This is a genomic window from Archangium sp. Cb G35, from assembly GCF_001896145.1.
Lineage (GTDB): Bacteria > Myxococcota > Myxococcia > Myxococcales > Myxococcaceae > Archangium > Archangium violaceum.
Genome location: NZ_MPOI01000002.1, coordinates 626885 through 857570, shown reverse-complemented (window position 1 = coordinate 857570; position 230686 = coordinate 626885). Strand labels below are relative to the sequence as shown.

Annotated in this window: 198 protein-coding genes, 1 other RNA gene and 4 pseudogenes (1 of these 203 only partly in view); 109 read left to right on the top strand and 94 right to left on the bottom strand. The window is 68.6% G+C overall.

Annotated features, from left to right (window positions below; all coding sequences use genetic code 11):
• Positions 1-104: 104 nt before the first annotated feature.
• Both BO221_RS10040 and BO221_RS10035 read right to left on the bottom strand, forming a co-directional pair.
• Positions 105-1631, bottom strand: a complete 1527-nt coding sequence (locus BO221_RS10040) for a hypothetical protein (RefSeq protein WP_073560140.1) — start codon at positions 1629-1631, stop codon at positions 105-107.
• Between the two features lie 9 nt (positions 1632-1640).
• Positions 1641-2237: a hypothetical protein gene (locus tag BO221_RS10035; protein ID WP_073560139.1), complete on the bottom strand. Its 597-nt coding sequence runs from the start codon at positions 2235-2237 to the stop codon at positions 1641-1643.
• Between the two features lie 264 nt (positions 2238-2501).
• On the opposite strand from BO221_RS10035, the gene BO221_RS10030 reads away from it, so the two are divergent.
• The 5 genes from BO221_RS10030 to BO221_RS10010 all read left to right on the top strand — a co-directional run bounded on the left by BO221_RS10030 (position 2502) and on the right by BO221_RS10010 (position 7685).
• Entirely contained in the window at positions 2502-3095 is a 594-nt protein-coding gene (locus BO221_RS10030) for a DUF2378 family protein (RefSeq protein WP_073560298.1), read from the top strand.
• 24 nt (positions 3096-3119) lie between these two features.
• A complete protein-coding gene (locus tag BO221_RS10025) occupies positions 3120-3746 on the top strand; it encodes a DUF2267 domain-containing protein (RefSeq protein ID WP_073560138.1) in 627 nt (208 codons plus the stop codon).
• Between the two features lie 134 nt (positions 3747-3880).
• On the top strand, positions 3881-5125 hold the full coding sequence (locus BO221_RS10020; protein ID WP_073560137.1) for a type IV pilus twitching motility protein PilT: 1245 nt from the start codon (positions 3881-3883) through the stop codon (positions 5123-5125).
• A gap of 291 nt (positions 5126-5416) precedes the next feature.
• The gene (locus BO221_RS10015) at positions 5417-7480 is read left to right on the top strand and encodes a carbon starvation CstA family protein (protein WP_073560136.1); all 2064 of its coding nucleotides are present in this window, start codon (positions 5417-5419) and stop codon (positions 7478-7480) included.
• 1 nt (position 7481) lies between these two features.
• Entirely contained in the window at positions 7482-7685 is a 204-nt protein-coding gene (locus tag BO221_RS10010; protein WP_073560135.1) for a YbdD/YjiX family protein, read from the top strand.
• Between the two features lie 12 nt (positions 7686-7697).
• Here BO221_RS10010 and BO221_RS10005 read toward each other — a convergent pair whose 3' ends face one another.
• Genes BO221_RS10005 through BO221_RS09990 form a run of 4 tightly spaced genes read right to left on the bottom strand, consistent with a single transcriptional unit; the run spans position 7698 to position 10362 of the window.
• A complete protein-coding gene (locus BO221_RS10005) occupies positions 7698-8192 on the bottom strand; it encodes a thioredoxin family protein (protein ID WP_083680894.1) in 495 nt (164 codons plus the stop codon).
• Positions 8179-8919: a hypothetical protein gene (locus tag BO221_RS10000; protein WP_073560133.1), complete on the bottom strand. Its 741-nt coding sequence runs from the start codon at positions 8917-8919 to the stop codon at positions 8179-8181. The genes BO221_RS10005 and BO221_RS10000 overlap by 14 nt, the downstream gene beginning before the upstream one ends.
• Entirely contained in the window at positions 8916-9920 is a 1005-nt protein-coding gene (locus BO221_RS09995; protein ID WP_073560132.1) for an ABC transporter ATP-binding protein, read from the bottom strand. Before BO221_RS09995 ends, BO221_RS10000 begins: the two co-directional genes overlap by 4 nt.
• A gap of 43 nt (positions 9921-9963) precedes the next feature.
• The gene (locus BO221_RS09990; RefSeq protein ID WP_073560131.1) at positions 9964-10362 is read right to left on the bottom strand and encodes a nuclear transport factor 2 family protein; all 399 of its coding nucleotides are present in this window, start codon (positions 10360-10362) and stop codon (positions 9964-9966) included.
• Positions 10363-10538: 176 nt separating this feature from the next.
• Between BO221_RS09990 and BO221_RS09985 the strand changes: the two genes are divergently transcribed.
• The gene (locus BO221_RS09985; RefSeq protein WP_073560130.1) at positions 10539-11429 is read left to right on the top strand and encodes a tetratricopeptide repeat protein; all 891 of its coding nucleotides are present in this window, start codon (positions 10539-10541) and stop codon (positions 11427-11429) included.
• A gap of 10 nt (positions 11430-11439) precedes the next feature.
• Here the strand turns inward: BO221_RS09985 and BO221_RS09980 are convergent, their stop codons facing one another.
• Together BO221_RS09980 and BO221_RS09975 are read right to left on the bottom strand one after the other, a co-directional pair.
• Positions 11440-12639, bottom strand: coding sequence for a BMP family protein (locus BO221_RS09980; protein WP_073560129.1), 1200 nt, complete (start codon positions 12637-12639; stop codon positions 11440-11442).
• Between the two features lie 21 nt (positions 12640-12660).
• Positions 12661-13305, bottom strand: coding sequence for a DUF4291 domain-containing protein (locus tag BO221_RS09975; protein ID WP_073560128.1), 645 nt, complete (start codon positions 13303-13305; stop codon positions 12661-12663).
• 140 nt (positions 13306-13445) lie between these two features.
• On the opposite strand from BO221_RS09975, the gene BO221_RS57280 reads away from it, so the two are divergent.
• From BO221_RS57280 to BO221_RS09960, 3 genes are all read left to right on the top strand, one after another.
• Positions 13446-14225 (top strand): hypothetical protein, encoded by a 780-nt coding sequence (locus tag BO221_RS57280; protein ID WP_143195356.1) that lies wholly within the window; start codon positions 13446-13448, stop codon positions 14223-14225.
• Positions 14222-14668: a hypothetical protein gene (locus BO221_RS54805; RefSeq protein ID WP_158079809.1), complete on the top strand. Its 447-nt coding sequence runs from the start codon at positions 14222-14224 to the stop codon at positions 14666-14668. Before BO221_RS57280 ends, BO221_RS54805 begins: the two co-directional genes overlap by 4 nt.
• 132 nt (positions 14669-14800) lie before the next feature.
• A complete protein-coding gene (locus tag BO221_RS09960; RefSeq protein WP_073560125.1) occupies positions 14801-16447 on the top strand; it encodes a serine/threonine-protein kinase in 1647 nt (548 codons plus the stop codon).
• 9 nt (positions 16448-16456) lie between these two features.
• On the opposite strand, the gene BO221_RS09955 is transcribed toward BO221_RS09960, so the two are convergent.
• The 5 genes from BO221_RS09955 to BO221_RS09935 form a co-directional block, all read right to left on the bottom strand.
• Positions 16457-17569, bottom strand: a complete 1113-nt coding sequence (locus BO221_RS09955; RefSeq protein WP_073560124.1) for an isopenicillin N synthase family oxygenase — start codon at positions 17567-17569, stop codon at positions 16457-16459.
• Between the two features lie 89 nt (positions 17570-17658).
• On the bottom strand, positions 17659-18093 hold the full coding sequence (locus tag BO221_RS09950) for a hypothetical protein (protein ID WP_073560123.1): 435 nt from the start codon (positions 18091-18093) through the stop codon (positions 17659-17661).
• 924 nt (positions 18094-19017) lie between these two features.
• Entirely contained in the window at positions 19018-20685 is a 1668-nt protein-coding gene (locus BO221_RS09945; RefSeq protein ID WP_073560122.1) for an IS66 family transposase, read from the bottom strand.
• Between the two features lie 48 nt (positions 20686-20733).
• A complete protein-coding gene (gene tnpB, locus BO221_RS09940; RefSeq protein ID WP_198956079.1) occupies positions 20734-21045 on the bottom strand; it encodes an IS66 family insertion sequence element accessory protein TnpB in 312 nt (103 codons plus the stop codon).
• Between the two features lie 26 nt (positions 21046-21071).
• Positions 21072-21461 (bottom strand): transposase, encoded by a 390-nt coding sequence (locus BO221_RS09935; RefSeq protein ID WP_073560120.1) that lies wholly within the window; start codon positions 21459-21461, stop codon positions 21072-21074.
• Between the two features lie 173 nt (positions 21462-21634).
• Here BO221_RS09935 and BO221_RS09930 point away from each other — a divergent pair, with 173 nt between their 5' ends.
• The 4 genes from BO221_RS09930 (at position 21635) to BO221_RS09910 (ending at position 25864) form a co-directional block, all read left to right on the top strand.
• On the top strand, positions 21635-22459 hold the full coding sequence (locus BO221_RS09930; protein WP_073560119.1) for a hypothetical protein: 825 nt from the start codon (positions 21635-21637) through the stop codon (positions 22457-22459).
• A 435-nt stretch (positions 22460-22894) separates the two neighbouring features.
• Complete coding sequence (locus BO221_RS09925) at positions 22895-24121, top strand: polysaccharide deacetylase family protein (protein ID WP_073560118.1); 1227 nt, start codon at positions 22895-22897, stop codon at positions 24119-24121.
• Between the two features lie 177 nt (positions 24122-24298).
• The gene (locus BO221_RS09920; protein ID WP_073560117.1) at positions 24299-24925 is read left to right on the top strand and encodes a helix-turn-helix domain-containing protein; all 627 of its coding nucleotides are present in this window, start codon (positions 24299-24301) and stop codon (positions 24923-24925) included.
• A gap of 282 nt (positions 24926-25207) precedes the next feature.
• Entirely contained in the window at positions 25208-25864 is a 657-nt protein-coding gene (locus BO221_RS09910) for a hypothetical protein (protein ID WP_143195355.1), read from the top strand.
• A gap of 152 nt (positions 25865-26016) precedes the next feature.
• Here the strand turns inward: BO221_RS09910 and BO221_RS09905 are convergent, their stop codons facing one another.
• The 5 genes from BO221_RS09905 to BO221_RS57275 all read right to left on the bottom strand — a co-directional run bounded on the left by BO221_RS09905 (position 26017) and on the right by BO221_RS57275 (position 32879).
• Positions 26017-29607, bottom strand: coding sequence for a hypothetical protein (locus BO221_RS09905; protein ID WP_073560115.1), 3591 nt, complete (start codon positions 29605-29607; stop codon positions 26017-26019).
• Positions 29604-30515, bottom strand: a complete 912-nt coding sequence (locus tag BO221_RS09900; RefSeq protein WP_073560114.1) for an ABC transporter ATP-binding protein — start codon at positions 30513-30515, stop codon at positions 29604-29606. Before BO221_RS09900 ends, BO221_RS09905 begins: the two co-directional genes overlap by 4 nt.
• A gap of 113 nt (positions 30516-30628) precedes the next feature.
• Positions 30629-31546, bottom strand: a complete 918-nt coding sequence (locus BO221_RS09895; RefSeq protein WP_073560113.1) for a hypothetical protein — start codon at positions 31544-31546, stop codon at positions 30629-30631.
• Positions 31543-32469 (bottom strand): ABC transporter ATP-binding protein, encoded by a 927-nt coding sequence (locus BO221_RS09890; protein WP_073560112.1) that lies wholly within the window; start codon positions 32467-32469, stop codon positions 31543-31545. The genes BO221_RS09895 and BO221_RS09890 overlap by 4 nt, the downstream gene beginning before the upstream one ends.
• Positions 32466-32879 carry a GntR family transcriptional regulator gene (locus tag BO221_RS57275; RefSeq protein WP_083680891.1) on the bottom strand — a complete coding sequence of 138 codons (414 nt, stop codon included), beginning with the start codon at positions 32877-32879 and terminating at the stop codon, positions 32466-32468. Before BO221_RS57275 ends, BO221_RS09890 begins: the two co-directional genes overlap by 4 nt.
• On the opposite strand from BO221_RS57275, the pseudogene BO221_RS57050 reads away from it, so the two are divergent.
• Positions 32774-33247, top strand: a pseudogene (locus BO221_RS57050) (SDR family oxidoreductase); the annotation flags it as partial. The gene BO221_RS57275 and the pseudogene BO221_RS57050 sit on opposite strands and share 106 nt — an antisense overlap.
• A 48-nt stretch (positions 33248-33295) precedes the next feature.
• On the opposite strand, the gene BO221_RS55405 reads toward BO221_RS57050, so the two are convergent.
• From BO221_RS55405 to BO221_RS09855, 5 genes are all read right to left on the bottom strand, one after another.
• Complete coding sequence (locus tag BO221_RS55405; RefSeq protein ID WP_198956093.1) at positions 33296-33511, bottom strand: hypothetical protein; 216 nt, start codon at positions 33509-33511, stop codon at positions 33296-33298.
• A 247-nt stretch (positions 33512-33758) separates the two neighbouring features.
• Entirely contained in the window at positions 33759-34361 is a 603-nt protein-coding gene (locus BO221_RS09870; RefSeq protein WP_143195354.1) for a hypothetical protein, read from the bottom strand.
• Positions 34362-34397: 36 nt separating this feature from the next.
• Positions 34398-37337: a CHAT domain-containing protein gene (locus BO221_RS09865; RefSeq protein WP_073560109.1), complete on the bottom strand. Its 2940-nt coding sequence runs from the start codon at positions 37335-37337 to the stop codon at positions 34398-34400.
• Entirely contained in the window at positions 37334-37888 is a 555-nt protein-coding gene (locus BO221_RS09860) for an RNA polymerase sigma factor (RefSeq protein WP_233165851.1), read from the bottom strand. Before BO221_RS09860 ends, BO221_RS09865 begins: the two co-directional genes overlap by 4 nt.
• 335 nt (positions 37889-38223) lie before the next feature.
• Entirely contained in the window at positions 38224-39246 is a 1023-nt protein-coding gene (locus tag BO221_RS09855; protein WP_073560108.1) for a hypothetical protein, read from the bottom strand.
• 473 nt (positions 39247-39719) lie between these two features.
• Here BO221_RS09855 and BO221_RS09850 point away from each other — a divergent pair, with 473 nt between their 5' ends.
• The gene (locus tag BO221_RS09850; protein ID WP_083680889.1) at positions 39720-40442 is read left to right on the top strand and encodes a methyltransferase; all 723 of its coding nucleotides are present in this window, start codon (positions 39720-39722) and stop codon (positions 40440-40442) included.
• A gap of 72 nt (positions 40443-40514) precedes the next feature.
• Here the strand turns inward: BO221_RS09850 and BO221_RS09845 are convergent, their stop codons facing one another.
• The 3 genes from BO221_RS09845 to BO221_RS56025 form a co-directional block, all read right to left on the bottom strand.
• The gene (locus tag BO221_RS09845; protein ID WP_073560106.1) at positions 40515-43475 is read right to left on the bottom strand and encodes a VIT domain-containing protein; all 2961 of its coding nucleotides are present in this window, start codon (positions 43473-43475) and stop codon (positions 40515-40517) included.
• Between the two features lie 98 nt (positions 43476-43573).
• Complete coding sequence (locus tag BO221_RS09840) at positions 43574-45112, bottom strand: choice-of-anchor Q domain-containing protein (RefSeq protein WP_073560105.1); 1539 nt, start codon at positions 45110-45112, stop codon at positions 43574-43576.
• Between the two features lie 54 nt (positions 45113-45166).
• Entirely contained in the window at positions 45167-48208 is a 3042-nt protein-coding gene (locus BO221_RS56025) for an ELWxxDGT repeat protein (protein ID WP_083680887.1), read from the bottom strand.
• Between the two features lie 221 nt (positions 48209-48429).
• Here BO221_RS56025 and BO221_RS09795 point away from each other — a divergent pair, with 221 nt between their 5' ends.
• Both BO221_RS09795 and BO221_RS09790 read left to right on the top strand, forming a co-directional pair.
• Positions 48430-50163 carry a CocE/NonD family hydrolase gene (locus tag BO221_RS09795; protein WP_158079808.1) on the top strand — a complete coding sequence of 578 codons (1734 nt, stop codon included), beginning with the start codon at positions 48430-48432 and terminating at the stop codon, positions 50161-50163.
• Between the two features lie 247 nt (positions 50164-50410).
• Complete coding sequence (locus BO221_RS09790) at positions 50411-50929, top strand: hypothetical protein (RefSeq protein ID WP_143195352.1); 519 nt, start codon at positions 50411-50413, stop codon at positions 50927-50929.
• Between the two features lie 139 nt (positions 50930-51068).
• Here BO221_RS09790 and BO221_RS09785 read toward each other — a convergent pair whose 3' ends face one another.
• Positions 51069-51935: an aldo/keto reductase family oxidoreductase gene (locus tag BO221_RS09785; protein WP_073560102.1), complete on the bottom strand. Its 867-nt coding sequence runs from the start codon at positions 51933-51935 to the stop codon at positions 51069-51071.
• Positions 51936-52010: 75 nt separating this feature from the next.
• On the opposite strand from BO221_RS09785, the gene BO221_RS09780 reads away from it, so the two are divergent.
• The 5 genes from BO221_RS09780 (at position 52011) to BO221_RS09760 (ending at position 61557) form a co-directional block, all read left to right on the top strand.
• Positions 52011-52925, top strand: a complete 915-nt coding sequence (locus tag BO221_RS09780; RefSeq protein WP_073560101.1) for a LysR family transcriptional regulator — start codon at positions 52011-52013, stop codon at positions 52923-52925.
• A gap of 119 nt (positions 52926-53044) precedes the next feature.
• Positions 53045-56053 carry a sensor histidine kinase gene (locus BO221_RS09775; protein WP_073560100.1) on the top strand — a complete coding sequence of 1003 codons (3009 nt, stop codon included), beginning with the start codon at positions 53045-53047 and terminating at the stop codon, positions 56051-56053.
• Positions 56054-56212: 159 nt separating this feature from the next.
• On the top strand, positions 56213-57433 hold the full coding sequence (locus BO221_RS09770; protein WP_073560099.1) for a cytochrome P450: 1221 nt from the start codon (positions 56213-56215) through the stop codon (positions 57431-57433).
• Positions 57434-57722: 289 nt separating this feature from the next.
• Positions 57723-60323, top strand: coding sequence for a kelch repeat-containing protein (locus BO221_RS09765; protein WP_073560098.1), 2601 nt, complete (start codon positions 57723-57725; stop codon positions 60321-60323).
• Positions 60256-61557 (top strand): Ig-like domain-containing protein, encoded by a 1302-nt coding sequence (locus tag BO221_RS09760; protein WP_143195351.1) that lies wholly within the window; start codon positions 60256-60258, stop codon positions 61555-61557. Before BO221_RS09765 ends, BO221_RS09760 begins: the two co-directional genes overlap by 68 nt.
• Before the next feature lie 44 nt (positions 61558-61601).
• Here the strand turns inward: BO221_RS09760 and BO221_RS09755 are convergent.
• Positions 61602-61997, bottom strand: a pseudogene (locus BO221_RS09755) (nucleoside deaminase); the annotation flags it as partial.
• Between the two features lie 73 nt (positions 61998-62070).
• Here BO221_RS09755 and BO221_RS09750 point away from each other — a divergent pair.
• Complete coding sequence (locus tag BO221_RS09750) at positions 62071-63015, top strand: MBL fold metallo-hydrolase (protein ID WP_158079806.1); 945 nt, start codon at positions 62071-62073, stop codon at positions 63013-63015.
• Between the two features lie 220 nt (positions 63016-63235).
• Here the strand turns inward: BO221_RS09750 and BO221_RS09745 are convergent, their stop codons facing one another.
• Entirely contained in the window at positions 63236-64333 is a 1098-nt protein-coding gene (locus tag BO221_RS09745; RefSeq protein ID WP_073560095.1) for an ankyrin repeat domain-containing protein, read from the bottom strand.
• A 425-nt stretch (positions 64334-64758) separates the two neighbouring features.
• Positions 64759-65661 carry a hypothetical protein gene (locus tag BO221_RS09740; RefSeq protein ID WP_073560094.1) on the bottom strand — a complete coding sequence of 301 codons (903 nt, stop codon included), beginning with the start codon at positions 65659-65661 and terminating at the stop codon, positions 64759-64761.
• Positions 65662-66099: 438 nt separating this feature from the next.
• Here BO221_RS09740 and BO221_RS09735 point away from each other — a divergent pair, with 438 nt between their 5' ends.
• From BO221_RS09735 to BO221_RS09720, 4 genes are all read left to right on the top strand, one after another.
• Positions 66100-66432 (top strand): hypothetical protein, encoded by a 333-nt coding sequence (locus tag BO221_RS09735; RefSeq protein ID WP_143195350.1) that lies wholly within the window; start codon positions 66100-66102, stop codon positions 66430-66432.
• A gap of 8 nt (positions 66433-66440) precedes the next feature.
• Complete coding sequence (locus BO221_RS52405) at positions 66441-66617, top strand: hypothetical protein (RefSeq protein WP_083680883.1); 177 nt, start codon at positions 66441-66443, stop codon at positions 66615-66617.
• Positions 66618-66878: 261 nt separating this feature from the next.
• Positions 66879-67985: a hypothetical protein gene (locus tag BO221_RS09725; RefSeq protein WP_143195349.1), complete on the top strand. Its 1107-nt coding sequence runs from the start codon at positions 66879-66881 to the stop codon at positions 67983-67985.
• Complete coding sequence (locus BO221_RS09720) at positions 67982-68644, top strand: hypothetical protein (protein ID WP_073560091.1); 663 nt, start codon at positions 67982-67984, stop codon at positions 68642-68644. The genes BO221_RS09725 and BO221_RS09720 overlap by 4 nt, the downstream gene beginning before the upstream one ends.
• A 12-nt stretch (positions 68645-68656) precedes the next feature.
• On the opposite strand, the pseudogene BO221_RS09715 reads toward BO221_RS09720, so the two are convergent.
• Both BO221_RS09715 and ssrA read right to left on the bottom strand, forming a co-directional pair.
• A pseudogene (locus tag BO221_RS09715) lies at positions 68657-69259 on the bottom strand (RNB domain-containing ribonuclease); the annotation flags it as partial.
• Between the two features lie 283 nt (positions 69260-69542).
• Positions 69543-69908, bottom strand: a transfer-messenger RNA (tmRNA) gene (gene ssrA / locus BO221_RS09710).
• Between the two features lie 201 nt (positions 69909-70109).
• Between ssrA and BO221_RS09705 the strand changes: the two genes are divergently transcribed.
• From BO221_RS09705 to BO221_RS09695, 3 genes are all read left to right on the top strand, one after another.
• Positions 70110-71468, top strand: a complete 1359-nt coding sequence (locus tag BO221_RS09705; RefSeq protein WP_073560090.1) for a pitrilysin family protein — start codon at positions 70110-70112, stop codon at positions 71466-71468.
• Entirely contained in the window at positions 71468-73084 is a 1617-nt protein-coding gene (locus BO221_RS09700; RefSeq protein WP_073560089.1) for a pitrilysin family protein, read from the top strand. Before BO221_RS09705 ends, BO221_RS09700 begins: the two co-directional genes overlap by 1 nt.
• Positions 73085-73203: 119 nt before the next feature.
• On the top strand, positions 73204-74955 hold the full coding sequence (locus tag BO221_RS09695; protein ID WP_233165847.1) for an OmpA family protein: 1752 nt from the start codon (positions 73204-73206) through the stop codon (positions 74953-74955).
• A gap of 21 nt (positions 74956-74976) precedes the next feature.
• Here the strand turns inward: BO221_RS09695 and zwf are convergent, their stop codons facing one another.
• A complete protein-coding gene (gene zwf / locus BO221_RS09690; protein WP_233165846.1) occupies positions 74977-76524 on the bottom strand; it encodes a glucose-6-phosphate dehydrogenase in 1548 nt (515 codons plus the stop codon).
• Between the two features lie 162 nt (positions 76525-76686).
• Between zwf and BO221_RS09685 the strand changes: the two genes are divergently transcribed.
• From BO221_RS09685 to BO221_RS09635, 11 genes are all read left to right on the top strand, one after another.
• Positions 76687-78390, top strand: a complete 1704-nt coding sequence (locus BO221_RS09685; protein WP_073560087.1) for a GMC family oxidoreductase — start codon at positions 76687-76689, stop codon at positions 78388-78390.
• Between the two features lie 106 nt (positions 78391-78496).
• Positions 78497-79675 carry a sedoheptulose 7-phosphate cyclase gene (locus BO221_RS09680; RefSeq protein ID WP_073560086.1) on the top strand — a complete coding sequence of 393 codons (1179 nt, stop codon included), beginning with the start codon at positions 78497-78499 and terminating at the stop codon, positions 79673-79675.
• On the top strand, positions 79668-80429 hold the full coding sequence (locus BO221_RS09675) for a cupin domain-containing protein (RefSeq protein WP_073560085.1): 762 nt from the start codon (positions 79668-79670) through the stop codon (positions 80427-80429). Before BO221_RS09680 ends, BO221_RS09675 begins: the two co-directional genes overlap by 8 nt.
• Positions 80426-80809 (top strand): cupin domain-containing protein, encoded by a 384-nt coding sequence (locus tag BO221_RS09670; RefSeq protein WP_073560084.1) that lies wholly within the window; start codon positions 80426-80428, stop codon positions 80807-80809. The genes BO221_RS09675 and BO221_RS09670 overlap by 4 nt, the downstream gene beginning before the upstream one ends.
• A complete protein-coding gene (locus tag BO221_RS09665) occupies positions 80806-81867 on the top strand; it encodes a zinc-binding dehydrogenase (protein WP_198956078.1) in 1062 nt (353 codons plus the stop codon). The genes BO221_RS09670 and BO221_RS09665 overlap by 4 nt, the downstream gene beginning before the upstream one ends.
• Positions 81864-82616, top strand: coding sequence for a cupin domain-containing protein (locus BO221_RS09660; RefSeq protein ID WP_073560082.1), 753 nt, complete (start codon positions 81864-81866; stop codon positions 82614-82616). The genes BO221_RS09665 and BO221_RS09660 overlap by 4 nt, the downstream gene beginning before the upstream one ends.
• A complete protein-coding gene (locus tag BO221_RS09655; protein ID WP_073560081.1) occupies positions 82613-83395 on the top strand; it encodes an SDR family oxidoreductase in 783 nt (260 codons plus the stop codon). The genes BO221_RS09660 and BO221_RS09655 overlap by 4 nt, the downstream gene beginning before the upstream one ends.
• 51 nt (positions 83396-83446) lie before the next feature.
• Positions 83447-84004, top strand: a complete 558-nt coding sequence (locus BO221_RS09650; protein WP_073560080.1) for a VOC family protein — start codon at positions 83447-83449, stop codon at positions 84002-84004.
• An 87-nt stretch (positions 84005-84091) separates the two neighbouring features.
• The gene (locus BO221_RS09645; protein ID WP_073560079.1) at positions 84092-85423 is read left to right on the top strand and encodes an aminotransferase class V-fold PLP-dependent enzyme; all 1332 of its coding nucleotides are present in this window, start codon (positions 84092-84094) and stop codon (positions 85421-85423) included.
• 4 nt (positions 85424-85427) lie between these two features.
• Positions 85428-86564 carry a DUF819 family protein gene (locus BO221_RS09640; protein ID WP_233165838.1) on the top strand — a complete coding sequence of 379 codons (1137 nt, stop codon included), beginning with the start codon at positions 85428-85430 and terminating at the stop codon, positions 86562-86564.
• A gap of 17 nt (positions 86565-86581) precedes the next feature.
• A complete protein-coding gene (locus BO221_RS09635) occupies positions 86582-87940 on the top strand; it encodes a BamA/TamA family outer membrane protein (RefSeq protein WP_073560078.1) in 1359 nt (452 codons plus the stop codon).
• Between the two features lie 2 nt (positions 87941-87942).
• On the opposite strand, the gene BO221_RS09630 is transcribed toward BO221_RS09635, so the two are convergent.
• Complete coding sequence (locus BO221_RS09630; RefSeq protein ID WP_369864611.1) at positions 87943-88551, bottom strand: TlpA family protein disulfide reductase; 609 nt, start codon at positions 88549-88551, stop codon at positions 87943-87945.
• A complete protein-coding gene (locus BO221_RS09625; RefSeq protein ID WP_233165836.1) occupies positions 88548-89618 on the bottom strand; it encodes a CFI-box-CTERM domain-containing protein in 1071 nt (356 codons plus the stop codon). Before BO221_RS09625 ends, BO221_RS09630 begins: the two co-directional genes overlap by 4 nt.
• Positions 89619-89731: 113 nt before the next feature.
• Here BO221_RS09625 and BO221_RS09620 point away from each other — a divergent pair, with 113 nt between their 5' ends.
• The 3 genes from BO221_RS09620 to BO221_RS09610 all read left to right on the top strand — a co-directional run bounded on the left by BO221_RS09620 (position 89732) and on the right by BO221_RS09610 (position 91679).
• The gene (locus BO221_RS09620; RefSeq protein ID WP_073560076.1) at positions 89732-90022 is read left to right on the top strand and encodes a hypothetical protein; all 291 of its coding nucleotides are present in this window, start codon (positions 89732-89734) and stop codon (positions 90020-90022) included.
• A 90-nt stretch (positions 90023-90112) separates the two neighbouring features.
• Positions 90113-91270: a S1C family serine protease gene (locus BO221_RS09615; RefSeq protein ID WP_073560075.1), complete on the top strand. Its 1158-nt coding sequence runs from the start codon at positions 90113-90115 to the stop codon at positions 91268-91270.
• A gap of 142 nt (positions 91271-91412) precedes the next feature.
• Positions 91413-91679, top strand: a complete 267-nt coding sequence (locus BO221_RS09610) for a vegetative protein (RefSeq protein ID WP_073560074.1) — start codon at positions 91413-91415, stop codon at positions 91677-91679.
• On the opposite strand, the gene BO221_RS09605 is transcribed toward BO221_RS09610, so the two are convergent.
• On the bottom strand, positions 91676-92452 hold the full coding sequence (locus BO221_RS09605; protein ID WP_369864608.1) for an RNA methyltransferase: 777 nt from the start codon (positions 92450-92452) through the stop codon (positions 91676-91678). The genes BO221_RS09610 and BO221_RS09605 overlap by 4 nt on opposite strands.
• A gap of 136 nt (positions 92453-92588) precedes the next feature.
• Here BO221_RS09605 and BO221_RS09600 point away from each other — a divergent pair, with 136 nt between their 5' ends.
• From BO221_RS09600 to BO221_RS09580, 5 genes are all read left to right on the top strand, one after another.
• Positions 92589-93104 (top strand): hypothetical protein, encoded by a 516-nt coding sequence (locus BO221_RS09600; protein WP_233165834.1) that lies wholly within the window; start codon positions 92589-92591, stop codon positions 93102-93104.
• Between the two features lie 45 nt (positions 93105-93149).
• On the top strand, positions 93150-94106 hold the full coding sequence (locus BO221_RS09595; RefSeq protein ID WP_073560072.1) for a phosphoribosylaminoimidazolesuccinocarboxamide synthase: 957 nt from the start codon (positions 93150-93152) through the stop codon (positions 94104-94106).
• Between the two features lie 108 nt (positions 94107-94214).
• Positions 94215-94868 (top strand): glutathione S-transferase family protein, encoded by a 654-nt coding sequence (locus tag BO221_RS09590; RefSeq protein ID WP_073560071.1) that lies wholly within the window; start codon positions 94215-94217, stop codon positions 94866-94868.
• Positions 94869-94950: 82 nt separating this feature from the next.
• Entirely contained in the window at positions 94951-96153 is a 1203-nt protein-coding gene (locus BO221_RS57270) for a peptidoglycan-binding protein (RefSeq protein WP_369864605.1), read from the top strand.
• Positions 96154-96427: 274 nt separating this feature from the next.
• Positions 96428-97456 carry a hypothetical protein gene (locus tag BO221_RS09580; RefSeq protein ID WP_143195347.1) on the top strand — a complete coding sequence of 343 codons (1029 nt, stop codon included), beginning with the start codon at positions 96428-96430 and terminating at the stop codon, positions 97454-97456.
• 47 nt (positions 97457-97503) lie between these two features.
• Here the strand turns inward: BO221_RS09580 and BO221_RS09575 are convergent, their stop codons facing one another.
• Entirely contained in the window at positions 97504-101118 is a 3615-nt protein-coding gene (locus BO221_RS09575) for a hypothetical protein (RefSeq protein WP_073560069.1), read from the bottom strand.
• The gene (locus BO221_RS09570) at positions 101115-102026 is read right to left on the bottom strand and encodes an ABC transporter ATP-binding protein (RefSeq protein WP_073560068.1); all 912 of its coding nucleotides are present in this window, start codon (positions 102024-102026) and stop codon (positions 101115-101117) included. The genes BO221_RS09575 and BO221_RS09570 overlap by 4 nt, the downstream gene beginning before the upstream one ends.
• A gap of 383 nt (positions 102027-102409) precedes the next feature.
• Between BO221_RS09570 and BO221_RS09565 the strand changes: the two genes are divergently transcribed.
• Both BO221_RS09565 and BO221_RS09560 read left to right on the top strand, forming a co-directional pair.
• On the top strand, positions 102410-103207 hold the full coding sequence (locus tag BO221_RS09565) for a hypothetical protein (RefSeq protein ID WP_073560067.1): 798 nt from the start codon (positions 102410-102412) through the stop codon (positions 103205-103207).
• A gap of 423 nt (positions 103208-103630) precedes the next feature.
• On the top strand, positions 103631-105487 hold the full coding sequence (locus BO221_RS09560) for a hypothetical protein (RefSeq protein ID WP_304528697.1): 1857 nt from the start codon (positions 103631-103633) through the stop codon (positions 105485-105487).
• Between the two features lie 55 nt (positions 105488-105542).
• Here the strand turns inward: BO221_RS09560 and BO221_RS09555 are convergent, their stop codons facing one another.
• The 4 genes from BO221_RS09555 to BO221_RS09540 are packed head-to-tail and all read right to left on the bottom strand — an operon-like array spanning position 105543 to position 109283.
• Positions 105543-106316: an SDR family NAD(P)-dependent oxidoreductase gene (locus tag BO221_RS09555; protein ID WP_073560065.1), complete on the bottom strand. Its 774-nt coding sequence runs from the start codon at positions 106314-106316 to the stop codon at positions 105543-105545.
• 26 nt (positions 106317-106342) lie between these two features.
• A complete protein-coding gene (locus BO221_RS09550) occupies positions 106343-107365 on the bottom strand; it encodes a phosphotransferase (RefSeq protein WP_073560064.1) in 1023 nt (340 codons plus the stop codon).
• Positions 107366-107382: 17 nt separating this feature from the next.
• Positions 107383-108594, bottom strand: a complete 1212-nt coding sequence (locus BO221_RS09545; protein ID WP_073560063.1) for an acyl-CoA dehydrogenase family protein — start codon at positions 108592-108594, stop codon at positions 107383-107385.
• Positions 108595-108614: 20 nt separating this feature from the next.
• On the bottom strand, positions 108615-109283 hold the full coding sequence (locus BO221_RS09540) for a histidine phosphatase family protein (RefSeq protein WP_073560062.1): 669 nt from the start codon (positions 109281-109283) through the stop codon (positions 108615-108617).
• Between the two features lie 189 nt (positions 109284-109472).
• Here BO221_RS09540 and BO221_RS09535 point away from each other — a divergent pair, with 189 nt between their 5' ends.
• The 9 genes from BO221_RS09535 to BO221_RS09495 are packed head-to-tail and all read left to right on the top strand — an operon-like array spanning position 109473 to position 120951.
• A complete protein-coding gene (locus BO221_RS09535) occupies positions 109473-110315 on the top strand; it encodes an enoyl-CoA hydratase-related protein (protein WP_073560061.1) in 843 nt (280 codons plus the stop codon).
• Positions 110312-110992, top strand: a complete 681-nt coding sequence (locus BO221_RS09530) for a TetR/AcrR family transcriptional regulator (protein WP_073560060.1) — start codon at positions 110312-110314, stop codon at positions 110990-110992. The genes BO221_RS09535 and BO221_RS09530 overlap by 4 nt, the downstream gene beginning before the upstream one ends.
• Positions 110989-111816 carry an NAD(P)-dependent oxidoreductase gene (locus BO221_RS09525; protein WP_073560059.1) on the top strand — a complete coding sequence of 276 codons (828 nt, stop codon included), beginning with the start codon at positions 110989-110991 and terminating at the stop codon, positions 111814-111816. Before BO221_RS09530 ends, BO221_RS09525 begins: the two co-directional genes overlap by 4 nt.
• Before the next feature lie 45 nt (positions 111817-111861).
• Complete coding sequence (locus BO221_RS09520) at positions 111862-113700, top strand: long-chain fatty acid--CoA ligase (RefSeq protein ID WP_073560058.1); 1839 nt, start codon at positions 111862-111864, stop codon at positions 113698-113700.
• 37 nt (positions 113701-113737) lie between these two features.
• Complete coding sequence (locus tag BO221_RS09515; RefSeq protein ID WP_073560057.1) at positions 113738-114877, top strand: acyl-CoA dehydrogenase family protein; 1140 nt, start codon at positions 113738-113740, stop codon at positions 114875-114877.
• 28 nt (positions 114878-114905) lie between these two features.
• Entirely contained in the window at positions 114906-116054 is a 1149-nt protein-coding gene (locus BO221_RS09510) for an acyl-CoA dehydrogenase family protein (protein WP_083680878.1), read from the top strand.
• Between the two features lie 32 nt (positions 116055-116086).
• Positions 116087-117298 (top strand): acetyl-CoA C-acetyltransferase, encoded by a 1212-nt coding sequence (locus tag BO221_RS09505; protein WP_073560055.1) that lies wholly within the window; start codon positions 116087-116089, stop codon positions 117296-117298.
• Between the two features lie 42 nt (positions 117299-117340).
• Positions 117341-119518 carry a 3-hydroxyacyl-CoA dehydrogenase NAD-binding domain-containing protein gene (locus BO221_RS09500; protein WP_073560054.1) on the top strand — a complete coding sequence of 726 codons (2178 nt, stop codon included), beginning with the start codon at positions 117341-117343 and terminating at the stop codon, positions 119516-119518.
• Between the two features lie 26 nt (positions 119519-119544).
• Positions 119545-120951, top strand: coding sequence for an aldehyde dehydrogenase family protein (locus tag BO221_RS09495; RefSeq protein WP_073560053.1), 1407 nt, complete (start codon positions 119545-119547; stop codon positions 120949-120951).
• Here the strand turns inward: BO221_RS09495 and BO221_RS09490 are convergent.
• Positions 120935-121456, bottom strand: a complete 522-nt coding sequence (locus BO221_RS09490) for a DUF4334 domain-containing protein (protein ID WP_073560052.1) — start codon at positions 121454-121456, stop codon at positions 120935-120937. The two genes, BO221_RS09495 and BO221_RS09490, sit on opposite strands and share 17 nt — an antisense overlap.
• Positions 121453-122571, bottom strand: coding sequence for an NAD(P)-dependent alcohol dehydrogenase (locus BO221_RS09485; protein ID WP_073560051.1), 1119 nt, complete (start codon positions 122569-122571; stop codon positions 121453-121455). Before BO221_RS09485 ends, BO221_RS09490 begins: the two co-directional genes overlap by 4 nt.
• Positions 122572-122645: 74 nt before the next feature.
• Here BO221_RS09485 and BO221_RS09480 point away from each other — a divergent pair, with 74 nt between their 5' ends.
• From BO221_RS09480 to BO221_RS09440, 9 genes are all read left to right on the top strand, one after another.
• Positions 122646-123257: an aspartyl/asparaginyl beta-hydroxylase domain-containing protein gene (locus tag BO221_RS09480; RefSeq protein ID WP_233165832.1), complete on the top strand. Its 612-nt coding sequence runs from the start codon at positions 122646-122648 to the stop codon at positions 123255-123257.
• Entirely contained in the window at positions 123247-123453 is a 207-nt protein-coding gene (locus BO221_RS09475) for a Nif11-like leader peptide family natural product precursor (RefSeq protein ID WP_073560050.1), read from the top strand. The genes BO221_RS09480 and BO221_RS09475 overlap by 11 nt, the downstream gene beginning before the upstream one ends.
• Entirely contained in the window at positions 123450-124451 is a 1002-nt protein-coding gene (locus BO221_RS09470; protein ID WP_073560289.1) for a sulfotransferase family protein, read from the top strand. Before BO221_RS09475 ends, BO221_RS09470 begins: the two co-directional genes overlap by 4 nt.
• Before the next feature lie 100 nt (positions 124452-124551).
• Positions 124552-125190 (top strand): response regulator transcription factor, encoded by a 639-nt coding sequence (locus BO221_RS09465; RefSeq protein ID WP_073560049.1) that lies wholly within the window; start codon positions 124552-124554, stop codon positions 125188-125190.
• Entirely contained in the window at positions 125187-126416 is a 1230-nt protein-coding gene (locus BO221_RS09460; protein WP_073560048.1) for a sensor histidine kinase, read from the top strand. The genes BO221_RS09465 and BO221_RS09460 overlap by 4 nt, the downstream gene beginning before the upstream one ends.
• 33 nt (positions 126417-126449) lie before the next feature.
• Positions 126450-126824 carry a hypothetical protein gene (locus BO221_RS09455; RefSeq protein ID WP_143195346.1) on the top strand — a complete coding sequence of 125 codons (375 nt, stop codon included), beginning with the start codon at positions 126450-126452 and terminating at the stop codon, positions 126822-126824.
• Between the two features lies 1 nt (position 126825).
• Positions 126826-127719, top strand: a complete 894-nt coding sequence (locus BO221_RS09450; protein WP_073560046.1) for a hypothetical protein — start codon at positions 126826-126828, stop codon at positions 127717-127719.
• A gap of 37 nt (positions 127720-127756) precedes the next feature.
• Positions 127757-128677, top strand: a complete 921-nt coding sequence (locus BO221_RS09445) for a hypothetical protein (protein WP_073560045.1) — start codon at positions 127757-127759, stop codon at positions 128675-128677.
• A gap of 84 nt (positions 128678-128761) precedes the next feature.
• Positions 128762-129292 (top strand): FHA domain-containing protein, encoded by a 531-nt coding sequence (locus BO221_RS09440; RefSeq protein ID WP_073560044.1) that lies wholly within the window; start codon positions 128762-128764, stop codon positions 129290-129292.
• On the opposite strand, the gene BO221_RS09435 is transcribed toward BO221_RS09440, so the two are convergent.
• Positions 129212-130183 carry a serine/threonine-protein kinase gene (locus BO221_RS09435; RefSeq protein WP_073560043.1) on the bottom strand — a complete coding sequence of 324 codons (972 nt, stop codon included), beginning with the start codon at positions 130181-130183 and terminating at the stop codon, positions 129212-129214. The genes BO221_RS09440 and BO221_RS09435 overlap by 81 nt on opposite strands.
• Complete coding sequence (locus BO221_RS09430; RefSeq protein ID WP_073560042.1) at positions 130165-133194, bottom strand: serine/threonine-protein kinase; 3030 nt, start codon at positions 133192-133194, stop codon at positions 130165-130167. Before BO221_RS09430 ends, BO221_RS09435 begins: the two co-directional genes overlap by 19 nt.
• A gap of 184 nt (positions 133195-133378) precedes the next feature.
• Here BO221_RS09430 and BO221_RS09425 point away from each other — a divergent pair, with 184 nt between their 5' ends.
• Positions 133379-134902, top strand: a complete 1524-nt coding sequence (locus BO221_RS09425; protein WP_073560041.1) for a MopE-related protein — start codon at positions 133379-133381, stop codon at positions 134900-134902.
• 198 nt (positions 134903-135100) lie between these two features.
• Here the strand turns inward: BO221_RS09425 and BO221_RS56005 are convergent, their stop codons facing one another.
• The 4 genes from BO221_RS56005 to BO221_RS52400 form a co-directional block, all read right to left on the bottom strand.
• Complete coding sequence (locus tag BO221_RS56005) at positions 135101-137395, bottom strand: vanadium-dependent haloperoxidase (RefSeq protein ID WP_233165830.1); 2295 nt, start codon at positions 137393-137395, stop codon at positions 135101-135103.
• 333 nt (positions 137396-137728) lie between these two features.
• Positions 137729-138607, bottom strand: a complete 879-nt coding sequence (locus tag BO221_RS09415; RefSeq protein WP_073560040.1) for a sigma-70 family RNA polymerase sigma factor — start codon at positions 138605-138607, stop codon at positions 137729-137731.
• Positions 138594-139055 carry a carboxymuconolactone decarboxylase family protein gene (locus BO221_RS09410; RefSeq protein ID WP_073560039.1) on the bottom strand — a complete coding sequence of 154 codons (462 nt, stop codon included), beginning with the start codon at positions 139053-139055 and terminating at the stop codon, positions 138594-138596. The genes BO221_RS09415 and BO221_RS09410 overlap by 14 nt, the downstream gene beginning before the upstream one ends.
• A complete protein-coding gene (locus BO221_RS52400) occupies positions 139052-139465 on the bottom strand; it encodes a hypothetical protein (protein ID WP_158079805.1) in 414 nt (137 codons plus the stop codon). The genes BO221_RS09410 and BO221_RS52400 overlap by 4 nt, the downstream gene beginning before the upstream one ends.
• A 116-nt stretch (positions 139466-139581) precedes the next feature.
• Between BO221_RS52400 and BO221_RS09395 the strand changes: the two genes are divergently transcribed.
• From BO221_RS09395 to BO221_RS09370, 5 genes are all read left to right on the top strand, one after another.
• The gene (locus BO221_RS09395; RefSeq protein ID WP_073560038.1) at positions 139582-140523 is read left to right on the top strand and encodes an endonuclease/exonuclease/phosphatase family protein; all 942 of its coding nucleotides are present in this window, start codon (positions 139582-139584) and stop codon (positions 140521-140523) included.
• 155 nt (positions 140524-140678) lie between these two features.
• Positions 140679-141731 carry a DUF5694 domain-containing protein gene (locus tag BO221_RS09390; protein WP_073560037.1) on the top strand — a complete coding sequence of 351 codons (1053 nt, stop codon included), beginning with the start codon at positions 140679-140681 and terminating at the stop codon, positions 141729-141731.
• 773 nt (positions 141732-142504) lie between these two features.
• Positions 142505-143158 carry a beta/gamma crystallin domain-containing protein gene (locus tag BO221_RS09380; RefSeq protein ID WP_073560036.1) on the top strand — a complete coding sequence of 218 codons (654 nt, stop codon included), beginning with the start codon at positions 142505-142507 and terminating at the stop codon, positions 143156-143158.
• A gap of 775 nt (positions 143159-143933) precedes the next feature.
• On the top strand, positions 143934-145535 hold the full coding sequence (locus tag BO221_RS09375) for a bifunctional 2-polyprenyl-6-hydroxyphenol methylase/3-demethylubiquinol 3-O-methyltransferase UbiG (protein WP_158079804.1): 1602 nt from the start codon (positions 143934-143936) through the stop codon (positions 145533-145535).
• 140 nt (positions 145536-145675) lie between these two features.
• On the top strand, positions 145676-146014 hold the full coding sequence (locus tag BO221_RS09370) for a hypothetical protein (RefSeq protein ID WP_073560034.1): 339 nt from the start codon (positions 145676-145678) through the stop codon (positions 146012-146014).
• Positions 146015-146060: 46 nt separating this feature from the next.
• Here the strand turns inward: BO221_RS09370 and BO221_RS09365 are convergent, their stop codons facing one another.
• Positions 146061-147281 (bottom strand): site-specific integrase, encoded by a 1221-nt coding sequence (locus tag BO221_RS09365; RefSeq protein ID WP_073560033.1) that lies wholly within the window; start codon positions 147279-147281, stop codon positions 146061-146063.
• The gene (locus BO221_RS09360; protein ID WP_071905296.1) at positions 147278-147502 is read right to left on the bottom strand and encodes a helix-turn-helix domain-containing protein; all 225 of its coding nucleotides are present in this window, start codon (positions 147500-147502) and stop codon (positions 147278-147280) included. The genes BO221_RS09365 and BO221_RS09360 overlap by 4 nt, the downstream gene beginning before the upstream one ends.
• A gap of 1062 nt (positions 147503-148564) precedes the next feature.
• Here BO221_RS09360 and BO221_RS09355 point away from each other — a divergent pair.
• The gene (locus BO221_RS09355) at positions 148565-150661 is read left to right on the top strand and encodes a serine/threonine-protein kinase (protein ID WP_073560032.1); all 2097 of its coding nucleotides are present in this window, start codon (positions 148565-148567) and stop codon (positions 150659-150661) included.
• Positions 150662-150714: 53 nt separating this feature from the next.
• Complete coding sequence (locus BO221_RS09350) at positions 150715-151650, top strand: DUF2381 family protein (RefSeq protein WP_073560031.1); 936 nt, start codon at positions 150715-150717, stop codon at positions 151648-151650.
• A gap of 28 nt (positions 151651-151678) precedes the next feature.
• Here the strand turns inward: BO221_RS09350 and BO221_RS09345 are convergent, their stop codons facing one another.
• From BO221_RS09345 to BO221_RS09330, 4 genes and pseudogenes are all read right to left on the bottom strand, one after another.
• Complete coding sequence (locus BO221_RS09345) at positions 151679-152434, bottom strand: DUF5953 family protein (RefSeq protein ID WP_073560030.1); 756 nt, start codon at positions 152432-152434, stop codon at positions 151679-151681.
• On the bottom strand, positions 152431-153036 hold the full coding sequence (locus BO221_RS09340; protein ID WP_369864588.1) for a DUF6310 domain-containing protein: 606 nt from the start codon (positions 153034-153036) through the stop codon (positions 152431-152433). Before BO221_RS09340 ends, BO221_RS09345 begins: the two co-directional genes overlap by 4 nt.
• A gap of 709 nt (positions 153037-153745) precedes the next feature.
• Entirely contained in the window at positions 153746-154633 is an 888-nt protein-coding gene (locus tag BO221_RS09335) for a hypothetical protein (protein WP_073560028.1), read from the bottom strand.
• A gap of 125 nt (positions 154634-154758) precedes the next feature.
• Positions 154759-154902: pseudogene (locus tag BO221_RS09330) on the bottom strand (IS3 family transposase); the annotation flags it as partial.
• Between the two features lie 223 nt (positions 154903-155125).
• On the opposite strand from BO221_RS09330, the gene BO221_RS53555 reads away from it, so the two are divergent.
• From BO221_RS53555 to BO221_RS09300, 7 genes are all read left to right on the top strand, one after another.
• The gene (locus BO221_RS53555) at positions 155126-155449 is read left to right on the top strand and encodes a hypothetical protein (RefSeq protein WP_143195345.1); all 324 of its coding nucleotides are present in this window, start codon (positions 155126-155128) and stop codon (positions 155447-155449) included.
• Complete coding sequence (locus BO221_RS53550; protein WP_143195344.1) at positions 155436-155666, top strand: hypothetical protein; 231 nt, start codon at positions 155436-155438, stop codon at positions 155664-155666. Before BO221_RS53555 ends, BO221_RS53550 begins: the two co-directional genes overlap by 14 nt.
• Before the next feature lie 1454 nt (positions 155667-157120).
• On the top strand, positions 157121-157450 hold the full coding sequence (locus tag BO221_RS09320) for a helix-turn-helix transcriptional regulator (protein ID WP_073560287.1): 330 nt from the start codon (positions 157121-157123) through the stop codon (positions 157448-157450).
• Entirely contained in the window at positions 157447-157890 is a 444-nt protein-coding gene (locus tag BO221_RS09315) for an SRPBCC domain-containing protein (protein WP_073560026.1), read from the top strand. Before BO221_RS09320 ends, BO221_RS09315 begins: the two co-directional genes overlap by 4 nt.
• On the top strand, positions 157887-158153 hold the full coding sequence (locus tag BO221_RS09310) for a hypothetical protein (protein WP_073560025.1): 267 nt from the start codon (positions 157887-157889) through the stop codon (positions 158151-158153). Before BO221_RS09315 ends, BO221_RS09310 begins: the two co-directional genes overlap by 4 nt.
• Positions 158150-158713: a DUF1801 domain-containing protein gene (locus tag BO221_RS09305; protein ID WP_233165828.1), complete on the top strand. Its 564-nt coding sequence runs from the start codon at positions 158150-158152 to the stop codon at positions 158711-158713. The genes BO221_RS09310 and BO221_RS09305 overlap by 4 nt, the downstream gene beginning before the upstream one ends.
• Before the next feature lie 69 nt (positions 158714-158782).
• Entirely contained in the window at positions 158783-159649 is an 867-nt protein-coding gene (locus BO221_RS09300) for a GNAT family N-acetyltransferase (RefSeq protein ID WP_073560024.1), read from the top strand.
• Between the two features lie 40 nt (positions 159650-159689).
• On the opposite strand, the gene BO221_RS09295 is transcribed toward BO221_RS09300, so the two are convergent.
• A complete protein-coding gene (locus tag BO221_RS09295) occupies positions 159690-160166 on the bottom strand; it encodes an SRPBCC family protein (protein ID WP_073560023.1) in 477 nt (158 codons plus the stop codon).
• Positions 160163-160507: a helix-turn-helix transcriptional regulator gene (locus BO221_RS09290; protein ID WP_073560022.1), complete on the bottom strand. Its 345-nt coding sequence runs from the start codon at positions 160505-160507 to the stop codon at positions 160163-160165. Before BO221_RS09290 ends, BO221_RS09295 begins: the two co-directional genes overlap by 4 nt.
• A gap of 229 nt (positions 160508-160736) precedes the next feature.
• On the opposite strand from BO221_RS09290, the gene BO221_RS09285 reads away from it, so the two are divergent.
• The 6 genes from BO221_RS09285 to BO221_RS09265 all read left to right on the top strand — a co-directional run bounded on the left by BO221_RS09285 (position 160737) and on the right by BO221_RS09265 (position 167085).
• The gene (locus BO221_RS09285; RefSeq protein ID WP_073560021.1) at positions 160737-163106 is read left to right on the top strand and encodes a CHASE2 domain-containing protein; all 2370 of its coding nucleotides are present in this window, start codon (positions 160737-160739) and stop codon (positions 163104-163106) included.
• Positions 163107-163108: 2 nt separating this feature from the next.
• Positions 163109-163681, top strand: a complete 573-nt coding sequence (locus tag BO221_RS09280) for a hypothetical protein (protein WP_073560020.1) — start codon at positions 163109-163111, stop codon at positions 163679-163681.
• On the top strand, positions 163681-164754 hold the full coding sequence (locus BO221_RS09275) for a M48 family metalloprotease (protein ID WP_073560019.1): 1074 nt from the start codon (positions 163681-163683) through the stop codon (positions 164752-164754). The genes BO221_RS09280 and BO221_RS09275 overlap by 1 nt, the downstream gene beginning before the upstream one ends.
• Before the next feature lie 201 nt (positions 164755-164955).
• Positions 164956-165039, top strand: coding sequence for a cittilin family RiPP precursor (locus BO221_RS57575; protein WP_369406324.1), 84 nt, complete (start codon positions 164956-164958; stop codon positions 165037-165039).
• 91 nt (positions 165040-165130) lie between these two features.
• Positions 165131-166483: a cytochrome P450 gene (locus BO221_RS09270; RefSeq protein ID WP_073560018.1), complete on the top strand. Its 1353-nt coding sequence runs from the start codon at positions 165131-165133 to the stop codon at positions 166481-166483.
• A complete protein-coding gene (locus BO221_RS09265) occupies positions 166480-167085 on the top strand; it encodes a class I SAM-dependent methyltransferase (RefSeq protein ID WP_073560017.1) in 606 nt (201 codons plus the stop codon). Before BO221_RS09270 ends, BO221_RS09265 begins: the two co-directional genes overlap by 4 nt.
• 36 nt (positions 167086-167121) lie before the next feature.
• On the opposite strand, the gene BO221_RS53545 is transcribed toward BO221_RS09265, so the two are convergent.
• Positions 167122-167259, bottom strand: a complete 138-nt coding sequence (locus tag BO221_RS53545; RefSeq protein ID WP_198956077.1) for an RICIN domain-containing protein — start codon at positions 167257-167259, stop codon at positions 167122-167124.
• A 361-nt stretch (positions 167260-167620) separates the two neighbouring features.
• On the opposite strand from BO221_RS53545, the gene BO221_RS09260 reads away from it, so the two are divergent.
• From BO221_RS09260 to BO221_RS09245, 4 genes are all read left to right on the top strand, one after another.
• Entirely contained in the window at positions 167621-170005 is a 2385-nt protein-coding gene (locus BO221_RS09260; RefSeq protein ID WP_073560016.1) for an ATP-binding protein, read from the top strand.
• Between the two features lie 83 nt (positions 170006-170088).
• Positions 170089-170373, top strand: coding sequence for a RebB family R body protein (locus tag BO221_RS09255; RefSeq protein WP_073560015.1), 285 nt, complete (start codon positions 170089-170091; stop codon positions 170371-170373).
• 11 nt (positions 170374-170384) lie between these two features.
• Positions 170385-170834, top strand: coding sequence for a RebB family R body protein (locus BO221_RS09250; protein ID WP_073560014.1), 450 nt, complete (start codon positions 170385-170387; stop codon positions 170832-170834).
• Between the two features lie 123 nt (positions 170835-170957).
• Positions 170958-171239 carry a cyclic-phosphate processing receiver domain-containing protein gene (locus tag BO221_RS09245; RefSeq protein ID WP_073560013.1) on the top strand — a complete coding sequence of 94 codons (282 nt, stop codon included), beginning with the start codon at positions 170958-170960 and terminating at the stop codon, positions 171237-171239.
• 32 nt (positions 171240-171271) lie between these two features.
• Here BO221_RS09245 and BO221_RS09240 read toward each other — a convergent pair whose 3' ends face one another.
• The 16 genes from BO221_RS09240 to rimP form a co-directional block, all read right to left on the bottom strand.
• Complete coding sequence (locus tag BO221_RS09240; RefSeq protein ID WP_073560012.1) at positions 171272-171874, bottom strand: alpha/beta fold hydrolase; 603 nt, start codon at positions 171872-171874, stop codon at positions 171272-171274.
• A 103-nt stretch (positions 171875-171977) separates the two neighbouring features.
• Complete coding sequence (gene purB, locus BO221_RS09235; RefSeq protein WP_073560011.1) at positions 171978-173291, bottom strand: adenylosuccinate lyase; 1314 nt, start codon at positions 173289-173291, stop codon at positions 171978-171980.
• Positions 173288-174232 (bottom strand): ABC transporter substrate-binding protein, encoded by a 945-nt coding sequence (locus tag BO221_RS09230; protein ID WP_073560010.1) that lies wholly within the window; start codon positions 174230-174232, stop codon positions 173288-173290. The genes purB and BO221_RS09230 overlap by 4 nt, the downstream gene beginning before the upstream one ends.
• The gene (locus BO221_RS09225; RefSeq protein ID WP_073560009.1) at positions 174229-175764 is read right to left on the bottom strand and encodes a serine/threonine-protein kinase; all 1536 of its coding nucleotides are present in this window, start codon (positions 175762-175764) and stop codon (positions 174229-174231) included. Before BO221_RS09225 ends, BO221_RS09230 begins: the two co-directional genes overlap by 4 nt.
• 220 nt (positions 175765-175984) lie before the next feature.
• Positions 175985-176440 (bottom strand): dUTP diphosphatase, encoded by a 456-nt coding sequence (gene dut / locus BO221_RS09220; RefSeq protein WP_073560008.1) that lies wholly within the window; start codon positions 176438-176440, stop codon positions 175985-175987.
• A gap of 48 nt (positions 176441-176488) precedes the next feature.
• A complete protein-coding gene (locus BO221_RS09215; RefSeq protein ID WP_073560007.1) occupies positions 176489-177499 on the bottom strand; it encodes a M23 family metallopeptidase in 1011 nt (336 codons plus the stop codon).
• Positions 177500-177511: 12 nt separating this feature from the next.
• Positions 177512-178210 carry a hypothetical protein gene (locus BO221_RS09210; protein WP_233165880.1) on the bottom strand — a complete coding sequence of 233 codons (699 nt, stop codon included), beginning with the start codon at positions 178208-178210 and terminating at the stop codon, positions 177512-177514.
• Positions 178211-178578: 368 nt separating this feature from the next.
• Positions 178579-180753 (bottom strand): polyribonucleotide nucleotidyltransferase, encoded by a 2175-nt coding sequence (gene pnp, locus BO221_RS09205; RefSeq protein ID WP_073560005.1) that lies wholly within the window; start codon positions 180751-180753, stop codon positions 178579-178581.
• 400 nt (positions 180754-181153) lie between these two features.
• Positions 181154-181426 carry a 30S ribosomal protein S15 gene (gene rpsO / locus BO221_RS09200; RefSeq protein WP_043390443.1) on the bottom strand — a complete coding sequence of 91 codons (273 nt, stop codon included), beginning with the start codon at positions 181424-181426 and terminating at the stop codon, positions 181154-181156.
• A 177-nt stretch (positions 181427-181603) separates the two neighbouring features.
• On the bottom strand, positions 181604-182473 hold the full coding sequence (gene truB, locus BO221_RS09195; RefSeq protein WP_073560004.1) for a tRNA pseudouridine(55) synthase TruB: 870 nt from the start codon (positions 182471-182473) through the stop codon (positions 181604-181606).
• Positions 182474-182509: 36 nt separating this feature from the next.
• The gene (rbfA, locus tag BO221_RS09190) at positions 182510-182869 is read right to left on the bottom strand and encodes a 30S ribosome-binding factor RbfA (protein ID WP_043390448.1); all 360 of its coding nucleotides are present in this window, start codon (positions 182867-182869) and stop codon (positions 182510-182512) included.
• Positions 182866-183474: a DUF503 domain-containing protein gene (locus tag BO221_RS09185; protein WP_073560003.1), complete on the bottom strand. Its 609-nt coding sequence runs from the start codon at positions 183472-183474 to the stop codon at positions 182866-182868. The genes rbfA and BO221_RS09185 overlap by 4 nt, the downstream gene beginning before the upstream one ends.
• A gap of 88 nt (positions 183475-183562) precedes the next feature.
• On the bottom strand, positions 183563-186874 hold the full coding sequence (gene infB, locus BO221_RS09180) for a translation initiation factor IF-2 (RefSeq protein ID WP_073560002.1): 3312 nt from the start codon (positions 186872-186874) through the stop codon (positions 183563-183565).
• A gap of 71 nt (positions 186875-186945) precedes the next feature.
• Positions 186946-187287 (bottom strand): YlxR family protein, encoded by a 342-nt coding sequence (locus BO221_RS09175; protein ID WP_073560001.1) that lies wholly within the window; start codon positions 187285-187287, stop codon positions 186946-186948.
• A gap of 46 nt (positions 187288-187333) precedes the next feature.
• The gene (gene nusA / locus BO221_RS09170; protein WP_073560000.1) at positions 187334-189016 is read right to left on the bottom strand and encodes a transcription termination factor NusA; all 1683 of its coding nucleotides are present in this window, start codon (positions 189014-189016) and stop codon (positions 187334-187336) included.
• Between the two features lie 60 nt (positions 189017-189076).
• Complete coding sequence (gene rimP, locus BO221_RS09165) at positions 189077-189559, bottom strand: ribosome maturation factor RimP (protein WP_073559999.1); 483 nt, start codon at positions 189557-189559, stop codon at positions 189077-189079.
• Positions 189560-189774: 215 nt separating this feature from the next.
• Between rimP and BO221_RS09160 the strand changes: the two genes are divergently transcribed.
• The 6 genes from BO221_RS09160 (at position 189775) to BO221_RS09135 (ending at position 195923) form a co-directional block, all read left to right on the top strand.
• Positions 189775-190578 carry a carbon-nitrogen hydrolase family protein gene (locus BO221_RS09160; protein ID WP_073559998.1) on the top strand — a complete coding sequence of 268 codons (804 nt, stop codon included), beginning with the start codon at positions 189775-189777 and terminating at the stop codon, positions 190576-190578.
• 98 nt (positions 190579-190676) lie between these two features.
• Entirely contained in the window at positions 190677-191123 is a 447-nt protein-coding gene (locus BO221_RS09155; RefSeq protein WP_073559997.1) for a FecR domain-containing protein, read from the top strand.
• A complete protein-coding gene (locus tag BO221_RS09150) occupies positions 191120-192007 on the top strand; it encodes a LysM peptidoglycan-binding domain-containing protein (RefSeq protein ID WP_073559996.1) in 888 nt (295 codons plus the stop codon). The genes BO221_RS09155 and BO221_RS09150 overlap by 4 nt, the downstream gene beginning before the upstream one ends.
• Before the next feature lie 18 nt (positions 192008-192025).
• The gene (locus tag BO221_RS09145) at positions 192026-193726 is read left to right on the top strand and encodes an HD domain-containing phosphohydrolase (RefSeq protein ID WP_073559995.1); all 1701 of its coding nucleotides are present in this window, start codon (positions 192026-192028) and stop codon (positions 193724-193726) included.
• A 105-nt stretch (positions 193727-193831) separates the two neighbouring features.
• Positions 193832-194164 (top strand): DUF971 domain-containing protein, encoded by a 333-nt coding sequence (locus BO221_RS09140; protein ID WP_073559994.1) that lies wholly within the window; start codon positions 193832-193834, stop codon positions 194162-194164.
• Positions 194165-194186: 22 nt separating this feature from the next.
• On the top strand, positions 194187-195923 hold the full coding sequence (locus BO221_RS09135; RefSeq protein ID WP_073559993.1) for a serine/threonine-protein kinase: 1737 nt from the start codon (positions 194187-194189) through the stop codon (positions 195921-195923).
• 19 nt (positions 195924-195942) lie between these two features.
• Here BO221_RS09135 and BO221_RS09130 read toward each other — a convergent pair whose 3' ends face one another.
• The 5 genes from BO221_RS09130 to BO221_RS09110 form a co-directional block, all read right to left on the bottom strand.
• Positions 195943-196542, bottom strand: a complete 600-nt coding sequence (locus tag BO221_RS09130) for a ClpXP protease specificity-enhancing factor SspB (protein ID WP_073559992.1) — start codon at positions 196540-196542, stop codon at positions 195943-195945.
• A 30-nt stretch (positions 196543-196572) separates the two neighbouring features.
• A complete protein-coding gene (smpB, locus tag BO221_RS09125) occupies positions 196573-197055 on the bottom strand; it encodes an SsrA-binding protein SmpB (RefSeq protein WP_073559991.1) in 483 nt (160 codons plus the stop codon).
• A 13-nt stretch (positions 197056-197068) separates the two neighbouring features.
• A complete protein-coding gene (gene panC / locus BO221_RS09120; RefSeq protein ID WP_073559990.1) occupies positions 197069-197923 on the bottom strand; it encodes a pantoate--beta-alanine ligase in 855 nt (284 codons plus the stop codon).
• Positions 197924-197926: 3 nt separating this feature from the next.
• Complete coding sequence (panB, locus tag BO221_RS09115) at positions 197927-198823, bottom strand: 3-methyl-2-oxobutanoate hydroxymethyltransferase (RefSeq protein WP_073559989.1); 897 nt, start codon at positions 198821-198823, stop codon at positions 197927-197929.
• Between the two features lie 167 nt (positions 198824-198990).
• Positions 198991-199635 (bottom strand): deoxynucleoside kinase, encoded by a 645-nt coding sequence (locus BO221_RS09110; RefSeq protein WP_073560285.1) that lies wholly within the window; start codon positions 199633-199635, stop codon positions 198991-198993.
• A 203-nt stretch (positions 199636-199838) separates the two neighbouring features.
• On the opposite strand from BO221_RS09110, the gene BO221_RS09105 reads away from it, so the two are divergent.
• Positions 199839-200117, top strand: coding sequence for a hypothetical protein (locus tag BO221_RS09105; RefSeq protein WP_073560284.1), 279 nt, complete (start codon positions 199839-199841; stop codon positions 200115-200117).
• A gap of 4 nt (positions 200118-200121) precedes the next feature.
• Here the strand turns inward: BO221_RS09105 and BO221_RS09100 are convergent, their stop codons facing one another.
• From BO221_RS09100 to BO221_RS09075, 6 genes are all read right to left on the bottom strand, one after another.
• Entirely contained in the window at positions 200122-200520 is a 399-nt protein-coding gene (locus tag BO221_RS09100; RefSeq protein WP_073559988.1) for a hypothetical protein, read from the bottom strand.
• 59 nt (positions 200521-200579) lie between these two features.
• The gene (gene rsmA / locus BO221_RS09095; RefSeq protein ID WP_073559987.1) at positions 200580-201410 is read right to left on the bottom strand and encodes a 16S rRNA (adenine(1518)-N(6)/adenine(1519)-N(6))-dimethyltransferase RsmA; all 831 of its coding nucleotides are present in this window, start codon (positions 201408-201410) and stop codon (positions 200580-200582) included.
• An 18-nt stretch (positions 201411-201428) separates the two neighbouring features.
• Entirely contained in the window at positions 201429-202427 is a 999-nt protein-coding gene (gene tsaD, locus BO221_RS09090) for a tRNA (adenosine(37)-N6)-threonylcarbamoyltransferase complex transferase subunit TsaD (protein ID WP_073559986.1), read from the bottom strand.
• 35 nt (positions 202428-202462) lie between these two features.
• Positions 202463-205198, bottom strand: a complete 2736-nt coding sequence (locus tag BO221_RS09085) for a response regulator (RefSeq protein ID WP_073559985.1) — start codon at positions 205196-205198, stop codon at positions 202463-202465.
• 228 nt (positions 205199-205426) lie between these two features.
• On the bottom strand, positions 205427-210685 hold the full coding sequence (locus tag BO221_RS09080) for a J domain-containing protein (RefSeq protein WP_073559984.1): 5259 nt from the start codon (positions 210683-210685) through the stop codon (positions 205427-205429).
• Between the two features lie 33 nt (positions 210686-210718).
• Positions 210719-211222, bottom strand: coding sequence for a tRNA (cytidine(34)-2'-O)-methyltransferase (locus tag BO221_RS09075; protein ID WP_073559983.1), 504 nt, complete (start codon positions 211220-211222; stop codon positions 210719-210721).
• A gap of 17 nt (positions 211223-211239) precedes the next feature.
• On the opposite strand from BO221_RS09075, the gene BO221_RS09070 reads away from it, so the two are divergent.
• Entirely contained in the window at positions 211240-211596 is a 357-nt protein-coding gene (locus BO221_RS09070) for a DUF192 domain-containing protein (RefSeq protein WP_073559982.1), read from the top strand.
• A gap of 124 nt (positions 211597-211720) precedes the next feature.
• Positions 211721-212485, top strand: a complete 765-nt coding sequence (locus BO221_RS09065) for a Stp1/IreP family PP2C-type Ser/Thr phosphatase (RefSeq protein WP_073559981.1) — start codon at positions 211721-211723, stop codon at positions 212483-212485.
• A 3-nt stretch (positions 212486-212488) separates the two neighbouring features.
• Here BO221_RS09065 and BO221_RS09060 read toward each other — a convergent pair whose 3' ends face one another.
• Together BO221_RS09060 and BO221_RS09055 are read right to left on the bottom strand one after the other, a co-directional pair.
• Positions 212489-213517, bottom strand: a complete 1029-nt coding sequence (locus BO221_RS09060) for a nucleotidyltransferase family protein (RefSeq protein ID WP_073559980.1) — start codon at positions 213515-213517, stop codon at positions 212489-212491.
• A 21-nt stretch (positions 213518-213538) separates the two neighbouring features.
• Positions 213539-214576 (bottom strand): aminoglycoside phosphotransferase family protein, encoded by a 1038-nt coding sequence (locus tag BO221_RS09055; RefSeq protein WP_073559979.1) that lies wholly within the window; start codon positions 214574-214576, stop codon positions 213539-213541.
• 301 nt (positions 214577-214877) lie between these two features.
• Between BO221_RS09055 and BO221_RS09050 the strand changes: the two genes are divergently transcribed.
• The 5 genes from BO221_RS09050 (at position 214878) to BO221_RS09030 (ending at position 221764) form a co-directional block, all read left to right on the top strand.
• A complete protein-coding gene (locus BO221_RS09050; protein WP_073559978.1) occupies positions 214878-216242 on the top strand; it encodes a pyridoxal-phosphate dependent enzyme in 1365 nt (454 codons plus the stop codon).
• 385 nt (positions 216243-216627) lie between these two features.
• A complete protein-coding gene (locus BO221_RS09045) occupies positions 216628-217755 on the top strand; it encodes a serine/threonine-protein kinase (protein ID WP_233165826.1) in 1128 nt (375 codons plus the stop codon).
• Positions 217756-217828: 73 nt separating this feature from the next.
• A complete protein-coding gene (locus BO221_RS09040) occupies positions 217829-218941 on the top strand; it encodes a PEGA domain-containing protein (protein ID WP_073559976.1) in 1113 nt (370 codons plus the stop codon).
• 159 nt (positions 218942-219100) lie between these two features.
• Positions 219101-221098 (top strand): TonB-dependent siderophore receptor, encoded by a 1998-nt coding sequence (locus tag BO221_RS09035; RefSeq protein WP_233165824.1) that lies wholly within the window; start codon positions 219101-219103, stop codon positions 221096-221098.
• A gap of 75 nt (positions 221099-221173) precedes the next feature.
• Positions 221174-221764, top strand: coding sequence for a manganese efflux pump MntP family protein (locus BO221_RS09030; protein ID WP_073559974.1), 591 nt, complete (start codon positions 221174-221176; stop codon positions 221762-221764).
• Positions 221765-221767: 3 nt separating this feature from the next.
• Here BO221_RS09030 and BO221_RS09025 read toward each other — a convergent pair whose 3' ends face one another.
• From BO221_RS09025 to BO221_RS09010, 4 genes are all read right to left on the bottom strand, one after another.
• Positions 221768-223489: a sensor histidine kinase KdpD gene (locus BO221_RS09025; protein WP_073559973.1), complete on the bottom strand. Its 1722-nt coding sequence runs from the start codon at positions 223487-223489 to the stop codon at positions 221768-221770.
• Positions 223486-224190: a response regulator transcription factor gene (locus BO221_RS09020; protein ID WP_073559972.1), complete on the bottom strand. Its 705-nt coding sequence runs from the start codon at positions 224188-224190 to the stop codon at positions 223486-223488. The genes BO221_RS09025 and BO221_RS09020 overlap by 4 nt, the downstream gene beginning before the upstream one ends.
• A 21-nt stretch (positions 224191-224211) precedes the next feature.
• Entirely contained in the window at positions 224212-225957 is a 1746-nt protein-coding gene (locus BO221_RS09015; protein WP_073559971.1) for a hypothetical protein, read from the bottom strand.
• Between the two features lie 134 nt (positions 225958-226091).
• Complete coding sequence (locus BO221_RS09010; protein WP_073559970.1) at positions 226092-228317, bottom strand: M3 family metallopeptidase; 2226 nt, start codon at positions 228315-228317, stop codon at positions 226092-226094.
• A 177-nt stretch (positions 228318-228494) separates the two neighbouring features.
• Between BO221_RS09010 and BO221_RS09005 the strand changes: the two genes are divergently transcribed.
• On the top strand, positions 228495-230081 hold the full coding sequence (locus tag BO221_RS09005) for a DUF4403 family protein (protein WP_073559969.1): 1587 nt from the start codon (positions 228495-228497) through the stop codon (positions 230079-230081).
• A gap of 62 nt (positions 230082-230143) precedes the next feature.
• Here BO221_RS09005 and BO221_RS53540 read toward each other — a convergent pair whose 3' ends face one another.
• Together BO221_RS53540 and BO221_RS53535 are read right to left on the bottom strand one after the other, a co-directional pair.
• Complete coding sequence (locus BO221_RS53540; RefSeq protein ID WP_083680704.1) at positions 230144-230653, bottom strand: transposase; 510 nt, start codon at positions 230651-230653, stop codon at positions 230144-230146.
• On the bottom strand, positions 230646-230686 hold the 3' portion of the coding sequence (locus BO221_RS53535; RefSeq protein ID WP_158079782.1) for a helix-turn-helix domain-containing protein. Its footprint extends 460 nt past the window's final position; 41 of the gene's 501 nt are visible here — the last part of the coding sequence; its start codon lies off the right edge, out of view; it ends in the stop codon at positions 230646-230648. Before BO221_RS53535 ends, BO221_RS53540 begins: the two co-directional genes overlap by 8 nt.

Sequence of the window (230686 nt, the reverse complement as noted above, 5' to 3'; positions counted from 1 at the left end):
TGTCCCGTCTTCCCCAGAGCGAAGGGCTGTCGGAGAAGCGTCTGTCGTTGCTTTCCAGGCCACGAGCGCGGGCCCATTCCGTGGCTTCCGCCGCTACGCGGGCTTCAGCTCTTCACCCACGCCAGGGCCCGGCGCTTCTCATCCTCCTGGACCCGCTGGTCCGCGCAGGCTCCGGTGCGCTCCAGCAAGGCTCCGTGGGCCCAGATGAACGTCCGCCGGGGCGCTGGACCCACCGGCTCGGCGGGACAGGCCAGCAGCCCCTGGACGAGCGCCTCCTGGGCGGGGTCCGTGCCGGGCCGCTGATGGTTGACCTCCAACGAAAGGGAGGGTGGGAATCCCACGGACATCAACGCGCCCTTGAGCCCGTTGTTCAGCACGGGCGCTCGCCCATTCATATGCGGCAGGTCGACGACCACGAGGGTGGAGAGTGTCTCGGGGGAAGGCAGTACCCGCGCGGACTCGAGCGTGCGTTGAACCAGCTCTCCCGCGGCCCGCCACTCCTCATGCGCCTGGGCCAGGTACCGCGCTCCGAAGAAGGCCTGGAGCATCAACACCGCGCAGCCCAAGGCCCGTGCCCAGGTATTCGAGCGGAAGAGCGCGTCGAGGCTCCAGGCCAGTCCGAAGGCGATGCCGAGCATCGGGAGGAACAGGTACTGGTCCCCATTGTTCGTCCGGGCGAAGACGCTGGTGGGAACCGAGGCGACGAGCACCCAGGCGGCGGCCGCTCCCCAGGCGCGGCGCGTCCGCGTCCAGACGGCGAGCAGAACGACGGCGGCGAGCACCAGCACGGCACAGGCCAGTTGCGGCGCCGTCACATCCCGCAGGGCGAGAGGCCGGGCGAACGGCAACACCAGGTTGATGAGGGTGCGCACCAGGGCCAGCAGAGACTGGAGGATGGTGCTGACACCATAGATGCTGGTTCCCCCCTCCGCCTGGCGCAGCCGCCCTTCCGGGTAGAGCAGCACGAACGCCGCATAGAGCCCGAGCACCGGCAGCAGGCCCAGGTACGGCCGCCAGAACCTGGCGGTGCGCACGGCCCTCCAGTCCGCGCCGAGCCGGTGGACATCCACGATGACGAGCAGCGCGGGCAGCACGATGGCGGGCTCCTTGAAGCCCAGCCCGACGCCGAAGGAGACGAGTGCCAGGACGTACCCGGCCCTCGACGCGTGCTGCCGGAAGAGGCTCCACCCGATCAGGGATGCGAGCACCGCACAGGCGACCACGATGTCCTGGGCCGCCGCGAACCAGTACAGGACACGCTGGTTGCGTGGATGGAGCGCCGCGAACACGCAAGCCGACAGGGCTCCCGCGAGGCCCACTCCCTGGATCCGCACGAAGACGAAGAGCAGCACCAGGCACGTGAGGAAGCCCGCGATGACCAGGAGGCGGTAGGGCACCGGCTCGAGCCCGAAGAGGGCCGCGAGCACGCGGAACGTCGCGTTGCGCAGGGGGCGGTACAGGTGATCCTGCGCGAAGTACCAGGGCTGGTGGCGATCCTCCACCAGGTGGGCGAAGTCGTCGGCCACGAAGCCGAGCTCCAGGAGCGATGCCAGACGCGGCAGCAGCAGCACCAGCGCCACTCCAGCCGCGGCCAGGGACCAGGCGTGCTTCCGAAGCAGTCCGTTGCTCATGCGGGAGTTCTACACCCACTTCACGATGTACGTGCAGCTCGGGCTGCCCTGCTTGCGGCACGGCTTCGTGGAGTCATGGGTGACCGTGGCCGTCTTCTCGAAGCGCTGCGCCACCGCCTGGAGCAGGTGCAGATCGAAAGGGCAGGGGTAGGGATTGTCGCACTCGCAGACGATCTGCTTCTGGCCGGGGATGCGCGAGTAGCCGTAGTGGCCGATGCCCTCGAGCATGGTGCCGGTGGTGGGCGAGAACATGGGCCGCCCCTCGAGGGCGTGGTTCATGTGGTAGGCCATGTCCACCGACTTGAGCGCGCTGTCGATGTCCGTCACGAAGGGCGGGAAGCTGGCGTTCTTCGGCACGGCGAGCCCCACCTGGCCGAGCATGCTCTCCCCGTACTCGCGGCCGATGCGCTCGATGGTGGCCAGCCAGCGCTTCACCGGGTACCACTGGTCCTTGTCGAACTGGACGACGCCTTCCCTCGACTCCGCGCCAAGCCCCTCCTCCAGCATGATGCGGCTGGCGAGCAGCTGGAAGCTGCCAAATGCGTTCAGCACGTTCGACAGGTTGGCACCCAGCACCTGCACGTTCTCGAGCTTCACGTTGTCCATCTTGGGGTTCCCCGAAGTATCTGGCCCGACGGCACACACGTCTCGCCATGGAACGCCACCATGCCGCGCGCCCGCTCGCAAGCCTCCCGGTCCCCCACCTCCTGGGTCGTACCGCCCGCTGGAAATCGGACTATCAGGCTACACTTCCGGTTCATGATTTTCCCGTAAAGTGGGAATCCGACCCGGCCCTGCTCTATGCTGGGGGAGTCCTGCACCGAGGCAATGAGACAAGCGGGCCGGGTGGACATGAGCACGAGCCGAGGCATGGGAATGCAGTCGGATTGGGAGCGAACGCTGGAGCAGTTGATGGCGCTGGCGACCTCCGGGGACACCGCGCGCGGGTTGTTCCTCAACCGCACGTTGGAGGCGGTCCGGTCGCTCGGGGACGAGGCGGCCATGGCGCGATGTCAGGCAGTGTTGGGCCAGCAGCGGCTGATGGACTTCGTCAACTACCCCGTGACGCTGCTCATCCGGCTGACCATGGCGGCGGTGCGGGAGCTGAGTGCCCGGCATGGAGGCGCGGAGCAGGTGCTGCGCATGCTGGGGCAGAAGGCGGCGGTGGGCCTGATGTCCTCCGCGGTGGGCAGCGCGATGTGCTCGCAGTCCGACATGGGCACCGACCACATCGCCTCCAGCCTTCAGGCCATCTACAAGGTGACCGCCAACTACGGGGAGCGGTCGATGGAGTGGCTGGGCCCCCGGCACGGCCGCCTCGTCATGCGGCGCAGCTTCCTGCCCATGCCGTACCACGAGGGCGCCATGGTGGAGGTGCTCGAGCGGCTGGGCGCGCGCAACGTACGCGTCCGGGGAGGGGTGCTGGGACCGCTCGACAGTGAATATGACTTCACGTGGGAGTGAGGGGGGCCCGCGAGGAGGCCGGCGATGACGTACGATGAGCTCTTGTCCCACGTGGCCGAGCACGCGGGCCTGCCTGGCCGGGTGGAGGCGGAGCGTATCGTTGGCGCGGTGCTCTCGGTGCTGGGTGAGCGGCTGAGCTGGCCCGTCGTCCAGGCGCTGGCGGAAGATCTTCCCGCTTCCCTGGCCGCGAGCCTGCGCGACGCGGTCCCCCACCAGGACTTCAACCTCGCGGAGTTGCATGCGCGGGTGGCGGAGCGGATGCGGGTGCCGCTCGGGCAGGCCGTGGAGCACACGGGCGTCGTCTGCCAGTTCCTCGCGGAGGCCCTGTCTCCCGGGACGCTGCACCGGCTGCGCGAGGCCCTGCCCGAGCCGATGAGCGTCCTCCTCACGGCGCGCGAGCCCGTGGAGGGATTCGAGTTCGTCCACCTGGCGCCGGGCCGAGGCACACTCGCCGAGGGGCGGCCGGGGAGCCATCACCCCTTGTCCGAGGCCCGGCCCGAGCGGGCGCACACGCAGTCGGTGGCGCGGGCGGACAACCCCCACGGAGATACGAAGCTCTCCAGCGCCATGGGCCTCACCCAGGAGCGGGAACAGGAGACGCTCGCCGCCGGACATCCCGGGTCGGAGCGCCCCCTGAGCGAGTGGGAGTGAGCGACAAAGTGTCGTCCGGTCCGCGCATGCCTCGGACAACCCGGCGGAGCCACGGGCTCGCGGTCTATGAATGTCCCCGGGAGTGCACGCGGCATACCGGTTGCTTGGGTTCGCTCCGGTAGGAGGGGACACACGTGGGTCTCGAAGCCTTCATCCGGCTCGCCCGTGAGCAGGGAGCGAGCGACATCCACCTCGAGGGCGAGATGCCCATGGCGCTGCGGATTCGCGGCGCGCTGCGGCTCGCGGGTGAGGCGGTGCCGGCCGCGGTGCTCACCGCCATGGCGCGCGACATCATCGGTGATGACGCTTGGCCCGAGTTCGTCGAGCGGTGCTCGTATGACGTTTCTCGCAACGTGGAGGGCCAGCGCTGCCGCATCAACATCCTGCGCAGCGCGCGCGGCGTGGGCTTCGCCATCCGCCTGCTGGCCTCCGCCCAGGCCACGTTGAAGAAGCTCAACCTCCACCCGGACCTGCGCCGCCTCATCGAGCCGGCCCATGGGCTGGTGCTGGTGAGTGGCCCCACCGGCTCCGGGAAGACGTCCACGCTCGCGGCGCTGCTGCAGGAGATCAACCTGAACGAGGCCCGGCACATCATCACGGTGGAGAGCCCCATCGAGTACGCACTGGTGCCGCGCCAGTCCTTCATCCGCCAGCGGGAGGTGGGCCGGGACACGCCCTCCTTCGAGCAGGCGCTCATCGACGCGCTCCGGGAGGATCCGGACGTTCTCATGGTGGGTGAGATGAGGGACCCGGAGGTGATGCGTCTGACGCTGAGCGCGGCGGAGACGGGGCACCTCGTGCTCGCGACGGTGCACTCGGCGAGCACCGGCGAGGCGCTCCAGCGCGTGGTGTCGGCTTTTCCCCCGGAGATACAGGGCGCGGTGTGTGCCCAGCTCGCGGACTGCCTCGTGGGGGTGGTGAGCCAGCGGTTGCGCTACCGCCCGGAGCTCGGCATCCGTGTGCCCGAGTGCGAGGTGCTCCCGGGCAGCACGCCCGTGAAGAGCCTCGTGCGCCAGGGGCTCTTCTTCAAGCTTCCCTCCACCATCGAGACGGGCGCCGCCGATGGCTCCTGGACGTTCACGCGCTACGCGGAGTGGCTGAACCGGAAGACGGACTGGCACCTGCCGTCCCCCGCCGACGAGGCCCCGGCCGAGCTTCCTCCCGTACCCGTTTCCGCTCTCCGGGCCACTCCGGTGGAGAGGTCCGTCGAGCCGCTTCCCCGGCCGGCCGCGCCCAGGCCGAAGCGTGTCACGCAGGACGACGCTCCGCCGAAGCCCGTGCCCGCCGAGGAAGGGGTCTTCGTCATCCAGGAGGAGCAGGACGACCTCTCGGACATCATCCGCCAGCTCGAGAGCGGTGGCCCCAAGAGCAAGGAGTGATTCCGCGAAGGTGGGCCCCTGAGAAAAAGCGCTGACACCACGGCCATTTCCCCTCGCCCTCCGGGAGAGGGACGGGGTGAGGGTGTCACGCATCCAGGGTTGAACCCCTGTCCACAGTGTGGGCCACGGGTTGGAGAACGGGTCCGGATACCCTCACCCCGACCCTCTCCCGAGGGGAGAGGGGAGACGTGGCGCCGTGTGTTGATGACTGGTGCATGGGAGGGAACTTGATCATTGACCCCGTGCGTCCCGGGCGGGAACGTTGCCGCGATACACAGGACCGGAGGGGTCATGGGTCGTGTCGCGAGCAGGTTGGGTTGGGCACTGGTCGCCGTCGTCGGCGCCTTCTGTCTGGGCACGGTGGCGCTGCACCGGGGCGAGACGATCAACGCCACCTGGCTGGTGGTGGCGTCCGTCTGCGTCTACATGCTCGGTTACCGCTTCTACGGGCGGTTCATCGCCGACAGGGCCTTGAAGTTGGACCCCTCGCGGGCCACGCCGGCGCAGCTGCGCAATGACGGCCTGGACTATGTGCCCACCGACAAGTGGGTGCTGTTCGGCCACCACTTCGCCGCCATCGCGGGCGCCGGTCCGCTGGTGGGCCCGGTGCTCGCCGCGCAGATGGGATACCTGCCGGGCACCATGTGGATCCTCTTCGGCGTGGTGCTGGCCGGAGCGGTGCAGGACTTCGTGATCCTCTTCCTCTCCATCCGCCGCGACGGCAAGTCCCTGGGCGACATGGTGCGCCTGGAGCTGGGCCCCGCCGCCGGTGTGGTGGCGATGATCGGCGTGCTGATGATCATGATGATCATCCTCGCGGTGCTGGCCCTGGTGGTGGTCAAGGCGCTGACCGACAGCCCCTGGGGCACCTTCACCGTGGCCATGACCATCCCCATCGCCTTGCTGATGGGCGTGTACCTGCGCTACCTGCGCCCCGGCCGCGTGCTCGAGGTCTCCATCCTCGGCTTCGTGCTGTTGATGCTCTCCATCTGGCTGGGGGGCCTCGTCGCCGAGGCTCCGTCCCTGGCCCCGCTCTTCACCTATGGCAGCAAGCCGCTGGCGTGGATGCTCATCGCCTACGGCTTCTGCGCCTCGGTGCTTCCGGTGTGGCTGCTGCTGGCGCCGCGCGACTACCTGTCCACCTTCCTGAAGATCGGCACCATCCTGCTGCTGGCCGTGGGCATCATCCTGGCCGCGCCGGAACTGAGGATGCCGGCGGTGACCCGGTTCATCGACGGCACCGGGCCCGTGTTCTCCGGAAACGTGTTCCCGTTCCTCTTCATCACCATCGCCTGTGGCGCGGTGTCCGGCTGGCACTCGCTCATCTCCTCCGGCACCACGCCGAAGATGCTGGCCAACGAGCGAGAGACGCTCATGGTGGGCTACGGCGCGATGTTGATGGAGTCCTTCGTCGCGATGATGGCGCTGATCGCCGCCTCGGTGCTGGACCCGGGCGTGTACTTCTCCATGAACTCGCCGCCGGGCCTGATTGGCACCACCGTGGAGCAGGCGGCGCGGACCATCAGTGAGTGGGGCTTCGTCGTCACTCCCGATGTGCTCAGCATGACGGCCAAGGAGATTGGCGAGTCCTCCATCCTGTCCCGCGCGGGCGGCGCGCCGACCCTGGCCGTGGGCATGGCGCAGATCCTCCATGGGCTCGTGGGGGGCGCGGGCATGATGGCCTTCTGGTACCACTACGCCATCCTCTTCGAGGCGCTGTTCATCCTCACCACCGTGGACGCTGGCACGCGCGTGGGCCGCTTCATGATCCAGGAGCTGGCCGGACTGGTGTACGCGCCGCTGCGAAAGACGGAGTCCTGGTCCGCCAACCTGCTCGCCACGGCCATTTGCGTGGGCGGCTGGGGATACTTCCTCTACCAGGGCGTGGTGGATCCGCTGGGCGGCATCAACACGCTCTGGCCGTTGTTCGGCATCGCCAACCAGATGCTGGCCGCCATCGCGCTGACGCTGGCCTGCGTGGTGCTCGTGAAGATGAAGCGCGAGCGCTACCTGTGGATTCCCGCGCTCCCCACCGTGTGGCTGGTGTGCTGCACGCTCACCGCTGGCTGGCAGAAGGTGTTCGGCGGTGACGTCCGGGTGAGCTTCCTCGCCCATGCCCGCGCGTTCTCCACCGCCGCCGCGGAGGGCAGGGTGCTGGCGCCCGCGAAGTCCCTGGAGGAGATGGAGCGGGTCGTCACCAACGACTACGTGGACGCCACCCTCACCGTCTTCTTCATGCTGCTGGTTGTGGCGACCGTCGCGTTCGGTGTCCGCGCCGCGCTGGCCGCCCGCCGCTCGGCCGTCCCCACGGCGCAGGAGTCGGCTCCCGTTCCCCTGGCCACGGTGGGCCGCTGACATGGGCGCCGTGAGAAACGCGCTGGCGGGGTTCTGGCACCAGGCGGTGCGGACCGCCCGGTTGATCATCGGCGTGCCCGACTACGACACCTACGTCCAGCACATGCGCTCGAAGCACCCCGGGCGGCCCGTGATGAGCTACCCGGAGTTCTTCGACGAGCGCATGCGCGCCCGCTACAAGAGCGGCGGCGGGCGCTGCTGCTGATTCAGGCGTGTCTCAATCCGAGGGCGTGGGGATGAGGAGGAACTGGAGTATCGAGGTGTAGCCACCGTAGCCCTGCTTCAGGCGGAGGCGCTTTCCGTCCACTCCCACGACAGCGAAGGAGGGGAAGCCGCTGACGGAGTGCGCCTTGATGAGGGCCTGCACGGCGGGCAGGTTCACGCCCTCCTCCTCGCGGCGATCCTTCAGCTTCACGGGGATGTAGCGCGCGTTGATGCCACGGGCCGCGTAGTCGTTGTTGAAGACGTCGCGCTCCATGATGTGGCAGGGCGCGCACCAGTCGGCGGAGAAGTAATAGAGGATGGGCAGATGGCGCTCGCGGGAGAGGGCCTCGGCCTGCTCCAGGGGAACCCAGGCCACCAGGCTCCAGGGCTGGGAGGGGTTGTGCTTCTCGTAGAGGGCACTGGCCCCCCGGGCGCCCAGCAGCAGCACGGCGGCCACCAGCAGCCCTCGAGGCAGCGCACGGGTGGAGCCCGGGTCAACGCGACGCATAGGACACCTCGCGGTGATTGAAGATGTGGATGCCGAGCAGCAGCATCAGCGTGACATTGGAGAAGTACGTGGTGAGCCGCAGCCAGGACACGGGCGTGGCGGCGAACGTCCTGCGGATGTCCAGCTCGGGCATGAGCACGCCCAGGAGATACTGGCGCACGGTGAGGGCGTACCGGGCCGACTCGTCCTTGCCCAGTCCGGGCAGTACCCGCTCGGCGATGAAGAAGAGCACACCCCACAGCGCGAGGTGTCCCCAGCCGGGCATCCGCGTGGAGAAGCACACCAGGGTGGCGGCCATGCCGAAGCACAGGGAGACCCGGCCGATGGCGTTGTACAGCACCTCCAGCGGCATGGGCCCGTGGGGCGTGGCGGAGACGATGAGGCCCCACTGCAACACCAGGTGGAGCAGGGCCCAGATGGAGGCCACGGTGCCCATGGCCGCCCATTGGCTGAGCACGTAGGTGGAGCGCCGCATGGGACGGGTGAGCAGCACCGGCAGCAACCCCTCCGTGGCGTCCCGGCCGATGCTGGACAGTCCCACGCCCAGGGGGATGAGGAAGATCTCCTTGGGGAGCTCCATCTCCGGGGTGAGGAGGAAGTTGGTGTAGAGGAGCATCGCCACGCTCCAGGCCAGCGACACCATGACGAAGGCGAGCGGCGGGACGAGCGTGGAGAACCGGTGGAAGCTCCGGGTGACGCGGGACCGGTAGAGGGGCATGCTCATCATGGGGTCCGGTCTCCTTGCTGTTGGAAGAAGCGCTCCAGCCGTCCCTCCTCGCGGGAGGCGCTGGCCACGGGAAGGCCCGCCTGGAGCAGGGCCCCCAGCAGGCGCGAGGCACCCCAGTCATCCTCCACGGAGAAGCGCAGCGAGTCCTCCGCGGGGTCCAGCTGCGTGGCGCCCGTCTCCCGCGTCACGGTGGCGAGCTGCTCGGGAGAGAGGGATTGGGTGCCAGCCCAGCGCACCACCAGCACATGGCGGGTGAGGGTGGCGGAGGGCGAGCCCAGGTCCTCGATGGCCTCCACGCGGCCGGCGCGGAAGAGGGCCACCCGGTCACACACCTTCTCGAGCTGGGCCAGGTCGTGGGAGTTGATGATGACGGTGACGCCACGGGACTTGATGTCGCGCAGCAGCGCGCGCAGGTGCAGCACGCCCTCGGGGTCGATGCCCAGCGTGGGCTCGTCGAGGAAGAGGAAACGGGGCTGGCCGACGAGCGCCTGGGCCAGGCCGAGCCGCTGCATCATGCCCCGGGAGAACTTGCGCGTGTCACGGTCCCACACGGCCTTGTCCAACCCCACCTGGGTGAGGAGGGCCTCCACTTCCTGGGGACGCTCGCGGACGGGCCGCTCGGCCAGGGCGTGGTGGAAGGCGAGGCACTGGCGCGCGGTGAGCCCCGAGTCGAAGGTGAGGCGCTCGGGGAGGTAGCCGGTGAGGCGGCGCACTTCCAGGTGATCCGGTGGCAGGCCCGCGACGCGCACGGTGCCCGAGTCCGGCCACAGCAGGCCGAGCATGCACCCGAACAGGGTCGTCTTCCCCGCACCGTTGGGGCCGATGATGCCGAACGTCTCTCCGGCGCGGATGTGGAGGTGCACGTCGGACAACACGCGTTGTCCCCGGCGGTAGGCCTTGTTGACGCCTTCCACCTGCACCCCGGGCGAGTCCGGGGAGGGGGAGGGCTGCTCCGGAGGAGCCGCGGGCGTGTCCGCCTGCAGCAGTCTGGGAATGGACATGGGGGGCTGGCTTCCTGGCGGGAGGCCAGCTTAGCAGTCTTCGTTAGAAGGGCTCGAAGCAGTCGTAATTGTGCTGCGAGAGGATGCGGCCTTCACGGAAGGTGAGGAACACCCCGAACGAGGCGCGCATCGTTCCTCCTGCGGGCAGCGAGCCCACCGGCACCTTGAGCGTCGCGCTCCAGTCCACCTCGATGGCCAGGTGGTCTCCCTGCTCCAGGGTGTGCCGTATCTCGTAGCGCTGCGAGGCCACCACCTTCTGGCCGCGCTCCGCTCCTTCGAGCAGCGCCCTCAGGTCCCTCGTGGCCCCCGTGGGGACGAGCCGGTTGGGGTATTCGATCTGCTTCACCTCGGGGTGGAAGAAGGCGGCCAGCGCCTCTCCGGTCGCTCCCTGCTCGATGGCCTGGAAGTAACGGCGCGCGGTATCGAGATTCGTCGTGGACATGGGTCCTCCCGTCGGATTCACAACCGTGGTTGCACAACTCGAGGTTGCACAACTCAAGGATCCGCGCCGTGGAGGAGGCACGCAAGCTGCTGGCGGGCGAGTCCCCTTCGCGCGAGCGGAGATCCTGGCTATACCCATCCGGCAGGATGGGCCTTCGCGCCCGGGAGGATTTTCACATGCTTCGCTCTGGAACCGAGAACGGCCGGCGCTCGTGGGTGCTCGGCCTCGGTCTGGCCATTACCCTGCTGGGGGCGCCCGCCATGGCAGGCCCGAAGGCCGCGACGAAGGCCGCCGAGAAGCAGGAGGCCTTCTTCGGCCGCGAGGAGCTGGCCCGCCAGGCCAAGGTCCACGAGGAGGGCTGCAAGAAGGGGGACAAGGGGGAGTGCTTCAACTCGGCGCTGGCCTATGCGCAGGGCGCGGGCGTGACCAAGGACGATGCCCGCGCGGCCGCCCTCTACAAGAAGGCGTGCGACAAGGGGCACCTGGACGCCTGCAACAACCTGGGCATCGCCTACGCGGAGGGCGCGGGCGTGCAGAAGGATCCGAAGCAGGCCCTCGCGCTCTTCGACAAGAGCTGCAAGGCGGAGGATGCCAAGGGCTGCTTCAACGTGGGCCTCGCCTACAACGCGGGCCTGGGCGTGGACAAGGATCCGGTGCGTGCCGGCGCGTCCTTCGAGAAGGCCTGCGCCAAGGGTCACGCGGATGGGTGCTTCAGCCTCGCCATCGCCCATGCGAGCGGCAAGGGCCTGGAGAAGAACCTGGAGAAATCCACGGCCCTCTTCTCGAAGGCCTGCGACGCGGGGCACATGACGGCCTGCAACAGTCTCGGCGTGGCCTATATGGCGGGGCACGGCGTGGCGAAGGATCCGAAGCGCGCCGTCTCCCTCTTCGAGAAGACCTGTGCCGCGGAGCTCCCGGGAGGCTGCCTCAACGCCGGCATCGCCCACCGCAGTGGCAGCGGCGTGGCGAAGAGCCCGGAGCGCTCCCGGGAGTTCATCCAGAAGGCGTGCGACCTCGGGCTCGAGCCCGCGTGCAAGGTGCTCCAGGCCGCCGCGAAGGCTCCTTGAGCGCGAGCGCTCAGGGCGTACCAGGAACCGCGGTGGAGGGCTGGAGTTGATCCGGGTGCGTGGGCACCTGGATCTCCCCGGAGATGATCTTCCCCTTCAACTCCTCCAGCCGGGCCAGGGCGCCGGCCTTGCCGGGGAAGTCCAGCCGCACCGGGGCGTAGGTGATGCCGCCCTCTTTCAGGCCCAGGGACTGGTTGCCGCCCTGGAAGCGGCCCTGGACCTGATCCCTCACGGCCTCGTACACCACCAGGTCCACGCGCTTCACCACCGCGGACAGCACGGCCTTGGGCGCCAGGTGTGACGGATCCGAGTCCACGCCGATGACGTAGACGGTCTTCCCCTCGTCGCGCGCCTCCTTTACGGCCTGGATGGCGCCCAGTCCGTCCACGCCCGCGGCGGCGAAGACGACGTCCGCGCCCTTGGTCAGCAGGTCCTGCCCCACCTGCTTGCCGAGCGCGAAGTTCGTGAAGCCACCGGTGTAGTTGGACAGCACGGTGGCCTTGGGGTTGGTGGCCGCCACGCCCGCGCGGAAGCCGGCCTCGTAGCGCTTCACCAGCGGAATCTCCATGCCGCCCACGAAGCCCACCTTGCCCGTCTTCGTCGTGAGCCCGGCCAGCGCGCCCACCAGGTAGCAGCCCTCCTCCTCGCGGAAGACGACGGTGCGCACGTTGGGCAGCGTGTACGGCTCGCCCTGGGCGGACAGCAGCGGGCTGTCCACCAGGAGGAAGTGCTTGCCCGGGTTGCGCTTCGCCGCCGCCTCCACCGCGTTCTCCAGCATGAAGCCCACCCCGAGCGACAGCTCCACGCCCTGCTCCTCCACCAGCAACTGGAGGTTGGGCTCGTAGTCCTCGGCCACCCGGCTCTGGAGGACGACGGGCGTGATGCCGAGCGGCGTCACCTGGAGGTTACGCCGGGCCCTGTCCTGTCCGAGCGACAGCTGGAGCGTGGACTCGAGCTCCTCGGGAGTGACGTCCTTGTAGCCGCCTCCCTCGTATTTCACGCCCGCGGCCCAGACCTCCAGGCCGCGCAGGGCCGAGTCATTGAAGGATTGATCCCCACGTCCTCCGAGCGCCAGGACGAGCCCGATGCGGCTCTTCTGGGTCGCGGGGGGTTGGGCCGCGGTCTTCGGGGCAGGAGGCGCCTCCTTCTGGCTCTTGCAGGCCGGCAGGAGGGGCAGGGCGAGGACCAGGGCGAGGTGGCGCAGGCGCATGGCCTCGTCCTACCACGCGGCTCAGGAGGGCCGTGAGAGCCCCAGCCGCGAGGCCGTGGCCTCATCGGCGGGCCACAACACCGTTTCGCGCGGCGTGAGCAGCAGGTCGCGCCGGTCGTCCCGGACGTGCTCGCGCTGCTCCCGGACGAAGGGCGTGATGTCCTCGATGTCCACGATCCACTCGCGGGAGTAGCGCCGGAGTGCCTCGCCCTGCAGGCCGAGCTGGATGGCGCGCCGCTCCAGGGGACCGCCGCTGGGGCTGTGATCGGGGTCCCATTGCAGCCGGACGTCGGAGCGGGCGAGCTGCTCCTGCCACTGCTTCTGGGAGCCGTAGACCTCCGGCACGTGCTTGGAGTGCACCGCCTGGGGGAGCAGGGACTCGAAGGCCTCGCGGCGGAGCCACACCGCGAGCACCGTCTCCTGGTCCGGCTTCGAGGCCCAGCCACAGCGGTACATCATCCAGAGGAAGTTGCTCTTGATCCAACTCATGCGGCCGAGGCGGAAGTCACCCCCGAAGTAGCGGTGCTCCGCCGCGAAGTGGCCGATGCGCGGATTGTAGGCCTGGTAGACGACGACGGTGCGCTCGTCATGCTGGGCCAGGATGTGCCGGCCCGCTCGCGGCCAGCGCTCGCGTTGGACGATGTAGGGCTCGGTGACGAGGGGCATACGCTCTCCTGACTCTGCCATTTGTACGTCTCTGTTTGAAAGATGAAGGTCCGCTGCGGGTCGAGGTCCGGAGCGCGTGCCTCCGAAGGCTGGCGTGTGGCCATGTCGCCCGCGCACGGGTCCATGGGCGGAGATTTCACATGCGACGATTTCTGGGAGTAGCGGTGGCCATGGCGTTGGCGGGGTGTGGAGAGCCCACCCCGGTCACGGGCCGCTTTGGAGAGGTGACGAGCGCGGTGGTGGTGGTCAATCCGGTCATCAACCAGGGGTCCACCACGACGGTCGTGACGGGCTCCGCGCGCTCGGGGGTGCAGTTCAAGGCCGCGGACCTGGAGCCGGTCCAGACGGACCCGACGGGGCTGGCGCTGGTGGAGGATCTGCCGACGGGAACGGTGACGCTGGACTTCAATCCCGGCACAACCTCCTTCCAGGTGGTGCAGGAGAAGGAGCTGTACGACGTGGTGGTGGCGTACCGGGATGGCACGGTGCAGCAGATCATCCCCCCGGTGCGCTACCCCATCGGCGGCACGGTGGTCGAGGTGGCGCCGGGCGACGACATCGCGCGGGCGGCCGCCAGTGACAACACCATCATCGTGCTGGCCCCGGGGACGTACCCCGGCAACCTCGAGCTGCGCGCCGCGGGGGTGCTCATCTTCGGCGCCTGGTCTGCCGAGGACGGGCCGCTCTCCACCATCGAGGGCAACGTGACGGTGCTCGGAGGCGGCAACCGGATGCGGGGCGTCAAGATCAACGGCCGGCTGACGAGCAACGCCAACAACCTGTCGGTGTCCTTCTCTGACATCGCGAGCGCCACCATCACCGGCAATGGTGTGTCACTGCTGCGCAACCGCTTCACGGCCGGTCAGGCCACGGTGCCCAGCTCCAACGCGGTGCTGGTCGACAACATGGGGATTCCATGATGCGAGTATCTGCTCTGCTGTTGTTGTTGTTGGCGGTGGCTGTCTCTGGCTGCCGCGTCCACCTCTACGATGACTGGCCGCGGCGGCCGCCTCGGGGCGAGTACCCCTACCCGATGCCTCCGGGCGAGCCGCACCCGTCTCCGCGGCCGCCTCCTCCGGACGATGTGCTGCGGGCCAAGGAGATCAAGGCCGAGCGCGTCTACGCGCGGATCATCTACGCGAAAGAGGTGAAGGCGCGGGATGGCCGGGTGGGCCGCATCTACTCCGGCGAGGGAGGCAAGGGCGGGAAGGGTGGCGGCAAGGGTGGCAAGGGCGGGGGCTGGGGCGGCAGTGAGGTGCACACCTCGGAGGTCTCCGCGGAGATCATCTACGCCAAGGAGATCAAGACGGATTGGATCGAAGCGGATGAGATCCACGCCAAGGAAGTGAAGATCGGCCGGTAACCGCTGGACGCCTGGGCAGGCGAGATGGTCGCGATGGCTGGGCTCCAGGCCCTCGCTTGAACGCCAGCTCTTGCCGAGGTGCTCCGTGTTTCACTCGCGAGGGGCCGGGCCTGATAACCTCCCGCGCCTGTCATGGAAGCCACCGCCATCTCCGACCCCCGTATCGGCACTGTCTTGCAGGAGCGCTACCGGATCCTCCAGCGGCTCTCCGAGGGAGGCATGGGCGTGGTGTACCGCGGCGAGCGGCTGGAGCTGGGCCGGGCCGTGGCCATCAAGTTCCTCCACTCCTGGATGGCGTCGGACGTGAGCTCCCAGCGGCGCTTCCAGATCGAAGCGCAGGCGATGAGCCGGCTGTCGCACCCGTGCTGTGTTCCGCTCATCGACTACGGCGTGCAGGACGGCGCCCCCTTCATGGTGATGGACTTCGTCACGGGGCAGACGCTGCGCACGCTGGTGAGCGAAGGCGGGGCGCTGCCCGTGAAGCGGGCGCTGGGCCTCGTGCGACAGGTGCTCGCGGGGCTGGCCCATGCCCACTCGCAGAACATCGTCCACCGGGACATCAAGCCGGACAACATCATCCTGACCGATGCCGTCGGGCTGGGCGAGCAGGTGCGCATCCTGGACTTCGGGCTGGCGAAGCTTCGCGACATGGCGACGGGCCTGACCACGGGCCTGGCCGTGGGCACCCCCAGCTACATGGCCCCGGAACAGATCCGCGCCGGGGAGATCGATGCGCGGGCGGACCTCTACTCCGTGGGCGTGCTCCTCTTCGAACTGCTCACCGGAGCCAAGCCCTTCGTTGGCGAGGGCTCGACCGAGGTGATGCGCATGCACCAGGAGGCCACTCCGCCCACGCTGGGCAGCATTCGCTCCGGGGCGGGGTTCTCTCCCCAGTTGGAGGCGGTGGTCCGCAAGTCGATGGCGAAAAGCCCTGGGGATCGCTTCCAGTCCGCCACGGAGTTCGCCGCCGCGCTGGACGCCCTACCGGAGGGGCGCGCCTCCTCCGAGTCGCCCACGGTGCAGGTCCACGCACCGGCCCCGTCCCCTGCTCTCGATGCCACCGTCCCCAGCCGTCCCCAGGAGACGGTGCCCGACACGCGGGCGCTGGTGCCGCCCCGGGACAAGCGCCCGATGGTGGCCGTGGGGGCCACGGGCGTGCTCCTGCTGGGCCTCGGCGCGGCGCTCCTCTGGCCGGAGGCGCGGGAGACCCCGCCCGCCACGAACGAGCCTTCTCCCGTTGCGAAGAACACCCCCGCACCGAAGCAACAGCCTCAACAGCCCGCCCCCAGCGAGAAGCCGGCGGCCTCCACTCAGGCGCCCTCCGCTCAGGCCACTTCCGCTCCGGAGGGGACCGTTCCGCGGGAGGACCTTCCCAACATCGAGCAGCTCGAACGCTGGGTGAAGGAGGGCAAGGAGTGGCGCAGGGATCAGACGCTCCGCGAGCTCGCCAATCTGCGCAAGCAGTACCCCCAGAGCGCCTACGCCCCCTATCTGGAGGGCCACGTCAACTTCGACAACCTCCGCTGGGTGGATGGCCTCGCCTCCTACGGCGCGGCCATGCGCAACAACCCGGTCTATCGCACGGACGCGAAGCTCATCCGCAACGTCATCCGCTGCCTGGTGAGTGATCGCTACCACTCGAAGTGCGCCGACTTCCTCGTCCGGGAAGTCGGCGCCCCCGCGGCTCCCTTCCTCGAGGAGGCGGCGCGCTTGGACCCGTACGCCAATGTCCAGAGCCGTGCGGCCAGACTCCTGCCAAAGGTGAAGGCGCTGCGCTGAGGAGTCGTTCTAGGACTTCGCGCTCTCGGCGCGCATCTGGTTGAGCCGGTCGTAGTGGCGGTAGCCGAGCTGATCGAGCGCGCTCGAGGGGGCCAGACCGATGTCCACCAGCGTCTTGATGTCGTACGTGCCCGCGAGCACCGGCGGCGCGTAGTTCCGCACGGCGTCGGGGGTGCGGAACTTCGACAGCGGGAAGAGCACCGTGTTGGTGTGCACGTGCATGAAGTGCGCGGCCGACTGACGCTGCCAGCCCGGCACGCCGGGCGCGGTGATGACGTGCGGCGTCGCGAGGAACGTGCCTCCCGTGAGGATCTCCAGCTGCTGGCCCACCTGCGCGACGATGCACCCCGCCGGCGCGGTGCCACGCACCATCAGGCCCTTGGGCTCCTCGGGCGTCGGGCGCGTGCGGAGGTAGAGGCCGCTCTTGTCATCGGGGCTCTTGGCCGGCTGGCCCTTCGGGTCGAGGAACCGGCCTCCGGGCAGCAGCGTGAGCAGGTTGAAGTCCGTGTGCTCCTCGCCCCAGACGATGCCGGTGTTCACCTGGGAGGCGGTGAGTGGCAGGTACTGAAGGGCGCGCGTGACGTGAGGGCCCCGCTGGCAGAGGTCCGCGAAGGACGTCTCCGGCAGCCCGAGCGCCACCGCCGCGCCGCGCAGAAGCCCGAGCCCCGCCTCGTGGAGCGACCGGCCGAGGGAGAGCAGGCCCTCCTGGAAGAACGGCGGCGCATCCGGGGGCCACACGTTCTCGGGATAGATCTGCGGGAACTCGAGCGCCGAGCTTTCGTCGGAGGGGTAGGGCGCCGCGAAGTAGCACTCCTTGAAGTCCGGCTGGCCGTTGCTGGCCACGGCCACCTCGGTATTGGGAGGCGTCCAGCCGCGCTGGTACCAGATGTCCGCGCGGCCGTAGGGCCGCTTGGCCTCGGTGGGCCAGGAGACGAACGTGCGGAACGCGTCGTAGTAGCGCTCGAGCGCCTGGGCATCGACTCCGTGGTTCTTCACGTACACGAGGCCGAAGACGCCGAAGGCCTCCCGGATGGCCGCCGCGCCGCGCTCGATGCGGGCGGGGTCCTTCGACGAGAGGTCGGTGAGGTCGACGGTGGGGATGTTCATCGGGGTCTCTGCCATGGCGGCCCCAGGTGTATCGCGCCTCGCGTCCCAGAGGAATACGCTCGCAGTGGAGAGGCTCCGCCGCCTGGCCGCGGAGCCTTCGCCGGTCAGGGCTCCTCTGGCCAGGGCCAGGACTCCAGATCGGTATCACCTTCCATGCCGGGGTCCTCCGGCACGAGGTAATAGCCACCGAGAGGCACCGGCAGGAGGTAGTAGCTCCCAGGGAGCGGCTGCACGTAGTAGCCGGCTGGGGGGACCTCCTGGAAGTCGTCGCTCCCCAGGAGCGGCTGCTGCAGCTCATAACTCCCCATCATGGGTTGCTGGAGCTGGTAGCTGCCGGCCATGGGCTGCTGGAGCTGGTAGCTGCCGGCCATGGGCTGCTGGAGTTGGTAGCTGCCAGCCATGGGCTGCTGGAGCTGATAGCTGCCAGCCATGGGTTGCTGGAGTTGGTAGCTGCCGGCCATCTGCTGCTGGGCGCTGGCTGTTCCCGCCGCTGCCCAGGCCATCGCCGCGATCGCGGCTGCCAGGATGCTCTTGCTCATGTCCGCACCTTCCTCGGTGTTGATGTAGCCACGAGTCGTTGCGGAGGCCATGAGCGGGGCCTGGGATGGATTCGCGAGCCCCCCGCAACCGCCGCCACCTCTTCCGGTACTCCCGGGTGGAGGTGGTCATGTCTGGTGGAAACACGGTGCGCCCGGGTGACGGGCAGGTGCGGTGGAACCCGGCGAAATCGCTGTGGTTCGGGCTCGTGTCGCTGGTGGCGGTGGTGGGGGCGGTTCCTACCTTCACCCCCTCGGCCTTCGGACTTTTCGTGGGGAGCACGGTCCTGACGCTGTGCGCGGGGCACTCGGTGGGCATCCACCGGGGCCTCATCCATCGTTCCTACCGGGTGCCGGTGTGGCTGGAGTACGCGCTCACCTACCTGGGAGTGCTGGTGGGCCTGGATGGGCCTCGCGCGCTGGTGCGCATGCACAACACGCGGGACTTCCAGCAGAACGAGCCCTGGTGCCACGACTACTTCGCGCACCGGCAGCCCATGTGGCGCGACTACTTCTGGAACCTGCACTGCCGATTCGAGTTCGCCCGGCCCTTCGAGCCCCGTCTGGATGAGCAGGTGGAAGCGGATGCCTTCCACGGTTTCCTCCAGCGCACCTGGATGTTGCAGCAGTTGCCCTGGGCGGTGCTGTTCCTGGCGGTGGGCGGGTTGCCCTGGCTGGTGTGGGGGAGCTTCGTGCGCGTGGCGGTCAGTGTGACGGGCCACTGGCTCGTGGGTTACGTGGCGCACCGGCACGGTTATCAGGATTGGCACAACGAGGGCGCGGCGGTGCAGGGCTTCAACAACCTGCTGTTCGGCGCGCTGAGCATGGGCGAGGGCTGGCACAACGTAAGCCTCCGGTCCAGCCCATGGTGTCGGCCACCGAGGAGCGTGGCACGGTGGCCGCGTGATGGACGGCACATCGACAAGCCTATCGCTGCTGAGCCTGCTGCTGGGCCCACGCCTCGGGGAGGAGCTCCGCGAGGCGGGAGGCGGGGAATCGGGTATCGCCGAGCTTGGGCAGCACGTCGCGGAAGTAGGCCCACGGGTCCATGCCCAGCCGGTAGCAGCTGAGGACGAGGGAGTAGACGTTGGCGGCCCGGTGTCCGGCCGCGTCGCTGCCCAGGAAGAGCCAGTTCTTGCGCCCGAGGACAATGAGCTTGATGAGGCGCTCCACCTCCCCGTTGTCCACCGGCAGACGCCCGTCCTCGAGGAAGCGGCCGAGGGGGACAGAGCGGTTGCACGCGTAGGCAATGGCCTTGCCCAGAGGCGTCTTGGGGGGCACGTGCGGGGCCCACTGCGTAAGCAAGCCGAAGAGTTCCTCGTATACAGGCAGACTGTGCGCGAGGCGCAGGGTAAGGCGCGCCTCGGGAGAGAGCCCCTCCTCCTGAGCCTGCCGCTCCACGGCGTACAGCTTCTGGACGAGCGTGAGCACCGTGCCGCCGCGAGCGTCGCCGGCCACGTAGGCGCGCTCGAAGCCACGCCGGGCGTGCATCCAACAGCCCACCTCAATGCGTGGGGAGGTGGGGCCGAAGAGGGCCTCGTAGCCTTTGTAGCCGTCCACCACCAGGTAGCCCCGGAAGTCGGCCAGCACCCCTTGGGGGCCCTTGCCACTCCAGTCGGGGGTGTACTCCACGAAGACGTTGCCGCCCTGGCCCACGTACGGCCAGAGGTGTCCGCGCTTGACGCCGCGGGCATCCTCCCTGTCCAGCACGCGCACTCCGGTGTCATCGGTGTGCAGCAAGGCGTCCGCCAGCGTGCGCTGCTTGAGCTGCGCCACCACGGGCGACAGCAAGTCACTGGCCCCGGCCACCCAGTCGCCCAGAGTGGAGGCGGGCAGCCTCACACCGTGGCGTTTGTCGAAAATGGCCTGCTGGCGGTGCAGGGGCAGCCCGTCGCGGTACTTGCCCACCAGCAGCTGCGCCAGCAGCCCCGGGCCGGGCAGCGCTCCCGGCAGTGGCGTCTCACCAGCGGGCGCGGCGGCCACCCCCTCCTTGCAGCGCTGGCACGTAAGCTTCGGGCGCTTCTCCACTCGCACGAAGAAGCGCGCCGGCTCCAACTCCAGCCGTTGGCTTATCTCCTCGCCCATAGGCGTGCGCTGTTGGCCGCAACCCGGGCAGACGCACTCCTCGGCCGTTGGCTGCACCAGCACCTCTCGCCTCTCCAGGTGCGCGGGCAGGGCCTGGGCGCCGCGTAGGGGCGGACGCTTGGGTGGCTTCCTCGGTGCGTCAGYCGGCGGGGCCGCCGGGGCGGCTGCCTGTGCGCCGTCGGCGGTGGCGGGCACGGCCTCTGGCTCGGCGGACTGCTGCTGCGTGAGGAATGAGAGCAGGAGTTGGAGCTGATTGGCGGCAGTCTTCTCACTGCGCCGCCCGTACAGCTGCCGCAGTGCCTCCTTGAGTCGCACCACCGTGGAGCTGTGCTCCTCGCGTAGCCGGCCCAACAGGCCCAACAACATCTCAATGGCCTGCTCGCCGCGGTCCTCCGTCAGCAGCTGCAGCATGTAGGCGCGCACCGCCTCCATGTCATCCCCCTCGAAGGCGGGCGGCTGGGCTTCTTCCCGCTGGCCCCTCTCTTCTTCGCTCCTGACGGCGGAAGTCATGCGCGCCTTGCCTATGCACGAAGTCATGCCCGGCGCGCAAGCGCGGACTCAGTGCACCTCGCCTCTCCGTACCGCGCTGCTGGCCTCCACCAGCGACAGCAGCTCCGAGAGCTGCCGTACCTCCAGGTGCACCGCGGCCTGGCCCTCCACGGGCGAAGGCACCCGGAAGCGCCCCGCCTCCAGCCTCTTGCTGACGGTGCAGTACCCGTTGGCGTCCCAGAAGAGAATGCGCACGAAGTCCCTTCTCCTGGAGAAGAAGACGAACAGGTGGCCCGACTTCGGCTGCTGCCCCAGGCTGCCCTCCACCAGCGCGCTCAGCCCGTCGGCCTGCTTGCGCATGTCGCACGGCTGCGTCGCCACCCAGATTCTCACTCCCTCCGGTAGCTTCAGCACCCCTGCACCGCCTTCACCGCTCGCAGCACCCGCTCCACCAACTCCTGGCTGGCTCCCACCTCCACTCGCACCCTCACCCCGCCCACCTCCACCCGCACCGCCTCCCCTTGCTCCCGCCCCGCCTCGCGCCTCTCGGCGGGCGTCACCTCCACGGGCACGAAGGACATGGCCGTCCTCGTCCCCTCCTTCCCTTCTCGCCTGCGCGTCCAGAAGCGCAGCCTCTCGCGCGGCAACCCGTGCTTGCGCATGAAGGCCGACTGCGTGCCTCCTTCCTCCTCCCAGGCTCGCACCACCTGCTCTGCTACCTCCGGTGTCCACCTCGGCCGCCGCGCTGCTTCCAACCACGCCGGCTCCGTCTTCGTCGTCGCTGTGCTCGTCGTCATCTCGCCGCGCACTCTGCGGCCCCTCATGCACCGACACTACCTGGGCTGGATCGGAGGCTTACGCAGCCGACGCACCGAGGCATCGCCCAGGAACAGGGTGGGGGCGTGGGGCGTCATGCCGCGCAAAGTATCCTGGCTTGCTCAAACGCGCACGGCGTAGCTACGCTCGCCGGATGCCTAATCCCAATCTCCAGGTCGCCCTCGCCACGCTCAACGCCCAGACCCCCGACAAGCACCACCCCAGCGTCGACGTGGTGGACGTCTCCAAGCTGGACGTGCCGCTGATCATCGAGCAACTGCCGCTCATGTCTCCGTCGGGGGCGATCCGGAGCTTGCGCAAGAACTCGGCGCCGCTCGACAAGGACGCACTCGACAAGGAGAGCACCTACGCGCTCTCGGGGAAGCCCGGGTTCAAGAAGCTCCAGAACTGGGCGAGCGGCGGGGCACCGTTCCATCGTTTCGTCGACAAGGACGTGACGCTCTTCTTCGACACGCTCTTCGCGATGGTGCTCGACGTCGTCAACTCGCACCTCGACGGCGGTGAGCAGCCCTGGGCGCTCAGCCGCAACGACCTCTTCCACGGACATCTTTCGTGGGCCGACTTCAGCAGCGTCAGTGACGTGGTGATGGTCTTTCACGCGCAGGAGTACCCGGCGGACCTCGAGAGTTTCAAGAGCAAGGCGGCCGGCGAACTCGAGGCGGACGTCAAGCCATTCCTCGCCAAGGCGGCCCCATTTGGACGCCGCTGCCCCATCTGGTCGATGCGCAAGAAGCGCATCTGGAGCATCGACTTCTTCGCGGAGAAAAGTCCCTTCCTGCCGCTCCTCTCGACGCCGCTGTCGGAAGCAGGCCGCGGCGTGAACCCGCTCGTCGTCGATCAGGACGACATCGGCCAGTGCCTGGCGGACATCAGCTACTTCCCGCGCGAGAAGGTCCCGTCCTTCATGCGGATCTGGAGCCACAAGATGACGGACGAGGACAGGAGCGGCCTCGACTGAGCCTCGAGACTCTCCACCACCCAGCGGTCAATCCCGAACTTCGGCCTCCAGGGGCGCCTGGCTCAGCTCGCGGAGACTCCGGAGCAACTGGCCGGGCTCGATGGGCTTGACCAGGTGGTGCCCGCGCCTCCGTGATGCACGATAGCGGCGCAGGCCGCGCATCCCCTTGGGCGGTCAGGCGACCCCGCGTCAGCCTGCGTCTCGCCCCACGGTGCAGGGGGCGGGACCCCCTCCCTCCCCACGAAAGGCGGGGCCTGCTCTTCCCCGCGAGCTGGCACTGCGGCGCGGCGAAGGGTGGGGAATCGAACCCAGGGACAATGGCCTTTCTTGCGCAGCGTGCCATGGCCATCTTCGTTTCGAAACTCCAGTGACGGTGCCCCCGCGCACTCCCGCTGCGGCCGCCCGTGCTGAGGGCAAGCCTCCAGGGGGGCCACCATGCCAACACGCGTCTCGCTGAACTTCGATGACTGTCTTTCCAGCCAGCTCCAGGCTGCGGCGATGCTAGAAGCCCGGGGAATGCGCGGCACCTTCTACATCAACAGTGGGAAGCTGGGCCTATCCGGCCGTCTGACGGCCGCCCAGGTGCGTGCGCTCCAGGACGCCGGACACGAGATTGGCGGCCACACGCTGACCCACCCGCGCCTGACCACGCTGACGGCGGACGAACAGCGGCGGGAAATCTGCAACGACCGGGTGGCCCTGCTGAACCAGGGCTTCCGGGTGACCTCGTTCGCCTACCCATTCGGTGACAAGGACTCCGTCACACGGCAGATCGTCATCGACTGCAACTACAACTCGGCCCGGGAGAGCGGCGGCCTGCGCACTCCCACGGGCAGCTCCGGCAATCCCTACGCGGAGTCCGTTCCTCCCGCGGACGCCTACGCCATCCGCACGCACGGCTCCGTGCAGGACACCACCTCGCTCGCGACCCTCCAGGCCTACGTGCTCCGGGCGGAAGAGAGTGGCGGCGGCTGGGTGCCCATCGTCTTCCACCACATCTGCGACGGGTGCGGTGAGACGTTTGCGATTACTCCGGCCAACCTGGCGGCGTTCCTCGACTGGCTGGCCCAGCGCGCCTCGCGGGGAACCACGGTCGTCCGCATGGACACCGTCATCGGCGGGGTGTTGAAGCCGCCCGTCACCTTCCCGCAGGAGGTGACCCCGGCGCAGCTCTTCAAGAACCCGTCGCTCGAAGCGGACAGCAACGGGGACGGGACGCCGGACTGCTGGCAGCGCGGCGGCTTCGGCACCAACTCCTTCACCTGGACGCGGACGACGGATGCCCACGGCGGAAGCTGGGCGCAGCAGGTGCGCATCACCAGCATCTCCAGCGGAGACCGCAAGCTCATCAACCTGCAGGACGGCGGCTCGTGCGCGCCCCCCGCGACCACCGGCCACCACTACCGCGTCTCCGCCTGGTACAAGGCCACCACGCCGGTCCGGTTCAAGGCGTACTACCGCAACTCCTCGGGCGGTTGGGATTTCTGGACGCAGGGGCCGCTGCTGCCGGCGGCCAGCACCTACACCCGGGCCGAGTGGACGACGCCCGCCGCGCCCTCGGCGGCCAAGGCGCTCAGCCTGGGCATGTCGCTCGACCAGGTGGGCACGCTCACCATGGACGACTTCTCGCTCACCGACCTCGACGCGACCGCCTCGCCGTGAGCCCGGGCCCTCCGGGCATGAGGCCGCTCACTCCACATCCGGTGGCGGCCGAGTGGCTTCATACACGGCTGCTTTTCGATGGCGGACGTCTTTGTTCCATGCGGATTCGATGGGACTCGCTAGGGTGTCGTGCATCCCGGGCATGGGGTTGCCTGAACTCGAACAGAGGAGATGCGTTTGCAACCCGAAGACGGAACGATTGCCCAGGGGCCCTGGTGGCGGCGCGTGGGCGTCGCCGGAGCACTCGGGTTACCCGTGTTGTTTTCAGCGCGCTCGCTGACCTTCGGCGATGGCGCCCTGCGGTTCTTCGCGGAGAACTGGCTGTATCTGGCCGCTCCCCATGGAGTTGCCTTTCTGGCCCACAAGTTCGTGCCCTTCGTACGAAGCATCTTCCTGACCCCTGCTCTGCTGGCGGTATCGGGCGTGCTGCTGTTCTTCCAGTGCTGGACCTGGTGGTTCGTTCCGTTGCGAGAGGGCCCACTGGCCTGGTTGTTGTATCCGCCGACATGCGCGGCGGTGCTGTTCTTTCACGTCATCGAGGCGCACGCGGGCGAGCCCATCTCCCTGGCTGATATCGTCGCTGCCGCCGGGGTGCCGGAGCGATCGCTTCGCGCTGCATTCATCGCGGCTCGGGGGATTCCGCCGGTTGCGTTCCTCCGCCGCCGTCGCTTCGAGATTGCGCGACAAACGCTGCTCACAGGCGCTCCGGGGACGGCCGTTGCCGGCGTCGTGGCCTCGCTCGGCTGTTTGTTCACAAATCATTTCGCCGCCGCCGATGCGCGTCCGGCCCTACGTCGAACGTGATGGGTTTGCGCCGGACATGCACGCGTTTCACTGTGCGAAAACGGCAGTCAGGTAGGAGAATCGGTGCAGGACCACGCGGCGTGATCGGCTCAACGTGGGGCATTCCGGTTGCGATGCATCCATATGTGACGGGCCCCGCTGGGGTGCGCTCGATATTGGAGCACCTGGGAGTGCCCACGGCAGGTGCGCGGCTGGCCCCGGCGCGCGGGCCCCTCCAGGCTTCTCTCCCGCCCATACGCCGGCCATTACATTCGACTTTCTCTTCCGGTAGTTTTGGAGGGAGTGGCCAGACCCCTGCTGACAGCTCTGATGCGAGAAGAGGCGGAGGAGGCGCTCCGGAGGGCCTCGCACCGGCATCCCACGCTGGCGCTCAGCGTTCGCGCGGCCGGCGCCGGCTACGAGCTGGTGGTCGAGGACGAGGACTTCGAGCGCTATCGAGACATCGTCGACGACATCGTCGCAGGAATACGCCCCACCCGCTTCTCGCTGCAGGCGGTGGAGCGGGAGCTGGCGCGCCTGGTGAGCCAGATGCTCGCGTCCGCACCCGTTGTGGTGACGGACCCAGCGAACAAGATCTGCAGCCTCCTCGAGTGGCGGATCGTCCCGGAGCTTCTGGAGCTGGGCTCGGATGGCTTCGATGCGAGAGCGGTTCGCTTGCTCGATCGGGGCGTGGCGCTGGCGGGCCGGTGCTGGCTGTTCGCGGGTCCCGGCGGATACATGGAGTCAGACTTCGAGGCGGAGCTCACGCTTGGCGATGACGGAGCGCTCGCCGGGCTCGATCTCGCATTCGGCGATCCGAAGAGCGTAGGAGCCGCGAACCCTCGTCAGCCTGCTCCGGAGCACGCCGAAAGGTTCGTGGCGGGCTACCGGGTGGTGACGCAGACGGACTTTGACCGCTGGGCCTTCCGAGTCACCAGGCGCGCGTCACCGGAGATATGACCCGGGCGGAGATGTGGCACGCGCCCACCATCGCCGAGAAGCTGGACACTGCATGTGCCGATGGCGCTCCGCGGCGTCGCCGTCGGGGCCGGCGCGTCGCTCGAGGCCTTGCGCCACGAGGGCCGCCACCCGGGCTCGCAGCGCCTGAGGGCTCAGTTCCGGCCAATCAAGACCGCGTCTTCGGTCTTCGTGTCCACGGTGTTGTCCTCGGGGTTCACGTCGATGAGGAGATGGCGCGGGTCGATGCCGGCGCGCGCGGGCCGCTTGGGCACCGTCACGGTGAGGCGCTGCTCTCCCGAGCGCACGCGGATCATCCGCAGGTGCAGGGGCTCCCCCTGCCCTTCCCCCTCCGCGGCCGCGTAGACGCCGAGCTCGACGGGCTCGTCCATCGGCACCTCGGTGAGGTGGCCCACCTCGTCCACCACCACCTTGCGCGCCACCACGTCGAGGCTCACCCGCCAGGCGCCCCCCTCCGCGGGCTCCACCGTGGCCCGCTTCGTCTTCAGCTCCCAGTAGGTGTTGGCGGCGAAGAGGTCGTGCAGCAGGCCCTGCTGCTCCTGAGGGGTGACGGCCCGCAGCTCACGGTACAGGTCGAGCGAGGTGGGCAGGGGCGGCTGCCCGGCGCCGTACTTCTCCATCATCGTGCGCAGCGCCCCGTTCACCCGGGCCTCCCCCACGTACTCGCGCAGCGCGAACATGGCGAAGGGGCCCTTGCGGTACGCGTGGAACCACTCCACGGCCTGCAACAGCGGCGGGCCGGCGCGCGTGCGGGGCGTGAGGTACTCGAGCCGCAGCACGGCCAGCAGCCGCTCCAGGTGCGCGCGGCCGTAGGTGCGCTCCACCACCCCCAGGGCCGAGTACCAGGACAGGCTCTCGTTGAGCAACGGCGCGCCCACCACGGGCGCGGGCTTCAGCTGGTTGCCCCACCACTTGTGCGCCACCTCGTGTGCTACGACAGCAAAGGGGAAGTCCACCTCACGCGGGTCGGCCTCGGGCTGCAGCTGCGAGAAGCCCTCCCTGTACGAGACGTTCACCGGCGCGGAGTGCAGCCCGATGCCTTCGCCCGCGTGCTCCACGAAGCGCAGCTGGCGGTGGGGGTAGGGGCCGAACTGCTCGGTGAGGAAGTCGAGCGAGGCCTGCATGCCGTGCAGGATGCGCTCCACGTTGCCGGGGTGGCCCGGGTGGTGGAACACCTGCAGGGCCACGTCCCTCCAGCGAGCCTCGCGCACCGCGTACGCGGCCGAGTAGAGCGCGTAGTCGTGGTTGATGGGCACGTCGGTCACGTAGTGGAAGTAGCGGCGGCCGCCCTCCGTCCACTCGCGGCGCAGGGCCCCGGGGGCCACGGCCACCTGTCCCGCGTCGGTGCCCACCACCGCGTCGAAGGCGATGCGCCCGGCCCCCTGCTCCCGCAGGCCTTCGCTGTCCTCCAGCGTGGGGACGGGGGGCCGCGGCGCGAGGCCGTGGGCGCGGCGCACGCCTGCCTCGTCGAGCTCCCGGTTCTCCTGGTACCCGATGGCCGGCAACCAGCTGCGCGGCAGGATGTAGGTGCCATTGCGCACGACGGACGCGTCGGCCTGGCCGTGGGTGAAGCCCCGGGGCGCGAAGCGCACCTCGAAGCCCAGCTGCAGGGCCTCCCCCGGCTGCAGCGGCGGCTGCAGCGTGTAGACGGAGTGGCCGAGCTCCGCGTCCACGTGTGAGGGCGTGGCGGCCCGGTCGAAGCGCAAGGGGCCCGTCTCCACGCCCTCGGCGAGGCCGACGTGCAGGGTGGCCATGGCCTCACGGCCGCGGTTGACGAGCGTATAGGTGCCGCGCAGCTCCGCCCGGCGGTGCCGCGGGTGCAGCTCCACATGCAGCTGCACGGAGGTGAGCCGCGGCTGCGGCAGGCGCGCGTACTGGCCGTAGCGCCGCTCGTACTCCGCGCGCGCCTCTTCGGCCTGGGCGCGGGTGCGGAACGGGTGGAGGACGTGCGTGTTGTACGCGATGAAGCCGCCCACCCCGAGGACGGCCGCGCCGGCCAGAGCCCCGGTGAGGGCCACGGGCCGCGTGAGCCGGCGGCGCGCGAGCAGGAGCCGCTCGCGCGGGCCCGACACCCGGCCCCGCACCCAGAAGAGCCGCGCGGCCACCGCGAGCAGCAGCGCCCACGCGGCCCAGTACGCCTTGAACCAGGCCCAGGCCGTCAGGTGCGGGCCGAAGCCGTTCAGGTCGTTGTACTCCCAGCCCGGGTCGGACCCGTACACCCACAGGGGGTCCTCGAGCCCGAGCGAGGGCCCGAAGAAGCGCAGGCCGTAGACGAGCAGCAGCACCGCGTGGCCGGCGTACTTCTGGTCCACCAGCACATGCACACCCAGGCCGAGCAGCGCGAAGAGCAGGTGGTCGGCGAGCTTCAGGCCGAAGAGGACGGACAGGTACACCCGCGGCTCGAAGGCGGTATGACCCAGCCCCACCTGGATGAGCAAGGACGCCGCCGTCAGCGCCGCCTGCAGCAGCACGATCATCAGCGCGAGCCCCGCGAGCTTGCCGAGGAAGGGGACCCAGTCTGGCGTGGGCACAGCGTCCGCCAGCTCGCTCACCCCCGCCTCCCGCTCGCGCCACACCAGGCCCCCGGCGCAGAAGATGACGAGCAGCGGCATCACCATGCCCAGCAGGTCCCCGTTGGCGCTGATGAACGCGGTGAGGAGCCGGGTGGAGGGCGCCTTCGGCACCCCCGCGTGATTCATGATCTCGGGGGCGACGAGCAGCAGGAACAGCGGCATGAGCACGAGCGCGACGCCGCCCGGGCCGGCCATCAGGGCGCGCAGCGACTGCGCCGCGACCGCCCGCACCTGGCGCGTCCGGGCCACGGCACCCGGAGCGGGCCGCACCGGGGGCACGGTGATGGGACCGATGCGGGCCGGCGGCGGCAGGACGGCGGCTGCGCGCCGGCCGCGGCCCGCATCGACGCCCGGGTGGGCGAAGCGGAAGCGCAGGTGGGTGAAGGCGAGCGCCGCTGCCGCGAGGGCGAGCCACAACAGGCGGTTGGCGGCCAGCGCCCCGGCGAGCTCGAGCAGCTGCGTGTTCTTCTCCCCGGGCGTCCAGGACGCCGACAGCTCGTTGAGCACGGTGAAGCCGAGGGGGTCCACGAGCTTGCCGGCCCCCCAGTGCTTCAGCGCGCCTGCCACGTAGATGCGCCCCGCGAGGGTGGTGGCGAAGAGCAGCACCGCGCCGAGGTAGGCCGTCATCGCGCGCCGGCTCAGCACCGCGAGGCTGAACATGAGCGCGCAGGTGATGAAGGCGTTGGGCAGGGTGATGCAGAGGTAGACGCCAGCGTACGCCGCGGGCCGCAAGGGCCCGAGCAGCTCGGGCTCGGGGCCCGGCGCGTAGGCGGCGAGCAGCAGGCCCAGGGGCACCGCGAGCACCACGAGCGCCGTCAGGGCGAACGCGGCGAGGAAGCGCCCGCCGAGGTAGGCCGTCCTGCCCACCGGCGTGGTGTAGAAGAGCGGATGCATGCGCAGCTGCACGTCGCGCGCGGCCGCGTCGCCGGCGAGGGGGGCTACGACCGGCAGGCCCATCAAGCTGGCCAGCACGGAGACGACGGCCAGCGCGAAGGGCGAGTTGAAGAGGTAGCCACCATCACGCGCTTGCTCGATCTGGGCCTCGTTGGCCACCTGGTAGACGAACCCGAGCAGCAGCACGAAGCAGAGCCAGGGCGTGACGCGGCGCGCCTGAAAGCCAAGCTCGTAGCGGAAGATTTCGCGCAGCATCATGACGCCACCTCGAGCCCGGGCTGCACGGCGCGGGAGACTCCGTGGCCACCCATCACGCGGAAGTAGACGTCCTCGAGGCCGGGCTCCGCCGGCTCGAACCCCGCGCCCGGCAGGGTCTCGGCGTACACGCGCACCACGGTGCGCCCGGCCAGCAGCCGGGTGGAGAGGACCGCGTGGGTGCGCTCGAGCGCCTCGAGCTCGCCACGGGGCACGGCCTTGCGCCAGATGCGCCCGCGCAGCGCCTCCACCTCGCGCAGCGGCTCACCCTCCAGGAGGATGGTGCCGCGGTCGATGATGGCCATGCGGCTGCACAGCTCCGCCACGTCCTCCACGATGTGCGTGGAGAGGATGACGACGCTGCGCTCGCCCAGGCCGCTCAGCAGGTTCAAGAAGCGCACACGCTCGGCGGGGTCGAGGCCGGCGGTCGGCTCGTCGACGATGATGAGCCGCGGGTCGCCCAGCAGCGCGACGGCGACGCCGAAGCGCTGCCGCATGCCCCCCGAGAAGCCGCCCAGCTTCTGTTTGCGCACGTCGTGCAGGTTCACCTGGTGCAGCAGCGCGTCCACCGTCTCGCGCCGCACCCGCCGGTCAGTGAGGCCCTTGAGCACCGCGAAGTGCTCGAGCAGCCGCTCCGCGCTCTCCCGCGGGTACACGCCGAACTCCTGCGGCAGGTAGCCGAGCGACTCGCGCGCCCGCTCCTTGTCCTTCAGCACGTCCACGTCCCCCAGGTGGACGCTGCCGCGGTCGGGCTCCTGCAGCGTGGCCAGCGTGCGCATCAGCGTGGACTTGCCCGCGCCGTTGGGGCCCAGCAGCCCGTACATCCCGGCGGGAATCGTCAGCGACACGTCCTTCAGCGCATGCACGCCGTTCGCGTACGTCTTGGAGAGGTTGCGGATCCGCAGGTCCATGGGTGCTCCGGGGTCGAGGGAACAGCGGGCAAGGCGGGGGCGGCGTCGTCCCCGCGAGCGGTGCGGGGACGGAAAGGAACAGGACGGTGCTGCGTCTCAGGGCGCGGCGGTGCTCAGCGGCGCCGCTGCTCCCGGTGGCGGGAGGCGGCGGCCCACAGGAGGGCGAGCGCCGCGCCCGTCCACAGCAGCGTGGCGAGGGCCCAGTCCCCGACGTCCGGCAGGCCCCACCAGGCGTTGACGACCTCTCCGCCCGGCAGCCGCACCTCCCCGCTGAGGGACTCGGTGCGCGCGGAGAGGAGCGCGTCCAGCCCGTAGCGGCCGACGAGGAGCGGGGCGAGGCCGGGGGCGAATTCGTCGAAGAACCAGTTCACCCTCAGCAACTGGGCCAGGGTGAGGGTGAGGACGAAGCCCAAGACGAACCCGACCACCCAGCGCAGCGGGTGGCGCAGGCCCAGCGCCATCGCGCTGCCGAAGAGATAGAGCGCGCTCGAGGAGGTGAAGGACACGAGCCACAGCACCGGCCGGGGCTTCCACTGCACCGTGCGCAGGGTCTCCGGGACTTCGCCCACTCCCGGGACGTTGACGGTGCTGTCCACCAGGCGCAGCGTCACCTCGCCCAGCACGTTGCCGCCCGTCAGCAGCGTGAGGCCGAGCATCCAGAGGAGGAAGAGCGCGACGGCCGCCATCAGCCATAGCCAGCCCGCGAGCACCTTGGTGAGGGCGTGCTGGCGGCGCTCCACCGGCAGCGTCCAGAAGAAGGCGGGGCCGAAGCGCGGCTCGCCCTTCCAGACGGCCAGGGGAAAGAGCAGCCCCGCGAGGCCCGGCAGGAGGGTGAGCTCGGGGCGGAAGTCGAGCGGCGCGCCCGTCTCCAGCCGGTGGCGCAGGGTGAGAGCGGTGGCCAGCAGGAGCAGCGCGAGCGCGCCGAGGGCGGGCACCCGCAGCGCCAGGCCCACCGCGGACACCTGCTCGCGCAGCACCGCGCCGGCGGCTGGCGTGGAGTGCAGCGTCGGGGCACTCGTCGGGGCACTCATTGCGACACCTCCTCGGACAGGAAGGCGAGGGCCGCGTCCTCGAGGCCCAGCGCCGTCACCTCGCGCACGCGGGCGCCCGTGCCCGACAGCCGCTCCACCACCTCGCGCTCCTCGCCCACCAGCGTCCACTGCAGCTCGCGCCCGGTGCCCGCGCGCCGCAGCGCGCCCGCCAGCAGTTCGGGCGGCGCGGCCCAGCGCTCGGGCACCTCCACCCGGTAGCGGCGCACGGTGCGCTGCAGCTCGTGGCGCGGCAGTTGCGCGACGAGCCTCCCGGCGCTCAGCACGCCCACGTGGTCGGCGAGGCTCTCCAGCTCGTGCAGGTGGTGGGTGGAGACGACGAGCGTGGTGGGCGAGTCGGCCAGGTGCTCGGCCAGCAGGGCGAGCGTGCGGTTGCGCACCACGGGGTCCAGGCCGTCCGTCGGCTCGTCGAGCAGGAGCAGCGCGGGCCGGTGGGCCAGTGCGAGCACCAGCTGCAGCCGCCGCGCCTGGCCCTTCGAGAGGGCGGACACCTTTCGTTGGAGTTCGAGGCCGAGCGCCTTGCCCAAGCGCTCCGCGTACGCGGGCTCCCACGCAGGGTAGTAGGCGGCCGCGTGCCGCAGGAGGCGGCCGCACGTCATCCAGCCGTACGCGGGCGTGTGGTTCTCGGGCACGTAGCCCACCTGCGCGCGGACCCGCGGGCCGTGGCTCGCGGTGTCCAGGCCCAGCACCTCGGCGCGCCCCGCGTCCGGGCGCTCCAGGTTCATCAGCACCTTGAACGTGGTGCTCTTGCCCGCGCCGTTGGCGCCGACCAGGGCGTACACCGCGCCCTCCGGCACGCGCAGGTCCACACCGGCAAGGGCCGTGTCGCGCCCGTAGCGCTTGGTCAGCCCGTGGGTGGCGACCGCGGGGGCGCCACCTTCCGGCTCGGGGATGGTGCGGCTCATTCCTTCTCTCCCTGCCCTGCGGCGTCACCGGAGGGCTCACCCTCCTCCTGCGCCACCTCGCGGATGCTCTTCACCAGCTCCTCCATGCCCACCCCGTTGCGCCACGCCTCGCGCAGCGCCCGCCGGGCCACCTCGCGCGCCAGCGCACGGCGCTCCTTGCGGTCGGGCTGCGCGTCCGCGGACACGAAGGTCCCCTGCCCCCGCCGCACGTAGACGACGCCCTGGCGCTCCAGCTCCCCGTAGGCCTGGGACACCGTGCGAGGGTTCACCACCAGCTGCGCGGCCAGCTCCCGCACCGACGGCAGTGGGTCCTCCGGCCTCAAGCTCCCCACCACCAGCGCGCGGCGCACCTCGTCCACGATCTGCAGATAGAGCGGCCGCCCGTCCTTCGGGTCCAGGGTCACCACCATGGCGGCGTCCGTGTAGCGGTGTTGCGCACGACTACAACACTGCACCAGTTCGCGCGCCTCCGCAAGGGGGGGCGAAGGGGAGCCAGGCGGTGGGGCCCGTACGATGCGCGGCCATGCGAACCGCCCTCCCCGCGCTCCTCGTTGCTGGGGCGGTCGCCCAATATGGCCGGCTCGACATGGCGTTCAACAATGCCGGCATCCAGGTGCCGCCGAGCGATGCCGCCGACGAACCGGCCGAGAACTTCCAGCGCGTGACGGCGGTCAACCCATTCGGCGTCTGGGCATGCATGAAGCACGAGCTGCGCGTCATGCGCGTGCAAGGGCCGGGCGCGATCGTCAACTGCTCGTCGCTGGGCGGCCTGGCCGGCCTGCCCCAGCGCGCGGGTTGGAGGCCCGGCCGGTGGAGCCCCGGCCGCTTACCCGCGCGGGGGTCCGATCAGGACCCGCTGGGGATGGTACAGGTACGACGACATCGCGATCTCGCACGCCGTGTACACCACGCGGACGGCGCGGCCACAGCCCCGGCAGTGGAAGTCCTGGTGATCGCAGCGATCGGTACGCAACGCGCGACTCGCCTTGTCGAAGGCGGCGCGCACCTGGGGTTCGAGCGCCTCGGGCGCTGCGTAGTACAAGTTGAACGGCGTATGGGCCTGGCAGTGCGGACAGTGGAAGTCCGGTGGGGTGGGCAGGACCAAGATGTGAATGCGTGGACTGATCTCGAGGCCGGGAAAGAGGTCCGGGCTCGGTTCATGGGAGGTGGGCTGGGACATGGTGGGTCTGGATGGAGGGGGGATGAAAATGGCATTTCAAAGAGCAGCCTGCACACCACCGCGCCGGCCCCCGGCCCGGCCGCTGAGCAAGACCCCGGAAAGTCATCGACTACGGCTGGAGATAGATCACGGCGCCCGGCATGTAGATGATCGGCTGCGCCACGTACGCCATGTACTGTTGCTTGGACTCGTCCCAGGCACTCGTGACCCCATCGTTGATATTGGGCGTGGGGGACGGCGGAGTGGGAACGTCTATCTGACGGCCACCCTCGTACCCCGTGTTCAGCCCCAGGGCGGCCTCGTATGAGAGGGTCCGCAGGTCCGCGTCTATCTCGGACTTGAACGCTGACTTCAGCGTGCTTTGCCCTCGCACCATGAAGACAGTCGTGTAGTTCTTCACGTCGAACCCGAAGGCATAGAACGTGCTGGGACTGCCGGGGTAGGTGTAGATGACCGTGTAGGCGCTCTTCACCGTCGAGGGGAAGAATCGCGCCGGCCAGACCCTGGCCGCGCTCAGGTCCAGCAGGGCCGGCTGAGGAGGATGGTACACCTGCGCCACGGGCGTGAGGACAGGGTACATCACCAGTACCTCCTGCGAGGCCTCACCCACCGGTGCCTGCTCCGCCGCCAGTGCCGCCTCCTCTCCTGCCTCCGGACCACACGCGCTCAGCGCCAGGGACACCGCCGACAGCAGATACACGTATCGCCTCATGGTTTCCTCCATGTCCTTGTTTTCCAGTTTTTTACTTTATTGCTCGAAAATGACAACCGTGCGCGCCCAGCTCTGGGGGTCGCTGGAGAGCAGGCGCAGGCGCTCGTTGCGCACGGCAACGGCGGGGGACTCACCGGCGCGGATACGGGCGCGCACGGCGTCGAAGAAGGGGCCGGCCTCGTCATCGGGTATGTCCGCGGGCGAGGCGATGACGGCACGGGCTCCGGCCTCGAGGAAGGCGACCGGGAGGCTCCAGGGCTCGTGGTAGTAGGGCGCGGTGCGAGCCGCGCGGCAGGAGGCCAGCAGCACCACCGGGGCACGCTCCAGGCGGTGGCGGCGCACGTCTCCGGCCGTCAAGGCGTAGTGGCCATCCGCCTCGGGGGCGAGCACCACCAGCGAGGTGTCCGAGAGGCCCAGGTTCACCAGGCCGTGGGCGTGCAGATCAATCTCATCCGAGCGCGCCATCTCAGCCAGCACCCGGGAGGGAGTGGCCTCGGCGCCGATGAGGTCCACCCGGCCGGGGGTCTGCTGGGCCATGGTCCAGGCGGCCAACCGGGGCAGCTCCAGGGCCGCCGGGGCGGCCACATCGCTCACCACCAGGGAGCGGGGCGTGCCAGGGGGTGGAGGAGCGGCATGGAGGAGGCCCCGGCGGTAGCTCCAGGCGAAGTCCGCGGGCAACAGGCCCTCGCGGCCGTGCAGCGGGTAGCGGGCGTACACGGAGACGGAGGCGCAGGGGCGCAGGGCCGCCAGCACGGGCTCGGGCACCAGCCGGCCCACGTCCAGCTCGGAGGCGCGGCGGCTGGCCTCATACGCGCCCACGGGCTGCCCGTCCGCGCCGCGCGCCACCACCAGCGTGCGCCCCTCGGAGAGCTCCACGCCCAGGGCGCAGTGCCCGGGGGCGGGTCCCTGGGCCTCCTCGGCGAAGAGCGCCAGGGCCTCGGCGTACCCACCCGCCTGGCCCGCGTCGAGAATGAGGGCCGAGTAGCTGTCCGCACGCGCCTTGAGGGCGGTGGTGTCCTCGCGTGGCAGGCGCCCGGCGGCGGCCACCACCTCGCGCAACAGGCGCTGGCCCTGGGCCCGGTCCTGCAGCAGCCGCAGCCTCCCCTCCACGTGGTCCGCCACCAGCCGCTGTCCGGGCCGCTGCCCGGGCTGTGCCCGCAGCTCCGCCAGCCACCGCTCCGCCTTCTCCACATCCCCCGGCTGCGGATCCCGCCGCGCCAGCTCCATCAGCGTGTACACGCTGAGCATGGAACGGGGGGCGCCACAGGAGGGCACCCGCTCCAGCTCGGCGCGCGCCTGGGCGGGCCTCATCTCCGTCAGCCGGAGCTGGGCGAGGGTCTCCGCCACGTACACCTGGGTGCGGCAGTAGTCCGGCTGGCGCAGCGCGGATTCCTGTAGCCACGCCCGTGCCAGGGCCGAGGCGTCCCGGAAGTACTCGATGCTGCCCAGGTCCTGGATGAAGCGCGTCTCCTGGTCCGCGTCATTCAGCCGCCGGGCGCGCTCGAGGCCGCGCAGTGCGTGCTCGCGCGCCTCCACCAGCCGGTGCTGCACCCGGTAGATGTAGGTCAGCAACCCCTCCAGCTCACCGCAGCGCGAACCGAGCCGCAGGCGCTCGCAGGCGGGCAGCGCCTCGAGCAGTATCTGCTCCGCCTGGGCCAGGCGGCTGGCCGCCACCTGTGCCTGGGCCCGCTGCAGCTCCGTGCTGGAGTCGAACCAGGGGTCCCCCACCGAGCGGGCCGCGGCGGCGTACACGTCGAGCTGGGCGGGCAGCCGGTTGAGCAGTGGCAGCGCGCCCAGGAGGATGTCCAGCTCGCCCGCGGCCTGGAGCCCGCGCAGGAAGCGCTCGGCGGCGGCCGGCTCCAGGGCCTTGCCGGCCAGCACCTGGGAGAAGGTCGTGGCCAGGGGCCCCCGGGTGCGGAAGTCACGCCGCGCGGTGCGCTCCACGTAGTGTTCCAACACCTGCCCGCCGTAGGTGGAGTCCAGCTCGCGGGCCACCGGCAGCAGGGCGCGCACGCGCTCGGCGGTGGGAGCGGACCAGGCCGACAGGTACAGGTACTTGCGCACCAGCCCGGGGGCTTCGCGCACGGTGCCCTCGGGCAGGGACGTGCCCTGGGCGGCCAGCGCCTTGCACGCCTCCCATGCCGCCTTCCACCGCTGCTGGCGCTGCTGGGTGGAACGCTCCACGGCCTCGGCGCGCTGGCGGCCCTCCTCGCTCCAGCCCGGCTCGCCCAGGGCCGCCACCTGGCGGAAGCCCTCGGCGGACAACAGATCCAGCCCCAGCTCGCGCAGCACCAGGGCCCGGTTCCACAGCGCCGCGGGGTGGCGAGGCGCTCTCTCCAGCACCCCCTCCAGCAGCACCAGCGCCTCCTCCAGCGCGCCACGCGAGAGCGCGAGCGCCGCCCGATCACTGTCCTCGCCGGGTGAGCCTCCCGCTTGCTTCAACGCCTCCGCCGCCCGCCCCGGCTCGCCCGCCAGCAACTGGGCCACGGCCAGCCCGTGCCAGTCCCGGGCCTCCTCCAGGGCCGCCAGCACCTTGAGGGACAGTTGCTCGCGGGGGCGCTCCTCGCCAGAGCGCTTCACGCCGTAGGGCCGCCAGCCGGAGGCCCCCTGCCAGCTCAGCCGCGCCTCCATCGAGCGCGTGGGCGCCAGCGCCAGGGCCACCGGCTCCTCTTTCAGCCGGGGGCCGCTCATCACCACCAGGGCCATGACCGCCGCCAGCGCTCCGCCCAGCCCCACGGCCAGCAGCGTCTGGCGCCGGCGCCAGGCCGGGCGGAAGGCGCGTGCCTTCGGCTGCTCCACGGGCGCTACCGCCGGCTGGGCTCCCAGCCTCTCGCCCATCGCCTGGAGCTGGAGGATGTCTCCCAGCTCCGCCTGGCACTGCTCGCAAACCCCCAGGTGCTGGCGGAAGGCCTCGGCCTGGGAGGGCTCCAGCTCCCCGTCCGCGAAGGCATGCACCTGGTCGTGAATCTCATTCATGCCTCTCCCCCCCTGGCCGAGGCGCCGGCCAGCAGCTCGCGCAGCATGCGCCGCGCGCGGACGAGCCGGGTGCCCACCGTGTTCTTCGCGATGCCCAGCCGAGTGGCGATCTCGTCATACGAGCACCCCTCCAGGCAGTGCATCCGGTACACCTCGCGGAAGGGTTCGGGCACCTGGCCCAGCACCTCGCGCAGTTGCTCGATGCTGATGGAGGCCCAGGCCGGAAGGGCCTCGCTCTCGGGCGCCGCCACCCGCTCCGCCAGCTCCTCCGAGGACACGTTGGCGCGTGGCTCGCGCGTGCGGGACCGGCACCGGTCGATGAAAAGGCGGTGCAGGATGGTGAGCAGCCAGGCCCGCCCGTCCGTGCCCACCTGGAAGCGCTCCAGGTTGCGCAGCCCCCGCTCCAGCGTGTCCTGCACCAGATCTCGCGCGTCCGCCGCATTGCCGCACAGGCGCAGCGCCGTGGCGTGGAGGGCGGGCTCGTGCTGCCGCGCGAAAGCGGCGTACCACCTGCTGTCCAGTGGAGGGGTGGCGAGGGGTCTGGCTTCCACCCGTGAACCATCTCCCGCGCGCTCCCGCTCCGTCAAGAACGCCCCCCGGGGCGCTCGCCGCTCCTCCAAGGGCTCTGTTATCGCCACCTGAGCGAACATACGTGCCGCGCCTCCTGCCCGGCCCTCCGGGTCTCCACACCCCCTCAACGGCATGGCGCGATTTTCTTCCCAGCATTTTTTCCGATTCCTGCGGCTTCCCTGTTTTTCGTGAAGAATGAGAAAAACCAGGCCGCGGATGATCGGCACTCCGCCCCCCGCCGCCCTTTCGAGGAGGGCCGCGGGGGGGCGTGAGTCGGCGTGGGACTGAAGAGCGCCGCGCTGCGTCTCTGGCCGGCTCAGAGGTAGTTGAGCAGCAACGTCCCGGAGCAGCTCAGGGAGCCGACATTCTGGATGGTGAAGTAGTACTCGCGCTCAGCAGTGCCGTCCGTGTTGATCTTCTGCTGGTAGTAGGTCCGCGACACCCTGAGATCGCAGGTGTCGGAGGCGCTCGCGCCAGCCGGGGACAGCCCGGGCGCGTAGACGCGGTCGAGCGGGTTGGCGTTGTTCCAGACCCAGGATTTGGTCGCACCCGGGGCCAGGGTGCCGGTAGACCAGGACGAGGCCGAGCTGGTGACGCTCGCCAGCTGGATGTCACCCTGGCAGGCGATCGCGCCGACGTTCTTCACCGTGAACTTGAACTCACGCTCTCCGCCGGGCTGCTGGGTGTACCAGGTGTTGGTCACCTCGAGCTGGCAGGGGTTGGCGCTGGTCGCCCCGGACGGCGAGACGCCGACGATATGCGAGGCGGTGAGCGGGTTGGCGTTGTTCCAGGTCCAGCTCTTCGACGCGCCGACATCGATCCCACCGGTTGCCCAGGTGGCGGTGCGGGTCTGGGAGTCGAGCAGGATGTTCGTGCCGCAGGTGATGCTGCCAATGTTCTTGATGTTGAAGTGGAACTCGCGCTCACCGCCGTACTGCTGGACGTCCCAGGTGCGGGTGACCTCGAACTGGCACGGGCCCGTGGTGGCCGCTCCCGTCGGCGACAAGCCCACCTCGTAGGCGGAGGTGGCGCTGGAGTTGTTCCAGTACCAGTGCTGGGTGGCACCGGGCGCCACGGAGCCCGAGTACCACGACGACGTGAGCCCCATGAGGCCAGGGGTCACGGCCATTCCCCGGACACCCTCTTCAGCCGCGGCCGCCCTGCCATCGAGCGCGGGGAGCTCCGCCTCCTGGGCGGTGTCCTCGGAAGTGCCCGGGAGCACCTGGGACGTCTGCTCCGCGTTGTTGTCATCGGCGGGCAGGTCACCCGCATCCACTCCACATCCCGTGAGAGACAGGGCCCCGAGGACAGCCAGCGCGGCAAGATTGGTGGTCTTCATTGGTGAGCAGCTTCTTTCTGCCGGATGGATGGATGACGCACCCGTGGCGGTCGGTTCCGGTCACCGACTGCTCGGACGAAGCCTGTTGGGAAAAAGAGGGGCTTTGCGCCTCTGGCGCGTTCACCCGGTAAGGCGTCTCTTCCGTGCTTCACCGGAAATAACGACGGTCGAATTCGATCTTCCCGCCAGGCCCCTTTTTTTCGAGATGGCTGGGCTTCTTGGAATGGGCGGCTGGGTCTGGGATGCGAAGGCCGGGCGCTGGCCTGAGCTGAGAGAGCCGCACGGCCCCGTCGACCTGCACCTGCTCAGCGAACAGCGGCGTGGGCGAGCGCCCAGGGCGTCCGGCAACCGACAACCGCCTGGGCCTGGTGAACGAACTCCGTGTGCGGGGTGTCAAAGTGCACCAGAAGCGCCGCGTGATCCCGCTCTTGCGGAATCGAGCGTACGGTCGTCCGGCATGAGCTGGGGGGAACATGGAGACATCAGGCAGCGAGATGCTCGAGGTCGTCACCGGCGTGCTCCAGCGGAGCCAGGCCGAGACGTTTCCTCATGAGATTCAGCAATTGGGGATGCCCTTCGTGGTGTTCCGCAATGTGTTCTCTCCCAAGTACCTGCCGGCCGCCGAGAACTTCGCACGTGCGTTGCCATTCCGGCGGGGAATGCACTTCCTGGAGATTGGGCCGGGAATCGGGGTGATTTCCGTCGCGGCGGCGCTCGCGGGGGCCGAACGGGTGGTGGCGATCGACATCAATCAGGACGCCGTCGACAACACGCGCGCCAATTTCGTGAAGCACGGTGTCGAGGCTCGCGCCGACGCTCGCCAGGGGGATCTCTTCAGCGCCCTGCGCCCCGGCGAGAAGTTCGACCTCATCTTCTGGAACGTGCCCTTCTTGCACGAGACTCCCCCCGAGTTGGGGCTCCTGGAGCGCTCGATCACCGACCCCAACTACGAGACCGTGAAGCGCTACATGCTCGAGGGGCTGGAGCAGCTGAGGCCGGGAGGCCGGCTCACCGCGGGCTTCAGCAGCACCATCGGAGACCTGCGCTTTCTCGAGGCGATCGCCCAGGCGGCAGGTCTTACGACGGAGATCTTCCACCGGGAGGAGGTCCCCGTATACAGCCCGGTGGATGCCCCTCCCGAGGCCTCCAAGCCCTTCATGCTGGAGATCTTGAACATCTCCCGGGCACATTCCTAGAAGGGACGGCAGGTCCCAGGTGCGCGGAACCGGGGCAAGCCCACCTGCGCAAGCCGCGCGGAAACGTCTCCGTCACTGGAGCTTGCCGATCCGCACCTTGCCGATCTCGACGAGGTCCTTCGCGCCCTCCAGGCGCAGCGTGAGCACCTGGCGCTGCTCGCCCGGCCGCCCATAGCGGGTGATGACGGTGGCGGTGACGGTGGCCGGCCCCAGCAGCGTCTGCTGGCGGGAGCCGTAGTAATGCGCGCGGATGGTGTAGGTGCCCGGCAGGGCGCGGTGGAGCACATACTCCTCGGGGCCGTAGCCCTGCGTGAAGTCCCGGGACACGAGCCCGCCCTGCTCGGTGCGGTTGTGGCTGTAGTTGGCCGTCTCGCCGGTGGGCTCCTCCACGTGCAGGTCCACGTCCGTGAGGTCCGCGTCCCAGGAGAGGACGATGCGCACGTCCACGTCGAGCAGTTTGCGCAGCCGCGCGTCCAGCTCACAGCGCACCGGGGGGCCTCCGGCCTGGAGGCGCTCGGCGAGCGCGAGCAGGCGGTTGAGTTCCATGAGCGCGATGACCTCGATTTGGGGGAAGCGGTCCCACGTCTTCATCACCACCTGGGTGAGCAGCTCCATGGCCTCCTCCAAATCCGGCACCGAGCGCGAGCCCTCGCCGCGCAGGGAGAGCGCGAGCGCGAGGTCGCGGTAGGACTGGGGCTCCTCGGGGCGCAGGCGCAGCACGCCGCGCAGGACGCGGATGGCGGTGTCGAGCTCACCGGCCTGTTGCAGCCGCCACGCGTAGACACGCAGCAGGGCCGGGTCCTCAATCCGCAGTTCCGCGAGGTTGGAGAGCACGCGCAGGCCGAGCGGGCGCTGGCCGCCCTTGAGCAGGAAGTCCGCGCAGTCCAGCAGGAAGGCCGGGTTGTTGGCGTAGTCACCGCGCGCCTTCAGGTAGGCCGCGTAGGCCTTCTGGGCGCCGGCGGCGCGCATCGCCTGGAGGTAGGGCGTCTCGGGGTTCCACTCGGTGATGGCGATGCTCGACTCGTTGCCACCGGAGTCCGGTGCCTTCTTGGCCGGCTCGGCATGACGCGCCACGGGAGCAGCAGCGGAGGGCGGAGGCGCCGCGGCCCCCGCTCCGAAGGAGTCGTCCCTGTCCATCTCCCGGGCCTCGCTCTCGGCCACGGGCTCTGGCCGAGGAGGCGCCCCGGCCTCCCCCTCCCTCCGGGCGCTCGCGCCCTTCTTCTGCTTCTCCCTCGAGCCGAAGTCCGGGGACACCTTGAACTCGGTCTCCCACCAGCTCACGCGCTCGCGCCACATCGCCAGCACCTCGTCGATTTTGGCTTGCTTCCCCTGCTGCTCCGCCTTGCGGCGCTCGGCGCGCTGGGCGAGGAACTGGGCGCGCATCCCGGCCCGCGAGGCCGGCGGCTCGATGTCGTGTTCGAGGTACTGCTCCAGATTCTCCAGCACGAGCATCGAGGTGCCCGGCGTCACCAGGCCGAAGCGGCGGCCCAGGGCGGTGAGCTCCTGGGCGTGCTCCACGGGCAGGGCGGACAGCTCGGCAATGCGCCGCTGGGCCCAGGCGAGCGCCGCGTGCGGGGCGTCGACGGCCTCCGCGCGGCTCACCGTGACGCTGCGCCGCGCCACCTCCTGGGAGCCCGCGCCGTAGACGAGCGTGAGGGTGGCCTTGCTCGCGAGCAGGCGGCCCGCGACCGTCACCGGCCCGGTAATCGGCTGGGCGCGCGGCAGCACGTCGGCGAGGCTCGCGCCATCAGCCTCCACGCGCAGCAGGCGCCACGGCGGGGACACCACGCGCGCCACGGCCCGCCCCACCTCCTCGTGCGCGAGGTCAATCACGTCCCCGTTGGCGGCGATGCGGCGCAGCACCGCCGTGTCCGCGCCCGCGCCGTCCACCACGGCATACACGGGCGCCGAGCCCGTGCGAGGGAGCGAGGCGCCCACTGTGCCCAGGCCGTCCGAGAAGAACAGCCACGCACCCACCGTCTTGTCACTGGCGAGGTCCAGCGCGCCGAGGCCCGTGCCGCCGTCATAGACGACTTGCCCCAGCTCATCGCGCAGCGCCTGGGGCGAGAGGACGCGAGCGGGCTCGGCCTGGTCCCTCACCACCACCAGCTTCACCTCGGCGGCGGGCCAGCGCGCGAGCAACTGCTGGAGAAAGGCCAGCTCGCGCCGGTGGTCTCCCGCGCGGCTGCTGGAGGCATCCCAGACGATGCCGAGCCGGCGCGGCGGCGGCAGGGGCGCGCCTGGGGGCGGCAGCTTCGGCAGATCCGTCACCATGGCGTAGCACTCGCCCTCCGCGCGGCAGCCCACCGCCACGGACGGCTCCTGGCGCACGGGCAGCTCCACCACGAGGTCCGCGCCGGGGCGGGCGTCCTGGAGCCGCTGCTCGGCCACCCAGCTCTCGTTGGCGCGCACCGCGACGAGTTTGCCGAAGCCGCCGCTGAAGCGGGGAGGCGCCGCCGGGCCGCGCACCACCTCGATGCGCACGGAGGCCTCGGGCAGCACGCCGAAAGGCAGCGGCAGCCGGTAGCCGGCGGACTCCTCGCGCACGGCCAGCTCGGTCATGTGGCGCACCTGCACCGTGCGCGTGCCGCCCGCGGGGATGGGGTAGATGCGGGTGCGGAAGCGGTCGCCGCGCACGTGCTCGACGAGGCCGGGGTCCACGCCCTTGCGCACCTCCTTCTCGAAGGCGATACGCGCCTCCTCCTTGGGCACCACCACGCCGTCGACGAGCTGGCCACCCACGTCCAGCGCGTAGCCGCTCACCGTGGCGCCGGGCGGCAGGGGGAACTCGAGCTGCCCCTCGAGCACGCGGCGGTTGGGGTTGTGGAAGACGAGCGTGGTGGTGGTCTCCGCGAGCATCCCGTGCACGAGGGCGCGCACCTCCAGCCGCTTGAGCTCCACCGGGCGCTCGGCCTCGGGGACGAACAGGATGCGCGGCGGCACGGGCGGCGCCGGAGGCGGAGCGGGGCGTTCCGGCTCGGCGGCGCGGGCCACCGAGCACAGGAGCAGGACGGCGATGAGGGGACGGAGCATGGTTCCTCCCGAAGCGGGTGCCCCCGGTGTAGCACGAGGGCGCGGACCTACGCCCCGTCCCGCGCTACCGCTTGCGCGGGCCCTGCTTCGGCGAGAGGTCAGGGAAGCTCGACCGCCCCCGCAGTACAGCGCTCGGCGCGCGGCTGGCCACGCTGGTCGGTCGACGGGCATCCGGTGCCGAGGCCACGCGCGGGACTGGTCGCTCCGGGGACCAGGGTCTCCGTGTCGCCCCCGTGGTGGCCAAGCCCGCCGAGCAGTGGATCCGCCACCAGCGGCGCGGCCGTGCACTCCGCGCCGCCCGGCCACTCCAGGTTGCCTTGGCCGGCATGCGTCTCGTTGCAGCCCGGGACCCACATGGCGGTGTTCCCCGCGATGAGCGTGTTCTGGAGCGTCAGGCCGCCCCCGAAGATCGCGCCGGCGATCTGGTCCCGCGCCGTGGAGCGGTTGTTGGCGATGGTGCAGTTGAGCAAGGTGCCGCCGCGCAGGTTGCTCAGCCAGAGGCCTCCGCCATTGCTCCCGAACGCAGTGTTCCCGGCAACCGTCACGTTGGTGAGCTGGACATCACTCGTGTGGAGCCAAAGCCCGCCGTTGTAGAACGCCTTGTTGCGCGAGACCGTGCTGTTCGTCATGCGCAGCGTCAGCCCCTGCAGGTACATCCCGCCCGCGTTGCCTGAGTCCGTCGCCGTCACCCGGTTCGCATCGACCGTGGTCCGGTCCATGGTGAACGTACCGTTGTCGTGGTTCGACACGCGGAAGAACCCACCACCGATCGCGCCGGCCTCGTTGCCTGTCATCCGCACGCCGCAGAGGGTCGTGACCTCGCCGGCACCATCCATGTAGATGGCGCCTCCGCAGCCCCCATTGCCCGGGTTTCCGCCGTACCCCGTTGCGGCGTTGCCGGTGAAGGTGGAGTTGATGAGGGTGAGGCCGCCGTTGAGGCTGCCCACCGCGCCCCCGTTGCTCGCGGCATTGTCGATGAAGGTGCTGCCCACGATGACCGTCTCGCCGCCCCCGAAGCCGTAGATGGCTCCGCCGGCGATGTCCTGACCGGGGGACGGAGCCCGGTTCCCGACGAAGGTGCACCCGATGACCTTCAGGCTGCCCCCGTCCCGGTAGATGGCGCCGCCGCCAACCGCGGTGTCTTCACCCCCGCCGGCACTGCGTCCGTCGCGAAAGGTGAGCCGCTGCACGACCAGCAGTGGCCCGGTCACGTCGTACGCGGAGTCGAGCAGGAGGATGCGCGACGTGCCGCCGCCACTGAGCGTGATGCGGCCGCCGCCGTCGAGCACCGCCGCCTTGGTGAAAGTGATGGGAGAGGAGACGGTAATCGTTACCGGGAACTCGCCGCAGTTGAAGACAATCACGCCCCCGCGAGTGGCCGCCGCCTGGAGTGCCGCCGCCGTGCAGCTCGCCGCGGTACCGTCGCCCACCACGGTGGCCGGGGTGGAGACGTCCACCAGCGCAGGCGCCTCGCAGCTCGCGGGCGGGGGCTCGAGCCCTCCATCGGGCCACGTCCCCCCGTCCCCTGACGTCCCAGCGTCGGACTGCGTGCCACCATCGGCGTCCGTCCCCGGTACGGACGGGCAGGCGATGAGCAGCGTCACCGGGAGGAGGAAGGGGAGGAAGGACGCTCGCACAGGACACCTCGGAAGGGGGACAGCGGGCATGGGGATGTTCAGAGAGGAGGGCGCTTACGGCGAGGGCAGGATGCCGAGCTGGAACGTGCCGCACTCCGTGTCGTAACCGTCCACGCTGATGAGCAGCGTCTGCCCGGCGGCCACGCTCACGGTCACGGAGGACTGGAGTGTCTCGCCCGTGTCATCGTTGCACCCGAGCAAGGCACCGGAGGCCGGGGCCGACACCTGGAGGCTCGTGTCGTAGTTGGACCCATTCGTAGTGAACACGAAGGTCCCCGTGGAGGGCGCGGTCCAGGAGAACGAGACATCCGGTGCCAGGGCGTTGTTGGTGCAGCTCGGAGTGACCTGTCTCAGCGCATCGCAGGTGGAGCCCTGGGTGACGAGGGCGCCCGTGGCCGAGCCCAGGTCCGCGGGGAAGGGCACGAATCGGGGCTCGCGGCCGTTCGCCTTGTCGCCGGCCATGAAGAAGAGCCGATCTCCCACCCTGGCCAGCGAGTTGGGATCGGACGAATCGGGACCGGGGACGACGTCGACCCGCCGGAAGGTGCCCGCCGCGGTCCCATCGGTCTGCCACAGCTCCGCGCCGCCAGCCGTGTCCACACCCGGGAAGAGCGCCAGGCCACGGTCCGCCACTCCGAGGATGCTGACCAGGTCCCCACCCGTGGCGCTCACGCCGTTGCCCGGACCTGGCGTCAGGTCCACCAGCAGGCTCGTTCCCACCTCGGTGCCGTCGGTGCGCCACAGCTCCCAGCCGTGGGTCTCGTCATAGGCGGCGAAGACCATCTTCGAGCCCACGGGTGTGAGTGAATGCGGGCCGGAGTGTCCTGGCCCAGGTTGGATGTCCTTGAGCAGGAACGTCCCGGCCGCCGTGCCATCGCTCCGCCACAGCTCGTAACCGTGCGGCCAGTCACCCGCGAGGAAGTAGAACAGGCCCTGATGGGAAACCGGGTAGGCTACCTCGACGCTCTCGAGCCCGTCCTTGACGAGGACTGTTCCGCTCGCCGTCCCGTCGCTCTTCCAGAGTTGCACCACGCCGTATCCATCTCCTGTGCCGAAGAACAGGGTTCCATTCACGGCGGTGAGGTGTGCGAGGTAGGAGTACGTGCCCCCCAGTGGAATCTTCACCAGGCTCGTGCCGCCCACGGTCCCGTCACTCTTCCACAGCCCAGGGGCATGCACGTCATCGCGGGCCTCGAAGTAGAGCGCTCCGCCCATGACGGCGAGCTCGGCGACGTTGCCGGAGGTGCCTCCGCTCTTGATGAGGACGGTGCCCGCCTCGGTCCCGTCGCTGCGCCACAGCGACATGCCATTGACGCTGTCATGGGCCGTGAAGAACAGGGTCCCGTTCAGCTCGACGAGCTCATCGATGTAGGAGCCGTCCGGACCCGGGTTGATGTCGCTGACGAGTGCCGTCCCGTAGGCGGAGCCATTGCTCTTCCAGAGCTCGAGCCCATGGACCCCATCGTCCGCGGAGAAGAAGAGGGTCTGTCCCACACGGACCGCGCCGGTCCGTGAACGGTACGGAGACTCGGAGCCCAGCCGAGCGAAGGTCCTGAGCAGGAACGTACCTGCCGAAGTGCCATCGCTCTTCCAGAGCGACTCACCGGGGGTCTCATCGGTGGCGACGAAGAAGACGCTGTCTCCCACGACAGCGAGCGCTTGGGTGCGGGCCTGGGAGTCGCGCGTGCCCGTCCACAGGCCCATCATCTCCCGAGTCGTCTTGGCGGTTCCGGTTGTCCTCCAGGTGAGTTGCGGGACGGAATCATCAGGGAACTCCGGCAGGGCGAAGAACAGCGCACTGCCCACGGGGGTCAGGAAGTGGGGCTTCTCGAACCAGGGCGACTCCGTCTCGGACCAGCTCTTCAGGGACACGGTTCCCGCGGCCGTGCCATCGCTGCGCCACAGGGAGCGAGTGCCCGTGGAGACCGAGGCGGTGAAGTAGAGCCCGCCGTTCCAGGAGAAGAGCTCTCCGGGCTTCGAACCGGCCGAGCCCGTGACCAGCTCCTTCACCAGGAGCGTGCCCGCGGCCGTGCCATCGCTCTTCCACAGCTCGCTGCCGGAGGCCGCCTCGGTCGCGGCGAAGTAGAGCGACGTGCCGTGCGCGGTGAGCCCGCTCAGACCACCGCTGAAGCCGCGGACCTGGGTCGCCGTCGTGCCATTGATCTTCCACAGTGCCCCACCGGACGAGAAGAAGAGGGTGCCGTTGACCGCCACCATCTCGGAGATCTGCGAGGACTGCGTGGACACGGCGACGGTACCCGCGGGCGTTCCGTCGCTCTTCCACAGTGTCTTCTCCGCGACGAGAAAGAGCGTGCCCCCCACCTGGGTGAGGCGCTCCGGAGCGTAGTAGCTGCGGCTCAGGGTGAACGTCGTGAGGCGCACGGCCCCGCCCGCGTCCAGCTTCCACAACTCGGGCTTGTTCGTGGCGTCCCTCGCAGTGAAGAACAAGGTGTTGCCCACGGCGAGCAGCTTGAGGTCGTCGGCAATCCCGAGCGACTGGACGAGCACGGTACCCGCCTCGGTGCCATTGCTCTTCCAGAGCTGCTGCTCGCCCTCCTGTTCGTAGATGAAGAACACCGTCCCGCCCGCCTGGGTCATGGTGGCGATCTTGTCCGACTCGACGGCCTTGGGCAGGCGCTTCACCAGGACCGTTCCAGCCGCGGTGCCGTCACTCTTCCAGAGTGCATCCGTGGTGAGATCGCTCCAGCCCTCGCTCCGGGCCACGAAGAAGACCGCGCCCTGGGAGTGCGTCAGGAACCTGGGCGTCGAACTGGCCAGGCCCGGGGCAACATCCCTCACGAGAGATGTGCCCGCCTCGGTCCCATCGCTCCGCCACAGCTCGCTGCCGTGCAGTCCGTCGCTCGCTGCGAAGAGCGTCACGCCGCTCGACAGGGGCGCGAACCCGGACTCGAGCCGCGGAAACCGCGCCGGCCGGGTGTTGATGTCCCGGACTCCGGGGGTGCCCAGGTTCAGCTCCGCGCGCGTGGTGCGAGGAGCCAGCTCTTGAACGGCCTCCGCCCACTGGGTGTCACTGCAGCCGCCAAGGACGGCAAACGTCCAGACAAGCAGGGCCCGAATCGGTCTTGTTGCTTTCAATGGATGTCTCCCGACAGGGGAGCGAGTGCAAACGAGTGAGGGCTTCTCCCCCCTACCCCTCGCTTCCAGAAGAGGGCGGATATTAGCGTGACATGGGCCTGAAGGAGCAGGACGGTCTCCGATGTCTGCCCATGATGCTCAACAGCGCACTGGGGGATGGGGTGATGCTCCGGGCTGGATCGGAAGCTTACGCCGCGCTGTCCCCCATGGTAGGGTGTGCCATGCGTGCCATCGTGCTTGGCCTCCTCTTTGTCATGTGTGCGCAGACCGCGCGCGCTGCAACGAAGACCGAAGTGATGGTCCCGATGCCCGATGGCACGAGACTGAAGACAGATGTCTGGCGTCCGGATCCGGCGCAATTTCCAGGGCCGCGCCCGGTCATCCTGCGTCGCACGCCCTACGGCCGCGGGTTTCCGTTCCCCCAGTCCCTCCTCGTGTGGAACCTGGCGGATCTGAACGGCTACATCGTCGTCTCCCAAGACGTGCGCGGGCGGGGAGGATCCGAGGGGACGTTCCTGCCCTTCTTCACCGATGCCGTGGATGGTCCGGCGACGATGCGCTGGATCGAGCAACAAGACTGGTGCGACGGCAACATCGGCTCTTTCGGCGCCTCCGCCGAGGGCATCGTGCAGCTCCTGGCGCTCCCAGATGCGCCGGACTCGCTGCGCTGTGCCCACGTACAGAACGCCTCCGACAATCTGTACGACTCGCTCATGCCGGGCGGCGCCTGGCGCGCCGAGCTGACGACGTCTTGGCTCAACGGCTTTCCGACGCCGACGACGCTCGCCGCCTGGCGCGCCCACGAAGCAAAGAGCACCTACTGGGACCCGGTGATCATCGATGCGGCCGAGCGCAGCCGGATTCGCGCTCGCGTGTACATGACCGCGGGTTTCTTCGACATCTTCGCGCTGCAGCAAACAGCGGCATTCTCGCACTACGTGACGGACTCGGCGCCGGGCTCCGGTCACACGTTGGTGCTCGGCCCCTGGACGCACGGCGACGCGCAGACTCCAATCGGTGAGCTCGCCTACGCGAACGTGGCCGCACCAACGGACGACAACCTCGCATTCTTCAACCATTGCCTCAAAGGGCAGGGAACTCCCAACTGGCCGTCGCTGCGCTACTTCGTCACGCAGATTGGCGACGATGGTGCGGCTGCGACCGGAGAGTGGCGACAGGGCACGCTCTGGCCGCCTCCGGAGAGCATCCGGACGCCTTGGTATCTCACCGCCGCGCAAGACGTCACGACGTTGACCGTCGATCCTTCAAACCCGGTTCCGACCGTGGGCGGGGCGAACCTCTCCGTGGCGGACGGTCCTCGCGATCAGTCGGCGCTCGATGCGCGCGGCGACGTGCTGACGATCACCACCGCGCCGGGAACTTCTGACTACGAGCTCATCGGCAACCCCAAGGCCCGGATCTACGCGGCGAGCGCCACGACGGATGTCGACGTCGTCGTGCGCCTGACGCAGGTCGCGCCGAATGGCAAGTCGCTCCTGCTCACCGACGGTGTGCGCCGCGGGCGCTTCGTCGCCGATCCGTCCGTGCTCACGCCGCTCACGCCGGGAGCACCCGTCCCGTTCGAGCTCGACCTGGGTCCGGTTGCCGTGCGGGTGAAGGCGGGTCACAGCCTCCGCGTGGCGATCAGCGGGACGAACTCGCCGCACTACGAAGTGAATCCAAACGTCGCCGAGCCGTTGTCCTCGTCGCCGCCCCCCGTGATGACGACGCTCTCCATCTACACGGGCCCAGCGCACCCAAGCACGGTCACCTTGCCCGTGGCGAGCGGAACACCACCGCTACCACCACGACCACCGACACCACCGCCCGGTGAAGGCGTCGACGCGGGCGCTCCCACAGGCTGCAACTGCGGAGCCGGCCCTGGCCAGGCTGTCAGCATATGGGTGGCCGGGGGCGTCATCTTCGCGCTGCGCCGTCGCCGCCGCCACGAGTAGCGGGCCCAATCCGGGGCCTGAGCTACCCTCACCCCGCCCCCCTCCCGAGGGGAGAGGAGACGGCAGTGCACCGGGTGGAGCGGGTGCTGCCGCACGTGCCATCCTCGGCGCCTCCAGCCAACGTGTGGCACCCGTCCGGTGGACGGGTCGCGCGGCCACGAACGCCTGAATAATGGCGCGCGGCCCGCGTCAACCCCCCACTGTCGAGCAAAACCGTCGTCCTTCTTCGCTCGCGGAAAGGTGTCTCATGTCTCGTCGTGCTGCGCTCGCCGTCGTCTGCCTCACCTGCCTCCCAGGCACATCACTGGCCGGTCCCAAGCCGAAGCGCCCGCCTGCGCCGCCTCCACCTCCGGCGGCATCCACGTACAAGCACGCGAGCGCACTCACCGCGCGCGGCGTCGAGACGGTGCTCACGGATCCGTCGACGGGACTGCGGGCCATCGCGGGAAAGGGCCTGTACGAGTATGCCCCTGGCGACGGCTTGATCATCGATCGCGTTCCCGCCGACGACAAGCTGCCCGCGAGCGACGACGATGCCATCGAGCTGCGCCTGCACGGCCTCCAGGGCTTCGAAGGGCAGATTCGCACGCCGCTCGCCAGGCTCCTCAAGCCGTATCGCCTGCAGCTCGTCTCGTTCGCGAACGGCGCGGCCGAGCTCGCCGTCGAGTACGAGGGGCGCGCGTACCGCTGCACGGTGACGCTCGCGCCGGCCGAGATCGCGCTGCTCAAGGCGGCGGCTGTTGACGCGACCTGCAGCGCGAGATAGCGCGCTCGAGAACCGGCGCCAGGTTCATCGCGAAGCGTTTTGGTCCGACAAAAACCGATTGGGTCCCCCAAGGTACTTCACGCCTCCTCGTGAGGAGTGGGTTCGACTCAATGCGGCGGGAATCGACCCCGCCGCTCCGTTAGAGCCGTTCGAGCGTCTTCATGGCGTCCACGGGCAGCTCGAGCTCCGCAGCCGCCAGATTCTCGCGCAGGTGCTCGACGCTCGAGGTGCCGGGGATCAGGAGAATGTTCGGCGAGCGCCGCAGGAGCCAGGCGAGTGCGACCTGCATCGGCGTCGCCCCCAGCTCCTTCGCGACGTCCGACAGTGTTGTCGATTGAATGGGCGAGAAGCCGCCGAGCGGAAAGAACGGCACGTACGCGATGCCAGCGGCGGCGAGCCCCTCGATGAGGGCATCGTCGTTGCGGTGCGCGAGGTTGTAGTGGTTCTGCACGCACGCGATCTCGGCCATCGCGCGGCCCTCCTCGACTTGCTTCGCGGTGACGTTGCTGAGGCCGATGTGGCGGACCTTCCCCTCACGCTGCAGCTTCACGAGCACGGAAAGCGGCTCCGCGATCGATCCTTCGGAGGGGCCCTGTGCATCGAACATGGCGCGCAGGTTCACGATCTCGAGCGTATCGACGGAGAGATTCCGAAGGTTGTCGTGGACAGCGGCCGTGATGTCTTTGGCGGAAAAGGCCGCCTCCCAGGAGCCCTGCGGGCCGCGCCTCGCACCGGCCTTCGTCGCGATCACGAGATCCTTCGGATACGGGTGCAGCGCTTCGCGAATGAGCTGATTGGTGATGTGCGGGCCGTAGATATCGCTCGTGTCGATGTGATTGACGCCGCGCTCGACCGCTTCCCGCAGCACGGCGAGCGCTGCGTTGCGATCTCTCGGTGGTCCGAACACGCCCGGTCCGGCGAGCTGCATTGCCCCGTATCCGAGACGCTTCACCGTCCGATGGCCCAGCTTGAACGTTCCTGCTCCTGCGAGGTTGTTGTCTCTCATGGCGAGGACTTTGGCATTGGAACGGCTATACGATAAGACCGCCTGGCCGGCACGGGCTGTGCGGAAAGGCGAACAATGGCGATCAACCTGGAAGACGTTCGAGTCTTCGCCGCGGTGGCACGCGCCGGCGGCTTCCGCGAGGCCAGCCGCGCGAGCGGCACGAGCGCATCAAGCGCGAGCGAAGCCGTGCGGAGGCTGGAGGCCGAGGTTGGCGTTCGACTGCTCAATCGCACGACCCGCACCGTCGCGCCGACCGAGGCGGGCGCGCGCCTTCTCGAGCGGCTCGGCCCCGCGCTCGCCGAGATCGTCTCGGCGCTCGACGTCGTGAAGAGCTCTCGCGATCAGCCGGCCGGTACGCTGCGATTGAACGTTCCCACCGTCGCGGCGCGGGTCGTCCTTCCTTCCATCCTGCCGGCGTTTCTCGCCGCCCATCCCCATATCCGGGTGGAGGTGACGGCGAACGACGAACCGGTGGATATTCTCGCGGTGGGCTGCGACGCAGGCATCCGGTACGAGCAGACACTCGAAAAGGACATGATCGCGGTCCCGATTGGTCCGCGCGAGCAGCGCTTCGCGCTGGCCGCATCGTCCGCCTACCTCGAACGGCACGGGCGCCCGAATCATCCGCGCAAGCTGCTCGAGCACGCCTGTCTGCGCGTTCGCTTCGCGAGCGGTGCCCTGGTCGCATGGGAATTCAAGCGCGACGGAGAAGCCCTGAAGGTCGATCCGACGGGTCCGCTCGCCGGCAACCTCGGGAATGGAGTGGATCTCCTCGTGGCTGCCGCCATCGAGGGGACCGGCATCCTCTACTTGTTCGAGGACCTGTTACGGCCGCACTTCGGGAGTGGCGCCTTGAGGCCGATTCTGGAGCGCTGGTGGCTCCGCTTCCCCGGACCGTTCCTTTACTACTCGAGCCGGCGCCACATGCCGCCCCCACTCCGCGCGTTCGTCGACTTCGTCCGGCGACCGGCCGTCGAGCCGCAAGGCTGAGCGGGAAGCTGGAGAAGCTTCAAGCCATCCGATACGGGTGTTTTCCTGGCAAAGGGGATGTGGTGACCGGACTGGCGGACGAGCGAGGCTGCAGAACCTGTTCGGCGAGGGGAGCGTGCGTGCGCGCGATCCTCTGGCTGGCGGGGTGCTTCCTGCTGCTGACGCTCGGCAACGCCGCCCATGCGCTGGACACCACGCGCCACATCGGCCAGTTCCATCACACCGCCTGGACGGTGAAGGAAGGCGCACCGGGGCAGATCACCGCGCTGGCGCAGACGCGCGACGGTTATCTGTGGCTTGCCACGCAGATCGGCCTGTTCCGCTTCGACGGCGTGCAGTTCGAGCGCTTCGACCCGCCGGATTCCAATGCCTTCCCCGCCACCAGCATCTCGGCGCTGTATGCGCCGGAGAGCGGCGGGCTGTGGATCGGCTTCCGCTATGGCGCGGTGAGCTTCCTCGAAGGCGATCGGCTGACTCATTACGGCGAGGCACAGGGCCTGCCGACCAGCACCGTGTTCCGCTTCGCACAGGACCAGGGCGGCACGCTGTGGGCGGCCACGTTCACCGGCCTGGTCAGGCTGAAGAACGATCGCTGGGAACGGCTCGGCGCGGAGTGGCGGTTTCCCGGGCGGCAGGCGCGCACCGTGTTCGTCGATCGCGCCGGCACGCTGTGGGTGGCGCTGGAGCGCGGCGTGGCGTTCCTGCGCAAGGGCGCTGCCGCGTTCGAAAGCGTGGCGGCGCCGGCCGGGCGCATCAGCCAGATCGCGCAGGCGCCCGATGGTGGCATCTGGATCGCCGAATCCGACGGCGCCGTGCGCCAGTTGCCGCTGGATGGCGGGCATCCGGCGACGCAGGCGCTGGCGCATCCCTCGGCGGGCCTGCTGTTCGACCGCGACGGTGCGCTGTGGGCAACGACGCTGGGCGAAGGCCTGTACCGTCTGCAGCAGGGCAGCGCGTTCGAAGCATTCCGGAGGAGCGACGGGCTCAGCTCCGATTACTTGCAACCGTTGATGGAGGATCGTGAAGGCAACCTCTGGATCGGCAGCAGCCGCGGACTGGACCGCTTCCGCCACTCGAACGTGGTGCCTGCGCTGCTGCCGGATGGCGCGCAGGACTTCGCCATCGTGCCGGGCGATGCGGACACGCTGCTGACAGGCAGCCGCAACAACCCGCTCATGCGCCTGCAGGGGCATCGGCTTTCGTTCCTCGATCTGGCGCCTCCCATCACCGCGGCACATCGCGACAAGGACGGCGTGATCTGGCTGGGTGGGCCGAACGGGCTGTGGAAGCTGCAGGGCGGGCGGCTCTCGGAAATCACCGCGTTGCCGATCGGCAACTACTCCGGTGTCCAGGCGATCGCGAAGAGCCGCGATGGTGCGTTGTGGGTGTCGTTGAACACACCGGGCGTGTGGCGCCTGTCCGAAGGCCGGTGGCAGCACTTCCAGGAGCTGGAAGGCATGCCCGAGGGTTCCTCGCCGCTCACGCTGCTGTGCGCGTCCGACGGCACGCTGTGGATGGGCTTCGCCCGCAACAGGATCAGCCGGATGAAGGAGGGCGCGATCCATGAGCTGGCCAGCGCGCAGGGCCTCGCGGTGGGCAATGTCACCGCGCTGGTCGAAGGCGCGAACGGCATCTGGATCGGTGGCGAACGCGGACTGGCGTCGTTCGCGAACGGCCGGCTGCGCAGCGTGCACGCGGCGGAGGAAAGTCCGTTCCGCGGCATCACGGGCATCGTCGAAACCCGCGAGGGCGATGTGTGGTTGAACGGCGCGCGCGGCATCGTCCATGTGCCGTCCGCGCAGCTCGCGCATCTGTTCGACGAGTCCGGTCGCGGGCCGGCCTACGAGCGCTTCGATTTCCTCGACGGCGTGCCAGGCATCCCGGCGCAGTTCCGGCCCATTCCGACGGCCGTGGAAACCGGCGACGGCATGCTGTGGTTCGCCACCACCGGCGGCCTGGTTTCGATCGATCCCGCTTCGATCCGGCGCAACCCGATTCCGCCGCCGGTGCGGATCCAATCGGTCGTCGCGGACGGGCAGGCCCATGCGGTGGGTGCCGGCCTGCTGCAACTGCCCGCGGGCATCCGGAACCTGCAGATCGCCTACACCGCGCTGAGCCTGTCCATCCCCGAGCGCGTGCGCTTCCGCTACAGGCTCGAAGGCCACGACGAGGCATGGCAGGACGCGGGCACGCGGCGCGTGGCCTTCTACAGCGATCCGGGACCAGGCACGTACATCTTCCGCATGATGGCCGCCAACAACGACGGCGTGTGGAACGAGGTTGGGGATTCGCTGACGCTGACCATCGCGCCGCTGTACTACCAGACCACCTGGTTCCGGTTGCTGTGCGTGCTGCTGGTGCTGTCGATCGTGTGGATCGCCTACCTGCTGCGGCTGCGCCATCTGGCCCAACAGATCCGCCTGCGCATGCAGGAGCGCTACGGCGAGCGCGAGCGCATCGCGCGCGAGCTGCACGACACCCTGCTGCAGGGCACGCAGGGACTGATCCTTCGGCTGCACGCGACCAGTCAGAGACTGCGCGAGGAGGATCCGGTGCGGCAGGACCTGGAGAAGGCCATGGACCTGGCCGAGCGCGCGCTGGCCGATGGACGCGACCGCGTGAGCGGCCTGCGTGGCGATGTGCAGTCCTGGCAAGATCTGGGCAGCGCGCTGCTGCACGTGCGCGACGAGGTGCACGTCCAGTCGATGCCGGACATGCGCCTGATCGTCGAGGGAAAGCCCAGGCCGCTGTTGCCCGGTGTCGCCGAGGAGCTCTACCTGATCGGCCGCGAGGCGGTGCTCAATGCACTGCAGCATGCGCGTGCGGACACCGTCGAGATCGAACTGGGCTACCACCCGCGCGAACTGCGCCTGCGCATCCGCGACGACGGCGTCGGCATGCCCGAGCACGCCCCCAGACGGCCCGGCCATTGGGGGCTGGACGGCATGTACGAACGCGCCGAGCGCATCGGCGGGCACCTCGACATCCTCTCCCGCGTCGGTGCGTGGACGGACGTAGACCTGCGCCTGCCCGCGGCGGCCGCCTACCCGCGCCGCCGTCGCGCGCGCTGGTCCGCGTTCTGGCGCTGGGCGCTGCGCAGGTTCTTTCGCCGCGTCACTCGCGCGTGACCTTCTGAAGTCCCGGCCAGCACCTGACTCACGCCGCAGGGCGGGCAACTGAGCGTGCGCTCCTTCTCACCTCGCCCTTTTTTACTCGGGCTTCCGTCACAAGAGGATCGCGCGCCTTCCACAAAGACAACGTCTGAACCGACCCCTTTGTGAGGACCCATGCCTTCGTCCGCAACGCCCGCGATCCTGACTCCTGAAACCCTGAGCGATCCCTGGCCCCTGTACCGGCAACTGCAGGAGGAGGACCCGGTCCACTGGTCGGAGGAACTCCAGGCCTGGCTCGTCACCCGCCACGAGGATGTCACCGGGTGTTTCCGCGACCCGCGTCTGAGCGCCAACCGTACCCAGCTCTTCGCCGAGCACCAACTCGGGGGACTCGGGCCGGAGCTGGTGAAGGATTATCTACGCGTGGCCGAGGGCATGATGCTCATGAAGGACGGCACCGAGCACACCCGCTTGCGCCGGCAGGCCAACACGGGCTTCACCTCGCAGGTGCTCGACGGGTGGCGTCCCACCATCCAGCGCATCATCGATTCGCTGCTTGACCGCGTCCAGAAGCGGCGGCGGATGGACGTGGCCGCGGAGCTCTCCGAACCCCTGCCCGCGCTCGTGATGACCGAGCTGTTCGACATTCCCGCCGAGGACCACGAGCGCTTCCAACGGTGGTCCAGCGACACTGCCACCTTCTTTGGCGCCGCGGTGGGGGATGTGAGGAGCGCCGCGCTCCGGGCCAATGAGGGCTCGGCCCAGCTCTCGCGCTACCTGACGGCGGCCATCGATGCGCGCCGCGAGTGCCCTGGCGATGATCTGCTCAGCCTGCTGTTGCGCTACGAGGAGCAGGGCCGGATGAGCACCGAGGAGCTGGTGTCCAATGCCGTCCTCATCCTCACCGCCGGGCACGTCACCACCATCGACCAGCTCAGCAACGGCGTGTACGAGCTGCTGACGCACCCCGAGCAGCTCGAGCAGCTGAAGCAGCAACCGGAGCTGTGCAAGGCGGCCGTCGAAGAGCTGCTGCGCTACACCCCCGCCGTGCCCTTCATGCACCGCGTGGTGGCGGAGGACCTCGAGCTGCGAGGGCGCACCCTGCGCAAGGGCCAGATGGTGTTCCTCGGCATCGCCGCCGCCAACCGGGATCCGGACGTGTTCGCCGACCCCGGCCGCTTCGACATCACCCGCCAGAACAACAAGTATGTGTCCTTCGCATTCGGGCCCCACTTGTGCCTCGGAGCCGGGCTCGCGCGCCGCGAACTGGAGCTGGCCCTGCGGACCCTGTTGCGCCGCATGCCGGACCTCCGGCTCGACGAGCAGCGGCCGCCGCGCCTCAAGTGCAACAGCCTGCTGTTCCGTGGGTTCGACTCGCTGCCGGTTCGCTGGTGAGCGGTGAACAAAGGCTGAGACTGGCGCGTCTGGATGCAGGCCGGGCATCCGCCTGCGCCCCGTCTCTCCTGGAGCATTCAACATGCAGCGCGACAGCAGTTTCCGTCTGTCTCATTTTATTGGAATCAGGTTCTGGCCACTGTTGCTGGGCGTCTTGTGGCTCCACTGCAGTCCCGCTGCCGCTCCCGCCGAGGAGCACGTCGCGCGGCCAGTGTTGAAAGAACGCCCCCTGGCGCAGGCGGTAACGACAGAGCAACTCTTGACGGGGAGCTCCAGGTCCACCCGCCCCATGGCGGTGGCCCGCGCCCAGCACACGTCGACCCTGCTCCCTACGGGCAAGGTGCTCGTCACGGGTGGGGCCGACGTCCAGGGCAACGCGCTTGGCAGCCTCGAGGTGTACGACGTCGCGACGGGCGTGTGGGCTTCCGCAGGCTCCCTGGTCGAGGCCCGATACAATCACACGGTGACCCTGCTTCCCTCCGGCAAGGTGATCATCGTTGGAGGCCGCCGCGGCGTCTCCAGCAGCGTCTCCAGCAGCGTGGAGGTCTACGACCCCGCGACGGGAGCCTGGCCACACATCAACGGCCACCTGAACGCGGCCCGGTACAATCACACGGCGACCCTGCTGCCTTCGGGCAAGGTGCTCGTCGTGGGAGGATGGGACGGCCACGGCGCCATGACCAGCGTGGAGGTCTATGACCCGGAGGCGAACACCTGGACGCCCACGGGCGCGCTGCCGTCCCCTCGAAGCAACCACACAGCGACCCTGATGCCTTCCGGCAGGGTGGTCGTCGCCGGTGGCTGGGACGGCGAGCACGCCCTGGCCAGCGTGGACGTGTATGACCCCGAGACGGGCACCTGGACGTCCATGGGCGCGATGACCTCGCCTCGAACCCGTCACACGGCGACCCTGTTGCCTTCGGGCAAGGTGCTCGTCGCGGGAGGCTCCAACGGCAATGACAGCCTGGCCAGCGCGGAGGTGTATGACCCTGGAACTGGAACCTGGACCGCCACGGGCTCACTGGCCATCGCGCACGACAACGCCACGGCGACCCTGCTTCCTTCGGGCAAGGTGCTCGTCACGGGAGGACAGGGCAGTCCCGGCACTCGCATGGAGCTCTATGATGAGGCGGGGGGCACCTGGGCGAGCAGCGGCGACCTGACCACCTCGCGGGCCTCGGCCACGGCGACCCTGCTCCCCTCGGGTGAGGTGCTCATCGCCGGGGGCTCCAGCGGCAATGACAGCCAGAGCAGCGCGGAGCTGTATGCCCCCAGGGCAGGGACATGGACTCCAACCCGCGCCCTGACCGTGCCCCGCCTCGGTCACACGGCGACCCTGCTCCCCTCGGGCAAGGTGCTCATGGCTGGCGGCGAAAACGAAAGCGGCCTCCTGGCCAGCGCCGAGGTGTTTGATCCTGGGACGGGCACCTGGACCCCCACCGGCTCCATGAAGTTGCCCCGGACTGGCCATACGGCAACGCTGTTGCGCGATGGAAAGGTGCTCGTGGCTGGCGGCGCCAACGGAGGCGCCCTGGCCAGCGCCGAGGTGTTTGATCCTGGGACGGGCACCTGGACCCCCACCGGCTCCATGAAGTCGCCCCGGGCTCGCCATCCGGCAACGCTGTTGCGCGATGGAAAGGTGCTCGTGGCTGGCGGCAGCGGCAGCAGCAACGGAAGCACCCTGACCCTCGTAGAGGCCGAGGTCTATGACCCCGAGACGGGCCTCTGGAGCTCCACCAGCGCCATGAGCGTTGCACGACGCAGCCACACGGCGACGCGCCTGCTGGACGGCAAGGTGCTCGTCGTCGGCGGCGAAGCGCCCGCCGCCAGGTCCTCCGCGGAGCTGTATGACCCCGAGAAGGGCACCTGGGCCTCGACGAGCAACCTGAACGTGCCGAAGTACAACCACACGGCGACCCTGCTGCCCTCGGGCAAGGTGCTCGTCGCCGCGGGCTCCTCCAACAGCACCGGATATGAGCGGCGCACGGAAGTGTATGACCCCGCTGGGGGCACCTGGACCCTGAGCGGCACGTTGAACGTGGGCCGCCACAGCGCCAGGGCGACATTGCTGCCCACGGGGCAGGTGCTCATTGCTGGCGGCGCCATCGCCGCCGGAGCCATTGCCAACGTCGAGCTCTACGAGCAGGAAACAGGCGGCTGGGCTTCCAGCGCCCTGTCCATGAACCATCCCCGGCAGTTCCACGCATTGACGTTGTTGCCCTCCGGCAAGGTGCTCATCACTGGGGGGGCGGACTTCGACGTCGTCCACGCCAGCGCGGAGATCTATGAGGACACGGGAGCGCTCGACGCATGGCGCCCCACCCCTGACGCCGCGGTCTTGAGACCCGGAGCGGCCGCGCACCTGACCGGCAACGGCTTCCGCGGTGTCTCGGAGGCGAGCAGCGGGAACACCCAGGGCTCCGCCACCCACTTCCCGATGCTCAGCCTGATGGCGGTGGAAGGAGGTGCCGTGTGGCGCGTGCCCTCGGCGAACGCGTCGGACACCTCGGTGACGGGCGCCCTGCCCCAGGTCCCGGCGGGCTACTACTTCCTCACGGTCGTCACGAACGCCATTCCCGGTGGGCGCGTGGTCCGCGTCCAGGGCACTCCTTTTCTGCCCCCCACGGTGGTGACGCCGGCCGCGGACGCAATGGTCAATACACTTCTCACCTCTGGCACGGCCGAGGTGGGCAGCACGGTGACCCTCCTGGTGGATGGGAGAGAGGCAGGGACCACGCGGACCGATGCCAATGGAGGCTGGACCCTCACACCGGGCATCGCGCTGGGACAGGGCCGCCACACGCTGACGGCCCGGGCCACGGATGCGGCGGGCCATACCAGCCAGGATGCCCCCTCCCGCGACTTCTACTTCGATTCGGTGGCCACCTGACGCTCCGTGGGTGCAGGTCCCCGCGCCAGACTCCGTGGTGAGCACCGCGACACCCCTTGTTTCCGGCATGGCCGAATCCGGCAGCACGGTGACCCTCATCGTGGATGGAATGCCGGTGGGGACCGCGTCCACCTACAACGGCGGTCGCTGGGACTTCCCTCTGGAAACCGCGTTGGCCCAGGGGATTCACTCCGTCACGGCCCAGGCAACGGATCCGGCCGACAATCGCAGTGTGGAGTCCCCTCTTCACGCCTTCTCCGTGGACTCCGTGGCGCCTGGCGCTCCGGTGGTGGTGACCCCCGCCCCTGGCGCCGTGGTGAACACCTCGGCCCCCGTCGTCTCCGGCACGGCCGAGCCGGGCAGCACGGTGACCCTCTTCCTGGATGGACGGGTCGTGGCGACCGTCGTGGCCTCAGCCACGGGGAGCTGGAGCTTCACACTGGACGTCGTGCTGCTCACGGGGAGTTACTCCCTCACGGCGCAGGCAACGGATGCGGCCGGCAATACCAGCCAGCAGTCCCCTTCCCACACCTTCCGTGTGGACCTGGAGGCGCCGGATGCTCCGGTCGTGATGACGCCGGCCCAAGACGCCGTGGTCACGACCCAGACGCCCATCATCTCCGGGAGGGCCGAGCCCGGCAGCACGGTGACCCTCTTCCTGGATGGAGTGTCCGTGGGGAGCACGACGACCCACGACACGGGCACCTGGAGCTTCACGCCGGGTACCGCGCTGGCCCAGGGGCGGCACGCCGTCACGGCCCAGGCCACGGATGCGGCGGGCCACACCGGTCCCGTGTCCCCTCCGCACTTCTTCAGCGTGGACTCGATAGCGCCGGATGCCCCGGTGGTGGTGACCCCGGCTCCAGGCGCCGTGGTGAATACAAAGACGCCTGTCATCTCCGGCACGGCCGAGTCCTTCAGCACGGTGCACGTGACCATCGACGGGACCATCGTTGGAAACACCCAGGCGGACGGCGGCGGCAACTGGAGCTTCATGCTCGCGGAGCCCCTTGCGCCGGGACGTCACACGCTGGCCGTCAGCGCGGTGGACGCCCAGGGCAACACCAGCACGGCCTCCGCCCCGACGTCCTTCACGGTCAGCATCCCCTCCACCGGGCTTCCCCCCGAAAGCGAAGGATGCACGGCGGCCCCCGGCTCCGCCACGAGTTGGGTGGCCATCGCCCTCGGCCTCGGCTGCCTGCGTCGCCGCAAGAAGCAGGGTGCCGCCAGGTAGCGCAGGCCAGCGGTTCGAGCCCCTGACACCTGAACGGCTCTACCTCACCGTTCAGGCTGATGGCGCTTCCATTCGTCGTACAGACCCTGCTCGCCTGCCGGGCGCAGAGGCCTCAAGGGGAGGGACTGACCTCGAGGCCCGCGCGCCAGCTGCGCGTAGATGAGCGCCGTGGAGAGACCGAAGGCTTCGCCCTCCTCGTTGGAGTAGGCGAAGAAGGCGCCCTGGATACCGCACAGGTGCATCGCGGCCAGACACATCGGACAGGGATGGCCGCTGGCGTAGATGACACAGCCGCTCAGGCTGGCGCTCCCCAGGCTCTGGCTGGCATTGCGAATGGCCAGAAGCTCGGCATGGGCGGTGGGATCCTTCGTCTGATTGACCTCGTTGACCGCGCGCGCGAGCACCCGGCCATCTCGCACGAGCACGGCTCCGAACGGACGGCCACCCGCCTCGACTGGCCCGTTTCACCCGGAGCACTTCCATGTCAATCTCCCGCGCTGTGAGGCCATGCCCTTGAGTCTTCGACGTCGCCGTCTCGTGGCGCTGGGCCTGCTGAGTGCGGGTGCGCTCGTCACGCTCGGCGCCGTCCTGCTTCCTTACCGTCCCGTTATCGTGAGTGGGGCCCAGCCGCCTCCCGGTCCCTATCCGATGCCCGCGGCGGTGGCCGGTCTTCGGCTCCACGTCTTCAACACGGGAATGAACCGCATGTCGGCGCTCCTGGTCGGTGAGCACCGCCCATGGCGGCCGGCTCCTGCCTTCGTGCTCGAACATCCGCGAGAAGGGCTCATTGTGTTCGACTGCGGGCTCTCCACGTCCGTCGCCCGAGAGGGCGAGTCCGCTCTGCCTGTGCCGATGCGCTGGCTCTTCGAGAGCCGCGGACGCGAGGGAAGGACGCTCGACGCACAGATGCGAGAGGCCGGACTGGAGCCAGCCCACGCCCGATGGGTCATCATCTCGCACCTGCACGACGATCACATTGGCGCCGCCGCGTCCTTCGAGGGCGCGACCTTCATCGGTGGGCTGGGAACGGCCGGCAAGGTGCTGGGCCTGTCGGCGCCTCGTTGGCGCGAAGTGGACTTCCACGACACGCGCGCCCTCCCGCCTTTCGATGCCTCGCTCGACTTGTTCGGAGATGGCAGCGTCGTGCTGCTGCGTGGCGGTGGCCATGCGCGGGAGGACGTCATGGCTCTCCTCGCCCTACCGGGGGGGCCGGTGCTCCTCACCGGCGATGCCGTTGTTCACCGGGAATGGCTGCATTCTGACAACGTGGAGCGTGTCGCGGTGGACTCCCAGCGCGCGGCTGACGTGCGCAATCAAGTTCGTGCACTGCTGGTGGCTCGGCCTGACGTCACCCTGCTCCCTGGGCACGAGCTCCAAGGCGCGCCTGGCTCCCGCGAGGATGTCACCCTTCATCATCCCGAGTGGTTCAAAGCGGAGGCCTGGCCGCTCTCCCATTGAGGCGAACAGGGTCCTCATCCACCTCGACCGAAGGCCTGACTCGCCGCTGGCAGCTGGGCACACGCTTTGGCGCGGACGCGCAGGGCAATCCGACGGCCCCCGCCGCCTGTCCCCAGAGCACGACGAAGTCCACCTACGACAACAGCTGCGTCGTGGGGGTCAGCGGAGGGAAGACGCCTCAGCAGCCGATGTGCCCGATGATCAAGATCCGCCTCCAGGCTCAGCAGCCGGAGGGGAGCTGGAGTTCCAGCGTCTTGAGGGCACCGGAGGCGAGACGCAGACGGATGCGCATGCGGTGGATGAGCGGTTGGGCGGCCTCTGGAGACCGCCGCAGCACCGCGAGCCAGCGCGACCGGTCCCCCATGGACAGCGGCGCCCCGCGCTTGAACGCCGCTTCGAGCTCACCGGGCGTGAAAGCGGGAAAGGGGGCCGGCAGCGCCTCCAGGCCGATGAGCTGCCAGCGTCCGGGAGCGAGCGCGGGCGCGACCGTCCAGGCGGAGCGGCCCGTCTTCCAATCGGTGAGCTCGACGTGCGGCCCATCATCCGAGACGCTCATCACCGACTCGGTCTGCTGGGCCACCTCCACCGGTGCCGGCTGGCCGTCCGGCCCATCCACGGCAAGCTCGAGCGCCCCGTCCGCGAGTGCCTCGTTCAGCGGGCTCCCCAGCTCCAGCGGCACCGGCACGGCCTCGGCCGCGCTCGTGAGGAGCCGTACATGCAGCCGGCGGAAGACGAGCTCACGCCCGTGCCAACCCCACTCCTCCGCCAGCCGGACGCCAGCGCCAGAGGGCATGGGCAACGCGACTCGAATCGCCGTTCGCTCCAGGGCCCTCGGCACGCGGGCCCCCAACGACAGCAGTTCCCGCACCAGTCCGATGTCGCCACGTCGGGCCGTGACTTCCAGGGGCGTCTCCCCCGCGCGGTTGGCCCGGTCCACGTCCGCCCCCGCGAGCACCACCGCGCGCAGGAGTTGGACAGGGGGCTCCTCACGCGAGGCTGTCGCCGCGAGACGTCCTACCAGGGTACGCCCCTGGGCGTCCTCGACGCGGGCGTCCGCTCCACCCGCCACGAGCAACTCGACCATGGGCGCGTCGGTGGCGAGCATCAACGGCGTGTTTGCCCGGGCGTCCCGCGCGTTGGGATCCGCCCCCGCCTGGAGAAGTTGCCGCACCAGGGCGTGGTCGCCCCGGACCACCGCGGCGTGCAGCGCGTCTGCCCGCCCACGCTGCGGTCGGCCGGAGACATCCTCCGCACGGACGGGAACAGGGGGCACCATCAGGGCGGCGAGCAACGTCAGGAACAGGCCAGGGAGGCGCATCGTCAGCTTCCAATCTCGGGGTTCGGCCCTCGTTCAGCAAGAAGCCTGCCACCTTCACCCATGACAGCCGAGCCAATTGAGCAGCGGCTCCAACTGCCGGGCGAGCCCGGCCTGGGTTGGCTGTCTTGCGCCTCAACACCACGCCTGCTGGGGTGGCCCCTGCGCCGCAGCCAGGCTCGCACTGCGCGTGGGAATGGGGACTCGCGGACACCTGAAACCCACTCATCGGTCATCGGGCGGATGCAGGCTGTTTTCACCGCCCGAGCCCACAACCCCCGTCGTCGCGCGCCCCACGGTGGTGACCACGCCGCCCGTCGCGCGAGGCGCTCCCGTCCTCCGGGATGACTCGGTCATCGCGCCGTTCATCGCGCGGGGCGTCCCCCGGGGCGCCATCGCGTCCCTGGTGCCTCCGCCTCGGACAAACCTCACGAGGTTCCACGGCGTCGTTGAGCCTGGCGCATGCCGCGAGCACGCGGTCGAGTGCCCGCGCGAGACGCGACAGGCCGCGAAGCCGGACCGTACCTCTCCAGCAGGGCAACGAGCTGTTTCGCGCCCCGGATGAAGTCGAGGCGGAGCTGGCGCCCATCCACCAGACGCACCTCCACACTTCCGGTGGATCGGAGCTGGACGCCGCCAGGGCAGATGGCGTGGAGGGGAATGTGGATGGCGTCTCTCCCCGTGGGCTGCCAGACCAGTCGCTTCTGGGTGAGCCAGAACCTCCCGGAAAGATGGCGCTGGAGCATCTGGCAGACGAAAGGAAGAAACGGAATCATCAGGGAACACACCAGTTGGCTCAGGGTGAGCCACAGACCCCCTGACGCGACGAAGCCCGTGCAGAAGACGAGGAGCATGGGCAAGAAGCAGATCAACGGCAGGAGCATCAGTGTCGCCGTCGTGTCCAACTTGAAAGCGCCTTGATGCAGCAGCAGTTCCTCGGAGGAGACAGGGGGAGCAAGCGTCCGCGCCAGCGACTGATGGAGCCGGGCAAGCACCTCCCCGAGGCGGTCCGTCGACCTCGCTGGCATGCAAAGACGCCTGCGCGTGAGTGCTTCCAGCCGGGTCCGGAGCAACTCCAGCTCCTGGACTCGCGCGTGTGTGGGCTCCGTCTCGGGCCACCGCTCCACCTTGGCCCGATGGAGGAGGCGGGCCAGGGCCTCCTCACACTCGGGCTCCTGGCGGATCAGCTCCCCCAGGCTGTCCCACCGCTCCTGCACCGCCTCTTGCCAGTGCTTCTCGCACAGGGCCTTCTCCAGGAGGACATAGCGCGCGTGAGCAAGCTCCAGCGTCTCGATTCCACCTTCGAGCTGACGACGGAGGTCCGTGGACACCAGGAAGAGGGTGTTCGGGGACCGTGTTTTCTCGCTCCGGGGCTGCCGAAGCGGCGGGAGAGCTCCCTTGACCTCTGAGCGGGTGTGGATGGCTCGACCTCCAGGGACCTCAAGGCGGTGCCCCTTCCTTCTCATCATAAGAAACGGAAGGTCGCCGGTGAGCCGGAGCGCCGCTCTGCGTCCGATGCTCGACGCTGTTGGAGTCGGCGACCCGTCATTCCGTCCCTGACGAGCGTTCATGCTCGACCCGCCAGGAGCTCGAGGTCTGGGTGGCAAACTGCGGGAGAGCCACAAAACCGGGGCAGGCTCATCCGTCTGGAGTCACCCCTGGATGTGCAGGTGGAAGGGTGCGGTAGCCCTCTCCGAGGTGCCCGCACGGGCCCCGATGGCCGCTTCGTCTTCCGTCAGCTCTCGGGCGAACGGTTCAGGCTGAGTGTCTTGAATGGGTACGACGAGCTCTCGTCCCCCCGAGGAGAGGACGGCCGCATCCAGGTCACGCCGGGCATGATGGACCTGCGGCTCGTGCTCGACCGGAAGATCCTCATCCTGGGCGAGATCCTCCGGGCGGATGGCTCACCCATCACGGGCTTCCAGGTGAATGGCGTGCCGTTGGCGGATGACGAGGGCCGCCTCCTCATGATCCTTCCTCGCGAGGAGATGCTGCGACTCCAGCTCTCCGCTCCCGGCTTCAAACCCGTGCAGCGGACCGTGGCGGCCCAGGAGGTGGAGCAGGTGGACCTGGGCACCATCACCCTCGTGCCCGAGGGCTAGCTCTCTTCATGGAAACCCATCACGGACGAGATGACGACGCCGGACGGGTGGGCCGCTACAGCCACTTCCGCAAGGGCACCATCGAAGGCAGCATCTACTGGACGCCGACGACGGGGGCGTGGGCGGTGTACGGCTCCATCACGTACAGCGCGTCCACCGGCGCGCTGACCGTGCGCCCGAAGTAGCGCCGCTTTCCCCTCTCCCCCGGGCGAGGGGCGGGGTGGGCCGGAGTCACAATGCTCACCGAGCGACTCGTTCGTTGGGTGAACCGGTTCCTGTCATCGGTACATGGAGCGTCCCGGCGCTTCATCGTGCTTCTCTTGTTGAGCTCGCTCAGTCTCCTGCCAATGGGAGAGGCGAACGCCCTCCTTGGCCCGTTCTCCCTCGGGAGAGCACTGCGCCGGCTCGACAACCTCGACGTTCCATCCGAGCGTCTGGGCTCAAGGGTGGCCCTCCCCGCGTCCTCGTGGGTCACGGAGCTGCGCATCGGCTCTGCCGTGGAGCTTCAATCCCTGCTGAACAGGGTGGACACCCTGAAAGGCCCCGTTTCGCTCACGGTGGAGCCTCACCTGCTGAGCGCTCCCGAGCTCAGGGCGCTCCAACTCCGCCCCGAGGTCCAGGTCTTCGTCCTCGATCCCGATGGGCTCCCGTTGCCGACGTATCCCCTGCGTCCCGACATGCACGCGGAGCAGGCCGTGCAGTACTCGCCCTCTCTCCTGGTCAAGCTCCCCGAGGGCGCTCGGGAGCTCCCAGACTTCCGTGCCCTGGAGTCAAAGCCCTTCTCCCGAGAGGACACCTACGTCGCGGCCCTCTTCGATGAATCCGACACGTCCAACCAGAGCACACTCTCCGAGCTCGAGAGGGCGACCCGGAACAACCTCGACATCGTCGCCACACGGAACATCGAGCCCCTCTTCGAAAAGGCGAGAGGCAAGATCCTGTTGCTCATCGGCCATGCGGAGGCCGGCCGCTTCGTCATCGACAGCGTGGATGGAGGTGTGCTCGCCACGTTCGACATTCAAGAGCTCGTCGGGCTGGCGGAGAAGTATGACGTCGCTCTGTACAACCTGGGCTGCGAGACGGGACACCTCAAGGGAGTGGCGGGCTACCGGGATGAGATCAACAGTCTCGCTCTGGCCTCGCAGCTCGAGCACGCGCTCGACGCTTCGACGCTGGCGGAGTTCTTTCGTCGGCTGGGCTCCCCGTCGCAGCCAATGATCGTCGACCTCATGAACATGGACAAGACCCTGGTGCTGATCCAGGCCCACCTCGCGAACAGGGGCGAGGTGGTGACGGTCCGGCCCTCCGTGGTGTACAGCGTCTCCAAGAGCCGTCCACCGGCCGAGCCGCGCTTCCGCTTCACCTTCAGATACCTCCTCGAACTCTCGGTCCTGCTCTATGTCGTAGCGCTCTGCTTGGCGCCCAGACCCGTGCGCTTCGTTGTCCGCACGGTGTACTGGATCTTCGCGATCCCGAGCCGGCTCATCCGCGCCGGCTGGCGCGCAATCCAACGGTGGGCCCTCGCGCGCCATCACCCTCAGGAGGCCCCATGACTCGCCCACTGAGGCTCGATCCGCTGGTCAACCTGGTCTGGCGTCATGCGCCAGACCAGCTCCGGGCACTCCAGTCCCGCTTCGGCGATCATCCGGACCTGAAGCCCGGCAGGAAGCTCGGTCCCAACTCGCCAGCGTCCGTGATGTGGCTCGAATTGGCCATGGAGGGACTGCGTGTCGCCACCACCCGCGTGAAGCCCAACCTGGCGAAGTTGCGCAAGCGCCTGGGGATGGCCAAGACCCTGCGGCTCGTCAGCTCCGTCATCGCGGCCCTGACAGGCGTGGGGCTCATCGCCGCGCTGGCGGCGAAGAACGCGGGAACCAAGACCCTCCTCACCGCGACGCTCAACTTCCTGGCGACCAGCACCACCCTCTTCGCGAACCACCTCGAGACCTCCCTCTATGGCGGTCACGGGAGCCTCGTGGATGTCTTCGAGGAATTGACGGCCTCGAGCGCACAGGCCGAACAGCTCCTCCTGGAGTTGGAGGGCCACCTGCGCACGAAGCCCGAGAGCCGTCAGGCGAGCGAGGCCGTCAGGCGTGCCTCGGTGCTGGCCGCGAACCTGCTGAGTCTCGAGAATCGGCTGTGGGGCAGCCGGGTGCCAAAGCCGCCCCGTGCGCGGAGGCCACCGGTGGCGAACGTCCCCGTGCACCCTTGAGGCCGATGTGGCTCAGCCGACGAGCGCGAGCTCGACGCGGCCGTGCTGTTCGTCGGTGGAGGCCACGCGCACCTGCAAGGGCATGCCGATGGTGAAGGTGCGCGAGGCGCTCACGAGCGACGTCTCCCGAGGGTCGGGCTGGTAGGGCCCATCGGGCAGCGAGTCCGCGGGGAGGTTGGCCTCCACCAGCATGCCGTCGAGCTGGACGAGCAGGCCGGAGGGCCGCACGCGGGTGATGCGTCCGGTGAGCTCGCGGCCCACGTGAGAGGCCATCACCCGCGCATCCAGCACGCGGTGGCGATCCTTCTCGGCGCGGCTGGCGGTGCGCGAGCGCTCGTTGAGGTGCACCCCGAGCTGCTCGACGGTGGGGTCCTCGTGCACGAAGTCGCGCCGGCCGCGCAGGTACTGCTTGAGGGCGCGGTGGACGGAGAGGTCCGCGTAGCGCCGGATGGGCGAGGTGAAGTGGAGGTAGGCGCGCGCGGCGAGGCCGAAGTGCATGGCCGGGACCACGGTGTAGCGCGAGGGCCCCAGCGAGCGCCGCAGCACCGAGCGCAGGGCCGGCTCCGCGGTGCAGCCGGCGATCTGCCGGTCGAACGCGGCGAGCGCCAGCGGGGTGTGGATGGCTCGACCTCCAGGGACCTCAGGGCGGTGCCCCTTCCTTCTCATCATAAGAAACGGAAGGTCGCCGGTGAGCCGGAGCGCCGCTCTGCGTCCGATGCTCGACGCTGTTGGAGTCGGCGACCCGTCATTCCGTCCCTGACGAGCGTTCATGCTCGACCCGCCAGGAGCTCGAGGTGCAGCGCCACGAACGCGGCCAGCTCGCACGGCTGCCGCTGGCGGCTTCGGCGGAAAAAGAAAACCCCGGCTCGCCTGATGGCGGCCGGGGCCTTGCTACTTCCAGTGGAGGCGGCGGGAATCGAACCCGCGTCCGAAAGCCTTCCGTCCTTTGACCCTACGTGCGTAGTCCGCGATTTGCTACGTCCCCCAGACTCCCACGGACGGGATTCTGTGAGCCGGTCCTGGATGATCTCACCGCCGAGAGTCCAGGCACCCTCGACGGCCAGCCCGCATTATGACGGTCCTACCCCACCCCACGGGCCGAGAGCAGGAGGACCGCGCACCAGGAAACTGCTAGTTAGGCAGCCAGCGCGAGCTCAACGTTGTCGTTGGCTTTTGTGTCTTTGTCGGTTGGTTTTACGAGCGAACCAACAAGCTCGGCACGCGTCTCGAACTTCCATGCCCCCGTCGAAACCAGGTCGCCCCCTTCGGGCACTTCAACTTCGCTCACTTCCTCGTTGCTCCATCCACCATAACCGCTGACGGCGCCCGGTCAATCCTTCTGACGCCCCGTCCTGTCGTCCTCCAACGCCGGCCTCCTCCGCCCGCCCGCTCGCGGGAATAGCAGGTAGGCTGCGCCGTTTCCTGGCCCCCACCTCGTGGGTGCTTCAGCGACCTGAGGACACGCATGCAACGCCGCTTCATCCCCCTCCTGCTCCTCCTGCTGGGAGTAGCCCTTCCCGCCGCGGCAGCCGAGCTGGCCGCCTCTCCCTTCTTCCCCTATCCCATGAAGGTCGACCGCCTGCCCAACGGGCTCACGGTCGTCCGCGTGCCCTTCAACTCGCCCGGTCTCATCGCCTACCAGACCGTGGTGCGCGTGGGCTCGCGCAACGAGGTGGAGCCGGGCAAGACGGGCTTCGCCCACTTCTTCGAGCACATGATGTTCAAGGGCACGAAGAACTTCCCCGAGGGCGAGCGCGAAAAGGTCATCAGTACCTACGGCTTCGACGACAACGCCTTCACCTCCGACGACCTCACCGTCTACCACTCGTACGGCCCCACCGCCGGCCTGGAGAAGCTGGTGGAGATCGAGGCCGACCGCTTCCGCAACCTCGAGTACTCCGAGCCCTCCTTCCAGACCGAGGCGCTCGCCGTGCTCGGCGAGTACCACAAGAGCGCCGCCCAGCCCTACCTGAAGATCGAGGAGGAGCTCGGCCGCACCATCTTCACGAAGCACACCTACGGGCACACCACGATCGGCCACTATGCCGACATCAAGGCCATGCCCCAGGCCTACCAGTACAGCCGCACCTTCTTCGAGCGTTGGTACACCCCGGACAACGTCATCCTCGTCGTCGTCGGTGACTTCAACGACGACACGCTCATGCAGGCGGTGCGCAAGCACTACGGCCCGTGGGACCGCAAGAGCCCCTCCATCACCGTGCCCGCCGAGCCGCCCCAGACGAAGGAGCGCTCCGTCCACATCGACTGGCCCCAGAGCACCCAGCCGCGCCACATCTTCGCCTGGCGCACCCCCGCCTCCCGGCTCGACACCGCCAACGCCGCCATCCAGACGGTCCTCGCCGACTACCTCGTCGGCCCCACCAGCCCGCTCTACAAGGAGCTCGTGCTGGACAAGCAGCTCGCCCAGGAGATCTACGGCGACTTCTCCATCCACCGGGATCCCCACCTCTTCGGTCTCGTCGCCGTCCTCCAGGAGGAAGGCAACCGTGCCGCCGTCCGCGATGCCTTCAACGCCGCCGTGAGGGAGCTCGCCACCGGCAAGGTGGACGCCAGCCGCGTCGAGTCCATCAAGAGCAACACCCGCTACGGGCTCCTCATGGGCATGGAGACCGCCAAGTCCGTGGCCACCCAGCTGTCCTATTTCGCCGGCATCTTCGGCACGCCGGACGCGCTCGGCGTCCACTACCAGAAGGTCTCCGAGGTGAAGCCGGGCGATCTCGTCACCTTCGCCAAGAAGTACCTCACCGCCGCCAACCGCACCCAGCTCACCCTCACCCCCAAGCAGGCCGGAGGCCAGAACTGATGCGTCCCCTCGTGTCCCGCTCCCTCGCCCTCTGCGCCGCGCTGTGCCTCGGCGGCTGCGCCACCACGTCCCAGACCGCTCCCGCTCCCGAGGCGCCTCCACCCCAGGCCGAGCAGGCGCAGGTTCCCGCCGAGCCCCAGGCCCCCGCGGCCCCCACGTCCGTGCCCGCCGCGCCTCTGAAGCGCCCCGAGCCCCTGCGGCTCGTCGTCCAGGCCAACCCGGCCAGCCCCATCGTCAGCTTCCGGCTCGTCTTCCACTCGGGCTCGGTGGATGACCCGAAGGGCAAGGAGGGTCTCACCTCGCTCACCGCCGACCTCCTGGCCGAGGGCGGCACGCAGAGCCTCACCTCGGCCCAATTGCTCGAGGCCCTCTTCCCGATGGCCGCCGAGCTGAACTCCTCCACCGACAAGGAGTTCACCGTCTTCGCTGGCCGCGTCCACAAGGACCACCTGCCGCGCTTCCTGGACATCTTCACCGAAGTGCTGCTCAAGCCGCGCTTCTCGCCCCAGGAGTTCGAGCGGCTGCGCGCGCGGACCCTCAGTGACGTCCGCAACGGGCTGCGCAGCGAGAACGACGAGCTGCTCGGCAAGGTGGCGCTCGACTCGCTCCTCTACCAGGGCCACCCCTACGCGCACTTCGTGGGCGGCACCGAGAAGGGGCTCGAGTCCATCACCCTGGAGGACGTGAAGGCCCACGCCGCGCGCGTCTTCTCACAGGACCGGCTCGTCATTGGCCTTGCGGGCCCCGTGGACGAGGCGCTCCAGAAAACCGTCGTCTCGCGCCTGTCCGAGCTGCCGGCCACCGGCGCCCCGCGCGTGGAGCTGCCGCCCGTGCCCACCACCGGGGGCCGCGCCCTCGTGGTGCAGAAGCCCACGCTCTCCACCGCCGTGTCCATGGGCTACGTCACGCCCCTGCGCCGGGGAGACCCTGACTTCTTCCCCGTGTCCCTCGCCCTCTCGTACCTCGGAGAGCACCGCCAGTCCTCCGGCGTCCTCTTCAACGAGCTGCGCGAGAAGCGCGGCCTCAACTACGGCGACTACGCCTACGCCGAGCACTTCATCGAGCAGCCCGGCACCACCTACAACCGCACCAACATCGCGCGTACCCAGCAGTCCCTCACCGTGTGGATCCGCCCCGTGGTGCCCGCCAACGGCGTGTTCGCCACCCGCGGTGCCCTCTACTTCCTCGATCGGCTGGTGAAACAGGGCATACCCCAGGAGAAGTTCGAGCTCAGCCGCGGCTTCCTCCTCGGCTACACGCGCCTGTGGGAACAGACGGATCAGCGCCGGCTCGGGTACGCCATCGACTCGCTCTTCTACGGCACGCCCGGTTTCCTGGAGGAGTACCGCGCCGCGCTCGCGAAGATGACCCCCGAGTCCGTGAACGCCGCCGTCCGCCGGCAGTTGCGCCCCGAGGCCCTCAACTTCGCCTTCGTCACCCAGGACGCCCAGGAGTTCGCGAAGAACCTCGAGGAGCAGCCGCCCTCGCCCATCACCTACGCCTCCCCCAAGGCCCCCGCGCTCCTGGAGGACGACAAGGCCATCATCACCTGGCCCCTGCCCATCCGGGCCGACGCCATCCAGGTGGTGCCCGCGCAGTCCTTCATGGAGAAGTAGCACCAGGCTGTAGCAAGCAGGCACTCTCGCGGGGGTTTTCTTCCGCCCCCCGGGAGTGGGTGGTATGAGCCGAGCCACTGAAGGGCCCGAATTTCCGGGCCTCTCCCTGGGAGCGGTCCTTGCGAAGCGCAGCAACCCGACTCGCAGTGGTGTGCCTGCTGTTGGCTGGTATCGCGGCGCGGGCGGACCATGATCCTTTCGCGCGCGGCTTCGATGCCGTGCCGCTGAAGGCCACCCCTGCCCAGAGGAGCGGCATCGCCCTCGAGGGCGCCAAAGCCGAGCCCGCTGGCAGTTTCCGGGGTGCCCTGCTCCTCGACTACAACCGCGGCATCCTCGCCCTCAAGCTGGGCGACGAGAAGCTGGGGGACCTCCTCCCCTACCGGCTGGATGTCCACGCGCTCTTCGCCTGGCAGTTGCACCGCCGGCTGGAGCTCGCCGCGGACGTGCCCTTCACCCTCACGCAGGGTGATGGTTTCCAGCTGCTGCGCGACAGCCTCAACGCCCCGGACTTCCCCGGCGCCGCGGGCGTCAGCCAGTTCGGCTTCGGCGACGTGAGGCTGCAACCCCGCGTCTTCCTCCTGCTGCCCGAGGAGTTCCCCGTGGGCGTCGCCCTCACCGCCGAGGTGCGCCTGCCCACCGGGGATGGCAACAGCTTCCTCGGGGAGCAGAGCGTGCTGTTCGCCCCCCGGATCGCCGTGGAGCGGGCCTTCGGTCCGGTGCGCTTGCTGGGCAACCTCGGCATGCGTCTGCGTCCCCAGCATGGGCAGTACCTCAACCTTTACGTGGGCAACGAGGTGACGTTCGGCGGCGGCGCCGTGGTGGACCTGCCCAACGTGGGCCGCTTCACCGACGTGCAGGCCATCGCCGAGATGCACCTGGCCACGCCCGCCACGGCGCCCTTCAACTTCAGCCAGGCGGACTCCCTCAAGACGCCCTGGGGAGTGCTCGGCGGCGTGCGCGCCCATTTCTACGGGGGCTGGGGCTTCGAGCTGAACGTGGGCCGCGGCGTGACGATCGGCAGCGGCTACGGCCGCGAGGAGCTGCGCGTCATGTTCGCCCTGCGCTACGACGAGACCTTCATCGACTCGGATGGCGACGGCGTGCCCGACTCGCGCGACCGGTGCCCCATGGAGGCCGAGGACCTGGACGGCTTCGGGGACAACGACGGCTGCCCGGATCCGGACAACGACGGCGATGGCGTCACGGATGGCGAGGACCAGTGCCCCAACTCCGCCGGCTCCAAGGCCGACGGGGGCTGCGGCGACTCGGATGGCGACGGCATACCGGATGGCCAGGATCTCTGCCCCTTCATGGCCGGCCCCAAGAGCTATGACGGCTGCCCGGACACCGATGGCGACGAGGTGCCCGACAACGTGGACAAGTGCCCCGACCAGTCCGGTCCTCCCGAGGCCGATGGCTGCCCCATCGACAACCCGCCGCTCGTGGTCATCGAGTCGGACCGCATCCGCATCAAGGGCAACATCCTCTTCGAGACAGGCTCCGCCACCATCCAGAAGCAGTCCCTCAAGCTGCTCGACGAGGTGGCCGTGGTGCTCGACCGCAACCCCGAGCTGGGGCCGGTGCTCATCGAGGGTCACACCGACAACGTCGGCTCGGACACCCTCAACCTGAACCTGTCCCAGCGGCGCTCCCAGTCCGTGCTGGACTACCTCGTCTCCAAGGGCATCGAGTCCCACCGCCTGCGCGCCAAGGGCTTCGGTGAGTCCAAGCCCATCGCGACCAACGCCACCGCGCTCGGCCGCGCCAAGAACCGCCGCGTCGACTTCCGCCTCATCAAGGCGGAGATCGAAACGCCCGCGCGCACCGTCCCCGCCGACAAGAAGGGCGAGGACGGCGCCGGGAAGCGCTGAGCGGGCCGCTCGACGCCACGCTCACGCCCCGTTCCAGGCGTGCCCATGGCGCTCGAGCAACCGGCTGGCATCCGCCGGGCCCCACGACCCGGCGGCGTAGTTCGGCTCGGCGCCCGTATGGGACCAGGCGTCCAGCACGGGCGTGACCAGCTCCCAGGCCCGCTCGACCATGTCCTCCCGCGTGTAGAGCGTGGACACGCCGAGCATCCCGTCCAGCAGCAACCGCTCGTAGGCCTCCGGAGGCGGCCCCTCGTGGGACGCGGCGTAGAAGCAGCTCATGTCCATGTCGCGCACGCGCACCGCCCGCCCTGGTGCCTTCATCGCCACGCGCAGCGTGACGCTCTCGTGCGGTTGGATCCGGATGATGAGCTGGTTGGCGGACATCCGCTCCCGCTGTCCCGCGCCGAAGAGGTTCTCCCTCCCCTCCTTGAACTGCACCACCACCTCGGTGAGGCGCTCCTTCATCCGCTTGCCGGAGCGCACGTAGAAGGGCACCCCCGCCCAGCGCGGGTTGTCGAAGCGCATGGTCAGCATCGCGTAGGTCTCCACGCCCGACGTGGGCGAGACACCCGGCTCCTGACGGTAGCCACACACGGGAGCGCCCGCGATGAGGCCCGGCCCGTACTGCCCGCGCACGCACTCGGCGCGGATGCGCTCGGGGGTGAAGGGCCGTGCCGACTCCAGCACCCGGACCTTCTCGTCACGCACCGCTTCGGGCTCCAGGCTCGCGGGGGGCTCCATCGCGATGAGCGAGAGCACCTGGAAGGCATGGTTCTGGATCATGTCCCGCACCACCCCCGCCTGCTCGTAGTACCCGCCCCGGCCCTCGACCCCCAACGGCTCGGCGCACGTCACCTGGACATGGTCGATGTGCTGCCGGTTCCACAGCGGCTCGAAGATGCCGTTGGCGAGCCGGAGCACCAGCAGGTTCTGCACCATCTCCTTCCCGAGGTAATGATCCATCCGGTAGATGCGCGACTCGTCGAAGTGCTGGCGCAGCCGGGTGTTGAGCCGCCGCGCGCTGGGGAGATCCGTCCCGAAGGGCTTCTCGACGACGATGCGTGACCAGCGCCTCGCATCGGACCTGGCCAGCCCCGACTCGCCCAGCCGCTCCACCACGTCACCAAAGAGCGCGGGCGACACCGCGAGGTAGAAGAGGCGATTGCCACGAGTCCGGCGCTCCGCCTCCACCCGCTCCAGCAGCCCGCCCAGCCGCGCGTAATCCCCCGCCGAGGAGATATCCACCGGCACGTAGTAGAGCCCCCGGGCGAACGCGTTCCACGCGGCCGGGTCCACACCACCGGCTCCGAGCGCCTGCTCGACCGCGGTCCGCATACGCGAACGGAACGCCTCGTGTCCCATCGGGACGAGCGAGGTGCCCACCAGGGTGAACTCCGCGGGCAACAGCCCCTCCTGGAAGAGCCGGAAGAGCGCCGGGACGAGCTTGCGTCCCGACAAGTCACCCGAGGCACCAAAGAGGATCATCGTGCACGGCTCGGGAATCTCCCTGGCTTGCTCGACGTCCGCCTCGCTCTCGTCCCATGCCCTCACCGCTGATTGCCTCATCATCCACTCGCTCCCTGTCTTGGCTCCCGCGTCCTTGCAAGACAGGTCGAGAGGACCCGTGCCGCCTGTGATTCCTGGCCCGGAACCGCCCAGGAAGCTGAGCAGCCGGGCACGTCTCACAGAAAACGACCTCTGACTCTCCCCCCGCGAACCTCGGGAGAGATCATGGAAAGAATCAGCAACAGCACCCTCGGACTGCTCGTCCACCAGGTGCGCAGCGGAGAACTGGATCGGGAGGGCTTCCTCCAGGCAGCGAAGGAGGCAGGCGTCCCAGCGGAGCGCGCCCAGGTACTGGTCAAGGAGGCGCTGGCTTCCTGGGAGAACCAGCGCCGGCTGCGCCAGAGCCCACGCGAGGCCCACGACTTCATCGTCATTGGCGCGGGTTCGGCGGGTTGTGTGCTGGCCGCCCGGCTGTCCGAGGACCCGGCGAATCACGTGCTGGTCCTCGAGGCTGGCGGCTCCGGCACGAATCCGGACGTGTTCATCCCCTCGCGCTGGAAGTATCTGCTCGGCACGGAGCTGGACTGGAGCTACCAGACGGTGCCCCAGCGGCACGCCGCGGATCGGGTCATCCCCTGCCCGCGCGGAAAGATGCTGGGCGGCTGCTCCAGCAACAACGCCAGCGTCTGGGTGCGCGGCCACCGCCAGGACTTCGACAACTGGGCCTCCCTGGGCAACCCCGGCTGGGATGGCGAGACGGTCCGCCGCATCTTCAAGGAGCTGGAGGACTACTCGGGCGGCGAGGACGAGTACCGCGGCGTGGGCGGTCCGCTGCGCATCTCCCGGGCGGCCGACCCCCATCCCCTCGCCCACGCCTTCATCGAGGGCGCCCAACAGGCCGGCGTGCCCATGACCCGCGACTACAACGGCGCGCGGATGGAGGGCGCGGGTTTCTTCGACTTGTGCATCGCCGATGGCGAGCGCTTCAACGTGGCCCGTGGCCTGCTCTTCCCCGCGATGAGCCGTCCCAACCTGACGGTGCTCACCCACGCCGAGGTGACGCGGCTGCTCTTCGAGGGCAACCGGTGCACCGGCGTGGAGTTCCGCCATGGAGGCAAGGTGCGCCGCGTGCGCGCCACGCGCGAGGTGGTGCTGTCCGCCGGGGCCATCAACTCCCCCAAGATGCTGATGCAGTCCGGCGTGGGGCCCGCGGACGAGCTCCAGGCGCTGGGCATCCCCGTGGTGCGGCATCTGCCAGGCGTGGGCCAGGATCTGCAGGACCACATCCTGGTGGCCGGCATCAACTACGAGAGCAGCGTCCCGCTCCCCAAGCCCCGGGGCAATGGCGCCGAGGCGACCCTGTGGTGGCGCTCGCATGCGGCGCTCCAGCGTCCCGACATCCAGCCCGTCCTCCACGAGTTCCCCCTCGTCACCCCCGAGCTCGGCCCCGTGCCGGACAATGGCTACGCGCTCGTCCCCGGCCTGGTCCGCCCCGCCTCCCGCGGCCACCTGCGGCTCACCTCCGCTGATCCGCTCGCCCGGCCCATCATCGACATGAACTACCTGGGCCACGAGGCGGACGTCGAGGCCCTGCGCATCGCCGTGGAGTTGTGCCGGGAGATTGGCGCCTCGCGCGCCTTCGATGGTTTCCGCAAGCGCGAGCTCATGCCCGGACCGCGCGGCCGCGCCGCGACGGTGGAGTGGATCCGCAAGGCCACCACCTGCTTCTTCCACCCCACCAGCACCTGCCGCATGGGCGTGGACGAGCGCGCGGTGGTGGACTCACGGCTGCGCGTCCATGGCCTCGAGGGCCTGCGCGTGGCGGATGCGTCGATCATGCCGGAGATCACCTCGGGCCCCACCAACGCTCCCGCCATCCTCATTGGTGAGCAGGCCTCGCGCTTCATGCTCGCGGCGCGGAACGGATGACCGCCGTCACATCCGCGCCCCCTTCACTCCCTCCAGACAAGTCGCGCGACACATGCCGGCTTCCAATCCCATACATCGCCACAGGAGAGAAACCTTGACTCACGACATGTCACGAACCTGGATCGTCAATGCGGCCCTGCCCGTCCACTATCAGGTGCGGATGGTCGATGGCGTGTTCGATCCCCGCAACCGGGCCCTGCTGGAGGCGGGCGCAACCCAGCACACCGGCACGATCCGCAGGCTCGTGGTGATCGACGCCGCCGTGGACCGCCTCTATGGCGTCCACCTGCGCCACTACCTCCAGCACCACGGCGTGAAGTACCAGATCATCTCGCTGCCCATCTCCGAGACGGAGAAGACCATGGACTCCGTCTTCGCCGTGGTGAAGGGCATCAACGAGTTCGGCATCTCGCGCCGCCATGAGCCCATCATCGCCATCGGTGGAGGCGTCCTCATGGACATCGTCGGGCTCGCCGCGAGCCTCTACCGCCGCAGCACTCCGTATGTGCGGGTTCCCACCACGCTCATCGGACTGGTGGACGCCGGCGTGGGCGCCAAGACGGGCGTCAACCACTCCGCGCACAAGAACCGGCTCGGCACGTACTTCCCCGCCCGGGACACGCTGCTGGACCGCGGCTTCCTGAAGACGGTGGACACCCGGCACATCGTCAACGGCCTCGCGGAGATCCTGAAGATCGCCCTCATCAAGGACAGGGCCCTGTTCGAGCTGCTCGATCGCCACGGCACCACGCTCATCACGGAGCGCCTGCAGGGCAGGACCCCCGAGAGCAACCGCGCCTCCACGCAGGTCATCGAGCGGGCCATCACGGGGATGCTCGAGGAGCTGGAGATGAACCTGTGGGAGCACAAGCTCGAGCGCGTGGTCGACTACGGCCACACCTTCAGCCCCACCATCGAGATGCTGGCCCTGCCCGAGCTGCTGCACGGCGAGGCGGTGAACATCGACATGGCGCTGACCACGCTGATCTCCGTCCAGCGCGGGATGATCACCCCCGATGAGCGGGACCGGATCTTCGCGCTCATGCGCAAGCTGGATCTGCCCGTGTACCACCGGACCTGCGAGCCGCCGGTACTGGTGGATGCCCTGGCCGACACCGTCCGCCACCGCGATGGGCTCCAGCGGCTGCCGCTGGCCATGGGCATCGGCTCGGCGTGCTTCGTCAATGACGTCACGCCGGAGGAGATGACCGCCGCGGCCACCGCCCTCCGGGAGATGGACGCCTCCTCCGGCTCCGAGCCCATGAGGGAGGCCGCCCATGCGTGAGGGAGTGATCATCGGAGATCTCGAGGATCCCTCCGTGGTCCACGGCGTGCACGGCACCACGGGGCTCTCCCAGTGGAAGTGCCTGGCACGGCGGGCCGGGCTGTTCGGCTCGTGGGAGGCGGTGGAGTGGGCGTGGATTCCGCCGGGCGGCATCAGCGGCGAGCACGTGCACACCCGCACCGAGGAGGTCTACTTCATCCTCTCGGGCCGCGGAGAGATGACGCTCGACGGCAAGCCGCACCCGGTGGGCCCGGGCAGCCTCATCCTGACGGGCCTGGGGACGAAGCATGGCCTGCGCAACGTCGGAGACGTGGGCCTGGGCTGGCTGGTGATCGAACTGCTGAGTCCCCACACCGCGGCCGTGTTGCGCGGCGCGGAGCCCCCGGGCCCGGGCCCTGCCCCCCGGCCCCCTACCCAACGAGGAGAAGAAGACGTGACGAACGCCGTGGTTCTCAACCTGCGTCAGACCTACGAAGTGAATCCTCGCGGCGTCTTCACCGGACCGCTGCGCAGCATCCGCCTGGTGAACCTGAAGCCCGGGCAGCGGGCGGAGCTGTCCGCCGCGGGCGAGGAGCACACCCTGTTCACCCTCAGTGGCTCCGGGGAGATCTCCTCGGGCGACGGGGCCGTCCCCCTGAAGTACGGCGTCTCCGTCACGCTGCCCCTGGGCACGGGGATGACCGTCACCGCCGGTGACGAGGGGCTGGAGTATTTCCTGGCGAGCCTCGAAGTGCCGGGAGGTGGAGCTCGATGATCATCTCCACCATCGACAGGACCTCCCGCACGCGCCAGGGCGGCGAGGAGATCCGATGGCGCTCCCTGGCACGGCGCGGGATGTTGCATTCCGAGTGCGATTCCGTCGACTACGTGCGGTTGCCGCCGGGGACCGAGTTCGCGCTCCGAGGCCGTGAGGGCACCGAGAGTGCCTGGTTCGTCCTCGCGGGCTCGGGGCTGCTGCGGGAGCAGGGCTCGGAGGCCGGGGAACGAACCCTCGACGCCGGCGAGCTGGTGCTCCTGCCCGCCGGGGCGGACGCCCGCATCACCAGTGGGGCTGACGGCCTGGAGCTGCTCTGGCTCGTCGTGATGCCCCGCTCCATTTCCCAATCCCTGCCCATGAGGAGGCCCGTGGCATGAGTACGAAGGCAACAGGAGCCTGGCCGGAAGGCTCGATGACAGCGGTGGCGATCACCGCGCCGGGACGGATCGAACTCACCCGGATTCCCATCCCGGGACCCCGGCCGGACGAGGTGTTGATCCGCCCCTCGTACGTCGGGCTGTGCGGAACCGATCTGGAGCTGCTGCACGGCACCGCCGCGTACCTGCGGGATGGCCGGGCGAGCCTTCCGCTGGTGTTCGGCCACGAGTGGTGTGGCCAGGTGGCCGCCGTGGGCGAGGACGTGCGAGGGATTTCGGTGGGGAACCGGGTGGTGGGCCAGACGATGGTTCCCTGCGGCCTGTGCCGGATGTGCCAGCGAGGACAGCGGGCGCACTGCAAGCAGCTGGTGGAAGTGGGCCTGTACGGCCTGCAGGGCGCCGCGGCCGAGTACATCCGCATGCCCATGCGTTCGCTCACCGCGTTGCCGGAGGCCCTCTCCGACGTGAACGCCGCGTTCATCGAGCCGGCGGTCACCGTGGTGGGTGGCTTTGACAAGGCCGGCTGCGGCCTGGAGGACGAGGTCGCGGTGGTGGGGACCGGAACCATCGGTCTGCTCGCCGTGCAGCTCGCCTCACGGATGGCCCGGCACGTGGATGCGATTGGCATCGACGAGGCGGGGCTGAAGCTGGCCGCCGCCTGCGGTGCCCGGCGCACGCTGCGGCCCGAGCAGGCCCGGCGCGAGGCCTACTCGCTGGTCATCGAGGCTTCCGGCTCCTCGCGGGCCTTCCTGCGCGGCGTGGAGCTCGCCGCGACGGGTGGCCGGGTGGCGGTGGTGGGCGTCGCGAACGAGCCGGTGTCTGGTTTCGTGCCGGGGGAGCTCGTCCTGCGTGGGGTCGATCTGCTCGGCATCCGGCATGGCCTGGATTACTACGACCGGACCATCCAGCTCTTCGTCGATGGCGTGCTGGACGCGAAGCCGCTGATCGCCGGAGTGCTCCCGCCGGGACAGGCCGCGCACGCCTTCGAGCTGCTCGAGCATGGCCGCTCGGGCCCCCCCAAGGTGCTGCTGCGCTTCAACGAAGGGAGGACGTCATGATCCGGCGGACCCTCGAGCGGACTGGCGGCGTGCAATGGCTGGTCAACCGGGAGCTCATCCCCGAGGCGCTCGGAATGCTGATGATCCAGGAGCTGTCCGGGGGAAGCGTGCTCCCGGAGCACAGCCTGCCGGGAGCCGAGTCGGTCACCTTCCTGTTGTCCGGCAAGGGGGACTGGCGCGCGAACGGGCACACCTGGCGGCTGACCCCTGGCGAGGGCGTGTTCAATGCGCCGGGGACCCGCCGCGCCTTCGAGACCGAGCATGGCCAGGACACGATGCTCCTGGTGGTGTACGGCGGAACCAACGACCCGCGGGACGCGAAGCCCCACGAGGCGTACAGCGCCGGGTGCGGTTGCCGCATCTCCCGGACGGCGGACCAGGGCAACCACAGTCCCCTGGGCGAGGCCGGTGGCTTCATCGACATGGGCGTGCACTGGCTGGCGACGAGCCAGACCGTCGGCACGCGCTCGGTGGTCGTGGCCACCTCGACGTTCACCCCGGGAGGCAGCCACCAGCTCCACCGGCACCCGAATGCCGATGAGTTCTTCCTGGTGCTGCAAGGCGGTGGCGAGCACCTCACGAAGGACGGCCCGGTGCGGTTGAACCCGGGCGACCTGGCCTACATCCCGGCCGGCGAATGGCACGGATTCCAGACCGATCCCGGCGTCACCACCCGGACGGTCTACGGCTACCTGGGCGCGGGAAGCCTCGCCCAGGCTGGATACGAACTGCTGGAGGAAGAGACATGAACGAGCGTATCGCCATCGTGACCGGTGCCAGCTCTGGCATCGGCAAGGCCACCGCCATCGCCCTGGCCCAGAAGGGCTTCGATGTCGGGATTGGTTTCAACTCGAACGCGGAGGGAGCCCGGCAGGTCGCCGCGGAGGTGGAGGCCCACGGCGTGCGGGCCCTGGCCTTCCGCATGGACCTGACGGACCCGAGAGCCGCCGCGGAGGCGGTGGAACGGGCGGCCAGCGAGCTGGGCGGGGTGGATGTCTTCGTCAACAACGCCGGGGTCAACCGCCGCGCCTCGTTCCTCGAGGAGACACCGGAGGACTGGCAGCGCATCCTCACCATCAACACCACCGGCCCCTTCCTGTGTGCCCAGGTGGCGGCGCGCCGCATGGTGGCGCAAGGGCGGGGCGGGCGCATCGTCAACGTGACGTCCGTCCACGAGCTGGTGCCCATCCGGGGAGGTTCCTCCTACTGCGCCGCCAAGGGCGGGCTGGGCCTGCTCACCAAGGTGATGGCCCTGGAGCTGGCGCCGTATGGCATCACCGTCAACGCGGTCAGCCCGGGAGAGACGGCCACACCGATGAACGGAGTCCCCGAGAGCCGTGACGCGGCGGAGCTCTCCCGGCCCGCGATTCCCATTGGCCGGCCCGGGCGCTCCCGCGAGGTCGCGGCGCTCATCGCCCACCTGGCGGAACCGGACGCCGCCTACATCACGGGCGTCACCGTCACCGTGGATGGCGGGCTGCTGTTGATGAGCGCCATCGCCAACCAGGAGTACGCGGGCCGCCCGTAATCACATTCCAATCGAAATGGATTCAACCCAGACACACGAAAGGACTTCCTCATGAGCCGTACCAGCAAGGGCATTCCCGGAGCACGCAACGTCCACCACCTCGCCTATACCGTTCCAAATCTGGATCAGGCGGTCGACTTCTTCGTCAACGTCCTGGGCGCCGAGTTGCTGTACCGGATCGGCCCCGTCGAGGACACGAAGAGCGACTGGATGACGCGCCAGCTCAACGTGCACCCCCGGGCCTCGACGCACATCGCCATGCTCCGCTTCGGGCCCGTCACCAACCTCGAGCTGTTCGAGTACACGGCGCCCGAGCAGCGGCGGGAGCTCCCGCGCAACAGCGACTGGGGCGGCCATCACCTGGCCATCGACGTGGAGGACGTGGATGCCGCGGTCGACTACCTCCGCTCGGTGCCCGGCGTGAAGATTCTCGGCGAGCCGCAGACCATCACCGAGGGGCCCATCGCCGGTGACCGCTGGGTCTACTTCCTGACCCCGTGGGGCATGCAGATGGAGGTCCTGAACATGCCCAGGGGAATGCCTTACGAGAAGGACACCGATGCCCGCCTGTTCGGGCCATGCAAGCCCTGGAACGACCGGAGCGAGTGAGCCGAAGGGAGAGGCCGGGAGCAATCCTTCCGGCCTTTCCCCTATAGTACCGGGAGCAGCCTTCCCCCCACCTCTCCCGGAGATGCGATGTCGAAGAGCCCCCGCCTGGCTTCCCAGGGTCTATCCCATCAAGACGTGCTCGCCCGGATGCGCGCGATGCGCACCGAGGACGCACGCTGGCAGGAAGGCCGGACGTGGAGTCTCGTCTACAACGCGGGAGAGGACATCCGCCGTGTGGCGGCCGAGGCCTATACCGAATTCATGTCGGAGAATGGCCTCAGTCCCCTGGCCTTCCCCAGCCTGAGGCGCTTCGAGGCCGAGGTGCTCACCATCGCGGCGGATCTCTTCCACGGCGCCACCGCCGCCGGGACGATGACGTCCGGTGGCACCGAGTCCATCCTCATGGCCGTCAAGACGGCCCGGGACTTCGCTCGCGCCGAGCGCGGCATCACCGAGCCGGAGATGGTGCTGCCCGCCTCCGTCCACCCCGCCTTCCAGAAGGCGGCCCACTACTTCGGGGTGAAGCCCATCAACGTCCCCGTCGCGTCTGACTTCCGCGCGGATGTGAATGCCATGCGTGCCGCCGTGGGCCCGCGCACCGTGCTCGTCGTCGGCTCGGCGCCCGCCTACCCGCACGGGGTGATGGACCCCATCTCCGAGCTCGCCGCCATGGCCCAGGAGAAGGGTGTCCTCTTCCACGTGGATGCCTGCCTCGGCGGCTTCCTGCTGCCCTTCGCGAAGCGGCTCGGCCACGACATCCCCGACTTCGACTTCACCGTGCCCGGCGTCACCAGCCTCTCGGCGGACCTGCACAAGTATGGCTACGCCGCCAAGGGCGCCTCCATCGTGCTCTACCGCACGCCCGAGCTGCGCCGGCACCAGTTCTTCACCTACGCCGGGTGGAGCGGTGGCATCTACGCCTCGCCCTCCATGGCTGGCACCCGCCCCGGTGGGGCCATCGCCGCGGCCTGGGCCATCCTCAAGTACCTCGGCGAGGAGGGTTACCTGCGGCTGGCGCGCACGGTGCTCGATACCTCGAAGTCGCTGCGCGAGGGCATCGCCGCCATCCCCGGGTTGAAGCTGCTGGGCAAGCCTTCGCTCAGCATCTTCGCCTTCTCCTCGGACACGCTGGACATCTACGCGCTGGGCGATGCCATGGAGGCGCGCGGCTGGAAGCTGGACCGGCAGATGATGCCTCCCGCGCTGCACCTGATGGTGACGCCGGCCCATGCGGCGGTGGTGAAGCCCTTCCTCGCGGACCTGCGCGCGTGCGCCGCCAGCCTCGCCTCCGGTGAGCCCGCTCCGGATGGCAGCGCCGCCATGTACGGCATGCTCGGCGCCCTCCCCGACCCCAAGGACGCCGAGGGCTTCATCCTCCAATTCATGGACGGGCTGTACGACGTCCCCGAGCAGGAGTGAGGCCATGACCACCATGGGGCTCTTCCAGGTGCTCGCGCTCGTGGGCTTCCCCGGGCTCTCCCTGCTCGCCGCGCGCCACCTCAAACCCGTGGCCTGGGTGGGCCCCGTGGTCGTTTGTTATGCCTTCGGCATCATCCTCGGCAACATCCCGGGGCTGGGGCTGCAGGAGCGGCTGAGCCTCTCCGTCAGCGAGGCCGCCGTGCCGCTGGCCATCCCCCTGCTCCTCTTCACCACGAACGTGCCCCGGTGGATGCGGCTCGCGCGGCCCACGCTGCTGTCCTTCGGCCTCGCGTGCCTGTCCGCCATGGTGAGCGCCGCCGTCGTGGGCTTCGCCTTGTCGGACCGCTCGGACGAGTGGTGGAAGATGTCCGGCATGCTGGTGGGCGTCTACACCGGCGGCACCGCCAACATGAACGCCATCGGCCTGGCGCTCCGCGTCCGCGAGGAGACCCTCATCCTCCTCAACACCGCGGACATCGTCGTCGGCGCCGCCTACCTCCTCATCCTCGTGACGGTGGCCCAGCGGATCGCCCTGCTCTTCCTGCCCCGCTTCCCGAATGCCACCGGCTGGGATGACAACGAGGCACAGGAGGCGGAAGGCTCCGAGGGATTCACCTGGAGCCGGGCGCGCGGCATGGCGCTGGCCTTCCTCCTCGCCGCGCTCATCGTGGGCGTGTCCGTGGGCGGGACGCTCCTGGTGTTCGGCGGAATGGAGGCACCGGTGGTGCTGTTGCTCATCACCTCGCTGAGTCTGGCCGCGTCCTTCGTGCCCTCCGTGCGCGAGCTGCCCGGCAGCTACGCCATGGGGGACTACGCACTGCTCGTCTTCTGCGTGGCCGTCGGCACGCTCGCGGACGCGAGCCGCATGCGCGACACGGGCCTCTTCGTCTTCGTCTTCTGCGCTGGCGTGGTGGTGCTCGCCGTGGGGATGCACTTCGCCCTCGCCGCCCTCTTCCGCATCGACGCGGACACCGTCCTCATCACCTCCACCGCCACCATCTTCGGTCCGCCCTTCATCGGACCGGTGGCACGCGCGCTGCGCAACCGCGAGCTCATGGTGTCCGGTCTCACCACCGGCATCATGGGCTACGCCGTGGGCACCTATCTCGGACTTGCCGTGGCCTGGTTGCTGCGGCCCTGACGTACCTGGAGTCTTCCATGCATCCGATTCGGACGACGTGGGCAGTGGTGCTCTCCGCCGCGCTGGCCACCGCCCCCGCGTGGGCGGAGGAGGTTCCCAAGCAGGCCCTCGAGGCCCCCGGCCCCGAGCCCATCCCCACAGCACAGCCCGCTCCCGCGCCCCGGACGGGCTGGGGCGTGCAGGGCCTGCCGCTGGTCAACTTCAACAGCGACGAGGGCTTTGGTTATGGCGCCCGGTTGATGGTGGTGGACTCGGGCGATGGGACCCAGCGGCCCTACCGCCTGGCCTTCATCGCGCAGTTCTTCCAGACGACGAATGGGGTGGGAATGCACCGCCTCATCATGGATGCGCCGGGCTTCCTATCGTCCCCCTGGCGATTGACCACGGACGTCAGCCTGCTCAATGACCGGTTCTCGCCGTACTACGGCCTGGGGAGCTCGGCGGGGTACGAGCCCGCCTTCGCCGCGTGCGAGGACCGCGGTGCCCTGACGTCGGATCCGAACGCCTGCCCGGGCAACCCGGACTTCCGCGGCCTGCGCTACTACACCTTCGAGCAACGCTCCCTGCCCAGCGTGATGCTGAACGTGCGCCGGCCCCTGATCGGCCCCTTGCAGGTGGCGCTGGGTTATCGCTTCCGCCTCACCACCGTGCGGACACGCTACAACGCGGAGGATCTGGGACAGGCGAGGAGCTCGCGGCTGATGGAGGACGCCCACGCGGGATTGCTCACCGGGCTGAACGGGGACGCGGACGCGCCGGACGCCTTCCGCACCGCCGAGGTCACCGCCGGCCTGCTGTTGGACCTGCGCGACAACGAGCCGGCACCCGTGCGCGGCATGTTCCACGAGCTCGCGCTCCGCGGGGCCACCGGAGTGACGGGGAGCGCCTTCTCATACTGGGGCGCCACCGCCAACCTGCGCTTCTACCACCCCGTGTTCGACGACCGGCTCGTGGCCGCCCTGCGCCTCTTCGTCGATGTCATGGGCGGAGATGTTCCCTTCTTCCTCCTCTCCTCCTTCAGCGGCGTGGAGTGGCGCGAGGGCTGGGGCGGCATCGGCGGCGTGTACACCGCCCGCGGCATCATCAAGAACCGGCTCCAGGGCCAGGTGAAGGCGCTCGCCAACGGAGAGCTGCGCTGGAAGTTCCTCTCGGTGGCTCCGTGGAATCAGCAGCTGGACTTCACCCTCGTCACGTTCCTCGACGCCGGTCAGGCCTGGGCCGATCTGCGTTTCCTGGACGAGGGGCGCCCTCGCTACGCGGGCGGCGGCGGGCTTCGCATCGCCTGGGAGGACAACTTCATCCTCCGGCTCGACTACGGCGTCAGCCCGAGTGATGGCACGTCGGGGTTCTACCTGGACTTCAACCACCTGTTCTGAGGTTACTGGCCCAGGGCGCGCTCGATTCGCGCTCGCAGCGCGGCCTCCGAGAGCGCTCCCCGCTGCGCGTCCACCACCCGGCCCTCCCGGTCCAGGAAGTAGAGCGTCGGCAACGCCGTCACCTGGAACGCCGCCGCCATCTCGTCCGGCGCGTACACCACGTACGGCGCCAGGTCCGGCATGCGGCTGATCACGAACTCCTCCACGAACAGCGGCGCGTCCGGCATCTCGTCCCGGCTCGCCGCCACGAACACCAGCCCCTTCGACTCGTACTCCTTCGCCAGCTTGATGAGGTGCGGCATCTCCGCCTGGCACGGCGGGCACCACGTGGCCCAGAAGTCCAGCATCACCACCTTGCCCCGCAGATCCGACAGCGACAGCTTCTTGCCGTCGTACGTCTGCATCGACACCGACGGCGCCGACATTCCATCCGACGCCAGCCGCCCCCTCAGCGCCTCCTGCACGCCCAGGTACCCCAACGCCGCCAGGCCCAGCAGCGCCGTCACCACCAGCAGCACCTTGCTCCAACCCTGGCGCTCGGGCGCCGGCGTGCTCCCCTCGCCCACCTGCTCCGGCCGTCCCTCGGTGTCCGCGTTCCGCTGCTCCGTCACGTGCCTGCGCTCCTCGTCGTCTTCAACACCCGGTGCACCTGCTTCAGCACCCCCCGCACTCCCCGCCTCACCCCAGGCCTCCTCACCACCCACTCCGCCACCCCTGGCCCATACCGGTAGTACACCCGGATGAATTCCCGCCCCAGCCCGTGGCGGCGCAGCACCTCGTCCCGGAACTCCCGGAACGCCACCAGCTCCGGAGCCCCCTCGCCGAACGCCGCCGTCACCACGAAGCACGAGCCCGCCGGCGAAATCCACATCAGCCGGTCGTTCGTCAGGTTGCGCACCACCTTCAGCTCGCGCGCCTCGGTGTACAGGAAGACCAGCAGGTCCCTCCGCGCCACCGGGAACTCCTCGCCGCTCGCCTCCTCGAACTCGATGCGCGAGCTGCCCGAGCCCCTCACCTCGTCCACCGTGAAGAAGTAGCGCCGCGAGCTGCTCTTGTGCTCGATCTCCAGCCCGCGCAGCTCACCGAAGTACGCGAGGAACGGCGTACCGCACGCCGGGCACACGTAGCGGCGCGTCCCCGGCCCCGGCACGAACCCGAAGTCATTGATGCGCTTGCAGCCCGTGTTGGGGCAGATGAGCTTCACCTGCGCCACGGATTCCTGCCGCGGGTCGTACCGCGAGGCCCCCGACGCCCGGTCGTACACCGGCGTGACCGCCGACTCCTTCGTCCCGAGCGCCCGCGTGGGATGCGCCTGGCGCTCCAGCTCGATCGCCCGCCGCCACGCCTCCTCCGCCTGCACCAGCCTCCCGCCCGCCGTGTGGCACAGCGCCTCGCCGTGCGCCTTCAGCGCCGCGAGGATGCGCTCCGTGGCTTCCCAGTGGCCGGCCTCGCGCGCCACCGCCAACGCCATCGCCAGCACCTTCTCCAGGTCTGGCAACAGCGCCTCGGCCGCCTTCCGGGCAGGGTCCTCCGCCCGGTGGTACACCGGTGGCTCCGGAATCCGGGCGAACAAGGCCAAGGCTTGCGCGCGCAACTGCTCCTGCGCTTCCTGCGCTCGCGGGAGGGAGATCGTCGCCGCACGCTTCTGGGCGGCCTGGAAGAGCTCTTCGGGCAGCAAGGCCGCGCACATTAGAGGGCCCCCCGCTCGCTGTCAGCGCCCTTCCCCGCCTCCTGCCAGAAACTGGCCGACACCCCCGTCCCCATGTATGAGGGGGTAGGAGGATGTAAACCATGGGCTTCTTGAAGTTCCTGGTGTGGACGGGCTGTGCGGTGGGACTCGGGGTCTTCCTGGCGATCGGTGAGATCGATGGACGGACGCCGATGGAGTACGCGCAGCGGGAGTGGAAGCGCCACGTCCAGCCGACGAAGGTGGAACAGGTGAAGGACGAGCTGCGGGACGCGCTCGACGACGCCAAGGAGACCGTCACCCGGACGACGAAGAAGGCCGCCGCGGCGCCGCGCGAGCGCATCACCAACGAGGATCGGGCGGCGATCGACAAAATCATCGCCCAGAAGAAGTAGGGTTCCCTACCCTTGCCGGCCGCCCCGCTTCCCCTCTGGACCCCCCCTCCCTAGCTTCTTCCGAGGCGGGCGGGGGTCGGAGGCGGGACGATGACAGGTGGACGGTGGTGGAGGGGTGTCTCGCTGGCGACATTGCTGTGCGGCACCCTGGGTGCGCCAGCGTGGGGCGCGCGGCGGGGAGAGGGCGAGCGGCTGTGGGTGGAAGCGCAGCAGCGCTCCGTCCGCGAGGAGCGCTCGGTGTTGAGCCAGGTGGCCCGGTCGGCCATGCCCGCGGTGGTGTCCATCACCACGGTGCAGCCGGGCACCACCGCCGATGGCGAGCAGCAGAAGGGCATCGGCTCGGGCGTCCTCATCCATCCAGACGGCTACATTCTCACCAGCGCCCACGTGATTGAGGGCGCGGAGGGCATCTCCGTCTCGGTGCTCTCCGAGCAGGGCTACCCCGAGGAATACCCCGCGGAGCTGGTGGGCGAGGACGATCGCACGGACTTCGCGCTGCTGAAGATCGACGCGGGCCGCAAGCTGCCGGTGCTGAAGCTGGCGTCGGCGTCGCGGGTGGACGTGGGCGACTGGGTGGTGGTGATCGGCAACCCCTTCGGGCTGACGCACTCGGTGACGGCGGGCGTGGTGAGCGCCAAGGGCCGCACGGACGTGACGCCCAACGGCCGGGACGGGGACTTCGACTACATGCAGGTGGACGCCTCCATCAACCCGGGCAACTCGGGCGGGCCGGTGCTGGACGTGCACGGGGACGTGGTGGCCATCGCCAACGCCGTCAACGTGGCGGGCCAGGGCATCGGCTTCGCCATCCCGGTGGACATCGCCAAGGCGGTGGTGCCGCACCTGCAGAAGTACGGGCGCGTGCGCCGCGGATGGATGGGCGTGTCCGTGCTGGACTGCTCCCCGGACGCCATTGAGGCCTACGGGCTGGCGAACGCCCGGGGAGTGGTGGTGTCCGAGGTGACGGATGGAGGCCCCGCCTCGCGTGCCGGGCTCCAGGTGGGCGACGTCATCGAGGGCCTGGACACCGGGAAGGTGGAGCGAGCCGCCAAGCTGCGCTGGCAGGTGGCGGCCCGGGGCGTGGGCCGCAGCGTGGTCCTCCGCGTGCGCCGGGGAGAGCGGCCCATGAAGCTCCGGGTGAAGCTCGAGGAGCTCCCGGCCGAGGTCCAGCAGGCGTCCAAGGGGCCCCCCGCGAGCGAGCAGCCAGGAGTGGGGGGTAGCGGCGGCCCGGACGCCCCCTCCCCGTAAGCCGGAAAACGGGGGATGCGCCCGCATCCCCGCCTGCCTCCTTGCGTTCCGATACGGCCAGAGCTACAGACAGCGCCTTTGCACGCCCCGCGGGTCTCCCCATGGTGACGCGAGGCACCGTTATCGCAACAGGAGCATTTCCATGGCTGAAGCACAGAAGACGACCCTGAAGAAGTGGCCCCGCGTGGCCAAGGCCAGCGGCAAGAAGGCCTGCAGCGTCGAGGGCTGCAAGCGTCCCTACCGCGCCAAGAGCTACTGCTTCTTCCACTTCAAGAAGTGGCGGCAGGGTGAGCTGCCCCACTCCCGTTACCGCACCTGCTCCAAGCCGGACTGCCGCGTGAAGACGTCCAAGGCCGGTCTGTGCGAGAAGCACTACGGCGAGACGTACAAGAAGGAAGCCGCCGCCTAGTTGTCCTGGCCGGGGCCTCGCGAGGGCGCTCCCTTCCCGGGAGTGCCCTTGCCCCCGCCCATCGCTCGTCCCACGTGCTTGAAGGCCGTGAGCCACAGCTCCGCCTCGCGCTGGGTGAGTTCCGCACGCAACAGACTCCGCTCCAGCTCCATCAGGATGTGCTCCGGTGCCTGAGGGTTGAGGAACTGCGCCTCCAACATCACCTGGCGCATCCGCTCGCCCAGCGCGCGCACCGTCCCCATCTTCGCGCCCTCCTGCTCCGGGGCCACCGGCGCCACGGCCTCCTCCGCGGGCTTCCGGCCCTCGCGCGAGCACAGATAGAGGAGCACCCCCGTCGCCTGCGCCAGGTTCATGGACGGCTGCACCTCGCTGGTGGGGATGACGAGGAAGTCCGTGCAGAAGGCCAGCTCCTCGTTGGACAGCCCCCGCTGTTCACCGCCCATCACCAGCGCCACCCTCCCCCGCCGGCTCTGATCCGCCAGCCGCGCCACCGCCTCCTCGGGGGTGAGCGCCATGCGGCCCTCGATCTGTGTGCGAGAAGTGGTGCCAACCGCGTACACGCAGTCCTTGAGGGCCTCGGGGAGGTTCTGGGCCACGGCCATGGCGTCCAGGACGGCGTCCCCTTTGACGGCGAGGCGCTCGGCCGCTCGGAAGGAGTAGGTGGCGGGGTCGGACAAGATGAGACGGGAGAATCCGAAATTGGCCATCACCCGGGCCACCGCCCCCAGGTTGTCCGGTGATCGCGTCTGGTGGAGGACGACGGTCAAGTTCACGGCCGCGAGCATGCCTCCGAGTTTAGCTTTCCGTGTCAGACCCGCATCGGTATATTCCCGGGTGATGCGTCGCTGGGTCGCAAGCCTGCTTCTCTCTCTCGTAACCCTGACCGGTTGTGGCGTCGGGGGTGCACCCGTGCGCGCTTCGCTGGGCGCGCGTCAGGCACTCACCAGTCCGCCAGAGCTGCTCGAGTTCGAGACGTCCACCACCCGCCTGGAGCTGTACCGCGAGGTGGCCCGCATCTCCGAAACGGAGGCGGGTCTGTCTCCGCAGGCACCGGTGCTGTTCCCCATCAGTCAGCGCGGTGAGCTGGTGGCGGCCCCGGGTTTCGAGGCGCGGACGGATCTGCTCCTGGCGCCGGACGCGGGAGCGCCGCTGCAGCTGATCTTCGATGGGCGGGCGGGCGAGCGTTGGCCGGAGGATCGGCGCGAGGGCCTGCAGGGCCTGTCGGAGCGCGAGGCGGCCGAGTTGGTGGCCCGCACGCTGCTGGCGCACTGGAGGATCAACCCGGCGGGAGTGGTGCAGGTGGACCGGGCCTCGGGCGCGCCGTACGCGGTGGCGTACGTGGACGGCATCCTGCGCATCAACCCGGCGTTCCTGTACATGGCGGCGGCCCAAGGTCCCGCTTCCCTGCCGGGCGCGGGCCAGTAGAGTCGCGCCTCCTTTCCGCCCCGCTTCGGGGCAGAGGCGCCTCCTGTGAACACCTCCGCACTCCACGCGCAGCTTCCGCATACGCTCCGGCAGACGAACCTGCCCACCCTGGGGCAGCACTACCAGGGGAAGGTCCGTGACACGTACCGCCAGGGAGACCGGCTGGTGCTGGTCACCTCGGACCGGTTGTCGGCGTTCGACCATGTGCTGACCACCATCCCCTTCAAGGGTGAGGTGCTCAACCGGCTGGCGACGTTCTGGTTCGAGCGCACGAAGCACATCGTGGCCAACCACGTGCTGGACGTGCCGGACGCGAACGTGACGGTGGCGCGGGCCTGCGAGCCCTTCGCGGTGGAAGTGGTGGTGCGCGGCTATCTGACGGGCAGCCTGTGGCGCGACTACCAGAAGGGCACGCACACGGCCTACGGGGTGCCCTTCGGGGACGGGATGCGCAAGGACGAGGCGTTCCCCTCCCCCATCATCACGCCGTCCACGAAGGCGCAGTACGGCCAGCACGACGAGCCCATCTCCGAGAAGGAGATTCTGGCGAAGAACCTGGCGAGCGCGCGCGACTGGGCGCGCATCACCGAGGCGGCCAGGGGGCTGTTCCTCGAGGGCCAGAAGTGGGCACGCACGCGCGGGCTGATCCTCGTGGATACGAAGTACGAGTTCGGCAAGGTGGGCGACGAGCTGTACGTCATCGATGAGATCCACACGCCGGACTCGAGCCGCTACTGGGTGGCGGACGAGTACGAGGCGCGCTTCGCGAAGGGCGAGGACCAGCGGATGCTGGACAAGGAGAACATCCGCCAGTGGCTCATCCGCGAGCGGGGCTTCCAGGGCCATGGCACGCCGCCGGCGATTCCGGATGACGTGCGCGTGTCGCTCGCGGAGAAGTACCTCGCGGCCTACGCGCAAATTACGGGCACGCCGCTGGAGCTGAACGTGGGCGACGTGCACGCGCGCATCGAGAAGAACCTGAAGGCGCGCGGGTACCTCTGAAGCCTCCTGCGGCGGGTTCGATTCCCGCCGCCGCCACTCGTCAGGGCCCCAGGGTCTTCGGAACCTGGGGCTCGTAGCCGATGATGTTCGCCAAGGAGGAGCCTCTCGATGACCATCACCATTACCGCCTTTGAACGCTCACCCGATGGCGGCAAGGGACTGGCGCGTGATACGCGCGTTCGCTGGGCGCTCGAGGAAGTGGGCCAGCCCTACCAGGTTCGCCTTGTTTCGTTTCGCGCGATGAAGGAACCCGCGCATCTGGCGCTTCATCCTTTCGGCCAGATTCCGACCTATGAGGAAGGCGATCTCGCACTGTTCGAGACAGGGGCGATCGTGTTTCACATCGCCGAGCGGCATGCGGGCTTGCTGCCGGACGATGCCAATGCTCGGGCGCGCGCGATCACATGGATGTTTGCCGCGCTCAACACGGTGGAGCCACCGATTCTTGAACTCGCGACCGCCAGGCTCCTGGAGGGCGACAAGCCCTGGTATGCGGAGCGCCTGCCTCTGGTCGAGGATCGCGTCCGCGCTCGGCTCGGCCAACTTTCCGCTCACCTGGGCGATGCCGGCTGGCTCGATGGTGCGTTCAGCGCTGGTGACTTGATGATGGTGTCGGTGCTGCTCAGGTTGAGATCATCGGGCCTTCTGGACGAATACCCAAACCTGGCCGCTTATGTCGCCCGAGGTGAAGCGCGGCCCGCCTACAAGCGAGCCTTCGACGCTCAACTGGCGGTGAACACCGGCAAGCCAGAAGGCCGCTGACGGGAGCCGCCAGGGCAGTGCTCCGGGCCGGTGGAGAGGGGGGCGCGCGTCGTAACCCCCCGGAATTACTGCTGGGGCGAAAATGGGACGCAACTTGCTGCCCCCTGAGGGCGATAACCTTCAGCAAGTCTCATTTCCCGAGGTTTTCGAAATGCGTGTCTCCGCCGCCCCACGCAGCACTCTCGCCGCAGCCAGCTCGCCTTCGAAGCCCACATTGAAGCTCGGCGCGTCCGGCGCTTCGGTGAAGACCCTTCAGCAGGCGCTGGCCAACGCGGGCTTTTCGCCGGGCTCGGTGGACGGCCAGTTCGGTCCGAAGACGGCCGCGGCGGTGAAGGCCTTCCAGAACGCGAGGGGCCTGGTCGCCGACGGCATCGTCGGGCCGAAGACCTGGGCCAAGCTGACCGCTCCCGCGGGCGGCGCGACCCCCACGCTCAAGCAGGGGGCGACGGGCGCCTCCGTCACCAACCTGCAGAAGCTCCTCGCCCAGCACGGCTTCAACCCGGGCCCGGCGGACGGCCAGTTCGGTCCGAAGACCACCGCGGCGGTGAAGGCCTTCCAGAACGCGAAGGGCCTGGCCGCCGATGGCGTCGTCGGGCCGAAGACCTGGGCCAAACTGAATGGCGCGGCAGGTCCCTCGGCGCCGGCTCCGGGCGGTAGCGGCCCCACGCTCAAGCAGGGCCACAGCGGCGCTCCGGTGACCGCGCTTCAGAACCGGCTCAATCAGCTCGGCTTCAATGCCGGTGCGGCGGATGGCCAGTTCGGTCCGAAGACCACCGCGGCGGTGAAGGCCTTCCAGAACGCGAAGGGCCTGGTCGCCGACGGCGTCGTCGGGCCGAAGACCTGGAACAAGCTCGGCATCACGGTGAGCGGCACGCCCTCGACCCCCCCCAGCACCGGTGGCGTGCGCGGCAACTCCGCTCTCGCCAACAACGCCCGCTCGGTGGCGTTGAGCATGGGTGGCTACTCGAGCCAGGGCCGCTGCGCCGCGGGCGTGAGCCGCGCCATCCAGAACACATACGGCATCAAGGTGTGGGGCAACGGCAACGACATCGACAACAACCTGCCGAGGGACAAGTTCAAGCAGGTGAACCTGTCGCTTGCCGAAGCGCTGAAGATTCCCGGCCTCGTGCTCACCTGGGAGAAGACCTCCACCAGCCTCGGCAGCAAATACGGCCATACCGCCATCACCTCGGGCGACGGCCGCAGCTCCTACAGCGACTTCGTGGAGAGCAACACCCTGGGCGCGGGCGGCCGCAGCGGCTTCAAGGTCTTCATGCCGATCTAAGCCATCGGAACAAAGTCCGTTCAGGGGTGAGAGAGTCCGCCTTCCGGGCGCGCTCTTCACGAACTTGTCCAACAGTTGGACAAGTCTGGCGAGACCGTGCCCGGAGGGGTCCCTCCTGCTTTCGGGCTGAGGACAGACCTCTGAACGGACTTACTTCGGCTGGCTTGGGTTTTCGACTCGGGCGAGCGCACCTGAAGAAAACCTGACGCGGCCTTCGCACCCGTCCGGCGCGGTGATTGACGGTGGGCACACCGGCTCCGAGACTCCGCGCACCATGCCGCCCGCCCGAGTCTCCGCCCGCCTCCTGCTGCTCTCTGCCTTCGTGGGACTCTGCCTCACGGCCTGCCAGACCGCCGCCCCCGCGGTCGCACCGGCCTCTCCTCCAGACGCCGCGCCTCCCGCAGCGGCCCGGAGTACCACCCCGGCCCCGGCGGAGCAGCCCGAGCAGCCTCTCACCGCCCTCAATACGCTCTTCCACCAGCAATACACGGGGGCCCGGAAGGCCTATACCGCCCGCCTCGGCACCGAGGAGCGCCCCGTCCTGCTCATGAAGGGGACGCTCACCTTTCTGTGGCAGGGCAAGAGCACCCAATACACCGTGCTCTCTCCGCGCTACCACGCGCTCAAGGCGTTCTCGCACGTCCCGCTGAGCGTCGCCGTGGCGCTGCTGGGCAACACCGGCGCCACGCTCACCCCGGAAACGCAGACCCTCTTCCAGAGCACCCGGCAGCGCATCGCCGAGGCACTGGCCGAGCTCGACATGCCCACGTCCTCCACCCGGAGCCTCGTACCGCCCGAGCTGCTGGACGAGCAGCGGACCCTGCTGCGAGAGAGCGACACCCTGCTCGAGGAGTGCCTGTCGCGGGGAAGGCCCACGCCGGAGCGGCTGGAGCGCTTCGCCCAGGCCGTGCGCCCGGCGGTGGTGGCCAATGCCCGGGCTTCGGCGCGTGACGAGCTGGAGCAACTCCACCAACACGTCAGCGCCATTCGCGCCTCGTTGACCCCGGAGCAGTGGTCGCGCCTGGCCGTTGTCATCGGCACCTCCCGGCAGGCGCGCGCGCGGGAGGTCTCCCTCCAGTACTTCGAGCGGCTCCTCGGCGAGCCCAAGCAGGAAGAAGGCGCGTCACGCGAGGAGCGCATCGTGGTCCTGGAGACGTTCGGCTCGCGAGATTCCCTGGAGGCACTGGCCACCCACGAGCTGGATCAGGATGCCGCCGCCTGGCTGTTGGGCGACAGGTTCCGCCTCCAGAGCGACCTGCTGGCCCCGTACGCCACCGAGTACCTCGACAAGCTGCTGCGCTAGGACATCGCCAGGCCGCCCCATGCCGGGGTGGCCGGGCCACTCGTCGTTCAGCGCCTGGCCTTCACCTCCTCGATGTTGTCGTCATCAGCACGCCCCTCCCAGTCGAGCAGGTGGTACGGGTCGATGCCGGCCAGGACGGGCTTGCTCGGCACCGTCACCGTGATCGTCTGCTCGCCTGAGCGGATGCGATGCATCCGCACGTCCAGTGGCGCGCTCAACGCACCAGCGCCCTCCTTGGCGGGGCCGAATACGCCGATCGGCACGTCCTCGTCCATCGGTACCTCGGTCTCCACGCCCGCGCTGTCGTACACCACCTTGCGCGCCCGCACGTCGAGCGTCACCTGCCACGTGCCTGCTCCGGTCTGCTCCGCCATGGCTCGCTCCGTCTCGAACTCCCAGATCGTGTTCACCTCGAACAGGTCGTGCAGGAGGGGCTTCAGCGAGTCGGGCGTGACCGAGCGGAGCTCGCGATACAGGTCCAGGGTGGTCGCCCGGGGTGCCCCGGCCGGGTCGTGCTTCTCGATCAGGCGCCGGAGTGCGAGGTTCACCTGCTCCGAACCGATGTACTCGCTCAAGGCATACATCGCGAAGGGACCCCTGCGGTAGGCGAGGTACGGATCGAGCGCCCGGAGCAACGGTTCACCGCGGCGGATCGGCGAGTACGGATGGGGTTGCCGCATGAAGGCCAGGAGCCGCCGAAGCTGCTCCTCCCCGCGTGACGCTTTCACGGCCTGCATCGCGGAGTACCAGGCGAGCCCCTCGCTCAGAAACGGAGCCCCCTCGACGAGTGCGTACGGGAGGGTCCACTGGTGCGCCATCTCGTGTGCCACCACCGCATAGGGGAAATCGAGGCTCCTCTCTTCATCCTCGGGACGCCAGAAGGGGAAGCCCTCTCCATGGGTGAGCATGCTGGCCTCGGCGTGCATCCCCGTACCGAGGCGGCCGGGATGCTCGACGATGCTGAGGTGGCGGTACGGATAGGGACCGAACTGCTCGGTGTAGTAGTCCAGCGAGGCCCGCACGCTTCGCATCACGCGCTCCAGGTGCGCGGTGTGTTCCGGGTGATGGAAGATCCGGATCGCGACATCCTTCCACCGGCCTTCGTGCACCGCGTAGCCGGCGGAGAAGAAGGCCCACTCGCTCCCGATCGGGGCATCGCTGGAGTAGTGGAAGTAGCGGCGGCCGCCTTCGGTCCACGTCCGGCGCAACGCTCCCGGCGCGACGGCGACCTGACCCTCATCCGTCCCCACCACCGCCTCGAACGAAATCCCCCCACCGCGAGACGCGGGCTCGCGCGCTTCGACGCCAGAGAGAGCGGCGAGCACCGGACGCGGCTCAAGGCCGTGCGCCCGCCGGTCCGAGGCGCTCACGAGCTCGCGATGCCGCTGATAGCCGATGGAGGGGAACCACACCCCATTGGTGAAGGAGGTGCCGTTCGCCACCACCGAAGGGTCGACGCCGCGGTTGCCGAAGCCACGCTGCTCGACATGCACCTCGAAGTCGAGCCGCAGCGTGTCGCCGGGCTCGAGCGGCCTCTCGAGGGTGTAGATCCGGTGGCCGTGTTCCGCGTCGTCGGCCGCGAGCGTCGCCGTCCGGTCGAAGGTGACCGCTCGGGTCTCGACGCCACCCATTGCCGTGGCCACGTGGATGGAATCGATCGGCAGTGCGCTGCCATTCACCAGGCGGTAGGAGCCGCGGATCTCCACCGCCCGCCGCTCGGGATGGATCTCGACTCGCAGGTGGGTCCCTGTCAGCTGGGGCTGCGGGATGCTCTCGTACCGCCTGTAGCGCCGCTCGTACTCGGCGCGCCGCTCGGTGATGCCGGACCCGCTGAGATACGGGTTCAGGACGTTGGTGTTATAGAAAATGAAGCCGCCCAGCGTCAGGATGAGCACTGCCGCCGCGCCTGCAACCCAGGCCGTGGGACGCGTGAAACGACGGCGCGCCAGCCGGAGCCGCACGCCGAGGCCACTTTCCTTTCCACGCACCCAGAACAGCCTCGCCACCACCGCGAGCAGCAGCGCCCACGCAGCCCAGTAGAGCTTGAACCACAGCCACGGCCCGAGGAACGGCCCGAACCCGCGCATCTCCGTGTAGGACCACCCCGGGCCGGCCCCATAGACGAGCAGGTTGTGCTCCAGCCCGAGTACCGCCGCCAGCACGGCGATGAACACGAAGGCCATGATGGCCACCAGGTGACCGATGTACTTCTGGTCCACCAGCACGTGCACCACGAGGGCGAGCAGCGCGAAAAGCAGGTATTCGGGAAGCTGAAGCCCCCACAGGACTTTCAGATACAACCCGAGCTCGAAGTCCTGATACCCCCGAATCACCTGAGCAAGCATCCCGGCCGTGGTCAGGAGTGCCATGAACACGGCGAGCACGAGGCCGAGTCCCAGGAACTTGCCGAGGAGAGGGGCCCATTCCGACCCTGGCAATGCGCCGGTGATCTCGCCCAGTCCGGCTTCCCGCTCCCGCCAGACCAGCTCGCCAGCGAAGAACACGATGAGGAGCGGGATGATCACCCAGCGGCTCAGCTCGGCGGAGAGAGGGGCTGTCAGTTCGCTGAGGACTCGCGCGGTCGTGGGAACCAGAGGGGCACCGATGGACACCATTTGATCGAGCACCACGGGCACCGTCAGCATCGGAATGCCCGCCAGCAGGGCGAGTCCGGCCCAGCTCGTCGCGATGGTCCGGAACGACGTCCACGCGATGGCGAGCGACTGACGCGCATGGAAGGCGAAGCCGAACGTCCGAGGGACCCGAGGAGCAGAGGTGGGTGCGCTCGCCGTGACGCCGATGCCCGCCGGCATCGGGGGGTGCGCATCCCAGCGGCGCATCCTGCGCATCCACCCGCTGCTCGCGGTCCGATGGGCGAAACGAAAGCGCAGGGAGGTGACCGCGAGAGCCCCCAGCGCGATGCCGAGCCACAGGAGGCGGTTCGTGAGCACCGTGCCCTTCAGCTCGAGCAGACGCCAACTCTTCTCACTCGTCGTCCATGAATGCGACAGATCCTCGACGATGAAGCGGATACCGATCGGATCCAGCAGCGTCCCCAGGCCCCGCTTGAAGAGCAGGACGGAGGCGACGAAGAAGGCCATGAAGAAGAGGAGCAGACTTCCGAGGTAGCTTGCCGTGGCACGGCCGCTCCGCGCCGCCAGCGAGAACTGGAGCGCCGTCGCGACGAAGGCGTTCGGCAGCGCGATGAAGGCGTAGGCCGCGAGGTATGCAGCCGGCCGGAATGGACCGATCGCCTCGGCATCCACGCCAGGCGCGTAGACGGCCAGCAGAATGCCCACCGGCACCGCGAGCAGGATCAACGCATTGAGAACGAGGGCGGCGAAGAATCGTCCCCCGAGGTACGCGGCCTTGCTGACGGGTAAGGTGTAGATGAGGGGATGCATGCCCGCCGCCACGTCCCGCGCCGCCGCGTCGCCGGCTACAGGCGCGGCCACCAGGAGCCAGATCAGGCTGCCGAAGACCGTGGTTTTCGCGATGGCGAATGACGAGTTGAGAAAGAAGTCCTCGTGGAGCGCCTCTGAGAGGCAGGCGTCTCTGGTCATCAGGAAATCGAAGACGAGCAGGACGGCGAAGAAGAGCCAGGGCCAGGCACGGCGTCCCTGGTAGGCGAGCTCGAAGCGGAAGATCGCCAGGAACTTCATGGCGCGGCCTCCGGCCCCGGCTGCTCGCGGCGCCGGCCGATGTGTCCCACCATCGTGCTGAAGTAGACGTCCTCGAGGCCCGGTTCGACGGGCTCGAAGCCGGGGCCGGGCGCCGCGTCGCTGAAGACGTGCACGACCGTGCGCCCGGCGAGGAGCTTCGTGGAGATCACCGCGTGCTCGCGCTCCACCGCGGGCAACTCGTGCTTCGAGATGATCCGGCGCCAGATGCGGCCGCGGAGGCCGGCGACCGCGCGCAGCGGCTCTGCCTCCAGCAGGATCTCGCCCTGGTCGATGATCGCCATCCGCGTGCACAACTCGCTCACGTCCTCGACGATGTGCGTCGACAGCAGGACGACGCTGTTCTCACCCAGCTCGCTCAGCAGGTTCAGGAAGCGCACGCGCTCGGCGGGATCGAGGCCGGCCGTCGGCTCGTCCACGATCATCAGCTTCGGGTTGCCCAGCAGCGCGACGGCGACGCCGAAGCGCTGACGCATGCCGCCCGAGTAGCCGTCCAGCTTCTGCTTGCGCACCTCCCACAGGTTCACCTGCCGCAGGAGCGCCTCGACGACCTCCTTGCGTGCGCGACGCTCCGCGATGCCCTCGAGCAGCGCGAAGTGCTCGAGCAGCTCTTCCGCACTCACCTTCGGGTAGACGCCGAACTCCTGCGGCAGGTAGCCGAGCGTCTTCCGCACGTCATCCTTCTGCGTCAAGACATCGATGTCGCCGAGCCGGATGCTACCCGCGTCGGGCTCTTGCAGCGTGGACAGGATGCGCATCAGCGTGGACTTGCCAGCACCGTTGGGCCCGAGCAGGCCGTACATCCCCGCGGGGATCGTGAGCGTCACGTCCTTCAGAGCCTGCACACCGTTGGAGTACGACTTGGATACGCCGCGAATGTGCAGTTCCACAGGAGTCTCCTCATTAGAGGGACGAATGTGGCAGCGCCAGCGCTCGATGTTCCGGGAGGTTGCCCGAACGGTCGTTACGCCGCGGGGAGCGGTCGCAGGTGGGCCTGGGACAAGGGACGCCCATCCGTGCGCGAGCCGCGGGACCTTTGAATTTCGCGAACTGGCAGGCCGTCGACACGCCCGACACTCAGCGTGTCGACCCGTTTCACCCCTCGAAGAACCGATCTCTGGGAGTTCGCACGATGTACAAGAAATGGTCCATTCCTCTGCTGGCAACCTTCGTATTGCTTGGGCTCTGTGGTGAAGCCTTGGCGCAGCGTCAGCACCCGCGCCATGACCCCCGCCCTGGCCCTGGCCGTGGGGGGGACCGTGGCGCCAACGGCATGATCTTCAGCGACCGCAATGGCAGACTGGCGCTCAACGCCTGGGGAGGCGCGAGGCAGGGAGCTGTCTTGATGTTGGTGGACAGCTGCACTCCGAACAATCCCGACTGCACCTGGATCTACAAGGATGGGATGATCCTGAGCGGCCGGGACCCCTCCCTGGCCATCAACGCCTGGAATGGCGCCAGGTCCAATGCCGTGCTGCTGCTGAACAAGGAGTGCAGGCCCAACAACCCGGACTGCACCTGGACCTACAAGAATGGAATGTTCGTGAGTGACCGGGACCCCTCCCTGGCCATCAACGCCTACGGAGGCGCTGTCAGTGGCACCATCTTGAGATTGGATGGGAGCTGCAATCCCAACAATCCCGACTGCACCTGGACCTACAAGGGCTTCAGACTCGCCAGCAACCGGGGCAACAATCTGTTCATCAACGCCTATGGAGGCGCCCGGCATGGGACCGAGGAGAAGCTGAACGGCAACTGCCCGCCGTCCAATCCCGACTGCACCTGGACCTATACCCGCGGCATGCTGGTCAGCGACACCGACCCCACGCTCGCGATCAATGCCTGGGATGGCGCGAAGCAGGAGACCACCCTGAAGCTGCACCGTGAGTGCAGGCCGTCCAATCCCGACTGCACCTGGACCGCCAGCCGCGGAGCACTGATCAGCGACCGGAACCCGAACTTGAAGATCAACGCCTACGGGGGTGCCCGGAATGGCACGACCCTGAAGCTGTACGGGCCCTGCCCTCTGAACAATCCGGATTGCACCTGGACGTTCGTGTCCGGTCCCTGAGAGGGGCCGAGATTCCCTCCGCCACCCCTGGAGGTAGCAAAGCCCCGGCCGCCATCAGGCGAGCCGGGGTTTTCTTTTTCCGCACCTCTCCAGTGCCCTCTCTTCGGCCAACTGCTCGCGTCAGATTCTCTCTGTCTTCCACCAGATGATGCGGCCCGCGGCACTACTCGTTGACGCACTGCGCATTGAGGCTACCCACACTGGCAGTCTACAAGGCCCCTTGTTGGCACCGTGCCAATACGAGATGGAGGCTGTGTCATGAGACTGAGGTGGAAGCGTGAGTTAGCGTTTTCGGGTGCCCTGTTTCTTGCCCTGAGCGCATCTGGGGCAGCTGCGGACCCGTTGCCGTTGTTGGAGTCGACGGCCAACCGGTCGCCGTTCTCGGCCGCATGTGCTGGAAAGCCGGATTCCACTCCGTTGCCAGTGGATCCGCGCACCCTGGTGGTGCCCGGCGTCAACAAGCCGGGGGCCGCGGTGCAGTTCAATGCCTACTGGGTGGACCTGCACACGCCGCCGGCGCCGTTCGTCTCGACGCTGCCTCCGAATCCGAAGACCTGCGGCGAATTTCGCGCGAGCGTCGCTCGAGGCAAGACGAACATCGAGACCCGTGCCTACTTCCAGTCCTTCACCAACTCGCTCGCCTACTACAACCTCTATCTGCTCTGGGGCTACCCCTTCCGCCCCGCCGACTTCGACGAGCAGATCATCAAGCGTTACGGGCTCTCGAAGGCGCCATTCCGCAACCCATACCCGCTGCCGTGGGAAAACCCCAACCTCACCAATGGCGGCAGCGGGCAGCTTCCGCTGGGGCTCGTGCAGGAGAGGGACGAGAACGGACGCTACACGGGCAAAATCAGCTCTGGCTGCTCGGGCTGTCACGATTCGCGGCTCGGGACCGAGCAAGAGGCCGGCTTCGTGTGGGGCCGCACGAACGACGCAATCGATGCGGGCCTGATCCAGTCCGACTTCTTCCGCTCCACGGGCGTGGGGACGGTGCTCCAACTCGCGCCCGTGCCCTGGAGTGTGGGCCGCGGCACGAGTGACGCCATTGGCATCGTCGACCTCCTGCCCGCTCTCTTCGACATGGACTCGCTCGCAATGGTCCCGAGCCTGCTCGAGTTCTTCCCGTCCCACGCGGGAGGCATGTCCCGTGCGCCCAACTGGTGGTACCGCGCGTTCAAGACGCGCCAGTTCTGGGATGGAGCGCTCACCTCGGACAACGTCCGTTCGGAGATGGCGTTTGGAATCGCGAACCTGGGCTCCACGCCCGCGCAGCGCCGCGCGCTGACCGCCGAGTTCGAGGACAACGACAACTTCTTCCTCTCGCTCTCCCCTCCCCTCTACCCCAAGGCCATCAACACCGCGCTCGCCGAGCAGGGGGCCGTGATCTTCCACGAGCGTGACCTCTGGGCGAACGGCGCCAATGCCAACATCCCGAAGACTCCAGGCAACGGCTCCTGCGCGAGCTGCCATGGCGTCTACTCGCCGCGCTACGCCGCCAACCCCGCCTACCTGCCCGATCCCCGTCTCAAGGGCATTTCCGGCGTCATCACGCCCATCGAAACCATCCGGACGGATCCGGCGCGCGAGCAGTTGATGGCCGACGTGCGCAAGCGCAGGGCCTGGAACACGTCCTTCCTCGCCTACAACGACCAGTCGCCCGACCACGGCCCCTTCTACGACGACCCCATCACGAGCGCGCTGCGCCGCGTGCCGCGCAGCGCGTATGACAACGGCCTCGGGCCCATCTACTCGCCCGAAGGGCCAAACACGTGGATCGAGCCGTTCGGCTACATCGCGACGCCCCTCTACGGCGCGTGGGCCTCCGCGCCTTATTTCCACAACGGAAGCGTGCCCACCCTCTGGGAGGTGCTGAAGCCGTCGGACCGCCGGGCGGTGTGGAAGCGCCAGCAGACCTCCGCCAACGTGCTGGGAACCAACGCGGGTTACGACTCGAGCTATGACTCGTATGACTTCGCGAAGCTCGGCTGGAAGGTCACGCCACTTGCCTGCGGAGACGTCCCGTTCAACGACCCGTTCATCCCCTGCAGCCATGAAATGGCGACGCCCGATGTCCTCTTCGCGAACATCGCCAACCTCGCCGCGAACTACAACTCGCTCGCCTACCAGTCACCGCCGCCCATCACCCAGAAGCAGATCCGCTCGCGGATGATCTTCAATTCGCATCTCTATGGGCTTGGCAATGAGGGCCATGACTTCACGCAATCGCTCACGGACAACGAGCGTTGGGCCGTCATCGAGTACATGAAGACGCTCTAGCGTTCCGGAGCAAGAACCGCGGCCTCTGGCTTCCATCCAGCCAGAGGCCGGGTGATTACAGCGAGTGCAGCAGGTGACCGCCGTCGACGGGTAGCGCGACACCGGTGATGAAGGCGCCGGCGTCGCTGGCCAACAGCAGCAGCGCGCCCGAGAGGTCTTCCACCGAACCCAGCTTCTTCGACGGGATGTTGTTCTTGAGGTAGGCCTGACCTCGCTCTGACTGGAAGTAGCCGGTATTGAGCTCGGTCTCGATGTAGCCGGGGCAGAGCGCGTTGACGCGGATGTTGTTGCGCATCAACTCCAGCGCCATGTGCCTGGTGAGCTGGATCAGGCCCGCCTTGGACGTGGCATACAGCGACTCTCCATAGCCGACTCCGATACCGAGGATCGAGGAGATGTTGACGATGCTGCCGGGCTTGCCAGCCGCGCTCAGTTGCTCGACGAACGCACGGGCGACGCGCCACGACGCCTTCAGGTTGGTGTCGACGATGAAGTCCCAGTCTTCTTCCCGCGTCTTCGCGAAGAGCATCGATCGGGCGACACCCGCGTTGTTGATCAGCACATCGATGGTGCCAAAGAACCTGCCCGCCTCCTCGAATGCGGCTTTCACGCTGCCGGGATCGGTGACATCCATCGCCACGGCCGCGGCATCACCACCGGCACTCTTGATGCGCTCGGCCAGATGCTGCAAGCGCTCGACACGGCGCGCGGCGACCACCACCTTGGCGCCGGCTTCGGCCAGGACCCGCGCGAAATGTTCGCCGAGACCGCTCGACGCACCGGTCACCAGCGCCACGCGGCCGGTCAGATCAAAACGATTCTTGCTCATGGAGCCCTCCTGCGTTCCTGACGGTGTCATCGGATCATCGCCACGGCCATTTCCGCGATCGGACCGGCCAGCGCGCCGTAGTCCATGGCCTTCTTGCTCGACGCATTACCATCGAGCGCGCGCTTGTAGACTCCCTGCAGGATCGCGGCGATGCGGAAGAAACTGAAAATGATGTAGAAATCCCAGTTCGGGATGCCCTTGATGCCGGTCAGCTCGCAATAGCGTGCGACATACTCTTCTTCCGAGGGAATGCCGAGTGCCTCGCGGTCGAGACCGCCGAGACCAGGGATCGCCGCGTCCGGCGGCAGGCGCAGATTCATGCATTGATACGCGAGATCCGCCCACGGGTGGCCGAGCGTCGACAACTCCCAGTCGAGCACCGCGACGATGCGCGATTCGGCCGGGTGGAACATGACGTTGTCGATGCGGTAGTCGCCGTGGTTCAGCGCGACCCGGCCGTCGTCGGCAGGCACGTTGGCGGGCAGCCACTCCATCAGCTTTTCCATGGCCGGCAGGGTACCGGTCTGGCTGGCCCGGTATTGTTCGGTCCAGCGTTTGATCTGACGCTCGAAGTAATTGCCGGGGCGGCCGTAGTCGGTGAGACCGGCCTGCTCCAGGTTGACCGTATGCATCGCGGCGAGTACGCGCACCATCTCACCGTAGATGGCGCGGCGTTCGGCCGGTGTCTGTTCCGGCAGCGCGCTGTTCCAGAAGATGCGGCCCTCGACGAACTCCATCACATAGAACATCGAGCCGATGACGCTGTCGTCGTCGCACAGGGTCAACATCCGTGGCACCGGTACCTGGGTCGCGGCCAGCGCCTTCATCACACGGTACTCGCGGTCCACCGCATGCGCCGATTTCAGCAGCACTCCGGGCGGCTTCCGGCGCAGCACGTATCTGCTCTTCCCGGTACGCACCAGGAAGGTCGGGTTGGACTGACCGCCCGCGAACTTGGTGCATTCCTGAATCGTGCCGAAATCAGCGATCCGCGCGGCCAGGTACTTCTGCAGATTTTCGACATCCAGCGTGTCGATTGTCTCGGACATGGGTTACGCCTCCTCGCTCAAAGCGCGGACAGCTCCTGGATGAGCTGCTTGCCGAGCGCCATCATGTGGACCTGATCGGGACCATCGGCGATGCGGCACCAGCGTGCGTAGTTGAACGCCTCGGCGAGGAAATAATCCCCGGTCAGACCACCGGCCCCGTGCATCTGGATCGCCATGTCGATGACCTCGAAGCCGAGCTGCGGCACCATGATTTTCGCCATCGCGATCAGGTCCTTCGCCTCTTTGTTGCCGACGCGGTCCATCTTGTCCGCCGCGCGCAGCGTCAGCAGGCGGCACATCTCGACCTTGGAGGCCATCACCGCGATGGCCTCTCGCACCGAGCCCTGCGTGCTCAGCTTCTTGCCGAAGGCCACGCGATTCTCCACGCGCTTGCAGGCGTACTCCAGTGCGCGCTGGGCGGCGCCGATCACACGCATGCAGTGATGGATGCGGCCCGGGCCGAGGCGGCCCTGGGCGATCTCGAAACCACGGCCCTCGCCGAGCAGGAGATTCGATTTCGGCACGCGCACGTTGTCGAACACGATTTCGGCGTGGCCGTGCGGCTCCTCCCAGTAACCCAGCGTCGACAGGGGCCGCTTGATGATCATGCCCGGCGTGCCACGTTCGACCAGTACCTGGGATTGCTGCAGGTGGCGGTTCGGATTGTCCGGATCCGTCTTGCCCATGACGATGAAGATCTGGCAGTTCTCGTGCATCGCTCCGGTGGCGAACCACTTGGTGCCGTTGATGACGTACTCGCCGCCTTCAGCACGAATCGAGAGCTCGACGTTGGTCGCGTCACTGGAAGCCACATTCGGCTCGGTCATGAGATAGGCCGAGCGGATCCTCCCTTCCAGCAGCGGTTGCAGCCACTTCTTCTGTTGCTCGGGCGTCCCGTACCGCGCGAACACTTCCATGTTGCCAGTGTCGGGCGCGGAGCAGTTGAAGACCTCGGCGGCCCAGAACACGCGGCCCATGATTTCGGCCAGCGGCGCGTACTCCAGGTTGGTCAGGCCGGCGCCGCCGTGCTCGACGCCCGGCATGAACAGGTTCCACAGCCCCTGAGCTTTCGCCCTGGCCTTCAATTCCTCGACGATCGGCGGCGACACCCAGCGGTTCTTCTGCACCTGCGCGGCGAACGTGTGTTCATTCGGATAGACGTACTCCTTCATGAAGGCATTGAGCCGATTCCGCAGCTCCGTGACCCGGGGCGAATGTTCGAAGTCCATGGGTTCCCCTTTGAAGACAGTCAGGTATACGAGATCAAGTGTTCCGCATCCGGGCGCTCCAGATGCGGCTGCGCATTCCAGGACTGCAGCCGCACCTTGTCGCCCTTGAACATCAGGCGGGTGACGCCAGTATTCACCATTTGCAGGTTCATGGTGATCATCTGTTCGACCGTGAGGCCGAGCACTTCGCGCACCAGCGCGCTGATGGCACCGCCGGAGCTGATGGCGAGCACGCGTTGCGCATCGGGCTGGCCGGCCATCGCGCGCAGGCTGGCGCGGATGCGGCTTTCAAAATCGCTCCAACTCTCCGGCAACCGTGGATGCCGCAGCGTGCCGTCGGCCCAGGCGCCGAGGGTCAGGCGCAACTGGCGGTAGAAGACGCGCGCGTCCTTGAGGTCCAACGGCGGTTCGACCGGGCACTGCTCCAGGTGGCATTCGACCAGAGCGTGAAAGTGATACTCGTTAAGGCCCGGCAGGATTTCGGGCTCGAGTCCGGTGTAGCCCGTCGCCTCCAGCGTCTGGCGGTGGCGCAACAGCGAGCCGATGACGACACGATCGAAGGTGAGACCGCGCATGCGGAACCAGTTCCCCAACCGCCGCGCCTGCTCGACACCGGTGGCCGAGAGCCGGTCATAGTCATCCGTGCCGAACGACGCCTGACCGTGCCGCACCAGATAGATTTCGCCCATATCTCCGCCCTTGTCTTGCCGCCACGCAGCCTGGGGGACTTTGACTCGCGCGTCTAGCCCGTGGTGTACCGCCAGCATGACGCAACACGTCGGACACCCGGCATGCCCTCACAGGCAGTCCTCCAAAGACTGTTGCTGTTGACATGCTGCCAACAAGCCCCCATCATCACGCGCATTGAGGCCCCACTCATGAGCTACCAACACATCCGGTTCTCCGTTGCGAATCGGGTCGCGACCCTGGAGTTGAACCGTCCCGAGGCGCGGAACGGATTCACCGTGACCATGGCGGACGAGCTCGGCGACGCGCTCGCCAACGCCGACGCAAACGAAGACGTGCGCGTGGTCATCCTCACCGGCGCTGGCAAGGACTTCTGCGTGGGAGCGGATCTGAGCGGCCGCTCGTTCGAGGTGTCGAATCTCGAGCACCTGGAGCGCGGCTGGGTCGAACCGGCGACCCGGGTGACGCGCAAGATGTTCGCGCTGCGCAAGCCGATCATCGCCGCCGTCCGCGGCGCCGCGGTGGGAGTGGGCTCGACGATGATCCTCCCCGCGGACTTCCGCCTCGCCGCGAAAGACAGCCGCTTTGGCTTCGTCTTCAGCCGGCGTGGCATCTATCCAGAGGCGGGCTCGTGCTGGTTCCTGCCGCGCCTCGTCGGAATGGGGCGCGCGCTCGATTGGATGGTGAGTGGCCGTCTGATACAAGCGGAAGAAGCGCTCGGCGCGGGCCTGGTCCGGTCCCTCCACGAGCCCGACGCGCTGCTCGATGCCGCCCATGCGCTCGCCCGCGAGCTGGTCGAGAACACCGCGCCGGTGTCCGTGGCCGTCATCCGGCAGGCCCTCTACCGGATGAGTGCCCTCCCCTCTCCCGAGCCCGCCTTCGCACTCGACAGCCAGCTCATCGCGAGCTGTGCCCAGAACGCGGACGCCGAGGAGGGTGTAATGTCGTTCCTGCAGAAGCGGCCCGCGAAGTTCCCCCGAACGGTGGAGCGGGACCTGCCGACATTCCTGCCCTGGAGGGAACAGAAATCATGAGCCCAGCCTTTGCTCCTCGCTGGAAACGACTCGAGCCGGACACGCGCAGGGAACAGATCCTGGAGTGCGCCATGCGGCTGTTCGGCGAGCGTCCGTACTCGGAAGTCTCGACCACGGACATCGCCCGGGAGGCGGGCGTCGCCCGGGGATTGATCAATCACTACTTCGGGCAGAAGCGGGATCTCTATTTGAAGGTCGTGAAGAGGATGCTGCTGATGCCCGGCCTGGAAGAGAGCGTGCCCATGACGGGAACCTTGCGGCAGCGGGTAGAGCGCAGCGTGCAGTGGTACCTCGATACGGTGGCGATCCACGGAAAGACCTACGTGGCGGTCACCGGCGCAGGGGGGATCGGCGCGGATCCGGAGATCGAGCGCATCGTCTCGGAGGCGGACGACGTGTCCGCGTTGAAGACGCTCGAGTTCCTGGGCCTCAAGGTCGAGGTCGGAAGTGACGCGCGGCAACGGGCGATGATTCGCTCCTATGGCGGTCTGGTGAAGGCCACCATCCGCGAGTGGATCCGCGGCGGGACACTCTCGCGCGAGGACGCGCACCTGCTCCTGAGCGAAGCGCTCATCACGATCGTGCGCGACGTGTTCCCCCAGCTCCATCAAAACCCCCCATCCGAGCGCGGCGACGCCCGGGGGCAGGGGCGCAAGCGGGGAAAGGACGAGCAATGAGCTCGAGGCCGCTCGCGGGACGCACGCTGTTGATGTCCGGAGGAAGCCGCGGAATCGGGCTGGCGATTGGCGTCGCCGCGGGGCGGCTGGGGGCCAATGTCGCGCTCCTGGCGAAGACCGACACCCCGGATCCACGGCTGCCCGGGACGGTGCACACGGCGGCCGCGGAGATCGAAGCCGCGGGCGGCCAGGCGCTCGCGGTGGTCGGCGACGTGCGCGACGAAGCGGCCGTGCAGCGGGCCGTGGACGAGACCGTGGCGCGTTTTGGTGGCATCGACTTCTGCGTCAACAACGCGAGCGCCCTCGCTCCGCTCAAGACCGAAGAGCTTCCGGTCAAGCGCTTCGACCTGATGCAGCAGATCCAGCTGCGCGGGACGTTCCTTCTGACGCGCGCGGCGATTCCGCACCTGCGGAAATCTCCCCACCCGCACATCCTCTCGCTCTCGCCACCGGTCAACCTCGCGCCGCGCTGGATGGGCCTGCACCCCGCGTACACGCTCGCCAAGTACGGGATGACCCTGCTCACGCTCGGCTGGGCCGCGGAGCTGGCGGAGGCCGGCATCGCCGCGAATGCCCTCTGGCCCCGGACGCTCATCGCCACCGCCGCCGTGAAGAACATGCTCGGGGGCGACGCCTCCATGCAGCGGGCCCGCTCGCCGGAGATCATGGCGGATGCGGCCGTGGCCATCCTCCAGCGCCCGCCACGTGATTGCACGGGGCAGACCTTCATCGACGAAGAGGTCCTCCGCGCCGAGGGCATCACCGACTTCAGCGGCTACGGGGGTGGCCCCGACGTCCTGCTCGACCTCTACGTCGACCCCTGAAGAGGAACATCACCCCACGTTTTGCCATTGAGTCGAGGAGGTCCCATGGGTCCGTCGCTCGCAGCATTGGAAGCGCAGTGCCAATCACAGGCAAACAAGCTCACGCTGCCGCTGCTCCTCAAACGCAATGCCGAGGAATACGCGGGCGCTCCCGCCCTCACCGCCGGGGACAAGACGCTCACCTGGGCGCAGCTGCGCGAACAGACCGCCGTGCTCGCCCGCGGGCTCGGCGCGCTCGGGCTGAGGCGAGGCGAGCGGATGTTGATCATGATGTCCAGCCGGCCCGAGCACTGGATCATCGACTTCGCCGCGGTCCACCTCGGTGCCATCCCCTGTACCGCGTACCAGACCCTGAGCACCGAGCAGGTAGGCTACGTCGCGCGGCACAGCGGGGCCACCGTGGCGGTGCTGGAGGGCGCGGAGGAGGTCGCACGGTGGCGGCCGGTGCTCGAAACGCTGCCGGCGCTCAAACGGCTCATCGTCCTCGATGCATCGGCCATCCCGGCCGGGGATACGCGCTTCGTCTCCTACGCGGAGGTCGAGGCCGGGGGCCGCGGGTTGCACCAGGGGGAGCCCGGCGTCTTCGAGGACGCCTGGAGGACCATCCGGCCCGAGGATCCGATCGCGATGATGTACACCTCGGGCACCACGGGCGATCCCAAGGGCGTGGTGCTGAGCCACCGGAACGCCTTCTATGAGGCGGTCGCGGTGGACCTCGCCGTTCCCATCCCCATGCAGTCCCCGTCGATCGCCTATCTCCCGCTGGCGCATATCGCGGAGCGCGAGCTCGGCTTCTACCGCGCGCTCTACAAGGCGCTGCACATGCACATCTGCACGGATCCCGCGGGTGTGGTGCCACTGATGGCCAAGGTGTCTCCCCCCGCGTTCTTCGGAGTACCGCGCGTCTGGGAGAAGCTCGCCGCGGGCCTGCGGGCGAAGCTGGGCACGCTCGAGCCTGCCCAGCGCGAGGCCATCCTCGCCGCTCATGCGGTGGCCGCGGAGGTCTTCCGGCTCGAAGGCGCCGGAAGGACCGTGCCCCCGGAGCTCATGCAGAAGGCCGCGGAGGTGGAGGCCAGGGTCCTCAAGCCCCTGCGCAGGACGCTCGGACTGGACGCGCTCCAGTGGGCGAGCAGCGGCTCGGCGCCCATCCCCGTCGACATTCTCGAGTACCTCGGAGGCTTCGGGCTCAAGGTGCTCGAGGTCTGGGGCATGAGCGAAACCACCGGCTGCGCCACCATCAGCACGCCCGCGGACTTCCGCCTCGGCGCCGTGGGCCGGCCCATTCCCGGGGTGCAACTCCGGCTGGCCAGCGACGGTGAAATCTTCGTCCGCGGCCCCGTGGTGTTCCTCGGCTATCTCGCCGCGGACGGACAGGTCGTCAGCGCGGTCGACGCGGACGGCTGGCTCGCCACCGGCGACATCGGCACGCTCGACGCCGACGGATTCCTCACCATCACCGACCGCAAGAAGGAACTCCTCATCACCTCGAGCGGGAAGAACATCGCGCCCTCCCGGGTCGAGGGCCTGCTGCGCGCCCATCCGCTCGTCGCCCAGGCGATCGCGATTGGAGACCGCCGGCCCTACGTGACGGCACTCGTCTCCCTCGATCCGGACGCCGCGCCGCTCTGGGCCAAGGCTCATGGCCTCGCGCCGCGGTCGTTCGCCGAGCTCACGCGCGATCCGGCGGTTCGCGCCGAGCTCGAGTCGCTCGTGGCCTCAACCAACGCCCGGCTTTCCCGAGCGGAGCAGATCAAGCGCTTCGAGGTGGTCGCCGAGGCGTGGTCTCCCGCGACGGGCCAGCTCACGCCCACCCTCAAGCTCAAGCGCCGGGTGATCCTCGAGCAGTACGCCGGGCGCATCGACGCGCTCTACGCGGACGCCTGACCCACCACCTCCCGGAACCACCACCCAGGGGACTTTCATGCATGCGAGAACACCGGAGCAGACCGCGTTCGCGGACTCCATCGACGCGTTCTGCCGCGCCAGGACCGGCACGCGCGCACAGCGCGACGCCTTGACCCAGAACGGCACCGAGGCCCACAACCCCGCCCTCTACGCGCAAATGGCGGAGCTCGGCTGGCTGGGCGTGGGCATCCCGTCGAAGTATGGCGGCTCGGACGGAGGGATGTCCGACATCTGTCTCTTCGCCGAGCGGATCGCCTACGGGCTCGCTCCAGTAGGGGGCTATGTCACCACGGTGGTCTCCGCCGGTCCGTACGCGAAGTTCGGGACCGAGGCCCAGCGCGAGCGGATCCTCGGCGGCATCACCGGGGGCCGCGTGGAGGCCATTTCCATCTCCGAGCCCGGAGCTGGCTCGGACGCCGCCGCGATCACCTGCCGCGCGACCCGGACGCCGGGAGGATTCATCATCAACGGGCAGAAGACCTGGTGCTCGAACGCGCACATCGCGGACCATCTCCTGCTCGTGGCACGCACCAACTCCTCGAGCTCTCGGCACGAGGGCCTCACGATGTTCTGCGTCCCCACGGGCACGGCCGGAGTCGAGATTCGCGGCATCCCCACCCTGAACGGCAAGGACGTGAATGACGTCTACTTCACCGACTGCTTCCTGCCGGAGAGCGCGGTCGTCGGAGCCGTGGACCAGGCCTGGCCCCAGCTCATGACGGGGCTCAACAGCGAGCGGCTCATCCTCGCGGCGACCATGCTCGGCCGCGGCCGGCGGGCATTCGATGACGCCGTGGCGTACGTGAAGGAGCGCAAGCAGTTTGGCCGGCCCATCGGCTCCTTCCAGGCGCTCAAGCACCGGATCGCGGATCTCGCCACCGAGCTCGACTGCAGCGAGCTGCTCCTCTACCGCGTGGCCGCGATGGCGGACGAAGCACCCGAGCGGATGCTCCCCCGAGAGGCCTCGATGGCGAAGCTGAAGGCCACCGAGACGGCCAAGCGCGTGGCGCTCGAAGGCGTGCAGATGATGGGGGGCTACGGTTACGCCACCGAGTACGACATGGAATCGCATCTGCGCGCCACGGTGATCTCCACCGTCTATGGCGGCACGAGCGAAATCCAGCGCGACATCATCGGAAAGACGTTCGGACTCTAGAGCGGGACCCGAGAGGAGGGAGGCAGACATGACGGGACGTTCCCCATGGAGCTCGGACGAGCTCGAACAGGTGCGCGGGCTGGCGGCCAGCTACTTCAAGAAAGAGGTCCTTCCCAACGTGCCCAAGCACGTGGCCCAGGGCTATCCGGACAAGGCGCTCTACCGGCGAGCGGGCGAGCTCGGGCTCCTGTGCATGTCCATTCCGGAAGCCTACGGCGGAGGCGGGGGGACGTTCGCGCACGAGGCGGTCCTCGTCGAGGAGCAGATTCGCGCCGGAGACCCCTCGATGGGCTTCGCCGTGCATTGCTCCATCGTCGCGCACTACATCCTGGCCTATGCGTCCGAGGCCCAGAAGCAGAAGTGGCTGCCCAGGCTCGCGAGCGGCGAGTGGGTGGGCGCCATCGCCATGACCGAGCCGGGGACGGGTTCGGACCTCCAGGCCATCTCCACCCGCGCGGTGCGGGACGGCGATTTCTACCGGGTGAGCGGCGCGAAGACGTTCATCTCCAACGGCCACGTCTGTGACTTCATCATCATCGCCGTGCGGACATCGGACGTGAAGGGCCACGCCGGCATCTCGCTGTTGTGCGCCGAGGTCTCCGACACGACGCCCGGTTTCGAGCGGGGCCGTATCCTCGACAAGCTCGGCGGCAAGGGCCAGGACACGACCGAGCTCTTCTTCGATGACCTGAAGGTCCCCGCGGTCAATCTGCTCGGCGGCGAGGAGGGCCGTGGTTTCGTCCAGATGATGCAGCAACTGCCCCAGGAGCGGCTCGTCACGGCGCTCATCGGCATGGCGAGCCTCGAGCGGGCCGTGGAGGTGACGGTCGAGTACACCAAGCAGCGTCACGTCTTCGGCAAGCCCCTCTTCGCCTTGCAGAACACGCGCTTCGAGCTCGCGGAGTGCGCGACCCTGAGGCGCGTCTGCCGCACCTTCATCGATGACTGCATCCAGTCCCACCTCCAGGGCCAGCTCGACGTGACCACGGCGGCCATGGCCAAATACTGGGTGACCGACCAGGCCTGCATCGTCGTGGACCGCTGCCTGCAACTTTTTGGCGGATACGGGTACATGAAGGAATACCCTATTGCCCACCTGTTCGCCGATACCCGCGTGTTGCGGATCTTCGCCGGCGCGAACGAGGTCATGAAAGAGCTCGTCGCCCGTTCCCTCTGAACCCACCCAATCGTTTCGCAAGGAGGCTCTCAGTGAGCCAGGAAGCTTTCATCTTCGACGCCGTTCGCACCCCTCGCGGCAAGGGCAAGAAGGGCGCGCTGCACGGAATCAAGCCCGTATCACTGCTCGTCGGCCTGGTGGATGCGCTCAAGAAGCGCCACCCGAACCTGGATCCCCAGCGGATCGACGACGTGGTGCTCGGCGTGGTCTCTCCGGTCGGGGACCAGGGCGCGGACATCGCCCGGACCGTGGTACTCGCGGCCGGACTCCCCGAGACGACGGGCGGAGTCCAGCTCAACCGCTTCTGCGCCTCGGGCCTGAGCGCGGTGAACCTGGCCGCCCAGCAGGTTCGCTCGGGCTGGGAGCACCTGGTCATCGCGGGCGGAGTGGAGAGCATGTCGCGCGTCCCGATGGGCTCGGACGGTGGCGCCTGGGCCCTGGACCCCGCCACCAACTATGACACCTACTTCGTGCCCCAGGGCATCTCCGCGGACCTGATCGCGACGATGGAGGGCTTCACCCGCGAGGACGTGGACCGCTATGCCGCGCAGTCGCAGGAGCGCGCGGCCAAGGCCTGGGCCGCCGGGTACTTCAAGAACTCCGTCGTTCCGGTGGTGGACCAGAACGGCCTCACCGTGCTCGACCGCGACGAGCACATGCGTCCTGACTCCACCGTGGCCTCGCTCGGTCAGCTCAACGCCTCCTTCGCTGGGATTGGCGAGGCCGGTGGCTTCGACGCGGTGGCGCTGCAGAAGTACCACTTCGTGGAGAAGATCCACCACGTGCACACGCCGGGGAACTCGTCCGGCATCGTCGATGGCGCGGCGCTCGTGCTGTTGGGCTCGGAGAAGGTTGGCAAGGCGCTCGGCCTCACGCCGCGGGCGCGCATCGCCGCCGTCGCCACGTCCGGTGCGGACCCGACCATCATGCTCACTGGCCCGATTCCCGCCACCCGGAAGCTGCTCGACATCGCCGGCCTCTCCGTCAAGGACATCGATCTCTTCGAGCTCAACGAGGCCTTCGCCTCCGTGGTCCTCAAGTACCAGAAGGACCTCGGCATCCCGAGCGAGAAGATGAACGTCAACGGCGGCGCGATCGCCATGGGCCACCCGCTCGGGGCCACCGGCGCGATGATTCTCGGGACCGTGGTGGACGAGCTCGAGCGGCGCAAGGCGCGCCGCGCGGTCGTCACCCTGTGCGTCGGCGGCGGGATGGGCGTGGCCACCCTCGTCGAGCGCGTTTGAACCTCTTTCCCCTCTTCTTTCGACACCATTAGAGCGAACCCAATGAGCGAGCAGAACACCATCCGCTGGGAACGAGACGCCGACGGCATCGTGGTCTTGACGTTGGATGATCCGGGCCAGTCCGCCAACACGATGAACGCCGCCTATGTGAAGTCCATGCGCGCGACCGTGGACCGCCTGGCCAAGGAGAAGGACACCCTCACGGGCGTCATCATCACCTCGGCGAAGAAGACCTTCTTCGCGGGGGGCGATCTGAACGATCTGCGCAACGTGAAGAAGGACGAGGCAAAGCAGGTCTTCGAGCTCGGCCAGGAGATCAAGGCGCAGCTGCGGGTGCTGGAGACCCTGGGCAAGCCCGTGGTCGCGGCCATCAACGGCGCGGCGCTCGGAGGCGGGCTCGAGATCGCGCTCGCGTGTCACCGGCGCATCGTCGCCGACGTCAAGGGCGCGCAGCTCGGGCTGCTGGAGGTGACGCTCGGGCTGCTTCCCGGTGGCGGAGGCGTGGTGCGCACGGTGCGCATGCTCGGCATCGTGGACGCGCTGATGAAGGTCCTGCTCCAGGGCCAGCGTTACCGGCCGCAGGAGGCGAAGGAGCTGGGCCTCGTGCACGAGGTGGTGGACTCGGTGGACGCGCTCCTGCCCGCGGCCAAGGCGTGGGTGAAGGCGAACCCCACGGCGCAGCAGCCGTGGGACCAGAAGGGCTACAAGATTCCGGGCGGCACCCCGTCCTCCCCTTCCCTCGCGGCGAACCTGCCCGCCTTCCCCGCCAACCTGCGCAAGCAGCTCAAGGGCGCGAACATGCCCGCGCCGCGCGCCATCATGGCGGTGGCCGTCGAGGGCACGCAGGTGGACATCGACACCGCGTTCACCATCGAGTCGCGCTACTTCACCGAGCTCGTCACCGGCCAGGTCGCGAAGAACATGATTCAGGCGTTCTTCTTCGACATGCAGCACATCAGCTCGGGCGGCGGCCGTCCGAAGGGCTTCCCGCAGCACACGGCGAAGAAGGTCGGTGTCCTCGGCGCCGGGATGATGGGCGCGGGCATTGCCTATGTGTGCGCCAAGGCCGGTATCGACGTGGTGCTCAAGGACGTGAGCCTCGCCTCCGCCGAGAAGGGCAAGCAGTACTCCGTCAAGCTGGTGGAGAAGGCCATCCAGAAGGGCCAGTCCACGAAGGAGAAGGGCGAGGCGCTCCTGGCGCGAATCCAACCCGCCGCGGATGCCGCCGCGCTCGCGGGTTGTGACCTGGTCATCGAAGCCGTCTTCGAGGACGTGAAGCTCAAGCACCAGGTCTTCCAGGAGATTCAAGGCGTGGTCGCCCCGGACGCGGTGCTCGCTTCCAACACCTCCACCCTGCCCATCACCCTGCTCGCCGAGGGCGTGAAGCGGCCGGCCGACTTCGTCGGCATGCACTTCTTCTCCCCGGTGGACAAGATGCCGCTGCTCGAGCTCATCGCGGGCAAGACGACGAGCGACGCCACTCTGGCGAAGGCCATCGACATCGCGGTGCAGATTGGAAAGACGCCCATCGTCGTCAACGACAGCCGGGGCTTCTTCACCAGCCGGGTGATTGGCACGTTCCTCAACGAGGCCATCGCCATGGTGGGCGAGGGGATTTCTCCCGCCTCCATCGAGCAGGCGGGCCTCCAGGCGGGCTACCCCGCGGCTCCGCTCCAGCTGGTGGACGAATTGACGTTGACCCTGCCGCGGAAGATCCGCCTCGAGACCAAGGCCGCCGCCGAGGCCGCTGGCAAGCCGTGGATGGACCACGGCAGCTACTCGGTCATGGACGCGATGATCGATCAGCACCAGCGCAAGGGCCGCTCCACCGGGGGCGGCTTCTATGACTACGTGGATGGCAAGCGCACGAGCCTCTGGCAAGGGCTTGCCCAGCACTACACCAGGCCCGGTTACACCATCCCCTTCGAGGACATGAAGGAGCGGATGCTGTTCGCCGAGGCCATCGACACGGTGAGGTGCTTCGACGAAGGCGTCCTCCGCTCCGCCGCCGACGCGAACGTGGGCTCCATCCTCGGAATCGGCTTCCCGCCGTGGACGGGAGGTGTCGTGCAATACATCAACGGCTACGAAGGGCGTACCGGCACGGGGCCCCGCGGCTTCGTCACCCGCGCGCGCGAGCTCGCGGAGCGCTACGGGAAGCACTTCCTGCCCCCCGCCTCGCTCGTCGAGAAGGCCGAAAAAGGCGAGTTCCTGAAGTAGCCCCCTCTCCCGGAAGGAAAAGTCCCATGGCTCGGAGTGCCAGCAACCTCGCCGCCGTTCCGCCTTCGCCCAACACGAAGGCGCTCGTCGAAAAACAGCGTGCCTACTTCGAGACCCGCGTCACGCTCCCGCTCCAATGGCGGCGGGAGCGGTTGCTGGCGCTCCAACGAGTGGCGCGCAAGTACGAGGCGGAGATTCTCGCCGCCCTCAAGGCGGATCTCTCGAAGAGCCCGGAGGAGGCCTACCTCACCGAGGTCGGGAGCATCTACGGAGAGATCAAGAACGCGCTCAAGAACGTGAAGGCGTGGATGGAGCCTCGGCGGGGGTCCGCGCCCCTCATCATCCAGCCAGCGCGGGCCTACCAATACGCGGATCCGCTCGGCGTGACGCTCATCATCTCGCCCTGGAACTACCCCTACCAGTTGTCGATGGCGCCGCTCATCGGGGCACTCGCCGCGGGCTGCACGGCCGTGTTGAAACCCAGCGAGCTGTCACCCGCCACCTCGGGGGTACTCAAGCAGATGCTGGGCGAGGCCTTCCCGGAGGAAGTCGTCTCCGTCGTCGAGGGGGGCGTGGAGGCGAGCCAGGCGCTCCTCGCGGAGCGCTGGGACCTCATCTTCTTCACCGGTGGAACCCAGGTGGGCCGGGTGGTGGCCGAAGCCGCTGCCCGGCACCTCACCCCCACCGTTCTCGAGCTGGGTGGAAAGAGCCCCTGCATCGTCGACAGAAGCGCGGACCTCGAGGTCACCGCGCGGCGCATCGCCTGGGGCAAGTACGTCAACGCCGGACAGACCTGCGTGGCGCCGGACTACGTGCTCATTCCACCCGAGCTCAAGGGCCGCTTCGTCGATCTGGTCCAGAAGGCCGTCAGAAGCTTCTACGGTGCCGATGTGAGCACGAGCGGCGACTATGGCCGCATCGTCAGCCATCGCCACTACGAGCGCATCGCCGCGCTCGCGGCCGACGGCCGGATCGCCTTCGGCGGCGAGCGCGACGCACCCAGCCGCTTCTTCGCGCCCACCGTCATCACCGATGCACCGCTGTCGAGTCCGCTGATGCAGGAGGAGATCTTCGGTCCCCTCCTCCCGATCGTCGACTGCCCGAGCATCGACGACGCCATCCGCTTCGTGCGCGCCCGTCCGAAGCCGCTCGCCCTCTACAGCTTCGCGCGTGACGCGTCGGTGAACGAGCGCGTCCTCACGGAGACCTCGAGCGGCGGAGCGGTCGCCAACGACGTGTGCGTCCACTTCGCCGTCGAGGGGCTTCCTTTCGGAGGAGTGGGCGAGTCGGGCATCGGCGGCTACCACGGCCAGGCCAGCTTCGATGCCTTCAGCCACAAGAAAAGCGTGGTGAAGCGGCCCTTCACGCTCGACATGAAGCTTCGCTACCCGCCCTATGGCGGGAAGCTCGGCCTCCTCAAGCGCTTCTTGTGAAACCGCCGGAATCGCGGCGCAGTACGAAGAAGTACGGCGCCGCCATTCCTCGCGAGTCCATCGCGCCGAGCACCGTGTCCGCGTCGACCTTCCGGAACACGTCGAGGGTGGGCCAGTCATCGTAGATCATCGTCGCGCTGAGCTTCCCGCGGAACTCCGTCATGCGCAGCCGCGCCTTGAACTTCCCGGTCTCCACCCTGGCCCGGTGCGGGCCCACGAAGCCTTGAATCTCCGGCGACGGCCACTTGCGTGGGTCCACCGGGAACACCGACGCGCGGTCCTCCGTGAAGAACAGCAGCGGGTGCACGCTCTCGGCGTCGATGAACTGCTTGCCGTACCAGCCGGTCGCGCTGAGCATTCCGTCCATCGCGTGCCCCGTCTGGAGCTCGCTGCCCTTCCACCTGCCGTGCATGAAGGCGAGCTCCACCGTGGGCAGGCTGTCGAACAACGCGAGCGCCGCTTCGATGTGGATGCGTCCTGCTTTCACCGCTTCGTCGAAGGTCATGGCGTCCTTCCTCCGTGCATGTGCAGCACTGGCTTGATTGCCGTGCGCGTCTCCATGTCGTGAACCGCGTCGTTGATGGCCTCGAAGGCGTAGGGGCGGCTCAGCTTCTCGATGGGGAACCGCCCTTCCGCGTGCAGGGAGACCAGACGCGGAATGAAGGTCTTCGGGTCGGCATTCCCCTCCAGGATGCCCACCAGCTTCTTCCCGGAGAGGAGCGCGCTCATCGGGAGCGAGACTTCCGCGCCACGCCCAGGCAGGCCGAGCAACGCGCAGGTGCCCAGGGGACGCGTCACGTCGAACGCCTGACGCAGCACCTGGGGCGAGCCCACGCATTCCAGCGCGAAGTCCACACCGCCCCGGGTTCGCTTCAGAATCGTCTTCGTGAGCTCGGGCTCGTCCGCCAGGAAGGTGTCGGTGGCGCCCAGTTCGCGTGCCAGCTCGAGCCGCTCCGCGCTGAGGTCCACGGCGATGATGCGGGCCGCGCCGGCGACTCGCGCCGCCATGATGGCCGCGAGGCCCACGGAGCCCGCTCCGTACACCGCGAGCTGCTGCCCATCTTCGAGCCGGAACGCCTCGAGCACCGCGCCCGCGCCGGTCTGGAACCCGCAGCCCAGCGGCGCGAGCAGCTCGAGCGGCGCGGACGCGTCGACCTTCACCGCGTTGTGCTGGTGCGCCAGGATGTGCGTGGCGAACGAGGACTGGTGGAAGAAGCTGGAGCGGATCGGCTCCCCCCGCCACCGCATGGGGAAGGAGCCATCGGGCCTCGCACCGGAGAAGTTCCCCGCGTACCCGTGCTCGCAGTACGCGGGATGGCGGCGGGTGCACGTGCCACATGCGCGGCACGAGAAGTAGCTGAGCACCACCGCGTCGCCGGGCACGAAGTCCGTCACGCCCTCCCCCACGGCCTCCACCACGCCCGCGCCTTCGTGGCCGAGCACGGCGGGGAACGGGAAGCGGCCCGCGCCCGCCCGGTAGGTGAGGTCTGTGTGGCAGATGCCGCTCGCCGTCACCCTCACCCGCAGCTCGCCCGTCCGCGGCGGCTCGAGCTCGACCTCGTCGATGGCGAAGGGACCGTTCACCACCTGCAGCACCGCGGCACGCACCGGAAGACTCATGGGTCCATTTTATTGGCATTCCGCCAATAGCGCACGGCAATGTTTCCGGAAGCCTCCAGGAGGTGGGAGGAGGCATGATGGGGACGATGGACTCGAGGGACGCCGTGCCGGACAGCCTGCGGTTGCCGCTGCGCTTCGATGCGCGGCGCCTGCGGGAGGACTTGGGGCGCCTAGCCCCGGAGGAATGGGTTGCCCACTTCAACACCCGCACCTACGAGGGCGAGTGGAGTGGCGTGGCGTTGCGTGCGGTGGGAGGTGTCGCCGGGCGGTTGTACCCGGACCCCGTCGCGAACGAGCCCTACGCGGATACGCCCGTGCTGGAGCGCTGCCCCGGGGTCCGCGAAGTGCTGTCCGCCTTCGCCTGCCGGATCGAATCGGCCCGGTTCCTCAAGCTGGCCGCCGGGGCCCGCATCCGCGAGCACCGCGACTACCAGCTCGGTTACGAGGACGGTGAAGTCCGGCTCCACATCCCCGTGGTGACCCATGAGGGCGTGGGCTTCTTCCTGTCCGGCCAGCGCGTCCTCATGGGCGAGGGCGAGTGCTGGTACCTGAACGTCAACCAGCCGCACCGGGTGGAGAACACCGGGGAGGTGGACCGTATCCACCTGGTGCTGGACTGCGTGCTCGATGACTGGCTGCGGGCGCTCTTCGCGCGCGCGGTGCGGGAGGCCGCCAATGCCGCGTGAGGCGTTCGAGCGCTTTCGTGCCCTCGTCCTGCGAGAGCCGGAGTTGCAGGCACGGCTCCGGGACGTACAGGAATCGGCGGCCTTTCTGGAGCTCGTCGTGAGGTTGGGCGGGGAGCGGGGCTGTCACTTCACCTCCGAGGAGGTGCGGGCCGTCTGGCAGGAGGCTCGCCGCGCCTGGTTCGAGCGATGGCCATGACGATGGAGGCGACGCTGCTGGCCGAGTGGTTTCCCGTCCGCGTCCACGCGCGCGAGGGCGGGTTCGTCGTGGAGTGGTGCCATCTGGGCGGCCAGCGCTTCACCGAGCCCTTCTTCGACGACACGATTCAACGGCGGCTCCGCTACCCCTTCAACTGGTTGTTCCGCCACCAGACGTCACTCGACGAGCTGGCCGAGCTGGAGGCCCGGAACCCCGGGCTGCCCCCCACGGGCCTCATCTTCCACATGTCGCGCTGTGGCTCGACCCTGCTGGCGCAGACGCTGGCGGCCTTGCCTCGCAACGTCATGCTCTCCGAGCCGGCACCCGTGGACACGGTGCTGCGCGCCCGCTGGGGGGAAGAGACCCCCACGGAGGAACAGCGCATCGCGTGGTTGCGCGGGATGGTGGGCGTGCTCGGGCACAAGCGCCATGCGCCCGAGCGGCACCTGTTCATCAAGTTCGATGCGTGGGCCCTGCTGCAGTGGCCCCTGATTCAGCGCGCCTTCCCGGGTGTGCCGTGGCTCTTCCTCTACCGGGACCCCGTGGAGGTGATGGCCTCGCATCTGCGCCACAGCGGCGCCCATATGGTGCCCGGCGTGCTCGAGCCCGCGCTGCTGGGGTGGAGCCCGGAGCAGCTCCCCGGCATGCCCCGCGAGGAGTATGGGGCCCGCGTCCTGGCCTCCCTCTGTGAGGCCGCCCTGGGCGCCTGGGAGTCCCGCAGTGGGCCCGCGCGGCTCGTGGAGTACCGCGAGCTTCCCGCGGTGATTCCCTCCCTGTACTCGGAGCTCTTCGGCCTGGAGCTTTCGGGGGAGGAGCTCGCGGTGATGCGCGAGGCCATGGGGAGGGATGCCAAGAACCCCGTCCTTCCCTTCGAGGACGATTCCGCGATGAAGCAGCGGGCGTTGGCCGGTCCGGCCCGCGAGGCCGTGGAGCGGTGGGTGCGTCCCCTGTACGCCCGGCTGGAGGCCGCTCGGCGTGACATGCGCCGGATGGGTTGAGCCCTCCCATCAATGCACGACGCACCGCGTTACTTCCAGGCGAGCGGAGGAGGTTGTCTCGGAGTGTCACGATCCAAGGCGCTCGCTGTAAATTGCATAGATGCTCAACGTCGTCGTCGTGGAAGACGACTCCAACCTGCTCGCATCGGTCCGGCAGGCGCTTGAGGCACCCGAGTCCGGAATGCGCATCGCCGGTGCCTTCTCTCGCGGAGGCGAGGCGATCTCCTGGCTTCAGCGCCAGAAGCCGGTGGACTGTGCGCTGGTGGATCTCGGCCTCCCGGATCGCTCCGGCGTGGAAGTGCTGGCGGAGCTGAGGACGACGCACCCCACCGCCGTCGGCCTCGTCTTCACCATCTTCGACGACGACGCGCACCTGTTCCCCGCGCTGCAGGCCGGAGCACAGGGATACCTGCTGAAGGACTCCACCTCGGAGGTCCTCCTCCGCTCCATCCGCGAGGCCGTCGCGGGTGGCGCGCCGATGACACCGGCGGTGGCCCGGAGGGTGGTCCGGCGCTTCTGGGCTCCGCAAGTGGTCCAGCAGGAGCCGCTCACCGCGCGCGAGCGCGAGTTGCTCGTGCTGCTCTGCCACGGCGCCAGCTATGAGGCGGCGGCGGCACGGATGGCGGTGAGCCTGAGCACGATCCAGGCGCACGTCCGCAGCGTGTACCGCAAGCTCGCGGTGAGCTCCAAGGCCGAGGCGGTGAGCGCAGCCGTCCGGTTGGGCATCTTCGTCCCATGAAGCTGAGCCTCCTCGTTGGCAGTCCGCCCTCCAGCGGCCCGTTGGTGGAGTCGCACCGCAAGCTGCGCTCGCCTGGCTCGGTGGCGGTGCTGATGGCGGGCGCGCTGGCGGTGGCGCTGGTGCCACTCATCCCCGGCGTCTCCGCGCGGCTCGAGGTCACGCTCCGCGACACCGCGCTGGCCATGGGGGTGTTCGCGCTCGTCTCGCTCGCCGCGGCGGTGGTGTTCTGGCGCCGGGGGGCCACGCCCTCCTACTGGCGGCTGTGTGTCCTCGAAACGTGGACCACCGCGCTCACGCTGCTGTCCCTGGTGTGGGCCTCGGGGAACCCACTCAGCCCGTTCTGGCTGCTCCTCGTCTGCCTGAGCCTGAGCATCGCCGTGGATCCCAGCGGACGCATCATCGATGGCCTGGCCTTCGTGATCCCACCCCAGGTGCTCGCGCTGCTGTTCCTCCTCCAGGGGGAGCCCGCGAAGGCGGCGATCTCCGCGGTCATCGGCGGTGTGGTGGTGGTCGCGGCCACCGTGCTCCGGGGGCTGTTCGTCGGCCTCACCGAGGCGCGCAACGAGCGGGACCGCCTCCGCGCCGAGCTGGCCGAGCTGCGCCTGCGCGAGGAGCGTCACCGCATCTCGCGCGACCTTCACGACGGGCTCGGGACCGAGCTGGCCAGCCTCACCTGGACGGCGCGCATGCTCCACCAGCGGCTCGAGGGGTCCCCCGTGCAGGGCGACGTGGAGGAGCTGCTCGAGCGGCTCCGCTCCGGCATGGACGAGCTGCGCACCGTGGTCTGGGCGTTGCGTGCGCCAGCGCGCCCCTGGGAGGACGTGGTGGCGCGGCTCGCCCAGCGGTGCCGTGAGCTCGGCGGCGATCGCGACGTGGTGGTGGAGGCTTCCGCCGCCGACCCGCGCGTGGAGTTCGATGGTCAGGTGGCGCTCGACCTGGTGCGCGCTGTTCAGGAGCTGGTGCACAACGCCGCCCGCCACGCGCAGCCCCGGCGGATCCGCGTCACGCTCCGCTGCGAGCCGGACGGCATCCGTTTCCTGGTCGAGGACGACGGCCGGGGACTCGCCGACGGCGCGCTCGAACGGAGCGAGGGCGGCCTCAAGAACTTCCGGGTGCGGGTGGAGAGCGTGGGCGGCACCACGCAGGTGGAGTCGTCGTCCCAGGGGACTCGGGTGTCGGCGTGGCTACCCACACCTACATTTCGGCCTAACATGCCCATGCAATAGCGGCATGGATCCATGCGGCGGTACATCTGTCGCATGCCTGAAACTTCGCTCAAGCGACTCGTCCTGGGTGCCGTCCTCGCGCTGTCCGTCGTCAGCACCGGCTGCGGTGCGATCATGTCGTACATCGAGGGCGGTCCCCTCATCCGTGAGCCGAACGGACCGACCGGCAAGCTCATCATCAACAACAAGAGCGGCTACACGCTCGGCGCGGTGCTGCTGTCCGACTGTGACAGCTCCACCTACGGCCTGAACCGGCTCCCCGCGCGTACGGGCATCGAGGACGGAAATACGTACGAGTTCACCGTCTCGCCCGGGTGCTGGAGCATCGCGATTGGCAGCGGCTCCGCGGAGGTCCGCGGAAAGCTCCACGTCGCCGCGAACCAGGCCTCCGTCTACACGGTGAACTGACATGGCGGCCGCACGTGTGGACTCGAAGCGTGCGCTGGCGCTGCTCGTCGCCGTTGGCGTGCTCTCCTCTGGCTGCGTCAGCGTCGGGTACGGTACCGGAGTGGCGGCGGCGCGGGTGGACACCTCGCCGGACACCTCGCCGCTCGAGTACACGCGCCAGGTCGACTACACCCGCATGTACCACCAGTTCCGGCTGGTGGACACGAGCGGCATCCTGCTCGCGGGGCTGGTGAACATCGGACGCCAGTCGGCGGCGCGCGACGCGGCAATCGATCAGGCCATCGCGTCGGGCGCGAAGAACGGCGACGTCGTCGAGTACTCCTACAAGCCCTACGAGATCCTCCCGGGCCCGCGAATCACCGCGGATCTGCGGCTGGGCCTCGGCCCGGCGAGCACGACGTTCACCGGAGCGGGGGGCTCCCGGTTCGAGCGCGGGAACTACATGGCCTTCGACATTGGTGGAGAGCCGCTCGTGTGGGACCCGGAGGGGCTGCCGGTGATGGCGTCCGTCGGCGCCTCGATGCTGCTGGAGAGCTGGTCCCTCGATGAGCAGGCGGGAATCGGCTTCGAGCACGACTACCTCGGACTGGACGTCTTCGCGAACGGAAAGGTCGGCGTGCGGCTCCCGGGCAACGTCGGCCTGACCGGGAAGCTGCACGTCGGACTGGTGTCACCGCTGCTGGGGGCGATTCTGGGTTCCCCACGGCTGTCCTGGTACGGCGGCCTCGAGGCGGCGTGGACGACGCCCTGGAAGCCGCTCACCGTGGTGGGTGACTTCGTCTACGGCTCCCCGCTCTGGCTGGATCTCCCGTTCCGCGGCGGCTTCTCCACGCGCTTCGGCGTCAATGCCGTCGTCAGCATCGAGTCGCTGATGCCGGCGCGCACCACTCCCTGATCCCCTTCACAGCCCCGTCTTTCCCCAGGAGCTCGTCATGACTCCGCTGTCCCGTCGTGTCCTCCCGCTGACCGTCGTCCTCTGCGTCGCGCTGAGCGGCTGCAGCCACATCGTCTACAGCCGCGGCGCCATGTCGGCGGAGGCCGCCAACATCGATCCCGACGAGAACCCCGAGGGCCAGCCCTTCGACTTCTCCCAGCGAAGCGTCAAGGCGGACACGCATGAGGTCGCACTGCTCGACTCGACCGGCGCGGTATGTGCCTCGCTGATGACGGCGGGTGACGCGATGGCCTCCGCCGAGGGGCGGCGCAAGCAGGCGGAGCGAAACCGCGAGTTCGGCATCCTCACCTACAAGTATCGCGTGACGGCGCCCGGGGAGTTCGGCGGCTACCCGTGCGGTGTCTTCGTGAAGTGGAGCACGGTGAACGAGTACCGCGGCTTCCAGCCGGGCGCGGAGGGACAGGTCCCGAGCTTCGGTGAGGCGGGCCTGATGCTCTCCGGCTGGGACGAGTTCCTGCTGCCGGGGCTGTACTTCGGCGGTGGCACCCGGCCCGCGGTCGGCTTCTACTCGGAGGCGTCCGTCCCCGGCTCCGACGACATCTACCTCCGGCTGCCGATCAACCTCGGCTTCATGATCGCGCCGTATTGGGCGGGAGGACTGGCGCTCCGGGCCACCGCGGGCTTCGACATCATGAGCCTGGCCCTGATGGCGAAGTCGCAGCCGTTCCGGAACGGATTCTGGGTGCCGCTCGACTACGGCGCGTACCTCAGCTGGACCCTGCCCGTCTTCAGCTACGGCTCGCTGACCGCGATGGCCGGGTGGGGCAAGGAGGTCCAGGTCAACAACAACGATCTGATGTTCGCGCAGGGCCAGTGGCTGGGGCAGATCAGCCTCGTCATCGACTACGGCGCGATCTTCAGCGGCCAGAGCGCCAACACGGGCGAGAAGAAGATGTGAGCCGAAACGATCTCAACACAGCTCGCGTGGACCAGTTCCGGGTCGTCGGCTGTTGGCCTACGAGTTTGATACCATCGGGCCCTGGTGAACACCTCGAGGACCGATCCGCTCGACCCGAACGACGCGCCCGCCACGATGGGTCTCAAGCTGGTGGTCGTCTCGGGACCCAGCACGGGCGAGGAGCTGCTCCTGGAGCGGGGGACGTACCGTGTGGGGAAGCAGGCCGGCAACGAGCTGGTGCTGAAGGACTCCACCGTGTCCCGGTGTCACCTGGTGATTGAAGTCCTGGGGAACCGGGTACGCGTCACCGACAACGGCTCTCGCAACGGGACGTTCTTCAAGGGCCGGCGCTTCGAGTCCATGGACGCCGGGCCGGGCGTCTCCGTCCACCTCGGCAGGAGCGAGCTGCGCTTCGAGGTGGCCGAGCGGGATGAGCCGCTGCTGCTCCCCTACAAGCAGGCGCGCGAGAAGGTGCTCCAACGCTTCGAGCGCGAGTACGTGATCGCCCTGCTGCTGCGGCACCAGAACAACGTCTCAGCGGCGGCGCGCGCCGCGGGCATCGACCGGACCTGGCTTCACCGGTTGATTCGCCGGCTCGGCCTCGACGTGGGCTGAGCCACCCGCGCCGCGCTCCAACACGCCCGTCGTGCTCGCGCCCGTCTCGGGCTCCGTCCGGGGCGAGGCCAGCCGCCGCCACAACCGCCCGAGCTGCCTGGGCCCGAAGGGCTCCCGGGCCAGGAATGTCTCCAGTTCCCCCTGGAAGTCCGCCGCGGAGGCCGGCCGCAGGTGAGGCCGTGACGCGCTCGCCCGCCGGCCCAGCGCCCACAGTTCCGGGGCACGGGAGGGGTGCTCCAGGAGCGCCAGCAGCACCGCCCCCAGCGCGAACACATCCGCGCGGCGATCCACCGGGCCCGAGGCGAGCAACTCGGGAGCGGCGAAGGGACGCGTGGCCGCCAGCGGGGCGCACTCCCCCTCGGGCCGGGACAGGCCGAAGTCCAGCACCTTGACGCCGCCCTCGGGCGTCAGCAGGAGGTTGCTGGGGGAGATGTCCCCGTGAATCATCACCCTCCCCCCCTCGCCGTGTGCGCTCCGCGCATAGGCGTACTCGAGCGCCTCACAGACGCACGAGAGCACGAAGGCGCCCAGCGCGGGCGGGAGCGCCTCTCCCGCGAGGCGCGCGGCCTCGGCCAGCTGCTGGAGCGTGCAGCCGGGGACGTGCTCCATCACCAGCAGCAACGTGCCATCCACCTCCTCCAGCCCGAGGACCCGCACGATGTGCGGATGATGGAGCGTCGCGGTGAAGGCCGCCTCGCGCCGCAGGAGCTCCACGTAGCGCGCATCCCGGGCCAGGTGGGGCAGCAGCTGTTTGATGACGACCGTGGCGCCACATCCACGGCCCCGGCCCTCACGCGCCAGCCACACCTCCCCCATGCCACCGGCGCCCAGCCGCGTGTGCAGGAAGAAGCGGCCCCGCCAGAAACCGGGGCTCACCGGCCTCGAAGCCATGACGGAGCCTCCTGCACGCGAGCGCGCTCGCCCGCACGTGAGAAGAACACCAAGGCCTGGCGTCCCACCTCCCGCGCGGACGCATCCCGTTCTCCCAGGGCCGACGCCAGCACCCACTGCGCGTCCGCCACCGACAGCGGCGCCCCTGGGAGCGCCTGGGCGAGCGCGAGCCCCGCGCGGGCGGCCTGGATGGCCTCCTCCCGCCGGCCCTCGGCCTGACGGATGGCGACGGTCATCCAGAGCACCCGCAGGCGGAGCGGGTGACCCTCGGGCAACCACTCCTCCGCGGCCCGCTCGGCCTGGGCCAGCACGGCCTGGGCCTCCCGCACCTGCCCCAGGCGCAGCCAGGCCTGGCCCACCAGCTCGAGGGCCTCGAGCAGATTCGGGTTCGGCGGGGGGAAAGACGCCGACTGCAGCTCGAGCGCCCGTTTCGCATGCACCAGGGCCTGCTCGGGGTGACCTTCCGCGAGCTCCAGCCGCGCCAGTCCCAGCAGCGGAGGCGCGAGCTTGGCGGAGGACGGCTCGACGCGCTCCTTGGTTTCGATCGCCGAGAGGTAGAGCCGCCGTGCCTCGGCGCGCTGCCCGCTCGCGGCGAGCATGTCGGCCAGGCCGCTCGACTCGAGGGTGAGATAGGGCGTGTCCTGCCCCTGGACCTGCCTCAGGATGGCGATGCCCTCCCTCGCGAGCGCGAGCGAGGAGCCGAGCCGCCCCACGCGCCGCTCGGACATCGCCAGGCTGAGCTTGAGCACCCCCACCTTTTGACTGATGGCCCCGTAGGCGGACTCCATCCCCGCGAGCGCCTCGCGGTAGTGAATGACGGCACTCACGTCGTCTCCGCGCAATACATGAGCCATGGCCAGGCCCCAGTGGGTGCGCGCGAGGGCGGGGTGGGACGAAGGGAGCGTGCGGGTCCGCAGGGCGAGCACCTCCTGCTGGACCTGGAGCTCCCGGGCATGGTCGTAGCGGTGCCGCGCGAGCTGCGCCAGCACCTCGTGGGCCTCGGCGACTCGTGGGTGGAACGGACCCAGCGCGCTCAGGCGCAGGGTCAATGCCCGCTGCGCGAGCGCGATGCCGTGTTCGACCCCCTCCCGGCTGACGGCGTGGTACGCGGCCGCGCGCAGCAGGGCGTCGCTGACCTCCAGGTGGTCCGGCCCGAGGATCCGCTCCGCCAGCCGCACCGCCTGCAACGACAGCTCGGCCGCCTTGTCCCGGCGCTCGTTGATGGCCTCGAGCAGCGCCTGCTGACCGAGGAGCTGCCACTCCAGGCGCCCATCCCCGCCCATCCGGGTGAGGGAGGCGCGCGTGTGCCCCAACCACTCCTCCGCGCGCTCCCGGTCCTGGCGCCCCAGGTGCAGCACACCGAGCTGGAGCGCCGCCTCGGCGGAGCGCTGGTCCAGGCCGGCGGCCTCGGCCAGCCATCGGGCCTCGAGCAGGCGCCGGGACGCGTCAGCCTCGCCGGCCTTGAGGGCGGCCACGCCTTCGAGCAGCCGCGCCTCGGCGCTGAGCCATGGCAACGACAGGCCGCGCGCCTCCTCCATCGCCGCCTCGGCGGCGGTGAGGGCCGGGCCATATTTTCCCGCGGCCACCAGCGCCCGCACCTCATCGAGGCGGCGGCGCACACCGGGCAGGCGCGCATCGTCGCCAGCCTCCTGCCGGCGCAGCAGGCCCACGTCGTTACACCCTTGCACCCGCTCCATGCCGTCGACCACCTGGGCCGCATGGCTCACCCACTCCTCGTCCGCATGCTGGAGCAGCCGGACCACCGTCGACAGCGAGTCCAGGCGGCCATCGAGACAGGCGAGCTTGAGCGCCAACGTCTCAGGGGACTGCTCGTGGCGCACGTGGGTGGCCCGGCACGCCTCGGTGCGCGCCTCCACCCAGAGCCGGGCCCACTCATCCATGCGCGTGCGCGCGGCCTGGAAGGCCCCTGGCGCCAGGTGGCTGGCGGAGCGCGTGAAGGCCTGCTCCATGGCTGTGGCGGCACGCGCGTTCCACACACGTTCGAGCTGCTCCCGGGCCCCCTCACACGGGGGCTCGCGGCCCAGGTGGAGCGACAGACCCACCGCCGCCAGCGCGAGCAGCCCCGCCCCGGCCATGGCCATTCGCCGCACACGTGGCTGGCCCTCGAGCAAGGAGAGCAACGTTGGCAGATCCGCGTGCCGCTGGGCGGGCCTGGCGCTCAGGCCGATGAGCAGCGCACGGCGCCACGCGGCGGGCATTCCGGTGAGCCCCTCGAGCCGGGGGCTCACCTCCTGCCCCCGGGCCAGGGCCTGGAGCTGCTCGAAGGTGAACGGGAGGTGGCCGGTGAGCGCCTCGGCCAGCGTCAGACAGAAGGAGAACTGGTCCGAGCGCGCGTCCGCGGGGTGTCCCGCGAGCCGCTCCGGCGCGAGATAGGCCGGGGTACCGAGCACCTGCCCCGTCTCGGTCAGCACCCCGGGCGTGGCGGTCAGCGAGCCCGCGATGGCGGCGGCCTGGAGCGGCGCGGCCTCGTGCGCGAGCCCGAAGTCGAGCACCCGCCCCCGGCCGTGGCGCTCCACCATGACGTTCTCTGGCTTGAAATCCCGGTGGACGATACCGGCCGCGTGCGCCGCCGCCAGCCCCCGGCCCGCCTCGAGCAGGACCGAGACAATCTCCCGCCGGGAGCGGGGCGCGTTCCGCAACCAGGCGCGCAGGTTGTCTCCCTCCACCAGCTCCATGGCGAGGAAGACACCGCCCTCGAACAGCCCCACGTCGAAGATGGGCACGACGTGCGGGTGCGAGACACGGGCCATGGCGCGCGCCTCGCGCAGCAGGCGTTCCTGCTCCTGGGTGTCGTCCGGCCGGTTCGAGGGCCTGTGCCACTTGAGCGCCACCCGGCGGTCCAACTCGGGATCGTACCCCGCGTAGACGATGCCCATGCCCCCCTGGCCGATGGGCTCCAGCAGGACATACCGTCCCAGCAGCGCGCCCCTCCACAGAAGGGAGCCTGGCTGCGAGGGGCCGGACGGGCCGGACGGTGGCGCGGAGTCCATCGCTTGGCGAGTGTACCGCACACACGGCCGGAGGCGGAGCGCGGGGGTGTGGACACGTGTCCACACCCTCCGTGGCGAGCCAGTCCTCATCAGCACGTTGCCGGATGTGCCGGACGGCGGCCGGTGACGAGAGTGCCCCCGCTCGTCGTCTCCACGTCTTCCCAACGAACAGGAGTTCATTCAAATGAAGGAACATCGCTCACATCCGCTGCCAGTCCGCCTCTTCCTGCCCTGCCTGACGCTCCTCTGGGGCGCGGGGTGCGGCGTGATCGAGGCCGAGCCCAGGATGGACGAAGCACTCCCGGAGTCGTCCCTGGCCCAGGTGGAGCAGGCGCAGACGCTGACCTACACGCTGCACTGGGCGGACAACCAGGCCACCGGCGACTGCAATTTCGTGAATCCCGTGAACGGGATCGCCTCGGGCCGGTTGGAGGAGCCCCGCACCATCACCGGGCTGGCAGGCAAGCGCATCAGATCCATGCATCTGAGCAGTACCAACAACACCGCGTTCAAGTACGACGACGTGCTGCTGCTCAACTTCAACAACTACATCCTCATGAGCAGCGACCGGCGTGTGGCGGCATACTCCAACGCCCCGAATCCGCTGGGCACCAGCCCGGTGCCGTACGATTGGTCCAAAATCGTCGGCCAGGCCATCGACAACCAGAACCTGCAGCCGGCTTGGTGTACCTCGGGTGCCACGGGCGCGGACTGTACGGTGCCAAGGACGGAGACGGTCGGGACGATGAATGTCAATCTCACCTCCTTCTGGACCATTGATGAGGCGGCCTACCCCTCCCGCCCCGACGCGCGCACCTTCACCCTCGTCACCATCGGGGACGACGAACAGTACATGGACTGCCGCCATGGCGACGTCACGCTGACATTGACCGTGGAGAGCTGTTCTCCCGAGGTCTGCGATGGCAAGGACAACGACTGCGACGGCCTCATCGACGAGGGACTCGGCACCGTCACCTGCGGGGTAGGTGCCTGCAAGCGGACGGTGGAGGCTTGCGTCAACGGCGCGCCGGGCATCTGCACGCCCGGCACCCCCATTCCCGAGACCCGTGACAACATCGACAACAACTGCAATGGCTATATCGATGATAACTACATCGTCAGTGTTCCCGTCTCCACCCTGAGCAATCTCGTCAGCACTTGTACGAGCACGGATCTGAACTCCACCGTCGGCTACAGCCGCGCCTGCGTCGCCGCCGCCCGCCGCTACTGCAATAGCACGGGATGGGAGGGAGGAACCCCCATCGAGTACGGTCCTCCCAACCTGTATCTCGCCTGCTTCCGCGCCAAGGGGTTCTTCATTTCGCTCGACGAATTGAACGGCCCTGGCTGCACGGCGACCAACCTCATCACCACGCCCGAGTACTCGAAGGCGTGCACCTCAGCGGCCAGCCGCTACTGCGCCGACCGGGGCTACGTGGGCGGAATTCCTCAGGAGTTCGATGGGAGCAGGATCTACATCAACTGCGTCGACCAACAACCGTCGAGCAACGGCTACTTCGGCGGTGTCAACAACACCGACTGGGCTTGGAGGACGAACTGCCTGAGCTCGCCCCTGGCCGGGCCGGAGTTCTCCAAGGGCTGCCGTGCGGCGGCTCACCGCTGGTGTGCATACGACCAGAATGCCGTCTCCGGGGTGCCTGTGGATGTGGGTGCCACCATGAGCAATCTCGCGTGCATCTACCGCTGATGCGCACCCGGTGAGGCCAGGCTCTGGCGTACGTGGAGCCTCTGATGAAGCGCATGAGCTGCTTCGCGCACGAGAGAAGACGCCTTCCGGCACCAGCGCATGGTAGTGAGGGGTTACTTGCAACGCCGAGTACCTGATTGCTGGGCTTCTGAATGTGGAGGCGGCGGGAATCGAACCCGCCGCCGGCAAGCCCTCACCTCATGAGACCGGCACGGGCTCCACGCAGCCGTCGAAGATGCGGACGGTGGTGCCATCGAACTTCGTGAGCTGGAAGAAGGCGTCGTCCTCGTTGAAGGTGCGGCTCATCTCCCGCAGCAGCCCGATGGCCACCTTCTCGCCCAGGGGCAGTGACTCGGTGTAGTCGCTGCGCCAGTGCACGCCCGCCGCGTTGCGGAAGAGGGCCAGGTTGCCCGCCAGCTTGTTGAGCTCGCCCCCCACCGTCAGTTGTGACGCGTCCGCGCCCGTGTACGGCATGAGCGCGGTGCCATCCGCGCTGGCCACCATGGGATTCTCCACGGGAGCCTTCTCATCGAAGAAAGCCTTGAGGATGGTGGCGCATGCACCGGCGATGGTGGCGTGGCCCGCGCCGTAGGCCGGGTGCGTGGGCGCTCCCTCCGGGTAGGCCTGCGGCAGCAGGTACGAACCGTAGCGCTCCGGGAAGTAGGGGGAGAGCCCTCCGTTGGAGAGCGAATGCCGGATGTTCGCGCTGAACGGGTAGGTGCGCCGCTCATTGAGCGCGTTGTCCACGCGCCCTCCGTACTCCTCGGGACGCAAGCGGCGGTGCACGCCCCACTTCTGCCACCACACGGCGCGCCCCGCCCGTCCCGCCACCTCGATGAGCACCTGCAGCAGGTGGACCGGGCCGAAGGTGGTGAAACCCACCTGGGTGCGCGAGTCCCCCGCCGTCCCGGGCGGGTCGTACGGGTTGCCCGGATTGAAGGGGAAGTCCATGTCCACCATGGGCCGGCCCGTACTCGCCGGGTTGCCCAGGCGCTGGTCTCCCGTGGGCTCGGACATCAGGTAGAAGGCCGCGTTGTAGAAGGCGTTCACCACCTGGTCGAAGTGGACGAAGTTGGCCCCGTCCCGCAGGTTGCGGATGAAGCGGCGCCGCGTCATGTCGAGCTGGTCCCCGCCCCGGTCATCCCGGCCGTTCTGCACGGCCAGCCAGTCACTGAAGCCGGTGAGGTAGTCGGCGGCGGCCCCCAGCTCCGGGAAGCCCTTCACCGTCCAATGCCGCTGGTCGATGACCTGCGAGCCGTAGGTGATGTAGCCATCGGCGGCGTCTCGCCCCTGGCCCTCCGGCTTGCGCGGATCCACGTTGCCCTTGAGCAGGAACTGCGAGACGTACGGGCCCACCTGCTCGCCCGGGTAGATGCCACGGAAGAGGTTCTGCGCGTTGACACTCCGCGTCCCACCGAAGCTGGGGAACTCGCCGTCGAGCGACTCGATGGCGCGCTGGAGGATGCTGCCAGCGGTGGTGGCCTCGGTGGCGTAGTCGATGAAGGGCACGTCGCGGGCCAGGGCCATCCAGTACAGCTCCCCCATCTCATCGGCCGCCTGCTCGCTGTCGAAGCGCGGCGCGGGAAGCAGGGTGATGGACTGGGCGTCCGGAGCCTCCAGGTCGAAGGCGAGCCCCGCCTGCGGATTGGTCAGCTTCTTGGCTCCCCCCAGGAGGAGCTCCTCGAAGTCAGCGGGGTCGCGGCTCTCCAGGGCGCGCAGCAGCGAGCCGTAGGAGACGGGGTCCGGGTCACCCAGGCTGTCGTGGCGCAGGCCCTTGGAGAAGTTGCCGACGAAGGCACGGCTCGGGTAGTTGACCTCATCGTTGTTGTTGAAGTGCGCGGAGTGCGGACGCGCGGCGGCGAGCTCCGCGGCCTGCTCGCGCATGCGCAGTGCCGACAGGCGCCGCTCCTCCACCCGGCGGGGAAGGCCCGCGTCCGGGGTGTTGACCGAGTCGAAGATGGCCAGCCCCAACGAGGGGAACCCATTGTCTCGTCCGGCCCCGAAGGACAGCTTGACCGCGGTGAGCTGAATCGGGCTCGGCCTGCTGTGCAGCACCTGCCAGCTCTGGCCATCCCCCGAGCATTCCCACCAGAGCGTCCCCGCGGCCTCGCGCAGCCGCCACCAGAGGTGCCGCGCGGGCTCGTACGGCACGCTCGCCAGCGAAGTGCGCGTCCCCGAGACGGTCTGTCCGCAATGCAGCACCCCGTTCTCGACGAGCATGCCCACCTCGTTGACATCCTCGGTCACGAGCGCCCGGAAGAAGGTCCGCGCCCCCAGGACGGGCCTCAGCGTCTGGGTGACCTCGAGCTTGAAGCTGGAGCCCGTCAGGTCATACGGGACGGTGGAGACGTAACCCGAGGCCGTCTTGCTGAGCCCGTCGGGGTAGAGCTCCAGGCGCTGGTTGACCTCATGGGTACTTCCGAAAGCGAGCCACTTGCTGGTGTCCGTCGAGTTGTCGTTGAAGTTGTCACTGAGTGTATGCGCTTTCGCCATGGTGGACTCCTCACGGGCAGGGCTCGTCCCGGCCGCGTGTCTGGGTATACGGGAGCCCTCTGACAGTCATTGATTGGCGCCACGGCGTCTCAATCCGTCAGCAATGGAGGCAATTCGTTGCATTCACAACACCGCAACCGGAGCATGCCATCCGTGTCAGGGAATTCGAGCCGCCACCAGGGCCCTCCATCCGGGAGATCACGTACGGTGCGCGGGTGGGCGCGGAACCCTCCACGGCCCACGCGAACCGCCATGGCGCTTGACTCCGCGCGGGGGCTGTTGAGGGGGGAAGCCGACTTCGCGCGCGAGTCCTTCGCCGCGCGCTGAAGCCCCCTACGACGACTCGCCCACCACCGCGCGCCGGATGCCCTTCAGCTTGTCGGGGTTGCGCGTGACGTAGAGGGCGACGATCCGGCCGTCCTCGATGGCAAACGCCGTGGTCTGCAGCATTCCATCCGGATCCATCGTGACGTACGCGGGCAGGCCATCGATGGTGCCCTCATGCACGATCCGCGCCAAGCCCACGGCTGGAATGCGCCACACCCCTTCGAAGAAGCGCACCAGCTTCTCCCGGCCGTAGATGGGATTGGGGACCGCCTTCGCCTTGCCGCCGCCGTCGGCGTACAGGATGGCGTCCTGGGCCAGCAGTGCCTGGAGCGCCTGCGTGTCGCCGCTCCGGGACGCGGCATGGAACGCCGAGGCCAGCTCGTGGCCCTTCGCCTCCGTCACGGGGAAGCGGGGCCGGGCCTCCTGCACATGGTCCCGCGCCCGGCTGGCGAGCTGGCGGCACGCCGCAGGAGAGCGGTCGATGGCCTTCGCCACCTGCTCGAAGTCCATGCCGAACACATCGTGCAGGAGGAACGCGGCGCGCTCCAGGGGGGACAGGCGCTCCAGGGCCAACATCAGGGTCAGCGTCAAGTCATCGCCCTCCACTGTCTCGATGATGGGCTCTGGAAGCCAGGTCCCCACGTACTCCTCGCGCCGGACGCGCGCGGACTTCAGGACGTCCAGGCACAGACGCGTCACCGTGCGGACGAGCACGGCCTCGGCGTCCCGCACGACGTCGCGATTCGTCTGGTGCCAACGGAGATACGCCTCCTGCACCACGTCCTCCGCCTCCGCGACGATGCCCAGCATCCGGTACGCGATGCGGAGCAGCCGGGGGCGGAGCGGGTCGAAGACGTCCGCGGGATTTGAATCAGGCGGCTTCACTGCGAGGAGTCACCGGGTGCACGATCCGGAAGCCCAGGACGAGCCGGTTCGCGATGTTGATGACGCCAATCATGAGGGTCAGCTTCACGATCTCCTCTTCGGTGAAGTGCGCTTTGAGCGCGGCGTAGTCCTCGTCGGGTGCGTGCGTCTGGGAGACGAGCGTCAGGGCCTCGGTCCAGCCCAGGGCCGCCCGCTCGCGGTCGGTGTACAGCGGCGACTCACGCCAGCCGTCCAGAAGGTAGATGCGCTCCTCAGTCTCCCCATGTGCGCGGGCGTCGCGGGTGTGCATGTGGATGCAGAAGGCGCAGCCATTGAGCTGGGACGAGCGGATCTTGACGAGCTCGCGGAGGCTCGGCTCCAGCCCCAGGGCCTCCACCTTCTTGCTGAAATCCACCATGAGATTGAGGGCGTCCGGCGCGACCGCGAAAGCATTCATCCGGGGCTTCATGTGTAGGTCCTCGTTCTGAAGGGCGAAGTGCCCTTCCATCCCCAGGACGACGCAGCCGGTGCCGCGTGTGACATGGCCATTTTAAATGACTGAAAGGCCCCAGGAGGCGCCCCCGGATGATTACCGGCAGTGGTTTGCTCCTTGGGTGTCACCCAGAGTTCCTCGCCATGGGCGTCATCGGCGGCGGCGAAGAAGATGTCATCCCCGGCGCGGGTGAAGGCGCGCGGCGAGGACGAGGCCGCTCCCGGCACGAGGTCCAGCAGGAGCTTGGGCGCGTCCGCTCCCCGGTGGAGCTTCCAGGGCTCGCGGCCGTGCACGCCGGGGAAGGCGACGCCCGTCAGCTTCTCGGAGAGTTCCCAGAGCCGGCGTTGGGTGTCGCTGTCGTAGGACGCGGCGCTCGACCGGACCACGATCGGGTTCCCCTTGGCCTGCTGGAATCCACGGACCGAAGGCGCGACGGGTGCTTCGCTACCGGTCCACCCGCACTGCTCGGTAGAATGCAGACCTCACCCTGGAGGTCCCGAACATGAAGTTCTCAGTCACTCGTACGCTCGCGATGATGGCATCCGTTTTATCAATGGGGCTCATGCCCGGCTCTTCCGAGGCCGCCTACACGGTCACGGTGGTGAATCACAACATCACCGGTGAACGCACCGACAACTATCCGGATTGGTTCGGAGTGAGAGACCAGGTTCTAAACGGTGCCGACGTCGCGACGATGCAGGAGGTCTGTTCCGCCGATTTCGCGGAGTTCCAGGCATTCTTCGCGCAATATGGTTGGCATACCGCATTCATTCCGATGTCGAAGTATAGCGAGGCTGACCTCGACAAATGCGGCGTCGACGGCGACCTGGGCCAGGTTCTCGCCTCGAATCGCCCTATGAGCCTGCACTCCTACCGTTTGCCTGTGATGGGCAAGTATCACGGCGAGTTGGGCTATCCAGGCGGCAGGGAATTCACTCTGTTCTGTGCGGACGTACCCAGTATGCCGACGCCTGGCCTGTTCACCTTCTGCACGACGCACCTTTGGAGCGGCCACTCCAGCGTCTCGGACGCCCAGGACTTCGAAATCCGTGCCGAACAGGCCACCAGAATCAACAGCATTTTGAAGCCACTCGTTCAGGCGGGGCACCGGGTCATTTTGACAGGCGATTTCAACAGCAAGCCCGACTCGTTGGCGATGGACAGGATCTATCGCGTCAACCCTGACGGTTCGGTCAACACCAATAAGGTCTTCTGGGAAGTCGACAACTCCTACGACCCAATCTGCGGGGCCTCCAAGCTTTGCCGCGACGGCCGGCCGACGATCCAGTTTACGAATGGCAACTGGGCGAAATACGACTACATCTTCGCTGGCAACGTGGGCGTGAACGGTCACACCGGTCTGGCGCTGACGAACATCTACTATCCGGGCAGCCCACCGACCTCCACTCACAAGCTGATAAAGGGTTGGGTGAACTTTCAGTAGCGAAGCCGCTTTGATGCCGGCGGCGATGGCGAGGATGAAAGGCCAGGAAGGCGGGCAACCCGGATGCGCAGCGCCAGTTCCGGGTTGCCCGCCAGCCGTCATACGTTCCATTGCAAAAAGGCTAATAGTTTATTCGACACAAGGAAAAACACGACATGAGCAAATGGACAAAGTGGGCTTGGGCATGGATCGCGGCATTGCCGTTCGCAGCGCAGGCACAGGTCGACCTGGCGGCGCTCGATCGCGACATGGCCGGGCCGCGGGCGCAAGTACTGGTGCTGGGCACCGTGCACTTGCGCGACATGCCGAAAGGCTTCAATCCGGCATCGCTGGACGGAGTGACGGACCGGCTGGCGGCGTTCAAGCCCGACATCATCACAATTGAGGGAGAGTCCGGCGAGGAATGCGATCTCGCTGCGCGCCATCCCGCCAGGTACGGCCCCGATTACTGCGACCCGACTGACGCGGCGAAAGCGGCCACCGGGATGGACGTGCCCGCCGCCCTCGCCGAAGTGGACAAGACGCTCAAGGCCTGGCCGGCGCAGCCGGCGCCGGCGCAGCGGCGGCGCCTGGCCGCGCTGTTCCTGGCGGCAAACGACCCTGCCTCGGCCTATGTGCAGTGGCTGCAGTTGCCGAAAACCGAGCGCCGTGCCGGCGACAGCCTGGATGCGTCACTGGTGGAGAACCTCCGCCGGATCGCGACGATCAACAACGAAAACTACCAGCTGGCCGCACGCCTGGCCGCGCGCCTGGGCCTGCAACGGGTGTACGCGGTGGACAACCATACCGGCGACCGCATGGATGTCTCGGACATCAAGGCTTTCGCGCGTTCGATCGAAGCGGCGTGGGCCGCGGGCGGCACGGGGTTGGGCGAACTTGTAAAGCGGGAGCAACTGCTGTCGCAAGCTTCAGACCTGCTGCCGCTGTACCGCTACATCAACGAGCCGAAAAACCTGCGGGTGCTTGCCGAGACCAATGTCAGCGCGGCCATGCGCGCAAAGTCGCCGGAAGGCTACCCGCAGATGTGGGTCGCCGGCTGGGAAATCCGTAACCTGCGGATGGTTGCCAATATCCGCGAGACGTTCCGGGAACGCCCCGGCGCGCGCGTGCTGTCCATTGTCGGTTCCTCGCACAAGCCGTGGTTCGACGCATGGCTCGGCCAGCTGCAGGGTGTGGATATCGTCGACGTGGCGGCCGTGCTGAAGTGACGCGGTCGCGCGGCTCAGGCCGTGCTCTGACAGCTCCTCTTTCTCCGGAACCTTGCGCGGTAGGACCATGATGACGGTCGTACCCTTGCCGGGTTCCGGCTCGATGTGGATGGTCCCGCGCAGCACGCCGGTGACCAGGTTGTAGACGATGTTCATGCCGCGCCCCGAGCCGCCCTGCCCCATCTTGGGGGTCTCGCCAGGGCACACACTACCACCAGGCTCCCACGAGACTCCGCCAGGCCCGCGCTGGGAGTGCCAGGCGGCAGGTTCGATTCCCGCCGCTTCCACTAGAGGTTGCCCGCCGCCTTGAGTCGAACCCACTCCTAAATAAGGAGGCACGGCTCGCATCAGGGGACCAAATCGGTTCTTGTCGGACCAAATCAGGACCAAATCCGGAGGCGTATAGGAGGGATGGGGGCGGTGTTGAGGGAGAGGGCAGGAGCCGAGGGGGCGAGGAGGGCTGCTGACGGGTGCCACGAGGGCTGTGCTCCGGGCCAGTGGAGACGCCGTGCAGCCCCATTGGGCACACGCCTCTTGGATACTCCTCGAACGCGCGGCTCGCCGCTCGAGGCGGCCGCCAGCCCGGGAGGGGAGGCGACCCCTCTGGCGTGAGTTCGTCGGGGAGCCCTCCGGCCCTCCTTCAATGACAGGAGGGATCCCCGCAGGGCAATGGCTGGGTGGCACACAAAGACATACCTGTATCTCGCCATTGACCTGGCGTCGAGTCATGTGGAACGCGAGACTCGACTTCACAAGAAAGAGGATGTTCTCCCATGATGACCCCAGGCACCACATCCACGACACAAACAGACATAGGTCCAAGCCAATCCCAGTTCTATGAGTCCAAGAGTTTTGGCGGCGCCCCCCACACCTACTCCGTGGGGGATGACGTCAATCTCTACCCGGGCTTCCTCAATGATAGATTCAAGTCGGTGATGGTGGGCCCGGCGGCCAAGGTGCTGGCCTGGCAGCACGCCAACAGTACGGGAAACTACGCGGTCCTCACGGGCAACAACCCGGACATCACCTCCATCGGAGGACTCTCGCGGTTCAAGGTCCTCGCCAATGACACGCGCGTCATCGCCTTCAAGTTCAAGGACGCCACGGGAGGCGAGGCGAGGCGCTACTCGCTCAAGGTGAATGCCGCCGATGTCGGTGAGCAGCTGCTCTATTCCAACGCGGATGACGAGTTCAAGCTCGTGGGCACGATGCCCGTGAGCGGTCCGCCGGTGACCACCGCCATCTACGTCCGCGACGAGCAGTCGGGCGTCTACATCGCGACGGGGTCGGTCTACTTCCAGTGGAACGCGGAGACCCAGCAGGTCGACATCGTCTCCCAGGAACAATTCCCGGCGCAGTTGAAGCACGAGCGTGAGGACGCCAGCCGGTTCATCATCACGCTGACGTCCGCCCAGCTGCCGCACTGAGCCGTGTCCACGCCAGGACCTGGTACTGGCCCACGGGCGGTCCTTCACCGTCCGTGGGCCAGTCAGCCAGCGAGTGGGTTTCGCCACCGCGACCCGCGCTTGCCCGGAATGGAAGTCTGATATGTTTGGGTGTTCGCGCACTGCGTTGGGTGCCGCAGCACCCGGTGACGCACCACCCGCAGCAGTCGCTCCACCTCACCTTGCGTGGGCGGGGGCAACGCCTCGAAGCGCACGCCGCCCTCGCTTCCAATAGAGGTTGCCCGCCGCCTTGAGTCGAACCCACTCTTAACGAGGAGGCGTGGAGCATCTTGGGGGACCAAATCGGTTCTTATCGGACCAGATTTGGACCAAATCCGTTGGCGTATAGGCAGGAGAGAGGCCGTGTTGAGGGGGAGGGCTGGTGCAGAGGGGCCGAGGAGGGCCGCTGACGGGTGCCGGCCGAGCTGTGAGCCGGGCCGGTGGAGAGGCCACGCAGCCTCGCTTGCTTCACGTACGCCAGCACCCGCCGCCTGCCTCCACACCTGACGCAGGTGAACACGTCCACCGCGAATGTCCTGCGCAGCAGCCCCGCGAAAGTCTACTGGCGGCGTCCTCTCCTTCCTCCGCTCCTGCCTCAGGCGCCACGCTCGCCTCCTCTGCTCCTACCTGGGGGCGCGTCACGCTCCTCTCCTCCGCTCCTGCTTGGGGGAGCACGCAGCCACGACGCGCCCTACGAGGTCTTGCTCCAGAAGCCCGGGTACGAATACGGTCATCCACAATGCACGCCGAGCCAACCGTGGATGCGAAGTTCGAGGCCCATTTTTCCCGTCTCGTACAAGATCGAAAGCCTTTCGAGCGGGGTGGGACGGCGATTGTATTCGGCAATGCACGCAACGCGCGTACGGTGCTCGAGAACGGGGCGTCGAAGGTCTTTCTCTTCCTCGAAGAGTCCCATGGCCGGCTCACGTCGGAGGCGGAGCGGTCTCTCGGAGAGCTGGCCGGGTCGGGGAAGGTCACCGTGCTCCCCGGCTTTCGAGATGTATTCGGCAGCAATGTCGTCACCGAGTCCATCAGCGCCGTGGTCTTCTCGGCAACGCCCTGGGAGTGGCGTACGGAGGGACGCATTCGCAACATCTTGTCCTTCCTGGCTCCGGTGCTCCTCCCGACAGCACTCGTGGTGCGAGCGGGGAACGGAATCAGGCCTGACATGATCATCGACTGGAGGAAGGAAGTCGACGCCGGGTTTGCCGCGCAACCGAGCGGACTATTGCACTGGCTCATGTGGCAAATACCCGCGCTCTACCGGTTCTCGGGCGACTGGCACCTTTCGGCTGGGGAGCCAACCCTTTCGGATGCGATCGACCGCGGTCTTCTCCCTCGAGCCGGGCGTGCATACGATCTCGGTTGCGGAATAGGGAAGAACTCGCAGTTCCTGTGCCGGGCGGGCCTCGATGTCGTGGGCATTGACCGGGCGGATCTCGCGATTCGAGTGGCGTCTACCCATGCGGAGCGCGAAGGGATGAAGGTGCGGTTCGTCTGCGGTGACGTTCTGGACGGATCGTTTTACGACAAGCCCGCATCGCTCGTGGTCGACCGGGGTTGCTTCCACTGCCTTCTTCCCGCGCAGAGACTCCGCTATCTAGACAGGGTGTGGAATGCTCTGGAGCCAGGGGGCATGTTGTTCCTCCAGGTGTTCGCCGGCGAGTTCCAGGCCAGCATCAACGTGTCATCCTTCTCCGAGGCCGAGCTTCGGAGGCTCTTCGAGCCGGGCTTCGAGTTTCTCGAGGTACGTCGCGCTCCGTACGTTGGATTGCCCACAGGGTCCTATGTCGCAATCATGAGGAAGCGCGTTTCTCCGGCCTCCCCTCATTGGATCAGCGAGAAGGAGAGTGCCGAAATAGGTCTGGGCTGCTCAGCGCTCGAGGAGCCCGGTGCTGAGCTGGTCCGGGTGATTCCCCCATGGCTCCACCCTTGGCTCTGGATGAAGCTGCGCTGGCCCGCGGGAACGCTCTGGGGGCGGATCGCGATCACCGCTCCCAGCTCCGTGGTTCTGGATGCCCTGGTGGAAGAGGCCTCCCTCAGAGTCTGGTACCATCAGGACTTCCGGATGAGCGCAGGCGTCGGTGTGTTCCAGGTCGACGGCGTTCCGCACGCCATGCGCGTTCATCGGGTTGACGATAGAACGGTGGAATGGCGATTCGAACAGCCTCACGGGTTGCGTGGCTCTTCCGTGCGGATTCAAGTGGGCGATGGTTCGAATGGCCGCTCCATCGTGAGCGTACGCCACGCTTTGAACTCTGTTCGGTCAGGAACGCCCTTCGTCAAATCTCCTGTGCTTGGCTGGCGGCACGCACTCGAGAGACTCAAGTCCCACGTGACCGCACGCGTTGATGCATAGGGTCGAACGCGAACGAGACTCGGCGTAGACGGGTGAACCTCGCGGCCTCCAAGTCTTTCCGAGGAGTTGCGGCTGGCCCGCGGGGTGCATCGACCTCGCGGACGGTGCGGAGGGAGAGGGGATGGGCTTGGCCGCTGAGGATGTTCCAGGAGGAGGGCTACTACTTCGTCACATCCAGGTGCTACCAGGGACGGCTGCTGCTGCGTCCCAGCGTGGAGATGAACGAGGTGGTGGGGGGCGTGCTGGCACGAGCCGTCCAGCAGAGTGCGGGCAGCGTACGGCTGCACGCCTTCACCTTCGCCTCCAATCACTTCCACCTGTTGGTATGGGCACGGGGGGCCGCGCTCGCCTCCTTCATGCGTGGGCTACCAGCGACCAGCGCGGTGGCGCAACTGGGGGCGAAGGTGAAGCTCGACCCGCACTCGGCGCGCGAGGTCATCGAGCATCTCGTGGACGGGCGCTTCCTGCAGCCGGCGTGAAAGCGGCAGGTTCGATTCCCGCCGCCTCCACTTTTTTACGCCGTGCTTACGGGTGGTTGGCAGCTTCCTCCATCCGTGTTGCACGTATGTCGCACGCGGGCGCAGAGGGCCGGTCGAGAACCCCGACCGCCTCTCTGCGCGTGTCCGGGCTCAGGTGGGCGTAGCGCTCCGTCATGTCGATGGTCGCGTGCCCCATCAGTTCCTTGATGACCGTCAGCGGTATCCCCCTCATGGCGAGGTGGCTGCCGTAGGTGTGCCGCAGGTCATGCCAGCCGATGCGGCCCTGCTCGCGCGTGATGCCCGCCCGCTGGAGGGCCCGGCGCAGCGGCAGCTTGAGCAGCCCGTCGGTAAGCGGCTGGCCATCCTCCTGGCAGAACACGTAAGGGCCGCGCAGGTGCCGGTGTCCCTTGAGCACGTCCACTGCCGAGCCCGGCAGTTCCACCGTCCGCTCGCGTCCGCCCTTGGGCAAGCCCGAGACACCGCGCCAGATGGTACGGCGGACGTGCAGCTTGCCGCGCTGCAAGTCCACGTCGCCCCACTGGAGCCCGATCAGTTCCCCTTGCCGCAGCCCCGCCTTGAGCGCCACCAGGAGCAGCGCTCGCCATTCCGGCTCGGCGGCGTTGAGCAGGCGCGCTGCCTCCTCGAAGGTGAGGAAATCAAAGGGCGGCTTCGGCAGCTTCGCGAAGAGCCTCACGCGCGGGGCCTGTTCCATTGCCCGCTGCTCTTCCGCGACCGCCAGCAGCTTGCTCAGCACCGTCAACACGTTGTTGATGGTTTTGAGGCTCAGCGGCTTTGGTTCCTCGCCGCTGCGCTTGCGGAGGGCTGCCCGCGTGGGGGCCTCCTTCCGGGCGCGCGCTGCCGACTTCTTCTTGCGCATGACAGCCTTGAAATCCTCAATCTCAGCCGGGCCAATGGCAGCCAGCGCCATTTCACCGAAAAATGGCAGGATGTGAGCCTCTAGGATTTGGCTCTTGCTGACGACGCTGGAATGCTTGTTGTTGTTCTCGCTGTAGGTGAGGAAGCGCGGGGCAAACTCCGCCAATGTCATAGGGCGCTCTCCGTTGTTGTTCTCCTTTCCAAAGGTTCCATTGAGGAGGGAGGCGCGCAATTCGCGCTCATACTGCTCGGCACCCCGGCGCGTCTGCACAGGCGAAAACTTCACGACTCGCTGTCGCCGTCCGTCCGGGTGGTGGAACACGAAGTCCACTTGCCAGGCCTCCTCGACCTTTCCTGCCTTGTTCTGCCACTTCCGCAATCTGACGCTCATTTCCGACTCCCGAGCGCAGAATCACGACCCTTACCGGCTGTCCACTCTAGCAGGGCCGCGCGGCGGATGCGGAGGGTTTTCCCGATGCGAGCGACGCCGGGAACCTGCTCTAGCCGGATCGCTTCGTAGAGAGTCTTCCTGTTCACGCGCAGTATTTCGGCGGCTTCCTCCACCGTGAGAAACGCGGGCGCGGCGTCCGCAGCAACGGGGGGCGTGCTCATGGCTGGCTCCCCTCCTGCACGGGCGTTGCTCTCCGCGTTGGGGAAGGGGCCGCACTCCCGAGAATGCCGCGCCGCTGGTGCATGGACGCGCGAGATTCCCGCCGATCCCCAACGCTGGCCCGTTGGCAAGTGGCCACAGGCGTCGCCTGGAGTGACCACAGGCGCGGCCTGGAGTGACTACCGGCGTCTTTCCCGGCGCCCTCACCTGTCAGCCAACAACGGCGCACGCATGCGCCACACACGGAGGGTTTCCCCTCCAGGGATTCGATCTTGTTCATCACCTACCCGCCCTGAACGACACGCCCAACAGCCCAAGAACTACCCAGGCCAGCAGTGACACAGTGCAAAGCCGCGTGTCCAGGCCACGAACAAAGCGAGAGGGGGGATCGGCAAGGGTGCAGCCGGGCAACCAAGGGCCGCACAAGCGAGCGAATGGGGCACGGCCCGCATCGACCGCGACCACGAAGCGCGCGGCGACTGACCGTCTGGCCTGCCTGGATGCTCGCCACGAGGTCCGCGTCGACGTGGCCTCCTGTCCGGCCCGTATGGACGTGCCAAAAGCACAACGCGCATCCAGACGGGCAGGCAAGGGAGGCGGGTAGCGACAGCGTGGCCACCACCGGGCCCACCAACGCCACCACTCAGCGCCACCAGTGGCGCCACCACCGGGCCCACCAGCACCACCACTCAGAGCCACCAGCGGCGCCACCACGGAGGCCACCACGCGCCACCACCGGGCCCGGGCTACTCGTAGGACCTGACCGCTAATAACGGACCATGCCGAACCGTCGCGCGTGAGTGCACAACAGGCCCGCGCCTTGCCGGGTCCTGCAAGGGCACATGCCGCGCGCCAGCGGACGGAAATAACACACACATGTAGGAAACAAATCTGTACTGATTTCCCCGATTCGGGCCTGAACGCGCAATTCGTGCAATATTTGTTTCCGACTTGTTTGGAGCGGTCGCGAGCTTTGGAGGGGTCCACCTGCGCCCCGGTCCCGCCGGGAGAGCCGCATCCTTGCGGTCATGGTACGCTCCCCCATCTACGAGGTGAGGTAGAGCGTGGGACTGGCACTCAGGCACCCGGACATCGGCGAGATGATCGGAGATTACAAGGTCGTGGGGTTCTTGGGCGCGGGGGGCCTCGGCATCGTCTACAAGGTCGAGCGCGGGGGCCGCTTCTTCGCGTTGAAGCTCCTTCTAATCCCCAAGCTGGACGGGCGGGGCAAGCGGGAGATCGGCATTCTCATTCACCTGGAGAACCCCGGCGTCGTCCGCTACGTGGGTTCGGATTTCTGGCCGGACCCGGTTATCGGCCATCCCTATATCGTGATGGAATACGTGCCGGGGGACACGCTTTGGACGTTTGCCTACAAGCGAAACCCGTCGGCTCGGAAGGCGACGCGCATCATCCTGGACGCGGCATTGACGCTCGGGGAGGTACACGCGGCGGGTGTGTTTCATCGCGATGTGAAGCCGGAGAACATCGTCATTCGGGAAGGGAACGAGCGCCCGATCCTGATTGATTTCGGGATTGGTTCTCTGGCCAGTGCCCCGACTCTCACCGGCTCGCAGCTCCCGCCCGGGACAGAGGAATTCCGCTCTCCCGAGCAGATACGCTTTCAGCGCGCCAACCCGGACGGCACGGGTCAATACGAGTACGGGCCCACCGATGAGATGTGGGCATTGGGCGTGACTTATTACTGGCTGCTGACGGATGCGCTGCCCTTTGGCGAGCGCACGGATGAAGGGGGCCTGGACGGGCTGCGCGAGCGTATCTTGACTCAGCGGCCCGAAGCGCCGCACGTCGTCAACCCCCGCGTGCCGCTGGCCGCCTCGCTGCTGTGCATGAAGATGCTCGCGGAGCGGCCAGAGGGCCGCTTCCCGTTGGTTGCGACACTGTGCGCGGCTCTGAATGAGTCCCTGTCCAACGCGGAGAACGACGCGACCTGGGAGCCGCCGCTCGTGGATCCGCTTGATCCGCAGACGACCACGACGCTCGATGACCCGGCCAAGCAGGAGCCAAACGAACAGCGGCGCATGTTTCTAAAGCTGGTGAAGCGGCGCCCCCGGCGCGGGCAGCCCTCTCCGAACGCGGCACCCGTGCTCTTCGTGCCCGCTGCGGTAGCAGGCCCCCGGCCCCCGGTCGCAGCCGCGAACCAGGACAAGCTCCCCATGGTAGAAGCGCCGCGCGTGGACCCGGCCCCGGTGGAGCACGAGCCGCCCGTAATGAGCGCCCCGGTGCCGCCAGCACGCGAACTCGAGCCTGCCGCAGGTCCACCCCCTCAACGCGCAGCGTGGCGTCTCGGGGTCGTTGGGTCCGTGCTGACGGTGGCCGTCGTTGCCCTGTCCGTTGGCGCGAACTTGTGGGGGCCTGGCTCTTCGAGCCGCACCAGCGAGGCACGGTTGGAGCTGCCGCTACCGCCTACGTCCCCCAGCTCGACCGACGCAGGCGTGCGCGGTCGTGAAGTGGCGCCCAATGCAAAGCCGCTGGAATCTCTCCCTGGAGGAGACGCGGCACCCGATGGGGCTCAACTTCCCGCGTCTACCGCTAACGACATGCTTCGCACGCCCGCTCAGACGCCCAAGAACGAAACGCCGAAAACGCAGACGCAAGGTGCAGGGTTCCGCTTGCCGGTGAAGCCCGCAGCATTGGCGGTCTGTGCACTGCTCGACGGGGGATGCACCGCGCCCGCTTCCCAGGTGCGCACCGAGCCCCCCGCGATTACGTGCCCCCAGGATTGGCGAAAGACCCACGAGCGGTTCAACGTTGCTAGGGGTGAGCCGATGGCAACGGTGAAAGGGTACAAGGGCGAGCGTGGAGAGCTGGCCAGGGTGAAGGATGGCCCCGTTACCCTCCAGGTTGGTGGCGAAGGGCTCGTGGGCAATCTGCCCGCCGGGACCTTGCTTCTTGGACAGTGGCAGCTCGGCGACAACCGCCTTTTCGGCACCTTCACCGAGGCGAAGATTCCAGGCGAGGGGACTCTTCCCGTGTGTTTGGTTGCTGGCCTGGAAATCGTCACGGTCTACGTGGACGAGCACGGCAAGCTTTTTGAGTGCCCCCCCGGCTTGGGCGTGTGCCTCGATCCCGGAAGCACGCCCGGCAACGTCAAGACAGACACGCGCGTTCTCCTCATTGAGCCTGTCGGGCAGCCCTGAGATTATTACCTTGCCCTTTGGAGGTTGAGTTTCCGTGCTGCCCCCCTCTCCCGGTGCCGTCCTGCTTGGCCGCCCTGCTCGCTGGTGCTGCGCAAGCCGCAGAGCCTCCCCCCGTCCCCCGCTGCGCCGCGACGGCGCGTTTTGACTTGTCAGCAGGGTCCCCGGAGGGAGTGCTGGAAGTGTGCACTAGCGCGGACGAGCCGACAGCGTTTGTCTTTGACTCCCGCGTCGCTGGGGGGGCGGTGCAGTTTCAGCCAGTGGGACGCCTCGCGCATTGGGCACTCGGGGAAGACGGGCTGAGTCTCTACGTCATTCCCAGGGGGGATTATCTGCCTGGGGAGCGGGTAAAGGTGACGGTGCGCTTCGCGGATGGCGCGGCACCGGCGAGCGCGAGCTTTTGGCTCGTGGGCCATGCGGCAAAGGGGACGCGCCGGGTGTATGTGTTCCGGCAGCCGCGCCCGCCCGACGTTTGCGAGAAAGAGAGGGACGAAGCACAGGCCGAAGCGCGCCAGTGCCAGGAGGACAAAGCGCGGCTTCTGGCCGAGCGTCAGGAGCCGGGCGGGCTCATGGGGCTCGCATGGCTGGAGGGGGCCGGGGTCGTGGCGTCTACAAGCATTCGCCAGTCGGTGACGAAGCCGCCAGCCAACGCGCTGCGGCTCGTTGAAGCCCGGAGCTACAGCTACACGCCCACGGGCGAGACACACCCGGCAAGCGTGGCTGTGCGTCTGGGCCTCTCTAACCCCGGCGCCGAGCCCTGGACACTGGCGGGGGCGGCGCTGGTGGACTCGGCGGGGGAACAGGTGGAGCTTGCCCATTGGCCACTGGCGCCCATCCCCGCGAATGGGGCCGGTGCCGTCGTGGTAGGCATCGAGGGGGAGCGCGCGCAGCTCGGCTGCCCCTGCACCCTCAAGCTATGGGAAGCAACCGGGCCGCGCACCGTCACCCTTGAGTACGTCACGTTCCCCGAGGGCAAAGCGAAGGGGCCCTGAGTGCGGCCAGCGCGAGCCGTGCCGAGTCTCAAGGGGCTGCGCGCCCGCCAATCTCCGGGAAGCGCTCGTAGGCCCGTTTGAGCGCGTCCAGGTGGGCGGGGTTGTCCAGGTCGAGCGGCGCGTCGGTGAGCTGCACAACCCACCCGCCCGACGCGGTACGCCGTGCGCGTGACAGCAGCTCCGCGTCGCGGGCCGGGTCCGGAAAGCCGATGACCCGTGCGGCAGCGGGCGACCAGTAGTTCAGCCACCCGAGGTAATAGGGAATTTCGGGCGAGCGGATCTGTTCTGGGAGCTTGAGGGCAGGAAGCCCCCGACGTGGGGACGGCGGCCCTTCCAGCGTGGGGGCTGTCTGGTGCGCGATGTCCCCCGCAGCGTCGTCTGGCGTCGCACGCCCCCAGAATGCACAAGCACCCTCCGCTATGCTCTCCAGCATCTCCGCCGCTGCCGCGATAACGGCTGCGTCTAGTGGCAGCTTTGCGTGGACATCGAGCAGCGGTTGACCGCCAGGGGAGTGGCGGGCGGATGTTTGTAAACCATAAACCGTCACCGGAAAGCTCTCCTCGCCGTTGCACACCAGAGGGAATTCCCCGTCCTTGGTCCCCTCGATGAGCCATGTATCGCGCTGCGGCAACGAGATGAGGCGCCCATCTTCAGAAACCTCCCACTCCATGCGTAAATCGGGGAGCGCTCGTTCCATTCCCTGGACAATAGCGAGCGTGCGACTGTCGTTGCCCACTAGAGCAGGAGCATAGACGATAATGCCGAGTTTCTTTCGCGTAGTCATCGTTTGCATCCTGTGACGACGATTTTAAGGAACTGATCCTCTCGCAGCAGCGCGGCCTTATGCTCCTCGGTGCTGACCCCAACAACGAAGTCGTATCCGCAGTCTCGCGCAGCGTCGCGCTGCTTGCGTAATTGCTTCATTTCCTTCTTGATTTCCTTGTCTTGAATGAAGTCAGGGTATGCGTCAAATCGGTGAGTCTTGATCTCCCACAGCACACGCACGCCGACTTGCAGTGCATCGAAACTCACGCCGCCCACGAACACATCCATTCCGGGATAACGGTTGGGCGGAAATTGGTCGGCGCACCTGTTATGCGCGTCATCCTCGCCCGCGTGCGGTTCCGGTATGGGCTCGCACCTGCGACGTCGCTCTCGTTCAGAGATGTCGGTTGGCCCCACGGGAGGGAAGTCCGGCCCTTTGGGCTCCGGCTTGGGCCTTTTTTCCGGCGAGGGTTTCTGCGGGGCGGGCGCTGTTTCAGGCACGGGCCGCGTTTCTGGCGCGGGCCTTACCTCGGGGTGGCCCATATCCAGCGCATGCGCATCCAGCGCCTCTTTGATGGCGAATCCCACCACCACCACGCCCGCGACGATCACCGCTCCCACGATGATCTCCGGTGCCGCCAAGACACAGAGTCCGACGCCCACTGCCGCACCTGCGGAGGCGAGGGCGCATCTGCCCGTGATGTCCCGAAACCGAACCCGGTCATGGTCGAGGGCATAAAAGCACCGCTCCGCCAGCACGGGCCAGGGCTCAGAAGCTTCGCGGACGGCACACTGCCCCCCGTCCGTCCAGGGCAGCTTCGCCGCTCGCTGGAGGTTGGCGAGCCTCGGGTCGCGGGCCGCTGGCTCTCTTGGGCTTGGGGGGGTCGTCGTACAGGCTGAGAGAAAGAGCAGAAGTGCGAAGCACGCTCGGAGACGCATGGCCGGGTCCTCCCGGAGCTAGGACCTGGCGGGTCCTGGTAGGGCCGGTCGGAGTATGACAGCGCGCCCCGATAGCTACGAACGAGCGCGCCGGGGGCACGGAAGGGGGACGGGTGCCGCAGCCGCAGCTCGGGCCAGGGCGAGCGCCAACGCAGCGGGCAGCTCATCCTCGCGCGTGGTGCAGGCAACAGGGCGCTAGAACACCGGACGGTTTGAAGCCCCAGAGATTTCAAGGGTTTGGAAGGGGGCTCGACAGCGCAGGAGAAGGAGTGCGGCTCATGAGCTACCCGTCAGCGTCCCTCACCTCCCGCTCTGCTCCCGTCCGCTACGCCCAATAGGGCTCCTGTCCTTCCTATGCTCGTGAGATCTGTCGATGGGGAAAGCCAACGCGTCACTGGCGGGCAGCGTCGCGCCTCGCCTTGATCGCCTGCCCGAGGATCTGCGCGAACGCTAACGCGCGCTGCCGCCCCTTAGGATTTGCATCGCTCAGGGTCCAGAAGTCGGTTTGCGTGTAGTAGCTGACCTGCGGCCTCATCTGCTCCACATGGGTCATCGCGGTGATGGTGAACAAGATGCCGTCGCAGGCCTTCTTTGCAACTGGCTTCTGCAGGACGAGCCTGCTCTCCTCACGAAACTTGTCAATCAGAGAAATCAACTCCGCGTTGGCCTCGGCCGCGGTGTTCTTGACCAAGATTCTGTTCTCGGGGACAAGCAAATCGACATTGAGCCCTATGAGGCCCGCGCCGCCGAATGGGCGAAGCTGGCGAGCGCCCTTCCTCAGCTGCACTTCCAGATTGGCGACCGAGTTGATTTTCTTGCACGCGACGGGGTAATCGCCGGTGTCCAACTTCAGGAGGATGTCGGGCTCTGCCAGAACGGCTTTCATGCCATGGCGAAGCAGGTAGTCGGCCAGCTCGATCTCGAAGAATGCGTCTTTGCCTTGCGACTGATCGTGCATGGGAAGGTTCATGTCGTTCGACGCGACGCGTTTCAGTGCTTCCTGCGCCCCAGGATCCTCGGCCACGCCCAAGACTGCGCTGCAGATGCGATTGACGTGCAGCGCCGAGAACAGCCGGTCTTGCCACCCCTGATTTCGCTCGCCAAGCTTCCACTCTCTCGAGAGTGCCTCGGCCTTCTTCATAAGCTGCCCCAACACGCTGGCGGGATTCAGCCGAATCTGCCTCGATTCGAGAAGCGCCTTCACGCGGTTCGCTTTGTCGACAACCTCTTCATAAGAGGTGACGGAATCGGGACGGTCTAAAAGGGGGACGCTCTCCATGTGCCCACTTTACCCGCGAGACCACTTCTGCAACATCTTCGGGCAGAGGCGGCGCCGTGGGCTTGATCCGCTGACGTGGACAGTGGGGTGATGCTGGGCTTGATCCGCTGACGTGGACAGTGGGGTTATGCTGCCAACTTCAGCGGTAAGGCTGCAAGCTCGAAGTTAACTGGACTGACATAGCCCAGGGTCGAGTGCCGCCGCTGCCGGTTGTAGAAGACCTCGATGTACTCGAAGAGTGCCAGCTGGGCCTGCTCGCGCGTGGTGAAGTTCCCCCAAGCAGGAGAGAAGGCTAGCCCATTCTGGCGCCAGTGTTCGCCTGTTGACCTTATGAATCGGATCCACGTTGCCGTTGTGTAGTTTTGTACTTGGGCGAAACAGGACAGGGGTGTGTAGCCCCTCTATCGCTGGTCTGCTCAATTTTGACCATCGTTACGAAATAGGGCCGTAGAAATCCGTAGCGAAGGCAGAGGCGGCTGCTATAAATCGCGCATGCCTGATTCGAACATCCGTGAGCGTATTGTGCGCCTGAAGAAAGAGGCAAGGCGCCGTGGCGATGAGCCTGTTTACCTGTTTCTTACCCCAGAAGCTGAGGCCGAAATCGAAGAAGAAAACCCGGACATCTGGGGCGTACTTACTGGCGAAAAGATCGTTAAACTCGGAGCCCGTGTCGCGTTCGGCCCCAAGATTTTGGGCATGCGTGTGCTCTGGGATCAGCGTGAATTCGAGGTAAAGCGCGAAGTTTCCAGGGAAGACGAAGATCGCTATTTTAAGCAGGTGAAAAAATACAAGGAGAAGGAAGATGGCGCCGTTTAAATATCGGGTCAAAGACGAATATAAAGCACTGTTTACCAATCTGGGGAAAGGTGAAGCACTTGATGTACCGGATGCGTTTGCGGAAGTCGGCAAGCCGATTCGGAAAGACGCAACCGCTCTGGTGAATGTCAGGAACGAGAAGCTACTGGAGAAGCTCGTGGATGATGGATTCGTCGAGAAACTCGACCTCGATTTGGAGCCAGTACTTAAGCCCTGACAGTTGTTTAGAAGTCATCATTTCTGCCCCTCAGACCAGGACACACGCCACCGTTAGGCCGCCATGAGATGCTCGCGAGTCCCAAGAAGCCATGGAGGCGCTGGCCTGCTCGCATCCGAACAGTAGCCTACGCACGCGATCGATTTCGATCCTGCGGCTTTCGAGGGAGAACCTAGTGAAACTGTGGTCGGTGTACGTAATTGCCAATGAACGAGCGTCGGTCGTAAGTCGCAAGTGGGTCGCTGCTAGAGACGAGGCCGAGGCTCGAACAATGGCGACAAAAGATTCTAGATCCGAGACAGGACGCGTTCTTTTGATCAAGCCGCATCATTCCGACAGCGTTTCGGTGACAGATCAGTGGTCAGTGGCGGACATCAAAGCGATCGCTGAAGAATTGAGCTAATGCTACTCGGTCACATCGGGCGTGTCTGAAGGGAGAACCATTTGTAGGAGTCCCCTACTGTGTCCAAGGGCCTCTCCAGAATGGGAAGCCACTCGGGAGCCGGGGGAAGTGACCACGTAGTAGGAAGCCAGCCGAACTAAGTTCGGTCGAGGGGACAACCGCTGAGGTCGAGAAATCGAGCCTTGGCGCTGGGCCCCCTGAACGGAATTACTTGTCTTGGCTTAGCACGAGCTTGCACGCCTCGGCCTCCTCCGGGTCGGTGGACGGTGAGGCGCGAACCTGGGGCGCGCTAGAGGGCTCCACCGGCGCGGCTGCTGCGGCTTGGGTCTAGCAGAGGACGAGTAAGGCAGCGGCAGTTCGGTCGTGCTGACTGCCAGGGCGCTAGCCGTGCCAGTGGGCGCGCGCTCGCGGACGGTGCCGGAATAGGGACCGCTTGCCTGTGACTGGAGGGGGGCTGGGTATCCAGGCGGCTCGCGCCTCGAAAAGCCTCTCCGACGTCACCTCAGTTGAACTCTCGCAGCCCGTCAGAGTCGATGCCCCCTGTCGCAGTAGCTCCGGCACAGAAACCCGGCAGCAGGAGATAGCTGCACGTTTAGGACGGTCACGGGAGCGGCGAGTCACACAGCCCGGGATGGTCTAGCGACGGGAGATGGGCAGCCCCCGCCATGTTGCACGTATGTCGCGGGAGCGTGCGGAATGGGTCGGAACGGAGCGGGATAGGAGGGGACGCGGCGGGATATCGACTCCCAAGCATTCCGGGCGGTTGCGAGGTAAGGGCGCGATTCTGCTGGGAGTTTCGCACCGCCCGGCGCGGGTTCGATTCCCGCCGCCCCCACTGGAAGCAACCCGCCGCCCTGAGCCCGAAGGAGAGGGAGGGGAGGAAGCCGCGGCCAGCGGTGCTCGGACCCGGCTGGAAAGAGTGCTCGAGTTGACCGGAAGGCGCACGAAGCCGTCGACGCCTCGCTTTCACGGGAGGACGTGGGGCACGCCCGACGCGGTGGGTCCGAATTGAGGACTTGACGACCAATAAGCGCTGGCTTATTTGTTGGGCATGGAGAGCGCGGCCGAACTCGAAAACAAGATCTTCCAGGCGTTGGCGGACCCCAGCCGTCGGGCGATCTTCGAGTCGCTCACGCGTGGCGAAGCCGCGGTGAAGGACCTCACGGCGCGTTTCGACATCTCCCAGCCGGCGGTCTCGCAGCACCTCGCCGCCCTGAAAGACGCCGGTCTGGTGACGGGCCGGCGCGAGGGGCGCTGCGTCTACTACCGGGTGGAGCCGCAAGGAATGAAGCCACTCATCGACTGGATCTCCCACTACCGCGCCTTCTGGACGGAGCGCGTGGACCGCCTCGAACAACTCCTCGAGAAAATGGACCAATGAACCCCATCGACAAGACCGCCCCATCACAAACCGCGGCCATCTCATTCGAGTTCGATTTGAATCACCCGCCGGAGAAGGTGTGGCGAGCGCTGACCATCCCCGAGCTCCTCAACGAGTGGCTTCTCCCCATCGTCGAGCTCAAGCTCGAGCCGGGGTCCGCATTCACCTTCAAGGCGCAGCCGCAACCCGGCTGGGACGGGACCGTGAACTGCCGGTTCCTCGAGATCGAAAAGCACAAGAAGCTCAGCTACGCGTGGGTCGTCGGCGACTTCATCGACACCGTCGTGACCTTCACCCTGACGCCCACGGCGTCGGGCACCCGGTTGTTCTTGGAGCAGTCTGGCTTCAGGCCTGACCAGAAGCAGAACTTCGGTGGTGCACGCTACGGCTGGAAGATGATGGGCGAGAAGCTCGTCGACCTGCTCGGGAGGAGCTCATGAACTGGACCAGATTGATTCGCGAAACCCACCGCTGGCTGTCCATTGCCTTCACGTTGGCTGTCATTGCCAACATCGTCGCCATGATCACCCAGAAGCCCGGCGCGGAAGCGGGACAGAGTCAGTCCGCCATGCTGGTGGGCTTGCTGGCGCTGTTCCCCCTCATTCTGCTCCTGTTCAGCGGTCTGTATTTGTTTGCGCTGCCGTATGTGACCAGGTGGCGCAGGGCCAACGCAACGGCGGCCGGGAGCGAGCAGCACCCATGATCGCACCCGGAGCGAAGGCGATGTCCGGCAGGACGACGAAGAAAGCCGCGGCGAAGAAGACGGCCGCGAGCAAGAAGACCGCGACGGTCGCGAAGAAGCCCGCCGCCAGGCGTGTCGCGACGAAGGCGGCAAAGCCGGGCAAGGCTGCCGCCAGCGCATCAGACCCGATGAGCGCATCCGAGCGAATCGACCAGAGAATCGCGAGCCTGGGCGATTGGCGAGGGGTGAGGTTGGCCGAAATCCGCAAGCTCATCCACGAGGTCGACCCCGAAGTGGCCGAAGACTGGAAGTGGATGGGCACTCCCGTGTGGTCGCACGACGGGATGTACGTTCTCGCCAACCCTCACAAGGACAAGGTGAAGATCACGTTCTTCCACGGCTCCAAGCTCCCCGACCCCAAGAAGCTCTTCAACGGGGGCCTCGAGGGAGGCAAGTGGCGGGCGATCGACCTTCGCGAGGGAGACAAGCTCGACACGGCAGCACTCAAGGCGTTGCTGCGCGCAGCGGTGGCTTACAACACCACGCACCCGGTGCCGAAGAGCAAGGGGTCGAGAGCGTAGAACGTGCGCGAGGACTCCGCGTAAGCAGAGTCACTTGCGGAGGCCTGGCACATTGCGGAGAGTCCGGTCATGACGACTCCCGCCATCGTGGAAATCGGCCACCGGGACCACGCACTGCAAGCCGCATTCTGTGACTACGTGCCGCAGGTCTTCCGCACCGTGGACTTCCGGCGCTGGTGCGAGTGGGGTGAGTGGAACGATGACTACCGCGCCTTCGCCGTGCTCGACGAAGGACGTGTGGTGGCCAACGCATCGGTGATGAGGATGCGGCTGTGTGTCGGGGAGCGCGAGCTCACCGGCTACCAGCTCGGCGCGGTCGGCTGCGTGCCCTCCCACCGTGGCCAGGGGTTGTCCCGGGTGGTGATGCAGGCGGCGCTCGACGCCTGCGGCGCGGCTCCCGTGCTGCTGTTCGCCAACGAGAACGTGACGGGCTTCTATCCCCGCTTCGGATTCATCCCCTGGAAGCAGGAGCTGTTCGGTGCCGCGTTCCACGCGACGCCGGGAGGCGAGCCCGCGCCGGTGCTCGAGCTGGCCGAGCCCTCCATCCGCGCGGGACTGGTTTCCCTGTCGGACGAGGGGTTCGCGGTGACCGGGCGCTTCGGCTCTCAAGGCCATGCGAGGATCGCGAGCTGGTATGCGGCGAATGCCTTCTCCCGGCCGCTGCGCCAGCTGAGCGCCGAGGCCTGGGTGTTCGCCGGGGTCGAGAACGGCACGCTGTATATCGACGACATCTTCGCCCGCGAGCCCTTCGACCTGCGCCCCCACATCCCGAGGTTGATCGATCAGCCCATCACCGCGATCCACTTCGGCTTCACGCCCGAGCGCTGGTGGCCCCAGGCGAGCGTCCTTGGCGAGGACACGGAGGCCTGGCTCTTCGTCCGCAACCTGGTGCCACCGCCCGGGCCCCATCGCTTTCCGGTGATGGCACGAACCTGACCAGGCTCCCGCTGCAGAGCCGGTTTGACGATGGGCCTGGCTACGACCGCCGCTCCACGAGCCGGGCGAGCTGCTCCGTGACGGTGCCCCACCCGTCGTGGAAGCCCATCTTTTCATGCATCGCCCGATCGGCGTTGCTCTTGTGCATCACGTGGGCGACATAGTCGGTGCCCTGCGGATGCTCCCGCAGAGTGATGATCGCGGTCATGAAGGGCTCCTCGGCGGGCCGCCATTCACCCACCAGGGAATTCGTGAAGACGAGCCGCTCGAGCTCGTCGATGGCGAGAAAACAACCCCGCAGATGCGGCACGAAGTCGCCACCGTTCTCGCTGAGCAGCGTGACGAGTGAACCACCGGGACGGAGCTCCATCTCCTGGACCTTGCAACGGGCCGGCGCGGGAACCCACCACTGCTCGAAGCTCGCGCGGTCCGTCCAGGCACGCCAGATGGCCGACCGGGGCGCCTTGATGACTCGGGAGATCGTCAGGTCGAGTTCTGGATTCACAGAGGGGCTCATTCGGGTTCTTCCTTTTTCTGGAGGGTGGTGACAAACGACTCGAGCCGGTCGGTACGGCCTTCCCAGAGGGAACGCTGTTCGGCCAGCCATGTCTCGACAGCGGCGAATGGCTTCTTTTGAAGGGCGCAGGTCCGCACGCGGCCTTCCTTGCGCGTCCGGATCCACCCGCTCTCCTCGAGGAGCTGGATGTGCTTCATGAAGGACGGCAAGGCCATGTCGAAAGGCTTCGCCAGTTCGCTGATGCTCGCGGGGCCCTTGCCCAGCCGTCCCAACACCGCTCGGCGAGTGGGGTCGGCCAACGCCTGGAAGATGCCATTCAGCTGCTCCGAATGCTGAGCCATGGAGCTAAGTATGGTGGCGGATGAAACTTAGCGCAAGGGCTAAGTTTAGAACGCCTGCTCGACGGGAAGCCGCAAGCCCACGAGAAGCTGGTCACAAGGCCGACGAACCAGAGCCCGCGCGGGACGAAGTCTCGTAGCGCGCCGAGACGTCACACACGGAAACGGACGTTACTTCCGTAACACCGTAACATGCCGGGCCGATGACGCTCCGCCTCCTCCGAGCCCGCCCGTGAAGCCCTTCCTCCATGTCCACGCCCTACGGCTGCGCCATAGCTGGAAGTTCATCCTCCTGGCGGCCGTGCTCTCCACCGCCTTCGCCGCGCTCTGCGAGAGGTACGATCTGCTGCGGATGAGCGAGGCCGAGCTCGGCGTCTACGACCAGGGCCTCACCTTCTTCACCCGGGGCCATCCGCGCTCGAGGGACGTGGTCATCGTCGGCATCGACGACAAGACGTTGCAGGGCATCCGGGACAACGAGACGTACGTCCGCAACTACGGCGTCTACCCGTACTCGCGCAACCTGTGGGCGCGCGTCTTCGAGCACCTCGTGGACGAGGGCGCCCGGGCCATCGTCTTCGACGGTGTGATGGACGAGCGGGGCACCGACGAGAGCAACGACCTGGCCCTCGCGCAGGTGCTGGAGGAGCGCGGCATTCCCCTCACGCTCGGATTCAGCATCAACGCCGGCCAGCCCATCCTGCCCCGGGTGGAGCCCGTCAACCGGCTGCCCCACCGGCCCACGCCGCCCGCGCCGGAGGTCCGCCCGGCCGCCGTGGAGGCCGGGGAAGAGGACTTCGACGAGTTCACCGGGACGGAGGGCCCTCCGCCCTTGAAGCCGGAGGAAGTGGCCCGGGCCCTCGCCTTCCCCGTTCACCACCCCGGCCTGGCGCTGCCCTCGCTGGAGCAGAAGCCGGGCGACACGGGCTCCCGGCTCATGCGCTACCCGGTGACGCCCCTGCCCGGATTGGTGCGCGTCACACCGGGCTTCGGGCTCGTCCTGCAGGAGGAGGACGGGGACGGGCGCCTGCGCCGCACCCGCTTCGCCTACTCGGACGGAGCCAACACCTACGCCACGCTGTCGCTGGCCGCGGTGGCGGACATCCTGGGCGCGGAGCGGGTCGAGCTGACGCCGGGCAGGCTGCGGATCGGCTCGCGCGAGCTGCCCATCAACGCGGACGGCAGCGCCGAGCTGGACTTCGGCGGCACGTGGACGGAGCGCTTCGAGGCGCTGAGCGTCTACGCCGTGCTGGAGGACTGGGCCCGCCGTCAGCAGCACCAGCGCGAGGGCACGCCCTACGTGCCCGTCATCCCCGAGGGCACCTTCCGCGGCAAGGTGGTGCTGGTGGGCGGGCTCTCGGTGGGCACCAGCGACGTGAAGGCCACGCCCTTCCAGAGCAGTGCGCCCGGCCTCGTCAAACACGCGGTGATGCTGGAGTCACTCCTGTCCGGAGGCTTCATCACCCAGGCACCCTACCCGGCCTCCCTGCTGCTCACCTTCCTCGTGGCGCTCTTCTCCGTGGCCCTCGTCACGCTGGTGCGCGTGCCCATGCTGGAGCTCGCCTGGCCGCTGCTGCTCTTCTTCGGCTTCTTCCTCGTCACCGGCCTGTTCCTCGAGCACGGCCGGGTACACCTGCTGAGCGCCATGCCCATCTACGCGGGGGAGCTCGCCGCGCTGTCCGCGGTGGCCTTCAACCACATGTTCGCCAACCGCGAACGTGAGCGGCTCCGTCTGTCCTTCAACCGCTTCCTGGACAAGACACTGGTGGATCAGCTCGTGGAGCAGCAGAAGCTGCCCTCGCTGGAGGGCGAGACACGGGAGATCACCGCCTTCTTCTCCGACATCCGCGGCTTCTCCTCCTTCAGCGAGCGCTTCAAGGATGACCCGAAGGCGCTGGGGGCCCTGCTCAACCGCTACCTCACCCGCGTGAGCGAGGTATTGATGGCGCACGGGGCCTGCCTGGACAAGTACATCGGCGACGCGGTGGTGTGCCTCTTCGGCGCGCCGCTGAACATCCCGGACCACGCGGTGCGGGCCTGCCATGCGGCGCTCGCCGTGCGCGACGAGGTGGACGCCCTGCGCGCCGAATTCCAGAAGGAGGGCCTGCCCGACGTCTACACCCGCATCGGCCTCAACTCGGCGGAGATGTTCGTGGGCAACTTCGGCAGCGAGCACCTGCTGGACTACACCGCCATCGGGGACGGGATGAACCTCGCCGCCCGGCTGGAGGGCGCCAACAAGGCCTATGACACCACCATCATGATCGGCCCGCTCACCTATGCGATGGCGCGCGAGCACATCGAAGCGCGGGAGCTGGACCGGGTGCGGGTGGCCGGCAAGCAGGAGGCGGTAACCGTGTACGAGCTGCTGGCGCGCGCCGGAGCTCTGCCCGCGGCGAAGCGCGCCACCGTGGAGCGCTACCACCAGTCCCTCGCGCTCTACCGGGAGGCCCGCTTCGAGGAGGCGATCCACCTGCTGAAGGAGGCGCTCGCGGCGGACCCGGAGGATGGCCCCAGCCGGGCCCTGCTTGCGCGGTGCGAGCGTTACGCGTTGAATCCCCCTTCCCTCCCCTTCGATGGGGTGGTGAGCCTGGAGAAGTGACCTTGAGCTTCGAGAAACTTCCTCCCCTGCTCGCGCTGGTGTGCCTGGCCGTCCCGGGTACCGCCCTGGCCGTGAAGCCCGGAGGCACGCTGTACATCAAGGCGAAGAACACCCACCTGAAGGTCTCCAGCAGCCCCACCGCGGACACGCTCGTGGTGCTGCAACCCGGCAAGGCGGTGACGTACGACAGCCGGGAAGGCAAGACGCCCTGGTACAAGGTGACGGTGCCGGTGGACAAGAAGGCCCCCGTGCAGGGCTTCGTCTACCAGGCCAACCTCTCCGTCTCGCCGCCCTCGCTGGAGGTCACCAGCAAGAGCCCGGACAAGCCGCTGTCCCCCGAGGCGTTCGCCTCCTCGGGAGCGGCCGTCAAGGCGCTGGGGCCCGGAGCCATCGCGTATGGCAAGACGCTGAACCGGCCCGAGAGCGTCCAGCAGCTCATCGCGCTCGAGTCGCTCGCCGCCTCCATCGACACGGCCCAGGTGGCCGAGTACGCCCGCGCGGGAGGGCTGCCCGAGGTGGTGGGCCGTCCCCAGGTGGCGCGCCGTTCCCCCGCCAAGAAGAAGGGAGGGAAGTGATGGCACGGCGCCAGGTGACTACCCTCGTGGCGTGCCTGCTTCTGGGCGGCATTCCGGGCTGCGCCGCCCTGCGCCGGGTGGTGGGCCAGTCCCACGGAGATCTGGGGCAGCTCGCGAGGCAGTCGGAGGAGGCGGATCTCCGCGCCGATGCGATGCAGAAGGACTGCGACGCGCTGAAGGCCCGTGCCATCTCCTACGAGGAGGAGAACGCATTCGGCGGCGCGGTGAGCGTCGACTGGGTGAGCCGGGGAGGCGGGCTCACGCGCCGGCAGGGCGCCAAAGCGCTGCACGTGCAACTCAACAAGATTGGCAAGAACCTCGCGGCCCAATCCAGCCGGCCGGGTCTGCCCTGGACGTTCGGCGTGCTCCAGTCCGACGGCGTCAACGCGGTGAGCGGGCCCGGCGGCTACGTCTTCGTGTCCGAGGGCCTGCTCGCGCAACTGGACAACGAGGCCCAGCTCGCGGGTGTGCTGGCACATGAGATTGCTCACATCACCGGCAAGCACGCGATGCGGGAGTACCAGCGGTACCTCGTGGAGCAGTGCGAGGACGGAGTGACCACCGAGCGGACGAAGCCCTTGAAGCAGTTCGGAGAGGACAAGGTGCAGGAGATCGGCCGCGCGGTGGGCGGACTCGGGCAGATGATTCCCTCCGCCGAGCTGCGCGGTCTGTTCAACCAGCTCGCCACCCAGGCGAACTTCGACTTCAACACGCTGAGCCAGAAGGCAATCCAGGCCATCACGCACGGGGTGGTCGCGCGTTTGAGTGAGAAGGGTTTCGGCGAGGAGGACGAGTACACCGCCGACACCGAGGCCGTGGAGTTGATGGCGGCCGCCGGTTACGCGCCCGAGGAATACGTGGCCTTCCTGTCGAAGCTGCCGGACAAGGGGCTCTCCACCGAGCATCCGCGCAAAGACAAGCGCCAGAGCCGGCTCCGGGCCCATCTGGCGGCGCTGCGCGAGCGCTCCTCGGACACCGACTTCCTCACGTCCGTGGACCTCTCCCAGACGAAGGTCGTCCCCCTGCGAGACGCACTCCAGACGAAACCGGCGGCCACTTCCCCCACCCGTTGAATGGGAGACATTCCCTCCGGCCGCCTCAAGTCAGGCCTGACGCATCGAGACTTTCGTTTCGGCACAAATTTCCAACGCTTTCTCGAATTCCGAGAGCAAGGCTTGAGTTGCAATGACAATCGTGCGACCTAAGAGCCACTGGCCGGAGACGGTCAGCGAAGGCAGTTCGCGGCAATTCCCCCAGACTCAAGGAGAAGCCCCATGAAGAAGATCGTCTACTCCCTGGCCGTCATGCTGCGCGTTGCTCGGGCCGACAAGCTGTCGGCTCCCTACATCTACTACTGATCGTCACCGGCTGGCGGGGGAGGACTCCTCCCTCGCCCAGTCGGGCGGAGCGGGCCCGGCTGAGCGGCCATGGAAGCATAGGAGTCCGTGCATGCCGACCGCGCTCCTTCCCCCAGGGCCCAAGGGCCATTTCATCACCGGTAACCTGGTGCCGTTCTCCGAGGACCCCCTGGGCTTCCTCACCCGCTGCGCCCGCGAGTACGGCGACGTGGTGCGGCTGGGCAAGAGCAACTACCTGCTCGCCCACCCGGATCTCATCGAGAAGGTGCTCGTCAACGGCGAGGGCCACTTCGTGAAGATCGTCGGGCAGGAGGCGCGCAAGCGCTCGCACGTCGGTTTTCCCGAGGCGATGATGAACAGCGAGGGCGAGGACTGGCTGCGCAAGCGCCGGTTCGTCCAGCCCGCGTTCCATCGCAAGTACGTGACCGCGTGCGGCGAGAAGGTCATTTCCCTCACCGAGCACCTGCTGGATTCCTGGCGGCCCGGTGAGCCCCGGGACATCTACGGCGAGATGTCCGAGCTGTCGCTCGACATCGTCAGCCGCTTCCTCTTCCACACCCCCATTCACGACGAGGCACGGCACGTGGCCGCCGCGGTGGATGCCATCATGCGTCTCACCGGCAGCCCGTTCCGCTTCCCCATGTGGATGCCCACGCCCACCAATGTGCGCCTGCGCCGTTCCCTGCGGAAGCTCGACACGGTGCTCGCCGGCATCGTCCGCCGCTACCGCGAGCGTCCCGGAGAGCCCCAGGATCTGCTCGGCATCCTCCTGTCCGCCGAGCAGACCCTGTCCGAGGAGCAGCTGCGCGACGAGCTGGCGACGATGATCATGTCCGGCCATGGGACGACCGCGGATGGGCTCGTGTGGACGACCTACCTGCTGGCCCAGCACCCCGAGGTCCAGGCGAAGCTGGTGGCCGAGCTGGACGAGGTGCTGGACGGCCGGGTCCCCCACGCCGAAGACCTGTCACGCCTGCGCTATACGGAGGCGGTGGTGAAGGAGTCCTTGCGGCTCTACTCGCCCGCGTGGATCACCAGCCGCGAGGCCATTCGCGACTGCGAGCTCGGCGGCTTCCACGTGCCGGCGGGCACCACCCTGGGCGTCAGCCAGTGGGTGACGCACCGAGACCCGCGCTACTACGAGGAGCCCGAGGCCTTCCGGCCCGAGCGCTGGTTGGCCGAGTCCATCAAACAGCTCCCCAAGTATGCGTGGTTCCCCTTCGGCGGCGGACCGCGTCTGTGTATCGGCGCGCCGCTGGCGATGCTGGAACTGGTGCTCATCACCGCGTGCGTGGCGAGACGATTCCGATTGGAGCTGGCGCCGGACTGCGCGGTGAGGTCCCGCCCTGCGCTCGCCCTGCAGCCGGTGGGCGTCCGCATCCTCCCGCACCCGCGCGCGATCCGGAGCGGTACGGGGTCCCTTCCTCGAGAGGTGAGCGCATGAGCGGCAAGGAGCACGGCGGGCCCGAGGTGGACGAGGTGCGGCGCGCGTTCTTCCAAGCCGCCTACACGCAGGGGGCCCCCTGGGACATCCGGCGCCCGCAGCGCGCCATCGTCGAACTGTGGGAGGCGGGAGAAATCCGTGGCGACGTCCTCGACGTGGGCTGCGGCTTCGCGGAGAACGCCCTCTTCCTGGCCGCCCAGGGCCTGCGGGTGAGCGGCGTGGACATGATGGAGCCCGCCATCACCCGGGCTCGCGAGCAGGCGCGTGGACGGGGGCTCGAGGTGGACCTGCGCGTGGGCAACGCGCTGCGGCTGGCCGGGCTCGGCCGGCGCTTCGACACCATCATCGATTCGGCGCTGCTCCACGTCTTCGAGCCGGCGGATCGGCCCACCTTCGCCGCCAGTCTCGCCAGCTCGCTGAACCCCGGGGGGCGCTACCACGCCCTCTACTTCCGCGAGGGACCCCGCGCCATCTCCCCTGAGGCGTTGCGGGCCGCCTTCGGCTCCGGCTGGCGGGTGCTCTCCCTGCGCGAAACGCACTACGAGGAGACGGACCCCGAGGGGGCCGCGGCCTGGCTCGCCACCCTCGAGTGGCTGGCCTGACGCGGCCTGCCTCCGCACCTCACACCTCCGGCCGGTTCACGGCGCGAAGCGGAAGCTCTCGTTCGCCGTCCAGGCGCACGGTGACTGGACCAGGAACCCACCTTCATCCATGGAGGCCCCCGCGATGCCCAGGCACTGGCCGCTGTGCTTCGCCTGGAGCGCGAGGAGGTCCATGGCATCCAGTGAGGAGGATGGACCTCGGTATGGAAGTACGTGCCACGAGCCAGGGTATCGCTGGGAGCGGCCAGAACGGCCAGCGCAAGGGTGAGGAGCGAAGCGCCGATGGTTGCGCCGAGGGCGTGGATCTTCATGGAGTTCGGGGGGCGGGGCGGGTTTGACGCCAGGTGAATGAACTGGGACTCACGGTTCATCCCCGGAATACACCCTTGGCGAGGAGTACCCGTTCACCGAGGCGGACCCAGGGTCCGGACGAGAAGCAGGTGATGAAGGGGACATCCTGGGGCTCGCCAGCCAGTCGCGTGGAGACGCGCCGGAAGGTTCCCATTGTCAGGAGGTGGCGCATTCATCCCCGGAGATGGAAGGGTGGCTTCCGCTTCTCGCGTCCCCCCTGCCCTCCCCAGTCTTCTGGAAGGCGGAGGTGGAACAGGTCACCCATCCGTCCCCAAGGCAGCCCTCGGAGCGAGCCAGCCCCCGCCCCTTCTTCCTGATGGAGCTCGTGCATCCCAGAGACCGGGAGCACACGCTGGCGGTGTTGCGCGAGGTGGCGGCAGACGGGCGGGCACGGCGCTGCCTCCACCGCTCCGCCGCGATGAACGGGGGCTCGCGGTGGTGCCTGACCTCCATCCGGGGGATTCGCGATGAATCGGGGCGGATCCAGGAGCTGGCGGGAGTGACTCAGCCCATGAGGGGCCCCCTGTTCGCCGGCGACGAGTTCCAGCAGCACGAGTCCGGACTGCGGCAGCTGCTCGCTCAGGTGCCCGCCTTCCTGTACCTCACCGACCGGGAGTTGCGATTCATCGCCACCGCCGGCTCGGAGCTGGCCGGACCGGGCCTGGAGCTGGAGGGAAGGCCGCTGCTCGACGTCCTCGGTGCGGGCGAGGATTCCTCTTCGATGCTCGCCGCCCACCACCATGCCCTCGGAGGAGAGCCCGCGCGCTACGACACCGAGTGGTCCCACCGCACCTTCGAGGTGCGCGTCGAGCCGGCCTTCGACGAGGAAGGGACCTGCACGGGGACGCTCGGCATCGCGCTCGATGTGACTGAACAGCGGCGGGAGGAGGAAGAGCTGCGGACGAGCGCGGAGCGCCTGCGCACGCTCCTGGAAACGACGTCGGACGCCATCTACCTGAAGGATGGCGATGGACGCTGGCTCGAGGCGAACGACACGGGGCTCCAACTCTTCCAGCTGTCGCGAGCGGGATACCAGGGACTGACGGACCTCGAGCTCGCCCGCCGTAACGACTTCTTCCGGGAGGCGCTCATCGCCTGCTACGCCAGTGATCAACGGACCTGGGACGCGGGACGGCCCACTCGCGTGGAGGAGATCATTTCCCAACCGGGCAAAAGCCCCCGCGTCATAGATGTCACCAAGGTGCCCCTGTACTACCCCAACGGAGAGCGCAAGGGACTCGTCGTCCTCGGGCGTGACATCACCCGCCGCCGCATGGCCGAGCAGGAGCGGGATCGGCTGCTGCATCAGGAGAAGGAGGCTCGCGCCGCGGCGGAGGAGGCGCGGCGCCGCTCCGAGTTCCTCTCCTCGGCGAGCCGCGTGCTGGCCGACTCGCTGGACTACGATGCCACGCTGGCGACGGTGGCCCGGTTGGGACTGCCCGTCCTCGGCGAGTGGTGTGCGGTGGATCTGGTGGGAGAAGACCTGCACGTCACGCGGGCCGCCACGGCCCACGCCGAGTTCTCGAAGGAGCCGAACGCGAGACCGCTGGAGGAGTGTGTGCCGGACCTGGAGAAGCCGGGGGGAATCGCCGAGGTCATCCGCAACCGGCGCCCGCTCGTGCTCTCCGTGCAGCCCGGGGAGGAAGGGATGCGGGCATTGTGTGACCACGAGCGCTCGCACCTGGAGACCGTGCGGGAGTTGGGGCTGCGCTCGTGGCTCTCCGTGCCCCTGGTGGCCCGTGGCCGGACCATGGGGGCGCTCACCTTCGCCTCGGTGCGCCCGGACCGCTACCGCTCCGAGGACGTGATGCTGACCGGGGATCTCGCCTGGCGCGCCGCGCTCGCACTGGACAATGCCCGTCTCTACCGGGAGTCCCAGGAGGCCATTCAGGCCCGCGACGAGTTCCTTTCCATTGCCTCGCACGAGCTGCGCACCCCCATCACCGCGCTGCGCCTTGGCATCCAGCGCCTGTTCCGGCTTGCCCGCGGTGGCGCGGAGCCCCCATGGAAGACGGTGGCGGCCTCCCTGGATGGAGTCGAGCGGCAGGGCAAGCGCCTGTCCCTGTTGATCGACAGCCTCCTGGACGTCTCGCGGCTGCAATCCCATCACATCCAGCTCGAGCTGGAGGAAGTGGATCTCTCGGGAGTGGTCCGGGATGTGGTGGCCCAGCTCGGAAGCGTGCTGGCGCGTACGCACACGCCCCTCTCGCTGCGGGCCGACACCCCCGTGGTGGGTCAATGGGACCGGGTCCGGCTCGAGCAGATCGTGACGAACCTGCTCGACAATGCCATCAAGTATGGCGCGCAGGCGCCCATCGAGGTGACGGTGGCCCGCGAGGATGGGGCGGCCGTGCTCACCCTGCGCGATCGGGGCATTGGCATCTCCCCCGAACGCCTGCCCTTCATCTTCGGAAGGTTCGAGCGGGCGGTGTCCTCACGGCATTATGGGGGACTCGGCCTGGGGCTCTACATCGTGCGGCAGATCGTCGAGCTGCATGGCGGCACCATCCAGGTGGAAAGCAGCCCCGGGAAGGGCTCGACCTTCACCGTCCGCCTGCCGCGGGGCTGAGTGACGGAGTGCGTGACTGCCACCGGTCGCCACCCGTGGCAGACTCCGGGCTGCTTCAACCCCTTCACCCGGAAAGGCAGAACATGGCGTTCCCCACCGCGGTCAATGACCAGATCACCGATTCAGTGTCGCAAGCGAACACGAAGGTGCTCGGAGATGCCCCCGCCATCGCCATGGGCAACCTCTTCGTGGCGACCTCGCAAGCGCTCTCCAACGCGGCCCACAACGCCACCACTGCCCAGCAGGAGGGCTACGTGACCATGCAGGCCAGCACCACCCAGGGCGTCGCGACCCTCCTCAGCATCGATACGGCATCGACCGGGGTCGCCACCACTTCCATCTACTCCCATCCCGCTGGCTCGAAGTGAGGAGGCACACCATGACGAAGAGCGCTCAGGACTTCGCCCGGGAGTTGACCCTGATCGTGGACGCCAGCGCCCACGCCCTCACGACCTTGAACCGCGTGCTCGAGCAGCAGCAGCAGAGCATCCTCGCGTTGGCCTCCCAGGGGGGTATACCCACCCCCAACGTCCCCCGGCCCGCCGCGTCCGCGGCTCCCGCGTCGAGCACCGTCCCGGCCGCGGCCGCCCCACCCGAGGCCCCCGCTCCCGCGGCGCTCTCGCCCGAGGCCCTGCTCGCCCAGGCCGAAAAGAGTGCTCAGGCATTGATCGAGATCGCACCCGGGTTCGCCATCGCCCAGGTGCTCCAGGCCTCCGCGCATGCGGTCAGCCTGGCCCTGATGAACACCGCCACCGCCCAGCAACAGCTCGCCATCGTCGCGCAGGCCGTGGTCACCCGAGGCGCGGCCAACCAGCTCATCTCCCGGTGAGCCCGCGCGCCCTCCCCGCCGGTGGCATCCGGGTCCAAGGGCCTGGGGCGCGCCAGCGGGCGGTAGGCCTGGATGCTCTCCAGTTCCGTACCGCCCGTCCGTCAAGACACCCAGGAGACAGCGATGAAGCTCTGGCTCGATGACCTCCGGGTGCCACCGGAAGGGTGGACGTGGGCAAAGACGATTGAGGAGGCAAAGCGGCTCCTCCAGGAGCACACCGTGGAGGAGATGTCTCTCGACCACGACCTCGGCGAGGACACCGGGGACGGCAGCGAACTGGTGCGCTGGATGGCCGAGCACCAGCGCTGGCCCCGGACGCGTCCGCGTGTGCACAGCATGAACCCGGTCGGCCGGACCTACATGCAGGGCGTCATCGACCGGTACTGGACTCCTCCCTCGAGCTGAAGCTCAGGAGCCATCGACGTGGGGCCGGGCCGCTATGTGAGGAGATGCTCCGCGATCCACGGGGCAATCTCCCCTGCGCGGTCACGGGCGAACATGTGGTCCCCGCCCGCTAGCACCCGCAGCCGGGCCCTGGGCAACAGCCGCTCGAGCTGACGGCCAACCCCCACGGGGCTGATCGGATCGGCATCACCCCAGAGCAGCAGCGTCGGGAGGGAGATCCGGTGGAACTCCGCCGAGAGGTCCGTCCTCTCATTCAGGATCCAGTCCGCCGCCTTCGGGTATTCCGCGCGATAGTCACCGCGCCAATCGCTGGCGCCGAGACTCGCGACATCCATGCCGCCGGAAGTGGCCGTCAGGACCAGATGGCTGATGCGATCCGGATGGGCGAGCGCCAGCCGCACGGCCACGGCCCCTCCCATCGATTGCGCCACGACCACGCTCGGTCCTTCCAGCGCGCGAGCGGCATGCGCGACCGCATCGTCGATCCCCTGGAGCGCCGGCTCATGCGGCTCGTGACCCAGACCCGGCCAGCTCAGGTAGGTCTTGCGCCAGCTCGCCGGCAGCAACGCTCCGAGCGGATGCCAGAAAGACGCGGCGCCACCGGCACCGGGTAGGAACAGGACGTGGTGGGCCATGCCTCGTGACTCGGGTTGGAGAACGGGAACGGATACCCTCACCCCGTCCCTCTCCCGGAGGGCGAGGGGAGAGGGGCACGGTGAGGGGCTCTGTGTACGGTGACTACTCGCTCCGGCCGAACACCCGCTGGAAGATGTCGTCCACGTGCTTGATGTGGTAGCCGGCCGAGAAGCAGTCCTCGATCTCCTCCGGCTTCATCACCTTGAGCAGATCCTGATCCTCCGCGAGCGCCTGCCGGAAGGACACGCCCTGCTCGTACATGCGCATCGCGTTGCGCTGCACGATGACGTACGCCGCCTGGCGATCCATCCCCTTCCGCGCCAGCTCCAGCAGAATCCGCTGCGAGTTCACCACCCCGCCCAGCAGATCCAGGTTCTTCTGCATGTTCTCCGGGTAGACCCGCAGGTTCTCCATCAGCCCGGCGAAGCGGTGCAGCATGAAGTCGGCCACGATCGTCGCATCCGGGCCAATCACGCGCTCCACCGACGAGTGCGAGATGTCCCGCTCGTGCCAGAGCGCCACGTCCTCCAGCGCGCTCACCGCGTAGCCGCGCAGCAGCCGCGCCAACCCGGACAGGTTCTCCGAGAGGATGGGGTTGCGCTTGTGCGGCATCGCGCTCGAGCCCTTCTGGCCCGGGGTGAAGTGCTCCTCGGCCTCACGCACCTCGGTGCGCTGCAGGTGGCGGATCTCCACCGCGAACTTCTCGATGCTCGAGCCCAGCAGCGCCAGCGCGGAGAAGTACTCGGCGTGCCTGTCCCGCTGGACGATCTGGCTGGACGCCGGCGCGGGCGTGAGGCCCAGCTTCTTGCACGCGAACACCTCCACCGCGGGCGGCAGGTGCGCGAACGTGCCCACCGCGCCGGAAATCTTCCCCACGGCGATGACCTCGCGGGCCCGGAGCAGGCGGGCCTCGGCGCGGCGCAGCTCGTCGTACCAGATGGCCAGCTTGTGCCCGAAGGTGATGGGCTCGGCGTGGATGCCGTGGCTGCGGCCCATCATCAGCGTGCGCTTGTGCTCGAAGGCGCGCTTCTCCACCGCGGCCATGGCACGCCCCACCCCCTGGAGGATGAGGTCCACCGCATCGCGCAGCACCAGGCCCAGCGAGGTGTCCAGCACGTCCGAGGACGTCATGCCCAGGTGCAGCCAGCGGGCGCTCGGCCCGATGCGCTCCTCCATGAAGGTGAGGAAGGCGATGACGTCGTGCTTGGTGGTGCGCTCGATCTCCTCGATGCGGGCGGCATCCGCCTCGTTGAAGTCACCGGCGCGATCGAGGCAGTCCTGGAGCGCCTCGCGCGGGGCGATGCCCTGCTCCACCATGCCCTCCAGCGCGGCCAGCTCCACGTCGCGCCAGCGGCGCAGACGGGCCACGTCGGTCCAGAGAGAAGACATCTCCTTGCGGCTGTAACGCGGAATCACTCGAAGACCCTCACGGGGAAGTCCCGCTTCGCCGCGAACCGGAGCAGCTCCAGCACCACGTCCCTGGAGCCTCCCAGCTTGCTGGCGGCGGAGAGATTGACGGCCAGGTCCATTCCCTCGGGCTGCGACACGGCCAGCGCTCCGGGATCGACCTTCTCATGGATGATGCGGTTGGCCAGCCGTCCCGCCTGCTGCCCGATGGCGGTGGGACTGGGCGCGAGGGCGAGCGTGGCGCCCTCCTTCACTTGGCTGGGGGTGAGGCCCACCAGCGGCAGGCGTTGAGCGGTCGCGAAGGCGATGAGCTCCTGGACGACGGCGGCGTTGCCCACCGTCTTGTCGGCCACCATGAGCAACGCGTCCACCTTCTCCTTCGAGCCGGCGAGCACCTTCTCCGCCTTGCCCTGCGCGTCCGCCGCGAGCGGCACGATGGTGAGGCCCAGCGGACCCGCGGCCGACTGCGCCGCCTCCACCAGCCCGGCGGAGAAGCGCGGGTCATGCAGGATGCCCACCCGCTTCGCCGAGGGGGCCACGGACTTGAGCGCGGCCAGCTCGGGACGGAAGTCACTGGTGAGCGCGATGCCGGTGATGTTGGGGCCCTCCAGGCCGTACTTCTCGTAGTAGGGCACCATGGCGAAGAGGACGGGGATCTGCTTGTCCAACGTGCGGCGGGCGGTGTTGGCCGCCAGCGGGCCGATGGCCAGCACCAGCGCCGGCTTCTGCGAGGCGATGCGTTGAAAGGCCCGGGCCGCCGCCTGGGCACTGTCCTCCAGCGTCATCTCCACCACCTCGGCGCGCACCTCCGCGCCGAAGCCGGCCACCACCGCCGCGTAGGGAGCGAGCCCGGCGGACTTCACCACCACCACGCGGGGCCTCGCCGGCTCCGAGGCGGCCACCAGCGGCGCCCACAGCACCAGCAGGGCGAGCCAACCCCACCGCCTCATGGCTTCGCCTCCCCCGAGGGCGCGGGAGCCTGGGGAGCCGGCTGGGAGCCATGACGAATCTTCCACAGCAGCCAGTACCCACCCGCCGCGCCCAGGCCGAGGCCCGCGAGCGTCAGCAGCACCAGCGCCACCGTGGAGGAGCGGGAGCGGGGAGCCGGTGCCGCGGGCACCTTCCGGGGAGCCACGCGTGCGGGAGGCGCGTGCACCTCGGGCCGGGGCTGGGGCTCGGCGCGCGCGGCGGGAGCAGGAGGAGCCGGTGCCGGGCGCGGCTTGGGCGCTGGAGCGGCCGCGGGCTTGGGAGCCCGGCCCATCATCGCCGCGAGCGTCGCCGAGTCGAGCGGCTGGGTGGCATCCAACGGACGCGCGTTCTCCTGGGCCTTCGAGGCGAGCCGCTGCTCGATGCTGTCGGCGGTCAGCAGCTCGGTGGGCGCGGAATCCACGCGAGGCGCCTCGAGCGTGGCGGTGCGCGACACGGGGACTTCCGGGAGGGTGGCCTTGGGGACCGCTTCCTGGGTGGGGCCGCCGCCCACGACGGGCACCTGGATCGTCGGAGCCGCCAGGGCGGGCAGCTCGGCAGTGGGAACGGGCGGGGGCAGCATGTCATCGCCCAGCGGAGCGGCCGTCGCGAGCTCGGCGGTGAGGCTGAAGGGCACCGGCTTGGGGCGGGGACGGGCTGCCCCCGGGGCCTGTGCTCCCGCCGCGGGCTTCGCCGTGCCAGCGGACGGCGGCCTCGGACGCGCCAGGGCCGCGGAGAACTCCGAGAGGAACTCGCTCGCCGTCTTCGGCCGCGCGAGCGGATTGGCGTTGACGGTCCGCCGGTAGAGGGCCTCCACGCCCGGCGGCAGCTCGGGGTCGTGGGCCTGCAGCTCGGGCACCTCGCCCTCCTCGGGCGTCAGGCCGGTGAGCAGCTCGCCCACGATGACGCCGAGCGCGTAGAGGTCCATCCGCGTGTCCAGCTCGCCGCCTTCCGCGTACTCCGGGGCGATGTAGCTCGCGACGCGCCAGGCCTTCTGGGCCTGGACGAAGGGCAGCCGGGGAATGCCGAGCGCCAGCCCGTAGTCCGTCACCTTCAACATGTCCGGCAGGACGATGATGTTCTCGGGCTTGAGGTTCGAGTGGGGCCCGTACTTGTGGGCGGCGTTCAGCGCCTCGACGAGCTGCGCCAGGAGGGGCTCGACCTCCTTGGCCGAGAAGCGCTGCCCCTGGGCCGCGCGCTGCTCCATCATCCGCCGCAGCGACATGCCCTCGAGCAGCTGCGTGGTGAAGTAGGGCCGGTTGCGCTCCTCGCCCTCCTCGTAGACGCGCACGTGGTGGGGGTGGGTGAGCTTCTTGCCCTGGCGCAGCGCGAAGGAGAACTGGGTGCGCTCCTCGGGCATCTGCACCAGGCGGGGGTTGATGATCTTGAGCGCGACCTCGACGTCCATCTCCTGGTCGAGCGCGCGGAAGACGTGGCCCACCGGGCCCGGTCCGAGCACCTCGCGGATGGCGTAGCGCTTCGCGAAGACGTCCCCGGGTTTGTAGGGAGCCTCCACGCTCGCCCCACGGCGGCGCGGGCCAGCTCCCGCCGCCGCGCCCGAGAGCTTCAGTCCACAGGTGGAGCAGGATTCACTGTTGTCGGGGACTTGGCTGCCGCAACGATGGCAAAGCACAGCGGTCGGACTCCCGGAGGTGGGGGGACTGTCGCGGGGCCTCCAGAAGGCACCCTCGAACGGTCTTAACCCGCCGCGCGAAGAGGGGGCAAGGAACGCCCGCTCAGCGGCCCGTCGAGCCGAAGCCCCCCGCTCCCCGCTCGGTATCGTCCAGCACCGTCAGCTCCACCAGGGACACCTGGCACACCGGTGCCACCACGAGCTGGGCGATGCGCTCGCCACGCCGGAGCGTGAAGGGCCGCGAGGAGAGATTCACCAGGAGCACCTGGACCTCTCCCCGGTAGTCCGCGTCCACCGTACCTGGTGAGTTCAACAACGTGATGCCGTGCTTGAGCGCCAGTCCCGAACGGGGCCGGAGCTGCGCCTCGTAGCCGGGAGGCAGTGCCAGCGCCAGGCCCGTGGGCACCGCCGCCCGCTCCATCGGCTCGAGCGTCAGCTCCCCATCGATATCCGCCCGTATATCCATCCCCGCGGCCAGCGCGGTTTCGTAGCGCGGCAACGGCAACGGCTCGGCATGGGCGCGCACGCGGCGGACCCTCACGCTGACGGACGAGGACATGTGGGATGAGGTAGCACGGTGTGGCCGGAATGCGAGTTCCCGGCCTGATCAGCGAGCCGTCTCGTTCGCCACGGGACTCGGCCTGGGACGGAAGCGAAGCGGGTCCACGGGCTGCGCGGACAGCTCGAGCTGGTAGTGCAGGTGGGGCCCGGTGGAGCGGCCGGTGTTGCCCGAGAGGGCGATGAGCTCGCCGCGAGCCACACGCTGTCCTGGCCGGACCCGCAGCTCCGAGTTGTGACAGTAGGCCGTCGTCACGCCGCGCCCATGGTCGAGGATGAGCACCCGGCCATTCACACCGTCCTCGCTCGCGCGGCGCACGGTGCCCTCGGCCACCGCGCGCACCTCGGTGCCCACACGGACAGCGAGGTCCACGCCGGTGTGCAGCTTGCGCGTGCCCAGCACGGGGTGGTGGCGGTAACCGAAGGGGCTCGTCACCGGGGTGTGCTCCGGCACGGGCCACGCGAGACCGAAGGCCGTGGCCAACGCGAGCGCCTGGGCGGCGGCAACGGTGGCGTCCTCGTAACCGGGGGGCAATTGCTTGGAAAGGCGCTCCAGGTTCGGGGCACCGCCCTCGGCCGCGACGCGCGAGACGGCATAGCGGGCGGGCACGGGTCCGGCGAAGACGGCGGTGAGGCGGGACTCCTCGTGGGGGAAGTCACTGGCCAGGGACTCGTGCAGCTTGCGGGCGGCGGCGGGACCGCGGACCTCGTCGAGCAGGGACGCGGAGGGGATGCCCAGTTCCGCGGCGAGCGCGAAGGCGGGAGCCCGGGCCGCGGGCGAGAGTCCCTTGAGCGCCAGGTGGGTGCCATACGCGAGCGCCTCCGAGTCGGTGAAGGGCCGGAGGGGTGGCGCCACGGGAACGAGAGCGGGCGCGGACACGCCGGAGCCACTGACGCCATCGTAGTAGGCGAGCAATGGCCGGGCGGTGCTCCGGCTCCCGAGGACCCAGGCCGAGGTGCGCCGCACCAGCGCCCCCGCGGGCGTGTGGTGCCAGGCGCACCAGAGGCAGAGGATGGCCAGGGAGAAATCGAGCAACCCTCGGACGTGGCGTGGGAACATGGGGCGTTCTCCTCAGCGCACGAAGGACCAGAGGGGAGAGGCATCGAGCGCGGCGGCGAGCGCGAGGGGCGCCACCAGGGCGGAGCCGGGCAGGCCGTAGGCGAGGGCCCGTGCGAATCCGCGCGCATGCTGCTCGGAGGCGGCGTCGGCGTGCTGGAGGTTGCGCAGCACCGCGCGCCAGCCCAGCCGCCACAGGAGTCCCGCCAGCGCCGCGAGCGCGAGGCCCCGGGCCACCACATCCGCGGCCCCATCACCGAGCAACTCGCGCCACGAGAGGTACACGGAGCCCTGGACGAGCCGCGCCACGGTACAGGCTCCGGCCACGGCCACGAGCGCGGTGGCGAGCGGGCGGATCCACCGCATCGTGGTGGGCTTGCGCAGGCAGCGCACCAGCATGGCGCGCCACGTGCCGCGCTGCGGGAGGTGGAGCGAGGACCGGACTGGAGAGGACAGCTCCTCGCGGTAACCGAGCGCGGGCAGTGCGAGCACGACATCCGCCGCCAGCTCCCAGACGAGGGCGAGGGCGCGGGCCAGCATGGTGCGCCGCTCGAGGGAGAGCAGGTCCACGAGGGGCGCGGTGAGGCTGTAGCGGCCCACGAGGCGGTCGAACGCGGCATCGGCGAGGTCCACCAGGGCCAGGAGCCGGTCATCGAGCGTATCGGCCGCGGCGTGGACGCCCACGGCGATGAGTGCCAGCAGGCCGAGCGGCATGAAGGCCCACCGGAAGTGGCCGAGGAAACGCGAGAGCGCGGAGAAAGGCCCTGGGGACACGCGAGGCTCCGGAGGTGGACCCGTCCATCAACGCACGAGCCGTGGGGAGGATTTTTCCCGCCTGGAGCCCAGAAAGGAAGAAGCCCTCCCCCGCCAGAGCGGAAAGAGGGCTTCTGCTGTTCCCCCACCCCTCTCCCCTCGGGAGAGGGAAAGGGTGAGGGTATCCGTCACCGTGTTCAACCCCTGGAGCGCGGGTCCGGGTTGGAACCCGAGTCCACCCGATACCCTCACCCCGACCCTCTCCCGGGGGGAGAGGGAAGGTTGTTGGCGAGGGCAGTCAGGTGGGGTTGTTCGCAGGTGGAAACAGCTCAGGCCTTCGCGCCCGGCTGGGTGGCGCCGGCCGGAGCGGTCTCGGCCGGAGCGGGGGCGGCAGCGCCCTGCTGCGTCGCGGCGCGCTCGGCCATGGCCTCCTTGCGCGACAGACGGATCTTCCCCGTCTTGTCGATGCTGATCACCTTCACCAGCACCTCATCGCCCTCGTTGAGCACGTCCGACACGCTCTTCACGCGCTTGTCCGACAGCTCCGAGATGTGGATGAGGCCATCCGTGCCCGGGAACAGCTCCACGAAGGCGCCGAACTCGGCGATCTTCCGCACCGTGCCCGTGTAGATCTTCCCGATCTCCGCCTCGCGCGTGAGCGCCTGGATCATCGCGATGGCCGCCTTCACCGAGTCCACGTTCGAGCTCGCGATGTCCACGCGGCCCGAGTCGTCGATGTTGATGACGGCACCCGTGCGGGCGATGATGTCCTTGATCACCTTGCCGCCCGGCCCGATGACGTTCTTGATGAACTCGGGGCGGATCTGGATGGTCGTAATCCGCGGCGCGTAGGCGCTGATCTCCTTGCGCGGCTCGGCCATCGTCTTGAGCATCTCGCCCAGGATGTGCAGACGGCCCTGACGCGCCTGCTCCAGCGCGCGGCTCATGATCTCCGTGGTCAGACCGGTGATCTTGATGTCCATCTGGATGGACGTAATGCCCTTCGAGGTGCCGCACACCTTGAAGTCCATGTCGCCCAGGTGGTCCTCGTCACCGAGGATGTCCGAGAGGATGGCGACCTGATCGCCCTCCTTCACCAGGCCCATGGCGATGCCGGCCACGGGGGCCTTGATGGGCACGCCCGCGTCCATCAGCGCCAGCGTGCCGCCGCACACCGAGGCCATGGAGGACGAGCCGTTGGACTCGAGGATGTCCGACACGAGCCGCACCGTGTACGGGAACTTGTCGCTCGGGGGCAGCATGTTGCGCAGCGCGCGCTCGGCGAGGGCGCCGTGACCCACCTCGCGACGGCCGGGGCCGCGCAGGGGCTTGGTCTCGTTCACGCTGAACGGCGGGAAGTTGTAGTGCAGCATGAAGCGCTTGAAGGACATGCCGCCGAGCAGCTCCAGCCGCTGCTCGTCCTCGGAGGTGCCCAGCGTGGCCACCACCAGCGCCTGCGTCTCGCCACGGGTGAAGAGCGCGCTGCCGTGGGTGCGCGGGAGCACGCTCACCTCGTTGGTGATGTCACGCACCTTGTCGTGCCCGCGGCCGCCGATGCGGCCACCGTTCACCGTCAGCGTGCGCATGTGCTCGTACTTCAGGTCCTCCACCACCGACTTGGCATGCTTCTCCACCTGGGAGGTGAAGGCCTCGCCCAGCTGCTCCTTGAGCTTGGACAGGGCCTCCTTCTTGGCCTTGGAGAGCGCGTCGTAGCGGGCCGCCTTCTCCTTGATGGTGTAGCCCTGGACGATGCCGTCCCAGGCCAGCGCACGCACCTTGGCCTTCAGGTCCTCGGCCACCGCCGCGATGCGCTCATAATTGCGCACCGTCTTGTTCAGCGTGCGGCGCATCTCGTCCTGCAGGTCCAGCGCGGGCTGCACGGCCTGCTTGCCGAACTCGAGCGCGGCCACCATGTCCGCCTCGCTCACCTCCTCGGCACCGCCCTCCACCATCACGATGGCCTCGCGGCTGACGGCCATGACCAGGTCGATGTCCGACTGCTCGCGCTGCTTGGACGTGGGGTTGGCGATGAGCTTGCCGTCCACGCGGCCCACGCGGATGCCCGCGATGGGACCATTGAAGGGGATGTCCGACACCCACAGCGCCGCGGAGGCGCCGGTGATGCCGTGGATGTCACCCTCGTGCTCCGGATCCGCGGAGATGACGCTGGTGATGATCTGCGTCTCGTAGGCGTACCCTTCCGGGAACAGCGGGCGGCAGGAGCGGTCCACGATACGGCTGGCCAGCGTCTCCTTCTCCGTCAGGCGTCCCTCGCGCTTGAAGTAGCTGCCGGGGATGCGGCCGGCCGAGTACAGCTTCTCCTGGTACTCCACCGTGAGGGGGAGGAAGTCCACGTCCTTCTTCTCGCGCGCGCTCACCGCGGTGACGAGCAGCACGGTGTCGCCGTAGCGAACCACCACGGCGCCGTCCGCCTGCTTGGCCATGTGGCCGGTCTCGATGGACAGCTCGGTGTCGCCAATCTTGACGCTCTTCTTCAGATGCATATCGGTCTTGCCTCGTACTTCCTGGTGGCCCCGCTGACGCGTGCCCTGCCTTTGGACAAAAGAAAGGTGAGGGCCCACGCGCCTCGGTGCGAGGCCTGTGGGTTGGATGCGGTCGCCGGGCCTGGAACAGGCGGATACGGGCAACCGCGGCTTGACTGCGGTGGGGGCGCCTTGGAAGCGCCAGAGGGATGCGCCGGAGCTTTGATCCCTGATCGCGCGGGCCGACCCGGCTACTGCACTGGTCGGCCCGTCCGAACGGAAACCAAAACCTCCGTCCACAGCACTCCGTTGCTTCCTGCCTCGCCCCGCTCTCTTCCTCGAACTGCGACTCTCGGACTGCGACGTCTCTAACGACTCGGGGCGCTGACGAATGCCAGCGCCCCGATTCACTACCGCGGGCCTACTTGCGGATGCCGAGGCCCTCGATGAGCTTCTTGTAGCGGTTGGCGTCCTTGCTCTTCAGGTAGTCGAGCAGACGGCGACGCTGACCCACCAGCTTCAGCAGACCGCGGCGGGAGTGGTGGTCCTTCTTGTGCGTCTTGAAGTGCTCCGTGAGCATGGTGATGCGCTCGGAGAGCAGGGCCACCTGCACCTCGGGAGAGCCCGTGTCGCTCTCGTGGGTGCGGTACTTCGCTACAACCTCTGCCTTGCGGTCCTGATGCAATGCCGACATGTGCTTCCTTCTTCTTCTTCCCGCTCCGGGGGGTGGGTACTGCGGTCGCCACGGTCCGCGGAGGGGTACAGACCGGGCTTCCTCCTACTAACGAATCGGGGGCTTATAAGCATCGCCCGTGCGGGCGGTCAACTTGAAGCGCCCGGTGGCCCGCCTGGAAACCGGCCAGTGGACAATTCAGACGAGCACCCGCAGGTAGCGCAGCCGGCCGCGAACCACCTCGGCCACGGCGAGCACCCCACCCGAGGGGTCCACCACCCGAACCCGGCCGGGATGGGCGGGAGCCTCCACGGGCACCCCATGGGACACCCGGACCGCGTCCGCCTCGCTTACCCGCACCGCGGGCAGGTCCGTGAGGGCATCGGAGACGGGCAGCAGCCGCTTCGCCAGGGCCGAGGGCTCCCGGGCCAGCTCGGCCAGGTCCGCCAGCGGCAGGGCATGCGCCAGGGTGAAGGGACCGCTGTGGGTACGCCGCAGCGCCTCCAGATGGGCCCCGCAGCCCAGCGCCCGGCCGATGTCATAGGCGAGCGTACGCACGAAGAAGCCCTTGGAGCAGCGCACGGACAGACGCAGCTGGTTGGCGCTGAAGTCGCGCAGCACCAGCTCGTACACCGTCACCTGGCGGCTGGCGCGCTCCACCTCCTCGCCGGCGCGGGCGAGCTCGTACAGCCGCTTCCCGCCCACCTTCACCGCCGAGTACATGGGCGGTACCTGCTCGAAGGAGCCCCGGAAGCGGCCCAGCACGTCCTCCAGCAGCGCGGAAGTCAGGGCGGGCACCGGAGCCTCGGCCACCACCTTGCCCTCGGCGTCCTGGGTGTCCGTCTCCGCGCCCAGACGCACCACGGCATCGTAGGCCTTGTCGCCCTCGGTGATGAAGCCGGCCACCTTGGTCGCCTCACCCAGGCACAGGGGCAGCACCCCCGTGGCCATCGGGTCCAGCGTGCCGGTGTGGCCCACCTTCTTCACCTTGAGCAGACCCCGGACCTGCCGCACCACGTCGAACGAGGTGGGCCCCTTGGGCTTATCGATGACCAGGACGCCGTCCATGCTTCCAATCCTAACCGGCAACCGCTCCGTGTGCGGCTACCAGCCTTCCTTGTCCTTCACCTCGCGCAGCAACCGCTCGATGCGGTCACCCCGCTCCAGCGACTCGTCGAAGGTGAAGAACACCTCGGGCGAGACTCGCAGGTTCACCGCCTCGGTGATTTCCCGGCGGATGTAACCCTTGGCCGCCTCGAGACCTTTCTGGGTCTCCTTGCGGTCCTGCTCGCTCCCCATCATCGAGTAGTAGACGCGCGCCGTCTTCAGGTCCGGCGACACCTTCACGCCGGTGATGGTGATGAAGCCGATGCGGGGATCCTTCAATTCCCCCCGGGTGAGCATCCGTCCAAGCGCTGCCTGGATCTCCTGCCCCACCCGCTCCGGCCGATTGCTGGTACTCATTTCTTCTCCCAATCCCTCGGGTTGCGCAGACTCCGAGCCCGGGCCCGGGCATCCTCCAGGGACATGGGCCCCTGCTGCCGCTCCGTGCCCCTGGCCGGCCGCCCGCTCTCCTGCCCCTGGTGCCGGCGCTCCCAGTCCGCCATTCCCTCGGCCTCGGCCATGGAGCGATCTCCACGGCCCATGCCGGCGATGAGATCTTCCAGGTCCGCTTCCGGACCCGCCTCATCGTCCGTGTCCTCGTCCTCGTCCGATTCCTCGTCGTCCCCGGAGTCCGCCCGCCCGGCGGACAACGGCCGGCCGGGGGTGTACAGCGTGTCCCCGAAGGCCATGATCTCCGTTTGACGGGTGAGGAGGGGCGCGACGTACATCTCTTCCACGAAGTGGATGATCTTCTCCATCTGCTCGTCGACGTGGCGGCGTTCGTTGCCCACCACCGCCAACGCGAGCGTGGCCTTCTGCCAGAGATCCTGGTCATCCACCTCGGCCACCGCCACGTTGAACCGGGCCTTCACCCGGTCCGTTATCCGGCGGAGCACCTGCCGCTTGGCCTTGAGGGAACTGCTCTCCGGAATCTGCAGGGTCAGACGTGCGACGCAGACGAACATGACAGTCAGGACCTCGGCCCGGTGGCCTCGCCTGGAGGGCGGGCCACCGGGTGCATTCCGGTGGTGAAGAACAGCGGCCGGAGAGGCACTAGCTCAGGCTCGGCCGCGTCTCCTCGATCTCATAAGCCTCGATGATGTCGCCGGGCTTGAGATCCGTGTAGTTCTCGATGCCGATACCGCACTCGAAGCCCTGGGCGACTTCCTTCACGTCGTCCTTGAAGCGGCGGAGCGAGGCCATCTTTCCGGAGAACAGCTGCTTGCTGTCGCGCAGCAGGCGGACGAAGGCACCACGCTTCATCACACCGTCGAGCACCGCCGCACCGGCGATGGTGCCCAGCTTCGGCACGTTGAAGGTGTTGCGCACCTCGGCACGGCCCAGCTTGCGCTCGGTGCGGATGGGCTCCAGGAGGTCTTCCATGGACTTCCGCACGCCGTCGATGAGCTCGTAGATGATGCTGTAGGTCTCCAGCGTCACCTCCTGAGCCTTGGCAGCGGCCTCGGTGCCGGACTCGGGCTTGACGTTGAAGCCCACCACGAGGCCCTTGGAAGCGGCCGCGCGCATCACGTCGCCTTCGGTCATGGCGCCCACGCCCGAGTGGATGACCTCCACGCGGACCTTGTGGGTGGACAGCTTCTGGACGGCCTCCTTGACGGCCTCGGCCGAGCCCTGCACGTCCGCCTTGATGACGAGGCGCAGCTCCTTGGGACCACCGCCCGCCTTGGTCTTGGCGAACAGCTGCTCGAGCGTCTCGCGGGTGTTGGCCTTGCCCAGCTCCGCCTCACGGCCCTTCATGGCGCGGTGGGTGGCGATCTCCTTGGCGGCCTTCTCGTCGGCCACCGCGTTGAGGGTATCACCCGCGGTGGGCACACCGGACAGGCCGATGAGCTCGGCGGAGTAGCCCGGGAGGACTTCCTTCACGGACTCGCCCCGGCTGTTGTTCATGGCGCGCACGCGGCCGAAGTGCGTACCGGTGACGACGGCATCGCCCACCTTGAGCGTGCCCTCCTGCACCAGCACCGTGGCCACGGGACCGCGGCCCTTCTCCAGCTTGGCCTCGATGATGGCGCCCACCGCCGGACGGCTCGGGTTGCTCGTGAGCTCGAGCACCTCGGCCTGCAGCGCGATGTTCTCCAGCAGCAGGTCGATGCCCATCTTCTGCTTGGCCGACACGGGAACCATGATGGTTTCGCCGCCCCACTCCTCGGGAGTGAGCTCGTAGTTGGCCAGGTCCTTCTTCACGCGGTCCGGGTTGGCGCCCGGCACGTCCATCTTGTTGATGGCGACGACGATGGGCACCTCGGCGGCCTTGGCCTGCTTGATGGACTCGATCGTCTGCGGCATCACGCCGTCGTCGGCGGCCACCACCAGCACCACGATGTCCGTCACGTTGGCGCCACGGGCGCGCATGGACGTGAAGGCCTCGTGGCCCGGGGTATCCAGGAAGGTGATGTCCCCGCGCGACGTCTTCACCGAGTAGGCGCCGATGTGCTGGGTGATGCCACCGGCCTCGCCGGCCGCCACGTTGGCGGCACGGATGGCGTCGAGCAGGCTCGTCTTGCCGTGGTCGACGTGACCCATGACCGTGACCACCGGCGGACGGGTGCGCTCGTCCTCGGGACGCGCCTCCACCTCGGGCAGGAAGTCCTCGACCTCGAAGCCGGCCTTCTCCACGCGCCAGCCGTAATCGGTGGCGATCATCTCCGTGGTCTCCGCGTCGATGATCTGGTTGGCCGTGGCCATCTTGCCCAGGCCCATCAGCTTCTTGATGAGCTCGTTGGTGCGCACACCCATGCGCTGGCCCAGGTCGGACACGGAGATGCCCTCCTGGATCTTGATGACCTTCTTCTCCTCGGCCATCTGGGTGATCTGCGTCTTGGCGCCCTTCTTGGTGGGCTTCTTCTTCTTGCCGCGGATGGGGATGGTGACGCGACCCCACACGAGATCGGAGATCTCCTGCTTGGAAGGACCGCCCTCCCCCGCTGCGCCACGCTTGGTGCGTCCGCCCGCCTTCTCCTTGTCCTTGCCCTTGGAGACGTCGACGAGCTCGCGGCCACGGCCGGCGTGGTCCGGGATGACCCGGAACTCACGCTTCTCGGTGCCAATGGCGCTCTTGCCCGGCGCCATGGGGTACTGCTTGCCCGCGCCGCCCGTGGGCGTCACCCGGCGAACCTGGATGAGCGGACGGGAGATGACGACGGCCTGCGTGGCCGTGGGACGCAGCGAGCGCGGATCCTGCGTGACCTGCTGGTGGGGCACGCCGCCCACCATCACCTGCTGGCCCGTCTGGCCAGGAGCGGCGCCGGGCTGACCACCCGCGGTCCCCGGAGACGAGGGACGCACCGGACCTGTCGACTGAATCCCGCCACTGCGCTGGTACTGGCTGGGCCCGCCACGCTGGTATTGGCCACCGGGACCACCGGGACGGCCTCCCTGGCCACCGGGACCACCGGGACGGCCTCCCTGGCCACCGGGACCACCGGGACGGCCTCCCTGGCCACCGGGACCACCGGGACGGCCTCCCTGGCCGCCGGGACCACCGGGACGGCCTCCCTGGCCACCAGGACCACCGGGACGAGCGCCCATGCCACCCTGACCACCAGGGGAAGAGGTCCGATGCGGACCGGAAGAAGGATGGGCCGAGGGGGTCCGGACAGTGGGTGGAACCGCCGAAGGCGGGCGGGTAGACAAGCTGGGTGACTCCTTGACAGAGGATGGCGGCTGCGCGGCGGCAGCCGGGGGCGGGGTGACCGCACGGGGCGGCTCCGCGGCCCGCGGCGCCTCAATGGCGGCTGCGGGAGACGACGGCTGCGTGGCGGGGCTCGACGGCGCCGCTGCGGCAGGCTGGGCCTCGGCACGGGGTGCCTCGGCGGGTGTGACCGGCGCCACGGGGGCGGCCGGAGTCTCGGGAACGGAAAGCGGAGCAGCGGCCCTCGGCGCCTCGGTGGCGGGAGCGGGCGGAGCCACGGGAGCGGACGGTGCCTCGGGGGCAGCGGCGGCGGGCGGCTGAGCAGCGGCGGCTCTCGGCGCCTCGGCGGCCTGCACCTCGGCGGCCGGCGGCTCGGGAGCGCGCGGAGCCTCGACGGCCGGCGCCTCGGCGGCACGCGGAGCCTCGGCGGCCGACGCTTCCTCATAACCGGCGTCGGAGGACGAGGGAGCCGTCGGGGCCTTGCGGCGCACCACGAATCCCTTGGCCGTTACCGGCGCTGCGGCCTGCTTGGGCTTCCGCTTGTCCAGGATCTTCTGTACGGCAGCGGTGGCCTGATCGTCCTCGAGCGAGGACGAGTGGCTCTTGACGTCGTAGCCGAGCGCGACGAGCTCAGTCACGACCTCTTTGTTGTCGAGCTCGACCCCTTGGTCCTTGAGCTCTTTTGCAATCTCGTGAACGCGCTTCTTCGACATACGTTGCTTGGCCTTTTGCTCCGCCGGCTACCGGGCGCAGCACCCTAATCCAAAAATGTGTGCGAGTGGTGCTAACACCCACTCCCCCCGGCTGCTCCACCCCGTGCCGGGCCCGACTCCAACGCCTGTCCCAGGGCCGACGGGTCAACCGCCCCCGCCTTCCCCCGGAAGGCCCTGCCAAAGGCCTTCCGCTTCACCGCCGCTGCCAGGCACCCGGCTCCACAGAGCCAGGCACCCCGCCCGGGGAGCCGCCTCGTCCAGTCCACCACCACCGCGCCCTCCGAGCCCACCGCCAACCGGGTGAGCTCGGCCTGGATCCTCCTGGCGCCGCAGCCGATGCAGCTTCGCACCGGTCCGGCGTTCGCCGGGAGTTCTTCTTTTCTTCTACTACCGGAACGAGCCTTCAGGCGCATCCCCCCTGCCAACCAAGCGAGCTTACGACGTCAGCCCGACCTTAAACTAAGCGCCCACCGGCTGGGCAGCCGAAGAAGAGGCCCCGCGCTCGGCGTTGAGCTCCGCCCGGAGCTTGGCCTCCTCCACCAGATAGTTCTCCGCCGCGCTCTTGAGCTGGCGGGCCTTCTTGATTCCGACGCCCGGCACGTCACCCAGCTTGGCCAGGTCCTTCTCGTTGGCCAGCTCCTCCACCGTCTTGTAACCGGCAAGGCCCAGCTGTTCGATGGTCTTCTCGCCCATGCCCCTGACGCGGGCCAGCCGCTCCGTCTGACTGAGCTCGTCCGGATGACGGCGAGCCTCGGCCTGACGGGCCTGCTCGCGCTCGCGCTCCATGCGCGACAGCTCGGCCGCGTCCAGCGACATCTGCTTCCGGGCCTCCTCCTGCATGGCGGGAATCCGCGACGGGTCCATCCCGGGAATCTGGCCCAGCATCTCCGGATTGGCCTCGGCGATGTCCTTCGCCTGACGGAAACCGTGCGCGTAGAGCGTCTCCACCAGCATCTCGTTGACACCCGGAAGGGCGCCCAGCGAACGGTTGGCGAACTCGCGCATCTCGCGCACCCGGCTCTCGCTGTTGATGTCCAGCTTCCAACCCGTCAGCTGTGCCGCCAGGCGGACATTCTGCCCGCGCCGGCCGATGGCCAACGACAGCTGGTCATCCGGGACGATGAGTTCCATGGCGTGGTTGGCCTCGTCGATGATGACGCGGCTCACCTCGGCCGGGGCCAGGGCGGCGCACACGAAGCGCGCCGGGTCCTCGTCGTAGGGGACGATGTCGATCTTCTCGCCGCGCAGCTCCTGCACCACCGCCTGCACGCGGCTGCCCTTCATACCGACGCACGCGCCCACCGGATCCACGTCCGAGTCACGGCTGGACACGGCGATCTTCGCCCGTCCACCCGGCTCGCGCGCCGCGGCCTCGATGACGACGATCCCCTCGGCGATTTCGGGGACTTCCATCTCGAACAGCTTGGTCAGCAGGTTCACGGAGGCGCGGCTGAGGACGATCTGCGGGCCCTTGGACTCGCGCAGCACGTCCAGCACGTAGGCCTGGACGCGGTCGCCGGCGCGGTACGTCTCGCGCGGCACCTGCTCGCGCACCGGGAGCACCGCCTCGGCGCGGCCCAGGTCCACGATGATGTTGCCGCGCTCGAAACGCCGGGCGATGCCGGTGACGATCTCGTTGCGCCGGTCCTTGTACTCGTTGAAGACGTTCTCGCGCTCGGCGTCGCGGGTGCGCTGGAGGATGACCTGCTTGGCCGTCTGGGCCGCGATGCGTCCGAAACCACGGCGGAACGTCTTCAGCCGGAGGATGTCCCCGTACTGATCGTCCTGCGCCTTGGCCTCCGCCGCGTCCTCGTCACGGTAGAAGATCTGGAACACGAGCTCGTCGCCCGGCTCCACCTCCATGCCCTTCTTGTGCGCCTCCTCGAGGGAGATCTGATTCACCGCCTGGATGGGGTCGGTGATGGTCTCCACCACGGTGATGGCCTGGAAGAGCTCCACCACGCCCTTCTCCGGGTCGTACTTCGCCTCGAGGTTGCGCTCCTGGCCGAAGTGCTTCTTGGCCGCGGTCGTCATCGCATCCTCGAGCGTGGAGATGAGCACGCTGCGGTCGATGCCCTTGTCCTTGGCCACCTGGTCCAGGACGAGGTTGAGGTTGATGTTGGGGTTGGCTGGCGTGGGCATCATCTTCTCCAAAGGTTCCACGGGCGCGCCCGCGCGAGGGCGCACCCTGTATGTGGACTGCTAGAACTCGAACTCCAGGTTGGCCTTGGCGATGTCCTTGAAGGGGATGCGGAAGCTGCCCGCCCCTTCCACGTCCACGGCGATGGCGTCGGCCGCCACCTCGGTGAGCGTCCCGGTGAAGTTCTTGCGCGGCGGCTCCCCGATGGGACCAAAGGTCTTCACCTTGACCGTCTGGCCCTTCACCCGCTCGAAATGCACGGGCTTCTTCAGGGGCCTGTTCACACCGGGGCTGGAGACCTCCAGGTTGTACTCGTGGGGGACGATGTCCTCCACATCCAGCACCGTGTCCACCGCCCGCGAGACCTGCGAGCACTCGTCCAGACCCACCCGTCCACCCGGCTTGTCGATGAACAGGCGCAGGATCCAGCCCTCGCGCTCGCGGAGGAACTCCACCTCGAGGAGCTCCAGCCCCTCGCCCGCAACGATGGGCTCGAGCAGCTCCTGCGCCCTTGCCTCCACCGTTTGCTTGATGTTCTCCGCCATAGGCCGCTTCGAAGACTCCGGACTCCAAAAACACAAAAAGCGGGCACGACGGCCCACTTTTCGAGGAACTGCGTCGAAAAATGTCGGCGGCGTCCGTAGCACACGCCACCTCGGGGTGTAAAGGATGACGCACCCCTTGTCCTGACATCCAACAGTCCTCCCGGGGGTAGGGATTCCCGGGGTTTCCGTGGACGCGGACCGGTTATAACGCCCCCATGCACCTCATTGCCGCAGCCCAGATGGTGTCCACCGCGGACAAGGCCCACAACCTCGAATCGGCCACCCGGCTCGTCCGGCGTGCGGCCGACCTGGGGGCCCGGCTGGTGGGACTGCCCGAGAACTTCAGCTGGATGGGGCCAGAAGCCGAGCGCACGGGTGCCGCCGAGACGCTCGAGGGGCCCACGCTCTCGCGCATGGCCGAGCTGGCTCGTGAGCGGAAGGTGACACTGCTGGCCGGCTCCATCCTGGAGACGGGTGCCCCGGGCGGCCGCCTCTATAACACCACCGTCCTCTTCGGACCGGACGGCGCGCGGCTGGCCGTGTACCGGAAGATCCACCTCTTCGACGTGGACGTGGGTGACGGTACGCCCTACCGCGAGTCGGAGGCCGTGGCCCCCGGCGGCCAGGTGGTGACGGCGGACACGGAGCTGGGCCGGCTGGGCCTGTCCATCTGCTACGACCTGCGCTTCCCCGAGCTGTACCGGCGCCTGGCGAAGGAAGGCGCGACCCTGCTGGCGGTGCCGGCGGCCTTCACCCTCATGACGGGCAAGGATCACTGGGAGGTGTTGCTGCGCGCGCGCGCCATCGAGAACCAGTGCTACCTCTTCGCCCCGGCGCAGGGCGGGCGGCACTCGCCCCAGCGAGTCACCTGGGGCCATGCCATGGTGGTGGACCCGTGGGGCCTGGTGACGGCCCGGGCCTCCGAGGGCGAGGGACTCGCCGTGGCAGCGGTGGACCCGGAGCTGCTCGCCCGTATCCGCAAGAATCTGCCCTGCCTGCAACATCGACGGCTGGACTGAAGCGACCGGGCACTTGTGGCCAGCCCCCTGGGTCCCGGGTCCATTCCCCGTTACACTGAGGACCCGGAACCTCTCTCGTGAAAAGTCGCTGGTCCTCTATGGTGTTCGTCCTCCTCGGGGCCTTCTCGGTGGGTTGTCCCGCCGATGAGAAGCCCGTGGTCCCGGTGCAGGCACCGGCCGCGCCGCCTCCGGTGCGCCGTGCCCAGCTCAAGGGCCTTCAAGGAGATGTGAAGGTCAAACGCGCGGCGGGAGACGACTGGATCTCCGCCCAGGAGGGCATGCCCCTCTTCGAGAACGACAAGGTACGCACCGTGGCTGGCGCCGGAGCGCAGATCGTCTTCGCCAATGGAAGCATCGTGAACCTGGGTGATGACGCGCTGATCGGCATCGCGGAGACGCGGCCGAGGCCCGGGCAGGAGCGCACGGACCTGACCGTTCTCCGCGGACGGGTGGACGCCGAGATGGAAGATCCCGCACGCCAGTCGCTGTCCGTCACCACGCCAGCGGCCACCGTCCGGGCCGGAAGGGAGATCGTGTTCCAATGAAGGGTTCCCTCCTGCTCGCCCTGTTGATGCTGGCACCCACCGAGGCGGTGGTGCGCGATGGAGAGTCGCTCGCCGAGGTGGCCCAGCGCACGATGGGAGACCGCGGTGGTGCCAGCGAGCTCAAGGCGCTCAATGGTTTGAAGGACAACGCCGTCGCTCCGGGCACGAAGCTGAAGCTGCCCGGGCCGAACCGGGAGATCGCCCAGCGCGTGCTGACGACGGCGCGCAACGCGTTGGCCGCGGCGGACACGCAAGCGGCCCGGCGCGAGGAAGCCGCGGCCAAGCTGAAGGAGGCCGAGGCCTACTTCCAGGGCGCGCGCTACGACGAGGCCGCCCAGGCCGCCGATGGCGCATGGAAGCTGGTGGCGGGGCCGGCGCCGCAGCCCACCGCCTTCACCGTGAACGTGACCGACAAGGGCATCACCACCGTGAAGTCCAGGTCCGGCCAGCCGGTGCGCGTGGAGGCCGAGGGGGTCACCCGTCCCGTCCATCCCGGCGAGAGCGTCAGCGTGGAGAAGGGCCAGCCGCCGCCTCCTCCCCGGACTCCGCTGGGCGTGCCCCAGCCCACCTCCCCCGCCAACCGGCTGAAACTGACCGTGCAGCCCGCCAAGGGCGGCCCGAGCCCCGTCACCCTCGCCTGGAAGGCCGTGGAGGGCGCGGAGGGCTACGAGGTGGAGCTCGTCCCCTCGCGTGGCGAGAAGCGCACGCTTCAGGCCAGTGCCAACCAGCTCCGGGTGTCTCTGGCCGCGGGCATCTACCGCTGGAGCGTGCGCGCGGTGGCCCGCGAGGCCCGCTCCGAGGCCTCGGCCGAGCAGGGCTTCGAGGTGGCGGAAGCGCCAGCCAAGCCCATCAATCTCCAGGTGCAGCCCTCGAAGTGGAAGTAGCGCGGGAGGAGCGTCCCCATGCGGCTCTTCAAGACCATCCTCTTGTTGATGCTGGTGGCCAGTCTGGTGCCCACCGTGATGGTGGGCCTGCTGTCCGTGTCCGACACGCGTGAGCTGCTGGTGCGCGACGCGCAAGAGCTCACCCAGGAGCGCGTCAAGCAACTGAAGCTCAAGGTGGAGGGCTTCCTCGCCGAGCCCACGCGCGCCGTCATGGGCATGGCACGCGTGCCCAACTTCTTCGCCCTGTCCCTGGAGCAGCAGCAGACGTACCTGCGCGCCGTGCTCAACCAGAGCCGGGAGGTGCAGGCCATCACCCTCTTCGGGCCCGATGGCAGGCGCATCCCCGGGCTGCAGGCCTTCGCCGTCAGTGACGTGCCTCCCACCGCGCTCGCCGAGCACGAGTCGCGCGCCGTGGCCCTGCTGGAGGGGCTCGCCGGCCTGCACTACGCGGACGTGGTGTGGCGCCCCACCGGCGAGGCCGTGGTGACGTTCGCCTTCCCCGTGGGCGAGCCCGTCAAGGGCTACATCGCCGCGGACGTGACGCTGGTGGAGCTGCAGACCATGCTCGCCCAGGAGCGCGTGGGCAGCACCGGCTTCGTCTACCTCGCCGACGCCAAGGGCCATGTGCTCGCCGGCGGCGGTGGACTGGTGGCCGGCCAGGACGTCTCCCACCGGCCCGTGGTGTCGCACCTGCTCAAGGGCGTGGCGCGCTCCCCGGACACCGACATCCTCCACGTGGGCAACTTCGCCGAGGGCGACGAGGCCGTCGTCGCCGCCTACGCCACCCTGGCGGACCCCCACTGGGCCATCGTCTCCGAGCAGCCCGTGGCGCTCGCCTACAAGCAGGTGGAGACCATGGAGCGGCGCCTGCTGCTCACCGTGCTCGCCGCCACCGTGGTGGCCCTCGCGCTCGCCGCCTTCTTCTCGCGCAGCGTCACCCGCCCCCTCAAGGGCTTCACCCAGGGCGCCCTCCAGCTCGCCCAGGGCAAGTTCGGCCTCGAGGTCAACGTCCCCCAGAAGAACGAGCTCGGCGAGCTGGCCCGGACGTTCAACTACATGAGCAAGCAGCTGCTCGCGTACGACCACGAGAACCGCGGCCTCTACGAGAGCCTCGAGCAGGGCTACCTGGAAACCATCGTCGCCCTGGCCAACTCCATCGACTCCAAGGACTCCTACACCCGCGGCCACAGCCAGCGCGTGGGCGACGTGGCGGTGGAGATCGGCCGCGAGATGGCCCTCTCCGAGCGCGAGCTCAAGCAGCTCCAGTTCGGCGGCATCCTCCACGACATCGGGAAGATCGGCATCGTCGAGTCCATCCTCTGCAAGCAGTCGCGGCTGACGGACGAGGAGATGGCCATCATGCGCGAGCACCCGGCCATCGGCGACACCATCATCAAGCCCATCAGCTTCCTGCAGGCCATGCGCTCCTGCGTGCGCAGCCACCACGAGCGCTGGGATGGCACCGGCTACCCGGACAAGCTCGCGGGCGAGGACATCCCCCTGCTGGCCCGCATCGTCGCGTGCGCGGACACCTTCGACGCCTGCACCTCCACCCGCCCCTACCAGAAGGCCATGCCCCTGGAGAAGGCCATGGAGATCCTCGATAACCTCAGCGGCAAGCAACTGGACCCCGCCGTGGTCACCGCGCTGCGCCGGGTGCTGGAGAAGCGGGGCGTGCGCGTGGAGGGCCACCGGCTCCCCGTGAAGCTCGCCTCGTGAGCGCCTTCACCGGAGCTCCCATCCCCACGGGGTTCCCCTCCCCCATCCGGTGCGCCGGATGGTAAGCAGGGCGCGACGATGTTCTCGCCCTGAAAGGGGAACCCCTTGAGTTTCTGGGATCGAATCAAGCCCACCGAGCGCCCCGTGTCCGCCACGGAGGTGACGCTGTCTCCGGACAACACCCGGTTGAGCCTCGTCTGGGAGGACGGCGTGAAGACGGGCGCCACCGCCCAGCTGCTGCGCCAGCAGTGCCCGTGCGCCGGGTGCGTGGACGAGTGGACCAACAAGCGCACGCTGGACCCGGCCCGGGTGCCCGCGGACGTGCGCATCACCCAGCTGCAGCCGGTGGGCAACTACGCCCTCACCTTCGTCTTCAGCGACGGCCACGGCACCGGCATCTACCCCTGGAAGCTGCTGCGCGAGATCACCCAGCCGTGAGGCTGAGCGCGTGGAGAAACACATGAACGAGTCCCGCTACCGGCTGCTGCGCCCACTGGCCATGGGGGGCATGGCGGAGCTGTTCCTCGGCGTGGCGCGCGGCGCGCAAGGCTTCGAGAAGTCCGTGGCCATCAAGCGCGTCCTGCCGCACCTGGCCAGCGAGCCCACCATCGCGCAGATGTTCCTCGCCGAGGCCCGGCTCGCCACCCACCTCCAGCACCAGAACATCGCCAGCGTCTACGACGTGGGCACCAGCCCCGAGGGGCTCTTCATGGTGATGGAGCTGGTGGACGGCTGGGACGTGGGCGTGCTGCTGCGCCACGCCCACCGCCGCGGCCAGCGATTCCCTCCCCACCTGGTGGCCTTCATCGGCTCCCAGGCACTCGCGGGACTCATCCACGCCTACCGCCGCCTGAACAACGGCCGCCCCGTCCTCACCGCCCACCGGGACATCTCGCCCTCCAACATCCTCATCTCGCGCGAGGGCGAGGTGAAGGTGACGGACTTCGGCATCGCCCGCCTCGAGGGCGTGTCCACGGGCACCCTGCCCGGTACCTTCAAGGGCAAGCTCCCCTACGCCGCCCCCGAGACGCTGCGCGGCGAGCCGGCCAACGCCTCGAGCGATCTGTTCGGGCTCGGCATCGTCCTCTACGAGCTGCTCGCCGGACGCCACCCCTTCGGAGATGGCGCCGGAGACCCCATGGCCTTCGCGCTCGCCATCACCCAGCAGGAGCCCGCGCCCCTCACGGGCGTGCCCGCGCCGCTCGCCGCGGTGCTGGCTCGCGCCATGGCCAAGACGCCCGAGGCCCGCTTCCCCCGGCCCGAGGACATGGCCGAGGCCCTCGCCCGCTACCTGGCCCAGGCCGGGGAGCCCGCCACCTCCCAGTCCCTCGCCACGTTCATCGCCAGCCTCACCCCTCCCCTCACCCTCGTCGAGCGCGCACAGGCCTCGGAGTCCTCGGAGGCCAGCGGCTCCCAGCCGGGCGCCGTCGAGCCCACCGTCCGCCGGCCCTCGCTGTCCACCCGGGCCGCGAATCCCCCCTCCTTCGAGCTGCAGCATGAGAACGAGCAGGTCCCCGGCGGGCCCGCGCTCAGCATGAGCGGCCGGCTCGTCCTGCCCGCCGCCGAAGCTCCCGCCGCGCCCGGCTCCGCTCTCGCGCGCGTGTCCAACGGCGCGCCCAAGGGCGGGGAGTTCCGCTGCGCCCACTGCAACGCGCCCCTCGCCTCGGCCCATGCCCCGTGCGACCGCTGCGCCCGCGCGCTCGCCCCGGGACTCTCCTCCCTCGCCGAGGAGATCTCCTCGGTCCCCGCCACCCAGCCCACCTCACGGCGCTCGGTGCTGGACATGAGGGAAGACGAGCTGGAGCTGGAGGAGCGCGCCCCGAAGCAGGAGACGGCGTACGAGGAGCCCAAGGCCCGCATGCAGTGGGGACGCCCCCTGGCCATCCTGGCCACGCTCCTGCTGCTGGGCGGCGCCGCCGTGGTGGGCTACCCCTACCTCCGGTCCTTGTTCACCCGGTTCTTCTACTCGGTGACTCCCAAGCAGACCCTGCCGCTGCTCGTCTTCCAGAGCCTCCCCGAGGGCGCCACCGTCGCCGTGAACGGCGAGGTCATCGGCACCACGCCCCTCGTCCTCGACAACACCTACGTCACCGGCCAGAAGGTCCCCTTCCAGGTGACCCTCAAGGGCTACAGGCCCCGCAAGGGCACCTTCAAGGGCGGCGAGCCCGTGACGGTCGACCTCAAGCTCGAGCGCTGAGGCGCGGGAAGGCCCGCCCTCACTTCACCAGGCGCAGATGACCCCGGCGCGGTCCGGGCGGCGGCTCGTCCCGGGGCCCCTCGGCCTCGACGGGGCTCGGAACCGGGGCCGGTGCCGGCACGGGGAGCGGAGCCGGCGTGGGCGCCGGAGCCGGAACCGGAACCGCCGCCACGGGCTCGGGCGACTCGTCCTCCGGCCGTCCCACCTCGCGCAGCACCGCCCGGGGACGCTGCTCCACCGCCGGGGCCGGCTGCTCCGTCACGCTCTCCGGCACCTTCGTCGTCACCATCGTCTGCTGGAGGAGCTCGGCCGGCATGTCGTCCGGGTACATCCAGAACTCCTTCGTCAGGTGACTGGTGATCGCGAACAGCGCCGACCACGGCACCGCCACCTTGAAGCGGCTCCCCGAGAAACTCAGCGTGCAGCGCACGCCCCACTCGCCCACCGTCAGGTCCGGTGGATCGAACCGGTAGGACAGGTTGAGGCGCAGGTGCGACTCATTGCGCAGCGATGGCGGCACGAGCACCCCCGGACGGCGCGCGTCCAGGTGGATCATCACCATGCCCTTCTCGAGTGCGGCCAACAGCCGCGCCTTCTTCTCAGGACCTTTCTTGTCCATCGACGTGCGCTAGCGGACGAGGGGGGCGTTTCAGCGACGGCGCATCGCCCGGTCCATCTCCCGCTTGGTCTCCCGTTCCTTGATGTCCTGCCGTCGATCCTCGTGCGTCTTGCCCCGGCACAGCCCCAGCTCCACCTTCGCCCGGCCGTCCTTGAAATACAGCAGGAGCGGGATGATGGAATAGCCTCGCTCCCGAACCTTCGTAATCCACCGGTCGATTTCCTCGCGGTGCATCAACAACTTGCGGCCGCGAAGGGGCTCGTGGCTGAAAAAACTGGAGGGGTTGTAGACGCCGATGTGAGCGTTGAGCAGGAAGAGCTCGCTGCCCTTGGGCAGGGCGTAGGCGTCCGAGAGGTTGGCCGTCCCCGCCCTCAGTGCCTTCACCTCGCTGCCCGAGAGCGACAGGCCGGCCTCGACCTTCTCGTCCACGGTGTAGGCGGCGCGCGCCTTGCGATTCTCGGCGATGATTTTGATGCCGGACTCGCCCGTCCCGCCCTTGCCCTTAGCCGCCATACGCTCGCGTCCTCTAGCCTCCGATGGGCTGGTTGTCGATCAGCCGTGTGGAACCAACGAAGGCCGCTACCAACAGCCGCGCCGTCTGGCCCGGACTCACGGCCGGCAGCGGGGTCAGCGAGGTAGCGTCCACCAACTCGACATAATCCTCTCGAAGGCTCGCCGCCTCCAATTCGCGACGCACCGCGGCGACCAAAGCCGAGGTGTCGCGCGCCCCGCTCCGGCACAGCGCCTGGGCCGCCGCCAGCCCCCGCGACAAGGAGAGCGCCCGCTGACGCTCCTCGGGGGACAGGTAGGCATTGCGGGAGCTCATCGCCAGCCCGTCCGGCTCGCGCACGGTGGGCATGCCGATGATTTCAACTCCAAGGTTCAGGTCGCGCTCGAGGGCGCGGATGACCTGGAGCTGCTGGTAGTCCTTCTCGCCGAAGAGGGCGAGCTGGGGCTTGAAGAGGCACAGCAGCTTCGTCACCACCGTGGCCACGCCCCGGAAGTGGCCGGGCCTGCGCGCACCACACAGGCCCTGGCTCACCTGCTCCACATCCACATACGTCTGGTAACCCGGCGGGTACACCTCCGCCGGAACGGGGGCGAAGACGGCCTCCACTCCAGCGCTGGTGCACTTGGCCAGGTCCCCCTCCAGGTCCCTCGGATAACGCGACAGGTCTTCCTTGGGACCGAACTGGGTGGGGTTGACGAAGATGGAGGCCGCGACGACGTCCGCGCGCTGGCGTCCCTCGCGCATCAACGAGACGTGCCCCTCATGCAGGAAGCCCATGGTGGGCACCAACGCCAGGCGGCGGCCCGAGCGGCGGATGGACTCCGCCCACGCGGCGGTCTCGGCAACGGTACGAAGGACGAGCGGGGCCATGGGCTAGACCGGTGCTCCGTAGACGGGGCCCATCTTCTCCGGCTCGGCGGACGCGTCCGTGGGCTCCGGCGTGGAGGCCACGAGGCGGATGGGCTTGGACTTGAAGGAGTGCTCCTCGTCCGGGAAGGTGCCCGCGCGGACCTCGGAGAAATAGGCGCCCGCGGCCTCCATCATGGAGCCGTGGAGGTTGGCGAAGCGCTTCACGAACTTGGGCTTGAAGTCCGGGTTCATCCCCAACAGGTCGTAGCAGACCAGCACCTGGCCGTCGCAGTATTTACCCGCGCCAATGCCGATGGTGGGAATGGAGAGCCGCTGCGTCACCTGACGCGCCAGCTCCAGCGGCACGCCCTCGAGCACCAGCGAGAAACAGCCCGCGCGCTCCAGCGCGATGGCGTCCTCGAGAATCTTGCGCGCGGCGTCCTCGTCGCGGCCCTGCACCACGTAGCCGCCCATCTTGTGCACCGACTGCGGCGTGAGGCCCAGGTGGCCCATGACGGGGATGCTCGCACGGGTGATGGCGGAGATGACGTCGGCGAACTCGGCACCGCCCTCGAGCTTCACCGCGCCCACCCTGCCCTCCGACACCATGCGGCCGGCATTGCGCACCGCCTCCTCCACCGAGGCCTGGTAGCTCATGAAGGGAAGATCACCCACCACGAGCGCCCGCTTCGTCCCCCGGACGACTGCGGCCGAGTGGTACACCATCTGATCCATCGTGACGGGGAGCGTGGAGTCGTGACCCTGCACGACCATGCCCAGGGAATCTCCCACGAGCAGCACGTCCGCTCCGGCTTCATCGAAAACGCGGGCGAAGGTGGCGTCGTAGGCCGTGACCATGCAGATCTTCTGGCCGCTCTGCTTCTGGCGCTTCAGCGTGTGGATGGTGACCTTGTCCTTCACGGTTCACCTCCTCTTGGGGATAGGGGTTCAACGTCCTGCCGTGCATGCATGGACGCCTCTCGCCGTCCCCGAGGGGATCGCCGGAAGCGGCCACCGGTGACACTCTAACGCCCTCGAGAGCGCCGCGGGGGCTTCTCTTGAGGGCAGGCAGGCAGCCGAGCCCCTCTCTAGAGACGCTTGCCGCTGTGGGGGTGGTAGTGGTGGGTACCCTGACGCGCCCCGTCGATGGCGCCCATCAGCCCTTTGAGATCGTCCGGGTTGTGGACGAAGTCGATTTCCGAGGTGTCCACCACCAGCAGCGGCGTCTCCGTGTAGCGCGAGAAGAAGTCGTTGTAGGCGTGGACCAGCTCCGCCAGGTAGCCGGCGTCGAACTGGCGCTCGAACTCGCGGCCCCGCTTCTTGATGCGGTGGAGCAGCACGTCCAGGCGGGCCTGCAGGTAGATGACCAGGTCCGGCCGAGTCACCCGGGGGGTGAGGGCCTCGAAGACCCGCTCGTAGAGCGACAGCTCGTGCGAGCCCAGCGTCAGGCACGCGAAGATGCGGTCCTTGGCGAACAGGTAGTCGCTCACCGTCACCGAGTTGAACAGGTCCGGCTGGAAGAGCTCCTGCTGCTGCTGGAAGCGCGAGAGCAGGAAGAAGATCTGCGTCTGGAAGGCGTACTTCTGCCGATCCTCATAGAAGTGGGCGAGGAAGGGATTCTCCTCGTATTTCTCGAAGACCCGCCGGGCGCCGAAACGCTCCGCGACGAAGTTGGAGAGACTCGTCTTACCGACGCCGATGGGCCCCTCGACCACGATGTAGCGGTTGTCCATCCGCTTCGAGACCTCCGACTGCACGAGACGCGCCCCGGCGTGGGTGATCCGGCCGGAACGGGGCGCGGAATAGAGCACGGGAGTGACGACCGGGCAATGATCGCGCTCCCCACCACCTCGCCACGCTTGACGGCCCGATGAGCGTCCACTACCAGGGACGCACGCGCGGTGCGGAAAACGCCAACGCGCGGGGACCGAGGGAGATGAATCGACGGCAGCGGGCGAAGACGGTCATCGAGCTGGAGCCACGCCGGGCCACGTCCACCGAGACGTCTCCGACCCGGGCCGTGGAACCGGATCCACTCTACGGCGTGGCCCTCCTCAAGACGGCCCTGGAGCTCAAGCGCCGGAAGGACGGGACCCCGGAGGAAATCCTCCGCGGCGTGCTGGCCCGCATGCGGCTGTCCGAGGACGAGTTCCGCGAGTGGCTGTCGCAACAGGGCGGACTGGCCAAGCTGCTCGGCGGCGGCGGCGGGACCTGAGCCCCTAACGCGCGGCCACCCATCGCTGGAGCGCCGCGTCCACCGCGCTCCCGAGCGACTTGCAGAAGGCGTACTCGGTGCGCAACCGCTCCACGGGCGTGGCCGCCTCGAAGCGCCGCGTCCCGAAGAAGAGCGCGTACACCACCTTGTCGGCCACCTTCGAGCGGATGCCGAGGAACTCCCCCTGCACGTCCATCTGCGGCAGCAACATGCGATCCAACGAGCGGTAGACGCGGGCCATGTCCTGCGTCGCCCCCACGAAGGTCTTCTCGTCCAGGAGAGGAATCGAGCTCGGGTCGCCCCAACGCAGCAACACCACTCCGTCCGGGCGGGCGAACACCGCGTACACCACGCCGAAGCGGTTGAGCACCGGCTCCAGCTCCTCCATGGGCAGGGGTGTCATCAATCTTCTCCGAGCCGCTCTAGCGTTAACACCAGAGCGGGCCGGACGCCAAATTGCCGCTACCTCGTCACGGGGCCGAGCGCCCGCTCGATGGCGGCGAACTCCTCGGACGAGAGCGTCTCCGCGCGCCGCATCGGGTCGATGCCCGCCGTCTGCAGCGCCTGATGGAGCTGCTCGCCCGTGCCCAGCGACTTGTCCGACTTGAGCGAGTTGATGAGCGTCTTGCGGCGCTGGGCGAACCCCGCCTTCACCAGGCGGATGAAGCGCGCCCCGTCCACCACCGGCGCCAGCGGCGCGGGACGGCGGATCAGCCGCAGCACCGCCGAGTCCACCTTCGGCGGCGGATGGAAGCGGTGGGCGTCGATGTCGAAGAGGTTCTCCGAGGTGAAGTACAGGCCCAGGATGGCGGTGAGCAGGCCGTAGTCGCGCCCACCCGGCTCCGCCGCGAGCCGGTCCACCACCTCCTTCTGCAGGGTGAAGACGGCGCGCGTCACGTGCTCGCGCTGCTCCAGCACCTGGAAGAGGATGGAGCTCGTCAGGTGGTACGGAAGGTTGCCCGCGACCTTCATCTCGGGCACCCCCGCCACCTCGGCGAAGTCCACCGTGGCCGCGTTGCCATCCACCACGCGCACCCCGGGAATGGCCTCCTTCTCCAGGACGGCGATCATGTCCCGGTCCTTCTCCACCGCGGTCACTCGCGCGCCCGTGGCGGCGAGGAAACGCGTGAGGTGCCCCAGGCCCGGACCCAGCTCCACCACCGGCTCGCCCTCGCGCAGCTCCAGCGAGTCGGCGATGGCCTCGAGGATGTCCGGGTCCCCCAGGAAGTTCTGCCCCCAGCTGTGCTTGGCCCTCAGGCCGTGGCGCTGGAGGATGTCACGTGGCGTATCCACTCTCGGCTCCCTTCACCTTCACATGCGCCAGGCCGGGTCCGCGGACAGATTGAAGTCCCCGCGAAGTCCCCGGCGCCAGGCCTCGTAACCGGCCACGGCGATCATCGCGCCGTTGTCCGTGCACAGCCGCACCGGCGGCAGGTACAGATTCAGGTGGCGATCCTTCGCGCGCTCCAGGCTCAGCGAGCGCAACCGCGAGTTGGCCGCCACGCCCCCGCACACCACCAGGTTCTTCAGGCCCAGCCGGCGCGCCGCGGCGACGAACTTCTTCGACAGCGCGTCAGCCACGGCCTCCTGGAAGGAGGCGCACAGGTCCGCCAGCGCCTGGCCCTCGGGGACGCCGTGCTTGCGCACGTGCTGCGCCACCGCCGTCTTCAGGCCCGAGAAGGACCAATCGAAGTTCTCCGCCCCGGGCAGCGCGCGGGGGAAACGGATGGCCTCCGGGTTCCCCTTCTGCGCGAGCTGATCGATGGGCAGCCCGCCCGGGTACGGCAGGCCGAGGATGCGGGCCGTCTTGTCGTAGGCCTCGCCCGCGGCGTCGTCGCGGGTGCTGCCCACCAGCCGGTAGCGGCCGTAGTCCTGCACCTCGTAGAGGCTGGTGTGGCCACCGGAGACGACGAGCCCGAGGAACGGAGGCTCCGGCGCGTCCTCCAGCAGGCGGATGGCGAGCAGGTGCCCCTCGAGGTGGTTGGCTCCGACGAAGGGCTTGCCGGTGGCGAGGCTCAGAGACTTGGCCACCTGCACGCCCACCAGGAGCGCGCCGATGAGGCCGGGCCCGGAGGTGACGGCGATGAGGTCCACGTCATCGAGCGTCTTGTTGGCGCGGGTGAGGGCCTCGTGCAGCACGGGCATGACCTGAACCACGTGGTTGCGGCTGGCCAGCTCCGGCACCACCCCACCCCAGCGCCGGTGGATGTCCACCTGGGTGGAGACGACATCGGAGAGCACGCGCCGGCCGTCCTCCACGAGGGCGGCGGCGGTCTCATCACAGGAGGTTTCGATTCCGAGTACGAGCAAAGGGCGTCCTCTCTACCAGGAGCCCGCCGCCACGCCTACTGTCCGAGCGACTTGAGCGCGGCGCGCACGTCGTTGGCGTATTGGCCGTTGGGCTCCAACGAGAGATAGCGCTTGTAGGCGTCGATTGCCTTCTTGTCCTGCTGGACCATCTGCCGGCCCATGCCCAGGCACAGCCAGGCGTGGGCGTTGTTGGGCTGGTCCTTCAGCGCGTCCTCCAGCAGCTTGACGGCCTCGCGGTAGCTCGAGTCGCTGCGCACCAGGGAGATGCCCAGGCCCGCCTTGGCCTCGGCCGAGTCCGGCTTGAGGTTGAGCGCCTTGCGGTACGAGAAGGACGCCGACTTGTAGCGCCCGGCCGACATGAGCTTCTTCGCCTGGCGCGTCAGGTTGGCGTACTGGGCCTCGGGGCTCAGCTGCTGCGCCGCGGGCTGCTCCGGCTCGTCGTCCTTGCCATCATCCTCGGCGGCCGGAGTGCCGTTCGCCGCCACGGCCGGCGTCCCAGTGGCATTGGGAGGCGTCCCCGCATCGGCCACGGCCGTCTGGGCCGCGGTGGCCGGCGTCTCGGGCGGCTTCGTCTCGGGCGGCTTCGTCTCCGGAGCCTTCGCCTCGGGGGCCTTGTTCTCGGGCTCCGGCGCCTTCACCTGCTCGGTGGGCGCGGGCTTCGGCGCGGGCGGAGGCGTGGGCTTGTCCGAATCACCCGACTGCGAGAACACCACCACCGCGGCCACCGCGGCGATGGCCACGATGCCTCCGATGATGATGCCCATCCGGTTCGGCTTCGGCTGCTGCTGCGCGTTCTGCACGCCGGCCGAGGGCGTCTTGGACGGCGGGGTGGGCCGGGGCGACACCGGACGCGGCTTGGGATCATCCGCCACGGGCTTGCTGGCCTGCGGCGCGGGCTTGGGCTCCGGCTTGGGCGTCTCGACGGGCCGGGGCTGCTCCACGGGCTTGGAGACAACGGGCTCGGAGGGCGCGACGGGTGCGGGCGTGGGCGCGGGCGCGCCATGACCCGGGTACGGCGGCAGCGCGAGCTGCTGGGGCTTCTCGGCCGGAGCCTCCGCGGGCTTCTCGACCGGAGCGGGCGTGGGCGCGGGCGCGGGCGGAACGGGAATGATGGGCTTCGCGGCCGACACCAGCGTCACCTCCTCGGCCGGAGTCGCGGGCTCCGGAGGAGGCACTGGCGGAAAAGGATTGGGGCCCACGGCGGCCCCGCCGAAGATGGGGCCTCGCGAGGACGCCGACGCATCCACCGGGGCCGCGGGAGCGGACGGGGACGCGGGGGACGCGGAAGGCGAGGAGGCCGGTGCGCTGGCGGACGTCGAGGCACGAGGCGCCGGAGACCAACCCGGACCCCAACCTCCCGCCGAGCCGAGGCCATCCACGTCCACCCGGCTCCAGTCGAGCAGCAGGCTGCGCCGCTCCAGCTCCTTGGCGCGGTGGGCCGGCGCCGGCTCCACGAGGAACGACGAGCCCTCGGCCGAGCGCGGCGGCGCGATGATGTCCGTCTCGGGGACGTTCGACGCTCGCTTCCTGGACTCGAAGACGACGACGTTGGCGAGCTGCCGCGGCCGATCCTCACCGGACTCGGACTCGGAAGCGGCCAGCGAGGGAGCCACCGGCTCCGGCTCGGTCACGGCATCCACCAGCGGCAGCTCGGGCTCCGACTCCTCCGGCTCGGCCGCGGCCACGGGCGCGGGCTCCGCCACCGGCTCGGGCGTCACCACGGGGGCCACGGGCTCCGGCGCGGGCTCGGCCGGGGCGCTCGGCGCTGGCGCGTTGTGCAGCCACTCCTCGATGCCGGGCTTGCCACTCTGCACCGGCGCCTGCGAGACGCTGCCCAGCTCGCGGATGAGGCCCTCGAAGTACAGCTTGCTGATGATGCCCAGCGCCGCCAGGTCATCGAAGTCCGAGTCCTCCACCACCCGGCTCAGGCTCCGCTTGCCATCGAAGAGGCGCAGCAGCCCGTTCACCTCGTCCGGAATCTCCGAGAGCCGGTCCGCCAGCTGGTGGTAGTCGATCTCGAACACCGTCTCCAGCGGAGGCAGCTGCTCGAGCATGCGGCCCCACTCGTCCAGGCGGCGCATGCCCTCCATCAGCAGGCCCTGGGTGGAGACCTCGATGCGCTCGGGCCGGTCCAGCGCGGTGAACTGGACCTCGAACTCGCCCTCGGTGGCGTTGAGCAGACGGTAGAAGGCGTTCTCGCCCTTGAGCCGCCCCATCTCCGCGTCGATGACGCGGCCTTCCTTGAAGTAGATGGTGGCGACGCGCTCGCCCTTGATGGAGATGTTGCCCGTCTTGCGGCCGATCTCGAACGTCTGGACCAGGTCCACCACGCCCATGTCGGCCAGGTTGCCCGCGAACCCGCCCTTGGTCGTCTCCCGCCGCTCGATCTTCTCCTTGTCCGCCTTCTGGAGGATCATCGTCACGCGGGTGACGATCTCTTTGATGTAGATGGGCTTGGTCAGGTAGTCGTCGCCCCCGAGCTCCAGCCCCTTCACCTTCGCCTCGACCGCCTTCTGGTTGGTGAGGAAGACGTAGGGGATGTGCTTGAAGCGCTCGTCCGACTTGAGCGTCTTGCACAGCTCGAAGCCGTCCATCTCCGGCATCTTCGTGTCGGCGAGCACGAGGTCCGGCGGGCTGATCTGCACCTTCTCGAGCGCGTCCTTGCCGTGGATAGCCGTGGTCACGGAGAAGCCGGCCTTCTTCAGGCTGACCTCCATGACACGGAGACTCTTCGGGTCACCATCGACCAGGAGCAGGTGCTGCTTGGCCACGTTCGAATGCCTTTCGCTGCGCGCGGAGAAGAGTGCGGATGATCATGCCCGCTCTCCAGGCATGTCAATGGCGGAGGGAGCCGGGTTCTCGTCTGGAGCCCGGGGGGACGGGCACCCTTCCCACCCGTACGGGCCCCTCGCCCGGCACCCGGCCAGGCGGGCGGTATTCCGGGGAAAGCCCGGCTCTACCCCCAGGGATGGCTGGAGGTCCAAACGAACCGGAGGCGATCAACCGAAAAGGCCGCCCTTCTTGTTGGAGGGAGGCGGATTCTTCTTGCGCATCTCGATCAGGCGCAGCTCCTGATTGGCCTCGAGGTGCTTGGGGTTGGCGCGCACCGCCTCGCGGAAGTGGCGCTCGGCGCGGGCCATGTCGCCCTCGACGCGGGAGATGACGCCGAGCTGGTAATGGGCCCGATCACAGTTCGGGTCCAGCTTGAGCGCCTCGGCCATCATCTGCTTCGTCTTGGGGATCTCGGCCTTGCGCTGGGGGTCCATGTAGATGGCCCACGCCCGCGCGGCGAGGTACACCGCCTTGGGCTCGGCGTTGTGGGCGCGCTCGAAGTGCTCGGCCGCGGCCACGAAGTCCCGCTTGCGGAAGAAGACCTCGCCCATCTTGAAGAGATCGTTCGGATCGACGCCCGCGGGCCGGGTGCTCGCCGGCGACGCGCTCTTGGTGCGCAACTCCTGGAGGTAGGCCACGCGCTGAGCGTCGTTGTAGAGGACCTCGTAGGAGTCGCGGATGGCCTCGAAGACGGCGGTCATCTTGGGCGCGAGCGCGGAGAGCGCCGGGGGCAGGCGGTCCGGGTGGAAGCGCTTGGCGAGCCCGAGGAACGCGGCCTTCACCTGATCCTTCTTCACCTCCGGATCGATGGGGAGACCCAGCGTGGTGAAGTGCTCGCGCTTGGATTGCAGCTCCTCGTAGCGCTTCTCGATTGTCTGCGCGAGCTGGGCCAGTTGCTGCTCCTCGGTGAGGACCTGAGGAGGAGCGCTGGGAAACAGCACGGGCGGAGCCGCCTGGGCTGGAGCGGGGCGGGAACCGAGCTGCGCGGCCCGCTGGAGCAGGGCCTGGCGACGGGCCTTCGCGGCCTCGTCGGAGGGCTCATCCGCCAGGTCATCCTCGCCGGCGTTCAGGTCGTCCCACGCGTCGGGAGCGCTGGCGTCGCGAGCCTGGGCCGGGGCGGCTGGTGCCGGAGCTGGCGCTGGCGACGGGGGCGCGGCCACGGGGGTGGGCGCGATGACAGGTGCGGCCGGCGCGGCAGCGGCCTGGGGGACGTCCGTGCTGGCGAGGGACTCCAGCTGGGCATCGACCTGCTGGAACGCGGCCTCGAAGGAGGCGTTGATGTCGCCAGCGACCTCGACGGAGGGGGCATTGTCGAAGGCCATGCCCCAGAGGTCGTCGTCCCCCGAGGGACGAGCCGCGTCGGGCCCCAGCTTGAGCGGCTGCATGGGGGCGGGAGCGGCCGTGGCAGCGGGAGCGGCGGGAGGACCAGAGCGGGACGACAGGTTCGGCGGAACGGAAGACGCCGGAACGGAAGACGCCGGAGCAGCCGGAGCCGGAGCGCTGGTGACAGGCGCCGGCCCGCGAGCCGCGGGAGCCTGCGCGCTGGCCGCGGGCGAACGGAGGCCCGGAGGAACGGGAGCCGGCGCACCGGCCGCGGGCGAACGGAGGCCCGGAGGAACAGCGGCCCGAGGAGGCGCGGCGGGCGGCGGGCGCGCGGCCATGGGAGGAGCGGCGGGCGCTGGAGCCACGGGGACGGGCGCGGCGGGAACAGGCGTGACGGGGGCGGATACGACGGGAGCAGGCGGCTCGGAAGCCACGAGGTCGCCCCAGTCGAGATCGGCGCTCAGCTCATCCGCCGCCACCTGGGAGGACGGAGCAGCGGACGCGGTGGCCACGGGCGCGGGAGCTGGAACGGGCTCCTCGATGAGCCACGGCTCGGGAGGAGGAGCCCCGGCCCGCCGCATCGCCTCCTGCATGTCCTGCATCAACGCGGCATCGGCCTGCTCGCGCGCGAGGCGGAGGCCCTCCGTGTCCTCCTGAACGGGCAGCTCCGCGGTGCGCTCGGCGGGGGGAGCGTCGAACCACACCTCGGAAGCGGGCGCGACCTCGGAGAGAGAGGCCTCGGACCGGGAGTCGGTCCGCATGCCCGCCGCCACGGAGGCAGCGGCGGTTCCCGTGAGATAGCTGACCCCGGACGGATGCGCGGGCACCAGGGGCTCGCCCGGCGCTCCGGTGAAGATCAACTCGCCATCCTGCAACTCGGCCGCCTCGGCGATGAAGGCCACGTCCGAGAGCTGGGAGACCTCGTTGACGCGACGCTGCTCGGCGAAACGCTGCTGCTCGGCGAGGCGCGCGGCCTCGGCGAGGCGAGCCTCTTCGGCCAGCCGCGCCTCCTCCAGGCGACGATGCTCCTCGGCGAGGCGAGCCTCTTCGGCCAGCCGCGCCTCTTCGGCACGCCGGGCTTCTTCTTCCGCCAGAAGCCGCGCCTGCTCGGCGAGGCGGGCCTCCTCGGCGAGGCGGGCCTCCTCGGCGGCACGACGCGCCTCTTCGGCCAGTCGCGCCTCCTCCGCCAACCGGGCCTCTTCGGCCAGTCGGGCTTCCTCCGCGCGGCGTGCCTCTTCCTCCGCGAGCCGACGAGCCTCTTCGGCCAGCCGTGCCTCTTCCGCGAGACGCGCCTCTTCCGCTAGCCGCCGCTCCTCGGCGAGGCGAGCCTCTTCGGCCAGCCGTGCTTCTTCGGCGAGGCGAGCCTCTTCCTCTGCCCTGCGACGGGCTTCCTCAGCGAGTCTGGCCTCCTCGGCGAGGCGAGCCTCTTCGGCCAGCCGTTGCTCCTCCGCGAGGCGAGCCTCTTCGGCCAGTCTGGCCTCTTCAGCAAGCCGAGCCTCCTCGGCGAGCCGCCGCTCCTCCGCGAGGCGAGCCTCTTCGGCCAGTCTGGCCTCTTCAGCAAGCCGAGCCTCCTCGGCCAGCCGCCGCTCCTCCGCGAGTCGCGCCTCTTCGGCCAGTCTGGCCTCTTCAGCAAGCCGAGCCTCCTCGGCCAGCCGCCGCTCCTCCGCGAGACGAGCCTCCTCTTCCGCGCGGCGACGGGCTTCTTCGGCGAGTCTGGCCTCTTCGGCCAACCGTGCCTCTTCCGCGAGCCGTTGCTCTTCCGCGAGGCGAGCCTCTTCGGCCAGCCGTGCCTCCTCCGCGAGACGAGCCTCTTCCTCTGCCCGTCGACGAGCTTCTTCGGCGAGTCTGGCCTCTTCGGCCAACCGAGCCTCTTCCGCGAGCCGTTGCTCTTCCGCGAGGCGAGCCTCTTCGGCCAGCCGTGCTTCCTCCGCGAGACGAGCCTCCTCCTCCGCACGGAGACGGGCTTCTTCAGCCAGCCTGGCCTCCTCGGCCAGCCGGGCCTCCTCCGCGAGGCGAGCCTCTTCAGCCAGTCGCGCTTCTTCCGCGACCCGTCGCTCCTCGGCAAGACGCGCCTCTTCCGCCAATCGCGCCTCTTCTTCCGCGCGACGACGGGCCTCTTCAGCGAGTCTGGCCTCTTCGGCCAACCGTGCCTCTTCCGCTAGGCGCGCCTCCTCGGCGAGTCGGGCCTCCTCGGCCAACCGAGCATCTTCTTCCGCGCGGCGGCGGGCTTCCTCGGCGAGACGAGCCTCTTCGGCCAGTCGCGCCTCTTCCGCAAGGCGCGCCTCTTCCGCTAGCCGCTGCTCCTCGGCGAGGCGAGCCTCTTCGGCCAGTCGCGCCTCCTCCGCGAGCCGTCGCTCCTCGGCAAGACGCGCCTCTTCGGCCAGCCGTACCTCTTCCTCCGCGCGGCGACGGGCCTCTTCGGCCAGTCGGGCCTCCTCGGCAAGGCGAGCCTCTTCGGCCAGCCGCGCCTCTTCCGCAAGCCGTCGCTCCTCGGCAAGACGCGCCTCTTCCGCGAGACGAGCCTCCTCCTCCGCACGGAGACGGGCCTCTTCCGCGAGTCGCGCCTCTTCAGCAAGCCGTCGCTCCTCGGCAAGACGCGCCTCTTCGGCCAGCCGTGCCTCTTCGGCCAGCCGTGCCTCTTCCTCCGCACGGAGACGGGCCTCTTCAGCAAGTCGCGCCTCTTCGGCCCGCCGTGCCTCTTCCGCGAGACGAGCCTCCTCCTCCGCACGGAGACGGGCTTCTTCAGCGAGTCGCGCCTCTTCGGCCAGCCGCACCTCTTCCGCGAGCCGTCGCTCCTCGGCAAGCCGAGCCTCTTCGGCCAGCCGCGCCTCTTCCGCGAGCCGTCGCTCCTCGGCAAGCCGAGCCTCTTCCGCCAGTCGCGCCTCCTCCTCTGCGCGGAGACGGGCTTCTTCGGCGAGTCTGGCCTCCTCGGCGAATCTGGCCTCTTCGGCCAGTCGCGCCTCTTCTTCCGCTCGACGACGGGCCTCTTCAGCGAGCCTGGCCTCTTCAGCCAACCGCGCTTCTTCGGCGAGTCTGGCCTCTTCCGCACGACGTGCCTCTTCGGCCAATCGTGCCTCTTCGGCGAGGCGAGCTTCTTCCGCCAGGCGGCGAGCCTCTTCGGCCAGCCGTCGTTCCTCGGCCAGTCGAGCCTCTTCGGCCAGCCGTCGCTCCTCGGCGAGGCGAGCCTCTTCGGCCAGTCGGGCCTCTTCCGCCAGCCGTGCCTCCTCGGCGAGGCGAGCTTCTTCCGCGAGCCGTGCCTCCTCGGCCAGTCGAGCCTCTTCGGCCAGCCGCGCCTCTTCCGCCAGCCGTGCCTCTTCGGCGAGTCTGGCCTCTTCCGCCAACCGAGCCTCCTCGGCCAGCCGTGCCTCTTCTTCCGCCCGGAGCCGAGCTTCTTCCGCCAGCCGTGCCTCTTCGGCGCGCCGCGCCTCCTCGGCCAATCGCCGGGCCTCCTCCTCGCGCCGGGCCTGCTCCCGGGCCTCCCAGGCCTCGATGGACAGCGACTCGACGAGGCCCTCGCGCTCGAGGACGTGGAGCAGCACCTCCTGGGCGGGCGTCAGCCCGTCCAACCGCTGGAACTCCGCCAGCTTCAGCAGGAGGGCCATCTCCTCCGCGCTGGCCACCCACGGAGCGCACAGCCCCGGATCCTCGCAGCGGTACATTCGAGACTCGGGAGCCTCGGAACCCGCGGGCTCGAGGGCGGCGCGCACGACGCGCGTCCCCGGAATGGGGCGGAACATCTCCTCCACCCCGCCCTCCTCGAATGCGGCGTGCTCGGCCAGCTGGCTCAACCGCCGCACCTCGGCGAGCACCTTCTGCTCCGCCACCGCGTCCGGCGCCAGCCCGAGTTCCTCCAGCAATTCCTCGTCCGGCGAGCCCGCGCTCTCCCGGGCCCACAGCGCATCCAGCAACCCGGCGCGGATGCGCCCGGCCTGCATCAGCGCCTGCACCGGTGTCTGGAAGCCGAAGCCGAGCCTCGTCCCCACCAGGTCACCCCCCTGGAGGAACAGCAGCGCTTCTCTCCCTCCGGCGTGCAGCGTGAGCCGGCCGGTGGAGCGGGACTTATGGGCGGAGTACAGCGTTTCGGCGACCTGCGAGGGGGGCATGCGGCCCCCAGTGTAGTCCTTCCGCCCCTCCCCTCAACTCGGCGTGCCCGCCCGCCCGGCCGCTGCGCCGAATTGCACCTGTCTCAGGGCCTCATAGGCCGCGATTCCCACCGAGGTGGACAGGTTGAGGCTGCGGCGCTCGGGCAGCATGGGGATGGTGACGGCCGTGCCCGAGCCTCCCCCGATGATCTCCTGCGGCAGCCCCTGGGTTTCCGAGCCGAAGACGAGGTGGTCCCCCTCCTCGAAGCGGGCCTCATACAGGGATGTAGCGGCGCGGGCGGAGAACAGGAAGCGCCTGGCCGAGGGCCATTCGGCCAGGTAGGCGTCGTAGTCCGGGTAGAGCTTCAGGAAGACCTTGTCCCAGTAGTCGAGCCCGGCGCGCTTGAGGTGGCGGTCATCGATGGAGAAGCCGAGGGGCTCCACGAGGATGAGGCGGCACCCGGTGACGGCGCACAGCCGGGCGATGTTCCCGGTGTTGGGGGGAATCTGGGGGGAGACGAGGACGAGGTGGAAGGGGCGCGCCAGGGGCTGGAGCATGGGGTAGAAGGCGCTGCATGCGCCTGAAGGTGAACAATGTGACACGGGAGCGGCTGTTGGCGGACCGTGCCGAGCTGGCCGAGTCCTTCGCGGACCGGTTCGTGGGGTTGATGGGCCGCAAGTCGCTGGCCTTCGGGGAGGGGCTGCACATCGTTCCCTGCAACTCCATCCATACCTTCTTCATGCGCATCCCCATCGACGTGGCCTTCCTCGACCGGGACGGGGTCATCGTCAAGCAGTTCGTGGCCCTGCCCCCCTGGCGGGCGACCTCGGTGTACTTCCAGGCCAAGTCGGTGCTGGAGCTGCCGGCGGGGGCCCTGCAGGCGAGCGGCACCCGGGAGGGGGACCGGCTCGTCTTCGAGCCGGTGGTTTGAACCCCGAATGGGAGTGAACAGACCAGCCATCCGGGCTTCTGGGGTTTTGACCCCTTTCGTCGCGCTTTGTTAACCTGCCCCCCCGTCCACGGCACAATCTGGACACGTCGGAGACTCCGCGAGCATGCGCATCGAGGTTGCTGGCAACACCCACGTCGGGATGAAGCGGAACCACAATGAGGACAACTACCTCATTCTGACCGACGAGAACCTGTGCTGTGTCGCCGACGGGATGGGCGGACACTCTTCCGGGGAGATCGCCTCGAAGATCGCCGTGGAGGAGCTGGGCGAGTTCTTCCGGATGACGTCGAAGGACCAGGACGCCACGTGGCCGTTCAAGATGGACAAGGGCCGCAACTACGACGAGAACCGGCTGGCCACGGGCATCAAGCTGGCGAACAAGAGCATCTTCGACAAGGCCAGCTCGGACCAGAAGTACAAGGGCATGGGGACGACGATCGTCTCGGCGCACTTCACGGACTCGGCGGCGTATGTGGGGCACGTGGGCGACAGCCGCGTGTACTACTTCCGCCAGGGCGTGCTGCGGCAGGTAACGGAGGACCACTCGCTGCTCAACGACTACCTCAAGGCGAAGAAGCTCTCGCCGGAGGAGATCGAGAACTTCCCGCACAAGAACGTCATCGTCCGCGCGCTGGGGATGAAGGAGACGGTGCTGGTGGACGTGGCGAAGGTGGAGGTGCAGCCGGGCGACGTCTTCCTGCTGTGCTCGGACGGGCTGTCCGGCATGGTGACGGATCCGCAGATGCAGGACATCCTGTCGCGCACGACGGAGCTGGAGAAGGCGTGCTCCCAGCTCATCGACATGGCCAACGCGGCGGGTGGCAACGACAACGTCACCTGCGTGCTGGTGCGCTTCCACGGCAACTGAACGTCACGGGGTGAGGGGCGCGGGCACCCGGTGTGCCCCCCAGGCCATCACCTCGGCCAGCTCCTCACCCGGAGCAATCTCGGTCCCCTCCAGGATGGCGCAGCGCTCGAGCCGGGCTCCCGCGCCCACGCGGGCCTGCGCGCCCACGGACACGAACGCGCCCACGCGCACCCCCTCCCCCAGCGAGCACCCCGCGTCCAGGTGCGCCGGGCCCGTCACCTGGGCCCCACCCACGCGGGCGGACGGATTCGCCCAATAATTCCCCTGCGCACGCGGCGCCGGGACGAACGGTGAGTCCGTGCCCAGCCCCTCCAGCGGCACCTGCCCCGAGAGCACATCGCGCACGGTGGACAGGTAGCGCGAGGGCGTACCCAGGTCGGACCAGTACGAGCGCACCACCTCGCCGCGCACGGTGAGGCCCGCCTCCATCATCCGCACGTAGACGTCGCGGTTGATGTCCTCGGGGCCCTCGGGCGTCATGAAGTCGAAGACGCGCGAGGACATGATGTGCACGCCCGTGAAGTGCCAGGGTGACAGCCCCTCGCCTCCGGGACCGAATCTGGCGATGCGGCGCACGCGCTGCTGCGCGTCCATCTCCACCGCGGCGTACTTCTCGTTCTCCGGCATGGGCAGCAGCACCATGGTGGCCGCCGCGCCCGAGGCCCGGTGCGCCGCCACCACGGGACGCAGATCCACCGGGAACAGGATGTCCCCGTTGAAGACGATGAAGTCATCCCCCGCGAGGAAGTCGCGCAGGCCCCGGATGCCGCCGCCGGTGCCCTGGATGACGGGCTCGTGCACCACGTGCAGGGACAGGCCCACGCGAGCGCACTCGGCGCGGGCGGTGGACGCCATGACGTCCGGCAGGTGGTGGGTGTTGATGCCCACCGCCTGGACTCCCGCGGCCCGCAGCACCGCCAGGTGGTAGCGGAACAGCGGCTGCCCGAGGAACGGCATCGCCGGCTTGGGCCAACGCTCGGTGAACGGACGCAGGCGCGTACCCAGCCCCGCGCAGAGGACCATTGCCTTCATGTGCCGCCCCTCCCCTTCCTGTCAGCCCACCTCGGGCACGTACTTCGCGATCAGCTTCCGCAGCTCGCTCAGCTCCGGCCGCAGCTTGAACGCATCGCGCACGTAGCGCAGCGACGCGGGGATGGACACCAGGAAGCCCGGGTTGCCCTTCACGCGGTTGATGAACTCGAAGCGGCCCGCGTCCTTCAGCTTGCGCTGGATGGTGAGCAGATCGAAGAAGGCCTTGAAGGACTTCGGGTCGATGCGCTCACCCGTCACCTCGCCGAAGGTGGCGATGTACCGGTCCAGCATCGTGTCCACGAAGCCCCGGTCCAGCTCCACGTAGCTGTCGCGCAGCAGCGCCACCAGATCGTACTGGCGCGGGCCCTGGAGCGCGTCCTGGAAGTCGATGACCACCAGCTCGCCGTCCTTCATCATGATGTTGCGGCTCTGGTAGTCCCGGTGCGTGAACCCCCGGGGCGCGGCGGCCAGCTGCTTCGCGATGTCGCGGAACGTCCGGTCCAGCTCGGCGCGCTCGGAGTCGGTGGGCTTCTTGCCGCTCCACACCTCGAGGCCCCACTCGCGGAAGTGGTGGAGCTCCCAGTCGTACAGGTCCTCGTCGAAGGCCCGGGTGAAGGCGAGGCAGTCCGGGTCGGACAGACGCTCGGCCTGGGCGCGCATGCGGGCCAGCAGATCCACCGCGCGGGTGTAGAGGGCCTGGTTGTTCTTGCCACCCTCGAGCGCCGCCTCGAAGGTGACGTCGCTCAGGTCCTCCAGCACCATCATCCCGGCGGGCTCGTCGAAGCGCAGGATGCGCGGCACGCGGATGCCCAGCTTCTCCAGGTAGCGGTGGACGTTGACGAAGGGCAGCTCCTTGGGCGGCTCGCCCTTGGAGGCCTCCTCGCTCTTCTTCGAGGCATCCAGGGGCATCACCATGACCACCCAGCTCTCGGGGGCTGTCCCCACGCGGTAGTACGAGCGGTTGCTCGCATCACCCTTGAGCTTCTTGATGGGGGCCTGGGGCACGGGACGGCCGATGGCCTTCCCGACCTGGTCGCGAAGCGCGGCCTCGATTTCCATAAGTAGACGATTCTCCTGGGAGGTTCGTGAGAGGAGGCGCGGCAGTATGGGAGTGCGACTCTCCCGGGTCAAAGCTCCTGTGGGGGACCTTTCACGAGCGGTCGGATGCCCGACAGGAGGGACCCGGGGCCCGGATGGCCGCCCGCTGGCCGGACCCCGGCCTCGCCGCACCGTGTCGGAAAGTGGGAGGGGCGCGGAGGTGTTCCTCGAAGAGGGGGGCGGGCAGCCGGCCGAGGTCGACCGGCACCACCGGGGCAGTTATAAGGACGCCGGTTTCTCTCCTTCCCCTAGAGAGCTTCAGATGGAAATCCACGACAACATTCTTTCCGCGATCGGCCACACGCCCCTGGTGAAGCTCAACCGGCTGGTGGGGCCCAACGACGCCACCGTGCTGGTCAAGTGCGAGTTCATGAACCCCGGCGCGTCCATCAAGGACCGCATGGCCCTCTACATCCTCGAGAAGGCCGAGAAGGAGGGGAAGCTCAAGCCCGGCGGCACCATCGTGGAGAACACGAGCGGCAACACGGGCATGGGCGTGGCGCTGGCGGCGGCGGTGAAGGGCTACAAGTGCATCTTCACGATGCCGGACAAGATGTCGCTGGAGAAGATCAACCGCCTGAAGGCGATGGGCGCGCAGGTGGTGGTGACGCCGACGAACGTGCCGGCCGAGGATCCGCGCAGCTACTACGAGACGGCCAAGCGGCTGCACCGCGAGACGCCGGGCGCGTTCATGCTCAACCAGTACCACAACCCGGACAACATCGAGGCCCACTACAAGGTCACGGGTCCGGAGATCTACGAGCAGACGGACGGCAAGATTGATTACTTCGTGTCGGGCCTGGGCACGGGCGGCACGATGAGCGGGGCGGGCAAGTTCCTGAAGGAGAAGATTCCGGGCCTGAAGAACGTGGGCGTGGACCCGGAGGGCTCGGTGTACGAGGGCTACTTCAAGACGGGCAAGCTGACCGAGCCGCACGTCTACAAGGTCGAGGGCATCGGCGAGGACATGCTGTGCGGTGCCATGGACTTCAAGGTGGTGGACGACATCCGGCAGGTGGATGACCGTCAGAGCTTCGTGGCGGCGCGGCGGCTGGCGCGCGAGGAGGGCATCTTCGCGGGAGGCTCGGCGGGCGCGGCGGTGCACGTGGCGGTGCAGCTGGCCAAGGAAGTGGGCAAGGGCAAGACGATCGTCGTCGTCCTGCCGGACACGGGCATGAGCTACGTGAGCAAGTTCCACTCGGACGAGTGGATGCGCGACAACGGCTTCCTGGAGGAGAAGGGCGCGGGCACGGTGCGCGAGCTGCTGAACGGCAAGCGGGCGGTGATCACCGCGCGCAAGGGCCAGCGGGTGGACCAGGTGGTGGAGGCGATGCGCCAGCACGGCATCAGCCAGATGCCGGTGATGAGCGATGACGGCCGGGCGGTGGGGATGATCCACGAGTACGACCTGCTCAACGCGCTGGTGGCGAACAAGGCGAAGTTCGCGGACACGATCGACGCCATCGTGGCGCCGCTGCAGGGCGTGGTGTCGCCGGAGACGAGCCTCACGCGGCTGCGCGAGGTCTTCAACCAGGACAAGGTGGCGGTGGTGAAGGACGGCGAGAAGATCCTCGCCATCGTGACGAAGATCGATCTGATCGAGTACATGCACCGCACGGGGGCGTAGTCACCCCACGGAGCACAGCGCATCGGACACAGTCCACTGCGCACAGAACACCCCACCGAGCACAGTTCCCCTCTCCCCTCGGGAGAGGGACGGGGTGAGGGTATCGAGGGCCTCGGGTTCACCAGAACCTGGGGCCTTCGTGCATCCGGGTTGCTTTCTCACAAAACAGGAATCCCCATCCCATTTGGACCGCGAGGAGATGCACGTCCGGGACGAGCGGTGCCTATCTTGTGGGACACCTGTAGCACCGTTACGCTTCCGGGCTTTCCAAGCTCATCAGATCTTGAGGCCAGCGGTGGACAGGCTCGACGCGTCAGCACCAGCACCCGGAGAAGAGTCGTACTTCGGAAAGTACCGCCTTCTCCAGCAACTCGCGTTGGGAGGAATGGCGCACATCTTCCTGGCCTCCATCGATGGTCCGGACGGCTTCTCCAAGACGTGCGTGATCAAGCGCATCCTGCCGGAGTACGCGAGCCTGGAAGCCTTCAGCCGGATGTTCGCCGACGAGGCGAAGGTCGCGGCGTTGCTGACCCATCCGAACATCGTGCAGGTCTTCGACTTCGGGAAGATCGACGGGCAGTACTACCTCGCCATGGAGTGGATTCAGGGCGCGGCACTGGACCGGGTGCTGCGCCATGCGTGGAAGGCGGAGTTCCCGCTCGGCACGCGCGTGGCCGTGGACGTGGGCATCGCGGTGGCCAGCGCGCTCGCCTATGCGCACGCCAAGACGCTGCCGGATGGCACGCCGCTGAACCTGGTGCACCGCGACATCACCCCGGGCAACGTGCTGGTGTCGCGCGACGGCATCATCAAGCTGGCGGACTTCGGCATCGTCAAGAGCACCGTCAACCTCGAGCGCACCGTCGCCGGCGTGGTGAAGGGCAAGTACGCGTACATGTCCCCGGAGCAGATCTCCAACAAGGACGTGGATCATCGCTCGGATCTCTTCTCGCTCGGCATCGTGCTGTACGAGGCCGCCACCGGGCGCCGCCTGTACAAGCGCGACACCATCGAGGCGACCATCCTGGCCGCCTCGCGGGCGGAGATCCCTCCCCTCTCCGAGGTGAGCCCGGACTTCCCTCCCGGCCTGGAGCGCATCATCACCCGGCTGCTCTCGAAGGAGCCCGAGGCGCGCTACCAGAGCGCGCGCGAGGTGCACGAGGACCTGGAGCGGTTCCGCGTGGCGCAGAACTGGACCTCGAGCGGCAGTGAGCTCGCCGCGCTGATGGCGACCCTCTTCCCACCCGACAAGACCGGCCGCCACTCGACGGCCGTCCCCGTGGTGGGCTCCCAGCCCGGACACACCGGCACGAGCCGGACCCCAGGTGGAACCCCGGACTCCAAGCCCAAGGCGCCTCCGCGGCGCGCCGAGGAGCGGCCCCCATCCCCGGTGGAAGAAGAGATCTCCATCTCGGTGACCCCGGAAGAGGGAAATGCGTTCCCCTGGGGCATCGCCGCGGCGGCGGCCATCGCGGCCGTGGGCAGCGCCCTGTTCTGGACCTTCGTCGCCTGAGAGGAACCGGCCGCGGCCCCGCGCGATGCGAGGAGCCCCGGCGCAGTTGCCTCCCGGAGCGAGAGAGACGTTGATGAAACAAAAGACCTGGATCGTCATCATCCTGCTGGGCACCGTCGCCATCAACGCCGTGGCGTACGTGGCGGTGCGGAGCCGGCGCGCACCGGTGTCCGTGGAAGCCCCGGCCCCTGTCGCCAGCCCCACCCCCGCGGCCCCCTCCCCCACCGAGCCTCGGCCCACCGCGGCCCCGGCTCCCTCCGACCAGGAAGAAGCCAACGCGGGCCTCGCGCGCGCCCGGCGAGCCGCGGGCCTCGCCGCGCTGGAAGACCGCGACTACAACAAGGCCGTGGCCGAGTTCACCGAGGCGCTCAGCCTGCGCAAGGACAAGGGCGACCTCGTGGAGCTGCTGCGCATCGCCTCGGATCTCCAGAGCCGCGAGCAGGCCCGGGCCCAGGCCGAAGCGGCGAAGCCCGAGCCCGTGCCCGTGGCCAGGCCGGTGTCGAAGGCGAAGCCCGCCCGGGCGGCCCTGCGCACCAAATCCACCACCAGGGAGGAGCCTCCGCCGGTGCCCGAGACGGCCCGCAACGGGTTGCTGCTCGTGACCTCCACACCCCCGGGCATGGTGGTGATGGTGGATGGGAAGGCGATGGACCTCACGCCCGCGCGTCTGCCCCTGCGCGCCGGCTCCCACCGCGTGGCACTCGCACAGGGGGAGCGCCAGCTGTTCGAGGACACCGTGGAGATCGAAGCGGACGAGGTCCGCTCCATCAACCGGGATCTGACGGCGGCGCTCGCGCCACCGCCTGTCGCGCCCGCGGCGGCTCCCGCCCGGACGCAACCCGAGCCCACGGCCGTGGCCGCGCCCACCCCGGTGGTCCCTGCCTCCGCCACCTCACCGGGCTCCACCGTCACGGCCTCCGCGACACTCGCGCCCCGTCCCTCATCGGAGGCCTCCTCCACCACGGCGCGCCCCGCGGCCGGGGGCAAGGGGAACCTGGACATCACCTCGCCCGCCCTCTACGGCGAGGTGTGGATCAACAACCGGCCCTACGGCTTCCCGCCCGTCACGGCGAAGGACCTCCCGGCCGGACAGGCCCGGGTGGAGATCCGCGTCAATGGCGCGGTGAAACGGCGGATGACCGTCGAGGTCGAACCGGGCCGCAGCACCAGCGTCCGCGTCCGCTGAGCCCCTTTCGCGCGAGGGAAACTTCCTCGCGTGGTGAAGACCGTCACACTCCCTGCCCGCGCCGTGGCCCCTCCCTGGAGGCCAGAGCGCGCCCCATGCCGAGAGGTTCGTATGCGTAGTACCCGTTACCCCCGCAGGTTGCCTGGCCGTGGTTTGTCCTTGTCGCTCCTCTTGCTGTGCGCCGGACCCACGTTCGGCCAGGAGGCTCCGCCGGCCGAAGCCGGGACGGCCACGGAGGAAGTACCCCTCGGCGACGAATCCGAGGTGCACAGCCAGGTCGCCTCGTTCGCCACCACCCGGCTGCACGACACGCCCGCGGTCGTCACCGCCGTATCGGCCGATGACATTCGCGACTCGGGCGCGCGGGACCTGATGGACGTGCTGCTGATGGTGCCGGGCTTCTTCTTCGGCGCGGACGTGCAGGGCGCCGTCGGGCCCGGCTTCCGCGGGCTGTGGGGCCAGGAGGGCAAGGTGCTCCTGCTCATCGACGGCAAGGAGATGAACGACCTGCTCTACTCGACCTTCCAGCTCGGCAATGAGTTCCCCATCGAGCTCGTCGAGCGCATCGAGGTGGTGCGCGGACCGGGCTCGGTCATCTACGGCGGAAACGCGGAGCTGGCCGTCATCAACGTCGTCACGCGGGGCATCCAGGGAAGCACGGATCTGATGGTGGCGGGCACGTATGGCGAGTACGCGAGCGTGAACGGGCGGCGGAGCCTGACCGTGTCCGGGCGCAAGGTATTCGAGAGCGCGCCGGGGCTGAGCATGTTCGCCTCCGCGTCGGTGGGCCAGGGCCAGCGCAGCGACGCCATCTTCGAGGACTTCTTCGGCAACTCGGTGAGCATGGGAGGCAAGACGAACCTCAACCCCATCACGGCGCAGGCGGGCGTGGGCTACCGGGACCTGCAGCTCAGCATGCTGTACCAGCGCTACGCCACCACGGCCGTCGTCGCCTTCGACGAGGTGCTGGCGGAGCCGGCCACCACGGACTTCGAGTCGTTCCACGCCGAGCTCACCAACCGCTTCCGGCCGAGCGAGCAGCTGGAGATCATCCCCCGCCTCAACCTCACCCTCCAGGAGCCGTACCGCGACGCGGATCAGGACTCGCCCTTCTTCTACGACAAGCAGGTGCGGCGGCTGCGGGGCCGCCTGGTCGCGCGGTGGGCCCCGTTGGAGCTCCTCCAGCTCACCGGAGGCGCGGACGTGGCGTTCGACCATGGCCTGCTGAAGGGCCCCGCCGGCGTGGGCCTTCAGACCGCGTTCGGGGAGGAGGGGCTGGATCAGGTCTCCTACCAGAACGTCGCGGGCTTCATCGAGGCGTTCTCGGACAACCCCATCGTGACGGTGGTGGCCGGCGCGCGCTACGACCGGCACAGCGCCTTCGGAGACTCCTTCGTGCCGCGGCTCGTGCTGCTGCGCTCGTTCGGGCCGTTCAGCGGCAAGGCGCTCTTCAGCCGCGCGTTCCGCGCCCCCGGCGTGGAGAACATCAGCCTCGGCGACAACGTCCGGCCGGAGCGCACCACGGTCTTCGAGTTGGAGGGAAGCCTGCGGCTGGGTGAGGGCCACACGGTGAGCGTGAACGCCTTCGACGTGGGCATCCAGGACCCCATCATCTACTCCTACGACGTCGAGACGAACACCGAGGCCTACCGGAACCTGGGGCGGCTGGGCAGCCGCGGCATCGAGCTGGACTACCACCTGCGTGGGAGCTGGGGCCGTGTGAAGCTCGGCTACTCGTTCTACACGCCGTCCGGCACCAATGACGTGGAGGACTACCTGGTGCCCGGGCGCTCGGACACCTTCACGGGCCTGCCCACGCACAAGGCCACGCTCACGGGCAGCGTGAGACCGCTGCCGTGGCTCTCCATCAACCCCACGGCCGTCTTCGTGGGCGAGCGCTACGCGGTCAGCGCGCCGGATGACGTGGGCACCTCCACGGTGCGGACGCTGCCGGCCCAGGTGCTGGTCAACCTCTTCGTGCACGCCGAGAACGTGGGCACGAAGGGGCTGAACATCGGCGCGGGCGTCTACAACCTGCTGGGGACGGACTTCCGGATCGCGCAGCCGTACAACGGCGGCCAGGCCCCGATGCCCGTGTTCAGCCGCGAGTTCCTCGTGCGCCTCACCTACCTTCTGGACCCCGCCCTGGACGAGTAGTCCCGTGCGTCCAGTGCCGGCTCGAGCCGCGTCATGGCGCTTCCGCGTGGCGCGGCTATGGGGCAAAAGGGCCGTATGTCGCTGTTGACCCTGCTGATGCTCGCATTGGGACTGGCCATGGACGCCATGGCCGTGTCCGTCGCGAGTGCCCTGTCGGCACCGCGCGTCCGTGCGCGGGATGCCCTGCTGCTCGCCTTCCTGTTCGGCCTCTTCCAGGCACTCATGCCCATCATCGGCTGGGCGCTGGGAACCCAGTTCGAGAAGGTCATCTCCGCCTGGGACCATTGGATCGCCTTCGTGCTGCTCGCGGGTATCGGGGGGAAGATGATCCACGAGGCCATCACCCACCATCACCCGGGGGTGCCCGACGCGCCGAAGCCGGGCGAGGCTCCCGCGCGCAATCCGTTCCAGCTCGGGACGCTCGCGATCATGGCGGTGGCCACCAGCATCGACGCGCTCGCGGCGGGAATCACGCTGCCGCTGCTCGACGTGCGGCTGGTGACGGCGGCGGCCGTCATTGGCGGAGTCACCTTCGGCCTGTGTCTGCTGGGCGTGAGCGTGGGACGCCGGTTCGGTGAGTCGCTCGAGGGCAAGCTCGACATCATCGGCGGCATCGTGCTCATCGGCATCGGCACCAAGACGCTCATCGAGCACTTGTCCGCCTGAGCCTCACCCCGAGCGCAGCAGGAACGCGAACACGGCGCCCGGGCCCCTGCCCTGCTCGAACCGCAGCTCGCCACCCATGGCCCGGGCGAGCCTGCGGCTCAGCGCGAGCCCCAGTCCCACCCCAGGAGCGGACTCGGCCGCGCGTTCGGAGGACTTCGAGAACGGTTCGAACAGGTTGCGCGCGTCGGTACGCGAGACACCCGGGCCGTGGTCGGCCACGAGGATCGCCACCCGCGAGCCCCGCCGCTCGGCGCGGACGTGGATGCGCGAATCCTCCGCGCCCCGTGCGTACTTGCAGGCGTTGTCGACGAGGTTGAAGAGCACCTGTTCCGCCGCGGAGGGCTCCACGAGCACGGGCACGGCCTCGAGCGTCTCCTCGAGCTCCAGGACGAGCCGCATCCCCGCTTCCCCGGCCCGCTCCTCGGAGCGGTGCAGACTGTCGCTCAGGAACGAGCCGAGCTCCACCGGCTCCGCATCCCGAGGCGCGCGCTTGCGCTCCAGCCGCGCGTACGCGAGCACGTTCTCCACGAGGTGCGCGAGCCGGTTGGATTCGCGGTGCAGCGTCTCGTAGTAGCTCCGGCGCTGCGCCTCGTCCGTCACCATGCCCTCGGCCAGCATCTCCGCGTACATCCGGAACGTCGTGAGCGGTGTGCGCAGCTCGTGCGTGACGGCGGACACGAAGGCGGCGCGGCGCTCGCTCAACGACAGCGCGCCGAACAGCAGGAAGCCCACCGCCACGAGCGCGAGCAGCACTGCCCCCCAGGCCACGCCCAGGCTCCACGCCACCGGAGCACCCCGCCCCACCTCGACCTGGACGGGCCCGGGAACGAGCCGGACCGGAAGCGACGCCAGCCGGCGCTCGAGCAGGTCCCCCGTCCCCGACTCCACGCGGACGAGCGAGGCTCCAGGCAGCAGGTCCTTCACCTCCTCCAGCAGGACGGTCTGGATTCGAGGCCAGTCCAGCCAGGCGCCCTGTATCTCCATCTCGCCCTGGGCGCGCAGCACCCGGCGCACCAGCAGGAGCTCGTCTTCCATCCACACGGGCACCATGGGAGAGACCGTCACCCCACGGTCATGAGCACCCAGCGTCGTGCGGGGAAGATCTCCCTGGGCCTCGGAGAACGCGGCGTTCATCGTGGCCTGCGACATGCGGCGCTCGAACTCGATGGCTCCACGAGGAGGTGCGATGAGGGCCTCGTCGAAGGGCGCCCCCGGCTCGATCGAACGCAACATCCGGCGGTCCAGCTTCTTCCCCAGCTCGGACAGGAGAAAGCCGTACTCCTGCACCTGCATGGGATCGACCCTCGTGGCCCGGGTGAGCTTCTCCTGCGCTTGTCCGGGCACCTGCGGAGACCCCAACGGGCCAGCGCCCGTGAACGAGAAGTGCAGCAGCACCCCCTCGGGCGTCCCGAACAGCAGCGTCGAGGCAATCCGCGTCGTCGAGGGCTCACGCGTCGCCCCTTCCAGGTCGAACGCGCGCAGCGGAACGTAGAACGGCGCCCAGGCATCCACGGCCCGCGTGCTCTCCTGGGCGATGAGCCTCGCCATACGGCCATCCATGCGCCACAGGGCCAGCCGGACGCGCTCCTCCACGAGTGCATCCGCCCGCGACTTCGCCTCGGCCCGCTCGAGCCGCACGGTGGTGAGGCTCAACCACGCCAGGGCACCACACGCGAGCGCGACACACGCGGCCAGCGCCAGCCAGATGGGCAGTGTCCGCTTCAAGCCGGCCCCCCACCCGCGAAGCGGTATCCCTTCCCCCGCACCGTCAGGAGGATGCGCGGCGACTCCGCGTCATCGCGCAGCTTGTCGCGCAACCGCGCCACGTGCATGTCCACCGTCCGCGTGCGCGCCAGGCTCGCCGGCAACCGCCACACCCGCTGGAGCAGCTCGTCCCGGGAGACGACCCGCTCCCGGTTGAGCCCCAGGTAACGCAGCAGCTCCAGCTCCCGCTCGGACAACGGCTCCACCGCGCCGTCCTCGAAGCGCAGCTCGCACTTGCGCAGGTCCACCACGCCCCCCTCGAAGCGGAGCTCCTCCACGTCCAACGGCCGCTCGGCGCTGCGCCGCAGCACCGCCTCCACGCGCGCGAGCAGCTCCTTCACGCTGAACGGCTTCACCACGTAGTCGTCCGCGCCCAGCCGCAGCCCCTTGACGCGGTCGTCCTCCTGACCCCGCGCGGTGAGGATGATGACCGGGAGCGCCGGCCGGGCCTTCCGTGCCTCGGCGAGCACGTCCAGACCATCACCCCCGGGGAGGACCAGGTCGAGCAACAGCAGCTCGAAGCTGTCCCGCGTGGCGCTCGCGAGCGCGTCCTTGAACGTCGCGGCCTCCAGCGGCACGTAGCCCTGGAACCGGAGCGCGTCCACCACGCCCCGGCGGATGGCCGCATCATCTTCCACCACGAGAACACGTCGCGCGGGCATGCGGCCTCCATCCTCTCCGAATCAGCGCCAGAAGCCGACTTCGTAGGTGAGTGTACGGCGCTCGCCCGGCTCCAGGGTCAGCGTCCACTCGACGTCACTGTGGGTGTTCACGGCGGCCAACTCGGTGCTCCCCCAGTCCTCGGTGCGGGAGTCATCCAGCTTCACGCGGCCTCCGTCCGACACCTGCTCCACCTTGCCGCCCGTGGACAGGCGGATGCGCAGCGGCGTGCGCACGCCTCGCGGGTTCGCCAGCGCGAGCGTCCCCTTCTTGTGAATGCTGGCATACTGGACACGGTTGTGCGTGAGCGCGTTCTGCTTCCGCTCCAGCTCGGTCTCCTCGTGCAGCGAGCGCACATCCGTGGCGATGGTCAGCGGAACCAGGGTGCTCCCGCCCCGGGGAGTGTACGTCAGCAGTTCCTGCGCCTGCGGCACCTGCCCCCGCATCACGAGCACCGGCCCCGTGGTCAGCGGGTACTTCGTCTCGTTCTTCAGCTCGAGCTGGTGCCACACCTCGCCCCGCGCGAGCTTCAGGGGCGACACCTGCCCCGACGAGGCCGAGCCCCCATACCGGACCGTGTCCGAGTTCGGGTCGCGCCGGACCTGCACGTCGAGCGTGTAGAGGTCGCGCACGGGCACCTCCTCCTTCCACAGGGGCACGACGGCACGCGCCCCCTTCGGCAGCACCATCGCCGGCACGGAATGGATGAAGAAGTCGGGGGACTCGCCGCGCCCACCGAACTCGGGAATGCTCTGCGCCACGCCCTGGGCCTGGGACGCACCGCCATCCCACTGGCCCGCGTTCTGGGAGAACGTGGCGTTGTTCGCCAGGTTGAGGGAGTTCATGAGCGAGGGCGCCGCGTGGGACAGCGTCTGGCGCACCACGCCCTCGAGGCTCAGCGGAGACGAGACATCGCGGAACCGGAAGTTCGGCACCCCGACGACGAGATCCAGGTGGGTGCCGCGAAGGTCCTCGAGCTCGTTCACCAGCTCGGCCTGGAGCGCGAGCGACCCCTTGCCTCCGTCCTTCAGGTCGAGCCGGTACGTGGGAATCCACCGGAGCCCCGGCGTGAAGTAGACGATCCGCACCGACAGGTTCTTGCCAGCGGCCTCCGCGCCGAAGTCGAGGGAGAGGCGCTTGCGCCGCTCGGTGACGTGCACCATCCGCTTGCACTCGAGCGAGAGCTTCGGACCCTCCACGCGGCGGATGTCCCGGCCCGAGAGCACCACCGTGCCCCGCTCGGGCACCGATAGGGCGACGATCTGGGTGGAGGGGACAACGGCGGACATGGCGGAAGGCTCATACCTGGAGGCCACGAAGCGAGGCTGCTCGACGGGCAGTGCCGCCGCCGGAACGGGGAGGACGGTCCCCGTCAGCGAGGCACCTTCGAGCTCGACGGTGACGCGCTTGCCCGGGTTCGCGACGAGGATCGCCGCCGGCTCCGAGCACACACCGCGCTCCTCCTTGTCCACCTCCTGCTCCACCCACTCGGCGCGCATGGCGCGCATGGCGGGCCCGCGCTCGCTCCAGGCCCAGAACGTTCCCAGCACGGCGTTCTCGGGGACTTCTTCCGTGAAGACGGTCCCCCGCGCATCCGCGACGGCCTCCGCGCGTTTCACCAACAGCGCGTACCCGTCCTTGAAGATGACCGCGCGCTCGGTTTCCAGGCGGAGCGCCCCCGAGCTTCCCTCGTCCTTCCGCTCCTCGCCGTGCGCCGCCCACCCACTCAGCAACACGGCCATCAGCATCCACACCCCGTAGCGACCCATGTGTCTCCTCTCGACCCGATGACAGGCAAGGTACGAAGAGGCGGGGCCGCCGTGGGTAACCCGAACGTAACGAGGCCGGAAACCCCTGAGCGCTCAGCGGTTTCCGGCCCCGGATGACAACAGCCCGGCTCAGCTCACTTCGCCGGCTTCTTCTGGGCCGCGCCCTTCACCGGGAAGCCGCGCTTGCGCATCAGCGCGTCGGTGCCGGCATCCTTGCCGCGGAAGCTCCGGTAGGCATCGGCCGGGTCCACCGTGTTGCCCACGGAGAAGACGTTCTTGCGCAGACGATCGGCCACCGTCTTGTCGTAAGCGCCCTTGCCCTCGGTGAAGGCCTCAAAGGCATCCGCCGTGAGCGTGTCCGACCACAGGTAGCTGTAGTAGCCCGCCGAGTACCCATCACTCGCGAACACGTGGCCGAACTGCGGCGTGCGGTGCCGCATGACGATCTCCTTCGGCATGCCGAGCGCCGTCAGCGTGTCGCGCTCGAACGCGTCCGCATCGATCTTCTGGCTGCCCGCCAGGTGCAGCTTCATGTCCACCAGCGCGCTCGACAGGTACTCCACCGTGTCGAAGCCCTGGTTGAAGTTGGAGGCCTTCTCGATCTTCGCCACCAGCGCCGCGGGGATGGGCTTGCCCGTCTGGTAGTGCAACGCGTACGTGTTCAGCACCTCGGGCGTGGAGAGCCAGTGCTCCAGCAGCTGCGAGGGGAACTCCACGTAGTCGCGGGCCACCGCCGTGCCCGAGAGCGTGGGGTACGTCACGTTGGAGTTCAGGCCGTGCAGGGCGTGGCCGAACTCGTGGAACAGCGTCTCCGCGTCAGTCCAGCTGATGAGCACGGGCTCGCCCGGCGCGCCCTTCACGAAGTTGGAGTTGTTGGAGACGATGGTGGTGACCTCGTCCTTGTACCGCTCCTGGCTCCGGTAGGCGTTCATCCACGCGCCGGAGCGCTTGCCCTGCCGCGCGTACGGGTCGAAGTACCACAGGCCCACGTGCTTGCCGCTCGCCTTGTCCTTCACCTCCCAGACGCGGACGTCCGGGTGGTACACGGGCACGTCGGTCACCGGCGTGAACGAGAAGCCGAACAGCTCACCCGCCACCCAGAACATGCCCTCGCGCAGCTTCTCCAGCTGCAGGTACGGCTTCACCTCGTTCTGGTCCAGGTCGTACTTCGCCTTGCGGACCTTCTCCGCGTAGTAGCGGTAGTCCCAGGGCTCGATCTTCAGCTTCGCGCCTTCCTTGTTGGCGATCGCCTGCATGTCGGCGACCTCCTCGCGGGCGCGGGCGACGGCGGGCGTCCACACCGCCTCCATGAGCTGCATGGCGCGCTCGGGCGTCTTCGCCATGGCGTTCTCGAGCCGCCAGTGGGCGTGCGTCGCGTAGCCCAGCAGCTTCGCGCGCTCGGCGCGCAGTTGGAGGACCTCGGAGATGATCTGGTTGTTGTCGCGGGCGTCGCCGTTGTCCCCGCGGTTGACGTAGTTGCGCCAGACCTTCTCGCGCAGGTCACGCCGGGCCGAGTACGTCAGGAACGGCTCCATGGAGGAGCGCGTGTTGGTGATGGCCCACTTGCCCTTCATGCCGCGCGCCTCGGCCGCGGCGGCCGCACCGGCGCGCACCGAGTCGGGCAGGCCGGCGAGGTCCGCTTCCGACTCGAGGACGACGACGTAGTTCTCCTCGTCCGCCAGCACGTTCTGGCTGAAGTTGGTGTAGAGCGAGGCGAGGCGCTGGTTGATGCTGGCCAGGCGCTTCTTCGCCTCGGCGTCGAGCTTCGCGCCCGCGCGGACGAAGTTGGTGTAGCGCAGCCACGTCAGGCGCTGCTGCTCGGGCGTCAGCTTCGCCTTGTCGGGCGACTGGTAGACGGCCTCGATGCGCTGGAAGAGCTTCTCGTTCTGGGTGATCTCATCGCCGAAGGCGGCCAGCCTGGGCGCCATCTCGCGCTGGATGGCCTGATGCTCCGGCCCGCTCATGGTCGAGCCCCAGATGCCATAGAGCGTCTCCACGTCATCGAGGGTCTTCCCGACGGACTCCATCGCGGCGATGGTGTTCTCGAAGGTGGGCGCGGCCGGGTCGTTGACGATGGCGGCGATCTCCTGGCGGAACTCCTCCATGGCGGCCTCGAGCGCGGGCTTGAACTGCTCGACCCGGACCTTGTCGAACGGAGGGACCCCGCCGTACGGACCGGTCCATTTGACCAGCAGCGGGTTTTGGACCGGGGCGGGCTGGGCCGGGGCGCTCTGGGCCGCCGGGGCGCCCTGGGCGGCCGGAGCGGAGGGAGCCGCCTCGCGGACCTCCTGGCTGGTCGTCGCGCACCCGGCGGACACGAGCGCGGCCACGCCCGCGCTGGCGAAGAGGAACTTACGCATGAAGGAGATGCCTCCAGACTGGGGTGAATACGGAAAATCCCTGCTCCAACGAGCATGCCTGCTCGCTTCTTCCCGTCCATCTCATGGCCGCCCGGGCCTCCCCCGCCCGGCGGGCTGAAGTTCCCCGGGCGAATGGGCTATGCTCCACGCCCACACTCGCGGTGTATTTCCCTCGCCATGCCTCAGTCGCGCTTCCGTCCGTTCCCCGCGCTCCTCGCGTCGCTGGCCCTCGTGTCCTGCGCCGGCCCGCGCATCGAGTCGCAGACCCTGCAGCCGCCTCCGCCCACCGCCAACGGTGGACGCCCGGTGTCGGATCCGCCGCCCTCGCGCATCGTCATCCACGCCACCATCTTCCGCGAGGCGCTCCTCAAGAAGATGGCCGAGAGCCTGCCACGCTCGGGTGAGGGTAATGCCCAGCTCTTCGCCGGCCAGACGCTGCACTACACCTGGCAGCGCGAGCCGCTGACCATCAAGTTCGACCGCGGCCGGGTGGTGGTGGGCGTTCCCGTCCATGGCCGCTTCAACATGCTCGGCGATCGGGAGATGCCCATCACCGTCACCATCGCCGGCGAGCCCGTCATGACGGCGGACTTCAAGGCGCTGCTGCAGTCCACCGAGGTGCAGGTGGTGGCCTCCGGCCCGGTGGACGCCGTCAACCGCACCGTCGAGGGCAAGCTCAAGGAGCTCATCGGCAAGACGCTCGACGAGTTCCGCTTCGACGTGCGCCCGCTGCTCGCCAGTGCCTTCGCCCGGCTCGCCCGCCCCATCGAGATTCCCGTGGGAGGAGACCAGTACGCCTGCGCCGAGCTGAAGGTGACGAGCCTGGAAGCCGCCCCCACCATGCTCGCCGATGGCTTCGAGAAGGACCTCGGCGTCATCGTGATGCCCTCGGTGACGCTGCCCTGCACGCCGGTGGCCAGCCTCGTCCAGTCCACGAGCACCGACGGCGGCACCCCGGGCACCGACGCGGGACTCCAGGCGGCCGGCCCCACGCCGGCTCCGGGCAGCACCACCCAGTTCGCCAGCTACACCCCGGGCGCGGATGGCGGCACGCCGGGCCCGGACGCGGGCACGCAGACGGCGATGTACACCACCGCCGTCCCCAGCGATGGCGGCACCAGCACGGACGCCGGCACGCCTCCGCCTCCGGCCACGCAGGTGGCCATGCCCATGCTGCAGAACGTCTCCACCCTGCCCTCCGGCCCCTTCAAGGTCGTCATCCCCGTGGCCGCCCGCTACGAGGAGCTCTCCAAGGCGCTCGAGGCCTCCATGAAGGGCCGGCTCCACTTCTCCGAGTCGCACCCGGAGCTGTACATGGAGAACCCCCAGGTCTACCCCTCGGATGACACGGTGGTCATCAAGATGAACCTCGGGGGCAAGGCCAGCGTGGGCAGCTACTCCGTGCCGATGCAGGGGGAGCTCTTCTTCGCCGGCCATCCGCACGTGATCGATAACCAGATCTCCGTGCCCGACCTGGAGATCACCCCGGGCACGGCCAGCGAGCTGCTCAAGCTCAAGTTCGCCCTGGACTACAAGTCCATCCGCGACCAGGCCCGGCAGGCGCTGCGCGTGGACATCTCCGAGCGGCTCGCCGCGGTGAAGGACAAGATGTCCACCGAGATGAGCTTCTCGGAGGACCTCGGCTGCGTGCGCGGCCAGGTGCTCCGCTCCGAGGTGACGGGCATCTACCCCCACCCGAACTTCCTGCGCATCTACGTGCAGGTGGATGCCCAGCTCGGCCTGTACCTGCCCTGCAAGAAGTAGCCGCCGCGGCTGGAGGTTCCGCTCGACGCCCACACCGGCGTCGAGCGGGCGAGGGAAGACAGCTAAGCCCCTGGACACGGTTTCTGTCCACGTCGGTGGAGGCGCTGGCTGTAGCTGGCCAGCGCCCGCCGGATGGCGGCGAGCAGCTGCGCCAGGGTGTGGTAGCTGCGCTCGGGCATCTCGTACTGCTTGAGGACTTGAAACACCGCCTCGACCTCGTTGAGCTCAGGCGCATACGCCGGCAGGTAGTAGAGCGTCAGTCCCCGTCGAGCCAGGCGCGGCAACTGCTCGCGCACCTGCCTGCTGACGTGAATGCCCGCGTTGTCCAGCACCACCACGCAGGAGCGCGGGGGCGAAGCGAGCCGCTCGAGCAGGTGCAACACGTCGCGACTGGTCAGCGTGCGTGGGTGCACGAGGTAGCGCAGCGTGGGCCTGGAGCCCAGCGGCCTGTAAGCCACCAGCGCGTTGACTCTCCGCCCCTGGGGGTTTTCGTACGGGACGAGCTTACGCTGGCCGAGCGCCGCCCAGCTGTAACCCGTGGGCTGTGTCGGCGAGAAGCCGCATTCATCCAGGTAGTAGAGGTCTACCCTCCCTGCTCGGGCGTT

Excerpts from the sequence above, each read along its gene's own strand:
- BO221_RS09490 (WP_073560052.1), bottom strand. The coding sequence starts at position 121,456 with ATGACCTTCGACGAAGCGGTGAAAGCAGGACGCATCCACATCGAAGCG.
- BO221_RS09555 (WP_073560065.1), bottom strand. The coding sequence starts at position 106,316 with ATGAGCAAGAATCGTTTTGATCTGACCGGCCGCGTGGCGCTGGTGACC.
- BO221_RS09135 (WP_073559993.1), top strand. The coding sequence starts at position 194,187 with ATGAACGAGTCCCGCTACCGGCTGCTGCGCCCACTGGCCATGGGGGGC.
- BO221_RS09770 (WP_073560099.1), top strand. The coding sequence starts at position 56,213 with ATGCCTTCGTCCGCAACGCCCGCGATCCTGACTCCTGAAACCCTGAGC.
- BO221_RS09615 (WP_073560075.1), top strand. The coding sequence starts at position 90,113 with ATGACAGGTGGACGGTGGTGGAGGGGTGTCTCGCTGGCGACATTGCTG.
- BO221_RS57575 (WP_369406324.1), top strand. The coding sequence starts at position 164,956 with ATGAAGAAGATCGTCTACTCCCTGGCCGTCATGCTGCGCGTTGCTCGG.
- BO221_RS10000 (WP_073560133.1), bottom strand. The coding sequence starts at position 8,919 with ATGATGAGCATGCCCCTCTACCGGTCCCGCGTCACCCGGAGCTTCCAC.
- BO221_RS09010 (WP_073559970.1), bottom strand. The coding sequence starts at position 228,317 with ATGCGTAAGTTCCTCTTCGCCAGCGCGGGCGTGGCCGCGCTCGTGTCC.
- BO221_RS09925 (WP_073560118.1), top strand. The coding sequence starts at position 22,895 with ATGCCAACACGCGTCTCGCTGAACTTCGATGACTGTCTTTCCAGCCAG.
- BO221_RS09855 (WP_073560108.1), bottom strand. The coding sequence starts at position 39,246 with ATGAAGACCACCAATCTTGCCGCGCTGGCTGTCCTCGGGGCCCTGTCT.
- BO221_RS10005 (WP_083680894.1), bottom strand. The coding sequence starts at position 8,192 with ATGCGTCGCGTTGACCCGGGCTCCACCCGTGCGCTGCCTCGAGGGCTG.
- BO221_RS09650 (WP_073560080.1), top strand. The coding sequence starts at position 83,447 with ATGAGCCGTACCAGCAAGGGCATTCCCGGAGCACGCAACGTCCACCAC.
- BO221_RS09475 (WP_073560050.1), top strand. The coding sequence starts at position 123,247 with ATGCCGCGTGAGGCGTTCGAGCGCTTTCGTGCCCTCGTCCTGCGAGAG.
- BO221_RS09620 (WP_073560076.1), top strand. The coding sequence starts at position 89,732 with ATGGGCTTCTTGAAGTTCCTGGTGTGGACGGGCTGTGCGGTGGGACTC.
- BO221_RS09425 (WP_073560041.1), top strand. The coding sequence starts at position 133,379 with ATGAAGGAACATCGCTCACATCCGCTGCCAGTCCGCCTCTTCCTGCCC.
- BO221_RS09105 (WP_073560284.1), top strand. The coding sequence starts at position 199,839 with ATGAATCGACGGCAGCGGGCGAAGACGGTCATCGAGCTGGAGCCACGC.
- BO221_RS09580 (WP_143195347.1), top strand. The coding sequence starts at position 96,428 with ATGCCGCCCGCCCGAGTCTCCGCCCGCCTCCTGCTGCTCTCTGCCTTC.
- BO221_RS09370 (WP_073560034.1), top strand. The coding sequence starts at position 145,676 with ATGTTCCAGGAGGAGGGCTACTACTTCGTCACATCCAGGTGCTACCAG.
- BO221_RS09985 (WP_073560130.1), top strand. The coding sequence starts at position 10,539 with ATGCTTCGCTCTGGAACCGAGAACGGCCGGCGCTCGTGGGTGCTCGGC.
- BO221_RS09465 (WP_073560049.1), top strand. The coding sequence starts at position 124,552 with ATGCTCAACGTCGTCGTCGTGGAAGACGACTCCAACCTGCTCGCATCG.
- BO221_RS09540 (WP_073560062.1), bottom strand. The coding sequence starts at position 109,283 with ATGGGCGAAATCTATCTGGTGCGGCACGGTCAGGCGTCGTTCGGCACG.
- BO221_RS09150 (WP_073559996.1), top strand. The coding sequence starts at position 191,120 with ATGAAGGGTTCCCTCCTGCTCGCCCTGTTGATGCTGGCACCCACCGAG.
- BO221_RS09065 (WP_073559981.1), top strand. The coding sequence starts at position 211,721 with ATGCGCATCGAGGTTGCTGGCAACACCCACGTCGGGATGAAGCGGAAC.
- BO221_RS09790 (WP_143195352.1), top strand. The coding sequence starts at position 50,411 with ATGTCTCGTCGTGCTGCGCTCGCCGTCGTCTGCCTCACCTGCCTCCCA.
- BO221_RS57275 (WP_083680891.1), bottom strand. The coding sequence starts at position 32,879 with ATGGTGGTGACCCTGGACCCGAAGGACGGGCGGCCGCTCTATCTGCAG.
- smpB (WP_073559991.1), bottom strand. The coding sequence starts at position 197,055 with ATGGCGGCTAAGGGCAAGGGCGGGACGGGCGAGTCCGGCATCAAAATC.
- BO221_RS09485 (WP_073560051.1), bottom strand. The coding sequence starts at position 122,571 with ATGAGTCTTCCGGTGCGTGCCGCGGTGCTGCAGGTGGTGAACGGTCCC.
- BO221_RS09435 (WP_073560043.1), bottom strand. The coding sequence starts at position 130,183 with ATGGCTTCGAGGCCGGTGAGCCCCGGTTTCTGGCGGGGCCGCTTCTTC.
- BO221_RS09040 (WP_073559976.1), top strand. The coding sequence starts at position 217,829 with ATGAAACAAAAGACCTGGATCGTCATCATCCTGCTGGGCACCGTCGCC.
- BO221_RS53555 (WP_143195345.1), top strand. The coding sequence starts at position 155,126 with ATGCCTGATTCGAACATCCGTGAGCGTATTGTGCGCCTGAAGAAAGAG.
- BO221_RS09070 (WP_073559982.1), top strand. The coding sequence starts at position 211,240 with ATGCGCCTGAAGGTGAACAATGTGACACGGGAGCGGCTGTTGGCGGAC.
- BO221_RS09535 (WP_073560061.1), top strand. The coding sequence starts at position 109,473 with ATGAGCTACCAACACATCCGGTTCTCCGTTGCGAATCGGGTCGCGACC.
- BO221_RS09780 (WP_073560101.1), top strand. The coding sequence starts at position 52,011 with ATGGCGATCAACCTGGAAGACGTTCGAGTCTTCGCCGCGGTGGCACGC.
- BO221_RS09520 (WP_073560058.1), top strand. The coding sequence starts at position 111,862 with ATGGGTCCGTCGCTCGCAGCATTGGAAGCGCAGTGCCAATCACAGGCA.
- BO221_RS09055 (WP_073559979.1), bottom strand. The coding sequence starts at position 214,576 with ATGGAAATCGAGGCCGCGCTTCGCGACCAGGTCGGGAAGGCCATCGGC.
- BO221_RS09155 (WP_073559997.1), top strand. The coding sequence starts at position 190,677 with ATGGTGTTCGTCCTCCTCGGGGCCTTCTCGGTGGGTTGTCCCGCCGAT.
- BO221_RS09850 (WP_083680889.1), top strand. The coding sequence starts at position 39,720 with ATGGAGACATCAGGCAGCGAGATGCTCGAGGTCGTCACCGGCGTGCTC.
- BO221_RS09020 (WP_073559972.1), bottom strand. The coding sequence starts at position 224,190 with ATGCCCGCGCGACGTGTTCTCGTGGTGGAAGATGATGCGGCCATCCGC.
- infB (WP_073560002.1), bottom strand. The coding sequence starts at position 186,874 with ATGTCGAAGAAGCGCGTTCACGAGATTGCAAAAGAGCTCAAGGACCAA.
- BO221_RS09720 (WP_073560091.1), top strand. The coding sequence starts at position 67,982 with ATGACTCGCCCACTGAGGCTCGATCCGCTGGTCAACCTGGTCTGGCGT.
- BO221_RS09080 (WP_073559984.1), bottom strand. The coding sequence starts at position 210,685 with ATGCCCCCCTCGCAGGTCGCCGAAACGCTGTACTCCGCCCATAAGTCC.
- BO221_RS09685 (WP_073560087.1), top strand. The coding sequence starts at position 76,687 with ATGGAAAGAATCAGCAACAGCACCCTCGGACTGCTCGTCCACCAGGTG.
- BO221_RS09250 (WP_073560014.1), top strand. The coding sequence starts at position 170,385 with ATGACGAAGAGCGCTCAGGACTTCGCCCGGGAGTTGACCCTGATCGTG.
- BO221_RS09890 (WP_073560112.1), bottom strand. The coding sequence starts at position 32,469 with ATGAGCCGCACCATCCCCGAGCCGGAAGGTGGCGCCCCCGCGGTCGCC.
- BO221_RS09635 (WP_073560078.1), top strand. The coding sequence starts at position 86,582 with ATGCATCCGATTCGGACGACGTGGGCAGTGGTGCTCTCCGCCGCGCTG.
- BO221_RS09500 (WP_073560054.1), top strand. The coding sequence starts at position 117,341 with ATGAGCGAGCAGAACACCATCCGCTGGGAACGAGACGCCGACGGCATC.
- BO221_RS09345 (WP_073560030.1), bottom strand. The coding sequence starts at position 152,434 with ATGACTACGCGAAAGAAACTCGGCATTATCGTCTATGCTCCTGCTCTA.
- BO221_RS09765 (WP_073560098.1), top strand. The coding sequence starts at position 57,723 with ATGGCGGTGGCCCGCGCCCAGCACACGTCGACCCTGCTCCCTACGGGC.
- BO221_RS09300 (WP_073560024.1), top strand. The coding sequence starts at position 158,783 with ATGACGACTCCCGCCATCGTGGAAATCGGCCACCGGGACCACGCACTG.
- BO221_RS09565 (WP_073560067.1), top strand. The coding sequence starts at position 102,410 with ATGATCTTCAGCGACCGCAATGGCAGACTGGCGCTCAACGCCTGGGGA.
- BO221_RS09185 (WP_073560003.1), bottom strand. The coding sequence starts at position 183,474 with ATGTTCGTCTGCGTCGCACGTCTGACCCTGCAGATTCCGGAGAGCAGT.
- BO221_RS57280 (WP_143195356.1), top strand. The coding sequence starts at position 13,446 with ATGCGACGATTTCTGGGAGTAGCGGTGGCCATGGCGTTGGCGGGGTGT.
- BO221_RS09455 (WP_143195346.1), top strand. The coding sequence starts at position 126,450 with ATGCCTGAAACTTCGCTCAAGCGACTCGTCCTGGGTGCCGTCCTCGCG.
- BO221_RS09935 (WP_073560120.1), bottom strand. The coding sequence starts at position 21,461 with ATGACGACGAGCACAGCGACGACGAAGACGGAGCCGGCGTGGTTGGAA.
- BO221_RS09545 (WP_073560063.1), bottom strand. The coding sequence starts at position 108,594 with ATGGACTTCGAACATTCGCCCCGGGTCACGGAGCTGCGGAATCGGCTC.
- rbfA (WP_043390448.1), bottom strand. The coding sequence starts at position 182,869 with ATGAGTACCAGCAATCGGCCGGAGCGGGTGGGGCAGGAGATCCAGGCA.
- BO221_RS09670 (WP_073560084.1), top strand. The coding sequence starts at position 80,426 with ATGATCATCTCCACCATCGACAGGACCTCCCGCACGCGCCAGGGCGGC.
- BO221_RS10030 (WP_073560298.1), top strand. The coding sequence starts at position 2,502 with ATGGGAATGCAGTCGGATTGGGAGCGAACGCTGGAGCAGTTGATGGCG.
- BO221_RS09160 (WP_073559998.1), top strand. The coding sequence starts at position 189,775 with ATGCACCTCATTGCCGCAGCCCAGATGGTGTCCACCGCGGACAAGGCC.
- BO221_RS10010 (WP_073560135.1), top strand. The coding sequence starts at position 7,482 with ATGGGCGCCGTGAGAAACGCGCTGGCGGGGTTCTGGCACCAGGCGGTG.
- BO221_RS09305 (WP_233165828.1), top strand. The coding sequence starts at position 158,150 with ATGATCGCACCCGGAGCGAAGGCGATGTCCGGCAGGACGACGAAGAAA.
- BO221_RS09590 (WP_073560071.1), top strand. The coding sequence starts at position 94,215 with ATGACCATCACCATTACCGCCTTTGAACGCTCACCCGATGGCGGCAAG.
- BO221_RS09530 (WP_073560060.1), top strand. The coding sequence starts at position 110,312 with ATGAGCCCAGCCTTTGCTCCTCGCTGGAAACGACTCGAGCCGGACACG.
- BO221_RS09360 (WP_071905296.1), bottom strand. The coding sequence starts at position 147,502 with ATGAGCACGCCCCCCGTTGCTGCGGACGCCGCGCCCGCGTTTCTCACG.
- panC (WP_073559990.1), bottom strand. The coding sequence starts at position 197,923 with ATGGCCCCGCTCGTCCTTCGTACCGTTGCCGAGACCGCCGCGTGGGCG.
- BO221_RS09680 (WP_073560086.1), top strand. The coding sequence starts at position 78,497 with ATGTCACGAACCTGGATCGTCAATGCGGCCCTGCCCGTCCACTATCAG.
- BO221_RS09525 (WP_073560059.1), top strand. The coding sequence starts at position 110,989 with ATGAGCTCGAGGCCGCTCGCGGGACGCACGCTGTTGATGTCCGGAGGA.
- BO221_RS09645 (WP_073560079.1), top strand. The coding sequence starts at position 84,092 with ATGTCGAAGAGCCCCCGCCTGGCTTCCCAGGGTCTATCCCATCAAGAC.
- BO221_RS09050 (WP_073559978.1), top strand. The coding sequence starts at position 214,878 with ATGGAAATCCACGACAACATTCTTTCCGCGATCGGCCACACGCCCCTG.
- BO221_RS09365 (WP_073560033.1), bottom strand. The coding sequence starts at position 147,281 with ATGAGCGTCAGATTGCGGAAGTGGCAGAACAAGGCAGGAAAGGTCGAG.
- BO221_RS09575 (WP_073560069.1), bottom strand. The coding sequence starts at position 101,118 with ATGAAGTTCCTGGCGATCTTCCGCTTCGAGCTCGCCTACCAGGGACGC.
- BO221_RS09980 (WP_073560129.1), bottom strand. The coding sequence starts at position 12,639 with ATGCGCCTGCGCCACCTCGCCCTGGTCCTCGCCCTGCCCCTCCTGCCG.
- BO221_RS09705 (WP_073560090.1), top strand. The coding sequence starts at position 70,110 with ATGCAACGCCGCTTCATCCCCCTCCTGCTCCTCCTGCTGGGAGTAGCC.
- BO221_RS09100 (WP_073559988.1), bottom strand. The coding sequence starts at position 200,520 with ATGACACCCCTGCCCATGGAGGAGCTGGAGCCGGTGCTCAACCGCTTC.
- BO221_RS09240 (WP_073560012.1), bottom strand. The coding sequence starts at position 171,874 with ATGGCCCACCACGTCCTGTTCCTACCCGGTGCCGGTGGCGCCGCGTCT.
- BO221_RS10025 (WP_073560138.1), top strand. The coding sequence starts at position 3,120 with ATGACGTACGATGAGCTCTTGTCCCACGTGGCCGAGCACGCGGGCCTG.
- BO221_RS09380 (WP_073560036.1), top strand. The coding sequence starts at position 142,505 with ATGATGACCCCAGGCACCACATCCACGACACAAACAGACATAGGTCCA.
- BO221_RS09795 (WP_158079808.1), top strand. The coding sequence starts at position 48,430 with ATGCGTGCCATCGTGCTTGGCCTCCTCTTTGTCATGTGTGCGCAGACC.
- BO221_RS09930 (WP_073560119.1), top strand. The coding sequence starts at position 21,635 with ATGCCTAATCCCAATCTCCAGGTCGCCCTCGCCACGCTCAACGCCCAG.
- BO221_RS10015 (WP_073560136.1), top strand. The coding sequence starts at position 5,417 with ATGGGTCGTGTCGCGAGCAGGTTGGGTTGGGCACTGGTCGCCGTCGTC.
- BO221_RS09470 (WP_073560289.1), top strand. The coding sequence starts at position 123,450 with ATGACGATGGAGGCGACGCTGCTGGCCGAGTGGTTTCCCGTCCGCGTC.
- BO221_RS09210 (WP_233165880.1), bottom strand. The coding sequence starts at position 178,210 with ATGCCGCTCGGCCTGCTGGCACTCATCGCCGTGGGCGTCCACGCCGCG.
- BO221_RS09255 (WP_073560015.1), top strand. The coding sequence starts at position 170,089 with ATGGCGTTCCCCACCGCGGTCAATGACCAGATCACCGATTCAGTGTCG.
- BO221_RS09450 (WP_073560046.1), top strand. The coding sequence starts at position 126,826 with ATGGCGGCCGCACGTGTGGACTCGAAGCGTGCGCTGGCGCTGCTCGTC.
- BO221_RS09550 (WP_073560064.1), bottom strand. The coding sequence starts at position 107,365 with ATGTCCGAGACAATCGACACGCTGGATGTCGAAAATCTGCAGAAGTAC.
- BO221_RS09675 (WP_073560085.1), top strand. The coding sequence starts at position 79,668 with ATGCGTGAGGGAGTGATCATCGGAGATCTCGAGGATCCCTCCGTGGTC.
- BO221_RS09660 (WP_073560082.1), top strand. The coding sequence starts at position 81,864 with ATGATCCGGCGGACCCTCGAGCGGACTGGCGGCGTGCAATGGCTGGTC.
- BO221_RS09290 (WP_073560022.1), bottom strand. The coding sequence starts at position 160,507 with ATGGCTCAGCATTCGGAGCAGCTGAATGGCATCTTCCAGGCGTTGGCC.
- BO221_RS09295 (WP_073560023.1), bottom strand. The coding sequence starts at position 160,166 with ATGAGCCCCTCTGTGAATCCAGAACTCGACCTGACGATCTCCCGAGTC.
- BO221_RS09655 (WP_073560081.1), top strand. The coding sequence starts at position 82,613 with ATGAACGAGCGTATCGCCATCGTGACCGGTGCCAGCTCTGGCATCGGC.
- BO221_RS09955 (WP_073560124.1), bottom strand. The coding sequence starts at position 17,569 with ATGGCAGAGACCCCGATGAACATCCCCACCGTCGACCTCACCGACCTC.
- BO221_RS09265 (WP_073560017.1), top strand. The coding sequence starts at position 166,480 with ATGAGCGGCAAGGAGCACGGCGGGCCCGAGGTGGACGAGGTGCGGCGC.
- BO221_RS10035 (WP_073560139.1), bottom strand. The coding sequence starts at position 2,237 with ATGGACAACGTGAAGCTCGAGAACGTGCAGGTGCTGGGTGCCAACCTG.
- BO221_RS09270 (WP_073560018.1), top strand. The coding sequence starts at position 165,131 with ATGCCGACCGCGCTCCTTCCCCCAGGGCCCAAGGGCCATTTCATCACC.
- BO221_RS09145 (WP_073559995.1), top strand. The coding sequence starts at position 192,026 with ATGCGGCTCTTCAAGACCATCCTCTTGTTGATGCTGGTGGCCAGTCTG.
- BO221_RS09460 (WP_073560048.1), top strand. The coding sequence starts at position 125,187 with ATGAAGCTGAGCCTCCTCGTTGGCAGTCCGCCCTCCAGCGGCCCGTTG.
- BO221_RS09005 (WP_073559969.1), top strand. The coding sequence starts at position 228,495 with ATGCCTCAGTCGCGCTTCCGTCCGTTCCCCGCGCTCCTCGCGTCGCTG.
- BO221_RS09995 (WP_073560132.1), bottom strand. The coding sequence starts at position 9,920 with ATGTCCATTCCCAGACTGCTGCAGGCGGACACGCCCGCGGCTCCTCCG.
- BO221_RS09430 (WP_073560042.1), bottom strand. The coding sequence starts at position 133,194 with ATGGACTCCGCGCCACCGTCCGGCCCGTCCGGCCCCTCGCAGCCAGGC.
- BO221_RS09515 (WP_073560057.1), top strand. The coding sequence starts at position 113,738 with ATGCATGCGAGAACACCGGAGCAGACCGCGTTCGCGGACTCCATCGAC.
- BO221_RS54805 (WP_158079809.1), top strand. The coding sequence starts at position 14,222 with ATGATGCGAGTATCTGCTCTGCTGTTGTTGTTGTTGGCGGTGGCTGTC.
- BO221_RS09320 (WP_073560287.1), top strand. The coding sequence starts at position 157,121 with ATGGAGAGCGCGGCCGAACTCGAAAACAAGATCTTCCAGGCGTTGGCG.
- BO221_RS09845 (WP_073560106.1), bottom strand. The coding sequence starts at position 43,475 with ATGCTCCGTCCCCTCATCGCCGTCCTGCTCCTGTGCTCGGTGGCCCGC.
- BO221_RS09260 (WP_073560016.1), top strand. The coding sequence starts at position 167,621 with ATGGAAGGGTGGCTTCCGCTTCTCGCGTCCCCCCTGCCCTCCCCAGTC.
- BO221_RS56005 (WP_233165830.1), bottom strand. The coding sequence starts at position 137,395 with ATGGCGAAAGCGCATACACTCAGTGACAACTTCAACGACAACTCGACG.
- BO221_RS53545 (WP_198956077.1), bottom strand. The coding sequence starts at position 167,259 with ATGGACCTCCTCGCGCTCCAGGCGAAGCACAGCGGCCAGTGCCTGGGC.
- nusA (WP_073560000.1), bottom strand. The coding sequence starts at position 189,016 with ATGCCCACGCCAGCCAACCCCAACATCAACCTCAACCTCGTCCTGGAC.
- BO221_RS09905 (WP_073560115.1), bottom strand. The coding sequence starts at position 29,607 with ATGATGCTGCGCGAAATCTTCCGCTACGAGCTTGGCTTTCAGGCGCGC.
- zwf (WP_233165846.1), bottom strand. The coding sequence starts at position 76,524 with ATGATGAGGCAATCAGCGGTGAGGGCATGGGACGAGAGCGAGGCGGAC.
- BO221_RS52405 (WP_083680883.1), top strand. The coding sequence starts at position 66,441 with ATGGAAACCCATCACGGACGAGATGACGACGCCGGACGGGTGGGCCGC.
- BO221_RS09395 (WP_073560038.1), top strand. The coding sequence starts at position 139,582 with ATGAAGTTCTCAGTCACTCGTACGCTCGCGATGATGGCATCCGTTTTA.
- BO221_RS09215 (WP_073560007.1), bottom strand. The coding sequence starts at position 177,499 with ATGTTCCCACGCCACGTCCGAGGGTTGCTCGATTTCTCCCTGGCCATC.
- BO221_RS09895 (WP_073560113.1), bottom strand. The coding sequence starts at position 31,546 with ATGAGTGCCCCGACGAGTGCCCCGACGCTGCACTCCACGCCAGCCGCC.
- truB (WP_073560004.1), bottom strand. The coding sequence starts at position 182,473 with ATGGACGGCGTCCTGGTCATCGATAAGCCCAAGGGGCCCACCTCGTTC.
- BO221_RS09975 (WP_073560128.1), bottom strand. The coding sequence starts at position 13,305 with ATGCCCCTCGTCACCGAGCCCTACATCGTCCAACGCGAGCGCTGGCCG.
- BO221_RS09785 (WP_073560102.1), bottom strand. The coding sequence starts at position 51,935 with ATGAGAGACAACAACCTCGCAGGAGCAGGAACGTTCAAGCTGGGCCAT.
- BO221_RS09665 (WP_198956078.1), top strand. The coding sequence starts at position 80,806 with ATGAGTACGAAGGCAACAGGAGCCTGGCCGGAAGGCTCGATGACAGCG.
- BO221_RS09865 (WP_073560109.1), bottom strand. The coding sequence starts at position 37,337 with ATGAATGAGATTCACGACCAGGTGCATGCCTTCGCGGACGGGGAGCTG.
- BO221_RS09045 (WP_233165826.1), top strand. The coding sequence starts at position 216,628 with ATGGCGCACATCTTCCTGGCCTCCATCGATGGTCCGGACGGCTTCTCC.
- BO221_RS09245 (WP_073560013.1), top strand. The coding sequence starts at position 170,958 with ATGAAGCTCTGGCTCGATGACCTCCGGGTGCCACCGGAAGGGTGGACG.
- BO221_RS09700 (WP_073560089.1), top strand. The coding sequence starts at position 71,468 with ATGCGTCCCCTCGTGTCCCGCTCCCTCGCCCTCTGCGCCGCGCTGTGC.
- BO221_RS09640 (WP_233165838.1), top strand. The coding sequence starts at position 85,428 with ATGACCACCATGGGGCTCTTCCAGGTGCTCGCGCTCGTGGGCTTCCCC.
- BO221_RS09745 (WP_073560095.1), bottom strand. The coding sequence starts at position 64,333 with ATGCGCCTCCCTGGCCTGTTCCTGACGTTGCTCGCCGCCCTGATGGTG.
- BO221_RS09175 (WP_073560001.1), bottom strand. The coding sequence starts at position 187,287 with ATGCGCCTGAAGGCTCGTTCCGGTAGTAGAAGAAAAGAAGAACTCCCG.
- dut (WP_073560008.1), bottom strand. The coding sequence starts at position 176,440 with ATGTCCTCGTCCGTCAGCGTGAGGGTCCGCCGCGTGCGCGCCCATGCC.
- BO221_RS09060 (WP_073559980.1), bottom strand. The coding sequence starts at position 213,517 with ATGAAGGCAATGGTCCTCTGCGCGGGGCTGGGTACGCGCCTGCGTCCG.
- BO221_RS09950 (WP_073560123.1), bottom strand. The coding sequence starts at position 18,093 with ATGAGCAAGAGCATCCTGGCAGCCGCGATCGCGGCGATGGCCTGGGCA.
- BO221_RS09390 (WP_073560037.1), top strand. The coding sequence starts at position 140,679 with ATGAGCAAATGGACAAAGTGGGCTTGGGCATGGATCGCGGCATTGCCG.
- BO221_RS09610 (WP_073560074.1), top strand. The coding sequence starts at position 91,413 with ATGGCTGAAGCACAGAAGACGACCCTGAAGAAGTGGCCCCGCGTGGCC.
- BO221_RS09110 (WP_073560285.1), bottom strand. The coding sequence starts at position 199,635 with ATGGACAACCGCTACATCGTGGTCGAGGGGCCCATCGGCGTCGGTAAG.
- BO221_RS09900 (WP_073560114.1), bottom strand. The coding sequence starts at position 30,515 with ATGGACCTGCGGATCCGCAACCTCTCCAAGACGTACGCGAACGGCGTG.
- BO221_RS09480 (WP_233165832.1), top strand. The coding sequence starts at position 122,646 with ATGATGGGGACGATGGACTCGAGGGACGCCGTGCCGGACAGCCTGCGG.
- BO221_RS09310 (WP_073560025.1), top strand. The coding sequence starts at position 157,887 with ATGAACTGGACCAGATTGATTCGCGAAACCCACCGCTGGCTGTCCATT.
- BO221_RS09870 (WP_143195354.1), bottom strand. The coding sequence starts at position 34,361 with ATGAGGCGATACGTGTATCTGCTGTCGGCGGTGTCCCTGGCGCTGAGC.
- BO221_RS09130 (WP_073559992.1), bottom strand. The coding sequence starts at position 196,542 with ATGGACAAGAAAGGTCCTGAGAAGAAGGCGCGGCTGTTGGCCGCACTC.
- BO221_RS09030 (WP_073559974.1), top strand. The coding sequence starts at position 221,174 with ATGTCGCTGTTGACCCTGCTGATGCTCGCATTGGGACTGGCCATGGAC.
- BO221_RS09075 (WP_073559983.1), bottom strand. The coding sequence starts at position 211,222 with ATGCTCCAGCCCCTGGCGCGCCCCTTCCACCTCGTCCTCGTCTCCCCC.
- BO221_RS09335 (WP_073560028.1), bottom strand. The coding sequence starts at position 154,633 with ATGGAGAGCGTCCCCCTTTTAGACCGTCCCGATTCCGTCACCTCTTAT.
- BO221_RS09760 (WP_143195351.1), top strand. The coding sequence starts at position 60,256 with ATGCGGCGGGCCATACCAGCCAGGATGCCCCCTCCCGCGACTTCTACT.
- BO221_RS09445 (WP_073560045.1), top strand. The coding sequence starts at position 127,757 with ATGACTCCGCTGTCCCGTCGTGTCCTCCCGCTGACCGTCGTCCTCTGC.
- BO221_RS09275 (WP_073560019.1), top strand. The coding sequence starts at position 163,681 with ATGGCACGGCGCCAGGTGACTACCCTCGTGGCGTGCCTGCTTCTGGGC.
- BO221_RS09410 (WP_073560039.1), bottom strand. The coding sequence starts at position 139,055 with ATGAAGCCCCGGATGAATGCTTTCGCGGTCGCGCCGGACGCCCTCAAT.
- BO221_RS09495 (WP_073560053.1), top strand. The coding sequence starts at position 119,545 with ATGGCTCGGAGTGCCAGCAACCTCGCCGCCGTTCCGCCTTCGCCCAAC.
- BO221_RS09990 (WP_073560131.1), bottom strand. The coding sequence starts at position 10,362 with ATGTCCACGACGAATCTCGATACCGCGCGCCGTTACTTCCAGGCCATC.
- BO221_RS09510 (WP_083680878.1), top strand. The coding sequence starts at position 114,906 with ATGACGGGACGTTCCCCATGGAGCTCGGACGAGCTCGAACAGGTGCGC.
- rpsO (WP_043390443.1), bottom strand. The coding sequence starts at position 181,426 with ATGTCGGCATTGCATCAGGACCGCAAGGCAGAGGTTGTAGCGAAGTAC.
- BO221_RS53550 (WP_143195344.1), top strand. The coding sequence starts at position 155,436 with ATGGCGCCGTTTAAATATCGGGTCAAAGACGAATATAAAGCACTGTTT.
- rimP (WP_073559999.1), bottom strand. The coding sequence starts at position 189,559 with ATGGCGGAGAACATCAAGCAAACGGTGGAGGCAAGGGCGCAGGAGCTG.
- BO221_RS57270 (WP_369864605.1), top strand. The coding sequence starts at position 94,951 with ATGGGACGCAACTTGCTGCCCCCTGAGGGCGATAACCTTCAGCAAGTC.
- BO221_RS09230 (WP_073560010.1), bottom strand. The coding sequence starts at position 174,232 with ATGAGGCGGTGGGGTTGGCTCGCCCTGCTGGTGCTGTGGGCGCCGCTG.
- BO221_RS09015 (WP_073559971.1), bottom strand. The coding sequence starts at position 225,957 with ATGGGTCGCTACGGGGTGTGGATGCTGATGGCCGTGTTGCTGAGTGGG.
- BO221_RS10040 (WP_073560140.1), bottom strand. The coding sequence starts at position 1,631 with ATGAGCAACGGACTGCTTCGGAAGCACGCCTGGTCCCTGGCCGCGGCT.
- BO221_RS09960 (WP_073560125.1), top strand. The coding sequence starts at position 14,801 with ATGGAAGCCACCGCCATCTCCGACCCCCGTATCGGCACTGTCTTGCAG.
- pnp (WP_073560005.1), bottom strand. The coding sequence starts at position 180,753 with ATGCATCTGAAGAAGAGCGTCAAGATTGGCGACACCGAGCTGTCCATC.
- BO221_RS09315 (WP_073560026.1), top strand. The coding sequence starts at position 157,447 with ATGAACCCCATCGACAAGACCGCCCCATCACAAACCGCGGCCATCTCA.